Consider the following 229,442-nt stretch of genomic DNA (forward strand, 5'->3'; position numbering starts at 1 on the left):
CCCTGGGCGCTGCTGCGTGCCGGTGGCCAGTTGGTCATGCGCGGGCACATCGTCTCCGGCGGCTCGACGTTGACCATGCAGGTCGCGCGCATCCTGGAGCCGCCGGCGAACAGCCGGCACACGCGCACGCCGTGGGGCAAGACCAGGCAGCTGCTGCGTGCAGTGCAACTGGAAGTGCACCTGAGCAAGCGCCAGATCCTGGACCTGTACCTGGAGCGCGCCCCGTTCGGCGGCACCATCGAAGGGGTCGAGGCGGCCAGCTGGGCCTACCTGGGCAAGCCGGCCTCGCGCCTGTCCCATGCCGAGGCCGCGCTGCTGGCGGTGCTGCCGCAGTCGCCCAGCCGGCTGCGCCCGGACCGCCACCCGCAGGCTGCCCGTGCCGCGCGCGACAAGGTGCTGGCGCGCATGGTCTCGCTGCAGGTGTGGTCGCAGGCGCAGGTGGACGATGCGCGGATCGAGCCGGTGGTCGCCCGTTCGCTGCAGCCACCGCTGAGCGCGGCGCTGCTGGCCCTGCGCCTGCACCAGCGCCAGCCTGCCGCCTCACGCATCGTCTCCACCATCGACGCCGACCTGCAGTGCACCCTGGAGCAGCGCGTTACCGCGTACTTCTCCAACCTGCCCGAACGCACCTCGGCCGCGCTGCTGGTGGTGGACAACGCCACGATGGAAGCGCGCGCCTACGTCGGCTCGGTGAAGTTTGGCGATAGCAAGCGCTTGGGCCACGTGGACATGGTCCAGGCCTGGCGTTCGCCCGGTTCCACGCTCAAGCCGTTCCTGTACGGCCTGGCGCTGGATGATGGGCTGATCCATTCACAGAGCCTGCTGGTCGATGCGCCGCAGGGGTTCGGTGGCTACCGGCCGGGCAACTTCGATGCGGCCTTCAACGGCCCGGTCGGCGCGGCGCAGGCGTTGCAGCGCTCGCTCAACGTGCCGGCGGTGGATGTGCTTGACCACGTCGGCCCGGCGCGTTTTGCCGCGCGCCTGGCCAATGCCGGGATCGACCTGCGTTTTCCCGCCGGCGCCGGGCCGAACCTGGCGATGATCCTGGGCGGGACCGGGGCGCGGCTGGAGGACCTGGTCGGCGCATTTGCCGCGTTCAACCGCGACGGGCTGTCAGGCCGCGTGCGCTACACCCGCGACGATCGCACCTCCGACCGCCGCCTGCTCTCGCCCGGTGCGGCCTGGATCGTGCGCCAGATCCTGCAGGACAACCCGCGGCCGGGCTACGCGCTGGACACCTTCGATACCGGCTCGCGCCCGCGCGTGGCCTGGAAGACCGGCACCAGCTACGGCTATCGCGATGCCTGGGCCATCGGCGGCACCGGCCGCTACACCGTCGGGGTGTGGGTCGGTCGCCCGGACGGCACGCCGTTGCCAGGCCAGTACGGCGCGGTCACCGCGTTGCCGCTGATGTTCGAGGTGATCGACAGCCTGCCGCGTGGTCGCAGCGATGCGATGACCACGCCGGCGCCGGCCACCGTGGCGCAGGTGGAGGTGTGCTGGCCGCTGGGCCTGCCGCCCGATCCACGGGCGCCGCAGCTGTGCCAGAAGCGCCTGCAGGCCTGGACCCTGGACGGCAACGTGCCGCCGACTTTCGCCGAGCGCGACGCGCGCCTGTGGCGCAGCGGGCTGGAAACCTTCCAGCGCGATGCCGTCAGTGGCAGGCGCCTGTCGGCTGACTGCACTGCGCCGCACCTGGCGCAGCCCGCGCAGATCGCACGCTGGCCGGCGCTGGCTTCGCCGTGGCTGACGGCAGCCCAGCGCAGCGCCTCGCAACTGCCGCCGTTGGCCGCCGACTGCGCTGCCGACGGCCGCGATGCCAGCGCCGCCTTGCGCATCGAAGGCCTCAATGACCGGGCCACGATCGCCCGCGCGCCGGGCAGCCCCGCGCCGGCCACGCTGCGCCTGCGGGCGCTGGGCACCGACACCGACGTGCAATGGCTGGTGGACGGCCGCTGGATCGCGCGGACCCGCGGCACGCGCGGCTTCGAGCATGGCTTCGACGCGCCCGGCGAGCACACGCTCACTGCGCTGGCCGAGAGCGGGGCATGGGCGAGCGTGCGCTTTCGCGTGCTTCGCTGAGCCCTGGTCGCGGTGATGCAATGTGCGCAAGAAGAAAAACGGGCGCTGCAGGCGCCCGTTTTCATTCCCAGGATCCGGCGATGAATTACCTGCCGGTGTAGCCTTCCAGCATGTCCGACAACTCGTCGGCATGTTGTTCTTCCTGCTCCAGGATCGCTTCGAGCAGGCGCTTGGTGGTGGTGTCCTTGTCGCCGATGTAGTTGATCATCTGGCGATAGCTGTCGATGGCGATGCGCTCGGCGATCAGGTCTTCCTTGACCATGTCGTGCAGGTCGCTGCCTTCCTTGTATTCGGCGTGCGACCGCTGGCTCAGCGTGTCCGGGTTGAGATCCGGCTCGCCGCCCAGCTGGACGATGCGTTCGGCCAGCTTGCCTGCGTGTTCCTGCTCCTGCTGGGCGTGCTCCAGGAACTCGGCCTTGATCGAGTCGGCCAGCATGCCCTTGGCCATGAAGTAGTGGCGGTAGTAGCGCAGCACGCACACGTACTCTGTGGCCAGCGCTTCGTTGAGCAGCTTGATCACCTGGTCGCGGTCGGCGGTGTAGGTGTCGGTGATCGCGCCGTCCTCGATGCGCTTGCGCGCGTTGGCGCGCAGCGTGTCCCGGTCGGACAGGGCGCTGGCGGAAGTCTTGTCGAAGGTGGCGGGCGTGTGGGACATGTGTGGGTTCCTGTTTGTGCGATAGGGAAGAAAAAGGGTCAGGCGGGAATCTGCTGCAGCACCTGTTCGGCCGAGGACACCTTGAATTCGCCCGGCGCCTCGACCCAGATGTCCTGGACCACGCCGTCGACCGCGTACAGGGCATAGCGGCGCGAACGCAGGCCCATGCCGTTGCCGCTCAGGTCGATGTCCAGGCCCATGGCCCTGGTCAGCTCGGCGCTGCCGTCGGCCAGCAGTTGCAGGCCATCGGGCACGTGCAGCGATTCGCCCCAGGCCTTCATCACGAAAGGGTCGTTGACCGCCACGCAGTAGACCTCGACGCCGCGCTTGCGGAATTCGTCGAAGTGCTTGATGAAGCCTGGCAGGTGGCGCTCGGAGCAGGTCGGGGTGAAGGCGCCGGGTACGCCGAACAGGACCACCTTGTGCGCCTGGAACAGGGTCGGCGTGTCGACCTTCTCCACCCCCTGGCGGATGCGGTTGAGGGTGATCTCGGGGATGCGCTGGCCACGCTGGATGGTCATGGGAAAGTCTCGTCAAGGGGCGCGCCCGCCGCGCTGGCGGGTGCATGAACGCCACCCTAGGAGCGGCCATGGGAAGGGCGCGTCAAGGCCCTTGAAAACTGCCTGGAGGCGCCTATCTGCTGGCCATGGAGGCCACGGGCCCCTGCCGCGCCGCAGTCGCGGAATGTCGGCAACCAAACAGGAGACATGCCATGAATTTTGTGCGCTACAACGGCTGGTCCGGCCTTCCTGCCCAGGCCGATCTGGGCCGGGTCATCGAGCGTTTCGTGCAGGCCAATCAGTCCCCCGAACAAGCCGAATGGTCGCCGCCGGTGGACGTGAAGGAGGAAGCCACCCGGTTCGTGATCTTCGCCGATCTGCCGGGCGTGGACCTGGATACGATCGAGGTGCAGATGGACAAGAATGTGCTCAGCATCCGCGGCCAGCGGGCCGCGCCGGAGGCGGGCGAAGACCAGCGCTTCACGCGCCAGGAGCGCCGCCACGGCAGGTTTGCCCGCAGCTTCACCCTGCCGGAAACCGCCGATGCCGACGGCATCGTGGCTTCGGGCCGCGACGGGGTGCTGGAAGTGGTGATTCCCAAGCGTGCGCAGGCCGCGCCGCGCCGGATCCAGGTGGGGCGCGAATCGATCCAGTAAGCTGTACGCCGCCAGCCCGGATTGCCGGGCGCGAGTGACGGGCGTGATGTGCTGTTGAATGCATCAGGCCCAGGTTCAAGCCCGCGGCTGCCAGGTCGCGGGCTTTTCTTGCTGGAGGTGCGATGGAATTCAAGGATTACTACCAGACGCTGGGCGTTGAACCCACGGCCGGCGAAGCGGAGATCAAGAGCGCCTACCGCCGCCTGGCGCGCAAGTACCACCCCGATGTCAGCAAGGAAGCCGATGCCGAGGACAGGTTCAAGGCCGTCAACGAGGCCTACGAAGCGTTGCGCGATCCGGAAAAACGCGCGGCCTACGACCAGCTGCGCGCGCGCGGCTACCGGCCTGGGCAGGAATACCAGCCACAGGATTTCGGCGGCCGTCCCGGTCAGGGCTTCGATTTCGAGGAGGTATTCGGCAGCACCGGCGGCGGTGCCGGCTTCAGCGATTTCTTCGAGAACCTGTTCGGCCAGCGCGCCCGCGGCGGCGGTCCGGGCTTTGGCGGTCAGGCGCCGCGCGGAGAGACCCGCGCCCGGCTGTCGGTGCCGCTGCGCGCGGTCTACGAGGGCAGCACCATCAGGGTGACCGTCAACGGCAGACAGCTGGACGTGCGCGTGCCCAAGGGCATCAGGCCCGGCCAGGCGATTCGGCTGGCCGGACAGGGCAGTGGCGGTGGCAACCTGCTGCTGGAGGTGGAATACGCCGCCGACCCGCAGTTCGAGGTGGATGGCAGCAACGTGATCCACGTATTGCAGGTCACACCGTGGCAGGCCGCGCTCGGCGCCACGGTCAGCGTGCCGACCTTGGGCGGCTCGGTGGAATTGAAGGTGCCGGCCGGTTCGGAAGCCGGTCGCAAGCTGCGCCTGCGCGGTCGCGGCCTGCCAGGCGCGCAGCCGGGCGACCAGATCGTGGAGCTGGAGATCACCGCGCCGCGCCCGGAGACCGACGCCCAGCGCAAGGCCTACGAGAAGCTGGCCAAGGCGTTCGCGTCCCAAGCCTGAACCGGCGGTGCAGAACGACCGGATCCCGACCAGGCGTCTGTGTAGCGCCCCATCGCGGCCATGTCCCGAAAAGGGGATAAAGGCCTACGGGAAAGCCCATCGCGGCCATGGGCCCTACGGCCGCATCGCTGGGATTTGCCCCCTCTCCCCCGCTCGCGGGGGAGAGGGAGCTCCGAACGCGTCGAGCAGACAGTTGCTCCCACGGGCGCCCGGCAGCTCAGGCGGCCGGCAATGGCGGCTCGCTGCTGGCGCTGAGGATGCGTTCGATCACTTCTGACAGTTCGTCCTCGGAAAACGGCTTGGTCAGATAGGCCTTGGCGCCCTGGCGCATGCCCCACATGCGATCGGTATCCTGGTCCTTGGTCGTGACCAGGATCACCGGAATGTGGCTGGTGGTCGCTTCGCGGCTGAGCTGGCGGGTGGCCTGGAAGCCGTTGAGATTGGGCATGACCACATCCATCAGGACCATGTCCGGCAACTCGCGCTTGGCCACTTCAACACCCTGCGCGCCGTCCTCGGCCGTGATCGAGGCGTGCCCCAGCTTTTCCACGATGCGCTGGATGCCCAGCAACTGCGACGGTGAATCGTCGACGATCAAAATCCGTGCCATGCGATAACCCCCTGATTGTCCCCGCGCCGATTGTAGAGGCTGTTCATGGACAAGGTAATACGCCGGTGACCGGTCGGCGGTGCCGATGTTCCGCTCGTCCGTCGGCGCTCCCACGCGGCCCACGCGGCCGCTCTGAAAGCATGAAGACCATCACACTTGCGGGTATCAACGGTCCTCATCGAACCACGCTGGCGCGTTTCTCGTCGATCCACTTCGAGGCCTGCACCGGCGTATAGGCCTGCATCCAGCCCAGCATCGCGTCGATGTCCTCGCCGTACCACAGGTCGGCGCGCTGGTCCGGGTGCAGGAACCGTTCCTGGACCATGCGATCGATCATGCCGATCAGCGGTGCGTAGAAGCGGTCCATGTCCAGGAACGCGCACGGCTTGTTGCCGATGCCCAGCTGGCGCCAGGTGAGCATCTCGAAGATCTCCTCCATGGTGCCAAAGCCGCCGGGCAGGGTGACAAAGCCATCGGCCAGTTCGAACATGCGCGCCTTGCGCTCGTGCATGGAACCGACGACCTCCAGCCGGGTCAGGCCGCGATGGGCGACTTCCCAGTCGGCCAGCTGTTGCGGAATGACGCCGGTGACCTGGCCGCCGGCCTCCAGGACCGCGTTGGCCACCGTGCCCATCAGACCGACGTTGCCGCCGCCATAGACCAGGCGCAGGCCGTCGGCGGCCAGGCGCCTGCCCAGTTCGGCCGCGCGCTGGGCGTAGAGCGGCTTGGAGCCGGGGTTGGAGCCGCAGTAGACGCAGATGCTTTTCATGATCAGGAGCCGGGACTGGGGATTGGGGACTGGGGCTCGGAACCAGGGACTGGTTTCGGGACCCGGGACCCGGGACCCGGGACCCGCAAGGCAGGATCTTTGGCCTCTCTCTCCTGTCAGGGCCTTTTGAAGCAATTTGCATCCGGACCGAGAAACCGGGGCTCAACCAGTCCCGACCGGATCAGGCTCTTCCGGGTCCCGGGTCCCGGGTCCCGAAACCCGAAACCCGAGTCCCGAAACCCGAGTCCCGAGTCCCGGCCTTCAGTTCGCCTTGTGGATTGCCCGCTTGCTGACCGCCATGGCGGCGTCGTGGATGGCTTCGGACAGGGTCGGGTGGGCATGGCAGATGCGCGCCAGGTCGTCGGCCGAACCGCTGAACTCCATCGCCAGCACGCCCTCGTGGACCAGCTCGGACACGCCCACGCCCACCAGGTGCAGGCCCAGCACGCGGTCGGTCTCGGCATGGGCGATCACCTTGGCAAAGCCGGCCGGCTCGCCCATCGCCACGGCCCGGCCGATGGCGGCAAACGGAAAGCTGCCGGTCTTGTACGGCACGCCTTCGGCCTTGAGCTGCTGCTCGGTCTTGCCGACCCAGGCAATCTCCGGCTCGGTGTAGATCACCCAGGGGACGGTGTCCAGGTTGACGTGGCCCGGCAGCCCGGCGATCAGCTCGGCCACCGCGATGCCTTCCTCGAAGCCCTTGTGCGCCAGCATCGGCCCGCGTACGCAGTCGCCGACGGCCCACACGCCATCCACGCCGGTGTGGCAGTGTGCGTCGACCTCGATCTGGCCGCGCTCGGTCAGCTTGACGCCGGTGCCTTCGGCCAGCACGCCCTTGGTCGCGGCCCTGCGGCCCACCGCCACCAGCAGCTTGTCCACAGTCAGGGTCTGCTCGCCGGTGGCGTCGGTGTAGCTGACCACGACCTCCTTCTTCTTGCCCTTGCCGGTGACTTCGGTCGCGCTGACCTTGGCGCCGAGCTTGATGTCCAGGCCCTGCTTGGTGAGTTCCTTCAGCGCGGTTTTGGCGACCTCGGCGTCGGCGGCGGCCAGGAAATCCGGCAGCGCCTCGAGGATGGTGACCTCGCTGCCCAGGCGCTTCCACACACTGCCCAGCTCCAGGCCGATCACCCCGGCACCGATCACCGCCAGGCGCTTGGGCACCTCGAGGAAGTCCAGCGCGCCGACATTGTCGACGATGGTCTCGCCGTCGAAGCTGGCGAATGGCAGTTCGATCGACTCCGAACCGGCGGCGATGATCACGTTGGTGCCCTTGAGCTCCACTTCCGTCTCGTCGTGCTGCCTGACCTTGACGATGTTGCCCGGCTGCAGCTGGCCAAAGCCGTGGTAGGCGGTGATCTTGTTGGCCTTGAACAGCATCGCGATGCCGCCGGTGAACTGCTTCACGATCTTGTCCTTGCGGCCGACCATGGTCGCCACGTCCATCCTGGCGTCCTTGAAGCTGATGCCGTGTTCGTCGAACAGGTGGCCCATGTTCCAGAACTGGCGCGAGGAATCGAGCAGCGCCTTGGACGGGATGCAACCCACGCGCAGGCAGGTGCCGCCCAGGGCCGGCTTGCCGTCCTTGCCCAGCGCTGCATCGATGCAGGCCACCTTCATGCCCAGTTGCGCGGCGCGGATGGCCGCGTGATAGCCGGCCGGGCCGGCCCCGATGACGACGACGTCGTAGTTTTGTTCTGACATGTTGCAGGAGTCCTGTGCTTTTTGCGGGAGTCGGGAGTCGGGACCCGGGACGCGGGACCCGCAAAGCATCACCTGCGTGTCCCGAGTCCTGCTTGATCTGCATTGCCGGGTCCCGGGTCCCGGGTCCCGAATCCCGGCAGCTGGACTACAGGCCGAACAGCATCCGGCCCGGGTTTTCCAGCTGGTTCTTGATGTCCACCAGGAACTGCACCGAATCCTTGCCATCGATGATGCGGTGGTCGTAGGACAGCGCCAGGTACATCATCGGCGCGATCACGACCTGGCCGTTCTCGGCGATCGGGCGTTCCTTGATGGCGTGCATGCCCAGGATGGCGCTCTGCGGCGGGTTGATGATCGGGGTGGACAGCAGCGAGCCGAAGGTGCCGCCGTTGGTGATGGTGAAGGTGCCACCCTGCAGGTCGTCCAGGCCCAGCTTGCCGGCCCGGGCCTTGGCCGCGTAGTCGGCGATGCCCTGCTCGACCTCGGCGAAGGACTGGCGCTCGACGTTGCGCAGGACCGGCGTGACCAGGCCCTTGTCGGTGGACACGGCGATCGAGATGTCGCTGTAGCCGTGGTAGATGATGTCCTCGCCGTCGATCGAGGCGTTGACCAGGGGGAAGCGCTGCAGCGCGTTGGCCGCGGCCTTGACGAAGAAGCTCATGAAACCCAGCTTGATGCCATGGGCCTTCTGGAACTCGTCCTGCAGCTCCTTGCGCGCGGCCGAAACCTTGCTCAGGTTGACCTCGTTGAAGGTGGTCAGCATGGCGGTCGAGTTCTTCGACTCCATCAGACGCCTGGCGATGGTCTTGCGCACCCGGGTCATCGGCACGCGCTCTTCCGGACGGGCGCCTGCGGCCCTGCCCACCCCGCCAGACCGGGCGAAGTTGACGATGTCTTCCTTGGTCACCGCGCCGCGCCGGCCGGTGCCTTCCACCTGGGCCGGATCCACGCCTTCGGTGAGTGCGGAAAACCGCGCGCCCGGCGGCAGCGAGGCGGTGTCGCCGGCGGCCTTGGGTGCTTCGGCCTTGGCGGCCTTCGGTGCCTCGGCAGCCTTGGGAGCTTCCTTCTTCTCTTCCTTGGCGGCAGGCTTGACCTCCTCCTCGGCCGGCTTGGCCGGGGCGGCCTCGGCGGCGGCGCCTTCCTCGATCACGGCCAGGACCTGCGAGGAGGTGACCGTGTCGCCTTCCTGGAACCTGATCTCCTTGAGCACGCCATCGACGGGCGAGGGCACTTCCAGGACGACCTTGTCGGTCTCCAGGTCCACCAGGTTCTCGTCGCGCCTGACCGCATCACCGGCCTTCTTGTGCCAGCTGGCGATGGTGGCGTCGGAAACGGATTCGGGAAGTGCCGGAACTTTGACTTCGGTTGCCATGCGGGGAGCGTCCTAGATATCTCGTCGGTAGGGATTGGATTGCGGTGTTCTATTCAGCGACGACGTCGTTGCCGAAATCGTTGACCAGCGCATCGGCGACCAGCTTCTGCTGCTCGGCCACGTGCTCGGCCATGTGCCCTGCCGCCGGCGAGGGCGAACGTGGGCGACCGGCGTAATGCAGCGCCTGCTTGCTGCCCAGGCAGGCCTGCAGGTGATGCTTGATCTGGTACCAGGCGCCCTGGTTCTGCGGCTCTTCCTGGCACCAGACCAGGTCGGTGGCGTTGCCGTATTGCTTCATCTGCGCAGCCAGCAGCTCGCGCGGGAACGGATACAGCTGCTCGATGCGCAGGATCGCCACGTCGTCCTGCTCGCGCTTGTTGGCGTCTTCCAGCAGGTCGTAATAGACCTTGCCCGCGCATGCCACCACGCGCTTGACCTTCTTCGGATCGGCCTTGGGGTCCGGGATCAGGTGCTGGAACTGGCCTTCGGCCATTTCCTCCAGGCTGGAGACGGCCAGCTTGTGGCGCAGCAGCGACTTGGGTGTCATCACGATCAGCGGCTTGCGCGTGGTCATGCGCATCTGCCGGCGGATCATGTGGAAGCACTGGGCCGGGGTGGTCGGCACGCAGACCAGCATGTTCTCCAGTGCGCACAGCTGCAGGAAGCGCTCCAGCCGGGCCGAGCTGTGCTCGGGGCCCTGGCCTTCGTAGCCGTGCGGCAGGAACAGCGCCAAACCGGTGATACGGCCCCACTTGGCCTCGCCGGCGGCGATGAACTGGTCGATCACCACCTGGGCGCCGTTGGCGAAGTCGCCGAACTGCGCTTCCCAGATGCACAGCGCATTGGGATCGGTGGTGGAGTAGCCGTATTCGAAGCCCATCACCGCCTCCTCGCTCAGCAGCGAGTCGATCACGGTGGCATCCTGCGGATCATCGACCAGCTGGCGCAGCGGCAGGTAATAGCTGTCGGTCTTCTGGTCGTGCAGGATCGCGTGGCGATGGAAGAAGGTGCCGCGACCGGCATCCTGGCCCACCAGGCGCAGGGTGTGGCCTTCGGCCAGGAGGGTGGCGTAGGCCAGGTTCTCGGCGAAGCCCCAGTCGCCGGGCAGGTCGCCCTCGGTCATCTTGGCGCGATCTTCGTAGATCTTGGCCACGCGGGCGTGCAGGGTCACGCCCTCGGGAATCGTGTTGATGGTCTTGGCCAGCTGCCTGAGCTTGGGCAGCTTGACCGTGGTGTCCACCGGATCGGTCAGCTTGCCCGACAGGTACTTGGACCAGTCGATGGCCAGCGGGTCGCGCTCGGGCTTGGCCAGCTCGGTGGTGTACTCGCCCGAGTCCAGCTTGTCGCGATAGGCATCGACCATCGCCTTGGCCTCGCCCTGGCCGATCACGCCGGCCTGTTCCAGCTGCGCCGCGTACAGCTCGCGGGTGGTCTTGTGCTTGCGGATCACCTGGTACATCACCGGCTGGGTCGCGGCCGGCTCGTCGGCCTCGTTGTGGCCCCAGCGGCGGTAGCAGACCAGGTCAATGACCACGTCCCGCCTGAAGGTCTGGCGGTAGTCGTAGGCCAGGTTGGCCGCGAACACCACCGCTTCGGGATCGTCGCCATTCACGTGCAGCACCGGGGCGCTCACCATCTTGGCCACGTCGGTACAGTACAGGGTCGAGCGGGCGTCATCGCGCGCACTGGTGGTGAAGCCGATCTGGTTGTTGATGACGATGTGCACGGTGCCGCCAATGGCAAAGCCACGGGCCTGGGACATCTGGAACAGCTCCATCACCACGCCCTGGCCGGCGAAGGCCGCGTCGCCATGGATCAACACCGGCAGCACGTGCTTGCGCTCGGTGTCGTTGTAGCGCTCCTGGCGCGAACGCACCGAGCCTGCGACCACCGGGTCCACGATTTCCAGGTGCGAGGGGTTGAACGCCAGCGCCACGTGGACCGGGCCGCCCGGGGTGGAGATGTCGGCCGAGAACCCCATGTGGTACTTCACGTCACCGGTGTGGGCGCGGTCGTCGTGGGCATGCTCGAACTTGCCCTCGAACTCGTCGAACAGCTTGCGCGGATTCTTGCCCAGGGTGTTGACCAGCACGTTCAGGCGACCGCGGTGGGCCATGCCCACGGCGATGTCGCGCATGCCGTCGCTGCCGCTGCGGCGCAGGATCACGTCCATCATCGGGATCAGCGAATCGCCGCCTTCCAGCGAGAAGCGCTTCTGGCCGACATACTTGGTGTGCAGGTAGCGCTCCAGGCCTTCGGCGGCGGTCAGGCGCTCCAGGGTGCGCCTGCGGGTCTCGGCGTCCAGGCCGTAGTTGCCCCCGGCCTGTTCCAGGCGCTCGTACATCCAGCGACGCTGGTCATGGTCGGGGATGTGCATGAACTCGGCGCCGATCGAGCCGGTGTAGGTCGCCTTCAGGCGCGCGAGCAGGTCGCGCAGCACCATGCGCGGCTGGCCGGCCACCCCGCCGGTGCTGAATTCGCTGTCCAGGTCGCGCTCGGACAGGGTGTGCCATTCCAGGCCCAAGTCCGGTGGATTGACCGGCTCGCTCAGGCCCAGCGGATCAAGCCTGGCGCCGAGGTGGCCGCGCGAGCGGTAGGCGGTGATCAGGCGGCCGACGTGGCGTTCGCGCTCATCCGATGGCGTGGCGCCGTTGGCGGCGTTGGCGGCCTGCCTGGAGGCCTGGGTGATGTGTTCGATGGCCACCGAGTGCGGCACGTCGCCGGCTTCGCGGCCCCTGAAGCCGTCGAAGAAGGCTTTCCACTTGGGGTCCACACTGTCGGGCGAGACCAGGTACTGCTCGTACAGGTCTTCGACATAGGCGGCACTGCCGCCGTTGAGCGGGGAGGACTGCGCAAACTGCTTGAGAAGATTGTCCACGGTGATTGCCTGCGGCGTCTTTTGTGGGGTTGGAGAGCCCGCGGAGGCAGCGAAACAGGCCGGTCAGGGCGCGCTGGAGCCGCGAAACCAGAAAATTATAGGCCTCGCCCTGAACCCCGGCGGTCACGCGTGCCGGATTGCCGGAACGCACCAAGGCAATGCCCCACTATGCGGGACATTGCCTGTGGCCGGCTTTCACAGCCCCAGGGCGCGCAGCTCGGTGCAGGGCCGGGCGCGTTCCCAGAAGCGGCCGAATTCATCGCGCAGCTGGCGACTGCGCCCCGGTGCGGCCAGCTCGGCCTCACCCTCGAAGCGATGGCCGAGCGGGCGAAAGTAATAGCCGCCGCCGTCGCTGGCGACGAACGCACCGGCATAGCTGCGGTCGACCGGCTCGTCGACCGCGCGCAGGACAAAGCTGCTGGGCAGGCGCTGGGCCAGGGTCAGCAAGGCCGAGCCGGCGCGCTGCGGCACCAGCGGGTCCTGCATCAGGATGCGGATCTGTGCACCACGATGGTGCACGGCCAGGGCGCGCAGGGCATCGAGCACGGCCGGCGCATCGAGCAGGCCGGGGTCCAGTTCGCGGCTGTAGATGCACAGCAGGCTGCGGGTGTCCTGGGCCAGGGCCGCCACGGTCTGGATGGCCTGGGCCTGGTGTTCGACTTCCACCGCCTCAGCCCTTGAGCTTGAGCCGCATGAACTGGTGTTGGATGCCGACGTCGTCGAAGGGTTCGCCTTCGACCACGAAGCCGTGCCGGGTATAGAAGCCTTCGGCAGCCACCTGCGCATACAGGATCAGTTCCGACCAGCCGTGACTGCGGGCCTTGTCGATCATGGCCAGCAGCAGCGCCTGGCCGACACCCTTGCCGCGCCAGGGCTTGAGCACCGCCAGGCGGCTGAAGCGACCGTCCGGGGTGAGCCGGGCGGTGCCGATCGGCGCGCCGTGGGCATTGACCGCCAGGATGTGTTCGGCGACCGGGTCCATCGAATCCCATTCGGTGTCCATCGGCGCGTGCTGCTCGGTGACGAAGACCGTCTCGCGCACCGCCCGCAAGGCCTCGCGGTCGGCGATGAACGAGGCAGGGCGCAGGGTGAACTCAGCGGTGGTCGTTGTACTCATCGGCATTGGCTTCTGGCAGTACGTAGTGGCCGGACGTTATCAGAACCAGGACCGCCTCGCGGCCTCGTTCGCCCAAGGTCTGGTACAGCGCGGCGTCGATCCGCTCGGCCGCCGCCAGGGCGCGCGCGTCGCGCACCGCCATCGGCAGCGCCTGGCCGCTGGCGAACAGCACCGCGCCCTTGCTGGCCCGGCGCCAGGCCATGCGGGTCATCGGGTGGCGCTGCAGCGTGGCGCCCTGGCTCAGCGCGAACTGCAGCTGGATCAGCGACGGGGCCTGCGCTGGCGCGGCGGCCTGCCCGGCGCTGCGGTAGGTGGTGATGAAGCGGCCGAACCACTCGCCCAGCCGGTCCGGGTCATTCATCCGCAGCGCATTGAGTGCCTCGACCACCCGGCCCATGGCGGTGGCGTCGATCTCGTTGGGATCGGTCGGCGGGGCCAGGTCGGGGTCCCGATAGCGGATCGCCTCGTCGGCCTCGGCCACCAGGGTGTCCAGGTAGTCGGCAATCAGTTCGGCCGAGGAGGGCGCGCGCATGCCCACCGAGAAGGTCAGGCACGGGTCCTGGGCCACCCCCAGGTGGGGCACGCCCGGCGGCAGGTACAGCATGTCGCCCGGACCCAGCACCCAGTCATGGGTCGGGGTGAACTGGCGCAGCAGCTTGAGCTCGACATCGTCACGGAAATCCAGCGGCGGATTGTCCGAGGCGTCGATCTGCCAGCGGCGCTGGCCGTGGGCCTGCAGCAGGAACACGTCGTACTGATCCACGTGTGCCCCGACCGAGCCGCCGGTCGCCGCGAAACTGACCATGATGTCGTCGATGCGCCAGCGCGGCAGGAAGTCGAAGGCGTCCAGCAACGCGGCCACGTCCGGGTCCCACTTGTCCACGTCCTGCACCAGCAGGGTCCAGTCGTGGTCGGGCATGGTCGGGAACTGGTCTTCCTCGAACGGGCCGCTGCGCAGCGACCAGCCGTCGCTGGCGCGGTCATGGGTGATCAGCCGCGAGAGCGCGGCTTCCTCGCAGGCCAGTCCGGCCAGCTCGTCCGGCTCGATCGGCGAGACCAGGCCGGGAAAGGCGTTGCGGACCAGCAGCGGGCGCTTCTGCCAGTAACGGCGCAGGAACAGCTGTGGCGGCATGCCCAGTGGCGGCCGCCTGGAGGCGTCGACTTCGATCGGCGGCAGGGTGGGGGACTTGGCGGTTTTTTTGGTCATCGACGTGGGCGGCAGAGGTGGGAGAGACGCATCGGCTGTGCCAGAGGTGGCGGTCGGCTGTTGTAGGAGCGCACCGCAGGGGCGCGATGGGGCCTTCCCGGTAAAGCCCCTCGCGGCCCTGCGGTCCGCTCCTACGGGTCAGATTTCCCGCGCCAGCTTCGCCGCCAGCCCGGTGTAACGGCCCGGGGTCAGTTCGCGCAGGCGCTGCTTGTCTTCGGCCGGCAGCTCCAGCGATTCGATGAAGCCGCGCATCGATTCGGCGGTGATGCCCTGGCCGCGGGTCAGCGCCTTGAGCTGTTCGTAGGGATTGGGCAGGCCGTGACGGCGCATCACCGTCTGCACCGCTTCGGCCAGCACTTCCCAGGCCGCGTCCAGGTCGGCGTCCAGGCGCTCGGGCGCCACGGTGAGTTTGCCCAGGCCCTTGGCCAGCGAATCCAGTGCCACCAGGGTATGGCCGAAGGCGGTCCCCAGGCCGCGCAGCACGGTCGAGTCGGTCAGGTCGCGCTGCCAGCGGCTGATCGGCAGCTTGGCGCTGAAGTGCTCGAACAAGGCATTGGCCACCCCGAAGTTGCCCTCGGCGTTCTCGAAGTCGATCGGGTTGACCTTGTGCGGCATGGTCGAGGAGCCGACTTCGCCTTCCTTCAACCGCTGCCTGAAGTAGCCCAGCGAGATGTAGCCCCAGACATCGCGGGCCAGGTCGATCAGGATCGTGTTGGCGCGGCGGCTGGCATCGCCCAGCTCGGCCAGGCTGTCGTGCGGCTCGATCTGGGTGGTGTACGGGTTGAACACCAGCCCCAGGCCCTCGACGAAGCGCTGCGCGAAGGCCGGCCAGTCCACCTGCGGGTAGCTCACCACATGGGCGTTGTAGTTGCCGACCGCGCCATTGATCTTGGCGGTCAGTTCGACCGCGGCGATCTGCCTGATCTGGCGCTCCAGGCGCGCCACGACGTTGGCCATTTCCTTGCCCAGGGTGGTCGGCGAGGCGGTCTGGCCGTGGGTGCGGGCCAGCATCGGCTGCTCGGCCTGGGCGTGGGCCAGGGTGCGCAGGCTGGCGGCGATGCCTTCCAGGCCGGGCAGCAGCACCTCGCGCCGGGCCTGGCTGAGCATCAGGCCGTAGGACAGGTTGTTGATGTCCTCGCTGGTGCAGGCGAAATGGACGAATTCCAGTGCCGGGCCCAGCGCCGGGTCATCGGCGAGCTGCTCCTTGATGAAGTACTCCACCGCCTTGACGTCGTGGTTGGTGGTGCGCTCGATCTGCTTGACCCGCGCGGCCTGCTCGACGCTGAACTGCTCGGCCAGGGCGCGCAGCTTGTGGATCTGTGCCGGGGCGAACGGGGCCAGTTCGGTGATGCCCGGTTCGGCGGCCAGGGCCAGCAGCCATTCCACCTCGACCCTGATGCGGGCGCGGATCAGGCCGTATTCGGAGAAGATCGGGCGCAGGGCGTCCACCTTGGCGGCGTAGCGGCCGTCGAGCGGGGACAGGGCGAGCAGGCTGGCGTGGGTCATCTGGAAGGGCAACTGACGAGGGGGAAACCGGTGCGGGCGCGGCGCGTGGGAGGGCAGCCAGGCGGGCCGGGCAAGGCCGCACAGTCTACCGCTGTCGTCCGCTCACGCGCCGGGGGCGTATCCTGCGCCGCTTCAAGCCAGCCGTTGCGGACTGACCACCGCGTGCCAGCCGTAACCTTGTCCACAAGGAAACACGCTGATGCCGCAAAAAGTCCGACTCGAACACGACAGCATGGGCGAGCTGCAGGTCCCCGAAGCGGCGCTGTGGGGTGCCCAGACCCAGCGCGCGGTGCAGAACTTCCCCATTTCCGGCCGGCCGATGCCGCGCGGCTTCATCCGCGCGCTGGGTCTGATCAAGGCGGCCGCCGCCGAGGTCAACGCCGAGCTGGGCCTGCTGCCCAAGGCCACCGCCAAGGCGGTGCGCAAGGCCGCCCTGGAAGTGGCCGAGGGCGGCTACGACGGGCATTTCCCGATCGACATCTACCAGACCGGTTCGGGCACCTCGTCCAACATGAATGCCAACGAGGTCATTGCCAATCTGGCTGCGCGCATGTCCGGGCAGGGTCAGGGCAAGCTCGCCGTGCATCCCAACGACCACGTCAACCTGGGCCAGAGTTCCAATGACGTGGTGCCCACCGCGATCCGCGTGTCGGCCCAGCTGGCGGTGGTCGAGGACCTGCTGCCGGCGCTGGCGCACCTGCGCAAGACCATCCAGACGCGCGGCAAGGCGCTGGGCAAGATTGTCAAGACCGGGCGCACCCACCTGATGGACGCCATGCCGCTGACCTTCGCTCAGGAATTCGGCGCCTGGGCCGCGCAACTGGAATCGGCGCAGGCGCGCATCACCGACGCACTCAAGCGCCTGCGCCGGCTGCCGCTGGGCGGCACCGCGATCGGCACCGGCATCAATGCCGATCCGCGTTTCGGCAAGCAGGTCGCCAAGGCGCTGAGCGAGATGACCGGGACCAGGTTCGAAAGCGCCGACAACAAGTTCGAGGGGCTGGCCGCGCAGGACGATGCGGTGGAGCTGTCAGGCCAGTTCAACGCGCTGGCCGTGGCCCTGATCAAGATCGCCAACGACCTGCGCTGGATGAATTCCGGGCCGCTGGCCGGCCTGGGCGAGATCGAGCTGCCGGCGCTGCAGCCGGGCAGCTCGATCATGCCGGGCAAGGTCAATCCGGTGATCCCCGAGGCCACGGTGATGGTCTGCGCGCAGGTCATCGGCCACCACACCGCGATCACCGTCGCCGGCCAGACCGGCAACTTCCAGCTCAACGTGACCCTGCCGCTGATCGCCGCCAACCTGCTCGAATCGGTGCAGCTGCTGGCCAACGTCTCGCGCCTGCTGGCCGACTCGGCCATCGCCGGGCTGAGCGTGCGGCAGGACAACGTGCGCCGCGCACTGGACCGCAACCCGATCCTGGTGACCGCGCTCAATCCGGTGATCGGCTATGAAAAGGGCGCGGCGATCGCCAAGCAGGCCTACCGGGAGAATCGCCCGGTGCTGGAGGTGGCCATCGAGGTCACCGGCATGAGCCAGGCCGAACTCAAGCCGCTGCTGGACCCGGCCGCGCTGACCAGGGGCGGCATCCTCGGCAAGCCGGGTTGATCGAACGCCTAAGCGTGCGACGCGGGGCCGGACGCGCGCGGTCGACCGGTGGCAGAGGCAATGACGACTTGCGTGGCGGCACTGCCGCGCGGGTTGCCGAGGCAGGCGCCCACCGGGGCGTGATGGCTGTCGCCAAGCGCGACCGGGTGCGTTAAAACACGGGGCTTGCCGACCGAAGGGGAAACTCCATGCCGATCCGTTCCGCGTCCCGCGCGCCGCGACACCCTGCCCGCATCGCCACCGCGGCGCTCGCACTGGTCATTGGCCTGCTGGGCGGCGCACCGGCCCATGCCAGCGACACCGCGCAGGCGCGCATGCAGCGCCAGGCGCAGGCGGTGACGATCACCCGCGACGACTGGGGCATCGCCCACGTGCGCGGCACCACCGATGCCGACGCCGTGTTCGGCATGGCCTACGCGCAGGCCGAGGACGATTTCCACCGCGTGGAAACCAACTACCTGCTCTCGCTCGGACGCATGGCCGAGGTCAAGGGCGAGTCTGCGATCTGGCTGGACCTGCGGCAGAAGCTGTTCATCGATCCGGTGGAGCTGAAGAAGCTTTACGCGCAGAGTCCGGCCTGGCTGCGCCGGCTGATGGACGCCTGGGCCGATGGCCTGAACCACTACCTCGCCACCCATCCGCAGGTGCACCCCGAAGTGATCACCCACTTCGAGCCGTGGATGGCGCTTTCCTTCACCGAGGGCAGCATCGGCGGCGACATCGAGCGGGTCGACCTCAAGCAGCTCAAGGACTTCTACGGCCAGAGCGGCGATGCGCCGTTGGCGACCCTCCAGACGCATCCGAGCTGGGTCGAGCCGACCGGCTCCAACGGCATCGCCATCGCGCCCAAGCTCACCGCCGACGGCCACGCCCTGCTGCTGATCAATCCGCACACCTCGTTCTTCTTTCGCTCCGAGCTGCAGATGTCCAGCGACGAAGGGCTCGACGCCTACGGCGCGGTCACCTGGGGCCAGTTCTTCATCTACCAGGGCTTCAACCAGCACGTGGGCTGGATGCACACCTCCACCGGACTGGACGCGGTGGACGAGTTCGCCGAGACCATCGTGCGCAAGGACGGCAAGCCGTTCTATCGCTACGGCAGCGAGCTGCGCCCGGTGACCTCACGGCAGATCACCGTGCCGTATCGCCGCGCGGATGGTTCGATGGCCGAGCGCAGCTTCACCGCGTACTTCACCCACCACGGCCCGATCGTGCGCAAGGACGGCGACAAGTGGATTGCCCAGGCGCTGATGAACACGCCGATCCCGGCGCTGCAGCAGAGCTGGCTGCGCACCAAAACGCACGACCTGGCCAGCTACATGAAGGTGGCCGAGCTCAAGGCCAACTCGTCCAACAACACGCTCTTGGCCGACGACAAGGGCCAGATCGCCTTCCTGATGCCGCAGTTCGTGCCCCGGCGCGACGACCGCTTCGACTACACCAAGCCGGTGGACGGCGCGAACCCGGCCACCGACTGGCACGGCCTCACCCCGCTGGACCAGCTGCCGCAGGTGGTGAACCCGCCCAACGGCTGGGCCTTCAACACCAACGACTGGCCCTACTCGGCCGCCGGGCCCAACAGCCCCAAGCAGGCCGACTTCCCGCGTTACATGGACACCTTCGGCGAGAACCCGCGCGGCCTGCACGCCACGCGCCTGCTCACCGGTGCCAGGGACGTGACGCGCTCGTCGCTGATCGCCATGGCATTCGACCCCTACCTGCCTGCGTTCGCGCGCCAGTTGCCGGTGCTGATCGGCGACTACGACGCGCTGCCGGCCAGCGACCCGCTGAAAGCGAAGCTGCGCGGCCCGATCGCCCTGCTGCGCCCGTGGGACTACCGCTGGGGCATCGCCTCGATGCCGACCACGCTGGCGGTGTTCTGGGGTGACACGCTGTGGGACCAGGTGAGCAAGGCGGACACCGCCGACGGCCTGTCGATCTACGAGGTGATGGCCGAAAAGGCCGGCCCGCAGCAACGCCTGCATGCGCTGGCCGAAGCGGTGGACCGACTGCAGCGCGACTTCGGCCACTGGGGCGTGCCGTGGGGCGAGGTGAACCGCTTCCAGCGCCTCACCGGCGCCATCGGGCAACCGTTCGACGACGGCAAGCCAAGCATCCCGGTACCGTTCACCTCCTCGCGCTGGGGCTCGCTGGCCTCCTTCGGCGCGCATCGCTGGCCGGGTACCCGGCGCTACTACGGCACCAGCGGCAACAGCTTCGTGGCGGTGGTGGAGTTCGGCCCCAGGGTGGGCGCCCGCGCGATCACCGCTGGCGGCGAGAGCGGCCACCCGGAATCGAAGCACTTCAACGACCAGGCCGAGCGCTACACCACCGGCAACCTGCGCGAGGTGTACTTCTGGCCGGAGCAACTGAAGGGCCACACCGAGCGCAGCTACCATCCGGGCCAGTGAATGGCCGCGTCTGCTGCGGCCACGCGCGGGCAGGCTAATGCCTCACGCCACACGCCTCACGCATCGCGGCGAAACAGGCGAGCAACAGCGCCATTGGCCACGCTCGCCGCGCTGAAGGTGCCGGTGAGCATGCGCAGGCCCAAGCGCTCGCGCGCCGGCGGGTTGCAACGCACTTTCGCCGGCTCGTCGTGGAAACGCGGGCCGATCCAGACGTTCGCTGGCGTGCTGCTGCGATCGACCAGGCTCGATGAAAGTTCTGGTTGCGGCCGGGCGCGAGGGCAGCGCCCGGCGGCAAGGTGTCGCCGACGGTCGCCGTGGGCGTCGGCGCGGTTTCCTGGGCCCAGGTGCCGCCAGGAGGCAACGCCAGCGCGAACGCGAACAACATGTCGAGCGTCTCTGGTGGTCCAGCCTGGTCTGGCGCCTCCCTTGCCGCCAGCGCATCGTGCTGCGCCCGCAGAAGGTCTCCAACCACGCCGAGATCAGGTCCAGCCGCGCACCAGCGGCGCCAGCACGTAGGAGCCTGTCGGACTTTGGCCGGCCGGGCTGCAAATCCGGCTGTGCGGTCCATATTTCCGTCGCTTCTTGCCCCATAGAACCACTATGGGGCGGCGAATCGCCGAAAATCTGTCCTCGCGCAGCCGAATTTTCGCCTCGACCGCCAAAGCCCGACAGACTCCTGGCTGCCGATCAGGAAGCCGCTGAGCACGAAGAAGATGTCCACGCCCACCCAGCCATGGTGCGACAGCCAGTCGAAGTGCGCCCCCAGTTCACCGACCACCCACGAGTGGAACAGCATCACCCAGACGATGGCGGCGACGCGCAGGGTGTCGAGGCCGGGGAGTCGTTGCATGGGCGGGCGTTCTATCGCGGGAAAGGCGCGAGCATGCCGGGAATGGCCGGGGCGAAGCCAGGGTGGATGTATGGCGTGACGCGGGCGGGGCTTGGAGATCGCCGCGGCGCGGGGCGCCCTTCGACTTCCGCGATGCGCCTGCGCCTGCGCCGTTCCTGGCACGGTGACCACTTGCACATCGTGCGGGCTACTGCGGCCGAAAGCGCTGGGGATCGGGTGGCACCTCGGGCGGCAGCGCGAGAATCCATTGCGCCAACTCGCGCGCCTGCGCCGGGGGCACCGCAAGGTTCGGCATCACGCCGCCCCAGGGCCCCCCCTGCCCACCCTGCGTGATGAATGACGCCACCGCGTCCTGGGCACCGGGCTGTCCCTGATAGCGCCATGCGATCCAGGCAAACGCCGGCCCCACACCGCCATCATGCAGCGCGTGACAGGAGCTGCATGCGTACTGGTCGAGCGCCGCCGGCGCATCGACGGGAACAGCCTCGCGAGGCCGCCCCATCATGCCGTGCATGCCATGGTGCATGCCCTGGAATTGTCCGGCGTGCGATCCAGGCCACCATCCGGTATCCGTGCCGGTCACGCCGGCCCAGGCCGCCAGCACGACGAGAATCAAGACGAACAGGGCGAGATATTTCATTGGCCGGTCTGGTGACGGTGGATGCCCGAAATCCAGACGCTTCCACTTCTACGCCAAGCCAGTGGCAACAACAAGCACGGCCGCCGCCACCGCGGAGCGGACGGCACGCGCACCAAGGCATCCCCCGTCCTTCACGCCCATCTCGTTTCGGCCTGTGCGCGCGAGAACCATGAACGCACCGCGAAATGACATCCGTCGCGGCGGTGGAATGGCGTCAGGCGTTCGCGCAGGGCAGTATTCATTCGGCCGGTGCTGGTGAGTCCTCGACAACTCCATCATGCCTTCAATGACAACACCCGCTCTACTCTTTTCACCGCTATCGCCGGTGAGAAAATCAGCCTCGTCGGGGAATTTCGCAAGAGGCTCACCAGGCTTTTGAAAAGCATCTCCCGTCTGCGCGGGAATGACGATCGCACCGTTCGACGCGTGCCGATCCACGCCCCTTGTCGCCGCGCGGAGGAGCCGGGGCGTTCGACCGACCCGAAAAAAGCCGGCGTCAGCACCGGCTTTTGCACTCGCGTCCAATGCGCGGCAATCGCCTATCGCGCTTCCAGCCGGATGGTTTCAAGACTGTCCTGGTAGGGGCGCAGCTCGGGGAAGTCGGCCATCAGCCGTTCCTGCAGCGGCTTGAGCTGGGCATCGGGCGCGATGGTGACCGGCATGCCGCCGCTGGCCTGCAGCTGCGGCAGCGCCTGCTGGCGGCGCATCTGCAGCTGGCCGAAGTAGTTCTGCAGCTGCTGCCGTTTTTCCGGCGGTTGCGGCAACACCACATCGTCGATCTTCAGCGTGCCGTCGGGGCCGATGCTCACCGCCGCGCCGGGCGGCTGGCGCATGGACACCTGCATCGTCGTCACCGAGGTGGCGGGCCTGGCGCGCTCGGCCCGCGACAGCGCGGCCTTGTCGTCGCCGCCACCGCAGGCTGCCAGCGAGAGGGCGGCCAGGGCGGCAAGCAGAAAGGGCTTGGTCGGAATGTGCATGGGCCGATTGTAAGCGAGCCATCGACCGGGACCTGCGCAAACGTCCCGGCCGCTGTCACAGGTTGACGATGCCCTTGTCCTTGCAGTCATCCACGTCGGACTGGTCCATCGTGGCGTAGGGGCGAAACTCCGGCTGCGCCGCGGCCCAGGCCTGCTGGGCCTGGAGCAGTGCGGGCAGGCGCGCGCACAGGCGCGCGACCTGCGGCTGGATCCGTTCCCTGGCGACGGCTTCGGCCTGCTTGCCGGCCGCTTGGCCGCCATCGCCGTTCATCAGGCCCTTCAGCGCCGCGGCGGCCGCATCGATGCCCAGCCTGGCGCCTTCCATGCCGATGGCGATGCCATCGCTGGCCACGCCCTGCAGCTGGGTGCGATAGGCCAGGCCCAGCGCCTTCTGCGCAGGCGTCATCGCCACCGGCTTGCCATCGACCAGCAGTTCGCCGGCGGGCGTGACTTCGGCCTTGGGCAGGCCGGGGCGGCTGTCGCCGAGCGACATGTTCTCGGTGTCCAGCTTGTGCTGGGCCTCGGCGATTTCCTGCCTGGCGTTCTCCATTTCCTCGGAGGCTTTCTGCAGGCCCTTCTGGGCTTGGTTGATGCCTTGGGCGAGGCCGCCGTTGCCGGCGCTTGGCTGGCATGCGGCCAGGGTCAGCAGAGTGGTCGCCAGCAGGGTGCGCAACAGTTGGGTGGTCATGGCGTGGTGTTCCTGGTGGTAGGAAACAGCGGAAGATCAGTGTTCTTCGGGCACCTGGACCGTGCCGGTCACGCCGCGCTGGTCGAGGTCGCCGCTGCCGCGGCTGTGGACGGTCAGATTGCCGCGCACGTTGCGGATGGTCAGCTCGCCCGAGCCGATCGCGCCAACCTCGACATCGCCGGTGACATCGCGCAGGTCCACGTCGCCCGAGCCGATCGACCTCAAGGAGACGCCGCCACCGACGCCATTGAGGGTCAGATCGCCGGAGCCGACGCTGCCGAGCTCGGCCTTGCCGGCGACGCGGGCGGCTTCCAGCTCGCCCGAGCCGATGCTCAGCACCTTGAGCGCACCGGCGCCATTGAGTTTCAGGGCGCCCGAGCCGATCTTGGCGGTGACCAGGCCGGCGATGTCGTGCAGGTCGACATCGCCCGAGCCCACGTCGGCGCTGGCGGCCCTGGCGCCGCTGAGGGTCGCATCGCCCGAGCCGACGTCCAGCTGGACCAACACGTCGTTGGGCACTGCGCCCGTCAGGTCCAGGTAGGAATAGCTGCTGCCGAAGCTGATCCTGATGGGCCGGTCCTCGGTCAGGCTGACAATGAGTTTGTCGCCCGACCGCTTCTGGGTCACGATCAGGCCCTTGAGCAGGTCCTGGCTACTGGCGCAGGCCCGGCCAGCCAGGGCATTGTCGGCGCCCGCGGCGGCCTTGAGCTTGAGGTCACTGGAGCCGACCTCGAACAGCACGGACGTGGCCCCGGCAAGGTCCAGCTTCAGCGAACGCGGCTCTGAGAACTTGCAGTGCCCGTCCTCGGCGCTGGCCTGCAGTGGGGCGGCCAACCATGCGGCCGCCAGGGCCGGGATCAGCAGGAAACGGTTCGTGGACTTCATGGTCAAGCTCCCTGGAAGGCTCAGGCGTCGTCGCGGCGACGGCGGACGATCACGGCCAGCGTGATCAGGACGATGCCCACCACCACGCCGATCCACAGGTCGGGGTTGGCATAGATGGACGGATTGCTGGTGTGGTGCAGGACCATGTCCAGCACGCCGGCCGGGCTGTCGATCTGGCGGCTGGCACTTTCCACCGTCTCGTGGCGGGCCGTTTCGGCCGGAATCCAGGTGCCCGGCAGCACGCTGAGCAGGCCGCGGTACATCACCACGTACCACACCCCACCCAGTGGCAAGCTCAGACCGGGCATGGCGCCCATGATGCTGATCACGATGCAGGCCAGCAGCGGCACCAGCACCGCCCACAGGAACGGCACGCGCCTGGCCCAGGCCGAGCACAGCATCAGCCAGCCGATGGCCGGCAGCGACCACAGCACATAGATCGGCAGGGTCGCCAGCATGGTGCCGATCACCCGGAACGGATGGGAGGCGGTAAAGATCGCGCCGGCCCCTGGCATCCCGGCGAACGATGAGGACAGGGCGATGATCACCCACAGCCCCAGGCCGATCAGCAAGCCGACCACCAGCGAGATGATCTGGGTCAGCAGCAGGGCCCAGGTCAGCTTGGAGGCCACGGTCATCGCATCGGACACCGGCAGCGACTTCCAGAACAGCACGCTGCGGTCGTTGCGGTCGTTGTACAGGCTGCCTAAGCAGTAGAAGAACACCACGAAGGCGACCACCACCCCGGCGATGGCAAAGCCGGCCAGCAGGGCGAAATCGCCGGTGGCGCCGAAGCCCTGGGCCAGTCCGTCGAAGTTGGAAGGGACCGAGTCGCCCGGCATCTTGCCGCGCAGCTGGATCGCACCAATCACCGCACCCAGCGCGGCAAACACCAGGATGATGCCGGCGGTGATCACCTGGGCCCAAAGGAAGCCGCCGCGGTTTTCCCAGTATTCGCGGCGCAGCAGCCAGCCGAACACGCCGGGCTTGGTCAGAGTGCGGGCAGGGGCGTTCATGCATAGGTTCCTTTCATGATGGCCACGAACAGGTCGGCCAGGCCGGGGTTGCGGGTTTCGCCGAACGCGGCGAGTTGTTCGCGGGTCACCCCCGAAGGCGTGCCATCGGGCAACTGGCCATCGAACAGCATCACGGTCTTGCCAAAGGGCAGGGCGCGCTGGTCGATGGGATGGAGGGCACGCGCCTGCGCCGCGGCGGCCTCGGACACCAGCACCTCGGTGTAGCGGGTGGCGACCTGGTCCATGCTGGCGGCCAGGGCGATCCTGCCGTCGCGGATGAACATCACGTCGGTCAGGATGTGCTCGATCTCCTCCACCTGGTGGGTGGTGACGATGATGGTCTTGTGCTCGTCGAAGTAGTCCTCCAGCAGACGCTGGTAGAACTGCTTGCGGTAGAGGATGTCCAGGCCCAGGGTCGGCTCGTCCAGGACCAGCAGGCGCGCGTCGATGGCCATCACCAGGGCCAGGTGCAGCTGCACGATCATGCCCTTGGACATTTCGCGCACGCGCAGGTTGGGCTTGAGCTGGGTGCCGGCCAGGAAGCGCTCGCACCTGGCGCGATCGAAGCGCGGATGCACGCCGTCGACGAAGTCGATCGCCTCGGAAACCTTTATCCAGCGCGGCAGCACGGCCACGTCGGCGATGAAGCACACATCGTTCATCAGCGCGTCGCGGCTGCTGCGCGGGTCCATGCCCAGCACCTGCAGCTCGCCCTGGAACGGGGTCAGGCCCAGGATGGCCTTGAGCGCGGTGGTCTTGCCGGCGCCGTTGGGACCGATCAGGCCGACGATGCGCCCGGCTTCGATGGTGAAACTGGCGCCGTCCAGGGCGGTCTTGTTGCGGTAGGTCTTGCGCAGGCCCTGGGCCTGCACGACCGGTGCGATCGTCGCGTTCATGGTTTGTCTCCCTTGGGCAGGTCTTCCAGCTTCAGTCCCAGGCGCGCGATGCGCGTGGCCACGGCCGGCCATTCTTCGGTCAGGAAGCGCACCCGCTCGGTGGCCAGCAGTTTCCTGGCCGCCTGCTCGGTGACGAACATGCCCAGGCCGCGGCGTTTCTCGACCAGGCCTTCGTCGGCCAGTTCCTGGTAGGCGCGCGAAACGGTGATCGGGTTGAGCTGGTAGTCGGCCGCGACCTGGCGCACCGAAGGCAGCGCATCGCCGGGCTTGAGTTCACCATCGAGCATCATGGCGATGACTTTCTCCTTGAGTTGACGGTAGATGGGAGCGCGGTCGCTCCACTGGACGGATGTCATGGTTTCAGCTCCCGGGTCGCAACAGACGGGCGAATGAGAAGTAGGGCATCGACAGCGCGGGACGCCGAGGGCGGGGGGCGTCCTGGGCGGGGGAAGGGCGCGTGCCCGGGCGGGTGTCCAGCACCGGTTGCAGCACCGTCTCGGTCGTGGCGGCGGCCTGCTGCCGATGGACCTGTGCCATCAGGCCGGCCACGGCCAAGGCCAGCAAGGTCAGGCCGAGCCAGGTCGTAGCGGAGTGTTTGCGGCTGCTGTCCATTGCGTCCCCTGCCCTGGATTAATGGTGTTGTAGTAAACTACAACACAAGGAGACAGGTCGTCAACAGGGGCGAAGGCTTGTGCTCGGCAAGGGCAGGGCGGGGCGCATCGGGTGCCAGCCCGCATGGACGCAAGTGGCCGGCTCACTCGCAAACCCCGGGGCCTGGCCTTCACTACAGGCCGGCGATTCTGCCTGCCGCATGCGCCCATGCCACAATATGCGCCTGTCGCGCCGGGATGCTCCGGCGCTTTTTGCCGCATGAGGAATGCACCGGATGAAATCGTTTGGCACTTGGGTGGCGGGCGTGTGCCTGGCCTCGGCCCTGATCGGAGGAAACGCAGTGGCGCAGGAGAAGCAGACGCTGGACACCCAGCGCGAGAAGGTCAGCTATGCCATCGGCATGGACATCGGCCGCTCGTTCGCCCCGGTCGCCGATTATATCGATCCGGCCAGCCTGCAGACCGCGCTGCAGGGCGCCCTCAAGGGCGAGCAACCGACCCTGAGCGAAGCCGATGCCCAGGCCACCGACGCCGCGCTGCGCGCCAACCTGGCCGCCAAGGCCGGGCAGACGCCGCCGGGCCAGCCGCCGGGCAGCCAGCCTCCGGTCGTCAACAAGCAGGACGTCGGTGCGCTGATCGGCGGTTACATGATCGGCCCCAAGCTGGCCCCGCTGAAGGATGAAGTGGACCTGCCGGTGGTGATGCAGGCCGTGCGCACCATGTTCGCCAAGGGCAACACGCTGTTGACCGAGGACCAGGCGCGTCAGGCCGTGCAGTCCTACGCCAGCGAGCGCCAGGCCGGCCAGGCGCAGCGCAACCGCGACGAAGGTGCCGCCTTCCTGTCAAGGAACAAGACCGCCAAGGGCGTGGTCACCACCCCGTCGGGCCTGCAGTACATGGTCCTGCGCGCCGGCAGCGGCGAGCGTCCGACCGCCGCCAGCACCGTGCGCGTGAACTATGAAGGCAAGCTGCTGGACGGTACCGTGTTCGACAGCTCCTACCAGCGCGGCGAGCCGGCCACCTTCCCGTTGGCCAACGTCGTGCCGGGCTGGACCGAAGGCCTGCAGCTGATGCCGGTTGGCTCCAAGTACCGCTTCTGGATTCCCGCCTCGCTGGCCTACGGCCAGGCCGGCACCCCGGGTGGGCCGATCGGCCCGGATGCCACGCTGACCTTCGACGTGGAACTGATCGGCATCGTCAAGTAATGCAGCCGGCCGACCCTGCCCTGCCCGAGGCGCTGGAGCAACGCCTGGTCGAGCTGGAGACCAGGCTTGCCTTCCAGGAACACGCCCTGGCCGAGTTGAGCCAGGCCCTGGCCGATGCACGTGCGGAAGGCAACCGCAACGCGGGCATGATCGGCCACCTGCTCGCGGACCTGCGCAAGGTCCGTACCGAACTCTATGCAGACCCGGGCGAAGAGCCGCCGCCCCCGCACTACTGATCCAGAGCCGGACCGATGACAGACTCACTGCGAGACCAGCTGCTGGGGCTGGGTTTCAAGCCGGCGCCCAAGCCTGAGCCCAAGTCCGAACGCCCGGCCGAGCGCAAGCCCGGGGGCAAGCCCCCGGGTCGCCCGCAGCACCCGGCGCGGGGCCCGCGCCCGCCGGGCGCCAGGGACGAGCGCCGTCAGCACGCCGGTGGCAAGCCGGGTGGCAACCCGTCGGGCAGCGGTGCTGCGCCAGGCAACAAGGCGACGCCGCAGGGCCGTCCCGGTGGCCAGCGCGGGGCAAACAGGCCGGCGCGTTCGCGCGAGGACATCGACCTGGCCAAGGCCTACGCGATCCGCGCCCAGCGCGAGAAGCAAGAGCGCATCGAGGCCGAGCGGCTCAAGCAGGAGCAGGCCCGCCTGCGCCGCGAGGCGCGGGCCAGGGTCGAGGCCCTGATCGAAGGCAAGACGCTCAATGACCCGGCTGCCGAGCTGGTGCGACACTTCCCCTACGGCGGCAAGATCAAGCGCATCCACGTCACCGCCGAACAGCTCGGCGCGCTCAATGCGGGCCAGTTGGGCATCGTCCAGCAGGCCGGGCGCTACCTGCTGGTCACTGCCGCCCTGCTGGACGAAGTGGAAGCGGTGTTCCCCGCGGCCGTGGCCCTGCGCGTGGACCCCAATGCCACCGCCGAGGAGGATCCATACGCCGACCCCAAATACCAGGTGCCGGACGATTTGATCTGGTAGGGCGGGTCTTGACCCGCCATGCGCGGTTCAACGGCCATGGCGATGTGGGGTTTCGATCGCCATGCCAGGTTCAACGGCCATGGCGATGTGGGGTTTCGATCGCCATGCCAGGTTCAACGGCCATGGCAATGGCGGGTTTCGATCGCCATGCAGGTTCAACGGCCATGGCAATGGCGGGTCAAGACCCGCCCTACGGTTTTTTGTGGGGCGGCGCGGCGGCCTGGGCGGTCTTGCGGATGAAGGCCAGCAGCGAGGCCAGGCCGTTGCTGCGGGTGGGCGAGAGGTGCTTGGCCAGGCCGATGTCGGCGATGTAGTCCGGTTCGGTGGCCAGGATCTCGGCCGCCGGCCGGCCCGAGTACACGCGCAGCGCCAGGAAGATCAGGCCCGAGACGATGGCCGAATCACTCACCGCTTGGAACTCCAGCCGCTGCGCGTCGCCCTGGGGCACGATCCAGACCATCGACTGGCAGCCGAGCAGGCGGTGCTCCTCGGTCTTCCACGCGTCGGGGAACGGGGGCAGCTTGCGGCCCAGGTCGATCAGGTACTGGTAGCGCTCGGCCCAGTCGGAGAAGAACGCAAATTCTTCCTTGATCGCCGCCTGTGCCTGGGCGGCGGTGGGTTCCATCGGAAACACGGTGTCATTCACAGCCGGAATTCTCTCGAGTCGTCATTCCCGCGCAGGCGGGAAGCCAGCGAGGCCTTGGCCTCGGGATGGGCGCGGCTGAAGCTCATGCGCGTTTCCAGCGCACGCCCTGGGCGGTGTCTTCCAGCAATACGCCTTGTTCGGCCAGTTGCTGGCGGATCGCATCGGCCCGGGCGAAGTCGCGCGCGGCCTTGGCGGCGCTGCGTGCCTCGACCAGCGCCTGGATGCGCGCATCATCGTCGCCGGAGGTGCCGCGGCCGAACCATTCGGCCGGCGCCTGCTGCAGCAGGCCCAGCGCCAGGCCGGCGCCGAGCAGCTGCGACTTCAGCGCCGCGCGCCCATCGCCACTGGCCCTGCGCACCTGGCCGGCGATGCGCGCCAGCTCGGCCAGCGCCTGCGGCGTATTGAGGTCATCATCCAGCGCCGCCTCGATGCTGGCCGGGATCACGCCTTCGGCCTGCACATCGGCCACATCGCGCAGCGTCCCGTACAGGCGGTCCAGGGTACGCACGCTCTGCTCGATCAGGCCATCGGACCACTCCAGCGGCTGCCGGTAATGCGCCGACAGCAATGCGTAGCGCAGCGCCTCGGGCGGGTGCTGCTGCAGCAGGTCGTGCACGCGTTCGATGTTGCCGATCGACTTGCTCATCTTGGTGCCGCCGAAGTTGAGCATGCCGTTGTGCAACCAGAACCGGGCGAAGGTCTGGCCGCCATGCGCGCACTCGCTCTGCGCCACTTCGTTTTCGTGATGCGGGAACTGCAGATCCACGCCGCCGGCATGGATGTCGAGGGTCGGGCCCAGATGCGCGGCGGCCATCGCCGAGCATTCGATGTGCCAGCCAGGGCGGCCACGGCCCCACGGCGAATCCCAGCCGGGCAGTTCCTCGGTGGAGGGCTTCCACAGCACGAAGTCGCCGGCGTGCCGCTTGTACGGTGCCACCTCCACCCGCGCGCCGGCCAGCATCTCGTCCGGATCGCGGCGCGAGAGCTGGCCATAGCGGTCGAACGAGTCCACCGAAAACAGCACGTGGCCGTCGGCAGCGTAGGCGTGGCCGCCTTCGATCAGCTGCTCGATCATCGTGATGATCTGCGGGATGTGCGCGGTGGCGTGCGGCTCGATGTCCGGCGGCGCCACGCCCAGGGCGGCCATGTCGGCGCGGTAGGCGGCGGTGAACCTGTCGGTGATCGCGGCGATCGGCACGCCCTGTTCGGCAGCGGCGGCGTTGATCTTGTCGTCCACGTCGGTGATGTTGCGCGCGTAGCGCAGGTTTCCGTAGCGGCGACGCAGCAGCTGGGCCAGCACGCCGAACACCACCGGGCCGCGGGCGTTGCCGATGTGCACGTAGTTGTAGACCGTCGGGCCGCACAGATACATGGTGGGGCAGGCCGGGTCCAGCGGGGCGAACGGTTCGACGGTGCGCGACAGGGTGTTGAACAGCTGCAGGGGCATGGGGGCCGCACGTGAGAAGCAGATCCGCGATTCTAGCGACCCGCCAGGATCGCTGACAGCCCGGATTCAGCCCCGGGTGTTTCGCGCTGCCTACACTGTGCCGTCGTCGACCTGGTCGTCCGCTGCTTAGTGTCGCTGCATGCCCTCCCGAGCTTTCCGTGCCCTCCTGCTTGCCTGCCTGTCGGCCCCGCTGCCGGCCGCGTTTGCCCAGCAGACGACGGTGGTTCCCATGGAAAACGTGCGCATCGACTACGCCCAGGTGCTCTCGGTCGAGCCGGTCTACCAGGTCCTGCGTGCCAGCCGCAACGAGCAGCAGTGCGATCGGCCGGCCGATGCGCCCAGCGTCGATGCCGACGCCGACAAGCCCAGGGAAGAAGGCCGCATTGCGCGCATGGTCGATTCGGTCAAGGGCATCTTCGGCAGCGATGACAAGGATGCGGCCGAGCCCAACCCGCAGGCGGCCACGCCGCCGGCGCCCGGGCAGAACTGCAGGATGGTCACGGTCGAGCGCGAGTTCCGCCGGCCGATCGCCTACGACGTGGATTACGTCTACAAGGGCAGCAAGTACCGCTCGCGCCTGGCCGAGGATCCGGGCAACCGGTTGCGCATCCGGGTGTCGGTGATGCCCTATGCGCCGGGCCAGATCCGCGCAGGCAATCCATAAACCCCGCGCACCCGGCGCCAAGCCTTGCGCCGCAACATGCGCACGTGCGAGGATTCGCGCCCGATGAAGACCTCTTCGCACCAGCACGCAAGTTCGGCCCGGATGGCCTCGGGCATGACCTCGCGTGCCCGTCGACCGGACGCCTGCAACTAGCTGGGTTACCGGAGGTCGTCTTGCATTTACCGGGAAAACCCAGCCAGCAGGCTGGGTTTTTTCGTTTTTCCGTGACAGAAAGGTTTCGCCCGCAACCGCGCATCGCGCGCCGCCCTTGCCGCAAAGGATGATTCGATGGCCCTGAAGCACTTCCTGAACACCCAGGACTGGTCCCGTGCGGACCTGGACGCCCTGCTCACCCAGGCTGCGCTGTTCAAGCGCAACAAGCTGGGCAACGAGCTGAAAGGCAAGTCGGTCGCGCTGGTGTTCTTCAACCCGTCCATGCGCACCCGCACCAGTTTCGAGCTGGGGACCTTCCAGCTGGGCGGACACGCGGTGGTGCTGCAGCCGGGCAAGGATGCATGGCCGATCGAGTTCGACCTGGGCGCGGTGATGGACGGCGAGGCCGAGGAGCACATCGCCGAGGTGGCGCAGGTGCTGGGCCGATATGCCGATATCGTCGCAGTGCGTGCATTCCCCAAGTTCGTGGACTGGGCGATCGACCGCCAGGACCGGGTGCTCAAGAGCTTTGCCAGGTACTGCCCGGTGCCGGTCATCAACATGGAGACCATTACCCATCCGTGCCAGGAATTGGCCCACATCATGGCGCTGCAGGAACACTTCGGCAGCAGCGACCTGCGCGGCAAGAAGTACGTGCTGACCTGGACCTACCATCCCAAGCCGCTCAACACTGCGGTGGCCAACTCGGCCCTGACCATCGCCACCCGCATGGGCATGGACGTGACCCTGCTGTGCCCGACGCCCGAGTACATCCTCGATGAGCGCTACATGGGCTGGGCGCGGGACAACGTCGATGAAAGCGGCGGCTCGATCCAGGTCAGCCACGACATCGACAGCGCCTACGCCAATGCCGACGTGGTCTACGCCAAGAGCTGGGGCGCGCTGCCGTACTTCGGCAACTGGGACCGGGAAAAGCCGATCCGCGAGCAGTACAGGCACTTCATCGTGGACCAGGCCAAGATGGCCCTGACCAACAACGGCGTCTTCAGCCACTGCCTGCCGCTGCGCCGCAACGTCAAGGCCACCGATGCGGTGATGGATTCGCCGCAGTGCATCGCCATCGACGAGGCCGAGAACCGACTGCACGTGCAGAAGGCGATCATGGCGGCCCTGGTCGCGCAGGGCGCGACGACTCGGGACCCGGGGCCCGGGACCCGGGACCGGTAAAGCCCCATCGTCGTTCTGGCCTTTCGCTTCGCTACTTTCCCTTCTGGAGTTTTCCGATGTCACAGCACCCAGCCAGCCCCTCCAATCCTAAGTCCCGAGTCCCGAGTCCCGGCTCGAAAGACATCGTGCTGGCTTTTTCCGGCGGCCTGGACACCAGCTTCTGCATTCCCTACCTGCAGGAGCAGGGCTACGCGGTGCACACCGTGTTTGCCGATACCGGTGGGGTGGATGCCGACGAACGCGATTTCATCGAAAAGCGTGCCGCCGAACTGGGCGCGGCCAGCCACGTCACCGTCGATGGCGGCCCGGCGATCTGGAACGGCTTCGTCAAGCCGTTCGTGTGGGCCGGCGAGGGCTACCAGGGCCAGTATCCGCTGCTGGTGTCGGACCGCTACCTGATCGTCGAGGCCGCGCTCAAGCGCGCCGCCGAGCTGGGCACCAAGGCCATCGCGCACGGCTGCACCGGCATGGGCAACGACCAGGTGCGCTTCGACCTGGCGATCAAGGCGCTGGGCGATTACCAGATCGTCGCCCCGATCCGCGAGATCCAGAAGGAGCACACCCAGACCCGCGCCTACGAGCAGAAGTATCTGCAAGACCGTGGCTTCGGCGTGCGCGCCAAGCAGCAGGCCTACACCATCAACGAGAACCTGCTGGGCCTGACCATGTCCGGCGGCGAGATCGACAGGTGGGAAGCGCCGGGCGAAGGCGCCCGCGGCTGGTGCGCCCCGCGCGCGGCCTGGCCAGAAAGCCCACTGTCGGTCACCCTGCGCTTCGTCAACGGCGAGGCGGTGGCGCTGGATGGCGAGAAACTGCCCGGCGAGAAACTCCTGGCCAGGCTCAACACGCTGTTTGCGGCCTACGGCGTGGGCCGCGGCGTGTACACCGGCGACACCGTGATCGGGCTGAAGGGCCGGATCGTGTTCGAGGCCCCGGGCCTGGTCTCGCTGCTGACCGCGCACCGGGCGCTGGAAGAAGCGGTGCTGACCAAGCAGCAGAACCGATTCAAGCCGGAAGTGGCGCGCAAGTGGGTGGAACTGGTCTACGAGGGCTTCTATCACGACCCGCTCAAGACCGATCTGGAGGCGTTCCTGCAATCCTCGCAGGCCAAGGTCAACGGCGAGGTGGTGCTGGAAACCCGCGGCGGTCGCGTCGATGCGGTCGCGGTCAAATCGCCGCACATCCTCAACGCCAAGGGCGCCACCTACGCCCAGTCGGCCGACTGGGGCGTGGAAGAGGCCGAAGGCTTCATCAAGCTGTTTGGCATGAGTTCCACGCTGTATGCGCAGGTCAATGGCGCCGATGCAGGGGTGAGGAGTGAGGAGTGAGCGTGTCGTTGCATGTCGCGTTGGCGGTTCTTCATTCGGTTCGCACTGTGCTTGCTTTGATTTCCAAACCCATGGCAATCGACACGACCCGCCTGGATATGCGTGTGTATCCGCCGGCCACGGCCTGACCTGTTGCACCACTTGAGACCTTGTTGATGACTTGCCTGCTCGAGCACACGCTGACGCATCTGGAAAAGCTGGTGTCCTTCGACACCCGCAACCCGCCGCGTGCGATCGGCACCGGCGGCATCTTCGATTACCTGCGCGCGAACCTGCCCGGCTTCAACGTGGAAGTGATCGACCACGGCGCCGGCGCGGTCAGCCTGTATGCGGTGCGTGGTGCGCCCCGGTACCTGTTCAACGTGCACCTGGACACGGTGCCCGATTCGCCGCACTGGAGCGCCGATCCGCACGTGTTGCGGCGCGCATCGGACCGCGTGATCGGCCTGGGCGCGTGCGACATCAAGGGCGCGGCCGCCGCGCTGCTGACTGCGGTCAACGCCGGCCAGGGCGATGCGGCGCTGCTGTTTTCTTCCGACGAGGAAGCCAACGATCCGCGCTGCATCGCCGCGTTCCTGGCGCGCGGCCTGCCCTACAGGGCGGTGCTGGTGGCCGAGCCGACGATGGGTGAGGCCGTGCTGGCCCATCGCGGGATCAGTTCGGTGCTGATGCAGTTCGCCGGCCGCGCCGGGCATGCGGCGGGCAAGCAGGATCCGGCGGCCAGCGCGCTGCACCAGGCCATCGGCTGGGGCTGCCGGGCGCTGGATCATGTGCAATCGCTCAGCCACGCGCGTTTTGGCGGACTGACCGGGCTGCGCTTCAACATCGGCCGGCTCGAAGGCGGGATCAAGGCCAACATGATCGCGCCGCAGGCCGAGCTGCGCTTCGGTTTCCGCCCGTTGCCATCGATGGACGTGGACCAGCTGCTGGAAACCTTCGCAGGATTGGCCGAACCGGCCGCGGCCGGCTTCACCGAAACCTTCCGCGGGCCGAGTCTGCCGGCCGGCGACATCGCCCGCGCCGAGGACAAGCGCCTGGCTGCGCGCGAGGTGGCCGATGCGCTGGATCTGCCGATCGGCAATGCGGTGGATTTCTGGACCGAGGCCTCGCTGTTTTCGGCCGCTGGCTACACCGCGCTGGTCTACGGCCCGGGCGATATCGCCCAGGCGCACACCGCCGATGAGTTCGTGACCCTGGCACAGCTGCAGCGCTACGCCGAATCGGTGCATCACATCATCAACGGACGCTGAGTCTCCAGCGCGCCAAGCCGGCCTGCGCGCCGCCCGCCACCTTCTTAGAGCCCCACCGCACACCGTGAACATTCCCGCCAGCCACGCCCAGACCCGCCAGACCATCGTCCGCCTGCTTTCGAGCATGGCCAGCGCCAAGGAAATCAGCCAGTACCTCAAGCGTTTCTCGCAGCTCGATGCCAAGCGCTTTGCGGTGGTCAAGGTCGGCGGCGCGGTGCTGCGCGACGAGCTGGACGACCTGACCTCCTCACTGACCTTCCTGCAGGAGGTCGGCCTGACCCCGATCGTGCTGCACGGCGCCGGCCCGCAGCTGGATGCGGAACTGTCGGCCGCCGGGATCGAGAAGCAGACCATCAATGGTCTGCGCGTGACCTCGCCCAAGGCCCTGGCGATCGTGCGCAAGGTATTCCAGGCGTCCAACCTCAAGCTGGTCGAGGCGCTGCAGGCCGCCGGCGCGCGTGCCACCTCGATCACCGGCGGGGTGTTCGAAGCCGACTACCTGGACCAGGACACCTATGGCCTGGTCGGTGAGGTCAAGGGCGTCAACCTGGCGCCGATCGAGGCCAGCCTGCAGGCCGGTTCGATCCCGGTGATCACCAGCCTGGGCGAAACCCCGTCCGGGCAGATCCTCAACATCAACGCCGACTTTGCCGCCAACGAGCTGGTGCGCGAACTGCAGCCGTACAAGATCATCTTCCTCACCGGCACCGGCGGCCTGCTGGACCAGAACGGCAAGGTGATCGACTCGATCAACCTGTCCACCGAGTACGCGCACCTGATCGCCCAGCCGTGGATCCACGGCGGCATGCGGGTCAAGATCGAGCAGATCAAGGACCTGCTGGACAAGCTGCCGATGGAATCCTCGGTGTCCATCACCCGTCCGGCGGACCTGGCCAAGGAGCTGTTCACCCACAAGGGCTCGGGCACCCTGGTGCGGCGCGGCGAGCGCGTGCTCAAGGCCACCTCCTGGGATGAACTGGACCTGCCCAGGCTCAGGGCGCTGATCGAATCCAGCTTTCGCCGCACCCTGGTGCCGGATTACTTCGACAAGACCCCGCTGCTGCGCGCCTACGTCAGCGAGAACTATCGTGCCGCGATCATCCTCACCGAGGGCGCGGGCATGGTGTACCTGGACAAGTTCGCGGTGTCCGACGACGCGCAGGGCGAAGGCCTGGGCCGTGCGGTCTGGAACGTGATGCGCGAGCAGACCCCGCAGCTGTTCTGGCGCTCGCGCCACAACAATCAGGTCAACATTTTTTACTACGCGCAGTCCGACGGCTGCTTCAAGCAGGAGAAGTGGAAGGTGTTCTGGTATGGCATGGACGACTTCGACCAGATCAAGCGGTGCGTGGCCCACTGCGCCACGCGCGTGCCGACCCTGGAGGGCTGAATGACTTCCAAGACGCGCTTTACCGTGGGCATCATCGGCGCACGCGGCCATACCGGCGCCGAGCTGATCAAGCTGATCGCCCACCATCGGCAGCTGGAACTGGCGTTCGTGTCCTCGCGCGAACTGGCCGGACAGCCGGTCGCCGACCACAGCGATGCCTACGCCGGCCCGCTGCACTATGAAAACCTCGATCCCGATGCGGCCGCGGCCAAGGGCGCCGACGCGGTGATCTTGGCGCTGCCCAACGGCAAGGCCGAGCCCTACGTCAAGGCGATCGACGCCACTGCGCCACAGACGATCATCGTCGACCTGTCGGCCGATTACCGCTTCGATCCGGGCTGGTACTACGGCCTGCCCGAGCTGACCCGTGGCAAGTACGCCGGGCAGCGGCGCATCAGCAATCCGGGCTGTTATGCCACCGCGATGCAGCTGGCGATCGCGCCGCTGCTGGACCAGCTGGCCGGGCCGCCGGTGTGCTTTGGCGTGTCGGGCTATTCCGGCGCCGGCACCACGCCTTCGGACCGGAACGACCCGGCGCTGCTGCGCGACAACCTGATGCCGTATGCGCTGACCAACCACCTGCACGAACGCGAGGTCTCCGCGCAGCTGGGCATCCCGGTGGAGTTCATGCCGCACGTGGCGCCGCATTTCCGCGGCATCACCATGACCGTCAACCTGTGGCTGCAGCAGCCGATGACGCGCCAGGACATCAAGGCGCGCTACCAGGCCCGTTACGCCGGCGAGCCGCTGATCGAGGTGATCGATGAAGCGCCGTGGGTCAGCCGCATCGCCGGCCGCCACGGCGTGCAGATCGGGGCCTTCACCACCGCGCCGGGCAACAAGCGCGTGGTCATCGTCTCGACCCTGGACAACCTGCTCAAGGGCGCGGCCACCCAGGCCATGCAGAACCTCAACCTGGCCCTGGGCCTGGATGAGCTGACCTCCATTGCGCATTGAAATCGTGGGCGCCGCTGAAGCGACTCCCACATCAAGCAAGACACAGGCATCGATGCTGGCAATGGCCGGCACCGCAGGAGAACACCAATGACCAACCTGCTCTGGCAAAAGCCCGGCGTTGCAGTGGACGCGAAGATCCAGGCCTTCCTGGCCGGTGACGACGTGATCCTGGACCGCGAGTTCTTTCTCTACGACATCGCCGCCAGCACCGCCCATGCCGAGGGCCTGCAGCACATCGGCATCCTCTCGCCGGAAGAACTGGACGGGCTCAAGCGCGAACTGGCCATACTGGCCGACGATTTCCGCAGCGGTGCCTTCGTGCTGGACGAGCGCTACGAAGACTGCCACTCGGCCATCGAGGCGCGCCTGACCGAACGCCTGGGCGATGCCGGCCGCAAGATCCACACCGGGCGCAGCCGCAACGACCAGATCCTGGTCGCCACCCGTCTGTGGCTGAAGGACAAGCTGCTGCGCGTGGCCCAGCTGAGCCGCGAGGTCGCCAAAGTGGCGCTCGACCGCGCGGAGGCGGAAAAGGACCTGCCGATTCCCGGCTACACCCATATCCAGCGCGCAGTGGTGTCCTCGGCGGGCATGTGGTGGGCCGGCTGGGCCGAAGCCTTCATCGACAACGCGGTGCGCGCGGCCGATACCTTGCGGCTGGTGGACTGCAATCCGCTGGGGACCGCGGCTGGCTACGGCGTCAACCTGGCACTGGACCGTGCGCACACCACGGCCGCGCTGGGCTTTGCGCGGATGCAGGTCTCACCGGTCTACGCCCAGCTTTCGCGCGGCAAGTTCGAACTGGCCGCGCTGGAAGCCCTCGGCGCCGCCACCCTGGACCTGCGCCGCATCGCCTGGGACCTGTCGCTGTTCACCAGCGCCGAGTACGGCTTCGTGGCGCTGCCGGCGCAGTACACCACCGGCAGTTCGATCATGCCCAACAAGCGCAACCCGGACGTGATCGAGCTGATGCGCGCCACCCACGCCAGCGTGGCCGCCGCGCGCACGCAGATCGAACAGCTGCTGTCGCTGCCCTCGGGCTATCACCGGGACCTGCAGGGCAGCAAGGGCGCGATCGTGCATGGCTTCGGCCGCGGCCTGGCGGCGTTGGAACTGCTGCCGGCGCTGCTGGCCAACCTGGAGTGGCGGCCCGACAAGCTGCGCGCGGCGATCGATTCGGGCATGTATGCAACGGACGTGGCGGTTGAGGCAGCCATTGCGGGCGTGCCGTTTCGCGAGGCGTACCGGGCCGCTGCGGCGGCTTCGGACACTGCCGGACAGGGGCGTACGCCGGAAGCCAGCCTGGCGGCGCGGGTGTCGCCGGGGGCGGCAGCGGATTTGAGGCTGGAGGTGTTGCTGGCGCGGTGGGAGGCGTTGGGAGGGTGAGGGGCGGTTTGCTTTTGCGTTGTCTGGTGATGCAAGGGCAAAGGCAAAGGCTTTCACGCCTTACGGCGCGAGCTACTTTTGTCTTGGCAAAAGCAAGCCACTGCACTGCAGGAGCAGTGCAGAACGGCGAAGCCGGCCCGAAGGGCGAGGCACATGGATGTGCCGAGTCAAACTGATAATGGAATATGCCGCCTGACACGCACCATCGCAATCCACCCCTCCCATCGATCGAGCGCATGAACGACACCGCTTCCCTGGTTGCCACGCCTTTCACCCCGCAGCCGATCCCGAGCTGGCGGCGGGCGGTGCTCAAGGTGGGCAGCAGCCTGCTGGCCGCCGATGGCGTGGGCCTGTCGCCGCGTTTCGCGCTGGGGTTGGCGCAGTTCGTCTCGGCGCACGTGCAGGCCGGGCGCGAAGTGGTGATCGTGTCTTCCGGCGCGGTCGCGGCCGGGCGGGCGATCGTGCCCAGGGTGGCCGACGCGGGCGGGGCGATCGCCGCGCGCCAGGCGCTGGCCGCGCTGGGCCAGGCGCAGCTGATCGCGCTGTGGCAGCGCCTTTTCGAGCGTCCGGTCGCCCAGGTGCTGCTGACCCACGACGACCTGCGCAATCGCCGCCGCTACCTCAATGCGCGCGCCACGCTGCTGGAATTGCTGCGATTGGGCACCCTGCCGGTGATCAACGAGAACGACACCGTCTCGGTGGACGAGCTCAAACTGGGCGACAACGACAACCTGGCGGCGATCGTCGCCGCGCTGGTCGATGCCGATGCCCTGTTCATCGCCACCGACATCGATGGGCTGTACACCGCCGATCCGCGCAGCAACCCGGCCGCGCGCCCGCTGGATGAAGTGCAGGTGCTGACGCCGGAGGTGTTGGCCATGGCCGGCGGCAGCGGCAGCAGTGTCGGCACCGGCGGCATGCGCACCAAGCTGGAGGCCGCGGCCAAGGCCGGTGCGGCCGGCGTGGAGACCTACCTGTTCAACGGCCGCAATGCCGAGGTCGTGCGTGGCCTGGCGCAGGACCGACTGAGCGGCACGCGCATCCATGCCGCGCAGACCCGCATCGCCGCGCGCAAGGGCTGGCTGCGGCACGCGCCGGTCGAACCGGGCGCGATCCTGATCGATGCCGGCGCCGCCGCGGCGCTGGTCGAAAAGGGCGCATCGCTGCTGCCCGGTGGCGTGACCGGCGCCGAAGGCGATTTCCGCCGCGGCGACATGGTGCTGGTGCGCACCGGCGACGCCGACGGTCAGCGCCCGCTGGCGCGCGGCATCGCCCAGTATTCGGCGGCCGACATCCGCCGCATCGCCCGCCGCCACTCGCGTGACATCGAGGCCGTGCTGGGCTACAGCTATGGTGAGAACGTGATCCACCGCGACGACCTGGTGCTGTTGGGCAGCGCCGCTCCACTTCCGAGGACTCCACGATGAGCGACATCAAGACCCAGGCGCTGGCCTGCCGCGAAGCCTCGCTGACCCTGGCCCAGCTGTCCTCGGCCGACAAGGCCGCGCTGTTGGAGGCGATGGCCTCGGCCCTGGAAACCCAACAGGACGCGATCCTGTCGGCCAACGAACAGGACCTGCAGGCCGCGCGCGAAAAAGACATCGGCAGCGCCATGCTCGACCGGCTCATGCTCAATCCCGAACGGATCGCCGGCATCGCCGCGGCCCTGCGCGAGGTGGCCGCCTTGCCCGATCCGGTCGGCCAGGTCACCCGCAGCGACACCCGTCCCAACGGCATCCAGGTCAGCAAGGTGCGGGTGCCGCTGGGCGTGATCGCGATGATCTACGAGGCCCGGCCCAACGTGACCGCCGATGCGGCAGCGCTGTGCATCAAGGCCGGCAACGGCGTGATCCTGCGCGGCGGCTCGGAGGCGATCCATTCCAACACCGCCATTGCGCAGGCCCTGCAAGGCGCGCTGCGCCAGGCCGGAATCCCCGAAGCCGCGCTGACCCTGGTCACCGACCTGCGCCGGCAGACCATGCTCGAGCTGCTGCAACTGAGCGACATCGTCGACCTGGCCATCCCGCGCGGCGGCGAAGGCCTGATCCGCTTCGTCGCCGAGCACGCGCGGGTGCCGGTGATCAAGCATTACAAGGGCGTGTGCCACCTGTTCGTCGATGCCAGCGCCGATCTCGATCTGGCGCTCAAGCTGCTGATCGATGGCAAGGTCTCGCGCCCGAGCGCCTGCAATTCGCTGGAGACGCTGCTGGTGCACCAGGACATCGCGCCGGTGTTCCTGCCGCTGGCGGCCAGGGCGCTGCTGGCGCGCGGGGTCGAACTGCGCGGCGACGAGGCCACCCGCAGGCTGGTGGCCGAGGCCAAGCCCGCCTCGGACGAGGACTACGCGGCCGAATTCCTGGACCTGATCCTGGCCGTGCGCGTGGTCCCGGACCTGGCCGAAGCCATCGCCCACATCCGCCATTACGGCTCGGACCACACCGAGGTGATCGCCACCGGCGATGAAGCCAACGCCACCGCCTTCGTCGCGGCGCTGCGCGCGGCGGTGGTGATGGTCAACGCGTCCTCGCGGTTCTCCGACGGCGGCGAGCTCGGCCTGGGCGCGGAGATCGGCATTTCCACCACGCGCCTGCATTCCTACGGACCGATGGGCCTGGAAGCGCTCACCGTCGAGCGCTTCGTCGTCCACGGACAGGGCCAGACCCGGGTGCCGATCCGCGTGGACTGAAACACGTCGCAGGGGTGCCATCAGTGGGGTCCCCAGGGGGAATCGCCGCGCATAGACTGTCGGCTCGGTCATCTTGCAGGAACGCCCCCACGATGCGTCAGTCCGCGCTGCTTCCTTCGCTGTTGTCCCTGCTGCTTGCCGCGGCCCTGCCCGTGGCCGGCCTGGCGCAGACCGCGCCGATGACCCCGGACATCACCGGCAAGGACTTCGTCGCACCCGATGCGGCCAACGATTACCTCAAGCGCGTGGTGGAGATCCCCATGCGCGACGGGGTCAAGCTGCACACCGTGATCGTGATCCCCAGGGGCGCCACCCATGCGCCGATGCTGCTCACGCGCACCCCGTACAACGCCGATGGCCGCACCGCGAGGATGGAGTCGCCACACATGCGCAACCTGCTGGCGCAGGGTGATGAGGTGTTCGTCGATGCAGGCTATATCCGGGTGATCCAGGACGTGCGCGGCAAGTACGGCTCGCAGGGCGACTACGTGATGACCCGGCCGCTGAGGGGGCCGCTCAACGGCACCGACGTGGACCATGCCACCGATGCCTGGGACACGATCGACTGGCTGGTCAAGCACGTCCAGCAGTCCAACGGCAAGGTCGGCATGCTGGGCTCATCGTACGAAGGCTTCACCGTGGTGATGGCACTGACCGACCCGCATCCGGCGTTGAAGGTCGCCAGCCCGATGAGTCCGATGGTCGATGGCTGGATGGGCGATGACTGGTTCAGCTATGGCGCGTTCCGCCAGATCAACTTCGACTACTTCACCGGCCAGCTGTCCAAGCGCGGCAAGGGCAGCCGCATCGCCCGCCAAGGCCACGACGACTACAGCAACTTCCTGCGTGCCGGCTCGGCCGGCGACTACGCCAGGGCCGCCGGGCTGGAGCAGCTGCCGTGGTGGCACAAGCTGACCGAGCACCCCGCCTACGACGCGTTCTGGCAGGAACAGGCGCTGGACAAGGTGATGGCCAGGACCCCGATCAAGGTGCCGACCATGTGGCTGCAGGGCCTGTGGGACCAGGAGGACATGTATGGCGCCAACCACAGCTACGCGGCGATGGAGGCGCGCGACAAGGGCAACGACAGGAACTACCTGGTCATGGGCCCGTGGCGCCACAGCCAGGTCAACTACGACGGCAGCAGCCTGGGCGCGCTGAAGTGGGACGGTGACACCGCGCTGCAGTTTCGCCGCGACGTGCTGCTGCCGTTCTTCAACCAGTACCTGGTCGACGGCGCGCCCAGGGCCGACACGCCGCCGGTGCTGATCTACGACACCGGCGCCAACCACTGGGATCGCCTGAAATCCTGGCCGCAAGTGTGCAGCGAAGGCTGCAAGGCCAAGCCCAGGGCGCTGTACCTGGGCGCAGGCGGCAAGCTTTCGTTCGACGCCCCGGCCGCCGGCCAGGCCGAATACGACGCGTACCTGTCCGACCCGGCCAAGCCGGTGCCGTTCGTGCCGCGTCCGGTGGACTTCGCCGACCGCGACATGTGGACGAGCTGGCTGGTGAAGGACCAGCGCTTCGTCGATGGCCGCCCGGACGTGCTGACCTACGTCACCGAGCCGCTGGCCAAACCGCTGAAGATCGCCGGCCGCCCGCAGGTCAACCTGCAGGCCTCCACCAGCGGCAGCGACAGCGACTGGGTGGTCAAGCTGATCGACGTCGGCCCGGACCAGGTCGCTTCGGATCCGAAGATGGGCGGCTACCAGCTGCCGGTGGGCATCACCATCTTCCGCGGCCGCTATCGCGAGCGCTTCGAGCATCCCAAGGCGATCACGCCCGATGCGACGCTGGCCTACGACTTCGAACTGCCCAACGCCAACCACACCTTCGGCAAGGGCCACCGGATCATGGTCCAGGTGCAGTCCAGCCTGTTTCCGCTGTATGACCGCAACCCGCAGACCTACGTGGACAACATCTTCTTCGCCAGGCCGGCCGACTACCAGAAGGCCACCCAGCGCATCTGGCACACGCCGCAGCAGGCCAGCTTTATCAGCCTGCCGGTGGAATGAAACCCCGCGCCAGCGGCATCCGCACGGCCGTGCCGTGACGCGTCGCCGGCGGAGTGCGGCGCAGTCCAGGGCGCGGTTGCCGCTGTCGAACGCATTCCGTTTTCGTGACGTGACACGCCGGTAAAACCCTGGAGCCGGCATGCAGCGCAGTTCAGCGTTGCCAAAGGCGATTCATGCCGCTGCCTGGATCAACGCTCCAGGTTGAACTCCACCGGAATGTCGACCGCGGCCGGCACCGGTTCGCCGTCCTCGATCGCCGGGTCGAAGCGCCATTTGCGCACCGCCTCCATCGCCGCCCGGTCAAGCTCGCGCGAGCGGCTGCTCTGGATCAGGGCCACGCCACCGGGCCTGCCTTGCGCGTCGACCTGGATGCGCACGACCACCGTGCCGGTCTCCCCGCGACGCAGCGCCGCGGGCGGGTAGGTCGGCGGCGGGCTTTGGCCCTCGATGGGCAGCGGCGTCACCCGGTCGGGCCGTTCGGTCGTTGCCGCTTGTGCCGCAGGCGCGTTGCTGGCGCTGGCAGGCGCCTCTTCCAGCACCGGCTGGGGCAGGGCGCCACTGTCGCCAGCAGGCTGCGCGGCGTCGGCCTGCGCGCCAGGCGCCGGGGCCTGCATGCCGCTGGCGCTGTCCTGCGCGGCCATGGGCTCCGGCAGCGGCGCGATGGCGGCTTGCTCGCCGCTCTTGTCGGCCGGCTTGACCGAGTAAAAGGCGTCGTCGTTGCGGTTGCTCAGCCACACGATGGCAAACAGGGCCAGCCCGGCGAGGAAGGCGCCCAGGGCGATCCACAGTGCGCGATGCGGCAGGTGCAAGGTGAAGGCGCGGCGGCGCGGCGTGGCAGGTGACATGGCAGGGGCAATGCGGCGGAAACAGCCTGCGATTCTTGCACAGCGGCCGGCCCGTTCCCGATCACGCGCCGCCGGCCGCGGGCGGGCGCGGGTGGAACAGGCGATAATCCAAGGTTCTTCCACGTGCAGCCAGCCCTTGCCCATGCTTGATCCCGCCCTGCTCCGCAACCAGCCTGCCGACCTTGCCCAGCGCCTGCGCCAAACGCGCGGCTTTGAGTTGGACGTGTCCGCGCTGGAATCCCTGGAGGCACGCCGCAAGCAGCTGCAGGTGCGTACCCAGGAACTGCAGCACCTGCGCAATGCCCATTCCAAGGCGATCGGCCAGGCCAAGGCCCGCGGCGAGGATGCCGCGCCCCTGCTGGCCGAGGTCGCCGGCTTCGGCGAGGAGCTCAAGGCCTCGGAAATCGAGCTGGACCAGCTGCGCGCGCAGATCGAGGCCATCGCCATGGGCATCCCCAACCTGCCGCACGCCAGCGTGCCGCCGGGCCTGGATGAAACCGGCAACGTCGAGCAGCACCGCTGGGGCACGCCGCGCCGCTTCGATTTCCCGGTCAAGGACCATGTCGAACTGGGCGCGCGCAACGGCTGGCTCGATGGCGATACCGCGGCCAAGCTGTCAGGGGCGCGCTTCACCGTGTTGCGCGGGCCGATCGCGCGCCTGCACCGGGCCCTGGCGCAGCTGATGCTGGACCTGCATACCGGCGCGCATGGCTACCAGGAAGTCAACGTCCCGGTGATCGTCAACGCCGAGTCGATGCGCGGTACCGGCCAGCTGCCCAAGTTCGAGGAGGACCTGTTCCGCACCGAGGTGGGCCAGGCCACGCGCTACCTGATCCCGACCTCGGAAGTGCCGCTGACCAACATCGTCCGCGACAGCATCGTCGAGGACAGCGCGCTGCCGCTGCGCATGACTGCGCACTCGATGTGCTTCCGCGCCGAGGCCGGCAGCCACGGCCGCGACACTCGCGGCATGATCCGCCAGCACCAGTTCGAAAAGGTCGAGCTGGTCGCCATCACCCGCCCGCAGGACAGCGACGACGAGCACGAGCGCATGACCCGCTGTGCCGAAGTGGTACTGGAAACCTTGGGCCTGCCCTACCGCCGCATGCTGCTGTGCGCCGGCGACATGGGCTTCTCGGCGGCCAAGACCTACGACCTGGAGGTCTGGCTGCCCTCGCAGGACAGCTACCGCGAGATTTCCTCGATCTCCAACTGCGAGGCGTTCCAGGCCCGGCGCATGCAGGCACGCTGGCGCAATCCGGCCACCGGCAAGCCCGAGAGCGTGCACACGCTCAACGGTTCGGGCGTGGCCGTGGGCCGCTGCCTGATCGCGGTGATGGAGAACTGCCAGCAGGCTGACGGCAGCATCCAGGTACCCGAGGCGCTGCGCCCGTACATGGGCGGCATCGCGCGCATCGCCTGAGCCATCCCCGCGGGCGTGGGAATGAATTCAGCCCGATTTGGTCCGATTTCGTTGTGCCAGCGGGATGCGGGTGGTTAAATAGCGGGAATCGTTCCAGATTCGGGATGGCGCCATGCAAGACCTCAATGACCTCTATTACTTCGCCATGGTCGTGGACCACGGCGGCTTCGCCGCGGCCGAACGCGCGCTGGGTATTCCCAAGTCGCGCCTGAGCCGGCGCATCAGCCAGCTGGAGACCGACATGGGGGTGCGCCTGCTGCAGCGCTCCACGCGCCGTTTCGCGGTCACCGACGTGGGCATGAGCGTGCATCGCCACGCCCAGACCATGCTGGCCGAAGCCCAGGCCGCGCGCGAAGTGGTCGATCGCCTCTCGGCCGAGCCACGCGGCGTGGTCCGGGTCAGCGTGCCGGTGGCGGTGGCGCAGATGCAGCTGCCCAGGATCCTGCCGGGGTTCCTGGACAAGTACCCCAAGGTCCGCCTGCAGCTGCACGTCAACAACCGCCGCGTGGACATCATCAACGAGGGCTACGACGTGGCCCTGCGGGTGCGCGCCAAGCTCGATGACGACGGCAGCCTGGTGATGCGCAGCTTCGGCCAGATCCAGGAACTGCTGGTGGCCAGCCCCAAGTACCTGCAGCGCGCCGGCCGGCCGCAGCGTCCGGAAGACCTGGTCGAGCACGTGACCATGTCGATGAGTGAGGACGAGGCACGCCAGCGCTGGGAACTGCACGGCCCCGATGACCAGGTGCGCAAGATCGAGCTGCAGCCGCGCCTGGCCGGTTTCGACTTCCCGCTGCTCAAGGCCATGGCCAAGGACGGATACGGGATCACCATGCTGCCGGAAACCGTGTGCGCCGACGCGGTCCGCAGCGGCGAGCTGGAGGTGGTGCTGCCCGAGTGGTCGCTGCCGCAGGGCGTGTGCCATGCGGTGTTCGCCTCGCGCCGCGGCATGCTGCCGGCCGTGCGCGTGTTCATCGACTACCTGGCCGAGCACCTGCCGCAGCAGATCGAGGATTCGCGCCTGGACTGCGGCGGCAAGTGCGTCGAACGCCTGGTCGAACTGGGCCTGCGCCAAGCCTCCTGAGGCCGCGCACGGCTTGGGCGGTACCGGCCGGCCGGCTCGACATGCGAGAATGCAAGGGCGGAATCCCGCGTGATGTCTGACCGGAAGCGTGGCCGAGTGGTTGAAGGCACTGGTCTTGAAAACCAGCAACGGGCAACCGTTCGTGGGTTCGAATCCCACCGCTTCCGCCATGAATCCAGTGAATGCGGGGCCTTCAGACCTTCCTGGATTGCGTCTTTAGCAAAGGACCTCAGTCTGGAAAAGACCACCATGAACCGCGAGCACCGCAACCTGCTGTTCGATGGCCAACTGGTGCTGATTTCGCCCTACGACCCGAGTGCCGGGTTCAATGTCGGCAAGGCCGTGCAGCGGAACAAGCTGATTTATGCGTTGGCAGACACATCGCTGGTGGTCAGTTCCGACCTAAACAAAGGCGGTACTTGGACGGGTGCTGTCGAGCAGCTCGACAAACTCAAGTTTGTTCCAGTCTTCATTCGATCGACGGGTGAGTCTTCCGCCGGACTGGATGGTTTGCGAAAGAAGGGAGCACTTTCCTGGCCGAACCCGCAAGACGTGGATTCCTTCGAGGACGTGTTCAACGTGGCGATGCCGACGCCGACGGCCTCCCCACAGGTTGGCTTTGCGCTGTTTTCGAACGAAGAGCCATCGTCGGCTGACTCCAAGCCAACCGAGCCCGTGCCACGCGACGCCACTCCAGCGCCCCAGGACGAGAGCGAGCCATCGGCACCGATCGACGTTGTTTCCGATGCGCAGCCACCCGCTACGGCATTGGAAGAACCGCCGCCAGTCGCACCAGAGGCCGTGGCGCCGATAGACGAGGCCAAGGAATCTGCGCAGCCGGAATCGACCCCTGCCGAAGTTCTCATCGCTGCCGTGCGCGCAGCGATTCAGCAACTCTTGAGTACACCGATGAAGGACGCCGAGGTGGCAGCCGCGCTGGACGTTTCCAACGCGCAGGCCAAGGCATGGTTGCAGCGTCTGGTTGACGAAGGTGTATTGGAAAAGCAGAAGAAGCCATCTGGTTACGTCGTCAAACAAAAACGGCTGTTCGAGTGACCGATGAAGATCAACCCACAACTCAAGCCGCAGTGCGACGGCATCGATGAAGAAGGAGCGGAAACGTAACAATGACCAAGACACTTGAAGCCCACGACAAGCTGATCCGGGAGATCTTCGAAGGCAGCTACCAGTTCGAGATCCCGGACTACCAGCGCCCCTACGCTTGGACGACCGAGCAGGCGGGCGAGTTGTTCGACGATCTGATCTCGGCGATGCAGGACGCCCGTGTCTCCGGCGCGACCAGCCAGTACTTCCTCGGCAGCATCGTTCTGATCAAGAACGACCGGGAGCAGAAATCGTCGGTGGTCGATGGCCAGCAGCGCCTGTCCACACTGACGATGCTGTTCGCGGTGCTGCGCGAGGCCATGCCGCACGCCGCCGACGACATCACCGATTTCCTCTACAAAAAGGGCAAGGTCAGCCTCGGCGAGAAGAACGAATACCGCCTGACCGCCCGCGAGGAAGATGCAGACTTCTTCCGCGCCAATATTCAGGAGCCCGGTGGCATCGCGCAGTTGGTCGCAAGCACCGATAAGCTGGAAGACAGCCGACTGCGTTACCGCGAAAACGCCATGCTGCTGCTGGGCAAGGCCAAGGCGCTACCGCCCGTCGACCTGATCACGCTGTGGCAGTTCCTCGCCAACGACTGCTCGCTGGTCGTCATCTCCACGCCCGATCTTGAAGCCGCGTACCGCATCTTTTCCGTGCTGAACAACCGGGGGCTCGACCTCGCGCCTATCGACATCATCAAGGCGCAGGTTCTGGGCCTGATCCGCACCACGGCAGGCGACGTCAAGAGCCGCGCGTACGCCAAAGAGTGGAGCCGGATCGAAAACGCGCTGGGCCGCGACGCTTTCGGCGATCTGTTCGGCCACATCCGCACCATCTACGCCAAGCAGAAGCAGCGGGCCACGCTGGTCAAGGAATTCCAGGAGCACGTCACCGAATACAAGGCACCCATCGACCTGATCGACAAGGTGATCAAGCCCTACGCCGAAGTCTGGGGCTTCGTCCGCGACGCCGACTTCGAGGCCACTGAGCACGCCGAGACGATCAACGAGCACCTGTCCTGGCTCAACCGCGTGGACTTCAAAGACTGGGTGCCCCCGGCATTGGTGTATTTCAAGCGCTTCCGGCAAAAGCCCAAGCTGCTCGCAGAATTTTTCCGGTCGCTGGAACGGCTCACCTATTTCCTGCTGGTCACCAAGGCGGGCATCAACGAGCGCATCGAAACCTACGCCGCGCTCACCAAGGAAATCGAACCGGAGACCTTCAAGGGCGAGCTGGCCGAGCTCACTACGCTCGCCCTGACAGACGCGCAAAAGCGCAAGTTCGTCGCGGCACTTGATGGCGACGTTTACGACGATCTGCCCAAGGCACGGATGGCGCTGGTCTTGCGCCTTGAATCGTTGGTGCGGGCCCCCGGAGTAGAACTGCAGAACGCCGTGTCGTTGGAGCACGTGCTACCGCAAACACCGCCGGATGGCTCGGACTGGCTCCAGTGGTTCCCCGACGAGAACGAACGGGAAGCCTGGACACACCGCCTGGCCAACCTGGTTCCGCTTGACCGGAACAAGAACTCGTCCGCCAGCAACTACGACTTCGCCAAGAAGAAGAATGTTTACTTCAAGGGCAAGGGCACTGCGTCACCTTTCGTGCTGACCCAGGAAGTCCGCTCGGAAGATAAATGGACACCGGCGATGCTGATTGATAGGCAGAACCGCCTCGTCGGCGTGCTCAAAAAACACTGGGCTCTTGATGTGTCGCCAACCATATCTGTCAGCAAGGTGCCTGACACCACAACAGCTATTCAAGGGCAGGCTTGATGAAGCCCATAAAACAAGACCAAAGCAGCCTGAAGTGGGTCGCCGACTTCATCTGGAACATTGCCGACAACCGCCTGCGCGACGTCTACGTGCGCGGCAAGTATCGTGACGTCATCCTGCCGTTCACTGTGCTGCTGCGGCTCGATGCCTTGCTGGAGTCGACCAAGCAGGCGGTGCTGGAGCGCAAGAAGTTCCTCGACACGCACGACGTGGCCGAGCAGGACGGCGCACTGCGGATGGCATCCGGGCAGGCGTTCTACAACACCTCGGAATTCACCCTCGCCACGCTCAAAGACCCCGCCACAGACGGGCGCATCGGCGTGACCAAGATGAATATTCTGAGGGGACTTGTATGGCATTGAATCTGGCGAAGCTCGTGTTGGGTTACTTGAAGGAGCGGCCAGATGAAAAGCTGACCGCGCGGCAGATCGCCGAATGGATCTTCGCCACGTTTCCAGATGAATGCCAAGCGAAGAAATAGATCAGCCAGTACGTCAGCACGGATGCCGAACTGGTGCAGCAGTTGGTCGCAGAAATTAGCTCTCAGCGGCCGCATTTGCAAAAACGGCATCCAGAGCTGAAGACCACCGAGGGTCGGCCGCGTAAGTACTACTACTCAGAGAAATCTGACGTTGCCGAAGTTGCGGCGGCGGAGGGGGTGGTTGCCGTTCCCATTGCAGACAGTAGCGATGCCAAACTTGGAGAGCACGCGATGTACCCGTTGCTCTCGCTGTATCTGTGGGAGGAGTTTGGCGTGTACTCGAAGCGGATCGACGAGAAGCGCTCATCGAACAAGCGCGGGCCTAACGGTAGCCGCTGGCTGTACCCGGACGTGGTCGGGATGGAGGACTTGGGTGCTGAATGGCACCAGGAAGAGGCCGCCTTACTCGGCCGCTGCCGCGCCGCCCCCGCTGACCACCGGCAGCACCAGCGCGCTGCCATCGGCACCGCCCAGCTTCACCGTGATGGTGGCCTTGCGATAGTCCTGCGGCTGGGCCAGGAAGATGCTGGGCACATAGGTCTGCGGGTTGCGGTCGTACAGCGGGAACCAGCTGGACTGGACCTGCACCATCACCCGGTGGCCAGGCAGGAAGGTGTGGTTGGCCTGGGGCAGGGCGAAGCCGATGCCGACCGGGGTGTTGGCCGGGATCGGGCTGGGATGCTCGAAGCTGTCGCGATAGCGCCCGCGCAGGATGTCGGCCGAGACCATCAGCTGGTAGCCGGCCATCTGCGGGTCGGCCGGCGTCTGGTCGGGATAGACATCGATCAGCTTGATCACGAAGTCGCCATCGCTGCCGGTCGTGGACAGGGTCAGCGCGACCCTGGGCGCGCCGCTGATGCGCAGCGGTGCGTCCAGCACCTGGCTGACGAAGGTCAGCACGTCCGGGCGCGTGGCCGCTTCACGCTGGTCGGTGACCAGCCACTGCGGCCAAGGGTTGTCATCGTAGCCCTGGCCCTTGACCGGGCGCGGCAGGAACGGCACCGGCTTGGCCGGATCGGACGTGTATGCGGCGCTGCCGGTCGCCGCCTGCGCCTGGAAGGCCAGCTGGCCCTGGTCCTGCAGGTACAGCGGGGTGGGCTTGATGCTGCAGCCCTCGGCACAGCCCAGCGGCCAGGCCTTCAGGTGCTCCCAGTGGTTCTCGCCGGTGCGGAACACGGTGACCGGCGCCACGTCCATCGCCGGCGCGGCATCCATCAAGTAATGGTCCAGGAACGGGCGCAGGACCTGGCTGCGGAAGCTGGCCGCGGTATCGCTGCCGAACTTGATCGGGCCCAGCGCGCTGCCATCGGTGCGTTGGCCGCCGTGGTTCCAGGGGCCCATCACCAGGAACACCTTGTCGTTGCCGGTGTCCTTGGGCTCGATCGCGTCGTACACGGCCAGCGCGCCATAGATGTCCTCCTGGTCCCACAGGCCATGGACCAGCATCACCGGCACCTTGAGCGGCTCGCGGGCCAGCAGCTTGTCCACCGCCTGCTGCTGCCAGAACGCGTCGTAAGCCGGATGCGCCAGCAGCTTGCGGAAGAAGCCGTTCTGCTCCATCCCGCGCGACTTACCCAGCGCACCGGCTGAGCCGGCCTTGAGGTAAAAGTCGTACTGGTCGGTGGTGGTTTCGATCCAGTCGATGGTGTTGCCGGCCGAGTTCACCTGTTCGTAGATGTAGGGCAGGCCGATCTGGCGGAAGGCGCCGTTGTGGAACCAGTCATCGCCGATCCAGCCATCGACCATCGGGTTCATCGGCACGGCCACCTTCAGCGCCGGATGCGGATGGAACAGCGCCATCAGGCTGGTGAACCCGTCGTAGGAGATGCCCAGGATGCCGACCTTGCCGTTGCTTTCCGGCACGTGCTTGACCAGCCAGTCGATGGTGTCCCAGGTATCGGTGGAATGGTCCACGCTGCTGTCGTTGAGCGGACCGATCTGCGGCCGGTTCATCACGTAGTCGCCTTCCGAGCCGTACTTGCCGCGCACGTCCTGGACCACGCGGATGTAGCCGTCCTTGTGGAACAGCTCGGGAAAGTTGTCGTAGCCCTGCAGCACCGCGCCGAGCTGGTTGCTCTTGGCGTGGCTGGTCATGCCGTCGGCATCGTACGGCGTGCGGGTCAGCAGCATCGGCGCGCGCCGGGCACTGGCGGGAATCAGGATGACGGTGTGCAGCTTGACGCCGTCGCGCATCGGGATCTGGACCACGCGCCGTTCAAAATCGGCCTGCGGATCGTGGGCGACGAAGTGCGCCGGCCTGTCGCTGGCCGCCGTCCCGGTGGTCTGTGCATGGAGCGCGGCCGCGTGGCCCAGGCTCAGCAAGGCAGCCAGGCAGAAGAGGAAGGCAGGGCGGTGCAGGGGCATCAGACGCTCCGACAAGGGCAGGGATGCCGCACGACCTCCAGGCCGGGACGGACGCCGGCAGCGGATGGACGTGGGAAACGGCAGCGTAGCGTGTTCCAGACTGTGGGCAAAAGCGCTTTCGCCACCCGCGTTTGCGCGGCATGGAGGCGCGCCACCGGCCCGCGCGCGGCTCAGGGGGCGGGCGGCAGCAGCGGTGCCAGCACCGGTTCCAGCTGCTCGCGGCGCCAGCCGGACAGCGCGGCCGGCCATTGGCCGCGCTCCATCAGCGCCTCCAGCCAGCGGCGCGAGGCCAGGATGCCGTCGGGCAGGCCGAGCGCGGCCGCTTGCCGGGCCACCGCGTCCTGCATTTTCTTCAGGCGTTGCTTGTCCTGGTCGGTGGCCTTGGCCAGTGGTGCCTCGGCTTCGTCTTCCAGGGGCGTGGACAGCGCCTCCCAGATCGCATCGGCCAGCTTTCTGGGAGCCTTGGGCTGCTGCTCCAGCCAGCGCGTCAACGCTTGGCGCGAGGCCGGCGGGTTGCGCGCCAGGGTCAGGGCCAGTTCGTTGTCCAGGATCCAGCTGCGCGGCCGATCGCTGGCCCGGGCCTGGGCCTCGCGCCAGCGCAACAGGCGCAGCAGCCGGCGCTGGGCGTCGGCATCGACAAACTGCGCACTGCGCATGGACAGGTGCGGCCAGCGTTCGCCACCGGCGTCGCTGGCCTGGGCGACCATGCGCGCACAGTCGGCGGCCAGCCACGGGCTGCGGCCCAGCGCGTCCAGCCTGGCCGACAGGGCCTGGTAGATCGCGCCCAGGTGGGTGACATCGTCGGCGGCGTATTCCAGCTGTGCGGCTGACAGCGGCCGGCGCAGCCAGTCCGAACGGGTCTCGCCCTTGGCCAGGGGCACGCCGGTGATCTCGGCGACCAGCTTCTGGTAGCCCAGGCCGCCGCCCACGCCGGCCAGCGCCGCGGCGATCTGGGTGTCGAACAGCGGCGAAGGCTGGGTGCCGCAGGCCCATCCCAGTGCCACCAGGTCTTCGCTGGCGCTGTGCATCACCTTGACCACATCGGGATTGGACAGCAGCGGGGCCAGCGCCTGGTTGATGCCCGGCACCAGCGGATCGACCAGCAGGATCCTGTCGCCGATGGCGATCTGGACCAGGGCCAGCTGCGGCCAGAAGGTCTTTTCGCGGATGAATTCGGTGTCCATTCCCACCCAGGCGGGCAGCTGCTGCAGGTGCGCACGCAGCGCGTCGGCGGTGTCGATCCAGAGGGTCACGCAGGTCTCTTCGGTGAATGCGGGGTTTGCCGGCTCGGGCGACAATAGCCTACCGTCCTTTGCCAACCGGCTGCCCGGCCCCACATGATCGGAGCAAGATTGCGGCGCATCGTCCCCGCCCTGCTGATGCTGGCCCTGCTGATGCTGATGCTGGCCGGCTGTGGCGAGCGCGCGGCCGATCCGGTAGCGGCGCCACAGGCCTCGCCGCCGCCCACCTCGCCGCCGGCGGCATCGGTCTCCGTGCCGCGGCGTCCCAGCGTCACCGTCAGCACCGATGCCGGCGACGAGGCCGGACTCAACTGGACCCCGCCGGCGCTGGTGCTGACCAGGGAGCAGGTGCGTCAGGCACGCCGTGACGCGGCCGCCGCCGTGCGCGCCGGCGACCTGTTCGAGGGCCCGCGCGATGCCATCCCGCTGTATCTGGCGCTGCTGCGCCTGGACCCGGAGGACCGCCTCGCCCAACGTGGCCTGGCCCGTGCGGCGAGCGCGCTGCTGGCCCAGGGCGAGCGCGCCCTGGCCGCGGCCGAGGATGACAGTCAGGCGCTGGCCCGCGCAGTGCGCATCGCAGCGGTGCTGCGCACGGTGCTTCCCGATGACACGCGCACCCAGGCCTACCTGGCCAGGCTGGACCTGGCCGAACAGCTGGCCCGGCTCAACGCCACTGGCGAGAGCCAGCTGCGCCAGGGCCTGCTGGGCGAGGGCGACGCGCCTGGCGCGCTGGACAGCTTTCGTAGCGCGCTGGAGCTGGCCCCGGGCCAGTCACGCGCCCGGCAGGGCCTGGCCGCCACCGAGAGCGCCTTCATCCGGCGCGCCGAGGACGCCGCGCGCGCCGGTGACTTTGAGGGTGCGGCGCGCTGGATGGGCTTTGCCAGCCAGGTGCGTGCCGACGCCCCGACGGTCAAGGACGCCTACGCGCGGATCGAGCAGGAGCGCGCCCGCCAGATCGCCGCCTTGCGCGATGCCGGGGTGGCCGAGCTGGCTACGCCACTGGGCCTGAAATCGGCGCGGGAAAAACTCGCTGCCGCGCTGCGCATTGCTGCGCCGGGTGATCCGGTGGTCGCCGACCTGCGCCAGCGCATCGACCTGGCGACCCATTACGGCCTGTTCCGCCCCGGCCAGGCCTTTACCGATGCGCTCGCGGGCGGCGGACGCACCCCGACCATGGTGGTGGTGCCGCACGGCGGCTTCCGCATGGGCGCTGACGAGGACGAGCCGGGCGCGACCCAGGCCGAGCAGCCGGCGCATTACGTGCGCTTCGATCGCGGCTTCGCGGTATCGCGCCATCCGGTGACGGTAGGTGAATTCCGGCGCTTCGTGCAGGCCACCGGCCACCGCGCGCGGGCCACCCGGCGCGGGCACTCGATGGTCTACGACGAGCGCAGCGGCAACTTCGTGCGGCGCAGCGGCGTGGACTGGCAGTCCGGCTATGCCGGGGCCAGGGTCGGCGATGACATGCCGGTGCTGCACGTGAGCGTGCGCGACGCCGAGGCCTACGCCGACTGGCTGGCCGAGCAGACCGGCCACGGCTACCGTCTGCCCAGCGAGGCCGAGTTCGAGTACGTGCTGCGCGCCGGCACCCAGGGCCGCTATCCCTGGGGCAACGAGAACCCGCCACCGAAGGGCGTGGCCAACCTCGCCGGCGGCAACGACGTCTCGCCCAGCGGGCGGCGCTGGGCCAACGCCTTCGTCGGCTATGGCGACGGCTGGTGGGGGCCGGCGCCGGTGGGCACCTTCAGGCCCAACCCCTGGGGCCTGTACGACCTGGGCGGCAATGTCAGCGAATGGGTGACCGACTGCTGGCACGCCAACTTCCGCCGCGCCCCGGCCGACGGCGCGGCCTGGTTCAACCCCGGCTGCCGGGCGCGGGTCGTGCGCGGTGGGGCATGGGCCAGTTCGCCGCAGCAGGCGCGGGCGGCGTGGCGGTCCTCGCAGGATTCGGACGTGACCAGCGCACGCGTGGGCTTCCGGGTGGTGCGCGGCATCTAACGCGACGTCAGCGCAGGCCCGAACCGGGCCGACGGGCCTGTCCGCCGGTGCCGGGCGACGCGACGCAGCGATCGGGCCAGGCGCAACGCGCCCTGGCTGGCATTGAGGCCGCGGGTGGCAATGCCAGGATCGTGACCGCGGCGCCAGCGAGCGCAGCCCAGGACCAGCCGCTGTCAGCGCGGCGGTGGGGGCCTGCTCAGAAGCTCATGTACAACCCGCCGTTGACCGGAAGGTTGGCGCCGGTGATGTAGCCGGCGTCTTCTTCGCACAGAAAGCGCACCGCGCGGGCGATGTCGGCCGGCTCACCCAGGCGGCCGACCGGCACTGCCGCCAGGGTCTTGTCCAGGACCGCCTGCGGCATCGCCGCGGTCATTGGCGTGCGTACGTAGCCGGGCGAGACGCTGTTGACGGTGATGCCCTTGGCGGCCACCTCGCGTGCCAGCGACATGGTCAGTCCGTGCAGGCCGGCCTTGGCCGCAGCATAGTTGGCCTGGCCAAAGTTTCCGGTCTGACCGCTGACCGAACTGATGTTGACGATGCGCCCGTAGCCGCGCGCCACCATGCCTTGGACGGCGTAATGGCACAGCTGGAAGGCGCTGGTCAGGTTGACCTGCAGCACCGCGTTCCACTGGCCAAGGTCCATCTTGCGCAGCGTGGCATCGCGGGTGATGCCGGCGTTGTTGATCAGCACGTCCAGTGCGCCAAAGCGCGCCTGCACGCGAGCCACCAGCGCTGCGCATTGCCCATCGTCGGCGACATCGGCCGGTTCGAAATGCACCGCCCCTGCGGTTGCCTCGGAAAATGCCTGCAGGCGCGCCGCGTCGGCGGGCAGGTCGGTGGCCACCACCGTGTGGCCGGTTTCAGTCAGTGCGCGGCAGATCGCCGTTCCCAGGCCACCGATGCCGCCGGTGACCAGTGCGATGCGTGGAGTCATTCGGTCTTTCCTTAACAAAAAACCCGCGCCAGGCGGGTGGGGGCGATCAAGCCGCGACGCATGTGGATCAGCGGCGCGTCTTGTTCGGCTCGCGCTGCGGCGGTGGATCCTTGCTGGGGGTCGAAGACGGCGTCGGACGGGCGCTCGGGCTGCCCATGCCGGCGGTCATGTTGCGCTGGAACTCCTTCCAGATCTCCAGGTTGCGCTCGGTCAACTGGTTCATCATGGCCCACGGCGTCTGTCCCAGCAGGTTGCCCATCTGCTGGCGGAACTGCGCCTGCTGGTCCATGAAGACCTGCATGCTGCGTTCCAGGTAATTGCCCATGAAACCCTGCAGCGAATCGCCATAGAACCGGATGATCTGGCTGAGCAACTGGGTGGACAGCACCGGCTCGCCATCCTGCTCGCGCTCGCTGATGATCTGCATCAGCACCAGACGGGTGAGGTCCTCGCCGCTCTTGGCATCGCGGACCTCGAATTCCTCACCGTCCACGATCAGCTGGCGCACGTCCTCGATGGTGATGTAGCTGGAGATTTCGGTGTCGTAAAGACGGCGGTTGGGGTACTTCTTGATGATTCGGGTCGCAGCCATGTAGCGGTCACCTCAACCAAGGTGCGCGGAGCATGCGCCCGGGTTTTTTGCGGCGCAACCATACTTTTGGAGCGTTCCAGGTTCGGAGTTTCCGTGCCTGATGTGTGTCTGGCCACGTTTTTGCCAGCACCCGCCGGCGTTGGCCGACAGGTTGGCGGCGGTGCGGATCCGGGAGAGGACCGAGCTGCGCAGGTCCGTTGGCCCTGCCATGCGTGCCGATGCCGGGCGCGATGCGGGAAGTCATTGGGTCGATCGTTGTGCCGCAAGGCCGGGCAGTGTTGATTCTAGCAGTCTGTCGGACTTTGGTCGGCCGGGCTGCGAATCCGCCTGTGCGGTCCATCTTTCCGCCGCTTCTTGGCCCATGGCACCACTATGGGCCGGCGAACCGTCGAAAATCTGACCTCGCACAGCCGAATTCTCGCCTCGACCACCAAAGCCCGACAGGCTGCTAGTCAGCCGCATCGCCCAGGCCATGGTGCGGCGCGGCGTAGAGGGCCGGCACCGCCGGCAGCCGTGCCGGATCGAAGTGCTGCCGTGCCGCTTCCAGCGCCGCATGGGTGGTGTGGGCGCGTGCCAGCGCAGCGGGTGCCTGGCCAAGCTGGCGCCAGGCCGTGCGCATCGCCTCCAGCGCATGGGCCGCGTCCAGTGGCTGGGCCGCGTCGGACTTGGACAGCTTGCGCCCGCTGCCATCCAGCAGCAGCGGCAGGTGCAGGTAGCGCGGCGTGGGCAGGCCGAGCGCGCGCTGCAGCAGGATCTGGCGCGGCGTCGAATCGAGCAGGTCGGCGCCACGGACCACCTCGGTGATGCCCTGGTCGGCATCGTCGACCACCACCGCCAATTGGTAAGCCCAGCAGCCATCGGCGCGACGCAGGACGAAGTCGCCAACCTCGGCCTGCACATCCTGGGTCCGCACGCCCTGCAGGCCGTCTTCGAAGGTGACAATGCTGTCACCGCCAACCTTCAGTCGTACCGCCGGATCGGGCCGTTTCCTGCGTGCCACGCAGCGATGGTGGATGCCGCCGGTCGCGGCCAGGTCGGCGCGGCTGCAGTGGCATTGGAACGCCAGGCCTGTCTCCAGCAGCCGGGTCAGCGCTGCCTGGTAAGCCGCATGCCGTGTGTGTTGCCACAGCACCGGTGCATCGCTGCAAAGGCCCAGGTTTTCCGCCATTTGCAGCTGCGCGCGCGCCGCACCAGGGACTTCGCGTGGCCGGTCCAGGTCCTCCACGCGGACCAGCCATTGGCCATGGGCATGGCGCGCCAGCAGCCAGCTGCCCAGGGCAGCGAGCAGCGAGCCGGCGTGCAGCAATCCGGTCGGGGAGGGCGCGAACCGGCCCCGGTAGCAAGTCGATGGCATGGGGGAAAACTTGGCAGGAATGGCTGAATGCGCGGTCAGCAGGCAGCTTGAAGTCAACCGGTGGCGTCCACAAGATTCGCTGCAGTTCCCCCCCCCCAATATTCCGGAGTTCCCCGTGTTGACCCGCATCGCGTTGTTCCTGCTGACCAACCTGGCCGTGCTGGCCCTGGCCAGCGTGGTGATGTCCCTGCTTGGCGTGAATCCATCCAGCATGGCGGGCCTGCTGGTGATGGCCGCGCTGTTCGGCTTTGGTGGCTCGATCATTTCACTGCTGATGTCCAAGTGGATGGCCAAGCGCGCCACCGGCGCGGTGGTCATCGACACCCCGCGCAACGAGGCCGAGCAGTGGCTGGTCCAGACCGTGCGCCGCCAGGCCCAGGCCGCCGGCATCGGCATGCCCGAAGTGGCCGTGTACGAGGCGCCGGAGATCAATGCCTTCGCCACCGGCGCCAACCGCAACAACGCCCTGGTGGCCGTGTCCACCGGCCTGCTGCGGCAGATGACCCAGGCCGAGGCCGAGGCGGTGCTGGGCCACGAAGTCAGCCACATCGCCAATGGCGACATGGTCACCATGGCCCTGCTGCAGGGTGTGCTGAACACCTTCGTGATCGTGCTGGCGCGGGTGGTCGGCGGGGTCATCGACAGCTCCCTGTCCGGCAATCGTGAGGGCAACAGCCGCGGCATGGCCTACTACGCCATCGTGTTCGTGCTGGAGATGGTGCTGGGCCTGTTTGCCACGATGATCGCGATGTGGTTCTCGCGTCGCCGCGAGTTCCGCGCCGACCATGGCGGCGCCACCCTGGCCGGCCGGCAGAAGATGATCGCCGCGCTGGAGCGCCTGTCGACCAACGACGGCGCCAGCACGCTGCCTTCGCAGGTGGAAGCCTTCGGCATCAATGGCGGCGTCGGCCATGGCCTGAAGAAGCTGTTCCTGAGCCACCCGCCGCTGCCCGAGCGCATTGCCGCGCTGCGTGCGGCCCAGCAGCGCACCGGCACGGTGATGTAAGGAGACACCGGGGTGCGGCAGCACGCGCCGCCCGATGGCTCGGCGTTGCGGATGTGCACGGCGGCGTTTTGGGGCGGGTCAAGACCCGCCCCACGCTCGCCGTCTGCATGTGGCCATAGTTCATCGAAAAAGGCCAATCGGGAGATATGATGGTCATATCAGCAAGGGAGGCTCGCCAATGAGCAGCGCGGTTCACGTCACTGAAGCGGTGGATGCCCTGGTTGGACTGCCGACAGCGACGGCGGCTGATGTGAAGCGGCTGGGATGGCGCAAGATCATGGACACAGCCCAGTCCCAGGGTGCCGTGGTGGTGACCCATCACGGCGTCCCGGAGGGTGTGGTGGTGTCTGCGGCGGAGTTTGAGCGCATGCAAGCTGCTGGCAGGGCCGCGCAGGCCACGCAGGAGCGCCTGCTGGGCGACTACCGCAGGCAGTTCCGGGAACATCTGGCGGTCCTGGCCGAGCCGGGCACGGCGGACAGGATGCGCGAGTTCATGGACCGGCCCTGGGCATTGCAGCGACGGGTCAGCGCGGGAGAGGATGATTGATCGGCCTGCGCTGGTCGTCCTGGCTGGCGTCAACGGTGCGGGCAAGAGTTCGCTGGGCGGTGCCGCCTTGAGGGAAGCCGAGCTTGCCTGGTACAACCCGGACACTTACTCCCGCGGCCTGCAGGAACGGTTGGGCTACGCCAGGGAAGCGGCCGACGCCGAGGCCTGGAAGGAAGGCCTGGCGATGCTGGAGGAGGCCATCGCCCAAGGCCGATCCCACGCCTTCGAGACGACGCTGGGCGGGCGCACGATCACGCAACGGCTGATCGATGCGACCGCCACGCACGAGGTCATGGTCTGGTACTGCGGTCTTCGCTCGCCCGAGTTGCACATCGAGCGGGTGGCCCTGCGGGTGACCGCCGGCGGGCATCACATCCAATCGGACAAGATTCGCCAGCGCTACCTGAGCGCACCGCTGAATCTCATCAGGCTGATGCCGCACCTGGCGGCCTTGCGGGTCTACGACAACAGCGCATCGGTGCCGCTCGGCATGCGGATCTCCCCTCCCAGGCTGGTGCTGCACATGAAGCATGGCCGGATCGTGTGGCCAGTCGGCCGGGAGGACGTCGCTTCGGTCCCTGAATGGGCACAGCCGATCGTCGGTGCTGCGCTGGCCCAGGCCACTGGCGCCGCTTAGCATCGGGGCAATGGCAGTGGCCAGAGTTGCCGGTGCCGCGCGCGGCCGGGCACGCAGGGGCCTTGATCAGGCGGTGAAGTCGAAGCTCATCTCCGGCGCCGCCTGGCCGACGAAGTGGCCTTCCACGTAGTCGATGCCCGCACCGAAGAGCAGCGACATGGTGGCCGGATCCTGGATGTGCTCGGCGATGGTGACCATGCCATCGCGCTGGGCGCGGGCGGTGATCTGGCGGATCTTGTCCTGGGCTTCGGTGGCGCGCGTCTGGTCCTGGCAGAAGCTGCGGTCCAGCTTGAGGAAGGCCGGAGTGAAGTGGGCCAGCAGCTGGAACGAATCCAGGCCGGTGCCGAACTGTTCCAGGCCGACCTTGCAGCCCAGCCCGGTGGCGGCGGTCAGCAAATCCTGGGCGCCGCGCAAGTGGGTGAACACCTTGGCCTCGGTGGTTTCCAGCCACAGCCGCTGGCCCGGCACGCCGTGGGCGGCCAGCTCGCGCGCGATCAGCTCGATCAGGCGCGGATCGCCGAATGAGGCCTGGCTGACCTTGACCAGCAGCCGCACCGGGCGGCCGGCGCGTTCGCGCTCGCCCAGCACCGCGATCGCACGGGCCACGACCCAGCGGTCGATCTCGCCCAGCAGTCCGGCTTGCTCGGCGATGGCCAGGAAGCTCACCGGCTTGATCCTTTCCCCGCCGGTGGTTTCCAGGCGCAGGAAGACCTCGTAGAAATCGCCCGGCTCGCCCAGCAGCGGGATGATCGGCTGGTAGTGCAGCACGAAGCCTTGCTCGGCCAGCGCATGGCGCACCAGGCCCAGGATCCGCTGCTCGCGTTCCTGTTCGGCGCGATCCACCGCGGCCGGGTCGAAGATCTGCACACCGTTGCCGCCCAGGTTGGCCGCCGACTGCAGGTTCTCGCTGGCGCGCGCCAGGACCTGGCCGACGCTGGCGATCTTCTCGCCGATCTGCACCCCGCCGATGCTCAGGGTGACGGTCACCGCACGGTTGCCGATCTCGAACACGTGCGAGGCGAAGCCCGCACGCAGCGCCTCGGCCAGCTCGGTGGTATGGGTGTGCGCGCCTTTGCACAGCACCGCAAAGCCGTGCTCGGTGAAGCGCGCGGCCACCATGTCCGGCTCCAGGGTGGCGGTGAAGTGCGCGGCCATCGCCGCGATCAGCGCATCGGCCCAATCCAGGCCGATGTCCGGCAGCAGGCGCGCGTAGTGGTCTGGTTCGACCAGCAGCAGGCCGTACTGCACATCGCTCTGGGCAACCTCGGCCACGGCGTCTTCCAGTGCGTGCAGGAAGGCCGGGCGGTTGAGCAGCCCGGTCACCATGTCGCGCTGGCGCAGGTCCTGGACTTCGCGTGCCAGCTCGGTGTTGAGCTCGCGGCGGCGGAACACGACCTGCACGCACGGCTCGCCTTCGTAGCTGGCCGTGACAAATTCCATCACCGCCGGGAAGCCCTCGCCGGCCTGGGTGCGGGCCTGGCATTCGTAGCGCGGCGGCGGGGCTTCGCCCTTGCCGATGCGCTTGAGCAGCTGCTTGAAGTCATCCACGTCCTTGGGTGCGATCAGATCCAGCAGTGACAGGCCTTCGATGTCCTCGAAGGACTCGAAGCCGAACATCTCAAGGTAGGCATCGTTGGCGCGGATATGCATGCCTTCATGCACGTAGGCGATGGGATCGCGCGAGGAGGCGATCAGCGCATCGCAGCGGCGCTCGGTCTCGCGCAGCTGGGCCTCCAGGCGGCGCAGGCCGCGGCGCGATTCCAGATCTTCCCATTCGTTGCGCAATACGCTGAGCAGATGGTCCGGGCGGGTGCGCAGTGCCAGGGCGCGCGCGCCGTGGACCAGCTCATCGATCACCGAGGCATCGCCCGGTGCATCGATCATGATCACCACCGGGATGTCCTTGCCGCTGGCCAGGACCTGGGCCAGCACGTCGTGCACCGGAATGCCGCGGGCGCCCCTGGCCGCCAGGACCAGATCCACCGGCTGACTGGCCAGCTGCCGGGCCAGTTCGTCCAGGTCCAGCGGGCGCAGGGCGCGCACCGCGATGCCTTCGTTGCGGAAGGTGCTGACCACCGCTTCGGCCGCATCGCCGCTGTCGTCGACGATGATCAGTCGCACGGGGGTGTCTTTACCGATCTGCATTGCCTGGGTTCTGCCGGGGGACGCCGTTTAATACAGCAGCCGAGCCGGAGCGTCCATCCTGGGCTGGATGCATGGCCGACAGCAATCCCCTGCCGATCCTGCGAGAGAACGGCCCTAGGAGTCTGTCGGGCTTTGGCGGTCGAGGCGAAAATTCGGCTGCGCGAGGACAGATTTTTGGCGATTCGCCGCCCCATAGTGGTGCTATGGGGCAAGAAGCGACGGAAATATGGACCGCACAGCCGGATTTGCAGCCCGGCCGGCCAAAGTCCGACAGGCTCCTAGAGCGCGCGCTTGCCGGTATCGCCTGGAATCTCGCGCACCAGGCGCGGTACCAGATAGCCGGACAGGCGCGCGGCCAGCTGCGCGTGCAGGGCCAGCGCGGTGGCGTCGTCCACCTCGAAATGGGCCACGCCCTGGACCCGGTCCAGCTGGTGCAGGTAGTAGGGCAGCACCCCGGCGGCCAGGCCGCGTGTGGACAGGTCGGCCAGTGCCTGGACGCTGTCATTGACCCCGCGCAGCAGCACGGCCTGGTTGAGCAGCAAGGCGCCGGCGCCGCGCAGCGCAGCCAGCGCAGCATCGACCCGGGCATCGAGCTCGTTGGCGTGGTTGGCATGCACGACCACGGTCACCGGCCAGGGCAGGGCCGACAGCCACTGCAGCAGCGCCGCATCGACGCGTTCGGGCAGGACCACCGGCAGGCGGCTGTGGATGCGCAGGCGTTTGAGGTGCGGCACGGTGGCCAGCGCGTCGGTCAGTTCGGCCAGCTTGGGCGTGGACAGCGACAAGGGATCGCCGCCGGAGAGGATCACTTCGTCGATGGTGTCGTCCGCGCCGATCCGGGCGATGGCCTGGGCCCAGTGATCGCGCGCGGCGGTTTCCTCGCCATAGGGGAAATGCCGGCGGAAGCAGTAGCGGCAGTGGATCGCGCAGCTGCCGGTGGCCACCAGCAGTGCCCGGCCGTCGTATTTCTGGATCACGCCGGTGGCCGAACGCGCCGCGGCATCGCCGACCGCGTCCAGGCCGAAACCGGGCAGCACGCGCAGCTCCGCATCCAGCGGCAGCACCTGGCGCAGCAGCGGATCGTGCGCATCGCCGTGGCGCATGCGCGCGATGAACCCGCGCGGGACCCGCAACGGGAACTGCGCGGCGGCCTGGCTGGAGACCTGCAGCGCCACCGATTCCAGGCCCAGTAGCTGCAGCAGTTCGGCCGGTTCGCGCACGGCCTGGCGCAGCGCCTGCTGCCAGCCGCCGGGCTGCAGCGGAGCGGGGGGGCTGGGCGGATCGGCCGGGGCCGGCTGTCTGGAGGCGTGTGCTGCAGGTATCATGGCGGCTTCAGAAAACAAGCGCCCGCCGGTCGCGGCGGGCTTTCCCATTGTATCCGGCCGGTCGCCACAGGCGGCGGGTTTGCCTTACCCGAGGAGTTTTGCCCATGGCCAGTTACGGCATGAACGACGTCAAGAACGGGATGAAGATCCTGGTCAACAACGAGCCTGCGATCATCACCGACACCGAGTACGTCAAGCCAGGCAAAGGGCAGGCCTTCACCCGGGTGAAGTACCGCTTCATCAAGTCCGGCCGGGTGGTCGAGCTGACCATGAAGGCCACCGACTCGCTGGAAGCGGCCGACGTGGTCGATACCGACATGCAGTTCCTGTACACCGATGGCGAGTACTGGCACTTCATGCAGCAGGAGACCTTCGAGCAGGTCCAGGCCGACAAGACCGGCGTCGGCGACGCCGCCAAGTGGCTCAAGGGCGAGGAAGCCTGCGTGGTGACCCTGTGGAACGGCACCCCGATCGCGGTGCAGGCGCCGAACTTCGTCGAGCTCAAGATCACCGAGACCGACCCGGGCGTGCGCGGCGATACCTCCGGCGGCGGCGGCAAGCCGGCCACCCTGGAAACAGGCGCGGTGGTGCGCGTGCCGCTGTTCGTCGGCCAGGACGAAGTGATCAAGGTCGACACCCGCACCGGCGAATACGTCAGCCGGGTGAAGTGACCTGATGGCGCGTGCGCAGGCGCACGCCTTTGCCATCAGGTCATCCCCGCGAAAGCGGGAAGTGCCCCACAACCGCCGCATGGCGGGTCATCCAGGGACGTTGCAGTTGCAGTCGCCCTTGCAGTCGCCCTTGCCGTTACGTCATCCCCGCGAAAGCGGGAAGTGCCCCACAACCGCCGCATGGCGGGTCATCCAGGGACGTTGCACTTGCAGTCGCCTTTGCCGTTACGTCATCCCCGTGCAGGCGGGAAGTGTCCCACAACCGCCGCACGGCAGGTCATCCAGCGCCTTTGCTCCTGCTTTTGCCGTTGGGTTCGTTTCTTCGCAAAGCCGGACAGCGCAAAGTCAAAGTCCCTGGATCCCCGCCTGCGCGGGGATGACGTCCCGGGAATGACGACGATCTGGAAATCCTTCGCGTCCCGGTTGAACGGCTTTGCCGGGCGCGCCACACAACCAAGCGAGACAGCATGAGCCCAGCCACCATCACCCCCGAATCCTGTGACCTGTTGATCGAGGCCGGTTTCGTGGTCCCGGTGGAGCCGCATGCGGTGGTGTGGGAAGACCACGCGGTGGCGATCAGCGGCAGCGAGATCGTCGCGATCCTGCCCACCGCCCAGGCCCGCACGCGCTTTGTGCCCAAGCAGCTCGTGCAGCGGCCCGGATCGGCGTTGATCCCCGGGCTGGTCAACGCCCACACCCACAACCCGATGACCCTGCTGCGCGGCATTGCCGACGACCTGCCGCTCAAGGTCTGGCTGCAGCAGCACATCTGGCCGGTGGAAGGGGCGGTGATGGGGCCGCAGTTCGTCGCCGACGGCATCACCCTGGCGATCGCCGAGATGCTGCGCGGCGGCACCACCTGCGTCAACGAGAACTACTTCTTCCCCGATGTGCAGGCGGCCACCTACAAGCACCACGGGTTCCGCGCGCGGATCGGCCTGCCGGTGATCGACTTTCCCACCGCCTGGGCCAGCAGCGATGACGAATACTTCGACCGCGCCGGCGAGGTCCACGACCAGTGGCGCGGCGATCCGCTGATCGCCACCGCGTTCGCGCCGCACGCGCCGTACACGGTCAGCGACGCCAGTTTCGAACGGGTGCGGATGCTGTCCGACCAGCTGGACGTGCCGGTCCACCTGCACCTGCACGAGACCGCGCAGGAAGTGCAGCAGTCGCTGGACCAGTATGGCCAGCGCCCGATCGCGCGCCTGCAGCGCCTGGGCCTGATCAATGACCGGTTGATCGCCGTGCACATGACCCAGCTGACCGAGGCGGAGATCCACCTGTGCGCCGAACGCGGCGTCTCGGTGGTCCATTGCCCGGAATCCAACCTCAAGCTCGCCTCCGGCTTCTGCCCGGCGTGCGCATTGGCCAGGGCTGGGGTGAACCTGGCCATCGGCACCGATGGCTGCGCCTCCAACAACGACCTGGACATGTTCAGCGAGACCCGCACCGCGGCGATCCTGTCCAAGGCCGTGGCCAACGATGCGGTCGCGCTGGATGCGTTCGCGGCGCTGCGTGCGGCCACCCTGGGCGGGGCCAGGGCGATCGGTTTCGATGCCCAGGTCGGCACCCTGGAGGTGGGCAAGCAGGCCGATATCGCCTGCGTGGACCTGTCGGCACTGGAAACCCAGCCGCTGCATCACGTGGTCTCGCAGCTGGTCTATGCCACCGGCCGCCACCAGGTCACCGATGTGTGGATCGCCGGGCGCCAGCGCCTGGCCGAGCGCCAGCCGGCCGGCATCGACATGGCCGGGGTGGTCGCCAACGCGCGCCAGTGGCGCCAGCGCATCGTCGGCCTGCATCCGGCCTGACCGGCTCACCCCACGAAAGCGGCGCGACGGGCCATCATATCGACGGTTTCCCGCACCTGATGCCCTGTTACGGAGTTCCCCATGTCCACTGCACCCGACCGCGCCGCGTCGCCCAACTTCGATCAGGCCGAGCTGGACAAGTTCGGCGCGCTGGCCCATCGCTGGTGGGATCCGGACGGCCCGCAGAAGGCGCTGCATGCGCTCAACCCGGTGCGCCTGCAGTACGTGGCCGCGCGCCTGCCGCTGGCCGGCAAGCGCGTGCTGGACGTGGGCTGCGGCGGCGGCCTGCTGAGCGAGGCACTGGCCGCGGCCGGTGCCCAGGTCACCGCCATCGACCTGGCGCCCGAACTGCTGAAAGTGGCCCGCCTGCACACGCTCGAATCCGGCGTGGAGGTGGATTATCGCCAGATCGCGGTGGAGGCGCTGGCCGAGCAGGCGCCGGAAAGCTTCGATGCGATCACCTGCATGGAGATGCTGGAGCATGTGCCCGACCCGGGCGCGATCATCCAGGCCTGCGCGCGCCTGCTCAAGCCCGGCGGCCAGCTGTTCCTGTCCACGCTCAACCGCACCCCGGCCGCATTCGCCCTGGCGGTGGTCGGCGCCGAATACCTTGCCAGGCTGCTGCCCAAGGGCACCCACAGGTACGCCGACTTCATCAAGCCCTCCGAACTGGCGGCCTGGACACGCCAGTGCGGCCTGCAGCTGACCGATGTCAGCGGCCTGGTCTACGAGCCATGGCGCGGCGCGGCGCGGCTGAGCCGGCGCACCGAGGTCAATTACCTGGCCTGCGCGGTGAAGCCTTGAAGAGCCGGGACTCGGGACCCGGGACCCGGGACCCGGGAAAGGCGGTCGCGTCTGTTGCGGATGAAGCGATCGCGGGTCCTCTCGGCATGCAGGGGACGGTGCGTGATGATCCAACTTTCGAGTCCCGAGTCCCGAGTCCCGAGTCCCGGCCTGATCCGGGTCCCGGGTCCCGGGTCCCGGGTCCCGGCTCCTGGCCTTTCCCGGGTCCCGGGTCCCGGATCCCGGGTCCCGGCTTTCCGAGTGTCGCCCTGTTCGACCTGGACGGCACGCTGCTCGACAGCGCGCCGGACATGGTCGCCACCGTCAATCGCATGCTGGCCGCACGCGGGCGCGCGCCGCTGACGCTGGAGACGGTGCGCCCGCACGTGTCCAAGGGTGCGCGTGCGATGTCCGGCGCGGCGTTTCCCGAGCTGTCCATCGCCGAGCGCGAGGCGCTGGTGCCCGAGTTCCTGCGCGTCTACGCCGGCGAGCTGGGCAGGCACGGCGCACCGTTCGATGGCATCGAGCAGATGCTGCGTGCGCTGGAAGCCGCCGGCGGCCGCTGGGGCATCGTCACCAACAAGCCTGAAGGACTGGCCCGGGCGCTGATGCCGCTGCTGGGCTGGCAGTCGCGCTGCGCGGTGCTGATCGGCGGCGACACCCTGGCCCAGCGCAAGCCGCATCCGCTGCCGCTGCAGGAAGCCGCGCGCCGGCTCGGCGTGGCCATCGACGATTGCGTGTACGTGGGCGACGACGAACGCGACATCCAGTCCGCGCGCAGCGCCGGGATGGCGTCGATCGCCGCGCTGTGGGGCTACCGCCTGGACCACGACGATCCGCTCACCTGGCAGGCCGATGTGATGCTCGAGCGGGCGCTCGATCTGCTCGACCCAGGCAACTGGCCGCGGCGAGGTCAGGCGCGGTGAGCGAGTCCACCGCGCTGGACAACTTCCTGGAGAAGTGGCGCAGCCGCTGGCCGGAATGGCAGCTGGTGCAGGGCTTCGTCCCCGAGCCGCAGCGCCGCATCGCCGTGGCCTGGTTCGCGCTGCTGCAGGAACTGGCCGATGCAATGAACATCGCCGGCGATCCCTTGCCGGCCGATGCCAAGCTGGCCTGGTGGGGCGAGGAACTGCGCGACTGGGCGCGGCACCGTTCGCGCCATCCGCTGGGCCGGGTGCTCGAACCGGTCCAGGCGCCATGGGCGCTGCTGGCCGATGCCTTGCCGGCGCTGTCGCTGATGCGTGGCCTGCCGCAGGAAGCCGACGCCGCGCTGCCGCTGGTGGCGCCGCTGGCCAATGCGATCGCGCAGGTCGAAGCCGGGCTGTTTCCGGGCGCGCGCCGCCGCAGCGCCCTGCCGGAACTGTCCGCGCAGCTGCTGTTCACCCGCTGGATGGAGGTCCCGCCGCACGCCGACGCGCCGCGCTGGCGCGAGGCCTTGCTGGCCCATTGGCCGGCCAGGGTGGGTGGCCCGCGCCCACGCCGGGTGCTGGCCACCCTGATGCGCCTGCGCCTGCAGCACCTGCACGCCGACGGCCAGGGCAGCACGCCGAGCAAACCGTTGAAACTGGTATGGACCACCTGGCGCGCGGCCGCCGGCGGCAGCTGATCGGCAACGGCGTTGGCAGGTGTCCATTCGCGTGCAGGGGCGGACTGCCGGCGGCGCGCCCGCCCTCGGCCAGAGAAAGCATGCCGATTGTCGAGTAGCGCTACAGCGCCGGCGTAGCGCATGGCGGGCGCCACGGCGGCACGTGCGGACCCTCGGCGCGGCGCCAGGCGGGGTGGTCCGCGCAATCGCCGCAATCGGGTGCAATCGGATGCAACCGGCGGCGGGCGTGGCGCATCGAAACGTGCGCCGGTCCTTGATCTGGATCAATGGCAGCCGGCGGCTTGCCCTCTACCCTGCGTATCGTCTCAGCCGCGGGGAGCAGCGCGCATGCAAGGTGCCGGAGAAACCTACAACGACAAGGTGGTGCGCCAGTTCGCGCTGATGACCGTGGTCTGGGGCATCGTCGGCATGCTGGTCGGGGTGCTGATCGCCGCCCAGCTGTACTGGCCGGCACTGAACTTCGACCTGCCATGGCTCAGCTACGGCCGGCTGCGCCCGCTGCACACCAACGCGGTGATCTTCGCCTTCGGCGGCAGCGCGCTGTTCGCCACCAGCCTGCACGTGGTCCAGCGCACCAGCCATGTGCGGCTGATTTCGGACCGGCTGGCGGCGTTCGTGTTCTGGGGCTGGCAGGCGGTCATCGTCGCCGCCGCGGTGACCCTGCCGCTGGGCCTGACCCAGGGCAAGGAATACGCCGAGCTGGAGTGGCCGATCGACATCCTGCTCGCGGTGGTCTGGGTCGCCTACGCGGTGCTGTTCTTCGGCACGATTGCCAGGCGCAAGGTCAAGCACATCTACGTGGCCAACTGGTTCTACGGCGCCTACATCATTACCGTGACCCTGCTGCACATCGTCAACAACATCGCCATTCCGGTCGGGCCGTTCAAGTCCTACCCGGTCTACAGCGGCGCGGTCGATGCGATGGTGCAGTGGTGGTACGGGCACAACGCGGTCGGCTTCTTCCTGACCGCCGGCTTCCTCGGGATGATGTACTACTTCGTGCCCAAGCAGGCACAGCGGCCGATCTATTCCTACCGCCTGTCGATCGTGCACTTCTGGGCGCTGATCGCGGTGTACATGTGGGCCGGCCCGCACCACCTGCACTACACCGCGCTGCCGGACTGGGCGCAGTCGCTGGGGATGGTGTTCTCGCTGATCCTGCTGGCACCGTCGTGGGGCGGGGCGATCAACGGCATCATGACCCTGTCGGGAGTCTGGCACAAACTGCGCACCGACCCGATCCTGAAGTTCCTGATCGTCTCGCTCTCGTTCTACATGATGAGCACCTTCGAGGGGCCGATGATGTCGATCAAGACGGTCAACTCGCTCAGCCACTACACCGACTGGACCGTGGGCCACGTGCACGCCGGGGCGCTGGGCTGGGTGGCGATGATCTCGATCGGCTCGATCTACGCGTTGCTGCCGCGCCTGCTGGGGCGCGAACAGATGTTTTCGATCAAGGCCATCGACACCCATTTCTGGCTGCACACCGCCGGGGTGGTGTTCTACATCGCCTCGATGTGGATCGCCGGGATGATGCAGGGCCTGATGTGGCGCGCGACCAACGCCGACGGCACGCTGACCTACAGCTTCGTCGAGGCACTCAACGCGACCTACCCGTACTACCTGATCCGCCTGGGCGGTGGCCTGCTGGTGCTCAGCGGCATGGGCCTGATGGCCTGGAACGTGTGGCGCACCTACCTTGCCGGCAGCCTGGCGGCGCAGCCGGTGCTGGTTCCCGCCGCTTCCGAAGCACGCGCCTGAGGTGCGGACATGAGCCAATCCAACAATTCCCACGAAAAGATCGAGCGCAACGTCGGGCTGATGGCGGTGCTGATCGCCGTGGCGGTCTCCTTCGGCGGACTGGCCGAAATCGTGCCGCTGATGTTCCAGGCCGAGGCGATCGAACCGCTGCCCGGGGTCGAACCCTACCCGGCGCTGCAGCTGGCCGGGCGCGACGTGTACGTGCGCGAGGGCTGCTACAACTGCCATTCGCAGATGGTGCGCACGCTGCGCTTTGAGAGCGAGCGCTACGGCCATTACTCGCTGGCCGGCGAATCGGTATACGACCGCCCGTTCCAGTGGGGCAGCAAGCGCACCGGGCCGGACCTGGCCCGGGTCGGCGGGCGCTATTCCGACGACTGGCATCGGGTCCACCTCGACAATCCGCGCGACGTGGTGCCCGAGTCGAACATGCCCGGCTTCCCCTGGCTGGCCGGCACCCCGCTCGACGGCGCCACGGTGGCCAGGAGGATGCGCGGGCTGCAGGCACTGGGCGATCCGTACAGCGACGCGCAGATCCAACAGGCGCCGGCCGACGTGCAGGGCAAGACCGAGCTGGATGCGGTGGTGGCCTACCTGCAGGGCCTGGGCAAGCACGCGCCGAAGGGGGGCTGAGCATGGTTTCCGGCATCGTCACTGCGATCCTGCTGGCGCTGTTCGTCGGCGGCTGGATCTGGGCGTGGAATCCGCGCCACAAGGCCGACTTCGACGCGACCGCGCGCCTGCCGCTGGATGATGAAAACGACACGGGGGAGCATCGGCCATGAGCACCGGCTGGACATGGTTCATCGTCGCACTGGTGGTGAGCAACCTGATCGGGTGCGCGGCCCTGCTGTGGTGGACATCGCGGCGGCGCCCGGGGGATCCGGCGCCGGAGGAGACCAGCCACGTCTGGGACGGCGACCTGACCGAATACAACAAGCCGCTGCCGCGCTGGTGGATCAACCTGTTCTACCTGACCCTTGTCTTTGGCGTGGGCTACCTGTTCTGGTTCGGAGGTCTGGGCGGCATCGCCGGCTACGGCAAGTGGTCCTCGGCGTCCGAGCACGCGGCGGACAAGGCGCTGGCCGCGCGGAAACTGGAGGCGACCTTCCGTCCCTATGCCGGCCAGCCGATCGACCGGCTGGCCCAGGACCCGAAGGCGCTGACCCTGGGCCGGCAGATCTTCGCCAACACCTGCGCCACCTGCCACGGCTCGACCGGGCAGGGCGCGATCGGCTACCCGAACCTGACCGATAACATCTGGCACTGGGGCGGCGATCCGGACACGATCCTGACCACGGTGCTCGACGGCCGCCAGGGCGTGATGCCCGAGTGGGGCACGGCGCTGACCAGCATGGGCGGCCCGGACGCGGTCGAGTACGTCGTTGCCTACGTGCGCACCCTGCGCGACCCGTCGCTGCTGTACAACAACTACCCGGCCGCCCGCGGCAAGGATCTCTACGACGGCCTGTGCGTGGCCTGCCACGGCCCCGCCGGCAAGGGCAACCAGGCGCTCGGCGCGCCCGACCTGACCGACGACTACTGGCTGTACGGCAACAGCAAGGAAAGCCTGGTACAGACCATCAGCAAGGGCCGCCAGGGCACGATGCCGGCGCACCGCGACCTGCTCGGCGAAACCCGCGCGCGGCTGGCCGCCGGCTACGTGTGGTCGCTGTCACATCCGCCGGCCGCCAGGGCCGCGCAGGCTCCATGAACGTCACCGGCCAACCGCTGGACGACGCCGGTCCGCGTGTCCGCCGGATCGGCGCGATCCTGTGGCCGAGCTTCTTCAGCGCCGGCGTCTGCACCATGGTGTTCTTCGCCTTCATCGACCCGCTGGAACTGCGCCAGATCACTTTCCCGCAGTGGCCGATCACCCGCCAGCTCGGCTACACGCTGGGTTTTTTCATGTTCTGGCTGGCGACTGCCGCCTCGAGCCTGTTCACCTGGATCCTGCTGCGCGCGGGCGGCCGTGATCAGCGCCCGCCGCCGCAATGAACACACGTCCCCAAGACGACGCCGGCGCCGGCGGCTCGTTCTACGTCAGCGAACGCAAGGTCTACCCGCGCGAGGTGTCCGGCCCGCTGACAAGGCTGCGCACCGCGGCAGTGTTCTGGCTGCTGGGGATGTTCTACCTGTTCCCGTGGCTGCGCTGGGACGGGCATCAGGCGGTGCTGTTCGACCTGCCGGCGCGCAAGTTCCACGTGTTCGGCCTGACCTTCTGGCCGCAGGACTTCCTGTTCCTGGCGCTGCTGCTGATCATCGCGGCGCTGGCGCTGTTCTTCTTCACCGCGCTGGCCGGGCGCCTGTGGTGCGGCTACGCCTGCCCGCAGACGGTGTGGACCGAGGTGTTCCTGTGGATCGAGCGCTGGACCGAGGGCGACCGCAACCGGCGGATGAAGCTCGACGCCGGCCCGTGGACCGGCGAGAAGCTGCTGCGCAAGGGCGCCAAGCACGCGCTGTGGGCGCTGTTCGCGCTGTGGACCGGCTTCACCTTCGTCGGCTTCTTCACCCCGATCACCGAACTGGCGGCGCGCGCGCCGTTGCTGGGCAGCGCGCCGGGCTGGGGCGGCTGGGAAACCTTCTGGGTGCTGTTCTACGCGCTGGCCACCTGGGGCAACGCCGGTTTCCTGCGCGAGCAGGTGTGCAAGTACATGTGCCCGTACGCACGCTTCCAGAGCGCGATGTTCGACCGCAACACGCTGCTGATCGCCTACGACCCGATGCGCGGCGAACCGCGCGGACCGCGCAAGCACATCCCCAGCGTGCTGCAGCGCGAGCGCGGCCTGCTGGACCCGGACACCGCCAACGACTACGTGCTGCGGGCGCACTACAACCCCAGCGCCGCCGACGCGCGCCTGCAGGCGCGCGGCACCATCACCTTCGCCGGCGCTGGCGCCACCTTTGCGCCACTGCCGAAGTTTGCGCCGGAGCAGCTGGGCGACTGCATCGACTGCACCATCTGCGTGCAGGTCTGCCCGACCGGCATCGACATCCGCAACGGCCTGCAGTACGAGTGCATCGCCTGCGGCGCCTGCATCGACGCCTGCAACGGGGTGATGCGCAAGCTGGGCTACCCGGACGGCCTGATCCGCTATTCGACCCAGAACGCGATCGACGGCAAGCGCACCCGCATCCTGCGCCCGCGCGTGCTGATCTACGGCGCGCTGCTGGTCGCGCTGCTGGCCGGCTGGGGCTGGGGCGTGACCCACCGCAGCACGCTGATCGTCGAAGTGCTGCGCGACCGCAATGCCCTGTTCCGCGAAAGCGCTGATGGCTCAATCGAGAACGACTACACGCTCAAGCTGGTGAACAAGACCGAACACGCCCGGCAGTACATCGTGGCCCTGCGAGAGGACCAGGCGGACGGTCATGACGACGACCATGGCGACGACGAGGGCCTACGCCTGCGCACGCCGTCCGCGATCACGGTGGCCGGCGGCGCCGTTGCATCCATACCGCTCACCGTGGTCGGCCCGCACGACGCGCACGGCCGGCGCGAAGTGCACTTCGACATCGCCGCTGCCGACGGCAGCGCGAAAATGAGCGTCGAAAGCAGCTTCTTCGGACCGGCCCGATGAGCCGCTCCGATTCGACGAACCGCGCCAGGCCCTTCTGGCGCGAACCGATGGTCTGGCTGGTGCTGGGCATCCCGCTGGTTTCGATCGTGGTCGGCGTCGGCCTGGTGGTGGTCGCCACCCGCAGCGGCGGCAACGACGCGGTGGGAGACCAGGTGCAACGCGTCTCGCAGATCCAGACCACCGACCTCGGGCCCGACCAGGCTGCACGCCAGCGCGGGCTGCTCGCGGTGCTGCGGGTCGTGGACGGCGCGGTCGAAGTGTTGCCGGCCAGTGCCGGCTTCGACCGTGCCGCGCCGCTGCGTGCGACCTTCGAGCACCCGCTGCACGCCCAGGCCGACCTGCAACTGCAACTGCAACCCAGCGCGCTGGGCTGGCGCGCCCCGGCGCGGATCGACAACGGCCATCACTGGCGCGTGCAACTGGCGCCGGCCGACGGCAGCTGGCGGCTGCGCGGCCGCCTGCCGCGCCAGCAGCAGGCGGTGCGCTTGGCGCCGGCGCTGTCCAGCGGCGACTAGGCATCACGATGGGCAAGCTGGAACAGCCCGGTGCCGCAATCGCCTGCCACCATTGCGGCGAGCCGGTGCCGGAACCGCCGGTGTGGCTGCAGGTCGATGGCCAGGCGCAGCCCTTCTGCTGCCACGGCTGCGCCGCCGCCGCCGACTGGATCGGCGACAACGACCTGGGCGGCTACTACCGCCTGCGCAGCGCCGCCGCCGGCCGGGTCGGCGACGATGCCCCGGATCTGGCTGACTGGGATCGCACCGAGTTGCTCGACGAACACAGCCGCGCGGTGGACGGTGGCCGCCAGATCGTGGTGCTCACCGACGCGATGCGCTGCGCCGCCTGCGCCTGGCTGATCGACCGCGCGCTGCGCCGCGAGCCGGGCGTGATCGACTGCACTGCCAACGCGGTGACCGGGCGCATCCGCATCGCCTGGGACCCGGCCCGCACCGCGCTGTCGCCGTTGCTGCAGCGGCTGGCGATGCTCGGCTACCGGCCCTACCTGGCCGCAAGCGAGCAAGCCGAACGCGCGCGCCGCGCCGAGCGCCGGCGCTGGCTGCTGCGCCTGGGTGTGGCCGGGCTCGGCGCGCTGCAGGCGATGATGTTCGCCGAGGCGCTGTACCTGGACACCGCCAACGCGATGCCGGTGCCGACCCGCGACTTCTTCCGCTGGCTGACCTTCCTGGTCTCCACGCCGGTGGTGTTCTACGCGGGCTGGCCGTTCCTGGCCGGCGCCTGGCACGAACTGCGCCGTCGCCGCGTCGGCATGGACGTGCTGATCGCCGGCTCGACCCTGCTCGCCTATTTCGCCAGCCTGGTCGAGACGCTCCGCGGCGGCGCGCACGTCTGGTACGACGCTGCGGTGATGTTCGTGTTCCTGCTGCTGGTCGCGCGCATGCTCGAGCAACGCGCGCGCAACATCGCCAGCGCCCAGGTCGATGCGCTGGCGCGGGCGCGGCCGGTGTTCGCCACCCGCGAGCGCGGCGACGGCAGCCGCGAATCGGTGCCGGTCTCGGCGCTGCGCGAAGGCGACCTGGTGCGCGTGGCCGCCGGCGACAACGCACCAGCCGACGGCGTGCTGCTCGACGACCAGGCCAGTTTCGAGGAGGCGCTGCTCACCGGCGAATCGCAGCCGGTGGCCAAGGCGCCGGGCGATCCGGTCTACGCCGGCACCCAGTGCCGCGAACGCCCGGCGCGGCTGCGCGTGACCGGAGTCGGGCAGGCCACCCGGTTGTCGCAACTGGTCGCGCTGGTCGAGCGCGCGCAGGCGCACCGCCCGCCGGTGGCGCGCCTGGCCGACCGCATTGGCGCGCACTTCGTCGCCGGCCTGCTGCTGGTGGCGTTGGCGACCTGGCTGTTCTGGCGGCAATACATGCCCGAGCGCGCGTTCGAGGTGACCCTGGCGGTGCTGGTGATCAGCTGCCCGTGCGCGCTGTCGCTGTCGGTGCCGGCGGCGCTGGCCTGTGTGCACGGCGCGCTGGCCAGGATCGGCGTGCTCGCCACCCGTCCCGAGGCGCTGGATGCGCTGGCCCGCGCCAGCGATGTGGTCTTCGACAAGACCGGCACGCTCAGCGACGGCAAGCCGGCGCTGGAGGAGGTGGAGACCTTCGATGGTTTCGACGCGTCCCACGCGCTGGCGATCGCCGCGGCGCTGGAGCGCGACAGTGGCCATCCGCTGCGCATCGCGTTCGCGCCGTTCGACCAGGGTCTGCCCGCCACGGCGGTGGCCACGCACGCCGGACGCGGGGTGCAGGGCGGGGTGGAAGGGCGCAGCTGGCGGCTGGGCCGCGCCGACTTCGCCGCCGGCGGTGACGGCGATGACGAGCGGCTGTGGCTCGGCGACGGCCAGCGCGCGGTGGCCTGCTTGCAGCTGCGCGAGAACCCGCGCGCCGACGCGGCGCCGGCGCTGGCCGCATTGCGCCGGCAGGGCCTGCGCCTGCACCTGTCCAGCGGCGACGCGCAGGGCCCAGTGCGCCGCCTGGCCGCGGCGCTGGCGATCCCCGCGCCGCACGCGCGGCAGACGCCGGAAGACAAGCTGGCGATGGTGCGCCGGATGCAGGGCCAAGGCCGGATCGTGGCGATGGTCGGCGACGGCCTCAACGACGCGCCGGTGCTGGCCGGGGCCGACGTCTCGATCGCGCTGGGCGAAGGCGCGCCGCTGGCGCAGGCCGCCGCCGACCTGGTGACCACCGGCGCCGGGCTGTGGCGGATTCCGGCGGCGATCGAGCTGGCCCGGCGCACGCGCCTGGTCATTCGCCAGAACCTGGGCTGGGCGCTGGCCTACAATCTGCTGGCGTTGCCGCTGGCCGTCAGCGGACGGGCCACGCCGTGGCTGGCCGCGCTGGGCATGGCGGCCTCCTCGCTGCTGGTCACCGCCAACGCGCTGCGGCTGACCCGCGCCCGCACCCGCCCCGGAGACGCCGCACAATGAACATCCTGCTGTTGCTGGTGCCGATCAGCCTGGTGCTGCTGGGGGTGGCCATTGCCGCGTTCGTGTGGGCGGTCAGGCGCGGCCAGTTCGACGACCTGGACACCCCGGCGCTGGACATCCTCGAAGACGACGAGATGCCTTCCGATCAGCCCCGCGAACCGAGTGCGCGCGATGCCGGTTGACGGGCTGGTGCTGCTGGCGGCGCTGGCCGCCGGCACCCTGGGCAGCGCGCACTGCGCGGCGATGTGCGGCGGCATCGCCACCGGCTTCTCCGCGGTCGGGGCCGCGCGCGGCTGGCTGCCGGCGTTGCAGGTGAACCTGGGCCGGGTCGGCGGCTACGTCCTCGCCGGTGCACTGGTCGGCGGCCTGGGCGGCGGATTGCTGCAGGTGCTGCGCATCGAATGGCTGACCCTGGGCCTGCGCATGGCCGCCGGCCTGGTGCTGGTGCTGGTCGCGTTGCGCCTGTTCGATCGCCGCGGACGCTTCGATGTCCTCGCCAGGCCCGGCGCGAAGCTGTGGTCGAAGCTGCAACCGCTGCAGCGCGCGCTGCTGCCGGCCGACCGCGGCTGGCGGCGCCTGGCGCTGGGCATGCTGTGGGGCTGGCTGCCGTGCGGGCTGAGCCTGAGCCTGCTGACCGCCGCCTGGCTGCAGGGCAACGCGCGCGACGCGGCGCTGACCATGGCCGCCTTTGGCCTGGGCACCCTGCCGATGATGCTGCCGCTGACCTGGTCCGGCGCGCGCCTGTCCGGCTGGCTGCAACGCCCCGGCTGGCGGCGCGCCGGCGCCGGCATGGTGCTGCTGGCCGGCCTGTTGACCCTGTCCGCGCCGTGGCTGATGCGGGTGCCGGTCCTGCACGGCGCGCTGTCGGCCCTGGGCTGCGGCAGCCTGCCGGGGTGATCGGGGCAGGGTCGTGGCCGGGCGGGCGCCGGGCGCGGTTCGAGCTGAAAATGGCGCGTGATCGGCCGTCGGCGGTCACTGCTGTCAGGCAGTCCTTCAAGGCCAGGGCCGTTACTTCTGGTCGACCACCAGAAAATTTCCAGGGCCCCGGGCCGAAGCATCCGGCAGCGCCTGCTGGGCTTCATCCTTGAGCTGCACGCCGGAGAGCTGGCGCCGCCGCGCCTGGTCCATCAGCCAGGCCAGCTTGTACATGGCCGCCTCATAGGACAGGCCGGCGGCGCGGATGTTGGAAATGCAGTTGCGGGCCGCATCGGTCAGGCCCACGCGCGGGGCCCAGGTCAGGTACGCGCCGAGGCTGTCGGGCGAGCTCAGGCCCGGGCGCTCGCCGATCAGGACCAGGCACATCCGCGCGCCCAGCAGTTCGGCGATCTCATCGCCCACCGCCACGCGGCCCTGGTGGACCAGGCAGACCGGTGCCAGCGACCAGCCTTGCCCCTGTGCGTAAGCCCGCAGGCGCTGCAGCATCGGGCCGGCGTGCTGGTGCACGGCCAGTGCGGACAGGCCATCGGCCACCACGATGCACAGGTCATGCTGGTGGCCGCGGGTGGCGGCATGGCCACGTAGCTCGATCGAGGACGCCTCATCCAGGCGACGCCCCAGATCGGGGCGCTGCAGGTAGACATCGCGGTCCTGCGCCGCGCTGTGCAGCACCCGTACTTCCAGCCCCAGCGCCTCAAGCTGCTTTTTCAGCGGCTCCACGTCCAATGCCAGGTGCACCGCATCGCGGGCCTGCGCATGGGCGAACTGGAAATCCAGGTGCGCGGCCGTGGGCAGGCTGGTGCCGGCGCGACCCAACGCGATCCTTGCAGGTGTCAGGCCGCGCAGCTGCGTCCACGGATCCAGGCGGGCAGGGCGGTGGTCGTCGTGTTCGCTCATGACAACCTGGCCAGCGCCTTCCTGAAAGGTGCCGGCAGGTCCTGGCCCAGCAGGAAGCGTCCATCGCGCTGCTTGAGGATGTCCATGCGCTCCAGCCACGCCTCGAACTCCGGCGCCGGGCGCAGGCCCAGCACCTGGCGCGCGTACAGCGCGTCGTGGAAGGAGGTGGTCTGGTAGTTGAGCATCACATCGTCACTGCCCGGGATGCCCATGATGAAGTTGACCCCGGCCACGCCCAGCAGGGTCAGCAGCACGTCCATGTCGTCCTGGTCGGCTTGGGCATGGTTGGTGTAGCAGATGTCGCAGCCCATCGGCACCCCGAGCAGCTTGCCGCAGAAGTGGTCCTCCAGCCCGGCGCGGATGATCTGCTTGCCGTCGTACAGGTATTCCGGGCCGATGAAACCGACCACCGTGTTCACCAGCAGCGGCTTGAACGCACGCGCCACCGCGTAGGCGCGCGCCTCGCAGGTCTGCTGGTCCACGCCATGGTGCGCATCGGCCGACAGCGCGCTGCCTTGCCCGGTCTCGAAGTACATGACGTTGTCGCCGACACTGCCGCGCCCCAGGGTCAGGCCGGCCTGGCGGCCTTCGCGCAGCAGCGCCAGGTTGACGCCGAAGCTGGCGTTGGCGCCTTCCGTGCCGGCGATGGACTGGAACACCAGGTCCACCGGCGCGCCGCGGTTGATCGCCTCGATGGTGGTGGTGAGGTGGGCCAGCACGCAGGACTGGGTGGGGATGTCGTAGCCGCCGATGACGCCGTCGAGCATCTTCAGCAGCTCGATGATGGCGCCGGTGCTGTCGCTGGCCGGGTTGATGCCGATCACCGCATCGCCATTGCCGTACAGCAGGCCGTCGAGCACGCTGGCGGCGATGCCGGCCGGATCGTCGGTGGGATGGTTGGGCTGCAGGCGCGTGGACAGCCGCCCGCGCAGGCCCAGCGTGTTGCGAAAGCGCGTGACCACCCGCGTCTTCTGCGCCACCAGCACCAGGTCCTGCACGCGCATCAGCTTGGACACCGCCGCCACCATCTCCGGGGTCAGTCCCGGTGCCAGCGCGGCCAGGCTGGCTTCGGTCGCCGCCTCGCCCAGCAGCCAGTTGCGGAAGTCGCCCACGCTCAGGTGCGCCACCGGCGCGAAGGCCTGCGCATCGTGGCTGTCCACGATCAGCCGGGTGACTTCGTCGTCTTCGTAGGCGATGACCGACTCGCTCAGGAAATGCCGCAGCGGCAGCTCGGCCAGCGCCATCTGCGCGGCCACCCGTTGCCGATCGCTGTCGGCCGCCACGCCCGCCAGGCGATCCCCGGAACGGGCCGGGGTCGCCTTGGCCAGCAGGTCCTTGAGGTCGGTGAAGTGCCAGCGCTGGCCGCCGGCGGTGTGCTGGAAGCCACTCATCGTCGCGTCCGTCCCGCTGCCAGGCTCATGCGTGATCGATCGCCGCGTCCGGTTGCGGGCCGCCGCCGCGCAGGCTCAGCCAGCACACCCCCATGCCCAGCACCATCAGCACCACGAACGCCAGCGCCACCTGCGGGTTGAACCACAGCATCGCCACCAGGCACACCAGCGCCAGGACCAGCGCGATCGCCGGCACCAGCGGATAACCGGGCGCGCGGAAGGTGCGTGCCAGGTCCGGCTCGCTGCGGCGCAACTTGAACAGGCTCAGCATGCTCATGATGTACATCACCACCGCGCCGAACACCGACATGGTGATCATCGCCGCGGTCAGGCTCATGCCCTGCACGCTGATCAGGCCATCGCTGTAGATCGCCGCCACGCCGATCACGCCACCGGCCAGGATTGCCCGGTGCGGGGTCTGGAAGCGCGAGAGCCTGGCCAGCCCGTGCGGCAGGAAGCCTGCCCGGGCCAGGGCGAAGAACTGCCGCGAGTAGCCCAGGATGATGCCGTGGAAGCTGGCCACCAGGCCGAACAGGCCGATCCATACCAGCATGTGCAGCCAGGTCGAACTGCTCCCGACCACCGCCTTCATCGCCTGCGGCAGCGGGTCGTTGATGTTGCTCAGCGCCTTCCAGTCGCCCACGCCGCCGGCAAAGATCATCGTGCCAAAGGCCAGCGCCACCAGGGTCAGGATGCCGGCGATATAGGCTTTGGGGATGGTGCGCCTGGGGTCCTTGGCTTCCTCGGCCGCCATCGCCGCCCCTTCGATGGCCAGGAAGAACCAGATCGCGAACGGGATCGCCGCGAAGATCCCGCCGATCGCCGCGGGGCTGAAGACATCGGCGCCGGCCCAGCCGCCGGCGGCAAACCTGGCCAAGCTGAAACCCGGCGCGACCACGCCCATGAACACCAGCAGCTCGGCCACCGCCAGCAGGGTGACCACCAGTTCAAAGGTGGCCGCGATGGTCACCCCGAGGATGTTCAAGGTCATGAACACGATGTACGCACCGACCGCGGCGGCCTTCGGGTCCAGGCCCGGGAACTGCACGTTGAGGTAGGCGCCGATGGCCATCGCGATCGAGGGCGGGGCGAACACGAACTCGATCAGGGTGGCGATGCCGGCGATCATCCCGCCGGTGGCGCCGAACGCGCGCCAGCTGTAGGCGAACGGCCCGCCCGCGTGCGGGATCGCCGTGGTCAGTTCGGTAAAGCTGAAGATGAAGCAGGTGTACATCGCCGCGATCACCAGTGTGGTGACCAGGAAGCCGAGCGTGCCGGCCACGCCCCAGCCGTAACTCCAGCCAAAGTACTCACCGGAAATCACCAGGCCCACGGCGATGCCCCACAGGTGCAGGGTGCCCAGGGTGGGTTTGAGTTTTTCGTTCGACATCACGCGCATCTCCGATCGCTGAAGGGGGAGGAGATGGAGCGCGGCCTGCACGGCCGGCTCCGCAACGCTGCTGATTGCGACTGCAGGCCGATGGCACTGCGCGGTGGCAGCTGGGCATCGACGCAAATTGCCAGGGGCGGCGTCCTGCCGCAGTACGGGCGATGACGCTGCGGTCAGCTGCATCGCCGTCGCCTTGAGGTTATACACAACAAAACGCCCCTGGCACAGGCGTCGGGCGCCGGATGTGGGCGGCGCGGTATGTGGCCCAACGCGGCACCCTCGGCGGTCGCGCGCCTGGCCGGCTCGGGCCGAGGCCGGGCCTTACCTGGCGCGGTCCAGCACCAGCAGCGGATCGATGCGCGTATCGAACCAGCTCATCCCCCAATGCAGATGCGGCCCGCTCGCGCGCCCGGTGGCACCGACTGCGCCGATCACCTGGCCCTGGGCGATGCGCTCGCCGACCTTCACCCCGATCCGCGACAGGTGCAGGAAATTGGAGCTGAGCCCATGGCCATGGTCCAGCAGCACCGTGCCGCCGGTGAGGTACAGGTCCGGCGCGGCGAAGGTGACGATCCCGGCCGCCGGCGCCTTGACCGGTGTGCCGGTGGGCGCGGCGATGTCCATGCCCGAGTGCCCGGCCGGCGAGGGCTGGCCGTTGTAGACGCGCGCATTGCCAAAGCGGCCGCTGATGCGGCCCTGCACCGGCCAGAGGAAGGGTGCCGCGAAATCGGTGCGGTCATCATCGCGATCGCGCGCCGCGCTCACCTGCGCCTGTTCGCGCGCGATCCGCGCGGCGAGCTGCGGCGGCGGGTTGACGCTCGCCGGCGGCACGCCATTGACCCGCTCGGTCGGCCAGTCGCGCGGCGCCACCGCGATGGACACGGTCTGCATGGTCGCGCCCGGCGCGGTGACCTGCACCTGCAGCGGGCCGGTCTGGTTGCGGCCGACGCCGAACACAACCGTGCCGTAGGCCGTCACGCGCAGCGTGCGTCCGGCATAGCGCACCTGGCTGCCCGGCGCGACCTTGCCCAGCACCAGCGCGCCCTGCGACACCGAAGCCGGAAACAGCGCCTGTGTTGCCGCCTGCGCGTGCGCGGCCGGGATGGACCCGGCCGGACTCGCGCTGCCGGCCGCGGCCAGCAGCAGGGCCAGCAAGACCGGCCTCACCGATCCGATTCCAGCCGCGGGCCCTTTGGCATGCCGGCCAGCTGCTCGCCGTTCCACCCCATGCGGTCGTTGACCCAGGTCGCGATCCGGCCGTTCTCCAAACGCAGGCCACCGGCGGTCTGGCGAGCTTCGTTGATCCAGCGGGCGTTGACGATCACGGTGGCGGGCATTTACGGGCGCCTGGACGGGTAGATGAATGGGGGTCGTCTGGAACCGGGTCGTAGCCGCCCGGATGGAACGGATGGCAGCGGCCGACCCGGCGGGCCGCCATCCAGCCGCCGCGCAGCACGCCGAAGCGGCCGATGGCGTCCATCGCGTACACCGAGCAACTGGGCTCGAACCTGCAGCGCGGACCCAGCAGCGGGCTGATCAAGCGCTTGTAGCCGCGCAATAAGGCAATGAGTCCGCGCTGGAGCATGGCCCGATGATAAGCGATGGCTCGGCAACGTGGTTGCCCCCCCTGCGTGGGTGAGCTATAAAGGCCCGCTTTTCCCGGCCCGGGAATCATCAAGGACGCTGTTCGTGGCAGCCAAGAAACCCGTAGAACCGGCCGTCAAGGCCGTCAAGTCGCCCGCTGCTGGCAAGCACGCAGCGGCTGCCAAGGCGCCGGCCAAGAAGGCACCGGCGAAGAAAGCCGTGCCTGTCGCCAGCAGCAAGCCGGCGGCGACCAAGACCGCGCCGGCGAAGAAGGCCACGAACGCCCCCACGGCCGCCAAAGCCGCGGCTGCGAAGAAACCGGCGCCCGCGCCGGCCAGGCAGGCCGCAGCGGCAAAGCCCGCGGCCAAGCCTGCATCCAAGCCCGCTCCGAAGCCGGTTGCCAAGACCGCTCCGGCCAAATCCGCTCCCGCCAAGGTTGCCGGTCCCAGTCAAGCCTCAGTGGTCAAGACCGCCGCGACGCCCGCAGCCAAGGCCGTTCCTGCAAAGAATCCTGTGCCCGCCAAGACTCCCCCGAAAACCGACAAACGCCCCATCCCCGCCAAGCCCGCAGCTTCGCGCGTCACCGGCAAGATCGCCGTGGCCGTGACTGCGCGCGCGCCCGAAACCTCGTCCAAGCCCAAGGTCCGCAAGGTCGAATACACCATCGACGAAGCCACCGGCCGCCCGGTGATCCCCCCAGGCTACAAGCCCCAGCCCGACGAGGAGTACATGAGCCCGTTGCAGCAGGAGTACTTCCGCCAGCGCCTGCTCGACTGGCGCGCCGACCTGGTGGAGGAATCCAAGCAGACCATCGAGAACCTCAAGGACGAAGTGCGCGACGTGGGCGATGAAGCCGAACGCGCGACCCGCGAGACCGAGAACTCGCTGGAACTGCGCACCCGCGACCGTTACCGCAAGCTGATCGGCAAGATCGACAGCACCCTCAAGCGTCTGGAAGCCGGCGACTATGGCTACTGCGTGGATACCGGCGAAGAAATCGGCCTGGAGCGCCTGGAAGCACGCCTGACTGCCGAACGTACCCTGGATGCCCAGGAGCGTTGGGAGCATCTGCAGAAGCAGCAGGGCGACTGAAGTTTCATATGAAACTATGTGGGTTCATAAGGCTGTGACCTCCCATGAAATCAATGAGTTGTAGCCTCACCAAGTCCCAAGCCTAATCAGGAAATCCCTCGCTTCGGAGGGTGTTTCCCGGGGTTGATTTTGCCTTCCCGCCACTAAGATCGAACGTCGTTGAGGACGTCCGAGGTGTGGTGAAGGGCCATCGACAAGTTGAACGCAAACCAGATTCGCAACGCCAAGTGGCCTCGACGGAACTCAATGAGCGGGGATTCCATGCCGATGCCATCGAACGGCAATTGGCCCATGAGGAGGCGAACAAGCGTCGTCGAGCCCACAACCGGGCCTCGTATCTGGAGGAGCGCTGCAAGATGATGGACGCTTGGATCTGCTGGCCAGTGAGAAACGGGCGGCAGCGATGCTGCTCCGCTTCCGGGGCCGGGGATGAAATGCCAGGCAACTGATCGGCAAAGCTCTTCTCCGGACTCCTAGGTAAGTCTTTCATAATTGTTTTCGACTAATTTGTTGAAGTTATAATCGATTTTGTGCATCTCTAAGCGCCTGTGATGGCATTTCTCCCAAGTTTCGACGTTTTTGTGCGGACGGAACTGCCTTCCTTCCTATCGGGAGCGCGCAGATGAGTAACCTCCCCGCTGACCCCATGGGGGCTGCATGGTTGGCCCGAACCTACGGGGTGGAGCCGATGGGGCGATTGCCCGTCCTCAGCCAAGTGGGCGGGCGACGTGCGTCGGAGATCAATGAGGGTTTCCGGCTGGAAGCGTATCTGGAGATCATGCGGCCTGCGGCTACGCCGGCTGCGCATCTGCAATTCCACCTGCGCCATGAAGTCCCGCATCTGGAATTCCTGTCCCGTCTGTTTGCTCAGGCTGGCCCTGATTTCGTCCAGGCGTGGATTGCGGCCGAACCAACCGGGCAGTACGCCCGTCGGGCAGCGTTCCTGTACGAGTGGCTCACCGGCGACCTGTTGCAGGTGCCGGAGCGGTTGGGGGGCAACTACGTCGATGCGATCGACGCCGCCAAGATGGTGGCCGCCTCACCCGAGCGTGCGGTGAAGGTGCAGCGTTGGCGGGTAAACGACAACTTGCCGGGCACGCGGGACTTCTGCCCGACGGTGGTGAAGAACGAGGCCGTCGTACGGGCGGCCGAACTGGACGTATCGGTCCTGTTCGGTGAATTGACCGACGAGTTTGGCGAGGACCTGCTGATGCGGGCCGCTGCGTGGATGACGCTGCGGGAAAGCCGGGCCAGTTTTGCCATTGAAGGGGAGGCTGGTCAGGCGACCCGTGTCCAGCGTTTTGCAGACGTGATGGCACGACGTACCGGTCAGGGCGAATGGCCGCTGACCGATACGGTGCTGGCCGAATTGCAACGCGAGATCCTTGGTGAGCGAACCACACTTGTGCGTTTCGGGATACGGCAATCGCCGGTATTCGTGGGCGAGGTGGTGCGCTACCAGGAGGTGGTGCATTACGTGGCCCCGGTTGCCGAGGATGTTCCGGCGATGTTGGAGGGATTGCGGGTCTTTCTTGAAAGGACGCAAGGGCAATCGCCGGTGATGCGCAGCGCCGTGGCATCGTTCGGCTTTGTCTACATCCATCCTTTGGCCGACGGCAATGGGCGGGTGCACCGGTTCCTGATCAACGACGTATTGCGACGTGATGGGGTGATCCCTGATCCGGTAATCCTGCCAGTGTCCGCAGTCATCACCGACGATGTCGGCGAGCGGCGCGGTTACGAGCGCGTACTGGATCAAATGTCCACACCCTTGATGCAAGGAGTACGGGAGTACGTGACGTTCGAGCCTGTGCAGACCACCTACCCGGATGGGGTGGTGTCGAATTTCGCCTTCGGTGGCGCCGAGCAGGCCAGGCCGCTATGGCGTTACCCGGATCTCGGCCCGCACGTGGTGGTCTTGTCCAACATCCTGGGACGCACCCTGACGGAACAGATGCGCGAGGAATCGCGCTACCTGCGCCGTCATGGGTGGGCACGTGCGGCACTGAAAGAGATCGTCGAGATGCCGGATCAGCAGGCCGACCGGGTGTTGCGTTCGATCGAGCAGAATCGAGGGGAGCTCAGCAACGTGTTGGCCAAGGAAATGCCGGTGTTGCGAGAACCAGGCATCTGGTCCGATATCGTCGAGGTGGTCGAGCGGGCCTTCCGTGACTAACTACCTCCGATGGCAATCGCGATGGGTCGATGGAGTACGCGAGCGCGGGGCGCGAAAGACTCGACTGCGTTCGGCCTCGATCCCGGAGTGTCCTGGCGGAAGTGTCCTGGGTGAAGGCACCTCAGCGCCATGATGGACCAGGTGCCCTGCGGCGCCGAGGACGGGATCGGGCCAGCGACCTGGACGGTGTGCGCAACCCCCGTGTAGACGAGGGTTCGTACGTGCGCGTGGCGCTTGCGGCGGCGCCTTGATCGGCACGGTCATACAAGGGGTGTATACCGCGGGGCTGGTGATGGCATGACAGACCGATGGCCGTGTTGATCCAGATCAAGGCGCCCACCAGGCCGCAGATTCAGGATTCGCTTTTCGTTCCCTGGGCCCCGTGGTGAACCACCCTCCTTCCGACACTCCGGTTCCCCGGATGCACGCGCTCAGTCCGTTGGACGTCCAGGCGCGGGCCGCTCTGGCCGGTGTCACCGGGTCGCTGTCGCCGCAGTCGGCCCTGCTGGCCTGGGTGGACTGGGCGACCCATCTGGTCGCCTCGCCCGGCAAGCAATCCGATCTGGCCGCGCTGGCGCTGGAACAGGCCTCGACCCTGGCCGGCTACTTGCGTGAATGCATGATCGCCGGGCCGGGCCAAGCCCATGCCTGCATCGAACCGCCCGCCCGCGACCGCCGCTTCGCCGCGCCGGAATGGCGCAGCTGGCCGTTCAACCTGTGGCACCAGGCGTTCCTGTTGAACCAGCGCTGGTGGGAGGCCGCCACAGGCGGGGTGCCCGGGGTGGAGCGGCATCACGAAACCATGGTGGCCTTTGCGGCCCGCCAGTGGCTGGACGTGTTTTCCCCCGGAAACCAGCTGGCGACCAACCCGGTGGCCCTGCGCCGGACCTTCGAGGAAGGCGGCGCCAATCTGCGGCGCGGCCTAGGCTATCTGGTGGACAACATCGAGCGCCGGTTGGCCCAGCAGCCGCCGGCGGGCGTGGAGAGTTTCCAGGTCGGGCGCGATGTGGCAGTGACGCCCGGCAAGGTGGTGTTGCGCAATCGGCTGATGGAGTTGATCCAGTACACGCCGACCACTGCGCAGGTTCATCCCGAGCCGGTCCTGGTGATCCCGGCCTGGATCATGAAGTACTACATCCTGGACCTGTCGCCGCACGATTCGCTGATCCGCTACCTGGTCGCTCAGGGATTCACCGTGTTCTGCATTTCCTGGAAGAATCCTGGCGTGGAGGAGCGCGAGCTGGGCATGGACGACTACCTGGCGCTGGGCTTCTGGGCTGGCCTGGATGCGATCAACGCGATCGCGCCCGGGGCCAAGGTCCACGCCACCGGCTATTGCCTGGGCGGCACCCTGCTGTCCATCGCGGCGGCGGCGATGGCCCGCGACGGTGACGACCGGCTGGCCTCGCTGAGCCTGTTCACCGCCCAGACCGATTTCAGCGAGCCGGGCGAACTGGGTCTTTTCATCGACGAAAGCCAGGTCACGCTGCTGGAAGCACAGATGCAGCAGCAAGGCTACCTGCGCGCCGATCAGATGGCCGGCGCGTTCCAGATGCTGCGCTCCTACGACCTGATCTGGTCGCGGCTGATCAGTGAGTACCTGCTCGGCGAGCGCCAGCCGATGAACGACCTCATGGCCTGGAACGCCGATACCACGCGGATGCCGGCCAAGATGCACGCGCAGTACCTGCGCCGGCTGTTCTTGAATGACGATCTCAGCGAAGGGCGTTACCCGGTACGGGGCCGCCCGGTGTCGCTGGGCGATATCACCCTGCCGGTGTTCAGCGTGGGCACCGAGAGCGACCATGTGGCACCGTGGCGGTCGGTCTACAAGCTGCACTATCTCTCGCCGGCCGAGCTCACCTTCGTCCTGACCACCGGTGGTCACAACGCCGGCATCGTCAGCGAGCCGGGGCATCCGCGCCGCAGCTACCGGGTGAAGACCCGGCACCAGGGTGAGGGCTACCTGGATGCCGACGCCTGGCTCGAGGCCGCCATGCGGAAGGAGGGTTCGTGGTGGCCGGAGTGGAGCCAGTGGCTGCGCGTGCGTTCCGGTACGCCCGTCGATCCGCCCGACACCGGCGCTGCGGCCAGCGGTTATCCGGTGATCGACGATGCCCCCGGGCGCTACGTCAGGGAGCCATGACCGCCGACATGGCGCGGTCGATCAACCAACGCAGCGCCCGCGGGATGGGCGGGGTGCTCACGCAGGTTGATGCTAGCCTCAAGTCATCAACCAGGTGTTGCATCCAGGCTCCATGTTCTGTTCCCGTCCTTCCTTCTTCGTGACCCTTGGCCGTTTGGCGAGCTGCGCGCTGGCCGTGGCGCTTGCCGGCTGCGCCTCGATGGCCCCACCGGATTCAACGCCGCCGCTGCCGGTGGCCGACGCCTGGCCCGCCGACGCCACGCCCACCGCTGAAGGCCCGGTGCCGGCACCGGCACTGGGCTGGCCGGACTATTTCGCCGATCCGCAATTGCAGCGGCTGATCGGCACCGCCCTGGCCAACAACCGCGACCTGCGCCTGGCCGTGCTGCAGGTCGAGCAGGCACGCGCCGCCTACCGGATCCAGCGCGCCGACCAGTTTCCGAGCCTGGGCGTGGGCGTGGAGGGTGCCCGCTCGCGGGTGCCGGGTGACCTCAACGTCAGCGGCCGCCCTCAGGTCGGCAGCGACTACGAGGCCTATGTCGGCCTGAGCAACTGGGAGCTGGACCTGTGGGGGCGGATACGCTCGCTCAAGCAGGCGGCGCTGCAGGAGTTCCTGGCCACCAGCGCCGCCCGGCGCGGGGTCCGGGTATCGCTGATCGCCGCGGTCGCCAATGGCTACCTGTCGCTGCGTGAACTGGATGAACGGGTGGCCCTGGCCGAGCAGACCATCGCCACCCGCCAGGAATCGTTTCGCATCTTCAGCCGCCGCTACGAGGTCGGGGCGATTTCCAGGCTGGAACTGGCCCAGGTCCGGACCCTGCTGACCCAGGCCCAGGCCCTCGGCGCCCAGCTGCGGCAGTCGCGCGCGTTCCAGGCCCATGCGTTGGTCAGCCTGGTCGGTGTGCCGCTGGACCTGGCACCGCGCGTGACCGGCTTCGACGATGGGGCGATGTTTGCCGAATTGCAGGTGGGCCTGCCCTCGCAGTTGCTGGCCAGCCGCCCGGACATCATCGCCGCCGAGCATCGGCTGCGCGGCAGCAACGCCAATATCGGCGCGGCGCGCGCCGCGTTCTTCCCCAGCATCGCCCTGACCGGCAGCTGGGGCTCGGCCAGCAGCGAACTGGATGGCCTGTTCGACTCCGGCAGCCGGGCCTGGCGTTTCCTGCCGGTCCTGTCGCTGCCGATCTTCGACGGCGGCCGCCGCAGCGCCAACCTGGACCTGGCCCAGGTGCGCCGCGATGCGGCGGTGGCCGACTACGAAAGGACCGTGCAGGCGGCGTTCCGCGATGTTGCCGATGCCCTGTCCGCGCGCCAGTGGCTGGCCGAGCAGGTGCGTTTCCAGCGCGACACGCTGGATGCGCAGAGCGATCGGGCGCGCCTGGCCAAGCTGCGCTACGACAGCGGCGCGGCCACTTATCTGGAAGTGCTTGATGCCCAGCGCGACCTGCTGTCGGCCCAGCAGCAGCTGGTCCAGGTGCGACGCGCGCTGCTGTCCAGCCAGGTGTCGCTGTACGCCGCACTCGGCGGCGGCGCGGCCGACCCCGGCAGCCCCGTTTCCGCGATCGCTCCGACTTCCAGGGCACCACAACCGTGAAGGCAATCACTCCCTTGCTCAAGAAGAACCTGATCATCGTGGCGGTCGTGCTGGCCATCGCGGCCCTGGGCGGGCTGGCCTGGTGGATGCTGCGCCCGACCGGGCCTGGCGACGGTTTCGCCAGCGGCAATGGCCGCATCGAAGCCATCGAGGTCGACGTGGCCACCAAGCTGGCCGGTCGCATCGAGGACATCCTGGTCGACGAGGGCGACTTCGTCAAAGCCGGCCAGCCGTTGGCGTCGATGCAGATCGACGTGCTCAAGGCGCAGTACGACCAGGCCGTTGCCGGCCATCAGCAGGCGATCCACGCGGTGACCGCTGCCGAGGCGCAGGTCACCCTGCGCCAGAGCGAAGTGCTGGCGGCGCAGGCGCAGGTTCGCCAGCGCCTGAGCGAGCTGGACGCGGCCCAGCGCCGACTGAAGCGCTCGGAGACGCTGACCCTGGAAGGCGCTGCGTCCGCGCAGGAACTGGACGATGACCGCGCCAGAGTACGCAGCGCCGAAGCCGCTGTCGCTGCGGCCCGGGCCCAGACCGCGTCGGCGCAGGCCGCGGTCGCGGCGGCGCAAGCGCAGCTGGTCGGCGCCCGATCCGCCGTCACCGCAGCGCTGGCGACGGTGGCCAGGATCCAGGCCGACATCGACGACAGCGCGCTGAAGTCGCCGCGCGAGGGCCGCGTGCAGTTCCGCGTCGCCCAGCCTGGCGAGGTGCTGCCCGCCGGCGGCAAGGTGCTGAACCTGGTCGACCTGTCCGATGTGTACATGACCTTCTTCCTGCCCGAGACGCTGGCCGGCAGGGTCGCCCTGGGCAGCGAGGCGCGGATCGTGCTCGACGTGGCCCCGGACTACGTGATTCCGGCCAAGGTGTCGTTCGTGGCCAGCACCGCGCAGTTCACGCCCAAGACCGTGGAGACCGCCAGCGAGCGGCAGAAGCTGATGTTCCGGGTCAAGGCGCAGATCTCGCCGGAGCTGCTGCGCGAGCACCTCAGGCAGGTCAAGACCGGGCTGCCGGGCGTAGCCTGGGTCCGGCTGGACACCGACCAGCCCTGGCCCGCCGAGCTGGCGCTCAAGGTCCCGGAGTAGGTTGATGGCGACCGCCTCCCAGCCGGCGCCGGTCGCGACCCTGCGCGCGGTCGGCCTGCACTACGGCAAGACCGTGGCGCTGGACGGGGTGGACCTGGAGATCCCGGCCGGGATCATGGTCGGTCTGATCGGTCCTGATGGCGTGGGCAAATCCAGCCTGCTGTCGCTGCTGGCCGGCGCGCGTGCGGTCCAGGACGGCACGGTCCAGGCGCTCGGCGGCGACATGTCCAGCAAGCGGCACCGCGACCAGGTGTGCCCGCGCATCGCCTACATGCCGCAGGGCCTGGGCCGGAACCTGTACCCGACCCTGTCGGTGGAGGAGAACCTGCAGTTCTTCGGGCGCCTGTTCGGCCATGACGCCGGCGAGCGCCGCCGCCGCATCGACGAGCTGACCCGCAGCACCGGCCTGTATCCGTTCCTGTCGCGCCCGGTCGGCAAGCTCTCCGGCGGCATGAAGCAGAAGCTCGGCCTGTGCTGCGCACTGATCCACGACCCGGACCTGCTGATCCTGGATGAACCCACCACGGGCGTGGATCCGCTGGCGCGCTCGCAGTTCTGGGACCTGATCGAACGCCTGCGCCGGCAGCGGCCGTCGATGAGCGTGATCGTGGCCACCGCCTACATGGACGAGGCGCAGCGCTTCGGCTGGCTGGTGGCGATGGACGAGGGCAAGGTGCTGGCTACCGGCACCCCGCAGGAACTGCTGTCGCAGACCGGTTCGGAGTCGCTGGAGGCGGCCTTCATCCGGCTGCTGCCGGAGGAGAAGAAGCGCGGCTACCAGCCGGTGGAGATCCCGCCGCTGCCGGCCGACGGCAAGGACGACATCGCCATCGAGGCCAGGGACCTGACCATGCGCTTCGGCGACTTCACCGCCGTGGACCATGTCAGCCTGCGCATCCGCCGCGGCGAGATCTTCGGCTTCTTAGGCTCCAACGGCTGCGGCAAGTCGACCACGATGAAGATGCTGACCGGGCTGCTGCCGGCCAGCGAAGGACAGGCCTGGCTGTTCGGCAACCCGGTCGATCCACGCGACATCGACACCCGCCGGCGCGTGGGCTACATGTCGCAGTCATTCTCGCTGTACAACGAGTTGAGCGTGCGCCAGAACCTGGTGCTGCACGCGCGCCTGTTCCACGTGCCGGAGGAACAGGTGCCGGGTCGGGTCGATGAAATGGTCGACCGCTTCGGCCTGCGCGAGGTGCTGGACAGCCTGCCCGAGAGCCTGCCGCTGGGCATGCGCCAGCGCCTGTCGCTGGCGGTGGCGATGGTCCACAAGCCGGAAATGCTGATCCTGGATGAGCCCACTTCCGGGGTGGACCCGATCGCGCGCGACAGTTTCTGGCGGCTGCTGATTCAGCTGTCGCGGCGCGACCAGGTGACCATTTTCATCTCCACCCACTTCATGAACGAGGCCGAGCGCTGCGACCGCATGTCGATGATGCATGCCGGCAAGGTGCTGGATAGCGATGCCCCGGCCGCGCTGGTGCGCAAGCGCGGGGCCAGGACCCTGGAGGAGGCCTTCATCGGCTATCTGGTGGAAGCCGGCGGTGGTGCAGAAAACGCGGACGGGCACGAGATGACCCCGACCATGGCGGCCGAGGCCGACACTGCAGCCAGACGCCGCCACAGGGGCTTCAGCCTGCAGCGCATGCTCAGCTACATGTGGCGCGAGGCACTGGAGCTGCGCCGCGATCCGGTCCGCGCGACCCTGGCCCTGGGCGGCTCGCTGATCCTGATGTTCGTGATGGGGTTCGGCATCAGCATGGATGTGGAAAACCTGCGCTACGGCGTGCTTGACCGCGACCAGACCACCCAGAGCCAGGCCTACATGCTGAACCTGGCCGGCTCGCGCTATTTCATCGAGCGCCCGCCGATCACCGATTACGCCGACCTTGACCGGCGCATGCGCAGCGGTGAACTGTCGCTGGCGCTGGAAATCCCCTCGGGCTTCGGCCGCGACGTGATCCGCGGGGACCATGCCGAGATCGGCGCGTGGATCGACGGCGCCATGCCGACCCGCGCCGAAACCGTGCAGGGTTATGTCCAGGGCATCCACCAGCAGTGGCTGACCGACCAGGCCCGCCAGCGCGGCATCGCGGTGGCCAGCCGCGCCACGGTGCAGCCGCGCTTTCGCTACAACCCCGACGTCAGGAGCCTGCCGGCGATGGTGCCGGCGGTGGTGCCGCTGCTGCTGCTGATGCTGCCGGCGATGCTGACCGCGCTGGCGGTGGTGCGCGAGAAGGAAATGGGCTCGATCATCAATCTGTACGTCACCCCGGTGACCCGCAGCGAGTTCCTGCTCGGCAAGCAGCTGCCCTACGTGGCGCTGGCGATGGTCAACTTCCTGCTGATGAGCCTGCTGGCCGTGACCGTGTTCGGGGTGCCGGTGACCGGCAGCTACCCGACCCTGCTGCTGGCGGCGCTGATCTTCAGCTTCAGCGCCACCGGCATGGGCCTGCTGGCCTCGGCGGTCACCCGCAGCCAGATCGCGGCGATGTTCTTTGCCATGATCGGCACGCTGATCCCGGCCGCGCAGTTTTCCGGGCTGATCGATCCGGTCTCGGCGATGGAAGGGTTCGGCCGGGTCATCGGCAACATCTATCCGGCCACCTACATGTTCACCATCAGCCGTGGCGTGTTCAGCAAGGGCCTGGGACTGGGCGACCTGCACTCGGCATTCGTGCCGCTGCTGCTGTCGGTGCCGGTGATCCTGGGCCTGGCGGTCGCGCTGCTGAAGAAGCAGGAACGCTGAAGGTGCTGCGCCATGTCGCCAACATCTACCGGCTGGGCATCAAGGAGCTGTGGAGCCTGTGGCGCGACCCGATCATGCTGCTGCTGATCGTGTACACGTTCACCATCTCGGTCTACACCGCCGCCACGGCGATGCCCGAGACCCTGCACAACGCGCCGATCGCGATCGTCGATGAGGACGGCTCGCCGCTGTCGGCGCGGATCATCACCGCGTTCTACCCGCCGCAGTTCGTGGCCCCGTCGCTGATCTCGCTAGACCAGATGGACGCCGGCATGGACCAGGGCCTGTACACCTTCGTGGTGGATATCCCGCCGGATTTCCAGCGCGACGTGCTGGCCGGACGCGCGCCGGAGATCCAGCTCAACATCGACGCCACCCGCATGAGCCAGGCCTTCACCGGCAGCGGCTACGTGCAGCAGATCGTGCAGGGCGAGGTGAACGAGTTCGTGCAGCGTTACCGCGGCCCCACGACCCCGCCAGTGGAGCTGGCCCTGCGCGCGCGCTTCAATCCGTCGCTGGAAAAGTCCTGGTTTGGCGGGCTGATGCAGATCATCAACAACGTCACCATGCTGTCGATCGTGCTGACCGGCGCGGCGCTGATCCGCGAGCGCGAGCACGGTACCATCGAACACCTGCTGGTCATGCCGGTGACGCGCACGGAGATCATGCTGGCCAAGGTCTGGTCGATGGGCGCGGTGGTGCTGGCGGCGGCGGCCTTCTCGCTGACCTTCATCGTCCGTGGCATGCTGCACGTGCCGGTGGAAGGCTCGGTGGCGTTGTTTCTGGTCGGCGCCACCCTGCACCTGTTCGCCACCACTTCGATGGGCATCTTCATGGCCACCCTGGCGCGCAGCATGCCGCAGTTCGGTCTATTGCTGATCCTGATCATGATGCCGCTGCAGATGCTGTCCGGCGGCACGACCCCGCGCGAGAGCATGCCGCGGGTGGTGCGCGATCTGATGCAGCTGGCGCCCAACACCCATTTCGTCGAGATCGGCCAGGCCATCCTCTACCGCGGCGCGGGCCTGGACGTGGTCTGGAAGCCGTTCCTGGCGCTGCTGGTGATTGGAAGCGTGCTGTTCTTCCTTTCCCTGCAGCGCTTCCGCAAGACCATCGGCCAGATGGCCTGATGCCTCCCCGCATGGATGCGATTTTCGACACCTTGATGAGGACACACAGATGAGCATCAATACCGATCTTCCGTTGAATCTGCACAAGGCCAATCTCGAACTTCAGCTGCGCCTGGGCCGGCTGCTGCAGGAAAACCAGAGGAAATGGCTGGAACTGGGCAGCCGCGCCCTTGGCGAGAGCATCGCAGAGTCCAGTGCCGAGCTTGAGCAGGTGCTCAAGACCCAGGACTGGCAGGCACTGGCGGCGCTGCCGGGCGAGACATTCTGGCGCCAGCTGCAGCAGCGCTTCGGCGACAGCCAGGCGGTCACCCAGATCGCGGTCAGCGCGCAGACCGCCTTTGCCGCCGGCCTGCAGGAGGCACTTCAGGCCTGGCAGAAGGAAACCGCCCAGGCGTTGGGTGGGGTGGCCGACGTCAACACCTTCACCAGCACGGTCAACGGGATGCTGCAGCAGTGGAACCAGTTCTGGCCGGGCGCCACCGGAGCCGGCCAGAACAGGGGTGCGAAGGGGGCGTCCAGTGCCGAGTGAGCGCACTGCGCTGGTGACCGGCGGCATGGGGGGCCTGGGCGAAGCGATCGCCCGGGTGCTCCATGACGCCGGGCACACGGTGCTGGTCACCCACTCGCGCAGCGATGAGGCCGCCGCCACCTGGCTGGCGGCGCAGGCGGCCGACGGTTACACCTTCAGCTCCTATGAGGTGGACGTGGCCGACTTCGACGCGTGCCAGCGCATGGCCGAGCGCATCCAGGCCGACGGTCGGGCGGTGGACATCCTGGTCAACAACGCCGGCATCACCCGCGATGCCACCTTTCGCAAGCTGACCAAGGACGACTGGGACCAGGTGTTGCGGGTCAACCTGGACTCGATGTTCAACGTCACCAAGCCGTTCATCGAGGGCATGCTCGGACGCGGCTGGGGCCGGATCATCAACATCTCCTCGATCAACGGCGACAAGGGTCAATTCGGGCAGACCAACTATTCGGCGGCCAAGGCCGGCATCCACGGCTTCACCAAGGCGCTGGCCCAGGAAGTGGCCCGCAAGGGCGTCACCGTGAACACGGTGTCGCCTGGCTATCTGGACACGCCCATGGTGACGGCGGTGCCCAAGGATGTGCTGGAGTCGCAGATCGTCGCCCACATTCCGGTCGGCCGGCTTGGCAAGCCGCGGGAAATCGCCGCGCTGATTGCCTTCATCGCCAGCGAGGACGGTGCGTTCATGACCGGCAGCAACGTGTCGATGAACGGCGGCCAGCACATGCGCTGAACCGAGCCTTGAACCCACAGCACAAGGACGGCGCCCGCGCCGTCCGCTTGCGGGGTCAAGGTCCGGACACGTTCATCCATGAACCTGCCCCATGCGGGCCTGCGCGGTTTTGCGGACCCTTGGGCTTGCGGACCGCACCGGCCACATCTGCAAACGAGAGATTCCCAGCATGAGCCACGTCGCAATCCCTGCCGCCACCGGCACCGAGATCGTCCCGGCGATCATGGGCATCGGCCCGGTGCCGGTCACCGGGCCGATGCTGCAGACGGCCGGCTGGCCGCTGGACGAGCTGGACCTGATGACCGGGACGATCGCGACCGACGGCGCGGGTGGGCACGCCGGTGACATGGCCGCCTCAACGCCGAACCGGTGCGGGCAGCTTCGTTTCCCAGCGGTGCCACGATGACCGCGCAGGAGCGTCCGCTGGATACGATCGTCAACCACACCTTCGACGAACTGGCCATTGGCGAGAGCGCCGGCATCGAGCGCACCCTCACCGGCGAGGATCTGCGTCTGTTCGCGCTGCTCGCCGGGCAGACTGACGCCGGTGCGCTGGATCCGGTGCCCGGGTCGGCGGCGCCAGCCCACGACCCGAGCCTGATCGCGCACGGCATGTGGGCCGGGGCGTTGATCGCGGCGACCCTGGGCACCCGCCTGCCGGGCTTTGGCACGGTCTACCGCAGCCAGGTCCTGCGCTTTCTGGCGCCGGTGGCGATCGGCGACCGGCTTTCGGTCCGGGTGACGGTGGTGGCCAAGGATCCGGCCACCGGCGAGGTGACCCTGGAGTGCCGCTGCACCAACCAGCACGGCCACACCATCATCGAAGGCCAGGCGCAGGTCGTGGCCCCGGACCGGCGGATCGTCCATGCCCGCGGCGCGCTTCCGGAGATCGGCCTGGACGTGGCCGGCAGCGGCGGCAGCGGGCTGCAGCGCCTGCTCGTCCATGTCGCGGCGCTGGAGCCGATCCGGGTCGCGGTGGTCCACCCCTGCGACACCCCGAGCCTGTCGGCGGCCCTGGAGGCGCACACGGCCGGATTGATCGTGCCGATCCTGGTGGCGCCACGGGCCAAGCTGGAGGCGGTCGCCGCCGAAGCGGGACTGGACCTGGCCGGGGTGGCGATCGAGGACGTTGCACACAGCCATGCCGCCGCCGAGCGCGGCGCTGCGCTGGCGCGCGAGGGCAAGGTGGAGGCGCTGATGAAGGGCAGCCTGCATACCGACGAACTGATGGCCGCGGTGGTGTCTGCGGCCGCGGGCCTGCGCACCAAGCGCCGGCTCAGCCACTGCTTCGTGCTGCAGACCCCGTTCTACCCGCGTCCGTTCATCGTCACCGATGCGGCGATCAACATCACCCCGGACCTGGAGCAGAAGGCCGACATCATCCGCAATGCGATCGAACTGGCGCACGTGATCGGTGTGGCCGAGCCCAAGGTGGCGATCCTGGCGGCAGTGGAGACGGTCAGCCCGTCGATGCCGGCCACCCTGGACGCGGCGGCCCTGTGCAAGATGGCCGATCGCGGCCAGATCACCGGCGGCCGTCTGGACGGCCCGCTCGCCCTGGACAACGCGGTGTCGCTGGCTGCCGCGCGGATCAAGGGCATCGTCTCCGAAGTGGCCGGCCAGGCCGACATCCTGGTGGTGCCCGACCTGGAAAGCGGCAACATGCTGGCCAAGCAGCTGATGTACATGGGCGATGCCGCCAGTGCCGGAATCGTGCTCGGGGCCAAGGTGCCGGTGATCCTGACCAGCCGCGCCGATTCGCGCGAATCACGGATCGCCTCCTGCGCCATCGCGCTGATGCTCGCGCACCGCTATCGCAGCACGCCGCCATGAACGATGACCTTGCGCAGATCCCGCGCAGTGCGCCGGCTGCCGGCGCACACCTCAATTCCCACAACCGGAGTCACAAGCCATGAAGTATTCGTTCAAGGGAAATGTTGCCCTGGTCAGCGGCGCAGGGTCGGGCATCGGTCAAGCCACCGCGCGGCTGCTGGCCGCCAATGGCCTCAAGGTGGTGGCCACCGACATCGATGCGGCCGCCAGCGGGCGGGTCGCCGAGGCCATCGTCGCCGCCGGCGGCACGGCCGTAGCGCATGCCGGCGACGTTGCCAGGCCCGAGCACGCGCAGTCGGCAGTGGCCTGTGCGGTGGACCACTTCGGCGCCCTGCACCTGGCATTCAACAATGCCGGGATCGGCGGCACCCTGGCCCCTGCAGGCACGCTGGACGCGGCTGCCTGGCAGCGGGTCATCGACATCAACCTCAGCGGCGTATTCCACGGCCTGCATCACCAGATTCCGGCGATCCTGGCCGCCGGCGGCGGCGCCATCGTCAACATGTCCTCGATCCTGGGCCTGGTGGGCACACCGGACAGCACGGCCTATGTCGCGGCCAAGCACGGCGTGACCGGATTGACCCGTGCAGCGGCGCTGGCCTATGCCAGTCAGGGCATCCGCATCAACTCCATCCACCCCGGCTACATCGACACGCCGATCCTGTCCATGCTCGACGCCGACGCGCTGGGCCAGATCCAGGCGCTGCATCCCATCGGCCGGCTGGGAACGGCCGAGGAGGTCGCCCACGTGGTGGCCTTCCTGCTGTCCGACGCTGCCGGGTTCGTCACCGGCGCGCAGTGGACCGTCGATGGCGGCTACACCGCCCGATGACCGTGGAAGCAAGCGCGCTGCCGGGGCCCGGGTCTGGCAGCGGCGGGCTGATCCTGGTGCTGAACTGCGGCTCGTCGAGCATCAAGTTCGCGCTGTTCGACGGCATGGCCGATCCGTTGCCGCGCCAGCCGCTGTGGAACGGCAAGGTCCAGGGCATCGGCGGGCCCAACGCGGACTTTGGCCAGACGGGCGTGGCGGCGTTCCCGGTCACCCTCGATGCCACGCACCCGTACCGGGATGCGCTGCGGCTGATCCGCGAGCGCGTGGCCGAGCGCCTGGACGGGCGCCAGGTGGTGGCGGTCGCGCATCGGGTGGTGCACGGCGGCAGCAAGTATTTCCAGCCGGTGCGGGTGGATGCGGCGGTGCTGGCCGACCTGAAGGGCTACATCCCGCTGGCGCCATTGCACCAGCCGTTCGCGCTGGAGGCAGTCGAGATCCTGCTCGAGCAGCGCCCGGACATCGCCCAGGTGGCCTGCTTCGATACCGGCTTCCACCACACCATCGCCAAGGTCGAGCAGTTGCTGCCGCTGCCCTATGAGGCCTGGCGCCAGGGCCTGCGCCGGTACGGTTTCCACGGCCTGTCCTATGCCTACATGGCCACCGCCCTGGCCGAGCGCCACGGCGAGGCTGCGCGCGGTCGCACCGTGGTTGCGCACCTGGGCAGCGGCGCCAGCCTGTGCGCGATGCAGGGCCTGCAAAGCGTGGCGACCACGATGGGGTTCTCGGCCCTGGATGGCCTGATGATGGGCACCCGCACCGGTGCGCTCGACCCGGGCGCGGTGATCTACCTGATGGAAATCAGAAAGCTGACCCTGGAACAGGTGGGCCATGTGCTCTATCACGAGTCGGGCCTGCTTGGCGTGTCCGGCATTTCCTCCGAACCGCGGGTGATCGTCCAGCACGAGGCCGACGAAGGCGAGGCGGGCGAACGCGCGCGCCTGGCGCTGGAGCTTTACGTGCGCCGGATCGTGCGTGAGACCGCGTCACTGGCCGCCGTGCTGGGCGGCCTGGACATGCTGGTGTTCACCGCCGGGGTGGGCGAGCACAGCGCGTTCGTGCGCGAACGCATCTGCAAGGGCCTGGCCTTCCTCGGCGCGCAACTGGATGACCAGGCCAACCAGGATGATGCCCCGATCATCTCCCGGCGCGAGAGCCGCGTGCGGATCTGCGTGGAACCGACCAACGAGGAATGGGTGGCCGCACGTGAGACCCTTGCATGCCTGGCATCGAGCCAGGTGGCATGAGCCGGCGGCGCGACCGTCGGCACTGCAAAAGAATTTCGACGATCACGGAGAAACACGATGTTGCTTGGGCTGGATGTCACGATCTGGAAAATCATGCTGGTGTTGATGCTGGTGCCGACCCTCTCGGTCGCCATTCTGAATGTGATCTTCCGCAAGCGCGGCGGTATCGGGGTGGGCTGGGGAGGGGTGATCTTCGTGCTGATGGCGGGGATCGTGGCGCTGGTCATCATCCTGGCCAGGTTGCACCCGTGACCTGCCGGCCCGGACAGGGCCGGCTCATTCCGGATCGTAGTCCAGGTTGGAGGCCAGCCAGCGCTCGGCCTGCGCCAGGGTGACGCCCTTGCGCCTGGCGTAGTCGGCGGCCTGTTCCTTGGACACGCGCCCGACCACGAAGTACTGCGCGCCGGGGTGGCTGAAGTAGTAGCCGGACACCGCCGCGGTGGGCAGCATCGCAAAGCTCTCGGTCAGTGACATGCCGGCGTTGCCCGGCGCGTCCAGCAGCTGGAACAGCATGGCCTTCTCGCTATGGTCGGGGCAGGCCGGATAGCCGGGGGCGGGGCGGATGCCGCGGTACTGCTCGGCAATCAGGGCCTGGTTGTCGAGCGTCTCGCCGCCAGCGTAGCCCCAGAACTCGGTGCGCACGCGCTGGTGCAGGCGTTCGGCCAGGGCCTCGGCCAGACGATCGGCCAGGGCCTTGAGTAGGATCGCGTTGTAGTCGTCGTGCGCGGCTTCGAAACCGGCCACGTGCGCCTCGATGCCGATCCCGGCGGTGACCGCAAACGCCCCGATCCAGTCCTGCCTGCCGCTGTCCTTGGGCGCGATGAAATCGGCCAGGCACAAGTCCGGTCGATCGGCCGGCTTGTCGGCCTGCTGGCGCAGGAAATGCAGCGTGGCTTTTAGTCCCTCTCCCTCCGGGAGAGGGGTTGGGGTGAGGGTTCGGCCGTTCCGCAATGGTTCGATTGCCGCTGGCTCCGTCGTACCCGCATCCGCCCCCGGATCAAGTCCGGGGCTGGCTCTTCGGGCACCTTCTCCCACAGGGAGAAGGCAAACCTCCACGTCATCCCCCACGCTATTGGCCGGCCACAGCCCGAACACGGCCTTCGCGGTCAGCCACTTCTCCGCGACGATCCGCCCGAGCATGGCCTGGGCATCGGCGAACAGTTCGCTGGCGTGGGTGCCGACCACCTCGTCGGTGAGGATCGCCGGATACCTGCCGGCCAGTTCCCAGGCCTGGAAGAACGGAGTCCAGTCGATCAGTTCGATCAATTCGGTCAGCGGGTAATCGTCGAACACGGTGATGCCCGGCCTGGCCGGCGTCGGTGGGGTGTAGTGGTCCCAGCCACCGTCGAACTTCTGCGCGCGCGCCTTGCTCAAGGGCACCAGCCGCTTGGCATCGCCGCGATTGGCATGGCGCTGGCGGATCTGCGCATAGTCGGCCTCGTTGGCGGCCACGAACGCGGCGCGCATGTCGCGCGAGATCAGCGACTGGGCCACGCCGACCGCGCGCGAGGCGTCCTTCACCCATACCGTGGGCGCCGCATAGTGCGGGTCGATCTTCAGCGCGGTATGCGCGCGCGAGGTGGTGGCCCCGCCGATCATCAGCGGCATCTGGAAGCCCTGGCGCTGCATTTCGCGGGCCACGTGGGTCATCTCTTCCAGCGACGGGGTGATCAGGCCGGACAGGCCGATGATGTCGGCGTTCTCGGCCCTGGCCCGGTCCAGGATGGTCTGGGTGGGGACCATCACCCCCAGGTCGACCACCTCGAAGTTGTTGCAGGCCAGGACCACCCCGACGATGTTCTTGCCGATGTCGTGCACGTCGCCCTTGACCGTGGCCATGATGATCTTGCCGTTGGAGGTGGCCGTATCGCCGGTGCGCAGCTTTTCGGCCTCGATGAAGGGCAGCAGGTAGGCCACCGCCTTCTTCATCACCCGCGCGGACTTGACCACCTGGGGCAGAAACATCTTGCCGGCGCCGAACAGGTCGCCGACCACGTTCATCCCGTCCATCAACGGGCCTTCGATCACATCCAGCGGACGGGTCGACTCGGCGCGGGCCTGCTCGGTGTCGGTCTCGACGAAGGCGTCGATGCCATGCACCAGCGCATGGGTCAGGCGCTCGCGCACGCTGCGGGAGCGCCACTCCAGGTCTTCGACCTTCTTCTCACCCTTCTTGCCCTTGTAGCGTTCGGCGATTTCCAGCAGGCGCTCGGTGCCGTCCTTGCGCCGGTTGAGGATCACATCCTCCACCCGCTCGCGCAGTTCCGGGTCCAGGTCATCGTAGATCGGCAGCGCGCCGGCGTTGACGATGCCCATGTCCATGCCCGCGGCGATGGCGTGGTACAGGAACACCGAGTGGATCGCCGCGCGCACGGTCTCGTTGCCGCGGAAGGAGAACGACACGTTCGACACCCCCCCGGACACGTGGCAGTGCGGCAGGGTCTGCTTGATGATGCGCGTGGCCTGGATGAAGTCCACCGCGTAGTTGTCGTGTTGCTCGATGCCGGTGGCCACGGCAAAGATGTTGGGGTCGAAGATGATGTCTTCGGGCGCAAAGCCGACCTGTTCGGTCAGGATCCTGTAGGCGCGCGTGCAGATCTCGACCTTGCGCGCGCAGGTGTCGGCCTGGCCGATTTCGTCGAAGGCCATGACCACCGCGGCCGCGCCATAGCGGCGGACCTTCAACGCATGTTCGATGAAGGCCGCTTCGCCTTCCTTGAGCGAGATCGAATTGACCACGCCCTTGCCCTGCAGGCATTGCAGGCCGGCCTCGATCACGCTCCACCTGGAACTGTCCACCATCACCGGGATGCGGGCGATATCCGGCTCGGACATGATCAGGTTGAGAAAGCGCACCATCGCCTTCTCCGAATCGATCATGCCCTCGTCCATGTTGACGTCCAGGATCTGGGCGCCGTTGTCGACCTGCTGGCGCGCGACTTCGACGGCTTCCTCGTAGCGCTCTTCCTTGATCAGCTTGCGGAACTGGGCGCTGCCGGTGACGTTGGTGCGCTCGCCGATGTTGACGAACAGCAGCTGCGGGGTGATGACCAGCGGCTCCAGGCCGGACAGGCGGGTGTAGCGGGGGGTGTCGTTCATGAGGCTTGGATGGATTGCTCCCTCTCCCCCGCGTCCTGCGCGGGCGAGAGGGTCGGGGTGAGGGGGCGCTTTTCGCCGAAGCGATGAGGAAGGCAGCCTGCGGCGCAAGCCCGCCCCCTCACCCCAACCCTCTCCCCCATGTCATGGGGGAGAGGGAGCAAAAGCGTCTTGGCGTCGGTCGTGCCGTGGACGATCAGGGTCATGCGGCGCGCGCCAGGTCCTGCGGCAAGCGGCGCGGCGCGATCCCGGCCACCGCTTCGGCAATCGCGCGGATGTGCTCGGGCGAGGTGCCGCAGCAGCCGCCGACCAGGTTGAGCAGGCCGGCAGTGGCGAATTCGTGCAGCGTTTCGGCCATTTCCTCAGGGCTCTCGTCATACTCGCCGAACGCATTGGGCAGGCCGGCATTGGGATGCGCGCTGACGTAGCAGTCGGCGACATGGGCCAGGGTCTCGATGTGCGGGCGCAGGTCCTTGGCTCCCAGCGCGCAGTTGAGCCCGATCGACAGCGGCCTGGCGTGCATCAGCGAGATGTAGAAAGCCTCTGCGGTCTGGCCGGACAGGGTGCGGCCGGAGGCGTCGGTGATGGTGCCGGAAATCATCACCGGCAGGCGCGCGCCGCGTGCGTCGAACGCCTCTTCCACCGCGAACAGCGCGGCCTTGGCGTTGAGCGTGTCGAAGATGGTCTCGACCATGACGATGTCGGCGCCGCCATCGATCAGGCCGTCCACCGCCTCGCGATAGGTGATGCGCAACGCGTCGAAGCTGGTATTGCGGTAGCCCGGGTCGTTGACGTCCGGGCTGATCGAGGCAGTGCGGCTGGTCGGCCCCAGCACGCCGATGACGAAGCGCGGTTTTCCCGGGGTTTTCAGCTCGATCGCGTCGCAGCACGCACGGGCGATGCGCGCGCCTTCCTTGTTGAGCTCGTAGACCAGGTGCTCCAGGTGGTAGTCGGCCTGGCTGACCGAGGTGGCATTGAAGGTATTGGTCTCGACCAGGTCGGCGCCGGCTTCCAGGTAGGCCGTATGCACGCCGGCGATCACCTGCGGGTTGCTCAGCAGCAGCAGGTCGTTGTTGCCCTTCAGGTCATGGCCGTGGTCGCAGTCCGCGCCGTGCACGTGATCGCCGGGCGCATGGGTGCTGTCGAAGCCGCCGGCGAAGCGCTCGCCGCGGTAATCGGCCTCTTGCAGCCGATGGCGCTGGATCATGGTGCCCATCGCCCCGTCGATGATCAGGATGCGGCGGGCCAGCGCGTCCAGCAGCAGCTGGGCGCGTTCGGGGTTGAGCCAGGGCAGGGTCTGGGATGGCAGGGTCATGTGCAAGTCCTTACGGCTTGACGCCAGTCAGCGACAACACTTCGAAGTGCGGCGGACGGCGTTCGCGGGTGACGGTGTGCAGGTTGGTGGCGCGCAGGCCGGCGCGTTCGGCGAAGGCGGCCAGCTCGGCGTCGGTGAAGCCCAGGTTGACGTGACCGTAGGCCTGCACCACCGGCTGGTGTTCGTGCCGGGCCAGCGAGCTGATCAGCGCCTTGCCGCCCGGGCGCAGCACGCGCGCGGCCTCGGCCACGGCGCGGGCCGGATCGGTCGAATAGGTCAGCGCGTGCATCAGCACGACCAGGTCGAAGCTGGCATCGGCGAAGGGCAGGGCATGCATGTCGCCCTCGCGCACTTCCACATTGGGGAAGCGACGCAGGCGCTCGCCGGCCGCGGCGACCACCCGCGCGCTGGTGTCCACGCACACGTAGCGGCCCGAATGCGGCGACAGCAGTTCGGCCAGCACGCCGTCGCCGGAGGCGATGTCCAGCACCTCGCCGGTTTCCAGCAGTGGCAGCGCGGTCCGCGCCAGCGCTTCCCAGGTGCGACCCGGAGAGTAGTGGCGCTCCATGTCGCCGGCCACGGTGTCGGCCCAGTTCTGGGTCGCCGCGCGCGCGGCCAGCACTTCGGCCACGCGCTCGGCGTCCTGGCGCAGCAGCGGATCGTCGCTGCCCGCGCGCAGGCTGTGCCACAGGTCGCGCTGGGCGGGGTCCAGGTTGTCCTCGTCGAACCGGTAATAGGCCGACACGCCCGCGCGGCGATCGCGCACCAGCCCGGCATCCTTGAGCTTGGCCAGGTGGGTGGAGACGCGCGGCTGGGCCAGGCGGGTGATCGCCGAAAGCTCGGCCACGGTCAGCTCCTCGCCGGCCAGCAGGGCGAGCAGGCGGACACGGGTGGCGTCGGCAAAGACCTTCAGCCGCGCCGACCAGGCTTCCAGATCCATGATTCATCTCTATATCGCGATGGGGAGATATTTTGCCGTCGAAGCGGGTCAAGGTCAATTCCGTACGCAACCGCACGGGGGCTACAATCGACCCCACCGCAGCTTTTGCAAGGAAAACACCGTGGATTTCGGATACACCGAAGAGCAGCTGATGATCCAGGACGTGGCCCGCCGGATCGCCCAGGAAAAGATCGCGCCCAGCGCCGAGCATTTCGACAGGACCGGCGAATTCCCGCTGGAAAACATCCAGCTGCTGGGCCAGAACGGCCTGATGGGCATCGAGGTGCCCGAGCAATACGGCGGCGCCGGCATGGACCCGATCAGCTACGTGCTGGCGATGATCGAGGTCGCCGCCGGCGACGCCGCGCATTCGACCATCATGTCGGTCAACAACTCGTTGTACTGCACCGGCCTGCTCAAGTTCGCCACCGAGGAGCAGAAGCAGCGCTACGTGCGCGCCATCGCCGATGGCAGCCAGATCGGTGCCTTCGCCCTGACCGAACCACAGTCCGGGTCCGATGCCACGGCCATGCGCTGCCGCGCGGTCAGGCAGGCCGACGGCAGCTTCGTCATCAACGGCAAGAAGAGCTGGATCACCTCCGGACCTGTGGCCAAGTACATCGTGCTGTTCGCGATGACCGCGCCGGACAGGGGCGCCAGGGGCGTCACCGCCTTTGTCATCGACACCGATCGCGACGGCTTTCACCGTGGCAAGACCGAGCCCAAGCTGGGCATCCGCGCCTCGGCCACCTGCGAAATCGAGTTTGCCGACTATGTGGCCCAGCCGGCCGAGGTGATCGGCGCCGAAGGCGAAGGTTTCAAGATCGCCATGGGTGTACTGGACGCCGGGCGCATCGGCATTGCCTCCCAGGCCATCGGCATCGCCCGCGCCGCCTACGAAAGGACCATCGAGTACGTCAAGGAGCGCAAGGCCTTCGGCGCGCCGATCGGCAGCTTCCAGATGACCCAGGCCAAGATCGCCGACATGAAGTGCAAGCTGGATGCCTCGCTCATGCTGACCCTGCGCGCGGCATGGCTGAAGGGGCAGGGCAGCAAGTTCAGCACCGAGGCGTCCATCGCCAAGCTCACCGCCTCCGAGGCGGCGATGTGGATCACCCACCAGGCCGTGCAGATCCACGGCGGCATGGGCTATTCCAAGGAAATGCCGCTGGAGCGGTACTTCCGCGACGCCAAGATCACCGAGATCTACGAGGGCACCAGCGAAATCCAGCGCCTGGTGATCGCGCGCGGCGAGACCGGCCTGCGTTAGCGAGCGCCAGGCACCGGCCTGCTCGCCTGGCGGCGAGGTTGGCCCGGTGCGTTCAACGCGATGCCAGGACGAGGGCGATCTTGGCAAGGCGACTCGGACATCCAGCCCGGCGATCGCACCCGGAAAATCCGCCCTGCGCTGAAATACCCATGTCACGCATCTGTGCAGACGGCGCCGCGCGGCGCCGTCTGCGTGATTGGCGCGCTCATTCCGTGCTGCATTCGAGGGTTTTGTGTCGGTGGTGACATCCAGAATCGCCGATCCCCCGAAAGCACAAGGAGTTGTCATGGCCTCACGCACAAGGTTGTCGCTGTTCCTCGGCCTGGGTCTTGCCTGCTGTACGCAGGCGCAGGCGGCGGTCTTCATCAACGAACTGCATTACGACAATGCCGGCACCGATGCCGGCGAGGCGATCGAAGTGGTCGCCACGGCCGGCGAAAGTCTGGCCGGCTACCAGCTGGTGCTCTACAACGGCAGCAGCACCTACGGCACCCGCACGCTGGGCGCCGGCAACGCGGTCAGCTGCGGCGGCAGCGCCACCATCGCCTCGGTCACCTACCCGCTCGATGGCCTGCAGAATGGCAGTGCCGATGGCGTGGCGCTGGCCAATGCCGCAGGCCAGCTGGTCCAGTTCATCAGCTACGAAGGCCAGATCACAGCGAGCAACGGCCCGGCCGCCGGCCGCGCCAGCACCAATCTGCCGGTGAGCGAAACCAGCAGTACGCCGGTCGGCACCTCGCTGCAGCTGGGCGGCAGCGGCGCGGCCGCCAGCGACTTCAGTTGGAAGGCTTCGGCGACCCAGACCTTCGGGGCGTGCAACGCCGGACAGACCTTCAGTGGCAGTGGTGGCGGTGGCAACACCGCGCCGAGCGTGGTGTCGACCACGCCAACCAATGGCGCCACCGGCTTCCCGGCCGCGGGCGATCTGGAAGTGACCTTCAGCGAGCCGGTGACGCTGGCCAGCGGTGCCTTGACGCTGACCTGCGCCAGCAGTGGCAGCGTGCCACTGAGCTACGCCAGCAGCGGCACCGGCTTTGCCGCGTCCACCGATACCGCACTGGTTGCCGGCGAAAGCTGCAGCTTCACCGTGGCCGCTGCAAAGGTCAGCGATGCCGGTGGCGCCCATCCGGCCGCCAATACCGTGGTGGGATTCAGCGTGGGCGCGGCCGGCGGCGGGACCGGCGACTACTACAGCAAGGTCAACACCAGCAGCTCCAGCCAGCTGCGCTGCTCGCTGCACGAGACCATCAAGGGCCACGCCGTCTATCCCTACAGCGGCAGTGGCACCAGCGTGTGGTCGATCCTGGAGATCGCCGACGAGGATCCGTCCAACAGCGGCAAGATCCTGGACATCTACAAGAACCACAGCTACACCAAGGTCAGCGACCGCGCCGGCACCGGATCGGGCAGCACCTACAACCGCGAGCACACCTGGCCCAATTCACTGGGCTTTGGCAGCACCACCGGCGACATGGGCCTGCCCTATGCACCCTACACCGATACCCACATGCTGTTCCTCACCGACACGACCTACAACGCCGATCGTGGCAACAAGCCCTACGCCGACTGCGCCAGCAGCTGCGGCGAACGGACGACCGAGGCCAACAACGGCAGCGGTGGCGGCAGCGGCACCTATCCGGGCAATTCCAACTGGGTGCAGTCACCCGACGGCAACCAGGGTTCGTTCCAGGTGTGGAGCGCGCGCAAGGGTGACGTGGCGCGCGCGGTGATGTACATGGCCATCCGCTACGAGGGCGATGACGATCCCAACACCGGGCAGGGCGAGCCGGACCTGGAGTTGACCGACGACCGCAGCAGGATCGTGATCACCTCCGCATCGCCGGCGTACATGGGCCTGCTGTCCACGCTGCTGGCCTGGAGCGCGGCCGATCCGCCTGACCAGGCCGAACGCGCCCGCAACGAGGTGATTTACAGCTTCCAGGGCAACCGCAATCCCTTCGTCGATCATCCCGACTGGGCCACCCAGGCCTTGTTCACCTCGGCCAAACCGACGACCTGCCAGCTGGCCAACTGATCGGGTTTACCTCGGTAACAGCGACAAGAAAAAGCCCCGGCATTGCCGGGGCTTTCTTTGCGGTTGGCCGCTGACTCAGTGCCCGCCCTGTGCCTGTGGCGTGCCTTGGCCGTCCTGGTCCTTGTGGCTTTCCAGGTATTCGCGCGACGGTTCGTCCATCTTGTCGCCCAGCAGCCGGCGGACCACGATGAAGAAGATCGGGATCAGCAGCAGGCCCAGGAGGGTGGCGAACAACATGCCGCCGATCACGCCGGTGGAGATGGCGTGGCGCGCGTTGGCGCCGGCACCGGTGGAGAGGGCCATCGGCACCACACCCATGATGAAGGCAAAGGAGGTCATCAGGATCGGGCGCAACCGCAGATGCGAGGCGTTGACGATCGCATCGTGCAGGGTCTTGCCCTGGCTGCGTTCCATGACCGCGAACTCGACGATCAGGATCGCGTTCTTGGCCGCCAGGCCGATCACCGTGATCAGGCCGATCTGGAAGAAGATGTCGTTGGACAGGCCGCGCAGCATGGCGAACACCACCGCGCCCAGTCCACCCAGTGGCACCACCAGCAGCACCGACACCGGGATCGACCAGCTCTCGTACAGCGCAGCCAGGCACAGGAACACCACCACCAGGGACAGCACCAGCAGCAGCAGCTGGCTGTTGCCGGCCAGGATTTCCTGGTAGCTCATGCCGGCCCAGTCGTAGCCGAAGCCATCCGGCAGCTGGTCGCTGACGATATTTTCCATGGTGTTCATGGCCTGGCCCGAGGAACTTCCGGGAACAGGGGCGCCGTTGATGTTCACCGCCGAATAGCCGTTGTAGCGGGACAGCGCCGGTGGCAGCGAAGCCCAGCTGGTGGCGACCACGTTGCTCAGCGGGATCATCGCGGGGTTGCCGTTGGCGTCGGTCTCGGTGGTGCTGGGCGTGTAGAACTGTTCCAGGGCTTCCGGGCCGGCGCGGAACGGCGCGTCGGCGCGCATGTTCACGCGCTTGATGCGGCCGCCGTAGAAGAAGTCATTGACGTACACCGGCGCCAGCATCAGCTGGATGGAGGTGTAGATGTCGCTGACCGACAGGCCCATCGACTGCGCCTGCACCCGGTCGACCTTCAGCTGCAGCTGCGGAGAGTTTTCCAGGGTATTGGGGCGCACCTGCATCAGGGTCTTGTCCTGCGAGGCGATCCCCAGCAGCTGGTTGCGCGCGGCCATGAGGGCATCGGCGCCGGCACCGGTGCGGTCCTGCAGCCACATGTCAAAGCCGCCGAACTGGCCCAGGCCCTGGATGGTGGGCAGGTTGAGCACGAAGATCCGTGCGCCCTTGACCTGCTGCAGCGCGCCGTTGGCCTGGCCGAGGAAGGCGTTGATGTCGCCCTCCCGCTCTTCCCACGGCTTGAGCTTGATGAAGGCCATGCCGACATTCTCGCCCTGGCCCAGGAAGCTGAAACCGGTGATCTGCAGCACGCCCTGGAAGCCATCGATCTTGTTGAGGATCGTGCGGATCTGGTCGAAGACCTCGTTGGTCTTCTGCATCGGCGTGCCCGGCGGGGCCTGCACGATCGCCAGGGCATAGCCCTGGTCTTCCTCCGGGATGAAGCTGGTCGGCAGGCGGGTGAACAGGAAGCCGGTCAGGACCACCAGCACGGCGAACACCATCATCCAGCGCGGGGCATGCCGGACCTGGCGGCCGACCATGCCCACGTAGCTCTTCTCCAGCTTGCCGTAGTACTTCTCGAACGTGCGGAAGACGATGTTCTTCTTTTGCTCGTGGCTGTCGTGGGCGTGCTGCTTGAGGAAACTCGCGCATAGAGACGGGGTGAAGCCCAGCGCCAGGAACGCCGAGAAGCCCATGGAGATGGCGATGGTCAGGGCGAACTGCTTGTAGATCTCGCCCGAGGCGCCGCCCTGCAGCGCAGAGGGAACGAACACCGCCGCCAGCACCACGGTGATGGCGATCACCGCGCCGGTGATCTGTTCCATCGCCTTGATCGTGGCCTCCCGCGGCGGGAGTTTCTCCTCGGCCATGATGCGCTCGACGTTCTCGATCACCACGATCGCATCGTCCACCACGATGCCGATCGCCAGCACCAGCGCGAACATGGTCAGCTGGTTGATGGTGAAGCCGATCGCGTACAGGCCGGCGAAGGTGCCCAGCAGCGCCACCGGAATGACCAGGGTCGGGATGATCGTCGCGCGGAAGTTCTGCAGGAAGATCAGCATCACCAGGAACACCAGGATGATGGCCTCGATCAGCGTGCTGACCACTTCCTCGATCGAAATCGTGACGAAGGTGGTGGTCTCGTAGGGCTTGAACCAGGACACCCCGGCCGGGAAGCTGGCGGCTAGGTCATCCATCTTCGCGGTCACCGCATCGGCCACCGACAGCGCGTTGGCGCCCGGCAGCAACTGGATCGCGAAGGCGCCCATCGGCTTGCCGTCGTACTTGGTGTCGAAGCCGTAGTTCTGCGCGCCGAAGCTCACCCGGGCCACGTCCTTCAGGCGCACGGTGGCGCCGTCGGGGTCGGCACGCAGGATGATCTCCTCGAACTGCTCAGGCTGGGTGAAGCGGCCCTCGGCCACCACGGTGGCCTGGAACGCCTGTCCCTGCGGCGCCGGGTCCGAGCCCAGCGAACCGGCGGCGAACTGCACGTTCTGTTCCCGGACCGCCGCCAGCGCCTGGCTGGCCGACATGTTGTAGCCCTGCAGCTTGCCCGGGTCCAGCCAGAGGTTCATGGCGTATTCGGAGCCGAAGTGGCGGGTACTGCCCACACCCGGCACGCGCGAGATCTGATCCAGCACGCGCGAAGCGATGATGTCGTTGAGGTGGTTGCGGTCGATCGACGGATTGTCCGAGCGCACCCCGACCACCATCAGGAAGCCGGCATTGGCCTTGGCCACCACCACGCCCTGGTCGACCACTTCAGCCGGCAGGCGCGGCTGCGCCAGCGAGACCTTGTTCTGGACCTGCACCTGGGCGATGTCCGGGTCGGTACCGGTCTCGAAGGTCAGGGTGATCTCGCTGCGGCCGGACGAGTTGGACGTGGAGCTGAAGTACAGCAGGTTGTCGATGCCGGTCAGCTGTTGCTCGATCACCTGGGTGACCGAGCGCTCGGCCGTGTCGGCACTGGCGCCGGGATAGGTGGCACTCACCGTGATCTGCGGCGGGGCGACATTGGGATAGGACTCGATGCCCAGGTTGAGGATCGAGATCACGCCGGCGAGCGAGATCAGGATCGCCACAACCCAGGAAAAGACCGGGTGGTTGATGAAGAACTTGGGCATGGGGGATGTTCCTTACTGGGCCTGGCCCGAGGCCGGTTGCTGGGCGTCGTCGCCCTTGGCGTCGGGGGCCGGGGCGGGCTTGTCGCCCTGGGCCGCGTCGGCAGCGGCAGGCGGCTGCCCACCGGCACCACCCTGTTGTTGCTGGGCCTGGGCGGCCTGGGCCTTGGCCTGCTCGTAAGGGATGGGCTTGACCTGGCCGCCCTCCCTGGCCTGCTGCAGGCCCAGGGCGATGACCTGGTCGCCGGCCTTCAGGCCGTCGGTGACGATCCAGTGGTTGTCGATGGCGTTGTCTTCGATCTGCACGTCCTTGCGCGCGACCTTGCCGTCCTGGCCCACCACCATGGCGTAGGCGCCCTGGGTGTCGCGCTGGATGGCCGCCTGCGGCACCAGGAACACGTTGCTGCGCGTGCCCATGTTCACCATGACCGTGACGAAGCTGCCCGGCAGCAGCGCGCGCTGCGGGTTGGGCAGGGTGGCGCGCAGCGACACCGCGCCGGTGGCCGGGTCAACCACCACGTCGGAGAAGTCCAGCGTGCCCGGCTGGTCATAGGTCTGGCCGTTGCTGAGCAGTACCTTGAGCGTGGTGTCCTCGGTGTCGGACAGACTGACGTTGCCCTGGCCCTGGGCCTGGCGCAGCGACTGCAATTCCGACGAGCTCATGGTGAAGTTGACGTACAGCGGGTCGATCTGGTCCACCGTGGTCAGCAGGGTCACATCGCCGGCACCCACCAACGCGCCTTCGGTGACCTGCTGCTTGCCGGCGCGGCCGGAGATCGGCGCCTCCACGTTGGCATAGCCGAGCCGGATCTGCGCATTGGTGACCGCCGCGCGGGCCTGTTGCAGCGCAGCCCGGGCGCTGCGTTCGGTGGCCTCGGCATTGTCCAGGTCCGACTGCGACACGTACTGCTGCGGCGCCAGCCGGCGCGCGCGTTCGGCTGCGACATGGGCGTTGGTATAGCTGGCCTGGGCCGAGGCCAGCTGGCCCTGGGCCGAGCTGAGATCGGCCTGCAATGGCGCCGGATCGATCTTGAACAGCACCTGGCCCTCCTTGACGTCGGTGCCTTCCTCGTAGACGCGCTCGAGCAGCACGCCGGGGACGCGGGCGCGCACGTCGGCGCGGCGCACCGGCGCCAGGCGGCCACTGAGCTCGCGGGTCAGCGGGGTGCTGGTGGGCTGGACGTTGATCACGCCCACCTCCGGCGGCGGCGGCGCCTGCTGTTCTTCCTTCTTGCAGGCGGCCATGGCCAGCACGATGGCGGAGCCGAGCAGGAGCGAGCGGGTCGAGGGGGTCATGGGGAGGGGGCTCCGGAGAACGTGGGTGGTGAAGGAAAAGAGACGGGCAGAATCGAGTTGGATCAGCATTGGACCGCCGGCGAAGCCGGCGCGTAGGCGCGCAGGAAGGCGTCCACCGCCAGTTCGGCCCAGGCCCGTCGTGCCTGTGGCGTGCGCTGGGCGACAGAAAAGCGCTGCCGTTCCAGTTCCAGGCCGACCAGCATGCTCAGCAGCATTTCGGCTGCCACGTGCGGTTGGTCATGCCTGAGACACCCGGCTTCCATGGCCAGGGACAACCAGGACGCCAGCCGTGCCAGCAGCGCCTGGCCGCCATCGCGCCAGATCGCGCGCGCCTCTTCTGGGAACTGCGGCGATTCGGCGCTGAACAACCTGCAGCTGGCCGCCACGTCCGGTGCGGAGAGACGCTCGAGATGTTCGATCGCGAATGCCAGCAGTGGCTCGCGCGCCTGGCCGTTGAAGGCCTCCAGGCGCGAGGTGGTGATGTCCAGGTGTTCCTGCATCAGATCGTGCAGCAGCGCATGCTTGCTGCCGAACTGCGCATACAGGGTCTGCTTGGAACAGCCCGCGCGGTGGGCCACCGCCTCCATGCTCACCCGGAATCCCTGTTCGGCCATCAGCGCACGCGCGGCGTCCAGCACTCGCTGGCGGCGCTCTGCGGTGCTGGAATTGTGGTCGGGACAGGCCATCGCGGCTGGACTATACCGTCCAGTTTAGAATTTTAACAGCGTGGAAATCGCGTGCGCACACGCTTCGTGGGCGTGTGTAAAAGGCGTGTGATAAAGGCATGACGTGTTGGTCAGCGACCCCCGTCAGCGACCACGATCCGGCGGCGTCCTTGCCTTCTCGGCACCTCCCGGCCAGGCGCGCGCCGACGCCGTCTCCAGTTGCGCCGGCGGCATGTACCCGCTGTCCGGTGATGCCGCGCAGCAAGGCCGTCATCGGCTGCAGGCATACAATGGTCAATTATTTTCAACCGTGTGACCGCGACTGTATGAGCACCCCTGGCAACAGCAGGCTTGGCGACAAATCCGCTTCCACTACCAGGGCCGGCAAGCCGGCCGCGACGGACAGGAAAGGTCCCGCGGGAGAGGTGGCCGCCGCTGCCGTTACCGGCGTCGGGCAGGCCATCGCCAGCGCTGCGTCCAGGGTCGGTGCAGCGGCGGCATTCTCGCTGCAGCCGATCCAGGACGCGCTCAAGGCGCGGGTTCCCGCGGCCAGGCGCGAGCAGGTGCGGGTGTTCATCGAGGCCTTCTACCGGCGCATGGAGCAGGACGAATACCCGCACCACAGTCCCGAGGCCTGGGCGGCCATGGCGGCCGACATGCTGGAGTTCGCCCGGGTGCGCAAGCCCGGTACGGCCAAGGTGCGCGTGTTCAATGCCACCCACAAGGACAACGGCTGGGAAGCGCCGCACTCGGTGCTGCAGATCGTCAACGACGACATGCCGTTCCTGGTCGATTCGGTCAGCATGGCGCTGGCGGCGATGGGGGTGGGCGTGCACGTGCTGGGCCACCCGGTGGTGCGTTTCGAACGCGACAAGGCCGGCAAGGTCACTGCGGTGGGGGAGGGCAAGGCCGAGTCGCTGATGCTGCTGGAGATCGACCGACAGCCGGCGCAGGCCATGGCGCGCATCGAGGCCCGGATCGGCCAGGTGCTGGATGAAGTACGCCAGATCGTGGACGACTGGGGCGCGATGCGCGAGAAGATGCTGGCCGTCTCCGAAGACCTGGCCACCCGGCCGATGCCGGTTTCCGACCTCATGCGCCGCGAGACCCGGGAATTCCTGCGCTGGGCCGCGACCGACCACTTCACCTTCTTCGGCTATCGCCAATATCGGGTCACCAAGCAGGGCGGGGAAGAGGTGCTGGTGGCGCAGGAGGACACCGGCCTGGGGATGCTGCGCAACCGCGCCCCCGGCAAGCCGCACCCGGTGCGTTCGCTGGCGGCCAACCTGCTCAACGAAGCGGGCGAGGCCGAGGCGATGATCCTGACCAAGACCAACGCGCGCGCCACCGTGCACCGCAAGGGCTACATGGACTACATCGGGGTGCTGTCCTTCGACGCCCATGGCCGCATCAGCGGCGAGCAGCGCTTCCTGGGCCTGTTCACCTCCAGCGCGTACAACCGGCGCCCGTGGGAAATCCCGCTGGTGCGCGAGCGCTACGAGCATGTCATGCGCCAGTCCGGCCTGTCGCGCAACAGCCACAGCGGCAAGGCCCTGCGCCACATCCTGGAGACGCTGCCGCGCGAGGAACTGTTCCAGTCCAGTCAGGATGAACTGGCGCGCACCGCGATGGGCGTGCTGGGCCTGCAGGAGCGCGTGCGCAGCAAGCTGTTCCTGCGCCGTGACCGCTATGGCCGGTTCTGGTCGGCGCTGATCTATATCCCGCGCGACCGCTTCAACACCGAGCTGCGCCTGCGCATCGAGTCGCTGATGAAGCGGGCGCTGCATGGCGAGGCAGTGGACACCACGGTGCAGCTGGGCGAGTCGCCGCTGGCGCAGCTGCACCTGACGGTGCGCCCGCATCCCGGCGAGGAGGTCAGCGTCGATGCGGCCGAGCTTGAAGCCCGCCTGGCGCATCTGCTGCGCAACTGGCAGGACGATCTGCGCGAGGTGCTGATCCAGCGTCACGGAGAAGCACGCGGACTCGCCCTGGCGTCCCGCTTCGGCCGGGCCCTGCCGCAGAACTACATCGAGAACGTCTCGGTGCAGCTGGCCGCCGACGATGTCGAGCGCCTGGCCGCGCTGGAAGGGCCATCGGACCTGCGCCTGAGCCTGTACCGCTCCATCCACCACCGTGCCGGCGAAGGCGCGCTGCGGCTCAATCTCTATCGCCGGGACCAGGACATCGCGCTGTCCGATGCGCTGCCGCTGATGGAAAACATGGGCCTGCGCGTGATCTCCGAACATCCGTTCCGGCTGGAGGTGGAGGGCGCGGTTTTCTACATCCAGGAATTCGAGGTCGAACCGGCGCTGAGCCCGATCGATGTGGCCGCGCGCGCGGCGGATTTCGATGAAGCCTTTGCCCGGGTCTGGCGCGGCGATGCCGAGAACGACCGCTTCAACCGCCTGGTGCTGCGTGCCGGACTCAACTGGCGCCAGATCGCGGTGCTGCGCGGTTACACCAAGTACCTGCTGCAGACCGGGGTGCCGTTCTCGCAGGGTTCGGTGGAAGACACGCTCAGCCGCTATCCACTGCTGGCCGCGCTGCTGGTGCAGATGTTCCAGGCACGCTTCGATCCGGCGCTGGAGCTGCCGGCCAGGGCCCGCAACACCGCCCGCGCCGAAGCGCTGGTCGGGCAGCTGCAGACGCTGGCCGGCGACGCCGACGACGACACGGTCAAGACCCTGCAGCGGCTGGTCGATGCGGCCGCCCAGCCGCGCCAGACCCAGTGCGATGCGGTGCACGCAACCCTGGTGAAGCTGCTTGATGGCGTGTCCAGCCTGGATGACGACCGCATCCTGCGCAGCCTCATGGGCTGCATCGAAGCCACCGTGCGCACCAGCTATTACCAGAGCGGTGTCAATGGCGCGCCGGCGCACACGATCAGCTTCAAGTTCGATTCGACCAAGGTGCCCGACCTGCCCAAGCCGCGTCCGTATCGGGAGATCTTCGTGTATGGCCCGCGCGTGGAAGGGGTGCACCTGCGCTTTGGTGCGGTGGCCCGCGGCGGCCTGCGCTGGTCGGACCGTCGCGAGGATTTCCGCACCGAGGTGCTGGGCCTGGCCAAGGCGCAGATGGTCAAGAACACGGTGATCGTGCCGGTCGGCGCCAAGGGCGGCTTCTATGTGAAGCAGCCGCCGGCCGGCGCCGCCACGCCCGCTGAAAGCCGGGACGCGCTGATGGCCGAAGGCATCGCCTGCTACAGGATGTTCATCCAGGCACTGCTGGACATCACCGACAACATCGTCGACGGCAAGATCGTCCCGCCCAGGGACGTGGTACGCCACGACCAGGACGATCCGTACCTGGTGGTGGCTGCCGACAAGGGCACGGCCAGTTTCTCCGACATCGCCAACGCCCTGGCCATCGAGCACGGCTTCTGGCTGGGCGATGCCTTCGCCTCCGGCGGCTCGGTCGGTTACGACCACAAGGGCATGGGCATCACCGCCAAGGGCGCCTGGGAATCGGTCAAGCGCCACTTTCGTGCGCTGAGGCGTGATACGCAGTCGCAGGAGTTCACCGTGGTCGGGGTGGGCGACATGTCCGGCGATGTGTTCGGCAACGGCATGCTGCTGTCCGAACACATCCAGCTGGTGGCGGCGTTTGACCACCGGCACATCTTCCTGGACCCGAGCCCGGATGCGGCCAGGTCCTTTACCGAGCGCGCACGCCTGTTCAAGCTGCCGCGATCGAGCTGGGCCGATTACGACCCCAGCCTGATCTCGGCCGGCGGTGGCATCTATCCGCGCACGCTCAAGGCCATCACCATCACTCCACAGGTGCGTGCAGCGCTGGGCCTGGACCAGGAGGTCACTTCGCTGCCGCCCAACGCACTGATCAGCGCCATCCTCAAGGCCCCGGTGGACCTGCTGTGGAACGGCGGCATCGGCACCTACGTCAAGGCCTCCAGCGAGAGCCAAGCCGATGTCGGCGACCGCGCCAACAACGCGCTGCGCATCAACGGCCGCGACCTGCACTGCAAGGTGGTGGGCGAGGGCGGCAACCTGGGCCTGACCCAGCTGGGCCGCATCGAGGCGGCGCTGGGCGGGGTGCTGCTCAACACCGACTTCATCGACAACTCTGCCGGCGTGGACACCTCCGACCACGAGGTCAACATCAAGATTCTGCTCGATGGCCTGGTCCGGCAGAAGAAGCTGGCCGAACAGGCCCGAAACACGCTGCTGGCCAGCATGACCGACGAAGTCGGCCAGCTGGTGCTCAACGACAACTACCGCCAGAACCAGGCACTGAGCCTGATGGAGCGCATGAGCGTGACGCGCCTGGGTTCCAAGCAGCACTTCGTGCAGGTGCTCCAAGCGCGCGGCCAGCTGGATCGCCAGATCGAATACCTGCCCTCCGATGCCGAGTTCGCCGAGCGCAAGGCACGCGGCCTGGGACTGACCCGTCCGGAGCTGGCGGTGCTGCTGTCCTATGCCAAGCTGGTGGCCTTTGCCGAACTGCTGGAAACCGACATCCCGGAAGACCCGTACCTGTCCAAGGAGCTGCAGCGCTACTTCCCGCAGCCGCTGCAGGCGAAATACGCCGCGCAGATGGAAAAGCATCCGCTCAAGCGCGAGATCATCACCACGGCGGTGACCAATTCCACGATCAACCGCATGGGTGCGACCTTCCTGATGCGCATGCAGGAAGACACCGGCCGTGGCATCGGCGAGGTCGCCAAGGCCTTCACCATCACCCGCGAAACACTGGACGCGCGTGCGCTGTGGACCCGGATCGACGCGCTGGATGGCAAGGTCGCCGAGTCGGTGCAGATCGACGCCTTGCAGGTGATCTGGAACCTGCAGCGCAGCTTCACCCGCTGGCTGTTGAACCGTCCCGGCCCGATCCCGGCCATTGCTGCAGCGGTGGAGCGCTACCACGACGGCTTCAACGACATCCGCGCCGCCGACGGGGTGCTGCCCGATTCACTGCGCCCGGCCTACCAGGCCAAGCTGGCCGACTGGCTCGCCAAGGGTGTGCCGGAGCCGCTGGCCGGCCAGCTGGCTGCGTTGCCGTACCTGGAGCCCTCGGCGGACATCATCGAACTGGCGCGCGAGCGCAAGCTCTCGCCGGTGGCCGTGTCCAAGGTCTACTACCGCCTGGGCGATGCGCTGCACCTGCCGTGGCTGGTGAGCCAGATCGACGCGCTGCAGGTCGACGGCCGCTGGCATGCGGTGGCCCGCGGGGTGCTGCGCGACGAGCTGCAGACGCACCTGCGCGCCTTGACCCTGCAGGTGCTGGCGTTGCCCGGTGATACGGCCGAGGCCAAGGTCGCCCGCTGGTTGCAGCGCGACGATCCGTCGCTGCGCTTGACCCTGTCCATGCTCGACGAGCTGGCCGGGCAGAAGTCGCTGGACTATCCGACCGCTTCGGTGGCGGTGCAGCGCATGTCACAGCTGACCTGACCGGGCCAGCCCGGCGGGACAGGTGCAATGAATGGCGGGGCAGCGCGCCGGCGCCTTGCCCGGTTTTGGTTGGCAGCGGTGCCGTTTGCCGCGCACGCCGCGCTATCCTTCGCGGCATGACCTCTCCCCGCCTTGCCTTCCTGGCCAGCTCCGCCGAATCGGCGCAGCAGGCGCTGGTCACGCTCTCGGCCCGCTACGGGCACCACCCGCCAGCCGATGCCGACATCCTGGTGGCCCTGGGCGGCGACGGCTTCATGCTGCAGACCCTGCATCGCCACGGACAGCTGGGCAAGCCGGTGTTCGGGATGAAGCTGGGCACGGTCGGCTTCATGATGAACCACCATCGCGAAGAAGGCCTGCTCGAGCGCATCGCCGCGGCCGAACCTGCCACCTTGCGTCCGCTGGAAATGACTGCGCAGACCGAGTCGGGCATCGAGGTGCATTCGCTGGCCTACAACGAGGTCTCGCTGCTGCGCCAGACCCGTCAGGCGGCGCAGATGAGCATCGACCTCAACGGCCAGACCCGGGTGGAGGAGATGATCGGTGACGGCGTGCTGGTGGCCACGCCCGCCGGCAGCACGGCCTACAACTTCTCCGCGCATGGCCCGATCCTGCCGCTGGGCAGCAACACCCTTGCCTTGACACCGATCGCGCCATACCGGCCGCGGCGCTGGCGCGGCGCCATCCTCAAGTCCGGCACCGAGATCACTTTCCGGGTCATGGATGCGCACAAGCGTCCGGTCAGCGCCACCGCCGACTCGCATGAATTCCGCGACGTCACCGAGGTGACCATCCGTGAATCGTGCGACCGCACCGTCAGGCTGCTGTTCGACCCGGAGCACAACCTGGAAGAACGGATCTTCAGCGAACAGTTCGTGGTCTGACGCTATGGCCGACGCGGCGCCATGCCTGCTCACCGTCGCGGTCACCTCGCGGGCCCTGTTCGACCTGGAAGAGAGCCACGCGCTGTGGCAGGCGCAGGGCCTGGAGGCCTACGCCGCCTACCAGCGCGCGCACGAGGACGATGTGCTGGCGCCGGGCGTGGCCTTCACCGTGGTGCGCAAGCTGTTGGCCCTGAACAGCGGCGCGCCGGCAGACCAGCCGCGGGTGGAGGTGATCCTGCTGTCGCGCAATTCGGCCGACACCGGCCTGCGCATCTTCAATTCCATCCAGCACTACGGGCTGGACATCGTCCGCGCCACCTTCACCTCCGGCGAGCCGACCTGGCCGTACGTCAAGCCGTTCGGTACCGACCTGTTCCTCTCGGCCAATCCCGATTCGGTGCGCAGCGCCCTGGCCCACGGCATTGCCGCGGCCACCATCCTGCCAAAACCGCCGGGTGAACGCGCCGAGGAAGCGGCCGCCGCCGCCGGCGAGCTGCCCGCCGGGCGCCTGTCCACGCAGCTGCGCATCGCCTTCGACGGCGACGCGGTGATCTTCGGCGATGAGAGCGAGCGCATCTCGCGCGAGCAGGGCGTGGAAGCCTTTGGCCGGCACGAGCGCGAGAAGGCCCGCGAGCTGCTGTCCGGCGGCCCGTTTCGCGGTTTTCTCTCCGCGCTGCACCAGCTGCAGGCCGCGTTTGCGCCGGGCGAGAACGCACCGATCCGCACCGCCCTGGTCACCGCGCGTTCGGCGCCCGCGCACGAGCGGGTGATCCGCACCCTGCGCGAATGGGGCGTGCGCCTGGACGAGGCGTTGTTCCTGGGTGGCCGGCACAAGGGCCCGTTCCTGGCGGCCTTCGGCGCGGACATCTTCTTCGACGATTCCCAGCACAACATCGACAGCGCCCACCCGCACACCGCGGCCGGGCATGTGCCGCATGGGGTGGCGAACGAGTAGGCGAACGCGCTATGCAAGCGGAATCGCAGCGCATGCCATCGACTTTCAGCCTTATCCGGTCAGCGTGGCAGCTGGATATCAGTCAGCTTCCACACGATGCCCTGACGCTCGAACACGAACGTCATCGGTGCACTGCCGTCGTAGACGGTGCTGGTGGCGGTAAACCGCGACAGCGACTGGTAATGCCCTTCGACCTGCCTGAGCGGTTCGGCCGGACGCGGCGGGCCGTAGGTATCGCCATTGGCGGTCTCGCCGGTGGCACGCTTCCATACCGAATGGCCCTGCAGGATCGCGGCGATGCCGGTGGGGGTGACCATCGCGTCCACGCCGACGCCAGCCGCGCCGCCGGCCAGCGACAGGGCGATGGAACCGAGGAAACTCGACTGCGCCTGCATGCCGGCCGCGCGCACGATCCGGTCCTGCAGCTGCGCCCGCAGGTTCACGCGCAGGGTGGGGAAGTCGACGTAACGCGTCAGCTTGCCGGTGTCCTGTTCGGCCAGGGCATTGCGAATGCCGTGGATGGCGATGTACGGGCCGGCTACGACAAAGCCGCCGAACGCCAGCAGCACGACCAGGACCAGTGCGATCCACTTCTTCATTGGGGCAGGCTCTTGTTCAAAATTCCAGGTCCAGCGCGGCGCACAGGTAGTCGACGAACGGCCCCAGCGCAGCCAGGTCGGCAGCAACGGTCTGGCGCAGGCGCGGGCCAGTCATGGTGGCATCGTCCAGCGCGCGCCAGAACACGAAGTTCTTGTGCTTGAGGTCATCAATGAATTCGAAATCGGCCGGAAACCCGCGCGGTGGCCGGCTCAGCCGCTCGGTTTGCTCGAAATCGAATCTCCTGCGAAACGCCGGGGCATGCGCCGCGGCTTTCCAGCTGCCGGGGTTGTCGAAGATGAACTGCCGCAGCCTGCGCAGGGTGTCGGCTTCGGGATGCCACAGGCCGGCACCGACGAAGCTCTCGCCCGGCTGCAGGTGCAGGTAGAACGAGGGCGCCGGCACCTGCTTGCGGCGTTCGTGGTACAGGCGTGCGCCCTGCCAGGACTTGTACGGCGACTTGTCGTTGGAAAAGCGCGCGTCGCGATAGATGCGAAACAGCGAGCCGCCCACCGTCTTGGGATCGGCGCGGAACTTGTCGCTGACCGCGGCCAGGTCCGGCTGCAGGTCGGTCAGCAGGCGCAGGAATGGCTGGCGCACGTGGTCTTCGTACCTGGCCTTGTTGGCGTTGAACCAGGCCTTGTCGTTGTGACGCGCCAGCGCCTTGAGGAACTTGAAGCTGGCGTCGGAAAAGTAGTGGGCCATATGGCGATTGTAGGCAGGAGCCGGACAGGACGGATCTGGACCGCCTTGTGCCCGGTCTTCAGGGTTCGCGCGGGAGGGCGCGGCAGGCCCTTGGCGGGTCCAGACCCGCCCTACAGCACCGCTTGCAACTGGCGCCCCCAGGCCTCCAGTTGGTCCAGCAACACCTGCCGGGCGCCATCTTCGGCATGGGCCGCGCGCAGGCTGGCGATTTCCTCGAAGAAGCTGTCCAGGCTGTATTCGGAGGTCCGGGTGCCGGCGGCCAGGCGCTGGCGGCGATGGTCGTCCCAGCGGCCGCGTTCCATCGCATCCAGGGTGTCTGGCCAGTTGCGCGCGCGATAGCGGAACAGCAGCACCTCCAGGCGCGGATCCTTGAAGCCGAAGGCGCGGCTGCCCAGCTGCTGCGGCGGGGTTGCGCGCACCTCGGCCAGGCGGCGCCTGTCGCCCTCGGCCAGGAAGCCGTCGTAGAGCGCGGCATCGGGATCGGAAGGTTCCTGCGCCCGTTCGCTGGCGAAGACCTGGCGGACTTTCTCGGCCACCAGCGGGCCATGCGCGCGCAGCAGCCCGGCCTGGGCCTGCACGGGGTCCGGATCGATCCCCAGGCGCTCGAAATCGGCCTGGCGCAGGTAGTTCCACGGGACCAGCGCCGGGCAGCGGTTGAGGTGGACTTCCTTGAGCGGCACCCGGCGCACGTCCTGCGGCAGGTCGGCGCGCGGGGTGTACAGGCGATCGGCGATGTCCTGCGGGTCCAGGTCCAGCAGCGCCTGCGCCGCATCGCCTTCCAGGTCCAGCACGATGATCCGGCTGTCGATGCGTGGATGGCGGGCGATAGGCAGCACCGGCGCGGCGCACAGGCGGCTGGCCGGATAGCGCGTGGACACATGCAGCAGCGGGGTCATCGCCACGGTGTCCAGCAGGCTGGCGGCGAAGCGCTTGTTGCGCAGCTGCAGCGCGTAGTCCCACAGCCGCGGCTGGGCGCTGCGCATCGCGCGGGCGATGCCCACGGTGGCGCGCACGTCGGACAGGGCCTCGTGGGCATCGCCGATGCGGACATCGTTGGCCAGGGCCAGGTGTTCGAGCCTGAAGCTGGGCGTGCCGTCCTCGCGCCTGGGCCACTGCATGCCCTGCGGCCGCAGCGCATGGAACAGCCGCGCCACGTCCAGCAGGTCCCAGCGGCTGTTGCCGCCGCGCCATTCGCGCTCGTAGGGATCGAAGAAATTGCGGAACAGCCCGTGGCGGATGAACTCGTCATCGAAGCGCAGCGTGTTCCAGCCCAGCGTGCAGGTTTCCGGCCGCGCCATTTCCTCGAAGATGCGGGCCATGGCATCGCATTCGGGCACGCCCTGGCTGAGCGCCTGCTGCGGAGTGATGCCGGTGATCAGCGTGGCCACCGGCGAGGGCAGCAGGTCGTCGGCGGGCTTGACGTAAAAGCTCACCGGGTCTTCGACCGGGTTCAGCGCTTGATCGGTGCGCTGGGCGGCGAACTGCGCGATGCGGGTCCTGTGCGGGTCCTGGCCAAAGGTTTCCAGGTCGTAGAACAGGAAGCTGGCGGGCATGTCGGAGCCGTCGGCGAAGGTGCAGGCATTGTAGAACAGTGCCGGCGCCGTCCCGGCGGATGTCGATGGTCGTGGCCGGAAATTCCCGTCGCGCCGGCGCCCCGAAGAGGAAATAAAGGCCGCCGCCACGGGACAATCGAGGTTCCCGCAGTTTTGGGCGTAGGAGCAACTGTCTTCTCAGGCGCCTGTCATTCTCCATTCAGTTTGGTCTCTGGCCATGGCGTTGAGGCGGGTGAGCAGCACCCGCATGCAGGCGGTGATGGCGACCTTGGGGCTAGGGACGAGGTCGATGTGCGGCGGCCCGGGCTCCTACACGTGCTTGGCAACACTGCGCTCCATCGGCCTGCCGCACATCGCTCTCCACCCAAACTCTAGACCTTCGCGCAGACACAAGCGCACCGCAGGGGCGCGATGGAGCTTTCGCGGTAAAGCCCCTCGCGGCCCAGCGATGCGGCCCCTACGGGACAATCGACGGTCCTGCGGTTTCGGCGCTGCTACGGCGCGTCTTGCAGGATGGGCAGCTGTGCCAGCACGCGCTGGTCCAGGGCGGTCCAGTCGATCGTGTCCAGGCTCTGGTGGCCGCAGGTGGCCTCGATCAGCAGTTGCCGCTGCACCTGGCTGCGTTCCAGCGCCATTGCGTAAGGAATGCGCATGAAGGTGACCATGGTGTAGTGCGGCACGAAACGGCCGGGATGGCGCTGCTGCAGCTGCTGCTCCAGGGCGCGCTGCAGCAGGAAGTCGGCGTCGTCCACGCGGTCGCGCATCTCGGTGTAGTTTTCCAGCGCCATGGCCTGGATGGCGGCGGCATTGGGTTTGCGCTCGGCCTCGAACGCGGCATAGGCGCTGGCCAGCTCGTCGCGCGCCTCCAGCTGCGCGGCCAGGGCCACGCAGTCCTCAAACGCGCAGTTCATGCCCTGGCCGTGGAAGGGCACCATCGCGTGCGCGGCATCGCCCAGCAGCACCGCACGTCCGCCCAGGTGCCAGTGCTGCAGCGACAGCGTGCCGAGCAGGCCGGGCCGATGGTGCTCCCAGTCGCGTTCCAGGTGTGGGATCAGCGGCAGCGCATCGGCGAAGTCGCGCTCGAACAGGGCCCGCGCCTGGCTGCCGCTGCGCACGCTGGCGAAGCTGGTCGGGCCGGTATTGGGCAGGAACACGGTGACGGTGAAGGTGCCCTCATCGTTGGGCAGGGCGATGCACATGTAGTCGCCGCGCGGCCAGATGTGCAGCGCATGCGGTTCGATCCGGAAGCCGCCGTCGGCGGCCGGCGGAATTTCCAGTTCCTTGTAGGAGTGATCGAGGAAGGCGGTGTGTTCGCCCAGCGGCCGGGCCCGGTCCATCGCCGCGCGCAGGGCCGAACCGGCGCCGTCGGCGCCGACCAGCGTGTCGAAACGGATCTGGTGCGCCGAGTCGTCGCGGTCGTCGATGAAGTGCGCGTGGCCGGACGCGAAATCCACCGTGTGCAGGCGCCGATTGAAATGGACCGTGGCGCCGGCGCTTTGGGCCAGCTCGAGCAGGGTCAGGTTGAGGTCGGCGCGATGGACCGACCAGATCACCTCGCTGTCGTCGCGGCCATAGGGCAGCAGCTGCTGGCCGCCTTCGAGGAAGTGGACCATGCGCCCGCGCATCATCACCGCACGGGCCATCACCGCGGCTTCGGCATCGGCCTGGCGCAGCGCATGGCGGCCGCGTTCGGCCAGGGCCAGGTTGATCGAACGGCCCGATTCGTAGCCCTCGATGCGCGGGTCGCCGCGGCGCTCGTAGACGGTGACCTGCCAGCCCTTGCGCGAGAGCAGGATGGCCAGCAACGCGCCGGCCAGGCCGGCGCCGATGATCGTGATGGAGCGCGAGGATGCGTTCAAATGGAATTCTTCGGGGGCAATGGCAGGAGCAAGGCGTGTTCAGACGCCGGCCCACATCTCCACTTCTTCCACGAAGCGATAGATGTCCTTGAAGCTGTTGTACAGCGGCACCGGCGCGATGCGGATCACGTCCGGCTCGCGCCAGTCACCGAGCACGCCGACCTTGGCCAGGTAGTCGAACAGCCCGCGGCCGCGCTCGCGCCCGCCGGCCACGCGCAGTGACAGCTGGCAGCCGCGGCGTTCGGGTTCGGCCGGGGTGATGATGTCCAGGGTGTCCAGCAGGCGCGCCTCGATCAGCTCCTCCAGGAAACTGGTGAGCTTTTCCGACTTGGCCCGCAGTGCCGGCACGCCGCCGGCCTTGTCGAACAGCTCCAGCGAGGCCAGCAGCGGCGCCATCGCCAGGATCGGCGGGTTGCTCAGCTGCCAGCCGTCGGCGCCCGGCGTGGGCCTGAACTGGGGCGCCATCAGGAAGCGGGTTTGTTTCTCGTGGCCCCACCAGCCGGCAAAGCGCGGCAGCTCGGCCTGCGCATGGCGCTGGTGAACGAACGCACCTGCCACCGCGCCCGGGCCTGCATTGAGGTACTTGTAGTTGCACCACACCGCAAAATCCGCATCGGCATCGTGCAGCGCCAGCGGGATATTTCCGGCAGCGTGGGCCAGGTCGAAGCCGGCCATCGCCCCGGCGGCGTGAGCCAGGCGTGTGATCTGGGCGATGTCGAAGGCCTGGCCGGTGCGGTACTGGATGCCCGGCCACAGCACCAGCGCCAGGCGATGGCCGTGCTCGGCGATGGCCTGTTCGATCGCCTCCATGGAGACCGTGCCTTCGGCTTCATCCGGTGCCACCTCGATCAGGTCGGTGGCCGGGTTGAAGCCATGGAAGCGGATCTGCGACTGCACCGCGTAGTGGTCGGAGGGAAATGCGCCGGCTTCCATCAGGATCGCCGGGCGTTGTGCCGTAGGCCGGTAGAAACTGACCATCATCAAGTGCAGGTTGGCGGTCAGGGTGTTCATCGCCACCACTTCGCCAGGCAGCGCGCCGACGATGCGCGCCAGCGGCTCGCGCACCTGCTCGTGGTAGGTCAGCCACTGCCCCTGGCCACGGAAGTGGCCCTCCACCGCCTCGTGCGCCCATGTGTCCAGGACCTGCTCGACGGCCTTGCGCGCCCCGCGCGGCTGCAGGCCCAGCGAGTTGCCACAGAAGTACGCCTGATCGTTGTTCTTGTGCCTGGGCAGCAGGAATTCGTTGCGAAAGCTGCGCAGCGGATCGGCGGCGTCCAGGGCGATGGCGTGGGTGCGGGAAAGCGCGTGGTTCATGCGGTGCGGTTCTTGCGAGGTGGGCGCCATTGCACTGGCGTGGAGGCAGTGGACACGCACGGAACGTGCCACCTTGGGCAAGGCCTGGCAGTCTAACCGGGCACTGATTCGGCCGCCGTCGCGGCGGTCCTGTTTCCCGCCGTGCTGCCACGGCGCAGCAGATGGGCAGACGATTCCAAGGACAGCAGCATGACCGGCGCAGCAGGCGCGCGGCTGCTCAGGGCTCGGCCATCGGCTAGCGCTCGGGCGCGGGATTGAGGTGGCCGCAGGCCTTGCAGGTGCGGTGTTCCAGCGAGGCGTAGAAGCGCTCGAACACCGGCGGGAAGTCGGTCTCGATGTTGCGCAGGTGGAAGAACTCCTGGTAGAGCTTGTGGTTGCAGGCCTCGCAGAACCACAGCAGGCCGTCGTCCTCGTGCGCAAGGCGCCGGCGTTCGATCACCAGCCCGACCGAGCCTTCCATCCGCTGCGGCGAATGCGGCACCCGCGGCGGCAGCAGGAAGATCTCGCCGGCGCTGATCGGGATGTCGCGTGCCGCGCCGTCCTCCTGGATGCGCAGCACCATCTGCCCTTCGAGCTGGTAGAACCACTCCGGGCCTTCGTCCCAGTGGTAGTCGGTGCGGCGGTTGGGGCCTCCGACCACCATGACGATGAAGTCGCCGGCGTAGATCACCTTGTTGCCCACCGGCGGCTTGAGCAGGTGGCGGTGTTCCTCGATCCAGGCCTGCAGGTTGAGCGGGGCGGGCAGCATGGGGGGCTCCAGGGAAAGTGGATGGTGGTGCTATGGGTCGCGCTTGCCCGAGACCGGCATCGAGGCCAGGGCGCGCGCGTAGGCCGGCTGCAGCTGGCCGGGCGCAGCCACGTCCATGCCCAGCTCGCGTATGCGGCCGTCTGACAGGCTGTAGCACCAGCCGTGCACCGCCACCTCCTGGCCCCGCGCCCAGGCGTCCTGCAGGATCGTGGTGTGGCAGACGTTGGCGACCTGTTCGATCACGTTGAGCTCGCACAGGCGCGCGTGGCGCAGCGCTTCGGTCTGGACCCTGGCCAGGCGCTCGGCGTGCTTGCCGCTGACATCGCCGACGTGGCGCAGCCAATTGTCGACCAGGCCCATGCGCTGTCCGGTCATGCTGGCGTGCACGCCGCCGCAGCCGTAGTGGCCCACGATCAGGATGTGCTCGACCCTGAGCACATCCACCGCGAACTGGATGGTGGACAGGCAGTTCAGGTCGCTGTGCACCACCACGTTGGCCACGTTGCGATGGACGAACACCTCGCCCGGGTCCAGGCCCAGGATCTGGTTGGCGGGCACCCGCGAGTCGGAGCAGCCGATCCACAGGTAGCGCGGCGACTGCTGTTGCGAGAGGCGCTGGAAGAAGCCCGGATCGTCCTGGCGGACCTTTTCAGACCAGTCCCGGTTATTGCGCAACAACGCGTCGAGTTCACTCATGGGCTCGATTATCGCAGATGCGTCAAGCGCAGGGCCGGCCCGGGCCGGACCTGAGACCGTCAGATCGAATGCATCCGCCCGCCATCCACCGTCAGGCTCACTCCGCTGATGTAGCCGGCGGCGGGGCTGGCCAGGAAGGCAATGGCCGCCGCGACGTCGGCCGGCTCACCGATCCGGCGCATCGGCGCGGAGGCGGCGAGGCTGGCGATGACCTGCTCGGCGCTCTGGCCGCTGGCCTGCATCCGGTCCTGCACGATGTGGTCCATGCGCGCGGTGTGGGTGAAGCCGGGCAGCACGTTGTTGACGGTGATGTTGTCCGGGCCCAGCTCCTGCGAGAGCGTCTTGGCCCAGCCGGCCACCGCGCTGCGCACGGTATTGGACACGCCCAGGTTGTGCATCGGTTCGTAGACCGAAGTCGACACGACATTGACGATCCGGCCCCAGCCGGCCGAGCGCATGCCCGGCAGGACGGCCTGCACGCGGGTCTGGTTGGCCAGCAGGTGGTGACGGAATGCGCTGAGGTAGGCCTCCAGGTCGGCATCGACGGCCCTGCCGCCCGGTGGTCCGCCGCCGTTGTTGACCAGGATCTGGACCGGGCGCTCGGCCGCCAGCGCAGTGACCGTGTCCGCCAGTGCCTGGGTCTGGCCATCGTCACCGACGCGCCAGCCGTGCACCTGGCCCTGGCCCACCACCGGCAACTCGGACACGACCTGGCGCAGGGCCGCTTCGCGGCGTGCCAGCACGGTCACATCGGCCCCCAGCAGCGCAAGTTCGATCGCGGCGGCCTTGCCGATGCCAGCCGAGGCGCCGCACACCAATGCATGCCTGCCGGAAAGATTGAGATCCATGAAGCGGTCCTTGTCGCAAATGGGATTGACTGGATACCCCAGGCCGCGCAGGCGTGCAATGCGCCAGGCGATCAGGACCGTTGCATCGACGCGCGCATCAATGCAGGGAGATCGCGCGCGCCGGCATCCTCGCGCGCGTCCCGCCTGGCGGTCACGGCCCGGCGGTTCGCTTTGGGATCTCGCGCCCGGGTCAGGGCGAAGCCGGCGGCAGCGTGCAGGCAGGCGCTTTCGGCCAAGGCGCGCGACCGGGACGTCGCCGCCTCAGGCGCGCTCGCCCAGCGATTGCACCATCAGCGCACGCAGATCCTCATCGCGCTCGGCGTGGGGCGGTGAAACCTCGTGCAGGCTGAAGCCGCGGCGCAGCGCGTCCTCTTCGTCCAGGCCGTCGAAGGCGACGAACTCGGCGTCGAACAACGCAGCGCGGGCAGTGTCCTGGCTATCGTAGGACAAGGTATTGCCGTCGCTGCCCAGAACCTCGGCGGTGCCGGCCTCCTTGATCCGCAGGCGTGCCCAGATCAGGGTGCGGCCCAGGCTGGCCAGCCACCATTGGCTGTGCGGGGTGTCGTTCATGGCAGGACCTCGGAAGTCAGCCACAGCAGCCCGGCCATGGCCAGTGCGGCGATGATCACCATCACCGAGATCCGCGCCGGCGTGGCCAGGCCGCTGAGCGAGCGATCGCCGGTGCTGCGATAGTCGCCGCGCAGCAGCCAGGCCAGCGCGGCGGGGCGCATGAAGGCGCCCGGGCCCAGCTGCGCGGCGATGTCCGGATGGCGATCGCGCACGTGGATCAGGGTCAGCGGCCAGAAGATCACCAGCGCGCAGAACCCGGCGATCGCCGTGGCCACGAACAGCAGGGCGAAGAACAGGATCATGCCAGCACCCGTCGCGCCAGCAACGGTGCGGCCACCGAACAGGCCGCCAGCAGCGTGGCCCAGAGCAGCGGCATGCGCAGGCGGCGCATCGCCGCGCGCACCTGCGGATCGGCTTTCACCGCGGCCGCGTCCAGACCTTCCTGCTGCTTGCGCACCAGCAGGCGCTGCAGCTGCAGGCTGCGGCCGATGCCGACCAGGCCGAGCACGAAGGCCCCCATGCCCACGACCACCGTGACCGATTGCGCGACCAGCTCGACGTTCATCGCCTCAGAACTCCGCGTGGCCCGGCGCGCGCGGGTAGGGGATCGCGTCGCGGATGTTGGAAAGCCCGCACACATACACCACCAGGCGCTCGAAACCCAGGCCGAAGCCGGCGTGCGGCACGGTGCCGTAGCGGCGCAGGTCGCGATACCAGCCGTACTGTCCCGGATCCAGGCCGAACTGGCCCATGCGCGCATCCAGCACGTCCAGGCGCTCTTCGCGCTGGCTGCCGCCGATGATCTCGCCGATGCCCGGGGCCAGCACGTCCATCGCCGCGACGGTCTTGCCGTCGTCGTTCAGGCGCATGTAGAAGGCCTTGATGTGCTCGGGATAATTGGTCACCACCACCGGGCGGCCGACGTGTTCCTCGGTCAGCCAGCGCTCGTGCTCGGTCTGCAGGTCCAGGCCCCATTCGACCGGAAAGTCGAAGGTCCTGTCCGCCTTCTGCAGCAGCTCGATCGCATCGGTGTAGTCGATCCGCTCGAACGGCACGTTGATGAACGCTTGCAGCCGACTGACCGCGGCCTGGTCCACCCGCTCGGCGATGAAGGCCAGATCATCGGCGCGCTCGTCCAGCACCGCGCGGAACAGGTATTTGAGGAACTCCTCGGCCAGGTCGGCGTTGGCGGCCAGGTCGTTGAAGGCCACTTCCGGCTCGATCATCCAGAACTCGGCCAGGTGGCGGGTGGTGTTGGAGTTCTCGGCGCGGAAGGTCGGGCCGAAGGTGTAGACCTTGCTCAGCGCCAGGCAGTAGGCCTCCACGTTGAGCTGGCCGGACACGGTCAGGAAGGTTTCCCGGCCGAAGAAATCCCGGCTGAAATCCACCTCGCCGGCGGCGTTGCGCGGCAGGTTGGCCAGGTCCAGGGTGGACACCCGGAACATCTGGCCGGCGCCTTCGGCATCGGAGGTGGTCACGATCGGCGTGGAGATCCAGTTGAAGCCGTTCTGGTGGAAGAACCGATGCACGGCCTGGGCCAGGCAGTTGCGGATCCGGGTCACCGCGCCGAACAGGTTGGTGCGCGGGCGCAGGTGGGCCACTTCGCGCAGGAATTCCAGCGAGTGGGCCTTGGGCTGGATCGGGTAGGTTTCCGGATCCTCGACCCAGCCGACCACCTCCAGCGATCGGGCCTGCAGCTCCAGGCGCTGGCCCTGGCCCTGCGAGGGGACCAGCGTGCCGGTGGCGACCACCGCGCAGCCGGCGGTCAGGTGCTTCACCTCGGACTCGTAATTGGACAGGGTATTGGGCGCCACCACCTGGATGGGCGCAAAGCACGAACCGTCGCTGACGTTGACGAAGGACAGGCCCGCCTTGGAATCGCGCCGCGTGCGCACCCAGCCACGGACCGTCACTTCGCCGCCGGCCGGGAGCTTGCCCGCCAGCGCATGTTCGACGCTCACCACCGTCATGTCTTGAATCCTGGCCTGTCCGGCGCGATCTAAGGGAACGCGCAAGTCTACCGGTTGGCTGCGTGGCGGGCACGCTCCGTTCACCTGGCAGGGCGCCCCGCCCACGGCCACCTGCCTATAATCGGCCCCGAGCATTTTCGAAGGCACCCCCACATGGCCATCACCCTGACCCCGATCGCCCACCAGCGCGTCCAGCACTTCGTCCAGACCACGCCCGGCGCCTTGGGCCTGCGTTTTGGCGTGACCAAGACCGGTTGCTCGGGCTGGGGCCATGTGACCGATCTGGCGCGCGAGCAGCGCCCCGGCGACACGGTGTTCGAAGACCGCGGCGTGAAGATCTTCGTCGATGCCGACAGCCTGGCCCTGGTGGACGGCACGCAGATCGACTTCGGCAAGCAGGGCCTGGGCGAGACCTTCCTGTTCAGGAACCCCAACGCCACCGCCGAGTGCGGCTGCGGGGAGAGCTTTACCACCTCGGCCGACGCGGCCTGAAGAACGGGCAGGCGTGTGGCTGTGGCGGAGCCTGACCGCGCCTGGTTTGCCCAGGTGCACGATCGGGCAGTGCAGCCGGGTCCGCCTTGAAGGGGAGCGTACGGGCGCCGGGCCCGGCTGTGGCCAGGCCGGGCTGCGCAGGGCGGGCCGATTGCGCGCAACTCCTTGAGCTGACATAATTTCCCGCTCCCTTGGCCTGTCTGGCCCTAGGGGTCCTTGCTCCACCGCACAGGCGGGGAGCTGTCCGGCCGGTCCCGTTGCGGGATGGGCCTTCATCCGAAAGGTAAAACACATGCGTTTCTATGAAATCGTGTTCCTGGTCCATCCGGACCAGAGCGAGCAGGTGCCGGCCATGGTCGAGCGCTACAAGGGCATCATCGAGGCCGGCAACGGCAAGATCGTGCGCCTGGAAGACTGGGGCCGCCGCCAGTTGGCCTACCCGGTGCAGAACCTGGTCAAGGCCCACTACGTGCTGATGAACGTCGAAGTCGACCAGGCCACCCTGGCCGAGCTGACCGAAACCTTCCGCTTCAACGATGCCATCCTGCGTCACCTGATCGTCAAGCGCGACGGCGACGTGGCCGACACCGAGATGTCGATCATCATGAAGAGCAAGGACGAGAAGGGCGACAAGCCCGAGCGCGGCGAACGCCGCCGTCGTGACGACGAAGGCGAGACCGCCAAGTCCGACGACGATACCGACGCCACCGAAGCCGCCTAAGGAACCCTGACATGTCCAAGTTCTTCCGTCGCCGCAAGTTCTGCAAGTTCACCGCCGAAGGGGTCAAGGAGATCGATTACAAGGATCTCAATACCCTGCGCCAGTACCTGACCGAGACCGGCAAGATCGTTCCCAGCCGCGTCACCGGCACCAAGGCGCGCTACCAGCGCCAGCTGCAGACGGCCATCAAGCGCGCCCGTTTCCTGGCCCTGATCCCGTACACCGACAACCACGACATGTGATTGCAGGACAGGAGTGATGCGGCCGCGCCGCAGTGTGGAGCCAGTGGAAGCAATGCCTCCCTCACTCCTCACTCCACCCACTTCGTTCCTCGCCTCACTCCCCCGTCCATTCGGACAGCACCAGTTGCGCCCGCCACGGCGGGCCGCTAACGAATACGGAATCTGAAAAAATGAAGCTGATTCTTCTGCAGAAAGTGACCAACCTGGGTGTCCTGGGCGACCAGGTCAACGTCAAGCCCGGCTACGGCCGCAACTACCTGGTGCCACAGGGCAAGGCGGTGCCGGCCACCGCCGCCAACGTGGCCCAGTTCGAAGCCAGGCGCGCCGAGTACGAAGCCAAGGCCAAGTCGATCCACGAGCAGGCCTCCGGCCGCGCCGTCAGGTTCGAAGGTGCCAGCGTGACCGTGTCGGCCAATGCCTCCACCGAAGGCAAGCTGTTCGGCTCGGTCGGCGCGCGCGAAATCGCCAACGCCTTCACCGCCGCCGGCCTGCCGCTGGAAAAGAGCGAAGTCGTCCTCACCGAGGGCGCGTTCCGCAACATCGGCGAGTACGAGGTGCTGCTCAAGCTGCACGCCGACGTGGAAACCACCGTCAAGGTGGTGGTCACCGGCGAAAGCTGATCCACGCAGCGAGGGGCTGGACAGACGGGCGCCGCAGGGCGCCCGTTTTTGTTTCAAGGCCATGCCCTGGTCGCAGCCATTGCGACGGCCGGCGCACATCTTTCCCACCGGTTGTCCACAAGGTTATCCGTACCGGTCGCCGCAGCCCTGTGCCTACCATGGGCGGCGCCGAGCAACGCTTCTTGCTTTTTCCGAGTCGAACATGGCAGCTCCCCGTCGCGAACGTGACCGTGATTTCCGCAATGACCCCAGCGATGCACGCCTGGAGCAGCTGCGCATGCCGCCGCACTCCATCGAAGCCGAACAGGCGGTGCTCGGTGGCCTGATGCTGGTTGCCGATGCCTATGACCGGGTCAACGACAGGCTCACTTCCGAGGACTTCTATCGCCGCGACCACCAGCTGATCTACCGCGCCATCAGCGAGCTGGCCGAGCGCAGCCGGCCCTACGATGCGGTGACCCTGGGCGAGTGGTTCGACGCGCAGGGCCAGTCGGACCTGATCGCCGGCGGTGCCTACCTGATCGAACTGGCCAGCTCCACGCCGTCGGCGGCCAACATCACCGCCTATGCCGAGATCGTGCGCGACAAGGCGGTGATGCGCCAGCTGATCGATGTGGGCACCGAGATCGTCAACAACGGCTTCCAGCCCGAAGGCCGCGAGAGCACCGAGCTGCTGGCCGTGGCCGAGCAGAAGGTGTTTGCCATCGCCGAGGCCGGCTCGCGCGGACGCAGCGACTTTGTGTCCATGCCCAGCGCGCTCAAGGATGCCTTCTCGGTGCTGCAGGACCGCTTCAACAGCGGCGGCAACGTCACCGGCCTGGCCACCGGCTATACCGAGTTCGATTACCTCACCGCCGGGCTGCAGCCGACCGACCTGCTGATCCTGGCGGCGCGTCCGGCGATGGGCAAGACCACCCTGGCGCTGAACATCGCCGAATACGTGGCGATCAAGTCGAAGAAGGCCGTGGCGGTGTTCTCGATGGAAATGTCGGCCGCCCAGCTGGCCCTGCGCCTGATCTCCTCCAATGGCCGCATCAACGCCCAGCGCCTGCGCACCGGCCAGCTCGAGGACGAGGACTGGAGCCGGGTCACCGCCGCGATCCGGATGCTGAAGGAAACCAAGATCTTCATCGACGACACCCCTGGCCTGTCGCCGGAGGTGCTGCGCTCCAAGTGCCGGCGCCTCAAGCGCGAACACGACCTGGGCCTGGTGGTGATCGACTACCTGCAGCTGATGTCGGTGCCGGGCAACAGCGAAAACCGGGCCACGGAGATCTCCGAGATCAGCCGCTCGCTCAAGGGCCTGGCCAAGGAGCTGAACGTGCCGGTGATCGCCCTGTCCCAGCTCAACCGCTCGCTGGAAACGCGCACCGACAAGCGCCCGGTGATGGCCGACCTGCGCGAATCGGGCGCCATCGAGCAGGACGCCGACGTGATCGTCTTCATCTACCGCGACGACTACTACAACAAGGAGAATTCGCCGGACAAGGGCCTGGCCGAGGTCATCATCGGCAAGCAGCGCAGCGGCCCGACCGGCTCGCTCAAGCTCAAGTTCTTCGGCGAGTACACCCGCTTTGACAACCTGGCCCACGACGCAGTGGGCAGCTTCGAATAGGTCCGGCGACGCCCGGCACGCTGCGGATTTTTTTCGCAGCCAGGCGGGCATCATGCCGCTGCGTCCCCAACGCCAATGCCCATGCCCATCGCCCTGGTCTGGTTCCGCAGCGATCTGCGCCTGGCCGACAATCCGGCCCTGCATGCGGCGCTGGAAGCCGGCTTCGACCCGGTCCCGGTGTACATCCATGCCCCGCACGAGGAAGGCCGCTGGGCGCCGGGTGCGGCCTCCAATGCCTGGCGGCATCGCTCGCTCAAGGCGCTGGATCTGGCCTTGCGCCAGCGCGGCTCGCGCCTGCTGGTCCGCCGCGGCGACAGCGCGATGGTCTTGCAGCAGCTGATCGAACAAAGCCGCGCGCAGGCGCTGTTCTGGAACCGCAAGTACGAACCGGCCACCCAGCCGCGCGATGCGGCGATCAAGCAGGCGCTCAAGCAGCGGCACGTCCAGGTGCGCAGCTGCAATGCCGCGTTGCTGGCCGAGCCGTGGGACGTGCAGACCAGGACCGGCGAGCCGTACAAGGTGTTCACTGCGTTCTATCGCAACGTCATGGCCGGGCTGGCGCAGCGTGCGCTGCAGGACGCGCCCGAAGCGCTGCCGGCCGTGCCGTCGGCGCTGAAGGGCGAGGGCATCGATGCGCTGGGCCTGGCACCTGCGTTGAACTGGGATGCAGGCTTCTGGGAGATCTGGCAAGCCGGCGAGGCCGGCGCCCACCAGGCGCTGGAGGTCTTCGTCGAGGGCGCATTGCGCGGCTACCTGGATCAGCGCGACCTGCCGGACCGGATCGGCACCTCGCGGCTGTCGCCGCACCTGCACTTCGGCGAGATCGCGCCGTGGCGGGTGATCGCACGGCTGCAGGCGCAACGCGGCGTCAGCCTGGACCGTGACATCGACGGTTTCATCCGGCAGCTGGTGTGGCGCGAGTTCGCCCATCACCTGCTGCATCATTTCCCGCACACGGCGCAGCAAAACCTCAACCCGCGCTTTGACCGGTTCGACTGGGCCAGCACCGCACCAGGCCCGCTGCAGGCCTGGCAGCACGGCAGGACCGGCGTGCCCATCGTCGATGCCGGCATGCGCGAGCTGTGGCAGACCGGGATGATGCACAACCGCGTACGCATGATCGTGGCCAGCTACCTCACCAAGCACCTGCGCGTGCACTGGCTGGAAGGGGCGCGCTGGTTCTGGCAGACGCTGGTGGATGCGGACCTGGCCAACAACACGCTGGGCTGGCAGTGGGTCGCCGGCACCGGCGCCGATGCGGCGCCGTATTTCCGCGTGTTCAACCCGGTGACCCAGGCGCGCAAGTTCGATCCGCAGGCGCGCTACATCACCCGCTGGGTGCCCGAGCTGGAAGCACTGCCGGTGAATGCGCGCTTCGCGCCGTGGGAATTTCCGCAATTGTGCAGGGGCAGGGCCTGCGACTATCCGCACCAGCCGATCGTGGACCTGGCCCAAGGCCGCCAGGCCGCGCTGGCCGCCTATGCCAGGACCCGCTGAGCCGACCGCCGGCGGCGCGGGCCCGGCCAGTCGGCGCCTGTTCATCCGGCTTTGCAGGAGGAAGGGTTAGCTTCAGCGACCGCAAGACCACCGGACCCATCCCGAAAGCGAGGAACCATGAATCAGCCAGCGAACAAATTATTGTCCCGCACCATACTGTGCGGCGTGCTGTCGACCCTGCTGTTGGCCGGCTGTGCCACTTACACCGGACAGACCACCGATCCCAACGATCCCAACCGCACCCGTCGCAACGCCCTGATCGGGGCCGGCATCGGCACGGCACTGGGATTGCTCAGTGGCAGCGATGCCACCGAACGTCGCCAGCACGCGCTGATCGGCGCCGGGGTCGGTGGCCTGGCCGGTGGTGCGATTGGCGCCTACCAGGACCGCCAGGAAGCCGAACTGCGCCGCCAGACCGCCGGCACCGGCATCGACGTCAGCCGCGACGGCGATGTGATCAAGCTCAACCTGCCGGACGGGGTGACCTTCGATTTCGGCAAGTCCACGTTGAAGCCGCAGTTCTACTCGGCGCTCAACAACGTGGCCGCCACGCTGAAGGAATACGACCAGACCATCGTGGAGGTCAGCGGCCACACCGACAGCATCGGCAGCGACGCGGCCAACCAGGTCCTGTCCGAGGCGCGCGCCAATGCGGTGGCCGATTACCTGATCGGGCAAGGCCTGATGCGCCAGCGTTTCGAGATCCTCGGCATGGGTGAGCGCTATCCGATCGCCAGCAACGAGACCGATGCCGGTCGCGCGAAGAACCGCCGGGTGGAGATCCGTGTGTTGCCGGTCAGGCAGGGCGCCTGATCCATTCCTCATCCGGCGCAGGAAGGGAGCGGGCCGCGCATCGCGGCCCGTGTCTTGCGTGGGCCACGGGGGATCATCGCCAGGGCTGCGGCCTGGCAGGAAAGGCGCGTGGCAGGGTTGCCATCGCGCTGTCCGGGCGGAGGCGGGTGAAGCCGAGGAGTGAGGAGTGAGGGGCCGGCATCCCTGCTTTCCCTCATGTCTCACTTCGCCGCCCTCATTTCTCGCCCCACAGGCACTTGAGATGCGTGGCTTGCTTGGGCATGCTGCGCAGGTCATGCGAAGACTGCGCACCCTGTTTGCCAATTGGACGATACGCCCGGCCGGTCGTCTGGGACTGTGCGTGGTGGCCGCGGTGTTCCTGCTGGTGAGCGTTCCTGCCATTTCGTTCCACGCACATGATCGGATCGACCGCGATCATGGCCACGACCAGCGCCCGCTGGTGGACCATCTGCTTCAAGCCCCGGCGGCCGACGCTGCGGGAGAGGACCATCGCCCGGTCGATCTCCACCTGCATGTCGTCGATCAAGTGACTTTCACGCTGCAACAGCCCATCGTCCTGGCGGTCGGTGCCGGTCACCGTGCTTGCGCGCCGAGCGCAGAGGGTCCGCATCCGATCCGGGTCGAGCTGGTCACCCACCCCTACAGACCTCCGATCGTCTGACCAAGTCGCCGCGGGATCGCGGCTGGACATCGTCATTCCCGATCGCTCGGAGGTCTCTTCGTGAAACTGTGTTGGTTGGTGGTTCTGGCGTTTGCCGGGACCTGCGGTCTTGCCCTCGATGGGCGGGCCGCCGAAGCGTTGCGCCTGGACGAGGCGGTTGCGCGTGCGCTGGACGCAAGTCCCTTGCTGGCGGCCGAGGCTGCCGCTCTGCGTGCGGCTGACAGCCGCGCCGCGCGCGAAGCGTTGTCGACCCCGCTCACCATCGGCGGTGAGCTGGAGAATTTTGCCGGAACCGGGGCGCTCTCCGGGACCAGGCTCGCCGAAACCACCTTCCGGGTCGGCAAGCGGATCGAGCTGGGCGGCAAGCAGGCCGCAAGACGCGCGTTGGGTCAGACCCACGTGCTGCGGCAACGAAACACCGCAGCCTTGGCCAGGGCCGACGTCATCGCCCTGACCTCGCTGCGCTTTATCCAGGTACTGGCCGACCAGGCGCGGCTCGCGGCGGCAAAAGAGCGGACTGCGTTCGCATCGAAGGCCAGGAACGAGGTTGCCCGATGGGTCCAGGCCGGTCGCAATCCGGATTCGGACCTGGCCGCCGCCGATATCACGCTGGCCGATGCCGAGCTCTCCGAAGAGCACGCAGCGCACGAATTGCTGGCATCCAGGCAGACCCTGGCCGCCAGCTGGGGCGGCGTGGAGGTGGATTTTGCGGAGGTCGCCGGCGACCTGGAGGGGCCGACCACCCTGCCCAACTTCGATTCGCTCGCTGCGCGCCTGGCCCACACTCCTGGGCAGCGGGCGCATGCGCTGGAAGCAGAGGAGCTTTCGGCACAGCGCGCTCTGGCCCACGCCATGCGACGGCCGGACGTGGACCTGTCGTTGGGCGTGCGCCGGCTGCAAGGCCTGGATGACCAGGGGCTGGTGATGTCGGTGTCGGTTCCACTGGGAAGCAAGGTGCGCTCGACCCTGGCCGTTGCCGAGGCCGATGCGCTGCTGGCCGCATCGGCTGCCAGGGCCGACGCGGCGCGCAGCGAACGCCACCAGGAGCTGTTCGAGGTCTTCCAGGAGTTGAATCATGCCGCGGTGGAACAGGCCGCCTTGTCCAGCCGCATGCTGCCAAGGGCGCGCCAGGCGCTGACCCTGAGCCAACAGGGGTTCGAGCAGGGGCGGTTCACGTTTCTTGCGCTCTCCCAGGCCCAGCGCACGCTGTTCGATCTGCGTGTTCGCCAGATCCAAGCCGCCGCACTGCTGCGCAGCCGCCTCATCCAGATCGAGCGTCTCACGACCTCCACCACGGACATCACGCCATGAATCTTCGCCTTTGCGCCCTGCTCCTGAGCGGGGCGCTGCTGTCGGCCTGCGGTGGCACCGAGCCTCCCGGCGCCACCGAGCATGCCTCGGCCCCGGCCGCCGAGTACGAACGCGGACCCCATCGCGGGCGCATGCTGCGCGACGGGAATTTCGCCCTGGAGGTGACCGTCTACGAGACCAACGTCGAGCCGCACTACCGGCTCTATGCCTATCTGGACGACAGGCCGTTGCCGCCCGGAGAGGTTCAGGCCAGGATCCGGATCAAGCGGCTGGACGGCGAACAGACCGATTTCCAGTTCGTGCCCGAGCAGGACCATCTGAAGGGCAGCGCCACCCTGGCCGAGCCGCATTCGTTCGATGTCCAGGTCCAGGCCACCCATGCCGGCAAGCGCTCGAGCTGGCAATTTGCGTCCTACGAGGGTCGGGTGAGCATTCCGGCCAAGGTCGCCGAGGCGGCCGGCATCAAGACCGAAGTGGCAGGGCCGGGTGTCATCAAGGACAACATCAGCCTGATGGGCGTCATCGTCCAGGACGCCAACCGACATGCCCAGGTCAAGGCGCGGTTTCCTGGTGTGGTCCGCGCGGTCAACGTCCGCCAAGGGGACCGTGTACGGCGGGGCCAGACGTTGGTCGTGGTCGAAGGCAACGACTCCATGCGCACCTATCCGGTGAGCGCGCCCTTCGACGGGGTGGTGCTCGTGCGCCAGGCCAGCGTCGGCGAGGTGACCGGCAGCGATGCGCTGATGGAGATCGCGGACCTGTCCAGGGTCTGGGTGGAACTGCATACCATCGGCAAGGACGCGGCCAGACTGGAGCCCGGCCAGGCCGTGTCCATCCGCGCGGCGACCACCGACGCAACCGTCCAGGCCAGGATTGATTCGCTGCTGCCGTTGGCAACGGTGGGCCAGAGCGTGGTGGCCCGGGTCAGCATCCCCAACCAGGACGGAAGCTGGCGTCCTGGCATGGTGGTGTCCGCGGAGGTGAGCGTTGCCAGCACGCAAGCGCAACTGACGGTGCTCGAATCGGGGTTGCAGCGGTTCCGCGACTTCACCGTGGTCTTCGCCCAGGTCGGCGACACCTACGAGGTCCGGATGCTCGAGCTCGGGGCCCGGGATGGCGAGCGGGTCGAGGTGCTGGGTGGGCTCAAGCCGGGCACGCGCTATGTCAGCCAGCAGAGTTTCCTGATCAAGGCGGACATCGAAAAGTCAGGGGCGAGCCATGACCACTGATGCACCGGGCCTGCTCGAACGCATCTTGCGGCTGGCCATCGCGCACCGCTGGATGGTGCTGCTGCTGGCCCTGGCCGTGTCTGCCTTTGGCGTGTGGAACTACGCGCGGCTGCCGATCGATGCGGTGCCGGACATCACCAATGTCCAGGTCCAGATCAACAGCGAAGCGCCCGGCTATTCGCCGCTGGAAGCCGAACAGCGGGTCACCTTTCCGCTCGAAACGGCCCTGGCGGGCCTGGCCAACCTGGAATACACCCGGTCGATCTCACGCTACGGCCTGTCCCAGGTCACGGTGGTGTTCGAGGACGGCACCGATATCTACTTCGCCCGCCAACAGGTCGCCGAAAGACTGCAGCAGGCCGCCGCCCAGCTTCCACCGGACATCGAGCCCACGCTCGGGCCGGTCGCCACCGGCCTGGGCGAAATCTTCATGTACACGGTGGAAGCGGAGCCGGGCGCGAGCAAGCCCGACGGCAGCGCCTACAGCGCATCGGACCTGCGCGCGCTGCAGGACTGGGTCGTGCGCCCGCAGCTGCGTCATCTCAAGGGCGTCACCGAGGTCAATACCGTCGGTGGCATGCTCAGGCAGTTCCACATCACGCCCGATCCGGCGCGACTGCTGGCCTACGGCCTGACCCTGGAAGATGTGCTCAAGGCCGTCCAGCGCAACAACGCCAACGTGGGGGCCGGCTACATCGAGCGCTCGGGCGAGCAGTACCTGCTCCGGGTCCCCGGCCAACTGGGCGACATGGACGATATCGGCAAGGTGGTGGTGGCCCGCCGCGACGGGTTGCCGCTGCGCATCTCGGACATCGCCCAGGTCGAGGAAGGAAGCGAACTGCGCACCGGCGCGGCGACCAAGGACGGCCAGGAGGTGGTGCTCGGCACGGTCTTCATGCTGATCGGAGAAAACAGCCGCGCGGTCGCCCAGCGCTCGGCGGCCAAGCTCAAGGAGATCGACGCCAGCCTGCCGGCAGGCGTGAGCGCCAGGCCGGTCTATGACCGTACCCGGCTGGTCGACCGCAGCATCGCCACGGTCCGCAAGAACCTGGTCGAAGGCGCGCTGCTGGTGATCGTGGTGCTGTTCGCGCTGCTGGGCAACCTGCGTGCTGCGCTGATCACCGCCGCGGTGATCCCGATCACCATGCTGATGACGATCTCCGGGATGGTCCAGGCGGGCGTGTCGGCCAACCTGATGAGCCTGGGCGCGCTGGACTTTGGTTTGATCGTGGACGGCGCGGTGATCATCGTCGAGAACTGCCTGCGCCGGTTTGGTGCGCGCCAGCATGAACTGGGGCGCCTGCTTTCCCGCGAGGAGCGATATGAGCTGGCGGCCGTGGCCAGCGCCGAAGTCATCAAGCCCAGCCTGTTCGGCCTGTTCATCATTGCGGCCGTGTACCTGCCGATTTTCGCGTTGAGCGGAGTCGAAGGAAAGACGTTCCATCCCATGGCCATCACGGTGGTGATGGCGCTGACCGCCGCGATGGTGTTGTCACTGACCTTCGTCCCGGCGGCGGTGGCGCAATGGGTGAGCGGACCGGTGGCCGAAAAGCAGACGCGGGTGATGGCGGGCCTGCATCGGCTCTACGCGCCGGTGCTGAGCAAGGCACTGTCGGCACCGGCCGTGGTCGTGGCAACGGCCACCCTCGTGGTGCTGCTGGCCGGCGTCCTGGCCACACGCCTGGGGACCGAGTTCATACCGCAGCTGGACGAGGGCGACATCGCCCTGCATGCGCTGCGCATCCCGGGCACGAGCCTGAGCCAGGCCATTGGCATGCAGGAGCAGCTCGAGGCCCGCATCAAGCAGATTCCCGAGGTCGACCAGGTCGTGGCCAAGCTGGGCACGGCGGAAGTGGCCACCGACCCGATGCCGCCCTCGGTCGCCGACACCTTCATCATGCTCAAGGACCGCGCCGACTGGCCCGATCCACGCAAGACCAAACCGCAGCTGATCGACGAGCTGGAGGCCGCCGTCGCCGAAGTGCCGGGCAACAACTATGAGTTCACCCAGCCGGTCCAGATGCGGATGAACGAGCTGATCGCCGGCGTGCGTGCCGAGATCGCGATCAAGGTGTTCGGTGACGACCTGGACCAGCTTGCCGCCATTGGCGAGCAGATCGAGGCCATCGCCAGCGCGATCCCCGGCGCGGCCGACGTCAAGCTGGAGCAGGTGACCGGGCTGCCGCTGATGACCGTGACCCCGGACCGCGAAGCGCTGGCACGCCACGGCTTGAGCACCTCCGATGTGCAGGACACCATCGCGGTGGCGATGGGCGGTGCCACCGCTGGACAGCTGTTCGAAGGGGATCGCCGCTTCGACATCGTGGTTCGGCTGCCGGAAGCGCGACGGCAGGACATCACCGCGCTTGGATCCTTGCCCATTGCGATCCCCGGGGCGAGCGCCGAGGGTGGGACCGCCGCCGGATCGGCCTGGGTGCCGCTGGGCAGCGTCGCGAGCATCGCGGTGGAACTGGGGCCCAACCAGGTCAGCCGAGAGAACGGCAAGCGGCGGGTGGTGGTGACCGCCAACGTGCGCGGGCGCGACCTGGGTTCCTTCGTCGAGCAGCTGCGTACCGAGGTGGCACAGCAGGCCGACCTGCCGGAGGGCTACTGGGTCCAGTACGGCGGCACCTTCGAGCAGCTGATCTCGGCCAGCCGGCGCCTGGCCGTGGTCGTGCCGGTGGTGCTGGTCCTGATTTTCGGCCTGCTGTACATGGCCTTTGGCTCTGTGCGTGACGCGGCGATCGTCTTCAGCGGCGTGCCGCTGGCATTGACCGGCGGCGTGCTTGCGCTGTGGTTGCGCGGGATCCCGTTCTCGATTTCCGCCGGTGTCGGCTTCATCGCCCTGTCCGGTGTGGCGGTGCTCAACGGACTGGTGATGATCAGCTTCATCCACAAGCTGCGCGCCGAAGGACTGGGGCTGGACCAAGCGGTTGAACAGGGCGCGCTGACCCGCCTGCGGCCGGTGTTGATGACGGCGCTGGTGGCAAGCCTGGGTTTTGTGCCGATGGCCCTCAACGTGGGCACCGGCGCGGAGGTGCAGCGTCCGCTGGCCACGGTGGTGATCGGCGGCATCGCGTCCTCGACGCTGTTGACCCTACTGGTCCTGCCGGCGCTCTACCGCATGCTCCATCGAGGCGGCAAGGCGATCCCGGCACGGGGCTGAACAGGGCGCCGCCGGCCCGCTTGATCTTCCTGCCCGTGCGGCCTTCCCCGCACGGGCAGATTCAACCAGAACCCGGCGTGACTGGAATTGCGATGAGACCAGGGGCAGCAAACCTCATGCGCACTGCGCCGGCGGGGGTCGGAGGTGGCCGGTGGCCCGGCCGGGCCGTGCGCGCCATCGGACGCGCCGGTCGCGGCTCCGGGAACCTGTTTCGGTTCCGATCCGGGCGCAGCGCCGACGCTCACGCCGGGGCCATCATTTGGTCATCGGGTCCCGATACCCCGCCATCATTTTCATCATCCAGCCCGGGTATTCCTCCGGAAGCCGGCTGGCCTCATCCAGTGCCGCCAGTTCGTCATCGGCAAGCCGGACCTGGGTCGCGCGAACGTTGTCCTTGAGCTGGTCGGCCCGCTTGGCCCCGATGATGATGCTGGTCACTGCCTTTTGGTGCAGCAGCCAGGCCAGGGCAATGGTGGCCACGCTGACAGGCTCACCGTCGATCTGCTTGCCGGCTGCGATCTGTCGCATGACTTGGATGACCTTGCTGCCACGCTCCCGGTTGACGGGGGGAAAATCGAACTTGGCCCGCCGGTTTTCTTCCGAAACGTTCGGCCCCTCGTACTTGCCTGACAGATAACCGCCGGCCAGCGGACTCCACACCATCAGCCCGACCTTTTCCGACTCCAGCATCGGGATGATGTCGCGTTCCAGGTCGCGGCCGACGAGGGTGTAATAGGCCTGCAGGGACGTGATCGGGCACAGATGCCGCGCCTGGGTGATGCCGATGGCCTTCATCACCTGCCAGGCGGCCCAGTTGGACAGGCCGATGTAGCGCACGTGGCCGTGCTGGACCAGGGTATTCAGTGCCTCCAGGGTTTCCTCGATCGGGGTGGCCGGGTCGAAGCCGTGGATCTGGTAGAGGTCGATGTAGTCGGTCTGCAGGCGCTCCAGGCTCGCCTTGCATTGACTCATGATGTGGCCGCGCGAGCCACCCCGGGCATTGGGGCCGTCTCCCATGGGACCGAGCACCTTGGTGGCCAGCACGATGTCCTCACGGCGAACCCCGAGATTCTTCAGCGACTGGCCGACGATGCGCTCGCTGCCACCGTGGCCATAGATGTTGGCGGTATCGATGAAGTTGATGCCCGCCTCCAGGGCCATCTTGACCAGCTCATCGGCCTGTTCCTGCTGCAGGCTGCCGATCAGGCCCCAGATGTCCTCGTCGCCGCCGAAGGTCATGGTCCCCAGGCACAGTTCGGATACAAAGAGCCCCGAATTGCCAAGCGCTCGATAGCGCAGGCCGTTGTCTGCATGGAACCGGGGCAGGTTGGGTGCTGTCATGTCGTCCCTCGTCATGAAGTGGATTGATGTTGAAAAAGGGGCTGCGAACCTGGCGGCTTGAGCAGCACATGAAGCCGCTCGACCAGCGAGGTGGTCGACTCGTGCAGCTCGGCTGCCTTGGTGGCATCCAGGCCGATCCGGGCCGCGAGCGTTTCGGGAATCTTCCGGGCCTGTTCGCGCAACGCGGTGCCGTGCGGAGTCAGGGCGATGATCACGCGACGCTCGTCCTCACTGTCCCGGCTGCGGGTCACCAGACCGCCGCGCTCCATGCGCTTGAGCAGGGGCGTGATGGTCCCGGCATCCAGATAGAGGCAGTCGCGCAATTCGCCGACCGTCGCGCTGCCACGCTCCCACAGCAGCAGCAGAACCAGATATTGCGAATAGGTCAGCCCCAATGGCGCCAGCAGCGGACGATACAGGCGCTGCATCAGGTTGGTCGCCGCGTACAGGGGAAAGCAGACCTGGCGGTCGAGCCGGAGCCAGTGGTCAGCATCGTGCTGCGGCGCAGAGCTCGTCATCTGGTCCTCACATTCAGCGCGACCTCGATATTGCCCCGGGTGGCGTTTGAATAGGGGCAGACCTCATGGGCCTGCGCGACAAGCGCCTCGGCCGCGGCCTGGTCAACGCCGGCAAGCGTGACATCCAGGGCGACGGTCAGGGCGAAACCGCCGCTGCCGTTGGCCCCCAGGCCGACAGTGGCCGCCACCTCGACATCCTCGTCCTTGATCTTGTGTTGCTGGTCGCGTGCGACATGGATCACTGCGTTGCCGAAGCAGGCGGCATAACCGGCGGCAAACAGCTGTTCGGGATTGGTCGCACCGCCCTTGCCACCAAGGCTGCTGGGCATCGCCAGCCTGAGTTCGACAAGCCCATCGGTGCTCTTGACCGTGCCGTTGCGGCCGCCGACGGCGTTGACCGTCGTGGAATACAGGGTGCTCATGTTTGCGCTCACGAAATGGATGGCGACCCATTCTATGGCTAACCATATTGTCATGCAACCGACCTAGACTTACCTACCAGTAGGTATATGATCGGGACTCCAATCAGCGAGAGCTCAGTCATGAAGATCTACGACATCGAAGGTTTCCCGAACCCGCTCCGGGTGCGCATCGCCCTGGCGGAAAAAGGCGCAACGGACAAGGTGGAATTCGTCCCGGTGGACGTGATGGCCGGCGAACATCGTTCCGAGGCGTTCAAGGCCAAGAACCCGGATGCCACCGTGCCCCTGCTGGAGCTTGACGACGGCACCTGCATCGCCCAGTGCAACGCCATCACCGAATATCTCGACGGCGTTTTCGATGGGCCGTCGCTGACCGGCACCACCCCCAGGGAGCGCGCCCTGATCGCGATGATGAATCTGCGCGCCGAGTCGGGCCTGATGAACGCGGTGGGTGCCTATTTCCACCATGCGACCCCGGGCCTTGGTCCGGACCTGGAAACCTGGCAATGCCCCGAGTGGGGCAACAAGCAGAAGGAGGTCGCCGTCGCGACCATGGCCTATCTGGATCGGGTTCTGGCCGAAAACGCATTTCTCGCGGGCGAGCGCTTCTCGGTCGCGGACATCACCGCCTTTGCCGGGCTGGTGTTTGCGGACTTCGCCAAGGTCGAGATTCCCCAGACCCTGGGCAACCTGCAGGCGTGGCGGGAAAAGGTCGCCGCCCGTCCATCGGTTGCCGGTTAACACGCGACCTCCGGGTCGCGCCCATGAAAGAAGAGGATCCCATGGAGATCAATGCAGATTTCGCCAGGCCGGTGGTCGCACACGCGGACCAGCTGGAGTGGCAGCCTTCGCCGATGAAGGGGGTCGAACGGCGCATGCTGGACCGGATCGGGGGCGAAGTTGCCCGCGCCACGACCATCGTGCGTTATGCGCCGGGCAGCCGGTTCTCGCCGCATACCCACACCGGCGGCGAGGAATTCATCGTGCTCGATGGCGTGTTCCAGGACGAGCATGGCGATTTTCCTGCCGGCACCTACGTGCGCAACCCCCCGACCACCTCCCATACCCCAGGCTCCAGTGAGGGCTGCACGATCTTCGTCAAGCTCTGGCAGTTCGACATGGCCGACCGAAACCAGTTCCGCAAGGACATGGAAGCCGAGCTGGGCGCGCCTGTGGACGGCATTGCCAGCGCGCGGCTGCACGAGGACGCGCGCGAGACCGTGACCTACAGCAGGCTCGATGCCGGTGCGACGCTGCGCTCTGACGCGTCCGGCGGAATCGAGCTGCTGGTGCTGGACGGCGCGGTCACGGTCGATGGCCAGTTGCTGGAAAAGCACGGCTGGCTGCGCCTTCCCGAAGGTCACAAGCTGCTGGCCACGGCGGGCGCCCACGGCGCGAAGCTCTGGATGAAGACAGGGCATCTGCCCTTTGCCAGGCCACCGGCTGTTTAGGCCATGGCGAGGGCAGCTCCAGGACACCGCTTGCGAAGAGCGGGCTCAGGTGGTGAGCTTTCGGGCAATGCCGATGACCGATCGCAACCGTCGGTGGCCATCGGAGACATCGGATCTTGCGCTTGCGCGGTTGCACCAGAGAGGTCAATGACATGAACCGTGATACCAGAACCGCGCTCCTGGATTTTGCAGAGCACAGCGCCAGGTCGCGTGGGTTTGATGGGTTCAGCTATGCGGACATGGCCGCTGCCATCGGCATTCGCAAGGCGTCCATTCACTATCACTTTCCGACCAAGGCAAATCTTTCCCAAGCCCTGATCGAGCGATATCAGGCCGATCTGCAGCAGCGCCTGGCCGAGATGGAGGCAGTCCACGCCACCGGCGGCGCACGCCTGCAGGCCCTGATTTGCCTGTATCGCGCGGCGTTGCATGATGGCCAGACCGTGTGTCTGTGCGTTGCCTTTTCAACCTGCCGCGAAAGCCTGTCCGAGACCGTCATCGCCGGGGTCAGTGCCATCCGCGCAATGGTCACCCGATGGATCACGGCAACCTTCGAACTGGGGCGAAGGGACGGGTCGATATCGGCAATCCATGATCCGGCACAGGAGGCGCGCGCTACCCTGGCCATGCTCGAAGGTGCCCATCTGGCCGCGCGTACCGAGCAAGCCCCGGCCGTGTTTGACGCGGCAACGCAGCTGCTCAGTGCCCGCTGCCAGGCTCCCCGGAGGGATAACGCATAGAGCCGGTGAGTGATTGTGCGTCATCCAGGTCTGGGAAGCTGTCCATGAGCCTGGCAGATCCATCCTGGTAACAAGAACACCAAACGATTCCAAAAGGAGCAGAACCGATCATGAAAATCCTGAGAACAGCAGTGGCGGCCGCAGTTCTATCGCTCACCTTTGCCAGCACGCAGGCACAGGCAGAAGTGCAAACCAAGGTCATCGAATACAAGGTGGGCGATGACACTTTCACCGGCTACATGGCCTGGGATGACGCGCTCGGGCAAAAGCGCCCGGGTGTGCTGGTGGTTCACGAGTGGTGGGGGCACGATGCCTTCGCCAGGCGCCAGGCGGAGCGACTTGCGGCAGCCGGCTATCCCGCCTTTGCCCTGGACATGTATGGCTCGGGCAAGCACGCCGAGCATCCCGATACCGCACAGGGATTCATGCAGGAAGCCACCAGGGACATGGATCAGGTCAAGGCCCGCTTCATGAGCGCGATGAAAATCCTGCAGAACCATGAAAGCGTCGATCCTTCCCGCATTGCCGCGCAAGGGTACTGCTTTGGTGGCGCCATCGTCCTGAACATGGCGCGCACGGGCGTCGACCTGGACGGCGTGGTCAGCTACCACGGCGCGCTCGCCAGTCCGGTCAAGGCTCAGCCCGGGACGGTAAAAGCCCGGATCCAGGTCTACACCGGTGGCGCCGACAAGATGGTGCCCTCAGAGCAGGTTGCCGGCCTGGTCAAGGAGATGCAGGACGCCGAAGTCGACCTCACCCTGGTGAGCTTCCCCGGGGTGCTGCACTCATTCACCAATCCGGACGCGGACAAGATCGCCGAGAAGTTCGGCATGCCAGTGGCTTATGACAAGGATGCTGCCGAACGTTCATGGGAGGGCACCATGCGTTTCTACCAGGCCATTTTCGCCAGGTAGGGCCTGGCTGCCGAAAAACGAGCACGGCCTGGTGGCCGCTGATGAGGGCCGGACGCTGGCACGGGCCTGGAGAGGGTCCCGGGCTGGAGGACCAGCGCGCGCCATGGCAGCGCGATCACATCAAGTCGCCAGGTCATGCGCGGCCCCGACCGGACGACTTGCTGTCCCCTCTGTCGGCCCGTGCTTCATCCAACATCGGCGATCAACGGCAGCCGGCATTTGCACGCCACCCCTGCCAGGAGCCATCCATGTCATCGATAGAGACCCAATTCCTTGCCCTGACGCAGCACCATGCCCGCTACGATGCGATCGACCCGACCTCGGCGTTGCGCGGCAGCGCATCGGGCAAGGTCATCTTCATCACCGGCGGATCCCGGGGAATCGGCCAGGCCACCGCGGTCGCCTTCGCCGAGGCAGGTGCAAGGGCGATCTATCTGACCGCACGGTCCGAGCAGGCGCTCGAACAGACCCGGGACCTGGTCGTTCGGGCGAATCCGGAAACACAATGCGCTTATTCGACGTGCGAGGTCACCAACGCGGCCCAGGTCGAAGCTACGGTCTCGACCTGCGTGGAAAGATTCGGCGGTATCGACGTGGCCGCTGCCAGCGCCGGCTACCTTGACCACTGGGCGAAGATCGGTGAGTCCGATCCGGAGAGCTGGTGGCGCACCTGGGAAGTGAACGTGAGAGGTGTCTATCACCTCATCCGCTTCTCGCTGGCTCATCTCATCGCGTCGGCCAAACGCGGTACCGCCGAAGGATCGAGCGGCGGTCATCTGATTCTGCTGTCATCGATCGGGGCTCAGCGGCTGGCCCCGACTGCATCCGATTACCAGACCTCCAAGCATGCGATCAACCGTCTGTGTGAATTCGTCAACGTGGATCATGGCCAGGACGGCATCAAATGCTTCGCCATCCATCCCGGCGGGGTGGCCACCGATCTCGGGCGCAACATGCCCGTGGCGATGCATGCCTATCTCACCGACAGCCCCGAGCTGGCCGCCGGTTTCATGGTCTGGCTGGCCTCGGGCAAGGCAGACTGGGCCGGGCGCTATCTCAGCGCCAACTGGGACGTCGAGGAGCTCACCGCGCTCAAGGACCAGATCCTGCGGGACGATTTATTGGTGAACCGGCTGCGCACCAAGGCCTGACCGGGCATCTGCTGCCGCACGGCCGCAGATGCCCGGGCCAGTTGGTGCGCAAGTGCAGGGCTTGCCCGGCCTGCATCGGACCGCCGTCGCGCAGCACCTGGTCTGTGTTGGGGCCGTTCAACTCCCGACAGCGCACCCGAACCTGCGTCCGTTGCGCCGCCAGCAAGGGGTCGTCTGGTCGGGCATTGCGAGTGGGTAAACCTTCCAGCGGGCCTCGAAGCCGAGGTCGCCGCCGTTATTCTTGTCTTTGCCGTTGGCCATGTGTGTTCCCGTTGCTCCTTGATTCTTGTCTGGCGCGGAGCGATGTCCAGGAGTGAGGGCAGAAGCGATCTGTGGTGGTCTGCAAGGCGATCCATCAGTCAGAACCGCACATGGGAATGAAGCCTCATTGGGAAGGATGCCGATGGGCGCTGTGACGTGTTCTCCTGAACAGCCCAAGCAGGGCCACCACGCAGAACAGCGCACCGGCATAGAAGGTGAAGGATGCACCGAGCCGATCCCACAGCAGTCCTGCGATCGCACTGGCAATCAGCATGGCCACACCGCTGATCAGATTGAACACCCCGTAGGCGGTGCCGCGCAGGTCGGCAGGGGCGGTGTCGGCCACCATCGTGGCCAGCAATCCCTGGGTCATGCCCAGATGCACACCCCACAGCGCGACGCCGGCCAGGACCGTGGTCCAGTGGTCATTGGTGGTCAGCACCAGATCGGCGCAGATGAGCGCCACCAGGCCCCAGGCCAACAAGGTCTTGTGGTTCATTCGATCCGAGAGCTTGCCGAACGGGTAGGCCGCGCCCGCGTAGACCAGATTCATGGCGACCATCACCAGCGGCACAAGGGCCACGGGAATGCCGCCCTGCTGGGCACGCAGCACCAGGAATGCCTCACTGAACCGGGCCAGGGTGAACACCGCACCGACGGCGACCACCCCCCAGTAGGAGGCACTGAGCCGAACGATGTTGGCGCGGCGGATCGGATTGGTTTTCTTTTCTTCCAGATGTCGCGCCGGCTCGCGGACTCCGAATACCAGCAGCAGCACAGCGAGCGTGCCAGGGATGACCGCCACCCAGAACACGGCACGAAAATCGTTGGCCCACAGCAGCATCAGGCCAACGCCCAGCAATGGACCGACGAACGCGCCGACCGTATCCAGCGATTGCCGCAGTCCGAAAGCGGCGCCGCGGACCTCGCCGGGGGTGATGTCGGCGATGAGTGCATCGCGCGGTGCGCCGCGGATCCCCTTGCCGATCCGGTCGACAAAGCGTGCGGCCAGCACCATGCCGACGGACGAGGCCACGGCAAACAGGGGCTTGGTCAACGCACCCAGCGCGTAACCGGCCACCGCCAGGCCCTTGCGCTTGCCCAGGTAATCGCTCAGCACGCCAGAAAAGACCTTCGCAATGAGCGCAGTCGATTCCGCCACGCCCTCGATCAGGCCCACGGTCAACGCACTCGCCCCGAGAACCCCCACCATGAACAGCGGCAGCAGGCTGTGAATCATCTCCGACGAGATATCCATCAGCAGGCTGACAAAGCCGAGCGCCCACACGCTGGTGGGCACCTTGCTGAAAGACGGTCTGGCATTGCCACTCATGGGAGAGCGCTGATCAGGGTTCACGGCCACGCTCCGGTCATGCTGAATCGTATGGCGCCAGCGGAGGCGAGCTGGCCGATGGCGAAAATGGGGTTCATCGTTGCTGTCCATTTGTTGATCTGTCCGCAAGCCATCCGTCGCCAGGGCAAGCAGCCTGGCGCCGAAGGCGCCCGACACGATCACTGCAACCCATTGTCCACGCTTGCGGCCCCCGGCGGGGTGCTGCGCTTGGCCGATGCGGACCGATGTGCGACCCAATCGCCCGATCCATCGGCGCGTAACGCCTTGATCCTGATGGCGATGACCTGTGGCCCTTGCGGACTTCAGGCCAGTTCCAGGGGCGATGCCGGAACGAGCAACGGCCGGGGAGAGTGGAATGCGGCCGGGAACGCACCGGCCGGCTGCTGCGAACCCGTGCGAACCGGATCGAAAAGCCTGCCCCGGTACGGCCCATCGGCGGTGGACGGTCCAGCAGGCTTTTCGTCCTGATTGGTGCCCGGAAAGGCCGCTCAACCTCGTCTGCTTTCTGCCGCCAGTTCAATTCCCGGTCTGGGAATCGAACCTGCGTCCGTCGCACCGACCAAAAGCACACCCATTTACATCCATTCGAACCGGTGTCCTTGGAGGCAAGGCAACTGCATTGATATGGCAATGCAGTTGCATTGCCATTCAGGCATCAACCCAGATCCGCAGGAGACTGCCATGGCCGCGACCCTCGAATTCGATGTGAGGCAGCTCTGCCGAGCCGAATCCCAGAAAATCAGCATCCCTGGTTGGGCGATGTGGGATGTCGAACCACAGGTCAAACAGCAGGGCACCCTTGAGCAGGAACTGATCCGCGTTCTTCGAGATGTTGATCCGGTACAGCAGCCGCTCAATCGCATAAGCGCGTGAGGACCAAGTTGAAATCCTGCTTGGTCTCGCGGGCGCGGTTGAGCAGACGGGCACGCACGGATGCCGCCACGTTTCGTTCATTCATGGCGCACATCCCTGTGCGCCACCCTGCGGGCAGCTGCGCTGTGCAAAACAGTCATCCTGATGTTTTGTCATGACAGGCTTTCCATGTAGGGGCGCATCACATCCGGCTGGCCGATGTTGCGCTACGTCGATGATGACGCGGACGCCCACCGCACCATGCACGCAGGTGCAAACCGCAAACCCTGCAAACCTCGGTTTGCACCCTGGCGGTAGACGAGCAGCGCGCTCGCGCGCCCCGTATTGGAAATTGGCAAGGAAGGACCCGTCCTGTAGCGGGCAAGCCGTCAGACGCTGGCGTCCGGCTCCTGCATCCACGCGGGAATGTCACGTTGGCCGTGTAGCACGCGCCAGACATCGATGTGGTCAGGCCGCTCAACGTAGAACACGAGGTAGGAGTAGCGGGCCAGCGGCCACAGACGCAGGCCGGGCAGGTTCAGTTCGTGGGCGTAGCGTGGGGAGCCGGTAGCGGGGTGACCGCTGATGTGGGTGTAGGCTAGGTCCAGCGCGTCAATCAGACCGAATGCGGCCGATTCAGCACCTTCGCTCAGGTAGTAGGCGATCGCATCGTCTACGTCCCGGTTGGCTTGTTCACGCGGGAGGACGGGCTTGGCCGTCACTCTTTGGCGCCGGGCTTGGCGCTCTGGCGTACCCGATTACGCAGACCTTCAAAGTAGCTGGCATCGGCGGGCGCGGTGGGTAAGGAGGATGCCCCCGCCAGGAGCAAGCCACGCAAGTGCAAGCGATCCTGATCCTTGCGAATCAGCTCGCGGACGTATTCGCTGCTGGTGCCGTAGCCGCGCTGGCTGACCTGTTCGTCAACGAAGGTCTTCAGCGTTTCAGGCAGGGAAATATTCATCGTACTCATGCCGCCAGATTAGTCGGCTTGGCAAAATTTGGCAAGACGGCATTCACTGATTGCTGTACTTGGCCTCGAGCCGTGCGAACCCCTCGTCGGCAGGCTTGGGTGTGCCACTGGCCTTGCCGGCTGCGATGTCGGCACGCAGGGCCTGCAGCTCGGCCTGATGGCGTTGTTCGTGCTCTTCCAGCAGACGCAGTCCGGCGCGGACGACTTCGCTGGCATTGTTGAAGCGGCCGCTTTGCAGTTGCTCGCGGACGAAGGTCTCGAAATGGCTGCAGAGGGCGACGCTGGTTGGCATGGCGCAGCTCCTATCTGTTAATAACAGTTATTAAAGCTGGTGGAGCGCGGCGCACAGTTCTCGAAGATTCAGCAGCCTGGGCGCGGCACCGAATGCCATCTCATGCCCGGCACGGGGCTGGTGCGCGCGGTGTCCGGGTCTCGCCAGTCCGACCGCACGCGGCCAGTTCGACCGCCCCATGCTGGTCGCACTGGCGCCGGCCTTCTACCGGCAGCAGCTGCTTGACGACGGCGTGGTCGCCAGCGGCACCGACATCGCCCAGCGCGAAGGGCTGCACCACTCGACAGTCAATGAACTGCTGCGCCTGATCCTGCTGGAGTCGGCCATCATCCAGGCGATCCTGGCGGGCCAGCAGCCGCGCTGCATGAGCCTGATCTGGTTCCAGGGCAACCCGTTGCCGCTGGACTGGATCGCGCAGCGGCGGGTGATCGAGGGGTTCGATGCTTGGCGCCGGATCACTTGACCCAGCGGCGGGCGTCCTTGAGGAGCAGTAAGAGTTGCTGCTCACGCAGCGGCGAGCCGATGAAACCAAAGCGGGTGTGGAACCGTGCCGCATCTTCGTCGATGGGGTGGCTCAGCATGGCGCGGATACCGGCCTGCTCGGCAATCAGCAATGTGCGGCGGATGGCATCCTGCAACAGTCCGACGCCGATCCCTCGGCCCTGATCCTGCAGGCTGACGGCCAGACGGGCAAGGATCACGACGGGGATCGGATACTGTCCCAGGCCCTTGCGAATGCGCTCCGGCGCATCGAGCGTATCGATCTGGCCGACGGTCAGGCTGAAATAACCAGCGACGCGGTTGTCTTCGCTGACGACGAAGGTCTTGGCCGAGCCGCTGCCTTGCGCCTGTGGGGCATGGCGCACCAGCCAGTCATTGAGTGTCGGTTTGCCGCAATCGAAGCCTTCGAGCCGGTGCTGTGCCCCGAGCGGCTCTGCGCCGCTCAAGCTCACGCCTTGTCCCAAGGGGCTTTCCGTGAGAACAGGTCGCGCAGCCCTTCGTTCGCCTGTTCGGGCTGTTCCAGCAAATCCATCAGGGCCTGGTACTGGCTTCCCGAGACCATGAACAAGCGTTGGTCGAGCAGGGTTTGCTCGGCGGCCTGGCAGGCGCTGTCGAGGATGAAATCCGTCAGCGACTTGTGCGCCACATCGGCGGCGCGGCGCAGAACAGCTTCCTGCTCGGGCGTGGCACGCAATCCCAGACGGGCGGAGCGAGTCGCTGAAGATGTAGAGGCAGCCATGGTTGACCTCCATGCGTTAGTGTAGTGACGCAATGTTAGCACAATAGACGCACACTTTCCAGTTTGGAAGGGGCATTGGTGGCCATGGTTGACCACAGAAAGGCCGCGCCAAGCCCTTGTAAGTGCAGGGCTCGGCCTCGCGACTACCCGCAGGGCAAACGGAGAAAAGAGACTGGGCTAGCCGCAATACTGTTCAGATACGCAACACCGGCGTAGGCTGATGCCGCTGGTGAAGCAGTTCGCCGCGATGGCGCACATGGAAGTTGCTCATCTTGCGTTTGACGCCACGCGGGTTGAAGCGCCCGCGACTGCTGACCTGATCAGATGCGCGACGTCCGCCCTCGCCGGGAGGGTCTTGCGGGTTCTCGCCATTGTCCATGTCCACCGAAGCTTCGATGGACATGGATTGTCAATGATCTCTTTCTATCTGAACAGTATTGGGGCTAGCCGGGAATTGGGGCGTTTCTGCGCATTTGGCCGAGGTGCTACCCGCAGGGCAATCGCCCGGAACCCCGCGCCACGCAGGGATTCGCGCAAAGAAAAGGGCCTGGAGACTATCCAGACCCTTGGTGTTGGTGGAGGTGGGGGGAATTGAACCCCCGTCCGAAGGCACTCCATCCCCGGTACTACATGCTTAGCTCACCGTTGGGTCTCGTCCTGGAGCAGCACGGTGTGCAAAACGCACCCCAGGACCAGCCTGTTTTGGTTAAGCCATGACTGACAGGCAGCCGTCACAGCCGGTTCCGTGATAATGACCCTACACCTACGAGCACGGGCACAAGTAGGTTCGGGGGTTCGCCTTAGGCGGCTGTAGAACTAAAACTCAACGCTGCTGTTTAGGCGGCGAGAGCGAAGTCCGAACCGTAGTTGTCGTCGTTGGCAACTAGAAGTTTGCAGCTGGATTTACGAGGAAAGCTACCCCCTCGGCATGCACCAGGTAATTTCGCAACCCCCGTCGAAGCCAGTGCACCCCCGGTTTCAAACAAGGTCGGAAGATCGTCCCGATGGCAACAGTGTAGGGGCGCGCGATGCCGGTCACAAGGCGTGCGACGCGGCGCGGTTAGCCTGCAGTGGTGCGGCTGAAGGGGCAACGCTGCGCGTTGGTGAGCACCCATCTGAAGGAAGGCAGACCGGATATGGCCAGCAAGCGACCGGCGCGCACGCGCGCCACTTCTCCCAGGACCCCGCCGGCCAAGGCCCAGGCCCCGGCGCGCAAGGCAGCGAAGAAGGCCGCCAGGCCAGTCGCAAAAGCCGCGGCCCATGCGCTTTCGGACGCGGGCGCGCTGGCCTGCAGCGGTTACATGTCCGGCGCCCAGGGCCAGGCGATGACCGTGGTCTACATCCACGGCATCGGCAACAAGCCGCCACCCGAGGTGCTGCGCTGCCAGTGGGACCAGGTCTTGTTCGGCCGGGCGATGGGCGAGCGTACGCGCATGGCGTACTGGGTCGACCGCCAGCGCTATCCGGTGGCCGAGGCCGGCACCTGCGCCGACCGCGACCAAGGCCCCACCATCAGCCGGGCCGAACAGCACATGCTGTCCAGCTTCGGCCTGGCCCCGGCCGGTGGCGACCTGGATGCCCTGGTCCAGGCCCTGGCCGACACGCCACAGCAGCGCGCCTGGCTGGAAGAACTGCTGGATCAGGTGCAGGCCAGCGCCGCGCCGGATACCGCGCCGGGACCCGGCGCGCGCAGCGTGTGGTCGGGCCTGAACGAGATCCTGCTGCGCCTGGTGTCGGCGGCGCTGCTGCAGGACGTGCACGATTTCTTCTTCGTGCCGGCCCGGCGCGAAGCGATGGAACGCAGCCTGCGCGAACGCCTGATGGCCGGTGGCGGGCCGTTCGTGGTGGTCGCCCACAGCCAAGGATCGATGATCGCCTACGAGGTGCTGCGCAAGCTGCAGGCTGCCCAGTGCGAGGTGACGCTGCTGCTCACGATCGGCTCGCCGCTGGGTCTGCCGGCAGTGCGCAGCATGTTCAAGCAGGACATCGGCAAGGAGAAGCTGCCGTTCCCGCCGTGCGTACGCGCCTGGTACAACGTGGCCGACCGGCTCGATCCGGTGGCGCTGGATGGCGACCTCAGCGATGACATCCAGGGCGCCAACGGCCGTTTCAGCACCTACACCGCGCCTGGCATCAATCCCGATGGGCCGCGCAATCCGCATTCGGGCTCGGGCTACCTGTCCATTGCGCAGGTGCGCCAGCACGTGCGTGCGGTGGTGGGCCCCGGCTTCGACCAGCCGGTGACCAGCACGGTGGTGCTCAAGGACCTGTCCGACCGGATGGAGGCGCATGGCAGCGCGATGCGCCACGAAGTGCTGATCGAACTGGACCGGCTGCCGGCTGGAAGGCAGCCGGCGCAGGCGCGCCAGGCGCTGCTCGACTACCTCCGCCAGCTGGCCGCGCCGGACCTTGGCCTGCAGGGCGCTGCGCTGGACGAGGCGATCATGCTCGAGGACACGATGGAGCGCTTCATCTCCGCGCAGCTGACGCGCTTTGAGATCGAGTCGCTGCGCAACCAGTACCAGGCGCTCGGCTTCAAGCGGCTCTGGCGCGATGCCGGCAAGCGCGCGCTGCTGGACCGCTCGCGCGTGGTGATCCAGGCCGATGCGGCGCAGAACGCCTATCACGCGCTGGGGCAGGGCATCGGCTGGGCGGTGCTCGATACCGGGATCGCCGCCGGGCACCCGCATTTCTACCAGGCCGGCGCGCGCGATGTGGTGGTGGCGCAGTGGGACTGCACGGTGCGCGGCCGCCCGCGCGCGCTCAAACGCGGCGACGGGCGTGCGTTCACCCATCTGGACCGCGCCGGGCACGGCACCCACGTGGCCGGGATCATCGCCGGACATTGTTCGGCCCCGCTGCCCGGTGGCGACGGCAAGACGCGCGTGGACTTCACCGCGATCGCCCCGCAGGCGCAGCTGTACGGCTTCAAGGTGCTGGACGATGAAGGCAACGGCCGCGACTCGTGGATCATCAAGGCGATCCAGCAGGTGGCCGACATCAACGACCAGGCCGGCCAGCTGGTGATCCACGGCGTCAACCTGAGCCTGGGTGGCTGGTTCGATGCCGAAAGCTACGGCTGCGGCTTCACCCCGCTGTGCAGCGAGCTGCGCCGGCTGTGGCGCCAGGGCGTGGTGGTGGTCCTGGCCGCCGGCAACGAGGGCCTGGCCTGGCTGCTCCAGCAGGACGGCATGGCGGTGCCGGCCAACATGGACATGACCATCGGCGACCCGGCGAACCTGGAGGAGGCCATCGCCGTTGGTTCGGTCCACAAGACCAACCCGCGCAGCTACGGGGTGTCGTATTTTTCCTCCAAGGGCCCCACCGCCGACGGGCGCTGCAAGCCGGACGTGGTCGCGCCCGGCGAGAAGATCGTCTCGGCCCACTTCGGCTACAAGACCAGGGACCCGAAGACCTGGATGGTGGAGATGAGCGGCACCAGCATGGCCGCACCGCATGTGTCAGGCCTGATCGCCGGCTTCCTGTCGGTGCGGCGCGAGTACATCGGCTTCCCCGACAGGATCAAGCAGGTACTGATGAGTCACTGTACCGACATCGGCCGTGACCGCTACATGCAGGGCCGTGGCATTCCTAACCTGGTCAGGATGCTGGCCGAAACCTGACCGCAGGAGCGGGCCATGCCTCCGCGATGCTTTCTCGCGATATGGACAAAGAGCATCGCGGGCATGGCCCGCTCCTGCCCAGGCTGGGCATCGCGCGAATCCGCGGTCAGGCGTCGCGGTTGTGCTGGCGCATCAGCCGCTGCTTGTCGCGCGCCCACTCGCGGTCCTTCTCGCTGGCGCGCTTGTCGTGGGCCTGCTTGCCCTTGGCCAGCGCCAGCTCCAGCTTGACCTTGTTGCCCTTCCAGTACATCGCGGTGGGGATGAGCGTGTAGCCGTCGCGCTCGACCTTGCCCACCAGAACGTCGATCTCGCGCCGGTGCAGCAGCAGCTTGCGGGTGCGACGGTCATCGGTCGCCACATGCGTGGAGGCCTGGATCAGCGGGGTGAACTGCGCACCGAACAGGAACAGCTCGCCGTTGCGCACTACCGCATAGCTCTCGCCGATGTTGGCGCGACCGGCGCGGATCGACTTCAGCTCCCAGCCCTGCAGCGCCAGACCCGCCTCGAACCGCTCCTCCAGGTGGTACTCATGGCGCGCACGTTTGTTCAGCGCGATGGTGCCAGTGCCGTTTGCTTTATCCTTGTCCGACTTCTTTGCCATCGGCCCATTGTCGCTTATGGGGCCGGTTCGGGCGAGCCCGCCGTTACTTCAGGTTCTTCGCATTCCACGATGCCCACCATTCGCCGCAGCGCCCTGGTCGAACACCCGCCTGAATACATGTTCGATCTGGTCAACGACGTCCAGGCCTATCCGCGCCGCTTCAGCTGGTGTGACAAGGCCGAGATCATCGAATCGGACCAGGCGCGCATGGTCGCGCGGCTGGACCTGGGCCTTGGCGCGCTGCGCACCTGGTTCACCACCGAGAACACGCTGCAGCGGCCGGGCCGCATCGACATGAATCTCAAGGACGGCCCGTTTCGCAAGCTGCATGGCCTGTGGGAATTCCAGGCGCTGGGCGAGGGCGTGAGCAAGGTCAGCCTGACCCTGGATTTCGAGCCCTCCAACCGCCTGCTGCGGCCGGCCTTCTCGCTGGGCTTCCAGGGCTTGGCCGACCGCATGGTGGATGACTTCGTGCGGACCGCCGACCGCGGCGACTGACACGCGATGAAGATCGAGGTCGTACTGGCCTGGCCGCGGCGCTACCTGTCGGTGCGGGTCGAGCTGCCGCAAGGCGCCTGCGTGGGCGATGCGCTCAAGGCAGCCGCGATCGAACAGGCCGGGCAGGCCGCGGGGGTGTCGGTATTTGGGGTGCAGGCCACTTCACGCACGCTCCTGCACGAGGGTGACCGGGTGGAACTGCTGCGGCCGCTGTTGATCGATCCCAAGCAGGCCCGCCGACGGCGCGCTGCCGGGTCGTCAGGCAGCTAGCGCCTAGCGCCCGGTGATCAACCGCCGCGGCCCTTCTTCTTGTCCTTGGCCAGGTTCGGGCCGAACTGGCGCACGCTGTTGCGGGCCAGCTCCTCATCCTGGTTGGGGAAATAGTCACCTTCCCACCGGGTGACCTGATCGTTGTCGAAGTAGACGGTGAAGTTCTTCATCTGCACACGGCCCAGGCGGTCGGTGCGCTGGGTGGCGGCGTAGTCCCAACGCTGGGCGTGGAACGGATCGGCAATCGACGGGGTGCCCAACAGGGCGATGACCTGCTGCTTGTTCTGGCCCAAGGCCAGCTTCTCGACATCGGACTGGTCGATCAGGTTGCCTTGGTAGATGGGCTGCTTGTAGATGATGCCGCAGCCGGAAGTGGCCAGGCCGAGGGCGGCGATAAGCAGGTAATTGCGCATGGAAAGGGCATCTGCGAAGGGTCGGGAACGAGCCTGGGCGATGATACACTGGCGCCCTCGCCGCGACCCAATCGCGAGGCAGCTGGCGTTAAACCGCCAATGAATGGGAACCCCGATGGAATCGCAGGATTTACGCAACGTCGGACTGAAAGTGACCCATCCGCGCCTGCGTATCCTGGCGCTGCTGGAAGAAGCCCGGCCTCGGCACATGACCGCCGAGGACATCTACCGGGCGCTGATCGGGGTGGGCGATGAAATCGGCCTGGCCACGGTGTACCGCGTGCTGACCCAGTTCGAGGCTGCCGGCCTGGTGCTGAAGCACAACTTCGAGGGCGGCCAGGCCGTTTACGAACTGGACCGCGGCGAACACCACGACCACATGGTCGACATCGAGAGCGGCAAGGTCATCGAATTCTCCAGTCCCGAGATCGAGGTCCTGCAGCACAGGATCGCCGCCGAGCACGGCTACGAGATCGAGGAACACGCGCTGGTGCTGTACGTGCGCAAAAAGCGCCAGTAGGAGCGCACCGCAGGGGCGCGATGGGGCTTTGCCGGTAAGGCCTCATCGCGGCCCTGCGGTCCGCTCCTACGGTGATCCTGCTTCCACCGATGCCAGCAGCTTGCCGGCCGCGGCGCGGGCCTCGGCGCTGACGTGCACCCCGCCCAGCATGCGCGCCAGCTCCTCCTTGCGCGCGCCGGCATCGAGCGCCTCGACTGAAGACTGGGTCATGCCCTCGACCGGCGCCTTGCTGACCCGGTAGTGCGCGTGGCCCTGGGCGGCAACCTGGGGCAGGTGGGTCACGCACAGCACCTGGCGCTCGCGGCCCAGGTCGCGCAACTTCCTGCCGACGATGTCGGCCACCGCGCCACCGATGCCCGAATCGACCTCGTCGAAGATCATGGTCGGTACCGCGTCCGCGCCCAGCGCAGCCACTTCGATGGCCAGCGAGATGCGCGAGAGCTCGCCGCCGGAGGCCACCTTGCGCAGCGGCCGCGGCGGCTGGCCGGCGTTGGCGGCCACCAGCAGTTCGATCCGTTCGGCGCCCTGCGGATCGGGGCGGTCGACCACATGCGGTTCGAACTGGACCTCCAGCCGGCCACCGCCCATGCCCAGCTCGGCGATGAGGGCGCTGGTCTTGCTGGCCAGGGTGGCCGCGGCCCGGGTCCTGACCCTGGTCAGCGCCTGGGCGGCGCTGCGCCACGCGTGGCCTGCGGCCTCGATCTCGGTGTTCAGGCCGGCCAGGCGCTCGCCGGCGCCGCGCAGGCCGTCCAGCTCCTGCTCGATCCGGGCGGCGACCTCGTCCAGCTGTTCGGGCGTGACCCGGTGCTTGCGGGCCAGGTCGTGCAGGCGGGTCAGGCGACGCTCGGCGTGCTCGAACTGGTCCGGGTCCACGTCCAGCGTGTCGCGGACCTGGCTGAGCACGGCCAGCGCTTCGTCCAGTTGGATCTGGGCATTTTCCAGCAAGGTCTCGACCTCGCCCAGGCGCGGCTCGTGGGCGACCACGCGGGCCAGTTCGCTGCGGGTCTGCAGCAGCAGGCGGCCCGCCGATGGCCCGTCCTCGCCCGACAGCCGCGCCAGGCCATCGTCGCAGGCCTGGATCAGGGTCGTGGCATGGGCCTGGCGGCGATGGGTGGCGACCAGGGCCTGGATCGCGGCCGGGGCCAGCTCCTCGCGGCGCAGTTCGTCCAGCTGGTGCTGCAGATAGTTGAGCCGGTCCGAGACATCGCCCTGGGCGGTCAGCCGGTCGCGCTCGGCCAGCAGCAGGCTCCAGGCCGCAGCGGCCTTGCGCACCTGTGCCAGCTGCGCCTGTGAGCCGGCGAAGGCGTCCAGCAGTGCCAGCTGGCTGGCCTTGGACAGCAGTGCCTGGTGCTCGTGCTGGCCATGGATCTCGACCAGCAGTCCGGCCAGTTCGGCCAGCTGCGACAGGGTCACGCTGCGCCCGTTGATCCAGCTGCGCGAACCGCCGTCGGCGCGCAGCACCCGGCGCAGCTGGCAGGCGCCGGCCTCGTCCAGCGCGTGTTCGGCCAGCCAGGCCAGGGCAGGGGCCTTGGGCGCCAGCTCGAACTCGGCCGACAGCTCGGCGCGCTGGGCGCCATGGCGAACCATGCCGGCATCGGCGCGCAGGCCGGACAGGAAGCCCAGCGCATCGACCAGCAGCGATTTGCCGGCGCCGGTCTCGCCGGAAATCACGGTCATGCCGGGGCCGAATTCCATGTCCGTGGCGCGGACCACGGCGAAGTCCTTGATAGTGAGGTGTCTGAGCATGGCGCGCGCATTGTAGGGCTTGGCGGCGCGCGGGCTGAAGACGCACCGTGCCGGTTGCAAAGGTGGCCGCCGGTCGCTATCTATCGACCATGAATCGTCGAAGTCCGGATCTGGATGCACGCGCGCGGCAGCTGCTGCGCACGCTGATCGCCCGCTATATCCAGGATGGCGAGCCGGTCGGATCGCGCACCCTGGCCCGGCACTCGGGCCTGGACGTCAGCGCCGCGACCATCCGCAACATCCTGGCCGATCTGGAAGATGCCGGCCTGCTCAGTTCGCCGCACACCTCGGCCGGGCGCATTCCGACCGCGCAGGGGTACCGGGTGTTCGTGGACAGCCTGGTCCAGATGCAGCCGCTGGCCGAACGCGATCTGGCCCGCCTGCGCGCCGAGCTGCCGGCCGGCACCGGCACCCAGGCACTGCTGGGCAATGCCTCGGAACTGCTGTCGGCGATGACGCACTTTGTCGGGGTGGTCGGGGCGCCCAGGCGCGAGCAGTTCGCCTTCCGCCACATCGATTTCGTGCCGCTGGACGGGCGCCGGGTGCTGGCGATCCTGGTGTTTGCCGACAACGAGGTGCAGAACCGGGTGATCGAGCCGCGCCGCACCTACGACCCGTCCGAGCTGGAGCGGGTGGCCAACTACCTCAATGCCCATTTTGCCGGTCGGCCGATCGCCGAGATCCGCGCCACCCTGCTGCGCGAACTGCGCGCGGCCCGCTCGGAGATGGAAGGGCTGCTGGCCCACACCGTCGAGCTGGCCGAGCATGCGCTGACCCCCTCGGACGACGACATGGTCCTGGCCGGCCAGACCCGGCTGATGGCCGTGCAGGACCTGTCCGACCTGGACCGGCTGCGCGAGCTGTTCGAGACCTTCGCCCGCAAGCGCGAGATCCTGCAGCTGCTTGAACGCACGATCAGCGCGCCGGGCGTGCGCATCTTCATCGGCGAGGAAACCGGGCTGGCGCCGCTGGACGGGGTCTCGCTGGTGGCCGCGCCATACCGCGCCAGTGGCCAGGTGCTAGGCGTGCTGGGCGTGATTGGACCGACCCGCATGGCCTATCAGACCGTGATCCCGGTGGTCCAGGCCGCCGCCGACGCGCTTGGTGCGGCGATGCTGCGTCCCGGCGATGACTTGAATCCCTCTGCGCCGGCCCCATAGGTGGGGCTTGCGGCGGACACCGACCCGCCAGACGGACATTGACCGATGACTGCAAGTGAACACCCGGCCAGCCACGATGCGGCCGCCGACGCGCCACAGGATGCCCAGGCCGCGCTCCAGGCCGAGATCGAAACCCTGCGCAACGAACTGGACCAGCTGCGCGCCCAGGTCCTGCTGGAACGCGCCGACCTGGAGAACCAGCGCAAGCGCATGGCCCGTGACGTGGACAACGCGCGCAAGTTCGCCAACGAGAAGTTGCTGGGCCAGCTGATGCCGGTGTTCGACAGCCTGGATGCGGGCCTGGCCGCTGCCGGGGCCGAACCCAGCCCGCTGCGCGAAGGCCTGGAACTGACCCTCAAGCAGCTGCTCAAGGTCGCCAGCGACAACGGCCTGACCGTGCTGGATCCCACCGGCCAGCCGTTCAACCCTGACCACCATCAGGCCATCAGCCAGGCGCCGGCCCAGGGCGCGGCCCCGGGCAGCGTGCTGCAGGTGTTCCAGAAGGGCTATCTGCTCAACGATCGCCTGCTGCGACCTGCGCTGGTGGTGGTGGCCCAGCACGACTGAGTCGGCGCGCGCCGCCGACCGGCGCACGACGGCCCGGAATTTTGTGTTCCAGCGGCGCTTGAAGCCGGTCATCACATCCCTATATCAGGTTCATCATCCGGCCCGAACGCCGGTTCCAACCCGACCCACATTCGCACTCACGGAGTCACCATCATGGGCAAGATCATCGGCATCGACCTCGGCACGACCAACTCGTGCGTGGCGGTCATGGAAGGCGGCAAGGCCCGCGTCATCGAAAATTCCGAAGGCGACCGCACCACGCCTTCCATCGTCGCCTATACCAAGGACGGCGAAGTGCTGGTGGGCGCCTCGGCCAAGCGCCAGGCGGTCACCAACCCCAAGAACACCTTCTATGCGGTCAAGCGCCTGATCGGGCGCAAGTTCACCGACGCCGAAGTCAAGAAGGACCTGGACCTGGTGCCCTACAGCATCGTGGCCCATGACAACGGCGACGCCTGGGTGGCCACCGCCGACGGCAAGAAGATGGCTCCGCAGGAAATTTCCGCGCGGGTGCTGGAGAAGATGAAGAAGACCGCCGAGGCCTACCTGGGCGAGACCGTCACCGAGGCGGTGATTACCGTGCCGGCCTACTTCAACGACAGCCAGCGTCAGGCGACCAAGGACGCCGGCAGGATTGCAGGCCTGGACGTCAAGCGCATCATCAACGAGCCCACCGCCGCGGCCCTGGCCTATGGCCTGGACAAGGGCAATGCGCAGGACCGCAAGATCGCCGTGTATGACCTGGGCGGCGGCACCTTCGATGTGTCGATCATCGAGATCGCCAACGTCGACGGCGAGAAGCAGTTCGAGGTGCTGGCCACCAACGGCGACACCTTCCTGGGTGGCGAAGACTTCGACGCCCGGGTCATCGACTACCTGGTCGACGAGTTCAACAAGGACCAGGGCATCGACCTGCGCAAGGATCCGTTGGCCCTGCAGCGCCTGAAGGATGCCGCCGAGCGCGCCAAGATCGAGCTGTCCTCCTCGCAACAGACCGAAGTCAATCTGCCGTACGTCACCGCTGACGCCTCCGGCCCCAAGCACCTGAACATCAAGCTGACCCGGGCCAAGCTGGAAGCGCTGGTCGATGACCTGATCAAGAAGTCGATCGAGCCCTGCCGCACCGCGCTCAACGACGCCGGCCTGCGCGCCAGCGACATCGGCGAGGTGATCCTGGTCGGCGGCCAGACCCGCATGCCCAAGGTACAGGCAGCGGTGACCGAGTTCTTCGGCAAGGAGCCGCGCAAGGACGTCAACCCCGACGAGGCCGTGGCGCTGGGCGCCGCGATCCAGGGCGGCGTGCTGGGCGGTGACGTCAAGGACGTGCTGCTGCTGGATGTGACCCCGCTGTCGCTGGGCATCGAGACCCTGGGCGGGGTGTTCACCAAGATCATCGAGAAGAACACCACCATCCCGACCAAGGCCTCGCAGACCTTCTCCACCGCCGAGGACAACCAGTCGGCCGTGACCGTGCACGTGCTGCAGGGCGAGCGCGAGCAGGCCCGCTTCAACAAGTCGCTGGCCCGTTTCGACCTGTCCGGCATCGAGCCGGCGCCGCGCGGCCTGCCGCAGGTCGAGGTGTCCTTCGACATCGACGCCAACGGCATCCTGCACGTGTCGGCCAAGGACAAGAAGACCAACAAGGAGCAGAAGGTCGAGATCAAGGCCGGTTCGGGCCTGTCGGACGAAGAGATCCAGCGCATGGTCGCCGACGCCGAAGCACACCGCGACGAGGACAGGAAGTTCCACGAACTGGTGGCCGTGCGCAACCAGGCCGACGCCCTGATCCACTCCACCCGCACCGCCATCACCGAGCATGGCTCGAAGGTGGGCGGCGAGGTGATCGGCAGGGTCGAGGCGGCGCTGGCCGACCTGGAAACGGCGATGAAGGGCGACGACAAGGCCCAGATCGAAGCCCGCTCCAAGGCCCTGGAAGAAGCCGGCCAGTCGCTCTACGCTGCCGCTTCGGCCGGCGCGCAGGGGGCAGGTCCGGAAGCCGGCGCCCAGCAGGCCCACCGCGCTGCCGACGACGTGGTGGACGCCGAGTTCACCGAGGTCAAGGACGACAAGAAGTAATGACGGCCCGGAACCGGAACCGGGTGACGCGGAAACCCGGCAGGGGAGACCTGCCGGGTGCGATTGTCGCCACGCACTGGGCATCGGCCTTGCCAGGAATCATCCCATGACCACGCTTTCCACTATCCCGGGCCCCGGGCCCCGGGCCCCGGGTTCTGCCGTATGAGCAAACGCGACTATTACGAGGTGCTGGGCGTGGCCCGCACGGTCAGTGAAGAGGAGCTGAGGAAAGCCTATCGCCGCTGCGCGATGAAGTTCCATCCTGACCGCAATCCCGGTGATACCACCGCCGAGGCTGCGTTCAAGGAATGCAAGGAGGCCTACGAGGTCCTGTCCGACGGCGGCAAGCGCCGCCTCTACGACCAGCACGGGCACGCCGCGTTCGAGCATGGCATGGGCGGCGGTGGCGCGGGGCCGGGCTTCGGTGGCGCCGACATGGGCGACATCTTTGGCGACATCTTCGGCAACATCTTCGGGGGCGGCGCCGGTGGCGGCCGCGCCGCCCGCCGCGGTGCCGACATCGGCTACGTGATGGAGCTGGACCTGGAAGAAGCCGTGGCCGGCGTCGAAAAGCGCATCGAGATCCCGACGATGGCCGCGTGCGAGCCCTGCCAGGGCAGCGGTTCGGAAGACGGCAAGACCGAGAACTGCGCCACCTGCGGCGGCCGCGGCCAGGTCCGCATGCAGCGCGGCATCTTCACCATGCAGCAGGCCTGTCCGCATTGCGGCGGCCGCGGCCAGGTGATCCGCAACCCGTGCACGACCTGCCATGGCGCCGGTCGCGTCGAGGAAGAGCGGGTGCTGTCGGTGAAGATCCCGGCTGGCGTGGACAACGGCGATCGCATCCGCCTCTCAGGCGAGGGCGAGGCTGGTCCGGCCGGGACCCCCGCCGGCGACCTGTACGTGGAGGTGCGCGTGCGCGAGCACCCCATCTTCCAGCGCGACGGCGACGATTTGCATTGCGACGTACCGATCCGCATCTCCCAGGCCGCGCTGGGCGACACCGTGCGCGTGCCCACCCTGGGCGGTGAGGCCGAGATCCGCGTCCCGGCCGAAACCCAGACCGGCAAGCTGTTCCGGCTGCGCGGCAAGGGCGTCAGGTCGGTCCGCAGCCGCTCCACCGGCGACCTGTTCTGCAAGGTCGTGGTCGAGACGCCGGTCAACCTGACCGCCGAGCAGCGCGAGATCCTGCAGAAGTTCGAGGCGACCTTCGTCGGCGACGACCAGGCGCGCAAGCACTCGCCCAAGTCGGCCACGTTCCTGGACGGGGTCAAGGGCTTCTGGGACCGGATGACCTCGTAGGGCGGGTCTTGACCCGCCGTTACCGGTTCATCCGGCATGGCAATGGCGGGTCTTGACCCGCCGTCGCAGGGCCGGATCCCGGATTCCGGATGGCGGGTCTTGACCCGCCGTTACCGGTTCATCCGGCATGGCAATGGCGGGTCAAGACCCGCCCTACGTTTCCTCGCGCCCAGGTGCGCGCCTGCGCATAGAATGACGCCCGGTTTCCCCGGGCGTTTTTTCTTGCACACATCGTCTGTTCCGGTCATCGGCATCGTCGGCAGCGCAGGCGGCTACGGGCGCTGGCTGACCAGGTTCCTGCAGCACCAGATGGGCCTGGCGGTGATCGGCCATGACCCGGCCGATCCGCGATCGCATTCGCCCGATGCGCTGATCGACCAGGCGCAGGTCCTGGTGTTCAGCACGCCGATCCGGCTCACCGCCGCGCTGATCGGCCAGTATGCGCAGCTGGCGGCCGGGCGTGAACGCGGCCAGCTGTGGCTGGACCTGACCTCGATCAAGACCGAGCCGGTGGCGGCGATGCTGCAGTCGCAGGCCGAAGTGGTCGGCCTGCACCCGATGTGTGCGCCGCCCAAGTCGCCCACGCTCAAGGGCCGGCCAATGGTGGTGTGCGAAGCGCGCCTGGACGCCTGGCGCCCGTGGCTGCAGACCCTGCTCGATGCGCTGGAAGCCCAGTGCGTGCGCACCACGCCCGAGCACCACGACCAGGTCATGGCCCTGGTCCAGGCGATGGTCCACGCCGGGCACCTGGCCCAGGCGTCGGCGCTGCGCCGCCATGCCGATCGGGTCGGTTCGCTGGCCGAGCTGTTCCCGTATCGCTCGGCCTCGTTCGAAATGGACGGGGCGATGATCGCGCGCATCCTTTCGCTCAACCCGGCCATCTACGAGGACATCCAGTTCGGCAATCCCCATGTGCCGGCGGTGCTGGACACGCTGGTGCAGGAGCTGTCGGCGCTGCGCGACCTGGTGAGCGCCGGCGACGAGGCCGCGCGCGCCACCTTCCGCCAAAGCGTGCTGGCCGCCAACAAGGCCGCGATCGGCGCCGAGGCGCTGGCCGATGGCAATTACCGGTTCGAACGCATCGGCTACCTGCTGGCCGACCTGGCCGAACCGCGCAGCCTGTCGGTGCACCTGCCGCTGGACCAGCCCGGCTCGCTGCGCGCGCTGCTGCATGTGTTCGAGCGCCACGGGGTGAGCATTTCCTCGCTGCATTCGCTGCGCAATCCGGCCGGCGAAGTGCATTTCCGGTTGGGTTTCGACAGCGGCACCGACCTGCAGGCGCTGGCCCGTGCCGCGGCGCAAGTCGATGCCAGCGGCATCGGCCGGGTGCTCGATGGCGACCTGCCGACCACACCCAGCACCGTGGCCAACCTGTAGCGCCGCCCGACCGCCGAACGCACAGGTCCTGAAAATTCCACATGCGCCTGGCGCTGCACTCAAAGCGCAGGCGCGTTTTCCACACCGGGTGTGGATCAAGTTCCGTACAAGCCTGTGGACAAGTTCGGCGGGCCGCGTCGGGCGGCCGTTGGATCGGCCTGGCCAGATTTTCGCCAGGCGCGGCGCTGGTGACACGGTATCCTTGGCCCCGATGAACACCCGGATCACCCTGTCCCGGCGCACCCTGGCCCTGCCATCGGCTGGCGCTGCCTGAAGAGACCGATCGATGGATGATGTCCTGCGCATATTGATCCACGGCGCGTCCGGCCGCATGGGCCAGGCGCTGCTGCGGCTGGCTGCCGAAAACCCCGCGTTGGGCGTGGTGGCCGCGGTCACGCACCGGCGTCCGGTCGCGCGCGTGGTCCAGGGCGTGGCGCATTTCGCCGCCAGCGAATTGCACGGCGTGCCCGCGTTCGACGTGGCCATCGATTTCAGCCTGCCCGCAGGGTTCGATCCGATCCTGGCGCTGTGCCTGGAGCGCAAGGTGGCGCTGGTGTCCGGCACCACCGGCCTGTCCGAAGCCCAGCGCGGCGCGCTGCAGGCCGCGGCGGACTCGATCCCGGTGGTGTGGGCCTCCAACTTCAGCCTGGGGGTGGCGGTGCTGGCCGAACTGGTCGAACGCGCCGCGGCAGCCCTGCAGGGCTGGGACTGCGACATCGTCGAGGCGCACCACGTGCACAAGCAGGACGCCCCTTCGGGCACCGCGCTGACCCTGGGGCAGGGCGCGCAAGCGGCCGGCGCGGCGCCGCGCTATGCCAGCCTGCGCGCCGGCGATATCGTCGGCGAGCACCTGGTCCAGTTCACCGGCCCTGGCGAGCGGCTGGAGTTGATCCACCGCGCCAGCAATCGCGACATCTTCGCACGCGGCGCCTTGCACGCCGCGCAGCGGCTGGCGGGCAAAAGCCCCGGCCTGTATCGGGTCCGCGACCTGCTTGACTAGAATCGCCTCGGCGTGAGGCACCGGTCACTGAAAATACGGCTGGCGCCGCAAGGGGCCGGTCCGTACAATGCGCACTCGCCTGTTGACCACATCGCCTCGGACCGGAGAAACGCCGTGTTCGCGGTTTCTTGCAGCCGCAAGTTGAGGTGGACGCAGGGTTTCCTCCATCCCAAGGCGAGTGCAGTGACCCAATCCGCAATCCTGGTCCTCGAAGACGGTACCGTGTTCGAGGGTCAATCCGTCGGCGCCCACGGCCTGTCCATCGGCGAAGTGGTGTTCAACACCGCCATGACCGGCTATCAGGAGATCGTCACCGACCCGTCCTACGCGCGGCAGCTGGTGACCCTGACCTATCCCCATATCGGCAACACCGGCTGCACCGACCAGGACGACGAAGCCGGCAAGGTCTGGTCGGCCGGCCTGATCGTGCGCGACGTGCCGCGCCGTCCCAGCAGCTGGCGCAGTCAGGTGCCGCTGCAGGACTGGCTCAAGGCGCGCGGCGTGATCGCCATCTCCGGCATCGATACCCGCAAGCTCACCCGCATCCTGCGCGAGCACGGTGCCCAGAACGGCGCGCTCATGGCCGGCCAGATCGACGTCGAGCAGGCGCTGGAAGCGGCGCGCAAGTTCCCGGGCCTGAAGGGCATGGACCTGGCCAAGGTCGTGTCGACCCAACAGGCCTACACCTGGAGCGAGGGCCAGCTGGACCTGGATACGAACAAGTTCGTCGGTCTGGGCGCGAAGCGCATTGAAAAGTCCGCAGATGGATGTGCGGGTTCTCGTGCGGGACGCACATACAAGGTCGTGGCCTACGACTACGGGGTGAAGCGCAACATCCTGCGGATGCTGGCCGAGCGCGGCTGCGAGGTGACCGTGGTCCCGGCGCAGACCCCGGCCGCCGAGGTGCTGGCGCTGAAGCCCGACGGCGTGTTCCTGTCCAACGGCCCGGGCGATCCGCAGCCGTGCGATTACGCGATCGCCGCAATCAAGGAATTGGTCGAGAAGAAGATCCCGATCTTCGGCATCTGCCTGGGCCACCAGCTGCTGGCCCTGGCCGCCGGGGCCAGGACGGTCAAGATGGGCCATGGCCACCACGGCGCCAACCATCCGGTGATCGACCTGGACACCGGCCGGGTGATGATCACCTCGCAGAACCACGGCTTTGCGGTGGACCAGGCCAGCGTGCCGGCCAACGTGCGCGTGACCCACCGCTCGCTGTTCGACGGCACCAACCAGGGCATCGAATTGACCGACGCGCCGGCGTTCTCCTTCCAGGGCCACCCGGAAGCCTCGCCCGGCCCGAAGGATGTCTCGCCGCTGTTCGATCGGTTCGTCTCGATGCTGGGAGCAAAGTCTCGGGACCCGGGACCCGGGACCCGGGACCGGGGAGAAGCGACATGACGGCATCCCACTTCCGCGAACTGGAGGTTTGGAATTTGGCGATGGATCTGGCCCAGGAGTCGTATCGGGTGGCCTCGGCCTTTCCTCGCGATGAGCGTTATGGGCTGACTTCCCAGTTGCAACGTGCGGCGGTTTCGGTGCCATCGAACATCGCTGAAGGCAATGCACGAGGCTCGACACGTGATTACGCGCGTTTCGTCTCCATGGCGACAGGTTCATGCGCCGAGTTGCAGACGCAGTTGCTGCTGGCCGAGCGCCTCGGCCTGGGCGTTCGGTCGGAAGTGGCCGCAACGCTGCTGCTCTGTGAGCGTGTCAGTCAGATGCTTTCCAGGCTGCAGCAGTCGTTGCAGCGGCGGCTTGAATCCGGGACCCGGGTCCCGGGTCCCGGGTCCCGAATCTCCGAAACCGCCGAGGACTACTGAAATGCCCCGCCGCACCGACATCAACACCATCCTGATCATCGGCGCCGGCCCGATCGTCATCGGCCAGGCCTGCGAGTTCGACTACTCCGGCGCCCAGGCGTGCAAGGCGCTGCGCGAGGAGGGTTACCGGGTGGTCCTGGTCAACTCCAATCCGGCCACGATCATGACCGACCCGGAGATGGCCGACGCGGTCTACATCGAGCCGATCAACTGGCAGACGGTCGAGAAGATCATCGCCAAGGAACGGCCTGATGCGCTGCTGCCGACGATGGGCGGCCAGACCGCGCTGAACTGTGCGCTGGACCTGGCCGATCATGGCGTGCTGGACAAGTACAACGTCGAGCTGATCGGCGCCAGGCGCGAGGCGATCATGATGGCCGAGGATCGCGAACTGTTCCGCGTGGCGATGGGCGAGATCGGCCTGGAATGCCCCAAGGCCGCGGTCGCGCGCAGCTTCGAGCAGGCCGTGGAGATCCAGGCCACGGTCGGCTATCCGACCATCATCCGCCCCAGTTTCACCCTGGGTGGCAGCGGCGGCGGCATCGCCTACAACCGCGAGGAATTCGAGGACATCATCAAGCGCGGCCTGGAGCTTTCGCCGGTCCACGAAGTGCTGGTGGAAGAATCGGTGCTGGGCTGGAAGGAGTTCGAGATGGAAGTGGTCCGCGACACCGCGGACAACTGCATCATCGTCTGTTCGATCGAGAACCTGGATCCGATGGGCGTGCACACCGGCGACTCGATCACCGTGGCCCCGGCCCAGACCCTGACCGACAAGGAATACCAGCGCCTGCGCGATGCCTCCATCGCGGTGCTGCGCAAGATCGGCGTGGATACCGGTGGGTCCAACGTGCAGTTCGGGATCAATGCGCAGACCGGCCGGGTGGTGGTGATCGAGATGAACCCGCGCGTCTCGCGCTCCTCGGCGCTGGCCTCCAAGGCCACCGGCTTCCCGATCGCCAAGGTCGCCGCCAAGCTGGCGGTGGGCTACACCCTGGACGAATTGAAGAACGAGATCACCGGCGGCAAGACCCCGGCCTCGTTCGAGCCTTCGATCGACTACGTGGTGACCAAGATCCCGCGCTTTGCCTTCGAGAAGTTCCCGCAGGCCGATGCGCGCCTGACCACCCAGATGAAGTCGGTGGGCGAGGTGATGGCCATGGGCCGCACCTTCTCCGAGTCGCTGCAGAAGGCGCTGCGCGGCCTGGAAACCGGCAAGGTCGGCCTGGACCCGACCGGCCTGGACCTGGGCAGCGAGGACGACATGGCCTCGCTGCGCCGCGAGCTCAAGGCGCCGGGCCCGGAGCGCCTGTTCTACGTCGGCGATGCGTTCCGCGCCGGCATGAGCGTGGAAGAGATCCATGCGCTGTCGTTCATCGATCCGTGGTTCCTGGACCAGATCGAGGACCTGATCGCCGACGAGGCCCGGGTGGCCGCCGAAGGCCTGGGTTCGCTGGACGCGACGCGCATGCGCGAGCTCAAGCGCGCCGGTTTCTCCGACGCGCGCCTGGCCCAGCTGACCGCCACCGACGAGACCGCCGTGCGCGTGCTGCGCAAGGCGCTGGGGGTCAGGCCGGTCTACAAGCGCGTGGATTCCAGCGCGGCCGAGTTCGCCACCGATACCGCGTACATGTACTCGACCTACGAGGACGAGTGCGAAGCCAACCCGACCAACCGCGACAAGATCATGATCCTGGGCGGCGGTCCCAACCGCATCGGCCAGGGCATCGAGTTCGACTACTGCTGCGTGCACGCCGCGCTGGCACTGCGCGCGGACGGCTATGAAACGATCATGGTCAACTGCAACCCGGAGACCGTCTCGACCGATTACGACACCTCCGATCGCCTGTATTTCGAGCCGCTGACCCTGGAAGACGTGCTGGCCATCGTCGAGCTGGAAAAGCCCAAGGGCGTGATCGTCCAGTACGGCGGGCAGACCCCGCTCAAGCTGGCCCGCGCGCTGGAAGCCAACGGCGTGCCGGTGATCGGCACTTCGCCCGACTCCATCGACCTGGCCGAGGATCGCGAGCGCTTCCAGGGTCTGGTCGACAGGCTCGGCCTGAAGCAGCCGCCGAACCGGATCGCCCGCAACGACCAGGAGGCCCTGCTGCTGGCCCGCGAGATCGGCTATCCGCTGGTGGTGCGCCCCAGCTATGTGCTTGGCGGCCGGGCCATGGAAATCGTCTACGGCGAATCGGACCTGGCCCGCTACGTGCGCGATGCGGTCAAGGTCTCCAATGACTCGCCGGTGCTGCTGGACCGCTTCCTGGACAACGCGGTGGAAGTGGACGTGGACATCATCGCCGACAAGGACGGCCAGGTCCTGATCGGCGGGGTGATGGAGCACATCGAGGAAGCCGGCGTGCATTCGGGTGACTCCTCGTGCTCGCTGCCGCCTTACTCGCTGTCGGCCCAAACCCAGGCCGAGCTGCGCCGCCAGGTGGTCGAGCTGGCCAAGGCCCTGAACGTGGTTGGCCTGATGAACACCCAGTTCGCGATCCAGGCCGGCGACGACGGCCAGGACATCGTGTACCTGCTGGAAGTCAATCCACGGGCCTCGCGGACCGTGCCGTTCGTGTCCAAGGCCACCGGCATGGCGCTGGCCAAGATTGCCGCCCGCTGCATGGCCGGCAAGACCCTGGCCGAGCAGGGCGCAATCAAGGAAATCGTGCCGGACTACTACTCGGTGAAGGAGGCGATCTTCCCGTTCGCCAAGTTCCAGGGGGTCGATCCCATCCTCGGGCCGGAGATGCGTTCGACCGGCGAAGTGATGGGCGTGGGCCACAGCTTCGCCGCGGCGATGGCGCGCGCGCAGGAGGCCGCCGGCATCAAGGCCCCGCAGCCGGGCAAGGCGTTCGTCTCGGTCCGCGATCCGGACAAGCAGCGCGTGCTGCCGGTGGCCCGGGCGCTGCTGGAGCGCGGCTTCTCGCTGGTGGCCACGGTCGGCACCGCGGCGTGGCTGCGCAAGCACGGCATCGAATGCGAGCTGGTCAACAAGGTGACCGACGGCCGTCCGCACATCGTCGACCTGATCAAGAACGGCGAGATCGTGTATATCGTCAACACCACCGAAGGCCGCCGCGCGATCTCCGATTCGTTCTCCATCCGTCGTGAGGCGCTGCAGCAGCGCCTGACCTATTCCACCACCATCGCCGGCGCACGTGCGCTGGTCAATTCGCTGGAGTTCCGCGGCACCGGCCCGGTGCTGGCGCTGCAGGAACTGCACAAGGAGTTGCAAGCATGAGAGCCCCCATCACCAAGCAGGGCGCCCAGCGCCTGCGTGAGGAGCTGGATTACCTCAAGTCGGTCAAGCGTCCGGAAGTGATCGCCGCCATCGCCGAGGCGCGTGCGCACGGCGACCTGAAGGAAAACGCCGAATACCATGCCGCCCGCGAACAGCAGGGCTTCATCGAAGGCCGGATCAACCAGCTGGAAGCCGAGCTGTCCACGGCCGAGGTGATCGATGTGGCCGCGCTCGATGCCGGTTCGCGCGTGGTGTTCGGCGCGACCGTGGTGCTGACCGACGTCGATACCGACGAAGAGAAGACCTACCAGATCGTCGGTGACCTGGAAGCGGACATCAAACAGTCGCTTATCGCCATTTCCTCGCCCATCGCCCGTGCCTTGATCGGCAAGAACGAGGGCGACAGTGTGGTCATCGTGGCGCCGGCCGGCGAGCACGAGTACGAGATCATCAGCGTCTCCTACGGCGCCTGAGTCGAACGCCGCGATGGCATCGGCCACGCTGCTGCTGCCGGCACGCGCCCAGCTTGCCGGTACGCTTACGCTCGAGGCTGGCCGGGCGTTGGCCCGCGCCGACCGCACTGTGGGCCAGCCCGGCGAGCGCGCCCAGCTGCGCCGGCATTTCCAGTGGACGCCAGATCATTGGCCGGTCGCGGCGCTGACCCGCCAGCTCGACGCCGGCGACGCGGCCGATGCGCGCTGGTTGCGCGCCGATCCAGCGTTCCTGGCGCCGGACATGACCGGCGCGCGGCTTTTGGCGCACGGCCCGGCGCTGGGCCTGACCGAAGCGGACAGCGCCGCGCTGCTGCCGGCACTGCGGCCGTTGTTCGGCGATGCCGGTTTGCTCCTGGACGCGCCCGAGCCGTCGCGCTGGTACCTGCGCCTGGCCGGCGATACGCCCCTGCCCCAATTTGCCTCGCCCGACGAGGTGCTCGGCGACGATTTGTTTGGCCACCTGCCGCACGGTGATGCAGGCCGCCGCTGGCGCGCGTTGTTCACGCAGGTGCAGGTGACCCTGCACCAGCATCCCTGGAATGCCCGGCGCCTGTCCGAAGGCAAGCCGGCGGTCAACGCGCTGTGGTTCTGGGGCGAAGGCCGCCTGCCGCAGTCGGTGCGCACGCGGTATCGGCAGGTGCGCAGCCGCGAGGAGCTCGTGCGCGCGTTGTCGGCGCTTGCCGGCGTGCCGGACCAGGCCCAGGGTGAAGTGGAGGCACTGGTCGACCTGCGCCACCTGCGCTCGCTGGCCCTGTTCACCGATGAGGCGCTGGCGCCGCTGCTGGCCGAGCTGCGTGCCGGCGAACTGGCGCGGGTGGTCCTGGATTTCCAGGATGGTGCCTGCTTCGTGCTGGACGCCGCGCAGCGCTGGCGCTTCTGGCGTCGCCCGTGGACCCGGCTGGACCCATGAACGGATCGCCGCGTATCACCCGGCGCGCCGTGCCCGAAGGCGGGGTGTGGCCTGCCTCGATGCCGCCGCTGCTGCAGCGCGTCTACGCCGCCCGTGGCGCGCTGGATGATCTCCAGGCGCGCCCGCGCCTGGCCCAGCTGCACCCGCCGCAATTGCTGTCGGGCATGGACGCGGCCGTGGCGCTGCTTGCCGAGGCGATCGCCAACGACCGCCACATCGTGGTGGTCGGCGATTTCGACTGCGATGGCGCCACTGCCTGTGCGGTCGCGGTGCGCGGGCTGGTGATGCTGGGCGCGCGCCATGTCAGCCCGGCGGTGCCCAACCGGGTGACCCACGGCTATGGGCTCTCGCCGTCGCTGGTGTCCGAGCTGGCCGAACTCAAGCCCGACCTGCTGGTCACCGTCGACCACGGCATCGCCTGCCACGCCGGCATCGCCCAGGCCCGCGCGCTGGGCTGGCAGGTGCTGGTGACCGACCATCATCTGCCCGGTCCGACCCTGCCGCTGGCCCACGCCATCGTCAATCCGAACCTGCCCGGCGACGACTTCCCCAGCAAATCACTGGCCGGCGTCGGGGTGATGTTCTACGTGCTGCTGGCCTTGCGCCGGCATCTGTTTGGCGATCCTGCCCCGGTCAAGTCGGGGGCAGGCGCTGATCGTGGGCATCAGGCAGCGGCCATTGAGGGCTGCGCTTCTCGCCAAAAACGGCCGGACCTGAATGCATTGCTGGACCTGGTCGCGGTCGGCACGGTGGCCGATCTGGTGCCACTGGATGCCAACAACCGGGCCCTGGTTGCCGCGGGGCTGCGCCGGCTGCGCGCCGGGCAGGGCTGCGCCGGCCTGCGCGCCTTGATCGAGGTCTGCGGGCGCCGCGCGCAGACCCTGAGCGCTACCGACATCGGCTTTGCCATCGCGCCGCGGCTCAATGCCGCCGGCCGCCTGGAAGACATGGCCCTGGGCATCGCCTGCCTGCTGTGCGAGCAGGACGGCCCGGCACGCGAGATGGCCGGGATCCTGCACGCGATCAACACCGAGCGCCGCGGCGTGCAGCAGCAGATGACCGATGAGGCCGAGCGGGCGCTGTCCAGGGTCGCCCTGGACGGCCAGAGGCCGCTGGCGCTGTGCCTGTTCGATTGCGACTGGCATCCGGGCGTGGTCGGGCTGGTCGCCTCGAAAATGAAGGATCGCGTGCATCGCCCGGTGATCGCCTTCGCCCCGGCCGAGCCGGGCAGCAGCGCGCTGCGCGGCTCGGCGCGCTCGATTCCCGGTTTTCATATCCGCGATGCGCTGGCCGCCATCGACGCCCGGCATCCGGGCCTGCTGCAGAAATTCGGCGGCCACGCGATGGCCGCCGGCCTGAGCCTGGACTTGGCAAACCTGCCGGCCTTCGAAGCAGCGTTTGCCGCCCATGCCGCGGCCACGCTGGATGCCACGCTGTTGCAGGCCGAGCTGCCCAGTGACGGCGAGCTGTTGCCGCATGAGTTCGACCGCGCCCACGCCGAAGCGCTGCGCGACGGCGGTCCATGGGGGCAGGGTTTTGCCGAGCCGCTGTTCGACGGCGTGTTCGAGGTCATCGACTGGCGCGCCGTCGGCGAGCGGCACCTGAAGCTGGTGCTGCGCTGCCCGCAACGGGCCGCGCCGCTCAACGCGATCCACTTCAACGGCCTCGGGGCCGAGCCGCCGCCGGCACAGGTCCACCTGGCCTATCGCCTGGCGCCTGACGATTACCGTGGCGGCGAGGCGATCCAGTTGATCGTCGAACACTGCGCGCCGGCGCCACTGTCGGGGTGCGGCGGCCGTCGATCAGCGGCCGCCTGATGCGATGGCACCATGCAATTGCGGTGCCCCGGCTGATGTGCAGAGCGAAGCCCGGAGATGTCGCGACCACCCCCGAATGCCGGCCTCATGACGACCCGCAAAGCGCGGCGGGCCGATGTGGGCGTCTTGTCTAGAAGAACATGCTCAGGTTGTTCGACAGCAAGGTGCTGGCGTCGAGCAGGATGGTGCGCCTGGCGATGCTGAAGCCAAGGTTGTTGTCGGCGCGGCGCAGCACGTCCCGGCGTTCGCCGGCGAAGATATGAATGCGGAATTGACCTCGAAGGTATCCGGCGTGGCCGTCTCCTTGACGATGACATTGGAGATCAGGTGGCGGGTGCGGGAAGGCGGGTTTTCCGCCCAGCCCAGATCCGAGGTCACCTTGCGGATGCGTCCGTACATGGTTTCGTAGGTTTCGTCGAAATGGGCAAAATCCTGGTCGCCGGAATATTCCAGCTCGCCCTCCCGGATCATGCGGTTGGTGCGCAGCGGCATGAAGTAGCGGATGTCTTTGTCCAGCAGGGCAAACCAGGCCTCGTAGGCCCGGTGGTCAAGCAACTGCGCTTCGCGGTAGTAGAACTGTTCGATCTCGTTCTGCAGCTCAAGGCCCACGGTCTTGCTGGGCCATTCAAAGACCTTGTAGGAATGCGCGGACAGGTTGGTCATGAGGGTTGTTCTCTGAGTCAATACCAAGGAGCGGGCCTCGGCGCGCTGCCTGCGCGCACGCCTGGCCCCTGATGGATTTGCATTCGGTTGGAGAGTTTGTCGATCGCGCCGCGCTCAGGGCTTGAGCGTGGCCCAGCTGGGCTCGGACATCATGCGCGACCAGTGGTGGTACATGCCCCGCGCCGCTTCTTCGGAATAGACATAGCCGATCTTGCCGGGGAACTCGGGGTGGCCGGTCTGCGACCGGCCCAGACCCATCTGGGCATTGAGCGGCCGGCTCCTGGCCTTGTGCCCGCGCATCACTTTCTGGACCTCGACCCAGTTTTCGCCATCGTCCTGCTCGAACACGCCGCCTGCAGAGAAGGTGCGGATGTTGTGCCGGCGATATTCTTCCTTGATCTCGGCCGGGGCCTCGGCATCGACCAGGGTGAAGGCCCACACCTCGATTTCATTGGGGCCGCGCGGGTGCCAGGTCCGGATGGTGTTGACGGCAGTGAGGAACGAACAGGTCGGAAAGACGCTCATGTGCTGGCCGAACATGCGTCGAACCGGCATGCCGGTATGTTCCAGGCGCTGTTCTGCCAGGTCGGCAGCCGGACCCTCGGTCCAGTACTGGGTGACCTTGGGCCCCATCACCGCCATGAGCATGCCCGGCTCGTCGACGAACCAGCCCGAGCCGTGCCCGCCCCAGCCGGCCCGGAACTGGTTGCCCTTGGTGGGCACCTGTGCATGCGACAGGTCCATTTCCGGCGGCATGCCCGCCAGGATGCCGGACAGGTGGGACATGGTGCCGGCGTGGTACATGTCACTGCAGAACTGCTCGGCGGCAAACTTCCAGTTGCACGGAATGACCCACTTCTGCATGCCGCCGATCGCCACGGTCCCGGCCGGCGTGCGATCCAGCATGATGTCCATGTACGGACGGGCGTCACCGAGGTAGGTCTCCAGGTCAGGCGCCTGCGCATCCCAGTTGGCGAAGACCAGGCCCTTGTAAGTGGCCACGCGTGCCTGCAGCGGGCCCCATTCGGCCTTGTCAAAGCCGCAGTCGCCGTCGTGCTTGTCGCCGAAGGCCTCTTTTTCGAAGGGCACGTTCACCAGCTTGCCCGAGACGTCGTAGGCCCAGCCGTGGTAGCTGCAGGTGAAGGCCTTGGCGTTGCCGGCGTCGGTGCGACAGATGCGCATGCCGCGGTGCCGGCACTGATTCAGGAACACCTTGATGCTCTTGTCTGGCTGGCGCACCATGACCACCGGATCTTCACCCATGTAAGTCGTCATGAAGTCCCCAGTCTTGGGAATATGGCTCTCATGCCCGAGCAACAGCCAGGAGCGGGCAAAGACCCGCTCCAGCTCCAGTTCGTATAGACCCTGGTCGGTGTAGATGCGCGGGTCCAGCAGGCCTTTTTCCTGATCGACCAGTGCGCGGACCGTTTCCGGTGTCCACTCAGGGATTCCCTTCACAGGGGATTCGTGTACTTCTTTCCTTTGATGGATATTCACAGGGGATTCCTGTAGTTCTTTGATCAAAGTATTCATGTTGGACGTCTCCGTTGAGTGCTTCTGACAGGCGGAAGGACAGATCTCTTCCTCACCAGGTGACTACAAATCTTTCCCGCCACCCACGCCCACGGCAGGATCCTGGGAACGCGGTTCGTTATAATTTCGACATTGTTATCGACATTCGATAACCGCACCGATGCCTATATGGACGACTCGCGGCTGGAGGACAAGCTGCGGTGCAACACGAAGCTGTCGACCACGGTGCAGGCATGATCGCGGCAGGCCCATGGCCACCACACCGCGGTGCCGGGCATGCAGGCGCCGGGCCTGGTGGGCAGGGAGTCTGTTGCTGGATGCCGACAGACGGCATGCTCAACGCACGGATCAGGCGCTGCACGCGGGCAGCTGTAGCGAGCCTGTCCTCTTGCTTCAACAAGAGGCCAGGGCGAGCGCCAATGCGATCAGCGCTTGAACCGGTAGTGGGCGACCATCCACTCGTTGCCGTTGGCGTAGCCAAACAGTTCAGCGCAGGCCATCCAGAACATGCGCCAGCGCTGGTACCAGCGTGCGGCATCGGCCACGCCGTAGGTCTGGCGCATCAGGCCCATGACCTGGTCATGGCTGGCGTCGTGGTTTTCCAGCCAGGCATTGGCGGTCTTCTCGTAATGGGTGCCGGGCAGCAGCCAGCGTTCCTCGATGGAGAGCCGGTCCTGGAACTTGAGCAGCGTGTCGGCCGAAGGCATCAGCCCACCGGTGAAGAAATGCCGGCCCATCCAGTTGCCACTGCCTTCGGTCTCGAACAGGTACAGCAGCTCGCGGTGGCAGAAGATGTGCACGAACAGCTTGCCGCCCGGCTTGAGCCAGGTCGCCACGCGTGCGAGCAGCGCCTGATAATTGCGCATGTGCTCGAACATCTCGATGGAGATGACCCGGTCGAACATTTCCTCCGGCAGCTGCAGCGCGTTGACATCGGCGGTGATGACCTCGACGTTGAAGATCGCGCGCTCGCGGCAGCGCGCCTCGATGAAGTCCTTCTGCGACCTGGAGTTGGAGACCGCGGTGATCATCGCCTTGGGATAGCGCTCGGCCATCCACATGGTCAGCGAGCCCCAGCCGCAGCCCAGCTCCAGGATGCGGCTGGCGTTGACCAGCTCGGCGCGCTCGCAGTACAGGCGCAGCATTTTTTCCTCGGCCTGGGTCAGGTCGCGGGTGCTGTCGTCCCAGAAGCAGGCGCTGTACTTGAGGTTCTTGCCCAGACACAGGCGGAAGAACTCCGGCGGCAGTTCATAGTGCTGGCGGTTGGCGGCCTGGGTCTCCACTGCGATGGCGTCCTGACGCAGGCCATCCAGCCAGGCCTGCTGGCGCGAGAACACTGCCTCGGTGCCGCCCTTGCGTTCGTCCTTCAGGCGCTGGGCGCATTGGCGGCGGATGCCCATGCGCAGCAGCGCGTCGGGCAGCCGGCCGGACTCGGCCAGGCGCGTGGCCAGGCTTTCGCGGACTTCCTTTGCTTCTGAGACGGGCGAATCTGAAGCGGGCATGCAGCAATTCTCCAGGTGTGGCTCTAGCGTTTGCGCGGCAGCGGGAAAAACGCGCTGGTCGTGCGCTGGTAGCGTGCGTAGTCCTGACCGCGGCTGCGCAGCGATTGTGCTTCGGTGTACGGGATACCGGTGACACGGTGCAGGAAGGCCAGCATGAGCGCAGGTCCGCACAGGCTGGCCAGCACCCAGCCCCAGGGCAAGCCGATCGCCAGGAATACATAGGTAAACCAGTGCAGCCATTCGAAGAAATAATTGGGATGGCGCGAGTAACGCCACAGGCCCTGGTCGCAGGTACGGCCCTTGTGCGACGGATCGCGCTTCCACGCCGCCAGCTGGCGATCGGCCAGGCTTTCCCCGGCCACCGCCAGCAACCACACCAGCACGCCCAGCGTGGTCCAGCGCGACCAGTGCGCGACCGGGTTGTGGGCCACCACCCAGAACGGCAGCGACAGCAGCATGATCATCACCGCCTGGGCCATGAAGAACAGCAGGAACTTGCCCTGGGCATCGTGCCAGTGCTGGCGCAGGTAGGCATAGCGCCCATCCTCGTGCGCATCGCCGAACACACGTGCGCCCAGGTGCCAGGCCAGCCGCAGGCCCCACACACCGCCGAGCACGGCCACCAGCAGTCGCGGCAGGGCTGCGCCGGGCAGGGTGCAGGCATAGGCCACCGCGCTGGCCGCCATGCCGGCCGCCCACACCACATCGACCACGCCAGCATTGCGCGTGCGGCGCTGCCACAGCCAGGCGCCAAACATCACCAACAGCGCCCCCAGGGACACCCACGCGATCGGCCAGGCGTTCATGGCTGCGCCTTCGCTGTGGCCGTGCTGCGATCCAGGTGGCTGGCCAGCACCACCAGCACACCGGTGGCGGCCGCCCACAGCGCGCCGATTGCAAGCATGCCGATCCATGCCGGCGCAGCCAAGCGCACCGCGTCGAATGACGCCTGTGCGCCGCAGTACGACAGCGGCCCGCCGATCGCCATCACCGGCAGGCTCCAGCGCGGATGCCGTACCAGCCAGCCGAACGAATGCTGCACGGTCAGCCCCAGCGCCATCCACAGCGAGGCGATCCAGACCGGTGCCAGCGACGCGGCGGGCCATGCGGCTGCGTAATCCACCAGTCCGCTGGCGGCAGCGATCGAGTCGATCAGCAGTCCCAGCAGCAAGGCCGCCAGCATGAGCATCGCGTCACCGCGCAGGTGCCAGTGCAGGCCAAAATGCAAGGCGGAAAACACCGCCAGCGCCGCTGGTCCGGCCCACCACAAGCCGCGCCCGGCGCCTGCCACTGCCGCCAGCCACACCAGCTGCAGCGCCAGGTAATTGCGCAGGTTGGGCCACATCGCCATCACACGCCCTCGAGTGCGTACGGATACTGCGCCGCGCGCGCGCCGGGCCTGGTCAGCCACAGGTGCACATCGCCGATGGAGCGCTCCAGGAAGCCGGCTTCGCAATAGGCCAGGTAGAACTCCCACATGCGGATGAAGCGCAGGTCGTAGCCCAGCGCGTGCACCTGCTCCAGCCTGGCCACGAAGCGCTGGCGCCAGGCGCGCAGGGTCAGTGCGTAGCTGGGGCCGATGTCTTCCAGGTTGAAAAGGCGCAGGTCGCTGGCCCTGGCAATGGCCGCGGTCATCGCCGCCACCGACGGGATGAAGCTGCCGGGAAAGATATGCCGCTTGATGAAGTCCACCGAGCCGCGTGCCTGCACGTAGCGATGATCCTCGATGGTGATGGCCTGGATCAGGGCCTGGCCATCGTGGCTGAGCAGGCTGGCGACCTTGGCGAAGTAGGTTTCCAGGTACTGATGGCCGATGGCTTCGATCATCTCGATCGAGACCAGGCGGTCGTATGTACCTTCCAGATCTCGGTAGTCCTGCATCAGCAGGGTGATGCGGTCCTGCAGGCCGGCCTGGGCGATGCGCTGCGCGGCCAGCTCGTGCTGTTCGCGCGAGATGGTGGTGGTGGTGACGTGGCAACCGTACTGCCCGGCCGCATGCAGGGCGAAGCCGCCCCAGCCGGTGCCGATCTCCACGAGACGGTGCTGCGGGCCAAGCTGCAATTTGCGACAGATCCGGTCCAGCTTGCGGGTGGCCGCGGTTTCCAGCGATTCGGTCTGGTCCTCGTAAATGGCCGAGGAGTACATGAGATTTTCATCCAGAAACAACGAGAACAGCGGGTTTCCCAGGTCGTAATGCGCGGCAATGTTGCGCCGGCTGCCGCTGCGCGTGTTGCGCGAGAAGGCGTGCATCAGCTTCATCAGCGCAGCGCCGATCCTGGCCGTGCCACTGTCGAGCGCGTCGAGCAGGTCGCGGTTGCGCACCAGCATGCGCATCAGCGCAACCACGTCGTCGCACTCCCACAGGCCTTCCATGAAGGCCTCGCCAGCGCCGACGCTGCCGTTGAGCGCGGCCATGCGCCAGAACGCCGGATCATGCACGCGCATCCGCGCCTGCAGCAGTGTCGCCTCGCCATCGGGCGTGCCCAGCACATGCAGCTGGCCGCCTTCCTCCAGCACCAGGCGGCACCCGCGCAGCTGTGAGAGGGTGTCGATCAGGCGGCGGCGCAGGATGCGCTCGGTCAGCGATCCGCTGGCGGCCGACACAGGTGCCGACGGAGAACTGGAGGCATCGATACGGCTCATGGGGCAGCCCTGTAGTCGGGATGGTCGTGGACGGGATTGCCGCGCAGCCAGATGCGCAGCGCGTGCCAGTGGATCGCCGTGACCACCTGCAGGGTCATCAGCGGATAGCGCAGCAGCGCCCAGGCCATCGCGCCGGCGCGCATCGGTCGACGCCGCAGGCTGAGCGTGGCATCGAAACGGCGGGGCGCGATCTGGTCATCGGCGTCGGGCTGGCACAGCACGTCCATGTGGACGCGCAAGGCATCGCCGGGCAGCTGGAAGCGCCAGCCATAGTCGTGTTCCATCGCCATGAACGGTGAGACGTGGAACTGTTTGTCGAAGCGCCAGTGAAAAAATTCGCCGGCGTGCAGCGCTTGCTTGGCTGGCAGCACGTAGGTATGGCGCTGCTTCCAGGGCGTGTTGGTGATCTGCGCCACCAGCGTGTCCAGCGTGCGGCCGTCTTCGGCGAAGCAGTAGTAAAAGGTCACCGGATTGAAGCTGTGGCCGAAGCTGCGCAGGTGGGTCAGCATGCGCACCGGACCGCGCGGGCGATGGTCGGTTTCGGCCTGCACACAGTCGCGCACGGCTTCATCCAGCGGCACGGCCGGGTCGCCCAGGTAATCGGAGCGACGGAACTCCACCAGGTTGCGCCTGCCGACCGACCACAGCCAGCGCCGCGCGAATACGCGGTCCAGTTCGCCCAGGTCCAGGTAGGCCATGAACAGCGGCCAGGTGAACGCGTGCGGGCTGGGCGCATGGCGGCGATGGCGCACGTGGCCCACGTACAGCGCGCTGGCCAGTGCGTATCCGGCCGCATCGCGGTTGCCCGCATGGGTCGACGCGTGGGTGCGCGCAGCCGGATCGGCGCTGCGCGGCGCCTCGGTGCGGGCCTGGCTCAGGGCCATGTGATCCCCAGTGCGCGCGCCACCTCGATGCCGGAGCGCAGGCCGTCCTCGTGGAAGCCGAAGCCCCAGCCCGCCCCGGCATGCCACAGGTGCCCACGGCCCTGGATCTGCGGCAAGGCTTGCTGCGCGGCCACCGAGCCCGGGGTCTGGTGCGGATGCCGGTAGGACATCCGCCGCAGCACCTTGGCTTCATCGATCTGGCCGCCCTGGTTGAGGCTGACGATGAAGGGCACCGGCGCGTCCAGCGACTGGAGTGCGTTCATCCAGTAGCTGACCATGCACTGACCCTCGTCGCTGGCCGCGATCTGTGCGTTCCAGGCGGCCCAGGCGCGGCGATCGCGCGGCAGCACGCGAGCATCGGTGTGCAGCACCGTCTCATTGGCCTGGTAGGTGATGGCGCCGAGGATCTGCTGCTCGTCGGGCGCCGCATCGGTGAGCAGGCGCAGGCTGTCGTCGGCGTGGCAGGCCAGCACCACCTCGTCGAACACCGCGCAGCAGTCGGCCGTCTGCACTTCCACCCCGGTCTCCACGCGGCGCAAGGCATGGACGGCTTCGGCGAGCCTGACCTGCACCTTCCAGGTCGACTGCAGCGCCTGCACGTAGCTACTGGAACCACCGCTGACCACCCGCCACTGCGGGCGGCCGCTGAGCTGCAGCATGTGGTGGTTGCGCATGAAGCGCACCAGGTGCTGCATGGGAAAATCGAGGATGGCCTTCGACGGCGAGGACCACAGCGCCGAGGCCATCGGCACGATATGCGCATCTCGAAAAGTGGCCGAATAGCCATGGGCGTCAAGGTATTGGCCCAGCGTCGGTCCAGGCGCGGGCAGCTCCAGCACCGCCGGCGACTGGCGATAGAAGCGGCGCAGGTCGGCGAGCATCTTCCAGAACCTTGGGCTGACCAGGTTGCGCTTCTGGCAGAACAGGCCGGCCAGGTTGCCGGCGTTGTATTCCAGCCCGGTGCCCGCGTGGCTGACCGAAAAGCTCATCGTGGTCGGCTGCGATGCCACGCCCAGGGTCTCGAGCAGGCGCGCAAGCAACGGATAGTTGTCCGGATTGAACACGATGAAGCCGGTGTCGACCGGGTAGTGCCGGCCGCCGACTTGGATGTCGTGGGTATGCGTGTGCCCACCCAGGCGGTCCCCGGCCTCGAACAAGGTGACCGCGTGGCGCTGCGACAACGCCCAGGCCGCGCCCATGCCGGCGATCCCGCCCCCGACCACCGCGATCCGGCTCATGCGCGGCCCCGGGCGGCCCTGATCAGGCCGGCCGGCACCGGTTTCAGGTCGCGGACCAGGCCGAGCCAGGACATGGCCTTCAGCCCGTACCAGGTCAGGTCCACCTCCCACCAGCGGAAACCCTGGCGCGCCGATCCCGGGAAGAAATGGTGGTTGTTGTGCCAGCCTTCGCCAAAGGTCAGCAGCGCCAGCATCCAGTTGTTGCGGCTGTCATCGCGGGTGTCGAAGCGGCGCGAACCAAACTTGTGCGACAGCGAGTTGATCGTGACCGTGGCATGGAACAGGACCACGGTGGAGATGAAGAACCCCCATACCAGCAGCTGCCAGGCGCTGGTGCCCAGCTGCGGCGCAGCCTCTTCAAGCCAGCCGCCGAGCGCGAACAACCCGGCCGCCAGCAGCACCGGCAGCAGGATGTCGAAGCGGTCGATGAAGCGCAGTTCGGGGAACTTGCGCAGGTCCGGGATCGCCTCCCAGCGCGTGCGAAACCCACGCGGGGTCAGGAACCAGCCCATGTGGCTCCACCAAAACCCGTGCTGACCAGGCGAATGCGGGTCCTCGGCGGTGTCGGTGACGCGGTGGTGGTGGCGATGGTGTGCGGCCCACCACAGCGGCCCGCGCTGCACGCTGGTCGCGCCGATCGCGGCAAACACGCCCTGCACCAGGCGCGAGGCCTTGAAGGTCTTGTGCGAGAAGTAACGATGGTAAAACGCGGTGATGGCGAACATCCGCAGCACGTAAAGTGCCGCCGCCACGCCCACGGCGAACCACGACCAGCCGACCCAGAGCACTGCGATGCACATCAAATGCATCACCACGAACGGCAGTGCGCGCAGCCAGTCGATGCGGTCGGCACGGGCCGGTTCCAGCGGCGCCTGCACGCCGCTGTCGAACCAGCGCAACAGCGCCTGCCACCAGCGCGTGCGCAACGCCGGTTCGATCGGGGACGAGGCTTGCGCCGCGGTAGCCGGTGACTCGTGCACGCAGGGTCCTTGCGCGGGGGATGTCCAATGGTTACGTTGGCTGCATCCATCCGGATGCAGCCCGGCTCAGGGCGAGAGCAGCGCGGTGATCGCGCCCTTGGCCACGGCCGCGCCGGTTGGCGCGCCGGAAGGCGAACCGCCGGGCGCCTCCATGGTGACGGCCAGCAAGGCATCGGTGCCCAGCAGGCTGCGCAACCTCTTCGGCAAGGTGTGCTCGGCCACGTGCTCGGGATCCAGCACGCCCATCGAGACCGGTCTTCCACCCCTGGGAATGATCCACAGCTCGGGCGCACGGCCAGGCTGCACAATGGGGTGCATCGGCATGATCATCATCTTGCCGGTGCGCCCGTCCATGGTCGCCACGTAGCCGGTGCTGCCATCGTCCTGGGTCAGCGCGGCCACCATCTGCGGCATGGCCGGGGCCGGAGGTGGCTGCACGATCGCCGGCGCCGGCAGCGGCCGCACCGGCGGTGCACGCAGCACCGAAACCAGTGCCAGCACCGCCACCACCGCGCTGGCAAAGCCGCCAATCCCCAGTCCGCGCCACAGACCCAGGTTGTCCCAGAGGCCGCGCCTGGGCGCAGTGTCGATGGCAGGCACCGAACGCGTCAGCGGGGCCAGACCCAGCGCATGGCTGATGCGTGCCCACAGGTAGTCGGGCACGGGCACCGGCAGGAGCTGATCGACCAATGGGCCGAAATGGACTTCCCAGCGCTGCACCTCGGCGGCGAACACCGGATCGCTGGCGATCAGCCCGGCCACCTGTGCACGAGCCTGCGCGTCGAGCACGCCCAGCACATACTCTCCGGCCAGCACATCGCGCTCGGGTGGATCCTGTTCGAAATGGCGCGTCGAGGTGTTCATCGTTCCAGGCACGCCTTGAGCTTGGCCAGGCTGCGGCGGATCCAGCTTTTCACCGTCCCCAGCGGCGCGCCGCTGCGCGTGGCCAGCTCCTCGTAGGTGCTGCCTTCATAGAAGGCCTTGCGGATCAGCGTGCGGCGCTGCAGTTCCAGCTCGTCCAGGCAGGCTTCAAGCCCATGCGCCTGCATCGCGGCGTGGGCGAGCTGATCGGCTGCTTCTGCACCATCCACCAGTTCCGGTCCCAGCTCGATCGGCACCGAGTTGCGCTCGTTGCGCGAGGCGCGCAGGTGGTCGATAGCGCGGTTGCGCGCCATCATCGACAGCCAGGTCAGGCCGCTGGCCTTGGCCGGATCGAACTGCGCGGCCTTGCGCCAGACGTTGCTGTAGACCTCCTGGAGCACGTCTTCGGCCTCGCTGCGCTGGGGCAGCAGGCGCAGGCAGACCGCGAACAGGCGGGGCGAGGTGGCCCGATACAGGCGTTCGAAGGCGGCCGTGTCGCCGCCTGCGGTGGCCAGCAGCAGCTGATCGGCTTCTTCTGCAGACGTGCTGCGCTCGGTGGAGTCCGCCATGCGGTACTGGCCTTGTGGGGTCGTGGATGCGAAAACGTGCAATCCTACAGAAGCACCCGACATCAATGCGACCTGGACGGCTTCAGCGCTCTTGGCCGCGCTGCAACAGCAGGACCAGTCCGAGCAGGAACAGGCCCCATTCCATCCCGGCCAATACCCAGGTGGTAGGCTCCAGCGGCCCATGCAGACTGATCGCCCATGCTCGCCAGAGCACGATGGGGGCGTAGAAGGCCACCCCCAGCACCAGCCCATTGCGCGGCTGGCGGCTGACCGAAAAGTAAGCAAAGGCCAGGCCGATGCCGAATTCCATGCCGCCATAGACGGCCAGGAACTCGGTCTGCCCGGACGGCGTGAGTCCGGTGAAGCCCACCGCCTGCGCGGCGCGGTCCGGGTCGATCGAGCACCAGATCCCCAGGCCCATGTAGAGCAGGGCGTTGAACCAGAGATAGGCATTGGCCATGGAGCATGGTTCCAGGTCGGATGGAAGGGCGGCAGCGGGCCAGGACTCATTGCCCAGCAATGAACCAGGCGCAATGGACGCCATCGTGCGCTACAGCTCATGCGCCACCTCGCACCGCGCGCTTGGGTGCCAATGCCTTTCGGAGCGGACGGTGCTCAAGGCACGGTGCGTTGTCCAGCAACCCAGACCGGGCGCGACGGGTGATCGTGCACCGATCCATGGCCAGCATGGCAGGGACGAGCAAGGTGGGCATGGGGCCCCTGCGGCGATGGCGATCTCACGGTTACGCAGGCAGCGGCGGCGCGGATGCACGCCGGGAGGTTGTCTGACATCGGGCCGCGCACAAGACCGATGGTGGCCGGTCGTTGCCGTGCCGAGACTGGCCTTCGTTGTCGCAGACCAGGGAAGGCTTGATGAAACGCATCGTGGTGATGGCGCTGTGCCTGCTGGCGGCAGGCGCCAACGCGCAGTCGGTCTACAAGTGTCGCGATGGCGCCGGTGTGGTGGTGTACCAGTCGCAGGCCTGCAGTGGCCGGATCGAGAAACAATGGACGCCCGACCCGGGTCTGGCCGCCGCACCCAGCGCCGAGCGGACCGCAGCCGAACGCAGCATCGCGCGTGACCGCAAGTCTTTGCAGGCCAGCAACCGTCGCATGCTGGCCCAGCAGGTGCAGCGTCGTCCCGTGCCGCCTCGCCGGGCCAAGGCGCGCACCACCACCGTCAGTGCCTGCCAGCGTGCGCGCAGCGCGCGGGCCGCGGCGCACGCGCGCAAGGGCTTGCACTGGTCGTTCGACGATGCGTCACGCTGGGATGCCCGGGTGTTCAAGGTCTGCCGCTGAAGGTGATGCCGCCACACCCGGAAGGCCGGCCAGGGACTGCAGCGTGCTGTCGGCGTTGGCCGGGCCGTCCAGCGCGGAGGCGATACCTGTACGCAGACAGGTTGATTGGGCCAATCAAGATTGATCAATGGATCTGGCAGTGCCAAATTGCCGCCCTGCGATATGGATGCAGCAGATGCGGGCCACAGCCGAAGGCCGCCAATCCGCGCTCCAGACGCCTTTCCTTCCCTCGTTGATCGAACTCAAGCCATGAACAGCGCTTTCCGCAAGCCCCTGCCGGGGACCGACCTGGATTACTTCGACGCGCGCGCCGCGGTGGAGGCGCTGCAGCCCGGCGCCTGGGACACGCTGCCCTACACCAGCCGCGTGCATGCCGAGAACCTGGTCCGCCGCTGCGATCCGGCGCTGCTGGACGATGCGCTGCAGCAGTTGATCCAGCGCCGGCGTGACCTGGATTTCCCCTGGTTCCCGGCGCGGGTGGTGTGCCACGACATCCTCGGCCAGACCGCGCTGGTGGACCTGGCCGGGCTGCGCGATGCCATCGCAAGCCAAGGCGGAGATCCGGCCCAGGTCAATCCGGTGGTGCCCACCCAGCTGATCGTGGATCACTCGCTGGCGGTGGAATACGCCGGTTTCGACCGCAATGCCTTTGCCAAGAACCGCGCGGTCGAGGACCGGCGCAACGAGGACCGCTTCCACTTCATCGACTGGACCAGCCGCGCGTTCAAGAACGTGGACGTGATCCCGCCGGGCAACGGGATCATGCACCAGATCAACCTGGAGCGGATGTCGCCGGTGGTGCACGCGGTCGATGGCGTGGCCTATCCGGACACGCTGGTCGGCACCGACAGCCATACCCCGCACGTGGACGCGCTGGGCGTGATCGCCATCGGCGTGGGCGGGCTGGAAGCGGAAAGCGTGATGCTGGGGCGCGCTTCGTGGATGCGCCTGCCGGACATCATCGGCGTGGAACTCACTGGCCGGCCGCAGCCGGGCATCACCGCCACCGACGTGGTGCTGGCGCTGACCGAATTCCTGCGCAAGGAAAAGGTGGTCGGCGCGTACCTGGAGTTCTTCGGGCAAGGCGCCGATGCGCTGACCATCGGCGACCGCGCCACGATCTCCAACATGACCCCGGAATTCGGCGCCACCGCGGCGATGTTCTACATCGACCAGCAGACCATCGACTACCTGCGCCTGACCGGGCGCGAGGACGCGCAGGTCAAGCTGGTCCAAACCTATGCCAAGGCCGCCGGCCTGTGGGCCGATGCGCTGAAGACCGCCCAGTACGAGCGGGTGCTGCGTTTCGACCTGTCCAGCGTGGTGCGCAACATGGCCGGTCCGTCCAATCCGCACAGGCGGGTGGCCACCACCGAACTGGCCGCGCGCGGCATCGCCGACGAGGCCAAGCTGGAGGCCGGCAAGGCCGAGCAGGCCAAAGGCCTGATGCCCGATGGCGCGGTGATCATCGCCGCCATCACCAGCTGCACCAACACCTCCAACCCGCGCAACGTGATCGCCGCCGGCCTGCTGGCACGCAACGCCAACGCGCGCGGGCTGACCCGCAAGCCGTGGGTGAAGTCTTCGCTGGCACCCGGGTCCAAGGCGGTGCAGCTGTATCTGGAAGACGCCAAGCTGCTGTCGGAACTGGAACAGCTGGGCTTTGGCATCGTCGCCTTTGCCTGCACCACCTGCAACGGCATGAGCGGCGCGCTGGACCCGGCGATCCAGCAGGAAATCATCGACCGCGACCTCTACGCCACCGCGGTGCTTTCGGGCAACCGCAACTTCGACGGGCGCATCCATCCTTACGCCAAGCAGGCGTTCCTGGCTTCGCCGCCGCTGGTGGTCGCCTATGCCATTGCCGGCACGGTGCGCTTTGACATCGAAAAGGACGTGCTCGGCCTGGACCAGGCCGGCAACCCGGTCACCCTGAAGGACATCTGGCCCAGCGATGCGCAGATCGATGCGATCGTCGCCCAGAGCGTCAAGCCCGAGCACTTCCGCAGGGTCTACGACCCGATGTTCGCCCGCACCGCCCACAGCGGCGCGCGGATCGATCCGCTCTACGCCTGGCGTCCGCGCAGCACCTACATCCGCCGCCCGCCGTACTGGGAAGGCGCGCTGGCCGGTGCGCGCACGCTGCGCGGCATGCGCCCGCTGGCGGTGCTGGGCGACAACATCACCACCGACCACCTCTCCCCGTCCAACGCCATCCTGCCCGACAGCGCCGCCGGCGAATACCTGGCGAAAATGGGCGTGCCGGAGGAGGACTTCAATTCCTACGCCACCCACCGCGGCGACCATCTCACCGCCCAGCGCGCGACCTTCGCCAATCCAAAGCTGATCAACGAAATGGCGGTGGTCGATGGCCAGGTGAAGCAGGGCTCGCTCGCCCGCATCGAACCGGAAGGCAAGGTGACGCGCATGTGGGAGGCGATCGAGACCTACATGGCCCGCAAGCAGCCGCTGATCATCATCGCCGGCGCCGATTACGGGCAGGGCAGTTCGCGTGACTGGGCCGCCAAGGGCGTGCGCCTGGCCGGCGTGGAAGCCATCGTCGCCGAGGGTTTCGAGCGCATCCACCGCACCAACCTGGTCGGCATGGGCGTGCTGCCGCTGGAATTCAAACCCGGCACCGACCGCAAGACCCTGGGCATCGACGGCACCGAGACCTTCGACGTGGTCGGTACGCCGACCCCGCGCGCGGACCTGACCCTGGTCATCCACCGCAAGGACGGCAGCCAGCAGCAGGTCGCCGTCACCTGTCGCCTGGATACGGCCGAGGAAGTGGCCATCTACGAGGCAGGCGGCGTGCTGCAGCGCTTTGCGCAGGATTTCCTGGCATCGTCCAAGGCGGCCTGAGCCCATCTTTCTTTTGATGTCTGCGTGCCCGGCGCACGCGCAAAGGATCATCCATGCCCCATCCACCGCAGATCAGGATTCCCGCCACCTACATGCGCGGCGGCACCAGCAAGGGCGTGTTCTTCCGCCTGCAGGACCTGCCGGCCGATGCGCAGGTGCCGGGCGCGGCGCGTGATGCCTTGCTGATGCGGGTGATCGGCTCGCCCGACCCGTACGGCAAGCACACCGATGGCATGGGCGGGGCGACCTCCAGCACCAGCAAGTGCGTGATCATCTCGGCACCTTCGGTGCCCGGACATGACGTTGACTATCTCTACGGCCAGGTCTCGATCGACACCGCGTTCGTGGACTGGAGCGGCAACTGCGGCAACCTCAGCACCGCGGTCGGCCCGTTCGCGATCAGCAATGGCCTGGTCGATCCGGCGCGGGTGCCGCGCGATGGCATCGCCAGCGTGCGGATCTGGCAGGCCAACATCGGCAAGACCATCATTGCGCACGTGCCGATGACCGACGGCGCGGTGCAGGAGACCGGCGATTTCGAGCTCGATGGGGTGACCTTTCCGGCGGCCGAGATCCAGCTGGAATTCCTCGACCCGTCCGAGGACGGCGAGGGCGGGGCGATGTTTCCCACCGGCCATCTGGTCGACACCCTGGAGGTGCCCGGGGTCGGCAGCTTCCAGGTGACCATGATCAACGCCGGGATCCCGACCATCTTCCTCAATGCCGCCGACCTGGGCTACACCGGCACCGAACTGCAGCCGGCGATCAACGAGGACAAGGCCGCGCTGGCGCGGTTCGAGGCGATCCGCGCGCACGGCGCGGTGCGCATGGGCCTGATCGACCGCATCGAGCAGGCCGCGACCCGTCAGCACACGCCGAAGGTGGCCTTCGTCGCGCCGGCGCAGGACTACGTCTCCTCCAGCGGCAGGCAGATTGCGGCCAGTGAGATCGACCTGCACGTGCGCGCGCTGTCGATGGGCAAACTGCACCACGCCATGATGGGCACCGCGGCGGTTGCCATCGGCACCGCCGCAGCGATTCCCGGCACCCTGGTGAACCTGGCCGCCGGCGGCGGCGAGCGCACCTCGGTGCGTTTCGGGCACCCCTCGGGCACCCTGCGCGTCGGCGCCGAAGCACGCCAGGTCGACGGCCAATGGACCGTGCGCAAGGCGATCATGAGCCGCAGCGCGCGGGTCCTGATGGAAGGCTGGGTGCGCATTCCCGGCTAACCGGTAACCGCGCGCCGCCACTGCTCCGCATCATCGCTCGCGGGCGGGCGCACAGGTCAGGCGTGCACCCCGACAGGACCAGGGCCCCGGCCTTCGCCGGCACACGGCGCGGGGCATGCAAGAATCCACCCTTCCGCAAATTCCCCGCACGAGCCACAGCATGCACCAGGCCGCTTGTTACCCGATCGGCACGCCCGGACAGCCCTGGGGCGAGGCGGAGAGGGCGCAGTGGCGTGCCCTGCAGCAGCCCAGGCGCAGCTACCGGGATGAAGTGGTCACCGCGATCGACCAACTGGGCGCGCATTTTGAGGTGGTGCACTACGGCCAGCTGGACGATCCGCCGGAGCGCTACCCGCTGCTGGCGCTGCGCAGCCGGCGCTGGGACCAGGCTCTGCCCGGCGCGCTGGTCACCGGCGGCGTGCATGGTTACGAAACCAGCGGCGTGCACGGCGCGCTCCAGTTCCTGCGCCTGCATGCCGAACGCTACGCCGGCCGGGTCAACCTGCTGGTCGCGCCGTGCGTCAGCCCGTGGGGCTACGCGCACATCCACCGCTGGAACGCAGATGCGCTGGACCCCAACCGCTCGTTCCGCGCCGACAGCCCGGCGCAGGAATCGGCGGCGCTGATGGCCCTGGTCGCGCCCCTGGCCGACCAGCTGCTGATGCACATCGACCTGCACGAAACCACCGACAGCGACGAAACCGAGTTCCGCCCGGCGCTGGCCGCGCGCGACGGCGCGGCCCATGTCCCCGGCAGCATCCCAGACGGCTTCTACCTGGTGGGCGATGCGGCCAATCCGCAGCCCGGGTTCCAGCAGGCGATCATCGCCGCGGTCGCCCGGGTCACCCACATCGCGCCGGCCGATGCGAACGGCCAGATCATCGGTTCGCCGATGGTCGCGCCGGGGGTGATCCACTACGACGTCAAACGCCTGGGCCTGTGCGCGGGCATGACAAATGCGTCATACACCACCACCACCGAGGTCTACCCGGACAGCCCGCGCACCACCCCGGCGCAGTGCAACGCCGCCCAGGCGGCGGCCGTGTGCGCGGGCCTGGATTACGCCCTGGCCCATCGCTGAGGCGCTCTGGCAGCCTGGAGCCGGGATTGCAGGCCTTTGAACCGCGCGCACAATAAGCGCTCGCAAGGGCAGGGCATTGGGCGCGGTGCGGCCACTGCGCACTCACGTCTGCCGGCGTACAACATGGGCGCGGGTCGCCGCTTCGCGGGTCCTGACCGCATGCCAATTTCCCCAGCCAGAGGACTCGCCAGGCATGAATAATCCCCTGAACGACGTCAGGTTCACCCGCCGCAACATGCTCATGGCCGGCGGCGCGTCCGCGGCCGGCGCGGCCACCGGCGGGCTGGTCCCCGCACCGGTCCAGGCCATGGCCAGCCGCGCGCCGAGCCCGGAGCATGTCTCCACCGCCGCGGTCTCCTTCGAGGTCAACGGCAAGCCGGTGGCCCTGGAACTGGACACGCGGACCACGCTGCTCGACGCGCTGCGCGAACATCTCAAGCTCACCGGGACCAAGAAGGGCTGCGACCACGGCCAGTGCGGCGCGTGCACGGCCATCGTCGACGGCCGGCGGATCAACACCTGCCTGACCTTTGCGGTCATGCACCAGGGCGCCAGAATCACCACCATCGAAGGTCTCGGCCAGCCCGGTGCGCTGCATCCGATGCAGGCGGCCTTCGTCAGGCACGACGGCTACCAGTGCGGCTACTGCACGCCGGGCCAGATCTGCTCGGCGGTGGCGGTACTGGACGAAATCGGGCAGGGCATCCCCAGCCACGTCAGCGCGGACCTCAACGCCAGGATGCAGGTCACCGACACCGAGCTGCGCGAGCGCATGAGCGGCAACATCTGTCGCTGCGGCGCGTACTCCAACATCATCCAGGCCATCACCGAGGTGGCCGGAGAAGGCGCATGAAGGCCTTCAGCTACGAGCGCGCCAGCTCGCCCCAGGCCGCCGCCGCGGCGCTGGCCGCCACGCCCAATGCCAGGTTCATCGCCGGCGGCACCAACCTGATCGACCTGATGAAGCTGCAGATCGAAACGCCCGCTCACCTGGTCGATGTCAACGGCCTGGGCCTGGACACCATCGAGAAAACCGAAGACGGCGGCCTGCGCATCGGCGCGCTGGTGCGCAACACCGACCTGGCGGCCGAGGGCACCGTGCGCCGCGATTACCCGCTGCTGTCGCGGGCGCTGCTGGCCGGCGCGTCGGGTCAGCTTCGCAACAAGGCCACCACCGCCGGCAACCTGCTGCAGCGCACGCGCTGCCCGTACTTCTACGACACCGACCAGCCGTGCAACAAGCGCCTGCCGGGCAGCGGCTGCGCGGCGCTGGAAGGCTTCAACCGGACGCTGGCCATCGTCGGCGCCAGCACCTCATGCATCGCCACCCATCCCAGCGACATGGCCGTGGCCATGCGCGCCCTGGATGCCAGGGTGGAAACCGTGCAGGCCGATGGCAAGCGCCGCACCATCGCCCTCGAACAGCTGCACAGGGCGCCCGGCGCCACACCGCACCTGGAGACCACCCTGGAGCGCGGCGAGCTCATCACCGCGGTGACCCTGCCCAGGCCGGTGGGCGGCACGCAGGTCTATCACAAGGTCCGCGACCGGGCGTCCTATGCCTTCGCGCTGGTGTCGGTGGCCGCGATCGTGCAGCCTGACGGGCAGGGCGCCGTGGCCCTGGGCGGGGTGGCCTACCAACCCTGGCGCAAGCCCGAGGCCGATGCCCAGTTGCGCAACGGCGCCAAGGCGGTGGTCGACACGCTGCTGGCCGGCGCCAGGCCGAGCGAACACAACGCCTTCAAGGTGCCGCTGATCGAGCGCACCCTGGGTGCCATCCTGGCTGAAGCGAGGGCTCAAGCATGAAATTCGACACGCCCGCCACCACCAATCCCATCGACCAGCTCCGGGTCGTCGGCAAGCCGCACGACCGCATCGACGGCCCGCTCAAGACCACCGGCACCGCGCCCTACGCCTACGAACGGCATGACGTGGTGCCCGGCCAGGTGTACGGCTTCGTGGTCGGCGCCGGCATCGCCAAGGGCCGCATCCGCTCGATGGACCTGGCCGCCGCCAAGGCCGCGCCCGGGGTGCTGGAGATCGTCACCGCCGCCAGCGCCGGCAAGCTGGAGAAGGGCAAGTTCAACACCGCGCACCTGCTGGGCGGCCCGGACATCGAGCACTACCACCAGGCCATCGCGCTGGTGGTCGCCGAGACCTTCGAACAGGCGCGCGCCGCCGCGCAGCTGATCAAGGTGGACTACGCGCGCCAGCAGGGCACCTTCGACCTTGCCAGCGCGCGCGAGCGTGCGACCATGCCCACCGACAGCCCACGTTCAAAGGATACTGCCGTGGGTGATTTCGCCGGTGCTTTCGCCGCCGCGCCGGTGCAGCTGGATGCGACCTACACCACGCCCGACCAGGCCCACGCAATGATGGAACCGCACGCGTCCATCGCCGCCTGGCAGGACGGCAAGCTGACCCTCTGGACCGCCAACCAGATGATCGCCTGGAGCGCCGGCGACGTGGCCACCACCCTGGGCCTGGCCAAGGAGGACGTGCGCCTGGTGTCGCCGTATATCGGGGGCGGATTCGGCGGCAAGCTGTTCGTGCGTGCCGATGCGATCCTGGCCGCGCTGGGCGCGCGGGCGGTGGGGCGCCCGGTCAAGGTCAGCCTGACCCGGCCGCAGATGTTCAACAACACCACCCACCGGCCGGCCACCATCCAGCGCATCCGCATCGGCGCCACGCCAGAGGGCAGGATCACCGCCATCGGCCACGAAAGCTGGTCCGGCGACCTGCCTGGCGGCGGTCCGGAAACGGCCGTGGCCCAGACCAGGCTGCTCTATGCCGGCGCCAACCGCATGACCGCCATGCGCCTGGCGGTGCTGGACCTGCCCGAAGGCAACGCCATGCGCGCCCCCGGCGAAGCACCTGGCCTGATGGCACTGGAAGTGGCCATGGACGAGATGGCCGAAAAGCTCAAGCTCGACCCGATCCAGTTCCGCATCCTCAACGACACCCAGGTCGATCCGGCCAGGCCCGCACGCCGGTTCTCCCAGCGCCAGCTGATCCGGTGCCTGACCACCGGCGCGCAACGTTTCGGCTGGGACCAGCGCAGCGCCACCCCCGCCACCCGCCGCGAAGGCCGTTGGCTGATCGGCACCGGCGTGGCGGCCGCGTTCCGCAACAACCTCAACATGAAGTCCGCCGCGCGCGTGCGCCTGGAGCGCGACGGCACGGTCACGGTGGAAACGGACATGACCGACATCGGCACCGGCACCTACACCATCATTGCCCAGACCGCAGCCGAGATGCTGGGCGTGGCGCTGGAGCAGGTGAGCGTGCGGCTGGGCGACTCGGCCTTCCCGGTGTCGGCCGGCTCGGGCGGGCAGTGGGGTGCCAACAGTTCCACCGCCGGGGTCTACGCGGCCTGCGTCAAGCTGCGCGAGGCCGTGGCCCAGCGCCTGGGACTGGATCCAGCCAGCGCGCAATTCATCGATGGCCAGGTGCAGGCCGGCGGCAAGCGCATCGCCCTGGCCAGCGCGTCCAGCCAGGGCCCGATCAGTGCCGAAGACACGATGGAATATGGCGAGCTGGCCAAGCAGTTCCAGCAATCGACCTTCGGCGCGCATTTTGTCGAGGTGGCCGTGGACAGTGCCACCGCCGAGATCCGCATCCGCCGGATGCTCGCCGTGTGCGCGGCCGGGCGCATCCTCAATCCCAAGTCCGCGCGCAGCCAGGTGATCGGCGCGATGGCGATGGGCGCAGGCGCGGCGCTGATGGAGGAACTGGTGGTGGACAGGCGGCTGGGTTTTTTCGTCAACCACGACCTGGCCGGTTACGAGGTCCCCGTGCATGCCGACATCCCGCACCAGGACGTGATCTTCCTGGAGGAGACCGATCCGACGGCTTCGCCGATGAAGGCCAAGGGCGTGGGCGAATTGGGCATCTGCGGGGTGGCCGCGGCCATTGCCAACGCGGTCTACAACGCCACCGGCGTGCGCGTGCGCCAGTACCCGGTCACGCTGGACAAGCTGCTGCCCAGGATGCCGGCGATGGGCCTGACCGCGTGAGGTGTTCTTCGCCGCCACTCGGACCAAGGCGGCTGGCGTGGCTGCCTGGGTTGGCTTCAGCGCGGCGCGTTCCAGTCCTCACCGGGATTGCGCGGTGCGGATCGGATCGTTCGCGACCGGACACAGCTCTGGAGACGAAATAGCCCGGCAGCGGCGTCGGCCGCAACGCCGCCTGATTCATCCTCATCCCAAGCCAGGCTGACCATGACTTCGCATAATGTATATTATGTAAAAATTCGTAGCCGACTCGTAGTTTCGGCACCAACCGGCAGCCTGCGCACCGCGCGCTTCTTTCGCCTTTCCGGCGCCTTGCTCCGGCTGGCGCCTGGCGGCTCTGCACGCCGCAGCCGGTGCGCCGCTCGGTTGGTGTCTTGCCCGTCAGCATGACCGGTCGGACCGAGCAGACTGGCGCGGCCAAGGGATCACGCTACCCGCGCCTGTGCTGTCTGGCGCGAGATCGTGCAGTCGGCGGTGGTGCTGGCGCGCATGGCAGGACCCGGGTTTGGCCCGTCTTGCAGCGGCCCGAGCGTGCCATGGGCCGCTGGCGCGGTGACGCGATGGCTGGCCTGGCGACTGTCAGCCACGGTCGCCGCATTGGCGATGCACCTGATTGCGCCTGCCTCGGTGGCAGTGTTCAACGCCGCGCGCCGGCGTCGCTAAACCTGGTCAGCGCTTGGCACGCGCGGTTCGAAAAAGGTGAGCATTCATGCTTGCGGAACGCAGGATCGGTCATTAGAATGCCGGGCTCCCAAGACACCGGGGCCATAGCTCAGCTGGGAGAGCGCCTGCATGGCATGCAGGAGGTCGGCGGTTCGATCCCGCCTGGCTCCACCACGTTTCATCAGTCGCAGGCACAGGCCTGCTTGCGATTGCTTCAGGTTCAACCGCGTCCCCATCGTCTAGAGGCCTAGGACACCACCCTTTCACGGTGGACACCGGGGTTCGAATCCCCGTGGGGACGCCAGCTACAACTAAGGAAAAAAGAAAGCGCAGCGTTGATCCGCTGCGTTTTTTTTTGGGCGACATTGGGGCCATGGCCCAGCTGGGAGGATGAACACAACCCGGAAATCCCGGGGTTCCTGGCCGGGTCCGTGTGGGTCCGGGCTCAGGCCGGCGCCGAGAGGCTGGCGCGCTGCCAGGCAAGGGCGGTTTCCACGATCGTGTCGATGTCCGAGCGCGAAGGCTTCCATCCCAGCTCCTGGCGTGCCTTATCGGCCGCGGCCACCAGCGTGGCCGGGTCGCCCGGGCGGCGCGGCCCGTATTCCACGTGCAGGCGCTCGCCGGTGGCGCGCTCCACCGCCGCCACCAGTTCCAGCACCGAGGTGCCGGTGCCGGTGCCCAGGTTGAACACCTGCGCGCCCTGGGTGGACAGCAGACGCTCGGCCGCCAGGACGTGCGCGTCGGCCAGGTCGCTGACATGGATGTAGTCGCGCACCGCGCTGCCGTCACGGGTGTCGAAATCGGTCCCGTTCACCCGGAACACCCCGCCCTGCACCGCCGCGGCAATGGCCAGCGGAATCGCATGCGTTTCCGGCTCATGGCGCTCGCCGATTTCACCTTCCGGATCGCAGCCGGCTGCGTTGAAATAGCGCAGTGAGGTCGAGGTCAGGCCATAGGCCACGGCGTAGTCCTCGAGCATGCGTTCAATGATGAACTTGGACCAGCCGTAGGGATTGATCGGCGCCTGCGGGTGGGTTTCGTCGATGGGCAGCCGCACCGGATGGCCATATGAGGCACAGGTGCTGGAGAAGATCACCCGCCGGCACGGGCTGCCTCGCAGCACGTCCAGCAGGTTCAGCGTGCCGACGCTGTTGTTGCGGTAGTAGATGTCGGGCTGCTCGACCGATTCGCCCACGTAGGCGTAGGCAGCAAAATGCGCGACCACATCAGGCCGGTACTGGTCCAGCGCAGCCTGCACGCAGGCAGCATCGGCGATGTCGCCCACCACCAGTGGCCCCCAGCGCACCGCTTCTGGCCAACCGCGCGAGAGATTGTCCAGCGCCACCACCTGCCAGCCCGCACGCGCGAAGGCCTTGCATGCGTGCGAACCCACATAGCCCGCGCCCCCGGTCACCAGGACGGTCCTCATCGCGGCAGCCCGTCGTGTGTGGCATCGGCAAGCAACTGCCGGAAGTAGTCGATCGTGCGCTCCAGGCCCGTGGCCAGTGGCACCTGCGGTACCCACCCCAGCTGCGCTCGCGCCACGGCGATGTCCGGCTGGCGCTGACGTGGATCGTCCTGCGGGAGCGGGCGAAACTGGATGGCGGATTTGCTGCCGGTCAACGCGATCACCTGGTCGGCCAGCTCCAGCATGCTGAACTCGGACGGGTTGCCGATGTTGACCGGGCCGGTGACCTCTTCCGGCGAGGCCATCAACCGCACCAGCCCATCGATCAGGTCGTCCACGTAGCAGAACGAACGGGTCTGGCTGCCGTCTCCGAAAATGGTGATGGGCTGGCCGGTAAGCGCCTGGACGATGAAATTGGACACCACGCGGCCATCGTCTGGCTGCATGCGCGGGCCATAGGTGTTGAAGATGCGCGCCACCTTGATCGGCAGTGCGTATTGGCGATTGAAGTCGAAGAACAGCGTCTCGGCGCAGCGCTTGCCTTCGTCATAGCACGAGCGCGGGCCGACCGGGTTGACGCGGCCCCAGTAGCTCTCGGTCTGCGGATGCACTTCCGGATCGCCATACACCTCCGAGGTCGACGCCTGCAGCACCCGCACACCCAGTCGGCGCGCCAGGTCCAGCACGTTGATCGCGCCATGCACGCTGGTCTTGGTGGTCTGCACCGGATCGCGCTGGTAATGCACCGGGCTGGCCGGGCACGCCAGGTTGTAGATCTGGTCGGCCTCGATCTTCATCGGTTCGGTGACATCGTGGCGCACCAGGTCGAACCACGGGTCATCGAGCAGGTGCCGGATGTTGCCGCGCGAGCCGGTAAAGAAATTATCCAGGCAAATGACTTCGTTGCCCTCGCCCAGCAGGCGTTCGCACAGGTGCGAGCCAAGGAATCCTGCGCCACCGGTGATCAGAATCCGTCGCCGTCTCTGCATGAAACCCCCTGTTGGTGAAAGGACTGCACTTGCCACTCATTACTGCGCGGCGATTGTTTTTCCACTATTCCACCTGCCGCTGCTGGCGAGCGCCCAGGCCACTGGCTGGCGACGCGGCCGCATGGACCTGCTGCCATCACTCCCCCTCCCCCTGCAGGCGCGTCGCCGGCAACGGGACGGGTGCGGGCTGGTCCGAACCCGCTTCTTCCAGATACCGCCGTGGCGGCAAGCCGCGAATTCGGCGCCCAAGCTTGTGCAAGCGCCGCCGCACGAAGCGCCTGAGCGTGGACGCGGTGGTTGTAAGCAACAGCTGCTTGGGCGCCTTGAACAGCTCGGCGACCAGCGTCCGGGTGATGTCCCAACGCTTGCCCGAGAGCGAGCGGCTGATCAGCCAGTGGAGCATGAACACCCTGTGCGACGCGAACGCGCCGGCCAGGTGCGGCAGACGCGACACGAACTCCTGGGCGACCAGATCGAACGAGCGCAGCATCTGCTGGCCGTCGCTGGACATGTTCCCGCTGAGTTGGCGGTAGCCGGTCAGCGGCCACGGCGCAACAGCCACCGGGTAGTGTTCGGCGATCTGCAGATATAGCTTCAGGTCTTCGCACCCCTGCGCACGCTGGCTGCGCAGGCCGCTGTCATAGCCGCCCATGCGCAGCGCTGCCTCGCGCCGCATCAGCGCCGAACTGCCATTGCCGATCACGTTGCGATGACACAACTGGGCGAACTGCCACGCCTTGGGATAGGTGTTCACTTGCTCCACAAGCACTTGGCCATGCTCGTCGATGATGGAGTACCAGGTGTAGACCAGGCCAGCCTCCGGTTCGGCAAGCATGAGCGCCATCTGCCGCTCGATCTTCTCGGGGTGCCACAGGTCGTCCGCATCCACCGGTGCCACGTAATCACCCGCCGCCTCGACAATGCCCCTGTTGCGTGCAGCCGCGACACCGGCGTTGGCCTGCCGGACCAGGCGCAGGCGTGGATCGGCGCGGATGTGCTGCTCGACGCGTACCACCGTCTCGTCGGCCGAACCATCGTCGACCACGATGATCTCAAGATTGGCGTAGCTCTGCGCACGTACGCTGCGCAGCGTCTGATCGATGGTGGCCGCTGCGTTGAAGGCGGGGATCACCACCGTCACCAGAGGCAGGTCGTGTGCATCAAGCGCCTGGGTCGCGATGGGAGCGTTCGACATCTAGATCGGTTCCATCGCCTGTGGAAGTGGGGGATAACGCGATTCAACCGGTACAGACAGACCCTGTTCTGGCATAGGCCGGTTCGGCTGCAGTCACGGGCAGCGCCGACCCGCGGCTGTTGCCAAGACCTGCGGTCCGTCGAGCGCGGCGCAACAAGCTCCATCAGACCGGTGCCACCCTTAACGCACGCTTGAGCACGGTCTGCGGGGGAATGTTGGGCCTTTGCTGGAAGTGGGAATAGCGGGCGAACGCGCCCTTCAGACCGTTCCCGGCCTTGCCTCACGCCGAACAGCCACATCCAAAGCTGTCCCTCAACCAACGCGGGCATCGGCCCGGACCGGCCATTGGCTCGGCCGAAGGCCACGACGGGGCGCACGCTCAGTCTGGGTCAGGACGGCAAGGTGCCGACTCGTTGTTCCGTAATTCAACCTGTTGGGGTTATCTTCGCCCCAATGAGCTGGGTCATCCCGTGCCGCAGAAAGCCCGGTGGTGGCGGCAGCGAGATTCGAGTCAACCACATCGGCCGCCCCGCCCTCCAGGAATACCGCGATCTCATACGCCAGCGAGCCAGATGCGCCCCGGCGCGATGCTCCCCTGCCCACCTCAGGGCCAGATTCCCTGTGGTCTCGGGCAAGGCGCATCCTGCGCCTGGCCGCACCGCCGCGATGGGCCGGGCCGGCGATCGTGGGCATGGGTCTGCTCGTTGCGGTGCTGGAAGGCACCGGCTTGCTGTTGTTCATTCCCATCCTGCGCAGCATGGGCGCCGGCGACGGCCGCGGCACAGGGCTCGAGGCGTTTTTTGACCGCGCCATGGCCGCACTTCCCTCCGGCCATGCCACCGCTGCGCTGGTGGGCTTGCTGTGCCTGACCATCCTGGCCAAGAACGCCGTGCTGCTGGTGAACACGGCGGTGTCGCGCCATGTGGATGGACAGGTGGCGCACCGGCTGCGCACGCGCATCTTCGAACAGACCTTGCGCTCGTGCGTGGACTATCGCGCCGGGCACCGGCGCTCGGACATCGTCACCACCATTGCCGAGAACAGCTGGAAGGTGAGCACCGCACTGGGCCTGTGTTACCGGTTGCTCATCAGCGCCAGTACCTTCGCGGTGTTCATGGCCCTGATGATGGTCATCTCGCTGCGGCTGACGCTGATCGCTGCGGTGTTCCTGACGCTCAGCGCGCTGGTGATCCGCTGGGCCACCCAACAGGCCAGCGAAACGGGACGGGCGGTCGTGGAAGAGAACAAGGCCTTCGGTCTGCGCATGTGGGAAAGCATCAACGCACTGCAGCTGATCCGCGCATTCGGCCGTGAGGATTATGAAACCGGGCGCTTTGCACGCGTGTCCGAACAGGTGCGCAGGCGCCTGCTCAAGCTGGACGTGCTGTGGGCGGTGCCGGGGCCGATTTCCGAAGTCCTGATCACGTTGCTGATCGGCGCGCTGATCGTGGCGGCGCAGCGCTCGGGGATCGGCATCGCCTCCATCGCCGCGTTCCTGTCGCTGCTGTACCGGCTGCAGGGCCCCACCCGCGAATTGATGCAGGCCAAGGTCACGGTGGAAGGCCTGGACGGGGCGATCGAGGACGTGGCCGGATTCCTCGATGCCACCGCTGCGCCTTTCCTGGCCGATGGCAGCGTCCCGGCCACGCCCATCCGCGAAGGCTTGCAGCTGCGCGATGTCTCCTTCCGCTATGGCGACAACGAGGCGTGGGCGCTGCGCAACGTCTCCATCCACATCCCGGCCGGCAAGACCACCGCCATCGTCGGCCAGTCCGGTGCGGGCAAGTCCACGCTCATGGCCCTGCTGTTCCGCTTCCAGGACCCCACCGAGGGGGTGGTCAGCGCCGACGGCGTCGCCCTGACCCGGTTCCAGCTGTCCGGCTGGCGCAGGCAGATTGCGTTGATGTCGCAGGAGGTGCAGCTGTTCAACGACACCGTGCAGGCCAACATCGGCTATGGCGACCTCGATGCCGATTTCGAGGACATCCGCAACGCGGCCCGGGTCGCCGGTGCCGAAACCTTCATCGAGGCCCTGCCGCTGGGCTACCAGACCGTGCTCGGCGACCACGGCATGCGCCTTTCGGGCGGACAGCGCCAGCGCATTGCCCTGGCCCGTACCGTCGTGCGCAACCCGGAGATCCTGATGCTGGACGAAGCCACCAACGCGCTGGATGCCGAATCCGAGCGCGCCTTCCAGCTGGCCCTGGAGCAGTACGCGCACCGCCGCACCGTGGTGGTGATCGCGCACCGGCTGGCCACCGTGCAACGCGCCGACCAGGTGGTCGTGCTGGAGGGTGGGCGGGTGGTGGAAGCCGGGCCGCCGGCGCAGCTGATCGACCGCGGTGGCCGCTTCGCCCGGCTCCACCATCTCCAGCACGGCACCGAACCGGAGCCCGAGGCCCGCTCCCATGACCTATAGGCGCGTCGAACTCGAGCTTTCCCAGCCGCTGCCGGACATCGTGTTGTCGGCGCAGGAAGATGGCTGCGGCCTGATCGCGCGCTGGCGCGGGCGCCTGGTGGGCTTTCGCATGCTGGCGCTGTCGCCGGGGACCACGCTGACGGCCGCGCGCCTGCAGGCCATCGCCGATGAAGCCTTCGCCCCGGCCGTGGTGGCCGCGCAACTGGCCATGGTCCTGCCGGCGCCGGATGTGGCGGGCGAGGCGGCGGCGCGCCCGCGCCTGAGCATCGCCATCTGCACCAAGGACCGCGCCGCGCGGCTGGCGCGGCTGCTGGCGTCGCTGCAGGCCCTGGCGCCCGAACCGACCTTCGCGGCGGTCGAGGTGGTGGTGGTGGACAACGCCTCGGTGGACAACGCCACCCGCGATGCGGTGGCACGCTTTCCTGCCATGCACTATGTGTTCGAACCCAAGGCCGGGCTGAACTTCGCGCGCAACGCCGCCATCGGCGAGGCCACCGGCGATCTGCTCGCCTACCTGGACGACGACGTGGTGGTGGACCGCGACTGGCTGGCCGGTCTGGCCGAGGCCTGGCGCAGCACGCCGCAGGCCGGGGGCTTCACCGGGCTGGTACTGCCCTACCGGCTGGACACCGAGGCCCAGGTGTTGTTCGAAAGCCGTGGCGGGTTCGGACGCGGCTTGCGCCGCCTGGAATACCGCCAGGTACGCCACGGCAAACCGCTGCATCCGGTGGGTGTGGGCATGCTGGGCGCAGGCTGCAACATGGCCTTCGACCGGCGGCTGCTGGTCGCGCTGGGTGGCTTCGACGAGGCCCTGGACACCGGCGCGCCGCTGCCGGGGGGCGGCGACCTGGACATCTTCTACCGGGTGCTGCGCAGCGGCCGGCCGATGGTCTACGTGCCGCGCTACGCGGTCTACCACGAGCACCGCGAGACCATCGCCCAGCTGCGTCGGCAGTACTGGTCCTGGGGCCTGGGCATGATGGCGTTCCTGGTCAAGTGCTGGCGCAGCGATCCGGCGTTGCGGCCGTTGCACCGGGGCATGGTGGGCTGGTGGTTCATGGACCAGCTGGCCGCGCTGCTGCGCGCCGGGCGGCGCCTGAAGGGACGCGAGGTGCGATTCGTCCTGGCCGAGATGTGGGGCGGGGTAATGGGGCTGGCCGGCGAATACGACCGCTCGCGTGCACGCATCCAGACCATTCGCCAGGCCCATCAATGAGCGCGCCCATCCCGGTCCGCCATATCGACCTGCGCCAGCCAGAAGAACCTGCGCCCGGCCCCTGCGCGGCGGCCTACAACGTGTTCTGGTGGGGTGAGTTGCCGCTGGGCGCACGCATGGCCTGCGCCGAGGAAATCCCCTTCGGTCCAGGGCAACTGCACGCCACGGCGGTGGAGCTGCTGGCCGCACAGCTGACGGCGCGCGATCCGGGCCTGGGCGCGCCGCTGCACGCCACCCACGAAGGCCGGCCGGTGCCGGCGCTGACCCTGGGCCTGGCGAACGCGTTCGACCGGCCACTGCAACGCTTGCAGGTCATGGCCGAGCCATCGACGCTGACCGCAGGTCATATCAGCGTGGTGATCTGCACCCGCGATCGCGAGCAGGCGCTGGGCCGCTGCCTGCGCAGCCTGCAGCATCAGCGCAGCCCCGCCGGCGAGATCGTGGTGGTGGACAACTCCGCCACGGCCTCGGCGCGGGCGGTGTGCGCGCAGTTTCCCCACGTCATCCATGTGCACGAACCACGCCCCGGCCTGAGCATCGCGCGCAACACCGGCGTGCGCGCGGCCAGCGGCGAAATCGTCGCCTTCACCGATGACGACGTGGAGCCGCATCCGGGCTGGCTGGCGGAAATGGCCCGCGCCTTCGCCAACGCCGGCGCCGACGCCATGACCGGGCTGGTATTGCCGGCCGAGCTGGACACACCGGCGCAGCAGTGTTTCCAGTTCGACATGGGCGGCTTCGGCGAGACCTTCGTTCCGGTGCTGTTCGACCACCGCTTCTATGCCGACACGCGCGTGCACGGGCCGCAGGTGTGGAAGATCGGCGCCGGGGCGAACATGGCCTTCCGCCGCCAGGCGTTCGAGCGGGCCGGATTGTTCGACGAGCGCCTGGGCGCGGGCGCGTCAGGGTGTTCGGAGGATTCGGAATTGTGGTACCGGCTGCTGGCACTGGGCGGCGCCTGCCTCTACGAGCCGCGCGCGGTGGTGTTCCACCATCACCGCGCGCAATGGCCGGCGCTGAAGCGGCAGATGCGCGTGTACATGCGCGGCCACGTGTCGGCGCTGGTGGCGCAGGCCGATCGCTTCGGCGACAGCGCCAACCTGCGCCGCATCGGCGTGCAGCTGCCGCGGTATTTTGCCCGCACCGCGGTGGACTGCATGCGCCACGGCCGCCGTGCCCGTGGCGCGATCCTGCTGCAGGAAATCCTCGGCTGGTGCGCCGGCCTGCGTTACCTGCTGCGCCGCAACTGGCGCCGCGCGCGTGCGGACCTGCCGAAGGCATGACCATGGACGCGAAGCAGGCAAGACCCGAAGGCAGCCTCCGCAAGGCGCCGCTCGGCCGGTTCCTGGCCTGCAATCCCTTCGCCCACGGCTGGACCGATGGGCTGTTCTACCGCGAGAAGATGCGCGCCATCCACCGCATCGCGCCGGCCGCGATCGGCGCGGACGAACCCATCCTGGAGATCGGCGGCGGGCGCAGTGGCCTGGCCGGCTACCTGTATCCGGGCGCGGACCTCACCACGCTGGACATCGACCCCGCGCTGGCCGCACAGCAACCGGTTTCGGCCCGCACCCGCTTCGTCTGCGGCGATGCGCGCGAGCTGCCCTTCCCCGACGGCCATTTCACACTGGTCACCCTGTTCGACGTGCTCGAGCACATCGATCAGGACGCGGTGGCCGCGCGCGAGGCGCTGCGCGTCACCCGCCCCGGCGGCCACGTACTGGTGTCCACGCCCGATGCGGCCTGGCGCTATCCGTACTACGGCCCGATGCGACGGGTGTGCCCACCCGAGTCAGAACTGATGGCCGCATGGGGCCATGTCCGCCGCGGCTATCGGGCAGACGAGCTGGAGCGCCTGTTCGGCCGCAGGCCGGTGCGCTCGGCGACCTTCATCAACGGTGTCACCGCGTTCTTCCACGATGTCGCGTTCTCCAAGCTGCGCCGTCCCCATCGCGCGCTGCTGTACGCGGCCGCCGCGCTGCCTACAGCGCTGGCCTACGCGCTGCACCGGCCCGGCACACCCGGCACCGAGACCGCTTTTGCCTGGCAGCGATGAGTGCCGCCCTGCCGCCGCCGACGGTCGCCCTGTTTCCGTGGGGCGAGGTGATCGAGGAGTTCCTGGACCCCATTGGCCTGTCGGTGCAGGATTTCGCCGGGCAGATGAGCGGCGGCTGGTTGTTCGGCTATGCATCCGCGCTGCAGCTGGGCGGCTGGGCGCCGATCATCGTCGCCGCGTCCGAACAGGTGAGCGCGACGACCCCGCTGACCCACGCCGCCACCGGCACGCCGATCTGGATCGTGCCCGGTCGGCGCGTGCCGGCCGGGCGCAGCGCCGCGCTGCACAGCCTGCGGCAGTGGCGTGCGGCCCCGCTGGCTGGGTTCGAAGAAGTCCTGCGTGCCCAGGACTGCCGGGCGCTGCTAATTCAGGAATACGAATACACCCGCTTCGACACACTGGTGCGCCTGGCCGCACGCCTGCGCATTCCTGCCTATGCCAGTTTCCAGGGCGGGGAGCGCACGTTCTCGTGGCTGGAACGCATGGTGCGCCGGCGTTCGCTGCGGATGTGCGCGGGCCTGATGATCGCATCGTCGGCCGAACGCGCACGGGTCGAAGCCACCTACCCCGCGCACCCACCCATCGCTTCCATTCCCAATCCGCTGGACTGCGGGCAATGGCAGGCCCTGGACCGGCAGCAGGCGCGCGCGCAGCTGGGCCTGCCGGCACAGGCCTTCATCGCCATCAACCATGGCCGCATCGACATCTGGCGCAAGGGCCTGGACGTGCTGCTGCAGGCCTGGGCGCAGTCGCATGGCGACCAACTGGTGATCATCGGCTCCGGACAGGACCGCGAGGCGTTCGCACGATTGCTCGCGGGCAGTGCGCCGGGCCGGGTGCGCTGGATCTCCGACTACACCACCGACCGCGCGCTGATGCGCTGCTGGCTGTCGGCCGCCGATGTCTACCTCAGCGCCTCGCGCATCGAAGGCATGCCGGTCGCGCCGCTGGAGGCCATGGCCTGCGGCCTGCCGGTGGTGGCCACCGATGCCCAAGGGCTGCCCGACATCCTGGCAGGCGGCGAGGCGGCCGGCGGGATCCTGGTGCCGCGCGACGACCCGTCGGCGCTGGCGGCCGCCATCGAACGGCTGCGCCTGGACCCGGGCCTGCGCCAGCGCCTGGGCCAGGCCGCGCGGCGGCGGGTCGAGCACGCGTTCTCGGTGCAGGCCGTCGCCAGGCAGCTGACGTCATTGTTACCGCAATTACGCCGGGTTTAAGCCCATAGTCCCACGCACCCCGATGGCGCCAGGCTTGATGACGGAAGCGGCGATCCAGGCCAGTGCGCGTCGCCCGCGTCGACCCAACCGGGCCGGTTCCGGCCCCGGTGAGGCCCTCGAAAATCTCCAGCGCCCGTGCGTTGACCACCGGCGCTGCGTTGTCCAAGGGCCGGTTTCTTCATGCAGTGCACACCGGAAATTCATGAAACTAAACCGGCTGCACAGCCCACTACATCCATCCAGGTCCGTCACTTCATGTCCAAATCCGCAAAATCCGCAGCACGCCATGAGACCGCTTTCGCAAGCTGGATCCGGCGCAATGGCTATCCCCCTGCCGAGGCGGTAGAGCGCTTCCTGGAGATGTCTGACTATTTCCTGGGCGAACTGGAGACACTGGAACCGTCCGAACGCGAAAAGATGATCAGCGAAGCGCGGGCCTACCTGCAGCGACGCAGTACCGAAGACAGCTTCACCATGCAGTTCCCCACCGTGTATCTGTGCAAGGACAAGCACGGCCGGCAATTGCGCTACACCGTGACCCTGACCATCGGCGAGGACCAGGCCGAGTGGATCGGACGGGTATGGGCCGACGACGAATATCTGGGCGAAGTGACCGGCTCGGGCTCGGGCCCCAAGGCCAATTACCTGGCGCTGGCCCGCATGCATATCGAATCGCAGATCGACTGCCAGGACGCGATCGTCAAGCGTCCGCTTCCCGATCAGTGGTGAACCTTGGGCGGCAGGACGCCTTGCCCTGTCCTGCGACATCAGCCTGCGCGGCTTGCTTCCAGCAACACCTCGGTGGCATCTGCATCCACGCGCCGCAGCGTGGCCACGCCATGGCCGCATTCGGCCAGGTATTGGACCCACTTGCCGAGGAAGGTATTCATCCGCATGCGGTGGCTGATCAGCTCGGCCGGCGGTGGGAACATCCCGATCACGTCCTGCCAGCGGCGCCCCACGTAGCAATGGGTGGCCTCGGCCTGGCGCGCATCGCGGTACACGCGCACGAAGGCCGACGGATCCGGCTCACCGGTTTGCGGATCGATGATGCCGTAGGTGATGCGCAGCTCGACGGTGTAGCGGTGGGTCTGGATGACGTCCAGCTGCAGGTCCAGGCCATCGCCGATGCTGGACACGTAGCGCCCGGGCACCAGGTCGGCCGGGGCGAACAGGCGCGACAGCCGCGTGTAGTTCTCCGCGTAGAGTCCCATCAGCCAGCCGAAACGGCCCAGCTTGGGCAGGTGCGCAGCGCGGGAAAGTGTGGTGGGCATGGCTCGATCCTACACGCTGGCAGGCGCCAGCGGCAGCATTGACGCCGCACGTGTCCTCACTTTAGTTTGAGGGTCCGGCTGTCCTTTTTCCAACGCGGCCGGCAGGCCCTTGCGGATCAGAACATCTCCCGCTGCAGCCCCAGCGTGGACATCACCTTGCTGGCGATTTCCTCGATGGAAGTGTGCGTGGTGCTCAGGGTCGGCAGCCGCTCGCGGGTGAACATGGCCTCGGCTGCCGCCACTTCACGCCTGCAGGTTTCAAGCTTGGCATAGGTCGAATTGGGACGCCGTTCCTGGCGGATCTGGCACAGGCGCTCGGGGTCGATGGTCAGGCCGAACAGCTTCTTGCGATAGGCACGCAGGCGCGGCGGCAGGCGATCGCTGTGCAGGTCTTCGTCGGTCAATGGGTAATTGGCGGCCTTGACCCCGTAATGCAGCGCCAGGTACACGCAGGTCGGTGTCTTGCCAGCGCGTGAAACCGCAACCAGGATCAGATCGGCCTCGTCGTAGTTGACCGCGATGCCATCGTCATGGCTCAGCGCGAAGTTCATCGCATTGATGCGGCGATGATAGGCCTCGAAATTGACGATGCCATGTGCCTGGCCCACGCGCGACTGGCGTACCGCGCCCAGTTCGACTTCCATCGGATTGATGAAGGGCGCGAATACGTCGAGCATCAGCGCGCCGCTGGATTCGAGCAGGTGGGCGATGGCCGGATCGACGATCGAATGGATCACGATCGGCCGTGCATCGTGACGCAGGCCCGCCTCGCGGATGCGTTCGGCCGCTTCACTGGCCTTGTCGATGTCGTCGACAAACGGAATCCGGTCAGTGATGAAGGAGAACCCGGAGAACTGGGTCAGCAGGCTGTGCCCAATGGTTTCGACTGTGATACCGGTTCCATCCGAAACATAGAACACCGGCCGGACACTCGACATCGCGTTCATCCTGTCTGTGGATACTCAAAATTCGCCGTTCAAGCTTGTGAAGCTTGCGACGGCGCTGCATCATAACCGTCTTTCCCCCTAGGACGCGGCCTCAAGCTGCAGCCCACCCGGGTGTGTGGCAGGGTCGCTATCGGAGCGTAGCGCTTGAACCAGAACATCCTGTGGCTGCATGAGCTTGGCCTGTCCGACCTTGGCCGCGTCGGCGGCAAGAATTCCTCCCTTGGCGAAATGATCGGCAACCTGGCGCAGCTTGGCGTCTCGGTTCCCGGCGGCTATGCCACGACCGCCGAGGCGTTCAAGGACTTCATCGCCTACAACGATCTGTCCAAGCGCATCTTCGACAAGCTCGAGACCTTGGACATCGAGGATGTCAACGCGCTCGCCGTGGCCGGCAAGGAAATCCGCGGCTGGGTGATCGATGCGCCGCTGCAGCCCGGGCTGGATGCTGACATTCGCACCGCCTACGCCAGGTTGTGCGAAGAAAATGGCGGTGGAGAGGTGGCGGTCGCGGTGCGCTCTTCGGCCACCGCCGAGGACCTGCCCGATGCCAGCTTTGCAGGCCAGCAGGAAACCTTCCTCAACGTGACCGGCGCCGACGATGTGGTGGTCAAGGTCAAGGAAGTGTTCGCCTCGCTGTACAACGACCGCGCCATCGCCTACCGCGTGCATCACGGGTTCAAGCACGAGGACGTGTTCCTGTCCGCCGGGGTGCAGCTGATGGTCCGTTCGGACGTGGGCGCCTCGGGGGTGCTGTTCACCCTGGACACCGAATCGGGTTTCCGTGACGTGGTGTTCCTGACCTCGTCCTTCGGCCTGGGCGAAATGGTCGTGCAGGGCGCGGTCAACCCGGACGAGTTCTACGTCTACAAGCCCACCCTGCGCGCGGGCAAGCCGGCGATCCTGCGCCGATCTCTGGGCAGCAAGCAGCTGCGCATGGTGTATTCGGATGTGCCGGGCGAGCGGGTGCGCACCGAGGACACCCCGGCCGAGTTGCGCAACACCTTCTCAATCAGCGACCAGGACGTGGAAGAACTGTCCAGGCAGGCGCTGGTCATCGAACAACACTACGGCCGCCCGATGGATATCGAGTGGGCCAAGGACGGTGTCAGCGGCAAGCTGTTCGTCGTCCAGGCGCGCCCGGAGACGGTGAAGTCGCGCAGCCACGCCACCCAGATCGAGCGCTTCACCCTGACCTCCAAGAACGCCAGGGTGCTGGCCGAGGGCCGCGCCGTCGGCGCCAAGATCGGCGCCGGCGTGGCGCGCGTGGTCCGCAGCCTGGCGGACATGGACCGGGTGCAGCCCGGCGATGTGCTGTTCGCCGACATGACCGATCCGGACTGGGAGCCGGTGATGAAGCGCGCCTCGGCCATCGTCACCAACCGCGGCGGCCGCACCTGCCACGCGGCGATCATCGCCCGCGAGCTGGGCGTGCCGGCCGTGGTCGGCTCGGGCAATGCGACCGAGCTGGTCAAGGATGGCCAGGAAGTCACCGTCAGCTGCGCCGAGGGCGATACCGGCCTCATCTACGAGGGCATCCTCGCCTTCGAGCGCATCACCACCGACCTGGGCAATATGCCGCCGGCACCGCTGAAGATCATGATGAACGTGGCCAACCCCGAGCGCGCGTTCGACTTCGGCCAGCTGCCCAACGCCGGCATCGGCCTGGCCCGCCTGGAGATGATCATCGCCAGCCATATCGGCATCCATCCCAAGGCCTTGCTCGAGTACGACCAGCAGGACGCGGCGGTGAAGAAGAAGATCGACGCCAAGATCGCCGGCTACGGCAAGCCGGTGGAGTTCTACATCAACCGTCTGGCCGAAGGCATCGCCACCCTGACCGCGTCGGTCGCGCCGCACCCGGTGATCGTGCGCCTGTCGGACTTCAAGTCCAACGAATACGCCAACCTGATCGGCGGCAGCCGCTACGAGCCTGAAGAAGAGAACCCGATGATCGGCTTCCGTGGCGCCAGCCGCTATGTCGATCCGTCCTTCTCCGATGCCTTCGCCCTGGAGTGCAAGGCGGTGCTGAAGGTGCGCAACGAGATGGGCCTGGACAATCTCTGGGTGATGATCCCGTTCGTGCGCACGCTGGATGAAGGCCGCAAGGTGGTCGAGGTGCTGGAGGCCAACGGCCTCAGGCAGGGTGAAAACGGCCTGAAGATCATCATGATGTGCGAGGTGCCGTCCAACGCGCTGCTGGCCGACGAGTTCCTGGACATCTTCGACGGCTATTCGATCGGCTCCAACGACCTGACCCAGCTGACCCTGGGCCTGGACCGCGATTCCTCGATCGTCGCCCACCTGTTCGACGAGCGCGATCCGGCAGTGAAGAAGTTGCTGTCGATGGCGATCAAGGCCGCGCGCGCCAAGGGCAAGTACGTCGGCATCTGCGGCCAGGGGCCTTCGGACCATCCGGACCTGGCCGAGTGGCTGATGCACGAAGGCATCGAGTCGGTCTCGCTCAACCCCGACACGGTGGTCGACACCTGGCTACGACTGGCCAAGCTCAAGGCCGCGTAACCCGCCCCGGCATTCCCCGGGCAGTCCAAGGAGCCCCGCATCTGCGGGGCTCTCCATTTGAGTCGACAAGAGGAGATGCACCATGGAGAAATGGTGGAATCCTGCAAGACAGCAACATTGGGGCGAAGTCGCGCTGCAGATCGGCATCAAGGTCGCCATCGCACTGCTGGCGCTTTGGGTCGGTCTGCGCGTCGCCAGGTGGATGTCCAGCCTGGCCACGCGGGGGATGAGCCGTGCGGAACTCGAGCCCACCGCGATCCAGTTCACCGCACGGGTGCTGTACGTGGTGCTGGTGGTGCTGCTGCTGCTGGCGATCCTGCAGTCGGTTTTCGGCGTGGCGCCGGCCTCGTTCATCGCGGTGATCGGTGCAGCCGGCCTGGCGATCGGCCTGGCGCTGAAGGATTCACTGTCCAACGTGGCCTCCGGGGTGATGCTGGTGACGCTCAAGCCCTTCCGCGTGGGCGATATTGTCACCCTCAACGGCCAGACCGGAAAATGCGAGTCGGTGAGCATCTTCCAGACCCGCCTGCGCGGTGCCGACAACCAGACCATCGTGCTGCCCAACAGCACCATCACCAACGGCGAAATCATCAACCTCACGCCTGACGTGCGCCGCCGCGTTGAACTGGTCATCGGCATCGGCTACAACGACGACATCGACAAGGCCAAGGGGCTGATCTCGGCCCTGTTCGACGACAAGCGCATTCTTGAAGATCCGGCACCGGACGTGGTGGTCTATTCCCTGGGCGACAACAGCGTCAACCTGGGGGTGCGCGTTCACGTGGCCAACGACGACTGGTTCGGGGTGAAGTGCGACCTGACCGAAAGGATCAAGAAATCCTTCGACGCCAACGGGGTGAGCATCCCGTTCCCGCAGCGCGACGTGCACGTCTACCACCACGTTGGCGCCGACGGCGAAGCGATTCCCGCCGCCGCACTGACCACCGTCTCACTGGATGCCCTGCAACCGCCAAAGAAGACGCCGGACAAGGACCCAGGCCCCGACGTCAGCTGAGCGCCTCCGGCAGACCAGGGACACGCAAGGGCGCCGATGACGCCCTTGCTTTGTCATCTCGCCGGCTCAGTTCTCGCCTGGCAAGGCCAGCGCCGCCATGTGCCTGCGATAGTGGCGCAACTCGGCGATCGAGTCGTGTACGTCGCTCAGCGCGGTGTGCGAGGACTGCTTCTTCACGCTTTCCAGCACCTGCGGCGCCCAGCGGCGGGCCAGTTCCTTCAGGGTGCTCACGTCCAAGTTGCGATAGTGGAAATAACGCTCCAGCCGTGGCATCAGCCGATGCAGGAAACGCCGGTCCTGGCAGATCGAATTGCCGCTCATCGGCGAGGCATTGGCCGGCACCCATTGCGCAAGGAAATCCACGGTCGCCGCTTCGGCCTGGCCCAGGGTGACGGTACTGGAGACCACGCGATCCCACAGGCCCGAATGGCGATGCTGGTTGCGGTTCCACTCGTCCATCGCTTCCAGCGCATCCAGCGGATGGGCGATGGCGAACTCCGGGCCTTCAGCCAGGATGTTCAGTTGCGAATCGGTCACCACCGTGGCGATCTCCAGGATGGAATCGCGACCGGTATCCAACCCCGTCATCTCAAGATCGATCCAGATCAGATTGCTTTCATTTGGGACCGAATTCATGGGTTGGCGCATTCGTGCTGTGGATATTCATCATACCGCAGGCCTTCACTCGGGCTTGCCTGCTAGTGTCGACGTGGTCTTCCTGGTAACCGTCTCACGTTCCCCCAGGGCAGCATGCTCGCCCTGACATCGCTCCACCTGCCACCTGCAGCGGCTGGACGATGACCTTCCCCGTGGAGCCCAGCATGCAGAATCCCCCACCTTCGCAGGCTGCATCAGGCACGTTGAGCTTGTCGGCAGATCCTGTCATTCCCCGTACCGTTGCCACGGCCGTGGCAAGCAAGAAAAAAGAGCACATGCCCGCGCTGGATGGCCTGCGCGGGCTTGCCGCGATCTCGGTGGTGATCTCGCATCTGCCGACCAAGACCCCGTTCTGGGAAAAGATGAATTTCGGCGAATGCGGCGTGTTCCTGTTCTTCGTGCTCAGCGGCTTTTTGATGACGCACCTGCACCTGCAGCAACCGATCAATGCCGTCAATGTGAGGCGCTTCTGCGTCGCGCGCGTGGCGCGCATCGTGCCGCTGTACTACGCGATCGTGCTGGTGGCCTTCGCCGTGTCGATGCTGACCCAGGTCGACTTTCACTATCGCATGGACCTGGCCGATCTGGTACGGCTGCTGGCCTTCGCCGGCTCGGTCGATGTGTTCTGGTCGGTCGGGCCGGAGTTCCAGTTTTACGGGTTCTTCTTGCTGCTGTGGTGGATCCCGAGCCTGCGCGGGCGGTCGCGGACCATCGCCCTGGCGTTACTGGGCGTGTTCGTCGTGGCCAGCTATCTGGCTTCGCCCTATCTACCCGGCATCCTGTTCGTGTCCAAGCTGCATATCTTCCTGGGCGGGGTCGGCATCGCACTGCTGCGCCATTGGTGGGGGGCGCGCGTGCAAACACGGGCCCACGTCGTGGCTCTGCTCCAGCTGATGGCCTGCGCCTCGCTCTGGGTGATGCTACTGCCCTACCCGCACATGTTGCTGCCGGTCTTTCCGCAAGCCGACGTCGCCCAGCTCAGCGCCTGGTACTACACCGACCTGCCTCGGGTCTTGCTGGCCGCGCTGGTGGTGCTGGCGTTCTCCTACCGTAGCGCGCTGTCCGATCTGCTGCTGGGCAATGGCCTTGCCAGTGAACTGGGCCGATCAAGCTTCTCCATCTATCTGCTGCATCGGCCGGTGATCGATGCCATGACCTCGCTCGGCGTGTTCGCGCCCCTGGATCCGTGGGCCTCCGGCATTGGCTGCATCGTGGCGACGGTGCTGCTGGCCTGGCTGGTCAACCGCGCTCTGGAGACGCCCGCCAGGGTCTGGATCACGCGCCGCTTCATGCCTGCGCGCCCGCGGACCGTGGGTACCCACTTGGGTTGACCTGCGGGCGCGGCCAAGGCCGGTTTCCGAGGCCTGGGTTTCATGAGTGGGTAGCTCACGGCATGAACGGCGCAAGAAAATCAAGTGCGCCGGCCGGAGCCGCGCGATTTCCGCGTGCTCAGGGTTGAGGAGACATTGTGAAGCCCGCAAGGGATGCACGACGCCTGTCCTCGACATCGCCAACCCCACGAGGAATCCACCATGCAGCTTCCCCCACTGCAGGTTGAGCCGGGCAGGTCGATCCTGCCCGCAGATCCTGGCATCTCACCGCACGACACCGGGATCAGCACCACGACCGACAAGGAACACATGCCCGCCCTGGATGGCCTGCGCGGCCTGGCGGCGGCCATCGTGCTGTTCTCGCACCTGCACCTGTTCACCGGCGACACCGACAACCTGGGACGCGGCGGCGTCCTGCTGTTCTTCGCGCTCAGCGGCTTCTTGATGGCGCACCTGCATCTCAGGCAATCGATCAATGCGGTCTCGGTGCGCCGCTTCTGCGCGGCCCGCATCGCGCGCATCGTCCCGCTGTACTACTCGGTGGTGATCCTGGGCTATCTGTCGACACAGGTCCTGGGCCTGGAGGCCTTCAGCAAATACGACATGGACACGCTGCAGCTGGCGCGCCTGCTGCTATTTGTCGGCAAGGTCAGCGTGTTCTGGTCGGTCGGGCCGGAGTTCCAGTTCTACGGATTCTTCGTCTTGATCTGGGCGATCACGGCGCTGTCTGGGGTTTGGCGCACGTATGCGCTGGTGGCACTGGGGGTGTTTGCAGTGGCGTGTTACCTGGCCTCGCCCACGCTGCCGGGTATCCTGTTCGTCTCCAAGCTGCAGATCTTCATGGTTGGCATTGCCGCCGCGATGCTGCGTTGGTGGCTGGCGGCGCACTACCCGCTGCCGGGGGCCGGCAAGGTGATCCTGCAGCTCGCCGCCTGCGCGGGCATCCTGGCCCTGGTGATGCCCTCGACTCGGATGTTCCTGCCGCTGTTTCCCGCCGCGTCAGTCGCCGAGCACAGTCGCTGGTACTATGCCGACCTGCCGCGAGTACTGCTGGCAGGTCTGGCGGTGCTGGCATTCTCCTACAGCACCTGGGCTTCCAACCAGCTGCTCGGCAACTGGCTCATGCGTGAGCTGGGGCGGGTCAGCTTTTCCATCTACCTGCTGCATGAGCCGGTGATCGGGCTCATGCGTGTCACGGGCTTTTTTGAAGACCTCAACCCCTGGGTCGCGGCCGCGCTGTGCCTGACGCTGTCGGCGCTGGTGTCATCTGCGGTCAACCGCCTGTTCGAAACCCCGGCCAGGATCTGGCTCTCGCGCAAGCTGGCGGCGCCTCGCCAACTGGCTGCGGCGCCGGCCATCGCAGGCTGATCACTCCAGCGGGGGGCGGCCGCGCTTGGACCGGAAGTAGTTGGTCAGGCGCCGGCCGGCTTCATCGGCCAGCACCCCGCCGGTGACCTGCACGCGGTGGTTGTGGCGCGCATCGGCGAGCAGGTCGAACACGCTGCCGGCCGCGCCGGTCTTGGGATCGGCCGCTGCGTAGACCACACGTGCCAGGCGCGCATGGACCATGGCCATGGCACACATCGCGCAGGGTTCCAGGGTCACGTACAGGGTGCAGCCGACCAGGCGGTGATTGCGCAGCTGCACCCCGCCCTGGCGCAGGGCCACGATCTCGGCGTGCGCGGTCGGGTCATGGTCGCAGCGGTTGCGGTTGCCGCCTTCGCCGATGACCTTCCCGGCCGCATCCAGCAGCACCGCACCGACCGGGATCTCGTCGTGCGCGTGCTGGGCCAGATCGGCCAGCTCAAGGGCTCTTCGCATCCAGCGCGCATCGTCCTGGCAATTGGCCGGCAGGGCGACGGCGCCGGTAGGCGATGGCGGGACCTGGTGCATGGGCCTGTGTTGGTTGAGTGTGTGCTCAGCGCCCGGCCAGCGCGCGCACCTGCGCCAGCTCGACGCGCAGGGCCGCGGCCAGCTCCTCGCGCGGGACCTCGAACTGCAGTTCGCGGACCAGATCCTTGACCGTGACCACACCGCGGGCCAGCTCGTCCTCGCCGGCCAGGACCACGAAACGGATGCCGGCACGCGAGGCGTACTGGAACTGCCTGCCGATCTTCTTCGGCTCCATCTGCACTTCAGTATTGATCCCACCGGCGCGCAGGCGCTGGGCGATATCCAGCGACTCGGGCAGATGCGCATCCTCCATCAGCGCGACCAGCGCCTGCACGCAGCTGACCTCGGCCTCGACGATCAGGCCGGCTTCGCGCAGCTGCCAGAACAGGCGGGTCAGGCCGATCGAGATGCCCACGCCGGGCAGCCTGGACCTGCTGTAGTGGCTGGCCAGGTTTTCGTAGCGGCCACCCGAGCAGATCGAACCGATCTGCGGATATGCGTCCAGCTGGGTCTCGTAGACCGTGCCGGTGTAGTAGTCCAGGCCGCGGGCGATGGAGAAGTTCAGGCAGTACGCGCTTTCCGGCACGCCCAGCGCCTTGACCAGGGTCAGCACTTCGCGCAGCTCGGCGATGCCTTCGTTGAAGACTTCGCTGCCCTGCCCCAGCGCGTCCAGCCGCGCCAGCGCATCCTCCTGGCTGCTCGAACGCACCGCGACGAAGGCCAAGATCCGCTCCACCACCTCGGCCGACAGCCCGAAATCGGCGCCGGTCAGGGTCTGGCGCACCGCGTCGGCGCCGCGCTTGTCCAGCTTGTCGACCTCGCGCAGCACCAGCAGCTGCTGCTCGCCCTCGGCCACGCCCAGATTTTCGAAAAACCCGCGCATGAGCTTGCGATTGTTGAGCTGCACGGTGAATGCGCCGATCTGCAGCTCGGAAAACACCGCATGGATCACCGCCAGGATCTCGGCATCGAAGCGGATGCCCAGCTCGTCCTTGCCGATCACGTCGATGTCGCACTGATAGAACTCGCGGAAACGGCCGCGCTGGGCGCGCTCGCCGCGATACACCCGCTGCATCTGGTAACGGCGGAACGGAAAGGCCAGTTCGTGCTCATGTTCGGCCACGTAGCGGGCCAGCGGCACGGTCAGATCAAAGCGCAGGGCCAGCTCCGGCAGGCCTTCCTTTTCCTGTTGCAGGGCGCCGGTGGACTGGACGAAGTACACCTGGCGCTCGGTTTCGCCACCGGACTTGGTCAGCAGCACCTCGGACAGCTCGAACACCGGCGTTTCCACCGGCAGGAAGCCGAACCGCTCGTAGTTGCGGCGGATCGTGTCCAGCATGCGCTGGAAGGCGATCTGGTCACGGGGCAGCAGCTCCATGACGCCAGGCGGCGTGCGCGGCTTGATCAAGCGGGTAACTCCGGGGAACGTGGGCCGCATATTCTAGCGTCGGCCGGCCTGCCGGCACCGCGCCAGGTCCGCGGAGCCCGGCCAGAGCGGACCCCAAAGATTCCGCTTGCCGCGCCCGCGCCCGTTCCTTAGAATGCGCGGCTCCTTCGGGGTGTAGCTCAGTCTGGTAGAGCGCTACGTTCGGGACGTAGAGGTCGCAGGTTCGAATCCTGTCTCCCCGACCAGCTTTTGCAAGGGGTCAACAAAAAAACCGCCCGTCTGGCGGTTTTTTTGTGCGTCGAGGAGCCTGGCCAGTCCGCTTGACCCCGCGCCGGCACATCACGCCGTGGAGGTCCTGCGTTCAGCTTACCGAGCCTGTGCGCGCCACAGCGAATGACGTCGAGCGCCCGATCCGCCTGAAACCACACCCCGCCTGTCCTCCTCATGCGCCGCGCAAGCCAAAGCCGGCGCCCGTTGCCAGCGTGTCGAAGCCCGGGAAAGAGGTCGCCACGTTGGCGATATCGCGCACGAGCACTTCGCCGGTGGAAAGCTGGCCGGCGATGCTGAAGGCCATCGCGATCCGGTGATCGCCGTGGCTGTCGATCGTGCCGCCGCCGATGGTCCCGCCGTGGATCGTGGCGCCGTCGGGCGTCTCGTCCACCCGCACGCCCAGCGCGCGCAGGCCGGTGGCCATGGCGGCCAGGCGATCGGATTCCTTGACCCGCAACTCGGCCGCGCCGCTGACGATGGTCTGGCCTTGCGCGGCGGCGGCGGCGACGAACAGCGCCGGGAACTCATCGATCATGTCCGGCACCACGCTTTCGGGAATGCGTGCGCCCTTCAAGGCGGCATGACGCACGCGCAGGTCCGCCACCGGCTCGCCGCCGTGCTCGGCAGGATTGAGCAGTGCGATGTCCGCGCCCATCAGGCGCAGTGCCTCGAGCAGGCCGGTACGGCGCGGGTTGAGGCCCACCGCCTTCAAGGTCACCTCCGACCCGGGAATGATGCTGGCCGCGACGATGAAGAACGCGGCCGAGGAAAAATCGGCCGGGACCGCGATCTCAGTGGCGCGCAGGCGCTGGCCGCCGGGCAAGCTGGCAAATCCCGGTGAAAAGGCGATCTCCACGCCGAAGGCGGCGAGCATGCGCTCTGTGTAGTCGCGGGTGGGATGTGGCTCGCGCACAATGGTCTGGCCTTGCGCGTACAGGCCCGCCAGCAGCACGCTGGACTTGACCTGTGCGCTGGCCACCGGCGAGGTGAAATCGATGCCGGTCAGCGTCTGGCCGCCGTGGATGCGCAGCGGCGGGGTACCGTCCGGGCGGGTTTCGATCTTCGCGCCCATCTGCGCCAGTGGCCCTGTGACCCGGCGCATCGGGCGCCTGGACAGCGATTCGTCGCCGACCAGCACGCTATCGAACTTTTGCGCGCACAACAGCCCGGCCAGCAGACGCATGCCGGTGCCGGCGTTGCCGCAGTCCAGCACGCCATCCGGCGCCTGCAGTCCATCGATGCCCACGCCATGCACGATGCGCGTGGACGGCGACGGTGTCTGGATGCGCACGCCCAGCCTGGCCAGGATCGCGGCGGTCGCGCGGGTATCCTCGCCTTCCAGAAAACCTTCGACGCGCGAGATGCCATCGGCCAGCGCGGCCAGCATCACCGCCCGGTGCGAGACTGACTTGTCACCGGGAATGGCCAGCGCGCCATGCAGCGCCGAGCCCTTGTGAGCGATCCAGGATTGCGAGGTCATCGTGTTGTTCGGTCCAGCGGCCAGGGCCGCGTTGTGCTTGCAATTGACGGGCCATCCGCTCTGCCTGCCGCTGTTGTTCTTGCCGCCGCGGTCGCGCTCCATCCGCAGCAGCGGCGTCAGCGGGAACCGGCGGACAAGCCAAGCGCACATACAGCGCCTGCATCAAGGCAGCAAACGGCGCCACACGCTGCGGCAGTCGGCGCAAAGCGGCTGTGGGCGCAGCGGCGGCCTGCCTTCTTCTGGTGGTTGTTTCGCCAGTGCAAGGAAAGCAGGATCTCGTGCAGCGCCCCGATGATTCTGCCTGATTCGCGATTCCGGCAACAGCCGAAATTGGCACCGGTGCAATTTGCTGGATTCGCGCGCATGCCTGCCAGGCGATCGATGGCGATTGGACGAGGCGCCCGATCATTGTGCGCCCGGACAGGCCGGCGACTGCGCGTTGCCTGCAGGGTCTGCGGGCCGGCAAGCTTGGGTTTAGCCGGTGCCAGTGACCCGGCGTCAAAGCAGCGCGCCGGAGCACGCGCCAGTGGCGGCCTTCTGCATCCGGCGACTTGGGTGAACCGGGCTGTCGAACAGGGCCGCGCCTGGTCCGAGGCCAGGCGAGTCTTCTGCGCAACAAGATGCACGCAGCGCCCAGGCGCTGGAAAGCGCTGCGCTCGATCAAGTCCTTGCACAACCGTGCAAGGAACTGGAATGCTCAGCCGCCCGAGAGAGCCAACTGGCCCGCTGACGGCAGCAACGCCCCCCGGGCCACCGCTCTGTCGGCGATCGTCACTGGAGCACGGCCTCCGCCTCCTGCTCGGCCTGGGTGGTGAGCCTGGTTTTCCCCAGAATGAGTTCAGCAGCTCTCTCGGCAATCATCATCGTCGGCGCGTTGGTGTTGCCGGCGACCAGCGTCGGCATGACCGAGGCGTCGACCACCCGCAGGCCTTGTACGCCGCGCACCCGAAGCGCCGGATCAACGACGGACTCAGGGTCCCGTCCCATCCGACACGTCCCCACCGGATGGTAGATGGTCTCCGCCCGCCGCCGGATATCCGCCGCGATGTCCGCATCGCTTTGGGCCGACGGCCCGGGTTCCACTTCGGTCTTGGAGAAGGCGGCCATTGCCGGCGCCGACAGGATCTTTCGGCCGATCTTGACCGCCTCGATCATGGTCTGCATGTCTTCAGGGGCCGAGAGATAGGCCGGATCGATGAACGGATCCTCGAGCGGGTCGGCACTTGCCAGGCCGATACGACCGCGGCTCTTGGGCATGAGGTCGCAGATGTGCAGGGTATAGCCATAGCCGAACGAGGTTACGCGCCCGTGGTCCCTCAGCAGCGTGGGCAGGAAATGAAACTGCAGGTTCGGCCGATCCAAGGAAGGCTTGCTTTTGACGAAGCCGCCAGCCTCGGCGACATTGCTCGTCAGGAAGCCGCTCCCACGCAGGCCATAGGAAAATGCACCAGCCACTGCCCGCGGGATGAACGAGGCAGCGATGCCGATCGAGGTGCGGTCATTGGCCAGGTGCAACACCGTGATGTCGAGGTGATCCTGCAGATTCTTGCCGACAGCCGGAAGGTCGACGACCACCGGTATGCCAAGTGCCTTCAACTCGGTTGGGTCGCCGATACCTGAGAGCATCAGCAGTTGCGGGGAATTTATGGCGCCGCCCGAAAGAATGACTTCACCGCCCCTGGTCCGCACATCGACCAGCTTGCCGCCCGCGGCATAGGTCACGCCGACAGCCTTGCGGTCCTCCATGATGACCCGGGTTGCCCGCGCGCCGGTGATGATCTGCAGATTTGGCCGGCCTATGGCCTTGGAGAGAAAGGCGCGCGCCGAGCTCCAGCGCCGCCCCTTGTACTGGGTGACCTGGTATGGCCCCACCCCTTCCTGGGTCTGGCCATTGAAGTCGAGCGCGCGCGGAAAGCCAGCCTGCTCGCCCGCCTCCACAAAGGCATCGCTCAGGGGGTTATGGGTCTGCAGGTCACTGACGTGAAGCTCGCCCTGGCCGCCGTGAAAGGCATCGTCGCCAAAGCGGTGATTGGACTCCATCGCCTTGAACAGCGGGAGCACGTTGTCATAGGACCAGATCGGATCGACTGCCTCGCCCCAGGCGTCATAATCGTCACGGTGTCCACGAATGTAGACCATCGCATTGATCGAGCTGGATCCGCCCAGGGTCTTGCCGCGCGGCCAGAACAGCCGGCGACCGTCAAGATTGGCTTGTGGCTGCGTCTGGAACGCCCAATTGAGCGTCTTGTTCTTCGACAGAAGCGCGATCCCGAGGGGCATGTGGATCAGCGGACTGCGATCGGGCGGCCCCGCTTCAAGCAGGCAGACCTGTGTATCGGGATTGGCTGACAGACGCTCTGCCAACAGGCATCCGGCGGACCCGGCTCCAACGATAATATAGTCAAACATCCTGGTCTCCCGGACGGCAGCGGCCAGACGCCGCGTACTTGTTTCTGGATTCAGCCCAACAGGCGGACGGTCAGATTGATCAGCTTCTTTACGGTCGGCGTGTACGGGGGGAAGAGAATCCGCAGGACAGAAAATCTGTCTCTCAGAATCGCACGCTCGTGGGAAAACGCCTTGAAGCCATAGAACCCGTGCGCGGTGCCGATGCCGCTGTTGTTGACGCCGCCAAAGGGCAGATTGGGATGCAGGAACTGGACGACGTTGTTGTTGATGCAGACACCGCCGGAACTGGTCCTGCGGATAATGTCCTCGCGCACAGCGGCGTCGTGGCTGAAGATGTAGATGGCAAGCGGCTTGGGGCCGGCGTTGATCGCATCGACAACGCTGCCGATGTCGTCATACTCGATGATCGGAAGCACCGGGCCGAATATTTCTTCCCGGGAAATCGCCATCTGCGGCGTGGTCCCGCCGAGCAGGGTCGGTGAGAAATAGTTCTGGCCCGGATCGCGCGCGCCGCCTTCCAGGATGGTCGCGCCGCGCGAGGTTGCATCATCGGTCAGGGCGCTGAGGCGTTCGAAGTGCCGGGGCGCCACGATTCGGCAGTAGTCCGGGCCGCTCTTTTGCTGGCTCTCCGATTGTCCGTAAACGCGTTTGATCTCTCGCCGCAGGGCCTCGACCAGCGCCGGGGCCTGGCTGCGCGAGACATAGATGTGGTCTGGCGCGATGCAGGTCTGGCCGTTGTTGGAGAACTTGCCCCAGACGATCTTGCGGGCCGCGTCTTCGATATTGGCGGTCGCATCGACGATCGTCGGAGACTTGCCGCCAAGCTCGAGCGTCACCGAGGTCAAGTGCTTGGCGGCAGCCGCCATCACGATCTTGCCGACCGTGGGACTGCCGGTGAAGAAGATATGGTCGAAGGGCAGCTCCAGCAGCACCTGGGACACCTCGGCATCGCCTTCGCACACGGCCACCAGATCCCGCGGAAAGGTCTCCTCGACGATCTCCTTGAGGAGGGCCGAGGTGGCGGGCGTCAGCTCGGACGGCTTGATGATGCAGGAGTTTCCGGCCGCCAGCGCCGACACCAGGGGGCCGAAACTGAGATTGACCGGATAGTTCCACGGGGAAATGATCAGGCAGACGCCCTTGGGCTGATAACGCACT

203 protein-coding genes, 4 tRNA genes, 1 other RNA gene and 1 pseudogene (2 of these 209 only partly in view) are annotated in these 229,442 nt (G+C 67.5%); 115 read left to right on the plus strand and 94 right to left on the minus strand.

Annotated features, from left to right (window positions below; all coding sequences use genetic code 11):
- A protein-coding gene (gene pbpC / locus DSC_RS06800) for a penicillin-binding protein 1C (protein WP_014160409.1) crosses the window boundary here: on the plus strand, nt 1-2,082 show its 3' portion. The gene continues 291 nt to the left of window position 1, outside the view; 2,082 of the gene's 2,373 nt are visible here — the last part of the coding sequence; its start codon lies off the left edge, out of view; the stop codon is at nt 2,080-2,082.
- A gap of 85 nt (nt 2,083-2,167) precedes the next feature.
- Here the strand turns inward: pbpC and DSC_RS06805 are convergent, their stop codons facing one another.
- Together DSC_RS06805 and DSC_RS06810 are read right to left on the minus strand one after the other, a co-directional pair.
- Nucleotides 2,168-2,737 carry a ferritin-like domain-containing protein gene (locus DSC_RS06805; RefSeq protein WP_014160410.1) on the minus strand — a complete coding sequence of 190 codons (570 nt, stop codon included), beginning with the start codon at nt 2,735-2,737 and terminating at the stop codon, nt 2,168-2,170.
- Nucleotides 2,738-2,775: 38 nt separating this feature from the next.
- On the minus strand, nt 2,776-3,258 hold the full coding sequence (locus DSC_RS06810) for a peroxiredoxin (protein WP_014160411.1): 483 nt from the start codon (nt 3,256-3,258) through the stop codon (nt 2,776-2,778).
- Between the two features lie 191 nt (nt 3,259-3,449).
- Between DSC_RS06810 and DSC_RS06815 the strand changes: the two genes are divergently transcribed.
- Both DSC_RS06815 and DSC_RS06820 read left to right on the plus strand, forming a co-directional pair.
- Nucleotides 3,450-3,893 (plus strand): Hsp20/alpha crystallin family protein, encoded by a 444-nt coding sequence (locus DSC_RS06815; protein WP_014160412.1) that lies wholly within the window; start codon nt 3,450-3,452, stop codon nt 3,891-3,893.
- A gap of 122 nt (nt 3,894-4,015) precedes the next feature.
- A complete protein-coding gene (locus tag DSC_RS06820) occupies nt 4,016-4,894 on the plus strand; it encodes a DnaJ C-terminal domain-containing protein (RefSeq protein ID WP_014160413.1) in 879 nt (292 codons plus the stop codon).
- Between the two features lie 217 nt (nt 4,895-5,111).
- Here DSC_RS06820 and pilH read toward each other — a convergent pair whose 3' ends face one another.
- The 9 genes from pilH to purB all read right to left on the minus strand — a co-directional run bounded on the left by pilH (nt 5,112) and on the right by purB (nt 16,054).
- Nucleotides 5,112-5,504: a twitching motility response regulator PilH gene (pilH, locus tag DSC_RS06825; protein WP_014160414.1), complete on the minus strand. Its 393-nt coding sequence runs from the start codon at nt 5,502-5,504 to the stop codon at nt 5,112-5,114.
- 175 nt (nt 5,505-5,679) lie between these two features.
- A complete protein-coding gene (locus DSC_RS06830) occupies nt 5,680-6,273 on the minus strand; it encodes an LOG family protein (RefSeq protein WP_014160415.1) in 594 nt (197 codons plus the stop codon).
- Nucleotides 6,274-6,534: 261 nt separating this feature from the next.
- On the minus strand, nt 6,535-7,974 hold the full coding sequence (lpdA, locus tag DSC_RS06835) for a dihydrolipoyl dehydrogenase (protein WP_014160416.1): 1,440 nt from the start codon (nt 7,972-7,974) through the stop codon (nt 6,535-6,537).
- Between the two features lie 145 nt (nt 7,975-8,119).
- The gene (gene sucB / locus DSC_RS06840; protein WP_014160417.1) at nt 8,120-9,346 is read right to left on the minus strand and encodes a dihydrolipoyllysine-residue succinyltransferase; all 1,227 of its coding nucleotides are present in this window, start codon (nt 9,344-9,346) and stop codon (nt 8,120-8,122) included.
- 49 nt (nt 9,347-9,395) lie between these two features.
- Nucleotides 9,396-12,224 carry a 2-oxoglutarate dehydrogenase E1 component gene (locus tag DSC_RS06845; protein ID WP_014160418.1) on the minus strand — a complete coding sequence of 943 codons (2,829 nt, stop codon included), beginning with the start codon at nt 12,222-12,224 and terminating at the stop codon, nt 9,396-9,398.
- Nucleotides 12,225-12,419: 195 nt separating this feature from the next.
- Nucleotides 12,420-12,890: a DUF7931 domain-containing protein gene (locus tag DSC_RS17220; RefSeq protein ID WP_014160419.1), complete on the minus strand. Its 471-nt coding sequence runs from the start codon at nt 12,888-12,890 to the stop codon at nt 12,420-12,422.
- A 4-nt stretch (nt 12,891-12,894) separates the two neighbouring features.
- The gene (locus DSC_RS17225; RefSeq protein ID WP_014160420.1) at nt 12,895-13,341 is read right to left on the minus strand and encodes a GNAT family N-acetyltransferase; all 447 of its coding nucleotides are present in this window, start codon (nt 13,339-13,341) and stop codon (nt 12,895-12,897) included.
- Nucleotides 13,319-14,548, minus strand: coding sequence for a cupin domain-containing protein (locus DSC_RS06860; protein ID WP_014160421.1), 1,230 nt, complete (start codon nt 14,546-14,548; stop codon nt 13,319-13,321). Before DSC_RS06860 ends, DSC_RS17225 begins: the two co-directional genes overlap by 23 nt.
- A gap of 138 nt (nt 14,549-14,686) precedes the next feature.
- Entirely contained in the window at nt 14,687-16,054 is a 1,368-nt protein-coding gene (gene purB, locus DSC_RS06865) for an adenylosuccinate lyase (protein WP_014160422.1), read from the minus strand.
- 199 nt (nt 16,055-16,253) lie between these two features.
- Between purB and DSC_RS06870 the strand changes: the two genes are divergently transcribed.
- Together DSC_RS06870 and DSC_RS06875 are read left to right on the plus strand one after the other, a co-directional pair.
- Nucleotides 16,254-17,663 carry a class II fumarate hydratase gene (locus tag DSC_RS06870; RefSeq protein WP_014160423.1) on the plus strand — a complete coding sequence of 470 codons (1,410 nt, stop codon included), beginning with the start codon at nt 16,254-16,256 and terminating at the stop codon, nt 17,661-17,663.
- Nucleotides 17,664-17,851: 188 nt separating this feature from the next.
- Complete coding sequence (locus DSC_RS06875; RefSeq protein WP_014160424.1) at nt 17,852-20,074, plus strand: penicillin acylase family protein; 2,223 nt, start codon at nt 17,852-17,854, stop codon at nt 20,072-20,074.
- A gap of 649 nt (nt 20,075-20,723) precedes the next feature.
- Here the strand turns inward: DSC_RS06875 and DSC_RS06880 are convergent.
- From DSC_RS06880 to DSC_RS06920, 9 genes and pseudogenes are all read right to left on the minus strand, one after another.
- A pseudogene (locus DSC_RS06880) lies at nt 20,724-20,924 on the minus strand (acyltransferase family protein); the annotation flags it as partial.
- 187 nt (nt 20,925-21,111) lie between these two features.
- The gene (locus DSC_RS06885) at nt 21,112-21,564 is read right to left on the minus strand and encodes a c-type cytochrome (RefSeq protein ID WP_014160427.1); all 453 of its coding nucleotides are present in this window, start codon (nt 21,562-21,564) and stop codon (nt 21,112-21,114) included.
- A gap of 539 nt (nt 21,565-22,103) precedes the next feature.
- Nucleotides 22,104-22,541: a hypothetical protein gene (locus DSC_RS06890; RefSeq protein WP_014160428.1), complete on the minus strand. Its 438-nt coding sequence runs from the start codon at nt 22,539-22,541 to the stop codon at nt 22,104-22,106.
- A gap of 55 nt (nt 22,542-22,596) precedes the next feature.
- Entirely contained in the window at nt 22,597-23,229 is a 633-nt protein-coding gene (locus DSC_RS06895; RefSeq protein ID WP_014160429.1) for a YggN family protein, read from the minus strand.
- A gap of 36 nt (nt 23,230-23,265) precedes the next feature.
- Nucleotides 23,266-24,114 carry a GIN domain-containing protein gene (locus tag DSC_RS06900; RefSeq protein WP_014160430.1) on the minus strand — a complete coding sequence of 283 codons (849 nt, stop codon included), beginning with the start codon at nt 24,112-24,114 and terminating at the stop codon, nt 23,266-23,268.
- 20 nt (nt 24,115-24,134) lie between these two features.
- Nucleotides 24,135-25,130 (minus strand): hypothetical protein, encoded by a 996-nt coding sequence (locus DSC_RS06905; protein ID WP_014160431.1) that lies wholly within the window; start codon nt 25,128-25,130, stop codon nt 24,135-24,137.
- Nucleotides 25,127-26,026, minus strand: coding sequence for an ABC transporter ATP-binding protein (locus DSC_RS06910; RefSeq protein WP_014160432.1), 900 nt, complete (start codon nt 26,024-26,026; stop codon nt 25,127-25,129). Before DSC_RS06910 ends, DSC_RS06905 begins: the two co-directional genes overlap by 4 nt.
- Entirely contained in the window at nt 26,023-26,382 is a 360-nt protein-coding gene (locus tag DSC_RS06915) for a GntR family transcriptional regulator (protein WP_014160433.1), read from the minus strand. Before DSC_RS06915 ends, DSC_RS06910 begins: the two co-directional genes overlap by 4 nt.
- A 4-nt stretch (nt 26,383-26,386) precedes the next feature.
- Complete coding sequence (locus DSC_RS06920; RefSeq protein ID WP_014160434.1) at nt 26,387-26,638, minus strand: hypothetical protein; 252 nt, start codon at nt 26,636-26,638, stop codon at nt 26,387-26,389.
- Nucleotides 26,639-26,912: 274 nt separating this feature from the next.
- On the opposite strand from DSC_RS06920, the gene DSC_RS06925 reads away from it, so the two are divergent.
- The 3 genes from DSC_RS06925 to DSC_RS06935 are packed head-to-tail and all read left to right on the plus strand — an operon-like array spanning nt 26,913 to nt 28,813.
- On the plus strand, nt 26,913-27,842 hold the full coding sequence (locus DSC_RS06925) for an FKBP-type peptidyl-prolyl cis-trans isomerase (protein ID WP_014160435.1): 930 nt from the start codon (nt 26,913-26,915) through the stop codon (nt 27,840-27,842).
- Nucleotides 27,842-28,078 (plus strand): SlyX family protein, encoded by a 237-nt coding sequence (locus DSC_RS06930; protein WP_014160436.1) that lies wholly within the window; start codon nt 27,842-27,844, stop codon nt 28,076-28,078. The genes DSC_RS06925 and DSC_RS06930 overlap by 1 nt, the downstream gene beginning before the upstream one ends.
- Nucleotides 28,079-28,093: 15 nt before the next feature.
- Nucleotides 28,094-28,813 (plus strand): DUF2058 domain-containing protein, encoded by a 720-nt coding sequence (locus tag DSC_RS06935; protein WP_014160437.1) that lies wholly within the window; start codon nt 28,094-28,096, stop codon nt 28,811-28,813.
- 190 nt (nt 28,814-29,003) lie between these two features.
- On the opposite strand, the gene DSC_RS06940 is transcribed toward DSC_RS06935, so the two are convergent.
- Together DSC_RS06940 and cysS are read right to left on the minus strand one after the other, a co-directional pair.
- Nucleotides 29,004-29,438, minus strand: a complete 435-nt coding sequence (locus tag DSC_RS06940) for a SufE family protein (protein WP_148268190.1) — start codon at nt 29,436-29,438, stop codon at nt 29,004-29,006.
- 103 nt (nt 29,439-29,541) lie between these two features.
- The gene (gene cysS / locus DSC_RS06945) at nt 29,542-30,906 is read right to left on the minus strand and encodes a cysteine--tRNA ligase (protein WP_014160439.1); all 1,365 of its coding nucleotides are present in this window, start codon (nt 30,904-30,906) and stop codon (nt 29,542-29,544) included.
- 139 nt (nt 30,907-31,045) lie between these two features.
- Between cysS and DSC_RS06950 the strand changes: the two genes are divergently transcribed.
- The 10 genes from DSC_RS06950 (at nt 31,046) to DSC_RS06995 (ending at nt 43,923) form a co-directional block, all read left to right on the plus strand.
- On the plus strand, nt 31,046-31,570 hold the full coding sequence (locus DSC_RS06950) for a hypothetical protein (RefSeq protein ID WP_083833503.1): 525 nt from the start codon (nt 31,046-31,048) through the stop codon (nt 31,568-31,570).
- 288 nt (nt 31,571-31,858) lie between these two features.
- Nucleotides 31,859-32,911 carry an N-acetylornithine carbamoyltransferase gene (locus DSC_RS06955; protein ID WP_014160441.1) on the plus strand — a complete coding sequence of 351 codons (1,053 nt, stop codon included), beginning with the start codon at nt 31,859-31,861 and terminating at the stop codon, nt 32,909-32,911.
- 56 nt (nt 32,912-32,967) lie between these two features.
- Nucleotides 32,968-34,239: an argininosuccinate synthase gene (locus tag DSC_RS06960; RefSeq protein ID WP_043290456.1), complete on the plus strand. Its 1,272-nt coding sequence runs from the start codon at nt 32,968-32,970 to the stop codon at nt 34,237-34,239.
- Nucleotides 34,240-34,394: 155 nt separating this feature from the next.
- Entirely contained in the window at nt 34,395-35,489 is a 1,095-nt protein-coding gene (locus DSC_RS06965; protein ID WP_014160443.1) for an acetylornithine deacetylase, read from the plus strand.
- Between the two features lie 64 nt (nt 35,490-35,553).
- Complete coding sequence (locus DSC_RS06970) at nt 35,554-36,879, plus strand: acetylglutamate kinase (RefSeq protein WP_014160444.1); 1,326 nt, start codon at nt 35,554-35,556, stop codon at nt 36,877-36,879.
- The gene (gene argC / locus DSC_RS06975) at nt 36,880-37,836 is read left to right on the plus strand and encodes an N-acetyl-gamma-glutamyl-phosphate reductase (RefSeq protein ID WP_014160445.1); all 957 of its coding nucleotides are present in this window, start codon (nt 36,880-36,882) and stop codon (nt 37,834-37,836) included.
- A gap of 87 nt (nt 37,837-37,923) precedes the next feature.
- Nucleotides 37,924-39,222 (plus strand): argininosuccinate lyase, encoded by a 1,299-nt coding sequence (argH, locus tag DSC_RS06980; protein ID WP_014160446.1) that lies wholly within the window; start codon nt 37,924-37,926, stop codon nt 39,220-39,222.
- Nucleotides 39,223-39,458: 236 nt separating this feature from the next.
- Complete coding sequence (gene proB / locus DSC_RS06985; RefSeq protein WP_014160447.1) at nt 39,459-40,649, plus strand: glutamate 5-kinase; 1,191 nt, start codon at nt 39,459-39,461, stop codon at nt 40,647-40,649.
- Nucleotides 40,646-41,908, plus strand: coding sequence for a glutamate-5-semialdehyde dehydrogenase (locus DSC_RS06990; protein ID WP_014160448.1), 1,263 nt, complete (start codon nt 40,646-40,648; stop codon nt 41,906-41,908). Before proB ends, DSC_RS06990 begins: the two co-directional genes overlap by 4 nt.
- 92 nt (nt 41,909-42,000) lie before the next feature.
- A complete protein-coding gene (locus tag DSC_RS06995; RefSeq protein WP_014160449.1) occupies nt 42,001-43,923 on the plus strand; it encodes a CocE/NonD family hydrolase in 1,923 nt (640 codons plus the stop codon).
- 188 nt (nt 43,924-44,111) lie between these two features.
- Here DSC_RS06995 and DSC_RS07000 read toward each other — a convergent pair whose 3' ends face one another.
- The gene (locus DSC_RS07000; protein WP_014160450.1) at nt 44,112-44,768 is read right to left on the minus strand and encodes an energy transducer TonB; all 657 of its coding nucleotides are present in this window, start codon (nt 44,766-44,768) and stop codon (nt 44,112-44,114) included.
- 142 nt (nt 44,769-44,910) lie between these two features.
- On the opposite strand from DSC_RS07000, the gene serS reads away from it, so the two are divergent.
- From serS to DSC_RS17350, 7 genes are all read left to right on the plus strand, one after another.
- Nucleotides 44,911-46,191 carry a serine--tRNA ligase gene (gene serS, locus DSC_RS07005; RefSeq protein ID WP_014160451.1) on the plus strand — a complete coding sequence of 427 codons (1,281 nt, stop codon included), beginning with the start codon at nt 44,911-44,913 and terminating at the stop codon, nt 46,189-46,191.
- Nucleotides 46,192-46,303: 112 nt separating this feature from the next.
- Entirely contained in the window at nt 46,304-47,275 is a 972-nt protein-coding gene (locus DSC_RS07010; protein ID WP_014160452.1) for a LysR substrate-binding domain-containing protein, read from the plus strand.
- An 82-nt stretch (nt 47,276-47,357) separates the two neighbouring features.
- A tRNA-Ser gene (locus tag DSC_RS07015) sits at nt 47,358-47,445 on the plus strand.
- Nucleotides 47,446-47,482: 37 nt separating this feature from the next.
- Nucleotides 47,483-48,331, plus strand: coding sequence for a DNA-processing protein DprA (locus DSC_RS17230; protein WP_425476616.1), 849 nt, complete (start codon nt 47,483-47,485; stop codon nt 48,329-48,331).
- Between the two features lie 71 nt (nt 48,332-48,402).
- On the plus strand, nt 48,403-50,160 hold the full coding sequence (locus DSC_RS07025; RefSeq protein WP_014160454.1) for a DUF262 domain-containing protein: 1,758 nt from the start codon (nt 48,403-48,405) through the stop codon (nt 50,158-50,160).
- Nucleotides 50,160-50,522: a type I restriction-modification system subunit M N-terminal domain-containing protein gene (locus DSC_RS16605; protein WP_014160455.1), complete on the plus strand. Its 363-nt coding sequence runs from the start codon at nt 50,160-50,162 to the stop codon at nt 50,520-50,522. Before DSC_RS07025 ends, DSC_RS16605 begins: the two co-directional genes overlap by 1 nt.
- Complete coding sequence (locus DSC_RS17350; protein WP_014160456.1) at nt 50,513-50,641, plus strand: hypothetical protein; 129 nt, start codon at nt 50,513-50,515, stop codon at nt 50,639-50,641. Before DSC_RS16605 ends, DSC_RS17350 begins: the two co-directional genes overlap by 10 nt.
- A 402-nt stretch (nt 50,642-51,043) precedes the next feature.
- Here DSC_RS17350 and DSC_RS07040 read toward each other — a convergent pair whose 3' ends face one another.
- Both DSC_RS07040 and rnd read right to left on the minus strand, forming a co-directional pair.
- Nucleotides 51,044-53,005 carry a CocE/NonD family hydrolase gene (locus DSC_RS07040; protein ID WP_014160457.1) on the minus strand — a complete coding sequence of 654 codons (1,962 nt, stop codon included), beginning with the start codon at nt 53,003-53,005 and terminating at the stop codon, nt 51,044-51,046.
- A gap of 170 nt (nt 53,006-53,175) precedes the next feature.
- A complete protein-coding gene (gene rnd / locus DSC_RS07045; protein ID WP_043290457.1) occupies nt 53,176-54,258 on the minus strand; it encodes a ribonuclease D in 1,083 nt (360 codons plus the stop codon).
- A 126-nt stretch (nt 54,259-54,384) separates the two neighbouring features.
- On the opposite strand from rnd, the gene DSC_RS07050 reads away from it, so the two are divergent.
- Entirely contained in the window at nt 54,385-56,244 is a 1,860-nt protein-coding gene (locus DSC_RS07050) for a formylglycine-generating enzyme family protein (protein ID WP_083833598.1), read from the plus strand.
- Between the two features lie 196 nt (nt 56,245-56,440).
- Here DSC_RS07050 and DSC_RS07055 read toward each other — a convergent pair whose 3' ends face one another.
- The 3 genes from DSC_RS07055 to gluQRS all read right to left on the minus strand — a co-directional run bounded on the left by DSC_RS07055 (nt 56,441) and on the right by gluQRS (nt 59,124).
- A complete protein-coding gene (locus DSC_RS07055) occupies nt 56,441-57,178 on the minus strand; it encodes a beta-ketoacyl-ACP reductase (RefSeq protein WP_014160460.1) in 738 nt (245 codons plus the stop codon).
- A gap of 67 nt (nt 57,179-57,245) precedes the next feature.
- Nucleotides 57,246-57,770 (minus strand): polyhydroxyalkanoate synthesis repressor PhaR, encoded by a 525-nt coding sequence (gene phaR / locus DSC_RS07060; RefSeq protein WP_014160461.1) that lies wholly within the window; start codon nt 57,768-57,770, stop codon nt 57,246-57,248.
- Nucleotides 57,771-58,218: 448 nt separating this feature from the next.
- Entirely contained in the window at nt 58,219-59,124 is a 906-nt protein-coding gene (gene gluQRS, locus DSC_RS07065) for a tRNA glutamyl-Q(34) synthetase GluQRS (protein WP_043290458.1), read from the minus strand.
- 115 nt (nt 59,125-59,239) lie between these two features.
- Here gluQRS and htpX point away from each other — a divergent pair, with 115 nt between their 5' ends.
- The 3 genes from htpX (at nt 59,240) to DSC_RS07080 (ending at nt 61,314) form a co-directional block, all read left to right on the plus strand.
- Complete coding sequence (gene htpX, locus DSC_RS07070) at nt 59,240-60,130, plus strand: protease HtpX (RefSeq protein ID WP_043290459.1); 891 nt, start codon at nt 59,240-59,242, stop codon at nt 60,128-60,130.
- A 178-nt stretch (nt 60,131-60,308) separates the two neighbouring features.
- Nucleotides 60,309-60,677, plus strand: coding sequence for a type II toxin-antitoxin system prevent-host-death family antitoxin (locus tag DSC_RS07075; RefSeq protein WP_014160464.1), 369 nt, complete (start codon nt 60,309-60,311; stop codon nt 60,675-60,677).
- The gene (locus DSC_RS07080) at nt 60,670-61,314 is read left to right on the plus strand and encodes an ATPase (RefSeq protein ID WP_014160465.1); all 645 of its coding nucleotides are present in this window, start codon (nt 60,670-60,672) and stop codon (nt 61,312-61,314) included. Before DSC_RS07075 ends, DSC_RS07080 begins: the two co-directional genes overlap by 8 nt.
- A gap of 66 nt (nt 61,315-61,380) precedes the next feature.
- Here the strand turns inward: DSC_RS07080 and DSC_RS07085 are convergent, their stop codons facing one another.
- Nucleotides 61,381-63,459, minus strand: a complete 2,079-nt coding sequence (locus DSC_RS07085; protein ID WP_014160466.1) for an EAL domain-containing response regulator — start codon at nt 63,457-63,459, stop codon at nt 61,381-61,383.
- Between the two features lie 278 nt (nt 63,460-63,737).
- Nucleotides 63,738-64,784 carry an EF-P beta-lysylation protein EpmB gene (gene epmB, locus DSC_RS07090; protein ID WP_043290460.1) on the minus strand — a complete coding sequence of 349 codons (1,047 nt, stop codon included), beginning with the start codon at nt 64,782-64,784 and terminating at the stop codon, nt 63,738-63,740.
- A gap of 104 nt (nt 64,785-64,888) precedes the next feature.
- On the opposite strand from epmB, the gene efp reads away from it, so the two are divergent.
- The 15 genes from efp (at nt 64,889) to DSC_RS07160 (ending at nt 78,832) form a co-directional block, all read left to right on the plus strand.
- Entirely contained in the window at nt 64,889-65,455 is a 567-nt protein-coding gene (efp, locus tag DSC_RS07095; protein WP_014160468.1) for an elongation factor P, read from the plus strand.
- A gap of 467 nt (nt 65,456-65,922) precedes the next feature.
- The gene (locus tag DSC_RS07100; protein WP_014160469.1) at nt 65,923-67,269 is read left to right on the plus strand and encodes a TRZ/ATZ family hydrolase; all 1,347 of its coding nucleotides are present in this window, start codon (nt 65,923-65,925) and stop codon (nt 67,267-67,269) included.
- A gap of 81 nt (nt 67,270-67,350) precedes the next feature.
- The gene (ubiG, locus tag DSC_RS07105) at nt 67,351-68,073 is read left to right on the plus strand and encodes a bifunctional 2-polyprenyl-6-hydroxyphenol methylase/3-demethylubiquinol 3-O-methyltransferase UbiG (RefSeq protein WP_014160470.1); all 723 of its coding nucleotides are present in this window, start codon (nt 67,351-67,353) and stop codon (nt 68,071-68,073) included.
- A 218-nt stretch (nt 68,074-68,291) separates the two neighbouring features.
- The gene (locus DSC_RS07110) at nt 68,292-68,978 is read left to right on the plus strand and encodes a phosphoglycolate phosphatase (protein ID WP_043291076.1); all 687 of its coding nucleotides are present in this window, start codon (nt 68,292-68,294) and stop codon (nt 68,976-68,978) included.
- Nucleotides 68,975-69,658, plus strand: a complete 684-nt coding sequence (locus DSC_RS07115; protein ID WP_014160472.1) for an isoprenoid biosynthesis enzyme family protein — start codon at nt 68,975-68,977, stop codon at nt 69,656-69,658. The genes DSC_RS07110 and DSC_RS07115 overlap by 4 nt, the downstream gene beginning before the upstream one ends.
- A 327-nt stretch (nt 69,659-69,985) precedes the next feature.
- Nucleotides 69,986-71,422: a cytochrome-c oxidase, cbb3-type subunit I gene (ccoN, locus tag DSC_RS07120; protein ID WP_014160473.1), complete on the plus strand. Its 1,437-nt coding sequence runs from the start codon at nt 69,986-69,988 to the stop codon at nt 71,420-71,422.
- Nucleotides 71,423-71,431: 9 nt separating this feature from the next.
- Nucleotides 71,432-72,055, plus strand: coding sequence for a cytochrome-c oxidase, cbb3-type subunit II (ccoO, locus tag DSC_RS07125; RefSeq protein ID WP_014160474.1), 624 nt, complete (start codon nt 71,432-71,434; stop codon nt 72,053-72,055).
- Nucleotides 72,056-72,057: 2 nt separating this feature from the next.
- On the plus strand, nt 72,058-72,207 hold the full coding sequence (locus tag DSC_RS16020) for a cbb3-type cytochrome oxidase subunit 3 (protein WP_014160475.1): 150 nt from the start codon (nt 72,058-72,060) through the stop codon (nt 72,205-72,207).
- Complete coding sequence (ccoP, locus tag DSC_RS07130) at nt 72,204-73,136, plus strand: cytochrome-c oxidase, cbb3-type subunit III (RefSeq protein ID WP_014160476.1); 933 nt, start codon at nt 72,204-72,206, stop codon at nt 73,134-73,136. The genes DSC_RS16020 and ccoP overlap by 4 nt, the downstream gene beginning before the upstream one ends.
- Nucleotides 73,133-73,420: a hypothetical protein gene (locus DSC_RS07135; protein ID WP_014160477.1), complete on the plus strand. Its 288-nt coding sequence runs from the start codon at nt 73,133-73,135 to the stop codon at nt 73,418-73,420. Before ccoP ends, DSC_RS07135 begins: the two co-directional genes overlap by 4 nt.
- Complete coding sequence (locus tag DSC_RS07140; RefSeq protein WP_014160478.1) at nt 73,417-75,003, plus strand: 4Fe-4S dicluster domain-containing protein; 1,587 nt, start codon at nt 73,417-73,419, stop codon at nt 75,001-75,003. Before DSC_RS07135 ends, DSC_RS07140 begins: the two co-directional genes overlap by 4 nt.
- Nucleotides 75,000-75,518, plus strand: coding sequence for a FixH family protein (locus tag DSC_RS07145; RefSeq protein WP_014160479.1), 519 nt, complete (start codon nt 75,000-75,002; stop codon nt 75,516-75,518). The genes DSC_RS07140 and DSC_RS07145 overlap by 4 nt, the downstream gene beginning before the upstream one ends.
- Before the next feature lie 8 nt (nt 75,519-75,526).
- On the plus strand, nt 75,527-77,935 hold the full coding sequence (locus DSC_RS07150) for a heavy metal translocating P-type ATPase (RefSeq protein ID WP_014160480.1): 2,409 nt from the start codon (nt 75,527-75,529) through the stop codon (nt 77,933-77,935).
- A complete protein-coding gene (gene ccoS / locus DSC_RS07155; RefSeq protein ID WP_014160481.1) occupies nt 77,932-78,117 on the plus strand; it encodes a cbb3-type cytochrome oxidase assembly protein CcoS in 186 nt (61 codons plus the stop codon). The genes DSC_RS07150 and ccoS overlap by 4 nt, the downstream gene beginning before the upstream one ends.
- Complete coding sequence (locus tag DSC_RS07160; RefSeq protein WP_014160482.1) at nt 78,107-78,832, plus strand: sulfite exporter TauE/SafE family protein; 726 nt, start codon at nt 78,107-78,109, stop codon at nt 78,830-78,832. Before ccoS ends, DSC_RS07160 begins: the two co-directional genes overlap by 11 nt.
- A 111-nt stretch (nt 78,833-78,943) precedes the next feature.
- Here the strand turns inward: DSC_RS07160 and eutC are convergent, their stop codons facing one another.
- The 6 genes from eutC to yidD all read right to left on the minus strand — a co-directional run bounded on the left by eutC (nt 78,944) and on the right by yidD (nt 84,152).
- The gene (gene eutC, locus DSC_RS07165) at nt 78,944-79,768 is read right to left on the minus strand and encodes an ethanolamine ammonia-lyase subunit EutC (protein ID WP_014160483.1); all 825 of its coding nucleotides are present in this window, start codon (nt 79,766-79,768) and stop codon (nt 78,944-78,946) included.
- Complete coding sequence (locus tag DSC_RS07170; RefSeq protein WP_014160484.1) at nt 79,765-81,159, minus strand: ethanolamine ammonia-lyase subunit EutB; 1,395 nt, start codon at nt 81,157-81,159, stop codon at nt 79,765-79,767. Before DSC_RS07170 ends, eutC begins: the two co-directional genes overlap by 4 nt.
- A 25-nt stretch (nt 81,160-81,184) precedes the next feature.
- A complete protein-coding gene (eat, locus tag DSC_RS07175) occupies nt 81,185-82,558 on the minus strand; it encodes an ethanolamine permease (RefSeq protein WP_014160485.1) in 1,374 nt (457 codons plus the stop codon).
- A gap of 312 nt (nt 82,559-82,870) precedes the next feature.
- On the minus strand, nt 82,871-83,701 hold the full coding sequence (locus DSC_RS07180; RefSeq protein ID WP_425476617.1) for a M23 family metallopeptidase: 831 nt from the start codon (nt 83,699-83,701) through the stop codon (nt 82,871-82,873).
- Nucleotides 83,702-83,712: 11 nt separating this feature from the next.
- A complete protein-coding gene (locus DSC_RS16860) occupies nt 83,713-83,886 on the minus strand; it encodes a hypothetical protein (RefSeq protein ID WP_014160487.1) in 174 nt (57 codons plus the stop codon).
- Nucleotides 83,871-84,152: a membrane protein insertion efficiency factor YidD gene (yidD, locus tag DSC_RS16025; RefSeq protein ID WP_083833600.1), complete on the minus strand. Its 282-nt coding sequence runs from the start codon at nt 84,150-84,152 to the stop codon at nt 83,871-83,873. Before yidD ends, DSC_RS16860 begins: the two co-directional genes overlap by 16 nt.
- A gap of 86 nt (nt 84,153-84,238) precedes the next feature.
- Here yidD and dksA point away from each other — a divergent pair, with 86 nt between their 5' ends.
- The 14 genes from dksA to DSC_RS07255 all read left to right on the plus strand — a co-directional run bounded on the left by dksA (nt 84,239) and on the right by DSC_RS07255 (nt 101,528).
- Complete coding sequence (dksA, locus tag DSC_RS07185; RefSeq protein ID WP_043290461.1) at nt 84,239-85,225, plus strand: RNA polymerase-binding protein DksA; 987 nt, start codon at nt 84,239-84,241, stop codon at nt 85,223-85,225.
- A 622-nt stretch (nt 85,226-85,847) separates the two neighbouring features.
- Complete coding sequence (locus DSC_RS17355) at nt 85,848-87,401, plus strand: Fic family protein (RefSeq protein WP_014160492.1); 1,554 nt, start codon at nt 85,848-85,850, stop codon at nt 87,399-87,401.
- Nucleotides 87,402-87,822: 421 nt separating this feature from the next.
- Nucleotides 87,823-89,547 carry a PHA/PHB synthase family protein gene (locus DSC_RS07200; protein WP_014160493.1) on the plus strand — a complete coding sequence of 575 codons (1,725 nt, stop codon included), beginning with the start codon at nt 87,823-87,825 and terminating at the stop codon, nt 89,545-89,547.
- Nucleotides 89,548-89,659: 112 nt separating this feature from the next.
- Nucleotides 89,660-91,141 (plus strand): efflux transporter outer membrane subunit, encoded by a 1,482-nt coding sequence (locus DSC_RS07205; RefSeq protein ID WP_014160494.1) that lies wholly within the window; start codon nt 89,660-89,662, stop codon nt 91,139-91,141.
- On the plus strand, nt 91,138-92,220 hold the full coding sequence (locus DSC_RS07210; protein WP_238527675.1) for an HlyD family secretion protein: 1,083 nt from the start codon (nt 91,138-91,140) through the stop codon (nt 92,218-92,220). Before DSC_RS07205 ends, DSC_RS07210 begins: the two co-directional genes overlap by 4 nt.
- Nucleotides 92,221-92,224: 4 nt before the next feature.
- Entirely contained in the window at nt 92,225-94,972 is a 2,748-nt protein-coding gene (gene rbbA, locus DSC_RS07215) for a ribosome-associated ATPase/putative transporter RbbA (RefSeq protein WP_014160496.1), read from the plus strand.
- 2 nt (nt 94,973-94,974) lie between these two features.
- Nucleotides 94,975-96,102: an ABC transporter permease gene (locus DSC_RS07220; protein WP_014160497.1), complete on the plus strand. Its 1,128-nt coding sequence runs from the start codon at nt 94,975-94,977 to the stop codon at nt 96,100-96,102.
- Nucleotides 96,103-96,151: 49 nt separating this feature from the next.
- A complete protein-coding gene (locus DSC_RS07225; protein ID WP_014160498.1) occupies nt 96,152-96,631 on the plus strand; it encodes a phasin family protein in 480 nt (159 codons plus the stop codon).
- The gene (gene phbB, locus DSC_RS07230) at nt 96,621-97,367 is read left to right on the plus strand and encodes an acetoacetyl-CoA reductase (protein ID WP_014160499.1); all 747 of its coding nucleotides are present in this window, start codon (nt 96,621-96,623) and stop codon (nt 97,365-97,367) included. The genes DSC_RS07225 and phbB overlap by 11 nt, the downstream gene beginning before the upstream one ends.
- Before the next feature lie 169 nt (nt 97,368-97,536).
- On the plus strand, nt 97,537-97,773 hold the full coding sequence (locus DSC_RS07235; protein WP_148268104.1) for a hypothetical protein: 237 nt from the start codon (nt 97,537-97,539) through the stop codon (nt 97,771-97,773).
- Nucleotides 97,770-99,200, plus strand: a complete 1,431-nt coding sequence (locus DSC_RS07240; protein ID WP_014160501.1) for a bifunctional enoyl-CoA hydratase/phosphate acetyltransferase — start codon at nt 97,770-97,772, stop codon at nt 99,198-99,200. Before DSC_RS07235 ends, DSC_RS07240 begins: the two co-directional genes overlap by 4 nt.
- Before the next feature lie 79 nt (nt 99,201-99,279).
- The gene (locus DSC_RS07245) at nt 99,280-100,032 is read left to right on the plus strand and encodes an SDR family NAD(P)-dependent oxidoreductase (protein WP_014160502.1); all 753 of its coding nucleotides are present in this window, start codon (nt 99,280-99,282) and stop codon (nt 100,030-100,032) included.
- Nucleotides 100,029-101,276 (plus strand): acetate/propionate family kinase, encoded by a 1,248-nt coding sequence (locus DSC_RS07250; RefSeq protein ID WP_014160503.1) that lies wholly within the window; start codon nt 100,029-100,031, stop codon nt 101,274-101,276. The genes DSC_RS07245 and DSC_RS07250 overlap by 4 nt, the downstream gene beginning before the upstream one ends.
- Nucleotides 101,277-101,333: 57 nt before the next feature.
- A complete protein-coding gene (locus tag DSC_RS07255; RefSeq protein ID WP_014160504.1) occupies nt 101,334-101,528 on the plus strand; it encodes a hypothetical protein in 195 nt (64 codons plus the stop codon).
- Between the two features lie 24 nt (nt 101,529-101,552).
- Here the strand turns inward: DSC_RS07255 and metH are convergent, their stop codons facing one another.
- From metH to DSC_RS07275, 3 genes are all read right to left on the minus strand, one after another.
- Nucleotides 101,553-104,375 carry a methionine synthase gene (metH, locus tag DSC_RS07260; RefSeq protein ID WP_014160505.1) on the minus strand — a complete coding sequence of 941 codons (2,823 nt, stop codon included), beginning with the start codon at nt 104,373-104,375 and terminating at the stop codon, nt 101,553-101,555.
- Between the two features lie 199 nt (nt 104,376-104,574).
- Entirely contained in the window at nt 104,575-105,687 is a 1,113-nt protein-coding gene (locus DSC_RS07270) for a homocysteine S-methyltransferase family protein (protein WP_043290462.1), read from the minus strand.
- Between the two features lie 10 nt (nt 105,688-105,697).
- Nucleotides 105,698-106,627, minus strand: coding sequence for an ArsR/SmtB family transcription factor (locus tag DSC_RS07275; RefSeq protein WP_014160507.1), 930 nt, complete (start codon nt 106,625-106,627; stop codon nt 105,698-105,700).
- A 121-nt stretch (nt 106,628-106,748) separates the two neighbouring features.
- Here DSC_RS07275 and DSC_RS07280 point away from each other — a divergent pair, with 121 nt between their 5' ends.
- Nucleotides 106,749-107,897, plus strand: coding sequence for an acyl-CoA dehydrogenase family protein (locus tag DSC_RS07280; RefSeq protein WP_014160508.1), 1,149 nt, complete (start codon nt 106,749-106,751; stop codon nt 107,895-107,897).
- A gap of 286 nt (nt 107,898-108,183) precedes the next feature.
- Nucleotides 108,184-109,932 (plus strand): endonuclease, encoded by a 1,749-nt coding sequence (locus DSC_RS07285; protein ID WP_014160509.1) that lies wholly within the window; start codon nt 108,184-108,186, stop codon nt 109,930-109,932.
- Nucleotides 109,933-110,007: 75 nt separating this feature from the next.
- Here the strand turns inward: DSC_RS07285 and DSC_RS07290 are convergent, their stop codons facing one another.
- The 3 genes from DSC_RS07290 to DSC_RS07300 form a co-directional block, all read right to left on the minus strand.
- On the minus strand, nt 110,008-113,202 hold the full coding sequence (locus tag DSC_RS07290) for a multidrug efflux RND transporter permease subunit (protein WP_014160510.1): 3,195 nt from the start codon (nt 113,200-113,202) through the stop codon (nt 110,008-110,010).
- Between the two features lie 12 nt (nt 113,203-113,214).
- Nucleotides 113,215-114,495, minus strand: a complete 1,281-nt coding sequence (locus tag DSC_RS07295) for an efflux RND transporter periplasmic adaptor subunit (RefSeq protein WP_014160511.1) — start codon at nt 114,493-114,495, stop codon at nt 113,215-113,217.
- 62 nt (nt 114,496-114,557) lie between these two features.
- Nucleotides 114,558-115,181 carry a TetR/AcrR family transcriptional regulator gene (locus DSC_RS07300; protein ID WP_014160512.1) on the minus strand — a complete coding sequence of 208 codons (624 nt, stop codon included), beginning with the start codon at nt 115,179-115,181 and terminating at the stop codon, nt 114,558-114,560.
- Nucleotides 115,182-115,486: 305 nt separating this feature from the next.
- Between DSC_RS07300 and DSC_RS07305 the strand changes: the two genes are divergently transcribed.
- The 3 genes from DSC_RS07305 to DSC_RS07315 all read left to right on the plus strand — a co-directional run bounded on the left by DSC_RS07305 (nt 115,487) and on the right by DSC_RS07315 (nt 122,404).
- Nucleotides 115,487-120,565 (plus strand): NAD-glutamate dehydrogenase, encoded by a 5,079-nt coding sequence (locus DSC_RS07305; RefSeq protein ID WP_083833507.1) that lies wholly within the window; start codon nt 115,487-115,489, stop codon nt 120,563-120,565.
- A 116-nt stretch (nt 120,566-120,681) separates the two neighbouring features.
- Complete coding sequence (locus tag DSC_RS07310; protein WP_014160514.1) at nt 120,682-121,449, plus strand: NAD kinase; 768 nt, start codon at nt 120,682-120,684, stop codon at nt 121,447-121,449.
- 4 nt (nt 121,450-121,453) lie between these two features.
- The gene (locus DSC_RS07315; RefSeq protein WP_014160515.1) at nt 121,454-122,404 is read left to right on the plus strand and encodes a 5'-nucleotidase; all 951 of its coding nucleotides are present in this window, start codon (nt 121,454-121,456) and stop codon (nt 122,402-122,404) included.
- Nucleotides 122,405-122,463: 59 nt separating this feature from the next.
- Here DSC_RS07315 and DSC_RS07320 read toward each other — a convergent pair whose 3' ends face one another.
- From DSC_RS07320 to asnS, 13 genes are all read right to left on the minus strand, one after another.
- A complete protein-coding gene (locus tag DSC_RS07320) occupies nt 122,464-123,003 on the minus strand; it encodes a DUF2939 domain-containing protein (protein WP_014160516.1) in 540 nt (179 codons plus the stop codon).
- Nucleotides 123,004-123,019: 16 nt separating this feature from the next.
- Nucleotides 123,020-123,706 carry a DUF2461 domain-containing protein gene (locus tag DSC_RS07325; protein WP_014160517.1) on the minus strand — a complete coding sequence of 229 codons (687 nt, stop codon included), beginning with the start codon at nt 123,704-123,706 and terminating at the stop codon, nt 123,020-123,022.
- A gap of 110 nt (nt 123,707-123,816) precedes the next feature.
- The gene (gene sbcB, locus DSC_RS07330) at nt 123,817-125,259 is read right to left on the minus strand and encodes an exodeoxyribonuclease I (RefSeq protein WP_014160518.1); all 1,443 of its coding nucleotides are present in this window, start codon (nt 125,257-125,259) and stop codon (nt 123,817-123,819) included.
- A gap of 494 nt (nt 125,260-125,753) precedes the next feature.
- A complete protein-coding gene (locus DSC_RS07335) occupies nt 125,754-127,118 on the minus strand; it encodes an FAD-dependent oxidoreductase (protein ID WP_014160519.1) in 1,365 nt (454 codons plus the stop codon).
- A 39-nt stretch (nt 127,119-127,157) separates the two neighbouring features.
- Nucleotides 127,158-128,432: a kynureninase gene (gene kynU, locus DSC_RS07340; protein WP_014160520.1), complete on the minus strand. Its 1,275-nt coding sequence runs from the start codon at nt 128,430-128,432 to the stop codon at nt 127,158-127,160.
- Between the two features lie 235 nt (nt 128,433-128,667).
- A complete protein-coding gene (locus DSC_RS07345) occupies nt 128,668-129,180 on the minus strand; it encodes a 3-hydroxyanthranilate 3,4-dioxygenase (RefSeq protein ID WP_014160521.1) in 513 nt (170 codons plus the stop codon).
- 30 nt (nt 129,181-129,210) lie between these two features.
- A complete protein-coding gene (can, locus tag DSC_RS07350) occupies nt 129,211-129,876 on the minus strand; it encodes a carbonate dehydratase (protein ID WP_043290463.1) in 666 nt (221 codons plus the stop codon).
- A gap of 59 nt (nt 129,877-129,935) precedes the next feature.
- Nucleotides 129,936-130,724 carry an SDR family oxidoreductase gene (locus DSC_RS07355; protein ID WP_014160523.1) on the minus strand — a complete coding sequence of 263 codons (789 nt, stop codon included), beginning with the start codon at nt 130,722-130,724 and terminating at the stop codon, nt 129,936-129,938.
- Between the two features lie 71 nt (nt 130,725-130,795).
- Nucleotides 130,796-130,960 carry a hypothetical protein gene (locus DSC_RS16865; RefSeq protein WP_158308231.1) on the minus strand — a complete coding sequence of 55 codons (165 nt, stop codon included), beginning with the start codon at nt 130,958-130,960 and terminating at the stop codon, nt 130,796-130,798.
- Between the two features lie 25 nt (nt 130,961-130,985).
- Nucleotides 130,986-131,294: a hypothetical protein gene (locus DSC_RS07360; protein ID WP_014160524.1), complete on the minus strand. Its 309-nt coding sequence runs from the start codon at nt 131,292-131,294 to the stop codon at nt 130,986-130,988.
- Complete coding sequence (locus DSC_RS07365; protein WP_014160525.1) at nt 131,291-131,596, minus strand: hypothetical protein; 306 nt, start codon at nt 131,594-131,596, stop codon at nt 131,291-131,293. The genes DSC_RS07360 and DSC_RS07365 overlap by 4 nt, the downstream gene beginning before the upstream one ends.
- Nucleotides 131,593-131,859, minus strand: coding sequence for a hypothetical protein (locus DSC_RS07370; protein WP_014160526.1), 267 nt, complete (start codon nt 131,857-131,859; stop codon nt 131,593-131,595). Before DSC_RS07370 ends, DSC_RS07365 begins: the two co-directional genes overlap by 4 nt.
- A 4-nt stretch (nt 131,860-131,863) precedes the next feature.
- A complete protein-coding gene (gene asnS, locus DSC_RS07375; protein ID WP_014160527.1) occupies nt 131,864-133,264 on the minus strand; it encodes an asparagine--tRNA ligase in 1,401 nt (466 codons plus the stop codon).
- Nucleotides 133,265-133,417: 153 nt separating this feature from the next.
- On the opposite strand from asnS, the gene DSC_RS07380 reads away from it, so the two are divergent.
- The 7 genes from DSC_RS07380 (at nt 133,418) to DSC_RS07410 (ending at nt 139,264) form a co-directional block, all read left to right on the plus strand.
- On the plus strand, nt 133,418-133,756 hold the full coding sequence (locus tag DSC_RS07380) for a HesB/IscA family protein (protein ID WP_014160528.1): 339 nt from the start codon (nt 133,418-133,420) through the stop codon (nt 133,754-133,756).
- A gap of 292 nt (nt 133,757-134,048) precedes the next feature.
- Nucleotides 134,049-134,477: a 30S ribosomal protein S6 gene (rpsF, locus tag DSC_RS07385; protein WP_014160529.1), complete on the plus strand. Its 429-nt coding sequence runs from the start codon at nt 134,049-134,051 to the stop codon at nt 134,475-134,477.
- Nucleotides 134,478-134,488: 11 nt separating this feature from the next.
- Nucleotides 134,489-134,719: a 30S ribosomal protein S18 gene (rpsR, locus tag DSC_RS07390; protein WP_014160530.1), complete on the plus strand. Its 231-nt coding sequence runs from the start codon at nt 134,489-134,491 to the stop codon at nt 134,717-134,719.
- Between the two features lie 170 nt (nt 134,720-134,889).
- Nucleotides 134,890-135,339, plus strand: a complete 450-nt coding sequence (rplI, locus tag DSC_RS07395) for a 50S ribosomal protein L9 (protein WP_014160531.1) — start codon at nt 134,890-134,892, stop codon at nt 135,337-135,339.
- Nucleotides 135,340-135,541: 202 nt separating this feature from the next.
- Nucleotides 135,542-136,954, plus strand: coding sequence for a replicative DNA helicase (locus DSC_RS07400; RefSeq protein ID WP_043290464.1), 1,413 nt, complete (start codon nt 135,542-135,544; stop codon nt 136,952-136,954).
- Nucleotides 136,955-137,035: 81 nt separating this feature from the next.
- Nucleotides 137,036-138,451 carry a cryptochrome/photolyase family protein gene (locus DSC_RS07405; protein ID WP_014160533.1) on the plus strand — a complete coding sequence of 472 codons (1,416 nt, stop codon included), beginning with the start codon at nt 137,036-137,038 and terminating at the stop codon, nt 138,449-138,451.
- A gap of 117 nt (nt 138,452-138,568) precedes the next feature.
- Nucleotides 138,569-139,264, plus strand: a complete 696-nt coding sequence (locus DSC_RS07410) for a YiaD family glycine zipper/OmpA-like lipoprotein (RefSeq protein WP_043290465.1) — start codon at nt 138,569-138,571, stop codon at nt 139,262-139,264.
- Between the two features lie 214 nt (nt 139,265-139,478).
- On the opposite strand, the gene DSC_RS07415 is transcribed toward DSC_RS07410, so the two are convergent.
- Nucleotides 139,479-139,955 carry a hypothetical protein gene (locus tag DSC_RS07415; protein WP_014160535.1) on the minus strand — a complete coding sequence of 159 codons (477 nt, stop codon included), beginning with the start codon at nt 139,953-139,955 and terminating at the stop codon, nt 139,479-139,481.
- Nucleotides 139,956-139,985: 30 nt separating this feature from the next.
- Between DSC_RS07415 and DSC_RS07420 the strand changes: the two genes are divergently transcribed.
- The 3 genes from DSC_RS07420 to DSC_RS07430 are packed head-to-tail and all read left to right on the plus strand — an operon-like array spanning nt 139,986 to nt 145,631.
- Complete coding sequence (locus DSC_RS07420; RefSeq protein WP_043290467.1) at nt 139,986-141,236, plus strand: TolC family protein; 1,251 nt, start codon at nt 139,986-139,988, stop codon at nt 141,234-141,236.
- Complete coding sequence (locus DSC_RS07425) at nt 141,233-142,465, plus strand: efflux RND transporter periplasmic adaptor subunit (protein ID WP_014160537.1); 1,233 nt, start codon at nt 141,233-141,235, stop codon at nt 142,463-142,465. Before DSC_RS07420 ends, DSC_RS07425 begins: the two co-directional genes overlap by 4 nt.
- Nucleotides 142,466-142,475: 10 nt before the next feature.
- A complete protein-coding gene (locus DSC_RS07430; RefSeq protein WP_043291083.1) occupies nt 142,476-145,631 on the plus strand; it encodes an efflux RND transporter permease subunit in 3,156 nt (1,051 codons plus the stop codon).
- Nucleotides 145,632-145,886: 255 nt separating this feature from the next.
- On the opposite strand, the gene DSC_RS07435 is transcribed toward DSC_RS07430, so the two are convergent.
- The 3 genes from DSC_RS07435 to DSC_RS07445 all read right to left on the minus strand — a co-directional run bounded on the left by DSC_RS07435 (nt 145,887) and on the right by DSC_RS07445 (nt 147,912).
- On the minus strand, nt 145,887-146,972 hold the full coding sequence (locus DSC_RS07435) for an aldo/keto reductase (RefSeq protein WP_014160539.1): 1,086 nt from the start codon (nt 146,970-146,972) through the stop codon (nt 145,887-145,889).
- 11 nt (nt 146,973-146,983) lie between these two features.
- Nucleotides 146,984-147,400: a MarR family winged helix-turn-helix transcriptional regulator gene (locus DSC_RS07440; RefSeq protein WP_238527676.1), complete on the minus strand. Its 417-nt coding sequence runs from the start codon at nt 147,398-147,400 to the stop codon at nt 146,984-146,986.
- Nucleotides 147,401-147,486: 86 nt separating this feature from the next.
- The gene (locus DSC_RS07445) at nt 147,487-147,912 is read right to left on the minus strand and encodes an organic hydroperoxide resistance protein (protein WP_014160541.1); all 426 of its coding nucleotides are present in this window, start codon (nt 147,910-147,912) and stop codon (nt 147,487-147,489) included.
- A 120-nt stretch (nt 147,913-148,032) separates the two neighbouring features.
- On the opposite strand from DSC_RS07445, the gene DSC_RS07450 reads away from it, so the two are divergent.
- The 5 genes from DSC_RS07450 (at nt 148,033) to DSC_RS07470 (ending at nt 152,168) form a co-directional block, all read left to right on the plus strand.
- A complete protein-coding gene (locus tag DSC_RS07450; protein WP_014160542.1) occupies nt 148,033-148,653 on the plus strand; it encodes a glutathione S-transferase family protein in 621 nt (206 codons plus the stop codon).
- A gap of 41 nt (nt 148,654-148,694) precedes the next feature.
- A complete protein-coding gene (locus DSC_RS07455) occupies nt 148,695-149,363 on the plus strand; it encodes a cupin domain-containing protein (RefSeq protein ID WP_014160543.1) in 669 nt (222 codons plus the stop codon).
- 152 nt (nt 149,364-149,515) lie between these two features.
- Nucleotides 149,516-150,103, plus strand: a complete 588-nt coding sequence (locus DSC_RS07460; RefSeq protein WP_014160544.1) for a TetR/AcrR family transcriptional regulator — start codon at nt 149,516-149,518, stop codon at nt 150,101-150,103.
- A 110-nt stretch (nt 150,104-150,213) separates the two neighbouring features.
- Nucleotides 150,214-151,017: a dienelactone hydrolase family protein gene (locus DSC_RS07465; RefSeq protein WP_043290468.1), complete on the plus strand. Its 804-nt coding sequence runs from the start codon at nt 150,214-150,216 to the stop codon at nt 151,015-151,017.
- 248 nt (nt 151,018-151,265) lie between these two features.
- Entirely contained in the window at nt 151,266-152,168 is a 903-nt protein-coding gene (locus DSC_RS07470) for an SDR family oxidoreductase (RefSeq protein ID WP_014160546.1), read from the plus strand.
- A gap of 385 nt (nt 152,169-152,553) precedes the next feature.
- Here the strand turns inward: DSC_RS07470 and DSC_RS07475 are convergent, their stop codons facing one another.
- The 5 genes from DSC_RS07475 to DSC_RS07495 all read right to left on the minus strand — a co-directional run bounded on the left by DSC_RS07475 (nt 152,554) and on the right by DSC_RS07495 (nt 155,897).
- Nucleotides 152,554-154,020, minus strand: a complete 1,467-nt coding sequence (locus DSC_RS07475; protein ID WP_238527677.1) for an MFS transporter — start codon at nt 154,018-154,020, stop codon at nt 152,554-152,556.
- 411 nt (nt 154,021-154,431) lie between these two features.
- A complete protein-coding gene (locus tag DSC_RS16030) occupies nt 154,432-154,737 on the minus strand; it encodes a nucleotidyl transferase AbiEii/AbiGii toxin family protein (protein ID WP_238527678.1) in 306 nt (101 codons plus the stop codon).
- A gap of 287 nt (nt 154,738-155,024) precedes the next feature.
- Nucleotides 155,025-155,357: a type II toxin-antitoxin system RelE/ParE family toxin gene (locus DSC_RS07485; RefSeq protein WP_014160549.1), complete on the minus strand. Its 333-nt coding sequence runs from the start codon at nt 155,355-155,357 to the stop codon at nt 155,025-155,027.
- Nucleotides 155,354-155,605 (minus strand): ribbon-helix-helix domain-containing protein, encoded by a 252-nt coding sequence (locus tag DSC_RS07490; protein ID WP_043290469.1) that lies wholly within the window; start codon nt 155,603-155,605, stop codon nt 155,354-155,356. The genes DSC_RS07485 and DSC_RS07490 overlap by 4 nt, the downstream gene beginning before the upstream one ends.
- Nucleotides 155,606-155,648: 43 nt before the next feature.
- Nucleotides 155,649-155,897, minus strand: coding sequence for a type II toxin-antitoxin system ParD family antitoxin (locus DSC_RS07495; protein ID WP_014160551.1), 249 nt, complete (start codon nt 155,895-155,897; stop codon nt 155,649-155,651).
- Between the two features lie 178 nt (nt 155,898-156,075).
- Here DSC_RS07495 and DSC_RS07500 point away from each other — a divergent pair, with 178 nt between their 5' ends.
- Nucleotides 156,076-156,360 (plus strand): hypothetical protein, encoded by a 285-nt coding sequence (locus tag DSC_RS07500; protein ID WP_014160552.1) that lies wholly within the window; start codon nt 156,076-156,078, stop codon nt 156,358-156,360.
- Here DSC_RS07500 and DSC_RS07505 read toward each other — a convergent pair.
- The 4 genes from DSC_RS07505 to ssrA form a co-directional block, all read right to left on the minus strand.
- Nucleotides 156,353-156,850 (minus strand): GNAT family N-acetyltransferase, encoded by a 498-nt coding sequence (locus tag DSC_RS07505; protein ID WP_043290471.1) that lies wholly within the window; start codon nt 156,848-156,850, stop codon nt 156,353-156,355. The two genes, DSC_RS07500 and DSC_RS07505, sit on opposite strands and share 8 nt — an antisense overlap.
- A complete protein-coding gene (locus DSC_RS07510; protein WP_043290472.1) occupies nt 156,847-157,137 on the minus strand; it encodes a type II toxin-antitoxin system TacA family antitoxin in 291 nt (96 codons plus the stop codon). The genes DSC_RS07505 and DSC_RS07510 overlap by 4 nt, the downstream gene beginning before the upstream one ends.
- A 193-nt stretch (nt 157,138-157,330) precedes the next feature.
- On the minus strand, nt 157,331-157,540 hold the full coding sequence (locus tag DSC_RS07515; protein WP_014160555.1) for a hypothetical protein: 210 nt from the start codon (nt 157,538-157,540) through the stop codon (nt 157,331-157,333).
- Between the two features lie 170 nt (nt 157,541-157,710).
- Nucleotides 157,711-158,111, minus strand: a transfer-messenger RNA (tmRNA) gene (gene ssrA, locus DSC_RS16035).
- A gap of 162 nt (nt 158,112-158,273) precedes the next feature.
- Between ssrA and DSC_RS07520 the strand changes: the two genes are divergently transcribed.
- Nucleotides 158,274-160,760 (plus strand): S8 family serine peptidase, encoded by a 2,487-nt coding sequence (locus DSC_RS07520; RefSeq protein ID WP_014160556.1) that lies wholly within the window; start codon nt 158,274-158,276, stop codon nt 160,758-160,760.
- A gap of 106 nt (nt 160,761-160,866) precedes the next feature.
- Here DSC_RS07520 and smpB read toward each other — a convergent pair whose 3' ends face one another.
- Nucleotides 160,867-161,361 carry an SsrA-binding protein SmpB gene (smpB, locus tag DSC_RS07525; protein ID WP_014160557.1) on the minus strand — a complete coding sequence of 165 codons (495 nt, stop codon included), beginning with the start codon at nt 161,359-161,361 and terminating at the stop codon, nt 160,867-160,869.
- 69 nt (nt 161,362-161,430) lie between these two features.
- Between smpB and DSC_RS07530 the strand changes: the two genes are divergently transcribed.
- Nucleotides 161,431-161,859, plus strand: a complete 429-nt coding sequence (locus DSC_RS07530; protein ID WP_014160558.1) for a type II toxin-antitoxin system RatA family toxin — start codon at nt 161,431-161,433, stop codon at nt 161,857-161,859.
- Between the two features lie 6 nt (nt 161,860-161,865).
- The gene (locus DSC_RS07535) at nt 161,866-162,129 is read left to right on the plus strand and encodes an RnfH family protein (RefSeq protein ID WP_014160559.1); all 264 of its coding nucleotides are present in this window, start codon (nt 161,866-161,868) and stop codon (nt 162,127-162,129) included.
- Between the two features lie 17 nt (nt 162,130-162,146).
- Here the strand turns inward: DSC_RS07535 and DSC_RS07540 are convergent, their stop codons facing one another.
- The gene (locus DSC_RS07540) at nt 162,147-162,542 is read right to left on the minus strand and encodes an outer membrane protein assembly factor BamE (protein ID WP_014160560.1); all 396 of its coding nucleotides are present in this window, start codon (nt 162,540-162,542) and stop codon (nt 162,147-162,149) included.
- A 115-nt stretch (nt 162,543-162,657) separates the two neighbouring features.
- Here DSC_RS07540 and fur point away from each other — a divergent pair, with 115 nt between their 5' ends.
- The gene (gene fur, locus DSC_RS07545; RefSeq protein ID WP_014160561.1) at nt 162,658-163,062 is read left to right on the plus strand and encodes a ferric iron uptake transcriptional regulator; all 405 of its coding nucleotides are present in this window, start codon (nt 162,658-162,660) and stop codon (nt 163,060-163,062) included.
- A gap of 66 nt (nt 163,063-163,128) precedes the next feature.
- Here fur and recN read toward each other — a convergent pair whose 3' ends face one another.
- The gene (gene recN / locus DSC_RS07550; RefSeq protein WP_043291086.1) at nt 163,129-164,808 is read right to left on the minus strand and encodes a DNA repair protein RecN; all 1,680 of its coding nucleotides are present in this window, start codon (nt 164,806-164,808) and stop codon (nt 163,129-163,131) included.
- Nucleotides 164,809-164,897: 89 nt separating this feature from the next.
- Between recN and hrcA the strand changes: the two genes are divergently transcribed.
- The 12 genes from hrcA (at nt 164,898) to recJ (ending at nt 180,578) form a co-directional block, all read left to right on the plus strand.
- The gene (gene hrcA, locus DSC_RS07555; RefSeq protein ID WP_014160563.1) at nt 164,898-165,968 is read left to right on the plus strand and encodes a heat-inducible transcriptional repressor HrcA; all 1,071 of its coding nucleotides are present in this window, start codon (nt 164,898-164,900) and stop codon (nt 165,966-165,968) included.
- 45 nt (nt 165,969-166,013) lie between these two features.
- The gene (grpE, locus tag DSC_RS07560; RefSeq protein WP_014160564.1) at nt 166,014-166,535 is read left to right on the plus strand and encodes a nucleotide exchange factor GrpE; all 522 of its coding nucleotides are present in this window, start codon (nt 166,014-166,016) and stop codon (nt 166,533-166,535) included.
- Between the two features lie 153 nt (nt 166,536-166,688).
- Nucleotides 166,689-168,611 carry a molecular chaperone DnaK gene (gene dnaK / locus DSC_RS07565; protein WP_014160566.1) on the plus strand — a complete coding sequence of 641 codons (1,923 nt, stop codon included), beginning with the start codon at nt 166,689-166,691 and terminating at the stop codon, nt 168,609-168,611.
- 162 nt (nt 168,612-168,773) lie between these two features.
- Nucleotides 168,774-169,913, plus strand: a complete 1,140-nt coding sequence (gene dnaJ, locus DSC_RS07570) for a molecular chaperone DnaJ (RefSeq protein WP_014160567.1) — start codon at nt 168,774-168,776, stop codon at nt 169,911-169,913.
- Nucleotides 169,914-170,105: 192 nt separating this feature from the next.
- Entirely contained in the window at nt 170,106-171,290 is a 1,185-nt protein-coding gene (locus DSC_RS07575; protein WP_014160568.1) for a prephenate dehydrogenase, read from the plus strand.
- A gap of 286 nt (nt 171,291-171,576) precedes the next feature.
- Complete coding sequence (gene dapB / locus DSC_RS07580; RefSeq protein ID WP_014160569.1) at nt 171,577-172,290, plus strand: 4-hydroxy-tetrahydrodipicolinate reductase; 714 nt, start codon at nt 171,577-171,579, stop codon at nt 172,288-172,290.
- Between the two features lie 183 nt (nt 172,291-172,473).
- Nucleotides 172,474-173,691, plus strand: coding sequence for a glutamine-hydrolyzing carbamoyl-phosphate synthase small subunit (gene carA / locus DSC_RS07585; RefSeq protein WP_014160570.1), 1,218 nt, complete (start codon nt 172,474-172,476; stop codon nt 173,689-173,691).
- Entirely contained in the window at nt 173,688-174,113 is a 426-nt protein-coding gene (locus tag DSC_RS07590) for a four helix bundle protein (protein ID WP_014160571.1), read from the plus strand. The genes carA and DSC_RS07590 overlap by 4 nt, the downstream gene beginning before the upstream one ends.
- Nucleotide 174,114: 1 nt before the next feature.
- Nucleotides 174,115-177,357 (plus strand): carbamoyl-phosphate synthase large subunit, encoded by a 3,243-nt coding sequence (gene carB, locus DSC_RS07595; protein WP_014160572.1) that lies wholly within the window; start codon nt 174,115-174,117, stop codon nt 177,355-177,357.
- Nucleotides 177,354-177,830, plus strand: coding sequence for a transcription elongation factor GreA (gene greA, locus DSC_RS07600; RefSeq protein ID WP_014160573.1), 477 nt, complete (start codon nt 177,354-177,356; stop codon nt 177,828-177,830). The genes carB and greA overlap by 4 nt, the downstream gene beginning before the upstream one ends.
- A gap of 13 nt (nt 177,831-177,843) precedes the next feature.
- Nucleotides 177,844-178,761 (plus strand): hypothetical protein, encoded by a 918-nt coding sequence (locus DSC_RS07605; protein WP_014160574.1) that lies wholly within the window; start codon nt 177,844-177,846, stop codon nt 178,759-178,761.
- On the plus strand, nt 178,758-180,578 hold the full coding sequence (gene recJ, locus DSC_RS07610; RefSeq protein ID WP_014160575.1) for a single-stranded-DNA-specific exonuclease RecJ: 1,821 nt from the start codon (nt 178,758-178,760) through the stop codon (nt 180,576-180,578). The genes DSC_RS07605 and recJ overlap by 4 nt, the downstream gene beginning before the upstream one ends.
- A 144-nt stretch (nt 180,579-180,722) precedes the next feature.
- On the opposite strand, the gene DSC_RS07615 is transcribed toward recJ, so the two are convergent.
- The 12 genes from DSC_RS07615 to DSC_RS07670 all read right to left on the minus strand — a co-directional run bounded on the left by DSC_RS07615 (nt 180,723) and on the right by DSC_RS07670 (nt 191,911).
- Nucleotides 180,723-181,241, minus strand: coding sequence for an aromatic-ring-hydroxylating dioxygenase subunit beta (locus tag DSC_RS07615; protein ID WP_014160576.1), 519 nt, complete (start codon nt 181,239-181,241; stop codon nt 180,723-180,725).
- A 114-nt stretch (nt 181,242-181,355) separates the two neighbouring features.
- The gene (locus DSC_RS07620) at nt 181,356-182,699 is read right to left on the minus strand and encodes an aromatic ring-hydroxylating dioxygenase subunit alpha (RefSeq protein ID WP_014160577.1); all 1,344 of its coding nucleotides are present in this window, start codon (nt 182,697-182,699) and stop codon (nt 181,356-181,358) included.
- 500 nt (nt 182,700-183,199) lie between these two features.
- On the minus strand, nt 183,200-184,276 hold the full coding sequence (locus DSC_RS07625; RefSeq protein WP_014160578.1) for an SAM-dependent methyltransferase: 1,077 nt from the start codon (nt 184,274-184,276) through the stop codon (nt 183,200-183,202).
- A 23-nt stretch (nt 184,277-184,299) separates the two neighbouring features.
- Nucleotides 184,300-185,082 (minus strand): DUF1295 domain-containing protein, encoded by a 783-nt coding sequence (locus tag DSC_RS07630; protein ID WP_014160579.1) that lies wholly within the window; start codon nt 185,080-185,082, stop codon nt 184,300-184,302.
- Nucleotides 185,079-185,627 carry a DUF2878 domain-containing protein gene (locus DSC_RS07635; RefSeq protein WP_014160580.1) on the minus strand — a complete coding sequence of 183 codons (549 nt, stop codon included), beginning with the start codon at nt 185,625-185,627 and terminating at the stop codon, nt 185,079-185,081. Before DSC_RS07635 ends, DSC_RS07630 begins: the two co-directional genes overlap by 4 nt.
- Entirely contained in the window at nt 185,627-186,910 is a 1,284-nt protein-coding gene (locus tag DSC_RS07640) for a class I SAM-dependent methyltransferase (protein WP_043291090.1), read from the minus strand. The genes DSC_RS07635 and DSC_RS07640 overlap by 1 nt, the downstream gene beginning before the upstream one ends.
- A gap of 5 nt (nt 186,911-186,915) precedes the next feature.
- A complete protein-coding gene (locus DSC_RS07645; RefSeq protein WP_014160582.1) occupies nt 186,916-187,803 on the minus strand; it encodes a DUF1365 domain-containing protein in 888 nt (295 codons plus the stop codon).
- Nucleotides 187,794-189,041 carry an NAD(P)/FAD-dependent oxidoreductase gene (locus DSC_RS07650; RefSeq protein WP_014160583.1) on the minus strand — a complete coding sequence of 416 codons (1,248 nt, stop codon included), beginning with the start codon at nt 189,039-189,041 and terminating at the stop codon, nt 187,794-187,796. Before DSC_RS07650 ends, DSC_RS07645 begins: the two co-directional genes overlap by 10 nt.
- The gene (locus tag DSC_RS07655) at nt 189,038-189,967 is read right to left on the minus strand and encodes an acyl-CoA desaturase (RefSeq protein WP_014160584.1); all 930 of its coding nucleotides are present in this window, start codon (nt 189,965-189,967) and stop codon (nt 189,038-189,040) included. The genes DSC_RS07650 and DSC_RS07655 overlap by 4 nt, the downstream gene beginning before the upstream one ends.
- Nucleotides 189,968-190,087: 120 nt before the next feature.
- Nucleotides 190,088-190,885, minus strand: coding sequence for an anti-sigma factor (locus DSC_RS07660; RefSeq protein ID WP_014160585.1), 798 nt, complete (start codon nt 190,883-190,885; stop codon nt 190,088-190,090).
- Nucleotides 190,882-191,451 carry a sigma-70 family RNA polymerase sigma factor gene (locus DSC_RS07665; protein WP_014160586.1) on the minus strand — a complete coding sequence of 190 codons (570 nt, stop codon included), beginning with the start codon at nt 191,449-191,451 and terminating at the stop codon, nt 190,882-190,884. Before DSC_RS07665 ends, DSC_RS07660 begins: the two co-directional genes overlap by 4 nt.
- Nucleotides 191,452-191,533: 82 nt before the next feature.
- Complete coding sequence (locus tag DSC_RS07670; protein ID WP_014160587.1) at nt 191,534-191,911, minus strand: DUF4345 family protein; 378 nt, start codon at nt 191,909-191,911, stop codon at nt 191,534-191,536.
- A gap of 413 nt (nt 191,912-192,324) precedes the next feature.
- Between DSC_RS07670 and DSC_RS07675 the strand changes: the two genes are divergently transcribed.
- The 9 genes from DSC_RS07675 to DSC_RS07715 all read left to right on the plus strand — a co-directional run bounded on the left by DSC_RS07675 (nt 192,325) and on the right by DSC_RS07715 (nt 202,905).
- Nucleotides 192,325-192,750 carry a DUF4124 domain-containing protein gene (locus tag DSC_RS07675; protein ID WP_014160588.1) on the plus strand — a complete coding sequence of 142 codons (426 nt, stop codon included), beginning with the start codon at nt 192,325-192,327 and terminating at the stop codon, nt 192,748-192,750.
- 249 nt (nt 192,751-192,999) lie between these two features.
- Nucleotides 193,000-195,615, plus strand: coding sequence for a Fe/S-dependent 2-methylisocitrate dehydratase AcnD (gene acnD, locus DSC_RS07680; protein WP_014160589.1), 2,616 nt, complete (start codon nt 193,000-193,002; stop codon nt 195,613-195,615).
- Between the two features lie 53 nt (nt 195,616-195,668).
- Nucleotides 195,669-196,844 (plus strand): 2-methylaconitate cis-trans isomerase PrpF, encoded by a 1,176-nt coding sequence (gene prpF, locus DSC_RS07685; protein ID WP_014160590.1) that lies wholly within the window; start codon nt 195,669-195,671, stop codon nt 196,842-196,844.
- Between the two features lie 160 nt (nt 196,845-197,004).
- Nucleotides 197,005-197,925, plus strand: coding sequence for a M14 family metallopeptidase (locus DSC_RS07690; RefSeq protein ID WP_014160591.1), 921 nt, complete (start codon nt 197,005-197,007; stop codon nt 197,923-197,925).
- 193 nt (nt 197,926-198,118) lie between these two features.
- Nucleotides 198,119-198,778 (plus strand): aldehyde dehydrogenase iron-sulfur subunit PaoA, encoded by a 660-nt coding sequence (gene paoA / locus DSC_RS07695; protein ID WP_014160592.1) that lies wholly within the window; start codon nt 198,119-198,121, stop codon nt 198,776-198,778.
- Entirely contained in the window at nt 198,775-199,731 is a 957-nt protein-coding gene (locus DSC_RS07700) for an FAD binding domain-containing protein (RefSeq protein WP_014160593.1), read from the plus strand. Before paoA ends, DSC_RS07700 begins: the two co-directional genes overlap by 4 nt.
- On the plus strand, nt 199,728-201,941 hold the full coding sequence (gene paoC, locus DSC_RS07705) for an aldehyde oxidoreductase molybdenum-binding subunit PaoC (RefSeq protein ID WP_014160594.1): 2,214 nt from the start codon (nt 199,728-199,730) through the stop codon (nt 201,939-201,941). The genes DSC_RS07700 and paoC overlap by 4 nt, the downstream gene beginning before the upstream one ends.
- A gap of 758 nt (nt 201,942-202,699) precedes the next feature.
- Nucleotides 202,700-202,775: transfer RNA gene (locus DSC_RS07710), tRNA-Ala, on the plus strand.
- 54 nt (nt 202,776-202,829) lie between these two features.
- A tRNA-Glu gene (locus DSC_RS07715) sits at nt 202,830-202,905 on the plus strand.
- 141 nt (nt 202,906-203,046) lie between these two features.
- On the opposite strand, the gene galE is transcribed toward DSC_RS07715, so the two are convergent.
- The 3 genes from galE to DSC_RS07730 form a co-directional block, all read right to left on the minus strand.
- A complete protein-coding gene (gene galE, locus DSC_RS07720) occupies nt 203,047-204,030 on the minus strand; it encodes a UDP-glucose 4-epimerase GalE (protein ID WP_014160595.1) in 984 nt (327 codons plus the stop codon).
- Nucleotides 204,027-204,998, minus strand: coding sequence for a UDP-glucuronic acid decarboxylase family protein (locus tag DSC_RS07725; protein WP_014160596.1), 972 nt, complete (start codon nt 204,996-204,998; stop codon nt 204,027-204,029). Before DSC_RS07725 ends, galE begins: the two co-directional genes overlap by 4 nt.
- A 136-nt stretch (nt 204,999-205,134) precedes the next feature.
- Nucleotides 205,135-206,193, minus strand: a complete 1,059-nt coding sequence (locus DSC_RS07730) for a glycosyltransferase family 2 protein (protein WP_014160597.1) — start codon at nt 206,191-206,193, stop codon at nt 205,135-205,137.
- Between the two features lie 691 nt (nt 206,194-206,884).
- Between DSC_RS07730 and DSC_RS07735 the strand changes: the two genes are divergently transcribed.
- The 6 genes from DSC_RS07735 (at nt 206,885) to DSC_RS15690 (ending at nt 213,830) form a co-directional block, all read left to right on the plus strand.
- Nucleotides 206,885-208,612 carry an ABC transporter ATP-binding protein gene (locus DSC_RS07735; RefSeq protein ID WP_014160598.1) on the plus strand — a complete coding sequence of 576 codons (1,728 nt, stop codon included), beginning with the start codon at nt 206,885-206,887 and terminating at the stop codon, nt 208,610-208,612.
- Nucleotides 208,602-209,828 (plus strand): glycosyltransferase family 2 protein, encoded by a 1,227-nt coding sequence (locus DSC_RS07740; protein ID WP_014160599.1) that lies wholly within the window; start codon nt 208,602-208,604, stop codon nt 209,826-209,828. Before DSC_RS07735 ends, DSC_RS07740 begins: the two co-directional genes overlap by 11 nt.
- Nucleotides 209,825-211,111, plus strand: coding sequence for a glycosyltransferase family 2 protein (locus tag DSC_RS07745; protein WP_014160600.1), 1,287 nt, complete (start codon nt 209,825-209,827; stop codon nt 211,109-211,111). The genes DSC_RS07740 and DSC_RS07745 overlap by 4 nt, the downstream gene beginning before the upstream one ends.
- Before the next feature lie 2 nt (nt 211,112-211,113).
- Entirely contained in the window at nt 211,114-211,884 is a 771-nt protein-coding gene (locus DSC_RS07750; RefSeq protein ID WP_148268191.1) for a class I SAM-dependent methyltransferase, read from the plus strand.
- Entirely contained in the window at nt 211,881-213,101 is a 1,221-nt protein-coding gene (locus DSC_RS07755; RefSeq protein WP_014160602.1) for a glycosyltransferase family 4 protein, read from the plus strand. The genes DSC_RS07750 and DSC_RS07755 overlap by 4 nt, the downstream gene beginning before the upstream one ends.
- Before the next feature lie 255 nt (nt 213,102-213,356).
- Entirely contained in the window at nt 213,357-213,830 is a 474-nt protein-coding gene (locus DSC_RS15690) for a hypothetical protein (RefSeq protein ID WP_014160603.1), read from the plus strand.
- Nucleotides 213,831-213,868: 38 nt separating this feature from the next.
- On the opposite strand, the gene DSC_RS07765 is transcribed toward DSC_RS15690, so the two are convergent.
- Together DSC_RS07765 and ppsR are read right to left on the minus strand one after the other, a co-directional pair.
- Nucleotides 213,869-214,375 carry a DUF1249 domain-containing protein gene (locus tag DSC_RS07765; protein ID WP_014160604.1) on the minus strand — a complete coding sequence of 169 codons (507 nt, stop codon included), beginning with the start codon at nt 214,373-214,375 and terminating at the stop codon, nt 213,869-213,871.
- A gap of 116 nt (nt 214,376-214,491) precedes the next feature.
- Nucleotides 214,492-215,313, minus strand: a complete 822-nt coding sequence (gene ppsR / locus DSC_RS07770; RefSeq protein WP_014160605.1) for a posphoenolpyruvate synthetase regulatory kinase/phosphorylase PpsR — start codon at nt 215,311-215,313, stop codon at nt 214,492-214,494.
- Between the two features lie 153 nt (nt 215,314-215,466).
- Here ppsR and ppsA point away from each other — a divergent pair, with 153 nt between their 5' ends.
- Both ppsA and DSC_RS07780 read left to right on the plus strand, forming a co-directional pair.
- Nucleotides 215,467-217,842, plus strand: coding sequence for a phosphoenolpyruvate synthase (gene ppsA, locus DSC_RS07775; RefSeq protein WP_014160606.1), 2,376 nt, complete (start codon nt 215,467-215,469; stop codon nt 217,840-217,842).
- Between the two features lie 82 nt (nt 217,843-217,924).
- A complete protein-coding gene (locus tag DSC_RS07780; protein WP_014160607.1) occupies nt 217,925-218,857 on the plus strand; it encodes a mechanosensitive ion channel family protein in 933 nt (310 codons plus the stop codon).
- Nucleotides 218,858-218,923: 66 nt separating this feature from the next.
- Here DSC_RS07780 and orn read toward each other — a convergent pair whose 3' ends face one another.
- Nucleotides 218,924-219,493: an oligoribonuclease gene (orn, locus tag DSC_RS07785; protein ID WP_014160608.1), complete on the minus strand. Its 570-nt coding sequence runs from the start codon at nt 219,491-219,493 to the stop codon at nt 218,924-218,926.
- 296 nt (nt 219,494-219,789) lie between these two features.
- On the opposite strand from orn, the gene DSC_RS07790 reads away from it, so the two are divergent.
- Both DSC_RS07790 and DSC_RS07795 read left to right on the plus strand, forming a co-directional pair.
- Nucleotides 219,790-220,845: an acyltransferase family protein gene (locus DSC_RS07790; protein ID WP_014160609.1), complete on the plus strand. Its 1,056-nt coding sequence runs from the start codon at nt 219,790-219,792 to the stop codon at nt 220,843-220,845.
- A gap of 201 nt (nt 220,846-221,046) precedes the next feature.
- Nucleotides 221,047-222,213: an acyltransferase family protein gene (locus DSC_RS07795; RefSeq protein ID WP_014160610.1), complete on the plus strand. Its 1,167-nt coding sequence runs from the start codon at nt 221,047-221,049 to the stop codon at nt 222,211-222,213.
- On the opposite strand, the gene tadA is transcribed toward DSC_RS07795, so the two are convergent.
- On the minus strand, nt 222,214-222,738 hold the full coding sequence (gene tadA, locus DSC_RS07800; RefSeq protein ID WP_014160611.1) for a tRNA adenosine(34) deaminase TadA: 525 nt from the start codon (nt 222,736-222,738) through the stop codon (nt 222,214-222,216).
- A gap of 25 nt (nt 222,739-222,763) precedes the next feature.
- Entirely contained in the window at nt 222,764-224,146 is a 1,383-nt protein-coding gene (hisS, locus tag DSC_RS07805; protein ID WP_014160612.1) for a histidine--tRNA ligase, read from the minus strand.
- Nucleotides 224,147-224,293: 147 nt separating this feature from the next.
- Between hisS and DSC_RS07810 the strand changes: the two genes are divergently transcribed.
- Nucleotides 224,294-224,370, plus strand: a tRNA-Pro gene (locus tag DSC_RS07810).
- Between the two features lie 197 nt (nt 224,371-224,567).
- Here the strand turns inward: DSC_RS07810 and aroA are convergent.
- The 3 genes from aroA to DSC_RS07825 all read right to left on the minus strand — a co-directional run.
- Entirely contained in the window at nt 224,568-225,875 is a 1,308-nt protein-coding gene (aroA, locus tag DSC_RS07815; RefSeq protein WP_043291104.1) for a 3-phosphoshikimate 1-carboxyvinyltransferase, read from the minus strand.
- 771 nt (nt 225,876-226,646) lie between these two features.
- Nucleotides 226,647-228,284, minus strand: coding sequence for a GMC family oxidoreductase (locus DSC_RS07820; RefSeq protein ID WP_043290476.1), 1,638 nt, complete (start codon nt 228,282-228,284; stop codon nt 226,647-226,649).
- A gap of 50 nt (nt 228,285-228,334) precedes the next feature.
- Nucleotides 228,335-229,442, minus strand: partial view of an aldehyde dehydrogenase family protein gene (locus DSC_RS07825; RefSeq protein WP_043290477.1) — the 3' portion only. Its footprint extends 353 nt past the window's final position; 1,108 of the gene's 1,461 nt are visible here — the last part of the coding sequence; its start codon lies beyond the right edge, outside the window — the gene reads right to left on this strand; its stop codon occupies nt 228,335-228,337.

It is taken from the genome of Pseudoxanthomonas spadix BD-a59, from assembly GCF_000233915.3.
GTDB classification, from domain to species: Bacteria; Pseudomonadota; Gammaproteobacteria; order Xanthomonadales; family Xanthomonadaceae; genus Pseudoxanthomonas_A; species Pseudoxanthomonas_A spadix.

Bases quoted from the DNA above. Each gene is read 5' to 3' on its own strand.
- DSC_RS06805 (WP_014160410.1), bottom strand. From the start codon at position 2,737: ATGTCCCACACGCCCGCCACCTTCGACAAGACTTCCGCCAGCGCCCTG.
- DSC_RS06810 (WP_014160411.1), bottom strand. From the start codon at position 3,258: ATGACCATCCAGCGTGGCCAGCGCATCCCCGAGATCACCCTCAACCGC.
- DSC_RS06815 (WP_014160412.1), top strand. From the start codon at position 3,450: ATGAATTTTGTGCGCTACAACGGCTGGTCCGGCCTTCCTGCCCAGGCC.
- DSC_RS06820 (WP_014160413.1), top strand. From the start codon at position 4,016: ATGGAATTCAAGGATTACTACCAGACGCTGGGCGTTGAACCCACGGCC.
- pilH (WP_014160414.1), bottom strand. From the start codon at position 5,504: ATGGCACGGATTTTGATCGTCGACGATTCACCGTCGCAGTTGCTGGGC.
- DSC_RS06830 (WP_014160415.1), bottom strand. From the start codon at position 6,273: ATGAAAAGCATCTGCGTCTACTGCGGCTCCAACCCCGGCTCCAAGCCG.
- lpdA (WP_014160416.1), bottom strand. From the start codon at position 7,974: ATGTCAGAACAAAACTACGACGTCGTCGTCATCGGGGCCGGCCCGGCC.
- sucB (WP_014160417.1), bottom strand. From the start codon at position 9,346: ATGGCAACCGAAGTCAAAGTTCCGGCACTTCCCGAATCCGTTTCCGAC.
- DSC_RS17225 (WP_014160420.1), bottom strand. From the start codon at position 13,341: ATGAGTACAACGACCACCGCTGAGTTCACCCTGCGCCCTGCCTCGTTC.
- DSC_RS06860 (WP_014160421.1), bottom strand. From the start codon at position 14,548: ATGACCAAAAAAACCGCCAAGTCCCCCACCCTGCCGCCGATCGAAGTC.
- purB (WP_014160422.1), bottom strand. From the start codon at position 16,054: ATGACCCACGCCAGCCTGCTCGCCCTGTCCCCGCTCGACGGCCGCTAC.
- DSC_RS06870 (WP_014160423.1), top strand. From the start codon at position 16,254: ATGCCGCAAAAAGTCCGACTCGAACACGACAGCATGGGCGAGCTGCAG.
- DSC_RS06875 (WP_014160424.1), top strand. From the start codon at position 17,852: ATGCCGATCCGTTCCGCGTCCCGCGCGCCGCGACACCCTGCCCGCATC.
- DSC_RS06885 (WP_014160427.1), bottom strand. From the start codon at position 21,564: ATGAAATATCTCGCCCTGTTCGTCTTGATTCTCGTCGTGCTGGCGGCC.
- DSC_RS06890 (WP_014160428.1), bottom strand. From the start codon at position 22,541: ATGCACATTCCGACCAAGCCCTTTCTGCTTGCCGCCCTGGCCGCCCTC.
- DSC_RS06895 (WP_014160429.1), bottom strand. From the start codon at position 23,229: ATGACCACCCAACTGTTGCGCACCCTGCTGGCGACCACTCTGCTGACC.
- DSC_RS06900 (WP_014160430.1), bottom strand. From the start codon at position 24,114: ATGAAGTCCACGAACCGTTTCCTGCTGATCCCGGCCCTGGCGGCCGCA.
- DSC_RS06905 (WP_014160431.1), bottom strand. From the start codon at position 25,130: ATGAACGCCCCTGCCCGCACTCTGACCAAGCCCGGCGTGTTCGGCTGG.
- DSC_RS06910 (WP_014160432.1), bottom strand. From the start codon at position 26,026: ATGAACGCGACGATCGCACCGGTCGTGCAGGCCCAGGGCCTGCGCAAG.
- DSC_RS06915 (WP_014160433.1), bottom strand. From the start codon at position 26,382: ATGACATCCGTCCAGTGGAGCGACCGCGCTCCCATCTACCGTCAACTC.
- DSC_RS06920 (WP_014160434.1), bottom strand. From the start codon at position 26,638: ATGGACAGCAGCCGCAAACACTCCGCTACGACCTGGCTCGGCCTGACC.
- DSC_RS06925 (WP_014160435.1), top strand. From the start codon at position 26,913: ATGAAATCGTTTGGCACTTGGGTGGCGGGCGTGTGCCTGGCCTCGGCC.
- DSC_RS06930 (WP_014160436.1), top strand. From the start codon at position 27,842: ATGCAGCCGGCCGACCCTGCCCTGCCCGAGGCGCTGGAGCAACGCCTG.
- DSC_RS06935 (WP_014160437.1), top strand. From the start codon at position 28,094: ATGACAGACTCACTGCGAGACCAGCTGCTGGGGCTGGGTTTCAAGCCG.
- DSC_RS06940 (WP_148268190.1), bottom strand. From the start codon at position 29,438: ATGGAACCCACCGCCGCCCAGGCACAGGCGGCGATCAAGGAAGAATTT.
- cysS (WP_014160439.1), bottom strand. From the start codon at position 30,906: ATGCCCCTGCAGCTGTTCAACACCCTGTCGCGCACCGTCGAACCGTTC.
- DSC_RS06950 (WP_083833503.1), top strand. From the start codon at position 31,046: ATGCCCTCCCGAGCTTTCCGTGCCCTCCTGCTTGCCTGCCTGTCGGCC.
- DSC_RS06955 (WP_014160441.1), top strand. From the start codon at position 31,859: ATGGCCCTGAAGCACTTCCTGAACACCCAGGACTGGTCCCGTGCGGAC.
- DSC_RS06960 (WP_043290456.1), top strand. From the start codon at position 32,968: ATGTCACAGCACCCAGCCAGCCCCTCCAATCCTAAGTCCCGAGTCCCG.
- DSC_RS06965 (WP_014160443.1), top strand. From the start codon at position 34,395: ATGACTTGCCTGCTCGAGCACACGCTGACGCATCTGGAAAAGCTGGTG.
- argC (WP_014160445.1), top strand. From the start codon at position 36,880: ATGACTTCCAAGACGCGCTTTACCGTGGGCATCATCGGCGCACGCGGC.
- argH (WP_014160446.1), top strand. From the start codon at position 37,924: ATGACCAACCTGCTCTGGCAAAAGCCCGGCGTTGCAGTGGACGCGAAG.
- proB (WP_014160447.1), top strand. From the start codon at position 39,459: ATGAACGACACCGCTTCCCTGGTTGCCACGCCTTTCACCCCGCAGCCG.
- DSC_RS06990 (WP_014160448.1), top strand. From the start codon at position 40,646: ATGAGCGACATCAAGACCCAGGCGCTGGCCTGCCGCGAAGCCTCGCTG.
- DSC_RS06995 (WP_014160449.1), top strand. From the start codon at position 42,001: ATGCGTCAGTCCGCGCTGCTTCCTTCGCTGTTGTCCCTGCTGCTTGCC.
- DSC_RS07000 (WP_014160450.1), bottom strand. From the start codon at position 44,768: ATGTCACCTGCCACGCCGCGCCGCCGCGCCTTCACCTTGCACCTGCCG.
- serS (WP_014160451.1), top strand. From the start codon at position 44,911: ATGCTTGATCCCGCCCTGCTCCGCAACCAGCCTGCCGACCTTGCCCAG.
- DSC_RS07010 (WP_014160452.1), top strand. From the start codon at position 46,304: ATGCAAGACCTCAATGACCTCTATTACTTCGCCATGGTCGTGGACCAC.
- DSC_RS07025 (WP_014160454.1), top strand. From the start codon at position 48,403: ATGACCAAGACACTTGAAGCCCACGACAAGCTGATCCGGGAGATCTTC.
- DSC_RS16605 (WP_014160455.1), top strand. From the start codon at position 50,160: ATGAAGCCCATAAAACAAGACCAAAGCAGCCTGAAGTGGGTCGCCGAC.
- DSC_RS17350 (WP_014160456.1), top strand. From the start codon at position 50,513: ATGGCATTGAATCTGGCGAAGCTCGTGTTGGGTTACTTGAAGGAGCGG.
- DSC_RS07040 (WP_014160457.1), bottom strand. From the start codon at position 53,005: ATGCCCCTGCACCGCCCTGCCTTCCTCTTCTGCCTGGCTGCCTTGCTG.
- DSC_RS07050 (WP_083833598.1), top strand. From the start codon at position 54,385: ATGCTGGCCCTGCTGATGCTGATGCTGGCCGGCTGTGGCGAGCGCGCG.
- DSC_RS07055 (WP_014160460.1), bottom strand. From the start codon at position 57,178: ATGACTCCACGCATCGCACTGGTCACCGGCGGCATCGGTGGCCTGGGA.
- phaR (WP_014160461.1), bottom strand. From the start codon at position 57,770: ATGGCTGCGACCCGAATCATCAAGAAGTACCCCAACCGCCGTCTTTAC.
- gluQRS (WP_043290458.1), bottom strand. From the start codon at position 59,124: ATGCCATCGACTTGCTACCGGGGCCGGTTCGCGCCCTCCCCGACCGGA.
- DSC_RS07075 (WP_014160464.1), top strand. From the start codon at position 60,309: ATGAGCAGCGCGGTTCACGTCACTGAAGCGGTGGATGCCCTGGTTGGA.
- DSC_RS07080 (WP_014160465.1), top strand. From the start codon at position 60,670: ATGATTGATCGGCCTGCGCTGGTCGTCCTGGCTGGCGTCAACGGTGCG.
- DSC_RS07085 (WP_014160466.1), bottom strand. From the start codon at position 63,459: ATGCAGATCGGTAAAGACACCCCCGTGCGACTGATCATCGTCGACGAC.
- epmB (WP_043290460.1), bottom strand. From the start codon at position 64,784: ATGATACCTGCAGCACACGCCTCCAGACAGCCGGCCCCGGCCGATCCG.
- efp (WP_014160468.1), top strand. From the start codon at position 64,889: ATGGCCAGTTACGGCATGAACGACGTCAAGAACGGGATGAAGATCCTG.
- DSC_RS07100 (WP_014160469.1), top strand. From the start codon at position 65,923: ATGAGCCCAGCCACCATCACCCCCGAATCCTGTGACCTGTTGATCGAG.
- ubiG (WP_014160470.1), top strand. From the start codon at position 67,351: ATGTCCACTGCACCCGACCGCGCCGCGTCGCCCAACTTCGATCAGGCC.
- ccoN (WP_014160473.1), top strand. From the start codon at position 69,986: ATGCAAGGTGCCGGAGAAACCTACAACGACAAGGTGGTGCGCCAGTTC.
- ccoO (WP_014160474.1), top strand. From the start codon at position 71,432: ATGAGCCAATCCAACAATTCCCACGAAAAGATCGAGCGCAACGTCGGG.
- DSC_RS16020 (WP_014160475.1), top strand. From the start codon at position 72,058: ATGGTTTCCGGCATCGTCACTGCGATCCTGCTGGCGCTGTTCGTCGGC.
- ccoP (WP_014160476.1), top strand. From the start codon at position 72,204: ATGAGCACCGGCTGGACATGGTTCATCGTCGCACTGGTGGTGAGCAAC.
- DSC_RS07135 (WP_014160477.1), top strand. From the start codon at position 73,133: ATGAACGTCACCGGCCAACCGCTGGACGACGCCGGTCCGCGTGTCCGC.
- DSC_RS07140 (WP_014160478.1), top strand. From the start codon at position 73,417: ATGAACACACGTCCCCAAGACGACGCCGGCGCCGGCGGCTCGTTCTAC.
- DSC_RS07145 (WP_014160479.1), top strand. From the start codon at position 75,000: ATGAGCCGCTCCGATTCGACGAACCGCGCCAGGCCCTTCTGGCGCGAA.
- DSC_RS07150 (WP_014160480.1), top strand. From the start codon at position 75,527: ATGGGCAAGCTGGAACAGCCCGGTGCCGCAATCGCCTGCCACCATTGC.
- ccoS (WP_014160481.1), top strand. From the start codon at position 77,932: ATGAACATCCTGCTGTTGCTGGTGCCGATCAGCCTGGTGCTGCTGGGG.
- DSC_RS07160 (WP_014160482.1), top strand. From the start codon at position 78,107: ATGCCGGTTGACGGGCTGGTGCTGCTGGCGGCGCTGGCCGCCGGCACC.
- eutC (WP_014160483.1), bottom strand. From the start codon at position 79,768: ATGAGCGAACACGACGACCACCGCCCTGCCCGCCTGGATCCGTGGACG.
- DSC_RS07170 (WP_014160484.1), bottom strand. From the start codon at position 81,159: ATGAGTGGCTTCCAGCACACCGCCGGCGGCCAGCGCTGGCACTTCACC.
- eat (WP_014160485.1), bottom strand. From the start codon at position 82,558: ATGCGCGTGATGTCGAACGAAAAACTCAAACCCACCCTGGGCACCCTG.
- DSC_RS16860 (WP_014160487.1), bottom strand. From the start codon at position 83,886: ATGCCCGCCACCGTGATCGTCAACGCCCGCTGGATCAACGAAGCTCGC.
- DSC_RS17355 (WP_014160492.1), top strand. From the start codon at position 85,848: ATGAGTAACCTCCCCGCTGACCCCATGGGGGCTGCATGGTTGGCCCGA.
- DSC_RS07200 (WP_014160493.1), top strand. From the start codon at position 87,823: ATGCACGCGCTCAGTCCGTTGGACGTCCAGGCGCGGGCCGCTCTGGCC.
- DSC_RS07205 (WP_014160494.1), top strand. From the start codon at position 89,660: ATGTTCTGTTCCCGTCCTTCCTTCTTCGTGACCCTTGGCCGTTTGGCG.
- rbbA (WP_014160496.1), top strand. From the start codon at position 92,225: ATGGCGACCGCCTCCCAGCCGGCGCCGGTCGCGACCCTGCGCGCGGTC.
- DSC_RS07225 (WP_014160498.1), top strand. From the start codon at position 96,152: ATGAGCATCAATACCGATCTTCCGTTGAATCTGCACAAGGCCAATCTC.
- DSC_RS07235 (WP_148268104.1), top strand. From the start codon at position 97,537: ATGAGCCACGTCGCAATCCCTGCCGCCACCGGCACCGAGATCGTCCCG.
- DSC_RS07240 (WP_014160501.1), top strand. From the start codon at position 97,770: ATGACCGCGCAGGAGCGTCCGCTGGATACGATCGTCAACCACACCTTC.
- DSC_RS07245 (WP_014160502.1), top strand. From the start codon at position 99,280: ATGAAGTATTCGTTCAAGGGAAATGTTGCCCTGGTCAGCGGCGCAGGG.
- DSC_RS07250 (WP_014160503.1), top strand. From the start codon at position 100,029: ATGACCGTGGAAGCAAGCGCGCTGCCGGGGCCCGGGTCTGGCAGCGGC.
- DSC_RS07255 (WP_014160504.1), top strand. From the start codon at position 101,334: ATGTTGCTTGGGCTGGATGTCACGATCTGGAAAATCATGCTGGTGTTG.
- metH (WP_014160505.1), bottom strand. From the start codon at position 104,375: ATGAACGACACCCCCCGCTACACCCGCCTGTCCGGCCTGGAGCCGCTG.
- DSC_RS07270 (WP_043290462.1), bottom strand. From the start codon at position 105,687: ATGACCCTGCCATCCCAGACCCTGCCCTGGCTCAACCCCGAACGCGCC.
- DSC_RS07275 (WP_014160507.1), bottom strand. From the start codon at position 106,627: ATGGATCTGGAAGCCTGGTCGGCGCGGCTGAAGGTCTTTGCCGACGCC.
- DSC_RS07285 (WP_014160509.1), top strand. From the start codon at position 108,184: ATGGCCTCACGCACAAGGTTGTCGCTGTTCCTCGGCCTGGGTCTTGCC.
- DSC_RS07290 (WP_014160510.1), bottom strand. From the start codon at position 113,202: ATGCCCAAGTTCTTCATCAACCACCCGGTCTTTTCCTGGGTTGTGGCG.
- DSC_RS07295 (WP_014160511.1), bottom strand. From the start codon at position 114,495: ATGACCCCCTCGACCCGCTCGCTCCTGCTCGGCTCCGCCATCGTGCTG.
- DSC_RS07300 (WP_014160512.1), bottom strand. From the start codon at position 115,181: ATGGCCTGTCCCGACCACAATTCCAGCACCGCAGAGCGCCGCCAGCGA.
- DSC_RS07305 (WP_083833507.1), top strand. From the start codon at position 115,487: ATGAGCACCCCTGGCAACAGCAGGCTTGGCGACAAATCCGCTTCCACT.
- DSC_RS07310 (WP_014160514.1), top strand. From the start codon at position 120,682: ATGACCTCTCCCCGCCTTGCCTTCCTGGCCAGCTCCGCCGAATCGGCG.
- DSC_RS07315 (WP_014160515.1), top strand. From the start codon at position 121,454: ATGGCCGACGCGGCGCCATGCCTGCTCACCGTCGCGGTCACCTCGCGG.
- DSC_RS07320 (WP_014160516.1), bottom strand. From the start codon at position 123,003: ATGAAGAAGTGGATCGCACTGGTCCTGGTCGTGCTGCTGGCGTTCGGC.
- DSC_RS07325 (WP_014160517.1), bottom strand. From the start codon at position 123,706: ATGGCCCACTACTTTTCCGACGCCAGCTTCAAGTTCCTCAAGGCGCTG.
- sbcB (WP_014160518.1), bottom strand. From the start codon at position 125,259: ATGCCCGCCAGCTTCCTGTTCTACGACCTGGAAACCTTTGGCCAGGAC.
- kynU (WP_014160520.1), bottom strand. From the start codon at position 128,432: ATGAACCACGCGCTTTCCCGCACCCACGCCATCGCCCTGGACGCCGCC.
- DSC_RS07345 (WP_014160521.1), bottom strand. From the start codon at position 129,180: ATGCTGCCCGCCCCGCTCAACCTGCAGGCCTGGATCGAGGAACACCGC.
- can (WP_043290463.1), bottom strand. From the start codon at position 129,876: ATGAGTGAACTCGACGCGTTGTTGCGCAATAACCGGGACTGGTCTGAA.
- DSC_RS07355 (WP_014160523.1), bottom strand. From the start codon at position 130,724: ATGGATCTCAATCTTTCCGGCAGGCATGCATTGGTGTGCGGCGCCTCG.
- DSC_RS07360 (WP_014160524.1), bottom strand. From the start codon at position 131,294: ATGAACGACACCCCGCACAGCCAATGGTGGCTGGCCAGCCTGGGCCGC.
- DSC_RS07365 (WP_014160525.1), bottom strand. From the start codon at position 131,596: ATGATCCTGTTCTTCGCCCTGCTGTTCGTGGCCACGGCGATCGCCGGG.
- DSC_RS07370 (WP_014160526.1), bottom strand. From the start codon at position 131,859: ATGAACGTCGAGCTGGTCGCGCAATCGGTCACGGTGGTCGTGGGCATG.
- asnS (WP_014160527.1), bottom strand. From the start codon at position 133,264: ATGACGGTGGTGAGCGTCGAACATGCGCTGGCGGGCAAGCTCCCGGCC.
- DSC_RS07380 (WP_014160528.1), top strand. From the start codon at position 133,418: ATGGCCATCACCCTGACCCCGATCGCCCACCAGCGCGTCCAGCACTTC.
- rpsF (WP_014160529.1), top strand. From the start codon at position 134,049: ATGCGTTTCTATGAAATCGTGTTCCTGGTCCATCCGGACCAGAGCGAG.
- rpsR (WP_014160530.1), top strand. From the start codon at position 134,489: ATGTCCAAGTTCTTCCGTCGCCGCAAGTTCTGCAAGTTCACCGCCGAA.
- rplI (WP_014160531.1), top strand. From the start codon at position 134,890: ATGAAGCTGATTCTTCTGCAGAAAGTGACCAACCTGGGTGTCCTGGGC.
- DSC_RS07400 (WP_043290464.1), top strand. From the start codon at position 135,542: ATGGCAGCTCCCCGTCGCGAACGTGACCGTGATTTCCGCAATGACCCC.
- DSC_RS07405 (WP_014160533.1), top strand. From the start codon at position 137,036: ATGCCCATCGCCCTGGTCTGGTTCCGCAGCGATCTGCGCCTGGCCGAC.
- DSC_RS07410 (WP_043290465.1), top strand. From the start codon at position 138,569: ATGAATCAGCCAGCGAACAAATTATTGTCCCGCACCATACTGTGCGGC.
- DSC_RS07415 (WP_014160535.1), bottom strand. From the start codon at position 139,955: ATGTCCAGCCGCGATCCCGCGGCGACTTGGTCAGACGATCGGAGGTCT.
- DSC_RS07425 (WP_014160537.1), top strand. From the start codon at position 141,233: ATGAATCTTCGCCTTTGCGCCCTGCTCCTGAGCGGGGCGCTGCTGTCG.
- DSC_RS07435 (WP_014160539.1), bottom strand. From the start codon at position 146,972: ATGACAGCACCCAACCTGCCCCGGTTCCATGCAGACAACGGCCTGCGC.
- DSC_RS07440 (WP_238527676.1), bottom strand. From the start codon at position 147,400: ATGCAGCGCCTGTATCGTCCGCTGCTGGCGCCATTGGGGCTGACCTAT.
- DSC_RS07445 (WP_014160541.1), bottom strand. From the start codon at position 147,912: ATGAGCACCCTGTATTCCACGACGGTCAACGCCGTCGGCGGCCGCAAC.
- DSC_RS07450 (WP_014160542.1), top strand. From the start codon at position 148,033: ATGAAGATCTACGACATCGAAGGTTTCCCGAACCCGCTCCGGGTGCGC.
- DSC_RS07455 (WP_014160543.1), top strand. From the start codon at position 148,695: ATGGAGATCAATGCAGATTTCGCCAGGCCGGTGGTCGCACACGCGGAC.
- DSC_RS07460 (WP_014160544.1), top strand. From the start codon at position 149,516: ATGAACCGTGATACCAGAACCGCGCTCCTGGATTTTGCAGAGCACAGC.
- DSC_RS07465 (WP_043290468.1), top strand. From the start codon at position 150,214: ATGAAAATCCTGAGAACAGCAGTGGCGGCCGCAGTTCTATCGCTCACC.
- DSC_RS07470 (WP_014160546.1), top strand. From the start codon at position 151,266: ATGTCATCGATAGAGACCCAATTCCTTGCCCTGACGCAGCACCATGCC.
- DSC_RS16030 (WP_238527678.1), bottom strand. From the start codon at position 154,737: ATGAACGAAACGTGGCGGCATCCGTGCGTGCCCGTCTGCTCAACCGCG.
- DSC_RS07490 (WP_043290469.1), bottom strand. From the start codon at position 155,605: ATGAGTACGATGAATATTTCCCTGCCTGAAACGCTGAAGACCTTCGTT.
- DSC_RS07495 (WP_014160551.1), bottom strand. From the start codon at position 155,897: ATGCCAACCAGCGTCGCCCTCTGCAGCCATTTCGAGACCTTCGTCCGC.
- DSC_RS07500 (WP_014160552.1), top strand. From the start codon at position 156,076: ATGCTGGTCGCACTGGCGCCGGCCTTCTACCGGCAGCAGCTGCTTGAC.
- DSC_RS07510 (WP_043290472.1), bottom strand. From the start codon at position 157,137: ATGGCTGCCTCTACATCTTCAGCGACTCGCTCCGCCCGTCTGGGATTG.
- DSC_RS07515 (WP_014160555.1), bottom strand. From the start codon at position 157,540: ATGTCCATCGAAGCTTCGGTGGACATGGACAATGGCGAGAACCCGCAA.
- DSC_RS07520 (WP_014160556.1), top strand. From the start codon at position 158,274: ATGGCCAGCAAGCGACCGGCGCGCACGCGCGCCACTTCTCCCAGGACC.
- smpB (WP_014160557.1), bottom strand. From the start codon at position 161,361: ATGGCAAAGAAGTCGGACAAGGATAAAGCAAACGGCACTGGCACCATC.
- DSC_RS07530 (WP_014160558.1), top strand. From the start codon at position 161,431: ATGCCCACCATTCGCCGCAGCGCCCTGGTCGAACACCCGCCTGAATAC.
- DSC_RS07535 (WP_014160559.1), top strand. From the start codon at position 161,866: ATGAAGATCGAGGTCGTACTGGCCTGGCCGCGGCGCTACCTGTCGGTG.
- DSC_RS07540 (WP_014160560.1), bottom strand. From the start codon at position 162,542: ATGCGCAATTACCTGCTTATCGCCGCCCTCGGCCTGGCCACTTCCGGC.
- fur (WP_014160561.1), top strand. From the start codon at position 162,658: ATGGAATCGCAGGATTTACGCAACGTCGGACTGAAAGTGACCCATCCG.
- recN (WP_043291086.1), bottom strand. From the start codon at position 164,808: ATGCTCAGACACCTCACTATCAAGGACTTCGCCGTGGTCCGCGCCACG.
- hrcA (WP_014160563.1), top strand. From the start codon at position 164,898: ATGAATCGTCGAAGTCCGGATCTGGATGCACGCGCGCGGCAGCTGCTG.
- grpE (WP_014160564.1), top strand. From the start codon at position 166,014: ATGACTGCAAGTGAACACCCGGCCAGCCACGATGCGGCCGCCGACGCG.
- dnaK (WP_014160566.1), top strand. From the start codon at position 166,689: ATGGGCAAGATCATCGGCATCGACCTCGGCACGACCAACTCGTGCGTG.
- dnaJ (WP_014160567.1), top strand. From the start codon at position 168,774: ATGAGCAAACGCGACTATTACGAGGTGCTGGGCGTGGCCCGCACGGTC.
- DSC_RS07575 (WP_014160568.1), top strand. From the start codon at position 170,106: ATGACGCCCGGTTTCCCCGGGCGTTTTTTCTTGCACACATCGTCTGTT.
- dapB (WP_014160569.1), top strand. From the start codon at position 171,577: ATGGATGATGTCCTGCGCATATTGATCCACGGCGCGTCCGGCCGCATG.
- DSC_RS07590 (WP_014160571.1), top strand. From the start codon at position 173,688: ATGACGGCATCCCACTTCCGCGAACTGGAGGTTTGGAATTTGGCGATG.
- carB (WP_014160572.1), top strand. From the start codon at position 174,115: ATGCCCCGCCGCACCGACATCAACACCATCCTGATCATCGGCGCCGGC.
- greA (WP_014160573.1), top strand. From the start codon at position 177,354: ATGAGAGCCCCCATCACCAAGCAGGGCGCCCAGCGCCTGCGTGAGGAG.
- DSC_RS07605 (WP_014160574.1), top strand. From the start codon at position 177,844: ATGGCATCGGCCACGCTGCTGCTGCCGGCACGCGCCCAGCTTGCCGGT.
- recJ (WP_014160575.1), top strand. From the start codon at position 178,758: ATGAACGGATCGCCGCGTATCACCCGGCGCGCCGTGCCCGAAGGCGGG.
- DSC_RS07615 (WP_014160576.1), bottom strand. From the start codon at position 181,241: ATGACCAACCTGTCCGCGCATTCCTACAAGGTCTTTGAATGGCCCAGC.
- DSC_RS07625 (WP_014160578.1), bottom strand. From the start codon at position 184,276: ATGCCCGCTTCAGATTCGCCCGTCTCAGAAGCAAAGGAAGTCCGCGAA.
- DSC_RS07630 (WP_014160579.1), bottom strand. From the start codon at position 185,082: ATGAACGCCTGGCCGATCGCGTGGGTGTCCCTGGGGGCGCTGTTGGTG.
- DSC_RS07635 (WP_014160580.1), bottom strand. From the start codon at position 185,627: ATGGCGATGTGGCCCAACCTGCGCAATTACCTGGCGCTGCAGCTGGTG.
- DSC_RS07645 (WP_014160582.1), bottom strand. From the start codon at position 187,803: ATGGCCCTGAGCCAGGCCCGCACCGAGGCGCCGCGCAGCGCCGATCCG.
- DSC_RS07650 (WP_014160583.1), bottom strand. From the start codon at position 189,041: ATGAGCCGGATCGCGGTGGTCGGGGGCGGGATCGCCGGCATGGGCGCG.
- DSC_RS07660 (WP_014160585.1), bottom strand. From the start codon at position 190,885: ATGAACACCTCGACGCGCCATTTCGAACAGGATCCACCCGAGCGCGAT.
- DSC_RS07665 (WP_014160586.1), bottom strand. From the start codon at position 191,451: ATGGCGGACTCCACCGAGCGCAGCACGTCTGCAGAAGAAGCCGATCAG.
- DSC_RS07670 (WP_014160587.1), bottom strand. From the start codon at position 191,911: ATGGCCAATGCCTATCTCTGGTTCAACGCCCTGCTCTACATGGGCCTG.
- DSC_RS07675 (WP_014160588.1), top strand. From the start codon at position 192,325: ATGAAACGCATCGTGGTGATGGCGCTGTGCCTGCTGGCGGCAGGCGCC.
- acnD (WP_014160589.1), top strand. From the start codon at position 193,000: ATGAACAGCGCTTTCCGCAAGCCCCTGCCGGGGACCGACCTGGATTAC.
- prpF (WP_014160590.1), top strand. From the start codon at position 195,669: ATGCCCCATCCACCGCAGATCAGGATTCCCGCCACCTACATGCGCGGC.
- DSC_RS07690 (WP_014160591.1), top strand. From the start codon at position 197,005: ATGCACCAGGCCGCTTGTTACCCGATCGGCACGCCCGGACAGCCCTGG.
- paoA (WP_014160592.1), top strand. From the start codon at position 198,119: ATGAATAATCCCCTGAACGACGTCAGGTTCACCCGCCGCAACATGCTC.
- DSC_RS07700 (WP_014160593.1), top strand. From the start codon at position 198,775: ATGAAGGCCTTCAGCTACGAGCGCGCCAGCTCGCCCCAGGCCGCCGCC.
- paoC (WP_014160594.1), top strand. From the start codon at position 199,728: ATGAAATTCGACACGCCCGCCACCACCAATCCCATCGACCAGCTCCGG.
- galE (WP_014160595.1), bottom strand. From the start codon at position 204,030: ATGAGGACCGTCCTGGTGACCGGGGGCGCGGGCTATGTGGGTTCGCAC.
- DSC_RS07725 (WP_014160596.1), bottom strand. From the start codon at position 204,998: ATGCAGAGACGGCGACGGATTCTGATCACCGGTGGCGCAGGATTCCTT.
- DSC_RS07730 (WP_014160597.1), bottom strand. From the start codon at position 206,193: ATGTCGAACGCTCCCATCGCGACCCAGGCGCTTGATGCACACGACCTG.
- DSC_RS07735 (WP_014160598.1), top strand. From the start codon at position 206,885: ATGGGTCTGCTCGTTGCGGTGCTGGAAGGCACCGGCTTGCTGTTGTTC.
- DSC_RS07740 (WP_014160599.1), top strand. From the start codon at position 208,602: ATGACCTATAGGCGCGTCGAACTCGAGCTTTCCCAGCCGCTGCCGGAC.
- DSC_RS07745 (WP_014160600.1), top strand. From the start codon at position 209,825: ATGAGCGCGCCCATCCCGGTCCGCCATATCGACCTGCGCCAGCCAGAA.
- DSC_RS07750 (WP_148268191.1), top strand. From the start codon at position 211,114: ATGGACGCGAAGCAGGCAAGACCCGAAGGCAGCCTCCGCAAGGCGCCG.
- DSC_RS07755 (WP_014160602.1), top strand. From the start codon at position 211,881: ATGAGTGCCGCCCTGCCGCCGCCGACGGTCGCCCTGTTTCCGTGGGGC.
- DSC_RS15690 (WP_014160603.1), top strand. From the start codon at position 213,357: ATGTCCAAATCCGCAAAATCCGCAGCACGCCATGAGACCGCTTTCGCA.
- DSC_RS07765 (WP_014160604.1), bottom strand. From the start codon at position 214,375: ATGCCCACCACACTTTCCCGCGCTGCGCACCTGCCCAAGCTGGGCCGT.
- ppsR (WP_014160605.1), bottom strand. From the start codon at position 215,313: ATGTCGAGTGTCCGGCCGGTGTTCTATGTTTCGGATGGAACCGGTATC.
- DSC_RS07780 (WP_014160607.1), top strand. From the start codon at position 217,925: ATGGAGAAATGGTGGAATCCTGCAAGACAGCAACATTGGGGCGAAGTC.
- orn (WP_014160608.1), bottom strand. From the start codon at position 219,493: ATGAATTCGGTCCCAAATGAAAGCAATCTGATCTGGATCGATCTTGAG.
- DSC_RS07790 (WP_014160609.1), top strand. From the start codon at position 219,790: ATGCCCGCGCTGGATGGCCTGCGCGGGCTTGCCGCGATCTCGGTGGTG.
- DSC_RS07795 (WP_014160610.1), top strand. From the start codon at position 221,047: ATGCAGCTTCCCCCACTGCAGGTTGAGCCGGGCAGGTCGATCCTGCCC.
- tadA (WP_014160611.1), bottom strand. From the start codon at position 222,738: ATGCACCAGGTCCCGCCATCGCCTACCGGCGCCGTCGCCCTGCCGGCC.
- aroA (WP_043291104.1), bottom strand. From the start codon at position 225,875: ATGACCTCGCAATCCTGGATCGCTCACAAGGGCTCGGCGCTGCATGGC.
- DSC_RS07820 (WP_043290476.1), bottom strand. From the start codon at position 228,284: ATGTTTGACTATATTATCGTTGGAGCCGGGTCCGCCGGATGCCTGTTG.